Source organism: Novosphingobium pokkalii, assembly GCF_014652855.1.
Classification (GTDB): domain Bacteria; phylum Pseudomonadota; class Alphaproteobacteria; order Sphingomonadales; family Sphingomonadaceae; genus Novosphingobium; species Novosphingobium pokkalii.
On sequence record NZ_BMZP01000008.1, the window covers coordinates 56,263 to 222,935 of the forward strand.

Annotated in this window: 160 protein-coding genes, 5 tRNA genes and 1 pseudogene (1 of these 166 running past the window's edge); 67 read left to right on the top strand and 99 right to left on the bottom strand. The window is 66.6% G+C overall.

Annotation, left to right across the window (positions count from 1 at the left end):
- From IE191_RS10295 to accC, 5 genes are all read left to right on the top strand, one after another.
- Positions 1-572: the 3' portion of an SDR family NAD(P)-dependent oxidoreductase gene (locus tag IE191_RS10295; RefSeq protein WP_191324290.1), read on the top strand. 172 nt of this gene lie to the left of the window's left edge; the window shows 572 of its 744 coding nt (coding positions 173-744); its start codon lies beyond the left edge, outside the window; the stop codon is at positions 570-572.
- 70 nt (positions 573-642) lie between these two features.
- Positions 643-1,074: a hypothetical protein gene (locus tag IE191_RS10300; protein WP_191324291.1), complete on the top strand. Its 432-nt coding sequence runs from the start codon at positions 643-645 to the stop codon at positions 1,072-1,074.
- A gap of 93 nt (positions 1,075-1,167) precedes the next feature.
- On the top strand, positions 1,168-1,614 hold the full coding sequence (gene aroQ / locus IE191_RS10305) for a type II 3-dehydroquinate dehydratase (protein WP_191324292.1): 447 nt from the start codon (positions 1,168-1,170) through the stop codon (positions 1,612-1,614).
- Between the two features lie 118 nt (positions 1,615-1,732).
- Complete coding sequence (gene accB, locus IE191_RS10310; protein WP_229815238.1) at positions 1,733-2,221, top strand: acetyl-CoA carboxylase biotin carboxyl carrier protein; 489 nt, start codon at positions 1,733-1,735, stop codon at positions 2,219-2,221.
- Positions 2,222-2,233: 12 nt separating this feature from the next.
- The gene (accC, locus tag IE191_RS10315) at positions 2,234-3,586 is read left to right on the top strand and encodes an acetyl-CoA carboxylase biotin carboxylase subunit (RefSeq protein ID WP_191324293.1); all 1,353 of its coding nucleotides are present in this window, start codon (positions 2,234-2,236) and stop codon (positions 3,584-3,586) included.
- A gap of 96 nt (positions 3,587-3,682) precedes the next feature.
- Here the strand turns inward: accC and IE191_RS10320 are convergent, their stop codons facing one another.
- The 4 genes from IE191_RS10320 to rsmI form a co-directional block, all read right to left on the bottom strand.
- The gene (locus IE191_RS10320) at positions 3,683-4,315 is read right to left on the bottom strand and encodes a DedA family protein (protein ID WP_191324294.1); all 633 of its coding nucleotides are present in this window, start codon (positions 4,313-4,315) and stop codon (positions 3,683-3,685) included.
- A gap of 43 nt (positions 4,316-4,358) precedes the next feature.
- Complete coding sequence (gshB, locus tag IE191_RS10325) at positions 4,359-5,309, bottom strand: glutathione synthase (protein ID WP_191324295.1); 951 nt, start codon at positions 5,307-5,309, stop codon at positions 4,359-4,361.
- Positions 5,310-5,502: 193 nt separating this feature from the next.
- Positions 5,503-5,853 carry a YraN family protein gene (locus IE191_RS10330; RefSeq protein ID WP_191324296.1) on the bottom strand — a complete coding sequence of 117 codons (351 nt, stop codon included), beginning with the start codon at positions 5,851-5,853 and terminating at the stop codon, positions 5,503-5,505.
- A complete protein-coding gene (gene rsmI / locus IE191_RS10335) occupies positions 5,850-6,692 on the bottom strand; it encodes a 16S rRNA (cytidine(1402)-2'-O)-methyltransferase (protein WP_191324297.1) in 843 nt (280 codons plus the stop codon). Before rsmI ends, IE191_RS10330 begins: the two co-directional genes overlap by 4 nt.
- A gap of 9 nt (positions 6,693-6,701) precedes the next feature.
- On the opposite strand from rsmI, the gene IE191_RS10340 reads away from it, so the two are divergent.
- The 4 genes from IE191_RS10340 (at position 6,702) to IE191_RS10355 (ending at position 13,241) form a co-directional block, all read left to right on the top strand.
- Positions 6,702-7,937: a penicillin-binding protein activator gene (locus IE191_RS10340; RefSeq protein WP_229815239.1), complete on the top strand. Its 1,236-nt coding sequence runs from the start codon at positions 6,702-6,704 to the stop codon at positions 7,935-7,937.
- A 69-nt stretch (positions 7,938-8,006) separates the two neighbouring features.
- Positions 8,007-10,031, top strand: coding sequence for a DNA topoisomerase IV subunit B (gene parE / locus IE191_RS10345; RefSeq protein WP_191324298.1), 2,025 nt, complete (start codon positions 8,007-8,009; stop codon positions 10,029-10,031).
- A 125-nt stretch (positions 10,032-10,156) separates the two neighbouring features.
- Positions 10,157-12,061, top strand: a complete 1,905-nt coding sequence (locus IE191_RS10350) for a methyl-accepting chemotaxis protein (protein WP_191324299.1) — start codon at positions 10,157-10,159, stop codon at positions 12,059-12,061.
- A gap of 79 nt (positions 12,062-12,140) precedes the next feature.
- Positions 12,141-13,241, top strand: a complete 1,101-nt coding sequence (locus IE191_RS10355) for a hypothetical protein (RefSeq protein WP_191324300.1) — start codon at positions 12,141-12,143, stop codon at positions 13,239-13,241.
- Positions 13,242-13,248: 7 nt separating this feature from the next.
- Here IE191_RS10355 and IE191_RS10360 read toward each other — a convergent pair whose 3' ends face one another.
- Together IE191_RS10360 and IE191_RS10365 are read right to left on the bottom strand one after the other, a co-directional pair.
- Positions 13,249-14,058 carry a hypothetical protein gene (locus IE191_RS10360; RefSeq protein WP_191324301.1) on the bottom strand — a complete coding sequence of 270 codons (810 nt, stop codon included), beginning with the start codon at positions 14,056-14,058 and terminating at the stop codon, positions 13,249-13,251.
- Between the two features lie 144 nt (positions 14,059-14,202).
- Entirely contained in the window at positions 14,203-14,943 is a 741-nt protein-coding gene (locus tag IE191_RS10365) for a glutathione S-transferase family protein (protein ID WP_191324302.1), read from the bottom strand.
- Between the two features lie 95 nt (positions 14,944-15,038).
- Here IE191_RS10365 and IE191_RS10370 point away from each other — a divergent pair, with 95 nt between their 5' ends.
- Both IE191_RS10370 and IE191_RS10375 read left to right on the top strand, forming a co-directional pair.
- Positions 15,039-15,476, top strand: coding sequence for a GFA family protein (locus IE191_RS10370; RefSeq protein ID WP_191324303.1), 438 nt, complete (start codon positions 15,039-15,041; stop codon positions 15,474-15,476).
- A 203-nt stretch (positions 15,477-15,679) separates the two neighbouring features.
- Entirely contained in the window at positions 15,680-16,243 is a 564-nt protein-coding gene (locus IE191_RS10375) for an outer membrane beta-barrel protein (RefSeq protein ID WP_191324304.1), read from the top strand.
- 60 nt (positions 16,244-16,303) lie between these two features.
- On the opposite strand, the gene IE191_RS10380 is transcribed toward IE191_RS10375, so the two are convergent.
- Both IE191_RS10380 and IE191_RS10385 read right to left on the bottom strand, forming a co-directional pair.
- Positions 16,304-17,506 carry an exo-beta-N-acetylmuramidase NamZ family protein gene (locus tag IE191_RS10380; RefSeq protein ID WP_191324305.1) on the bottom strand — a complete coding sequence of 401 codons (1,203 nt, stop codon included), beginning with the start codon at positions 17,504-17,506 and terminating at the stop codon, positions 16,304-16,306.
- Positions 17,503-18,054 carry a DOMON-like domain-containing protein gene (locus IE191_RS10385; protein WP_191324306.1) on the bottom strand — a complete coding sequence of 184 codons (552 nt, stop codon included), beginning with the start codon at positions 18,052-18,054 and terminating at the stop codon, positions 17,503-17,505. Before IE191_RS10385 ends, IE191_RS10380 begins: the two co-directional genes overlap by 4 nt.
- Before the next feature lie 46 nt (positions 18,055-18,100).
- Here IE191_RS10385 and tyrS point away from each other — a divergent pair, with 46 nt between their 5' ends.
- The 5 genes from tyrS to IE191_RS10410 all read left to right on the top strand — a co-directional run bounded on the left by tyrS (position 18,101) and on the right by IE191_RS10410 (position 22,839).
- Positions 18,101-19,327, top strand: a complete 1,227-nt coding sequence (tyrS, locus tag IE191_RS10390; RefSeq protein WP_191324307.1) for a tyrosine--tRNA ligase — start codon at positions 18,101-18,103, stop codon at positions 19,325-19,327.
- 109 nt (positions 19,328-19,436) lie between these two features.
- Entirely contained in the window at positions 19,437-19,775 is a 339-nt protein-coding gene (locus tag IE191_RS10395) for a PilZ domain-containing protein (protein ID WP_191324308.1), read from the top strand.
- A gap of 113 nt (positions 19,776-19,888) precedes the next feature.
- A complete protein-coding gene (locus IE191_RS10400) occupies positions 19,889-21,184 on the top strand; it encodes an MFS transporter (RefSeq protein ID WP_191324309.1) in 1,296 nt (431 codons plus the stop codon).
- 29 nt (positions 21,185-21,213) lie between these two features.
- On the top strand, positions 21,214-22,131 hold the full coding sequence (gene cysK / locus IE191_RS10405) for a cysteine synthase A (RefSeq protein WP_191324310.1): 918 nt from the start codon (positions 21,214-21,216) through the stop codon (positions 22,129-22,131).
- Positions 22,132-22,137: 6 nt separating this feature from the next.
- Positions 22,138-22,839 (top strand): dienelactone hydrolase family protein, encoded by a 702-nt coding sequence (locus tag IE191_RS10410; protein WP_191324311.1) that lies wholly within the window; start codon positions 22,138-22,140, stop codon positions 22,837-22,839.
- 27 nt (positions 22,840-22,866) lie between these two features.
- On the opposite strand, the gene IE191_RS10415 is transcribed toward IE191_RS10410, so the two are convergent.
- The 3 genes from IE191_RS10415 to IE191_RS10425 form a co-directional block, all read right to left on the bottom strand.
- Entirely contained in the window at positions 22,867-23,316 is a 450-nt protein-coding gene (locus tag IE191_RS10415) for a MerR family transcriptional regulator (RefSeq protein ID WP_191324312.1), read from the bottom strand.
- A 33-nt stretch (positions 23,317-23,349) separates the two neighbouring features.
- On the bottom strand, positions 23,350-23,733 hold the full coding sequence (gene hisI / locus IE191_RS10420; protein ID WP_268249428.1) for a phosphoribosyl-AMP cyclohydrolase: 384 nt from the start codon (positions 23,731-23,733) through the stop codon (positions 23,350-23,352).
- Between the two features lie 396 nt (positions 23,734-24,129).
- Entirely contained in the window at positions 24,130-24,876 is a 747-nt protein-coding gene (locus IE191_RS10425; RefSeq protein WP_191324313.1) for a ComF family protein, read from the bottom strand.
- 66 nt (positions 24,877-24,942) lie between these two features.
- Between IE191_RS10425 and IE191_RS10430 the strand changes: the two genes are divergently transcribed.
- Positions 24,943-25,752 carry a methyltransferase domain-containing protein gene (locus IE191_RS10430; protein WP_191324314.1) on the top strand — a complete coding sequence of 270 codons (810 nt, stop codon included), beginning with the start codon at positions 24,943-24,945 and terminating at the stop codon, positions 25,750-25,752.
- A gap of 136 nt (positions 25,753-25,888) precedes the next feature.
- Here IE191_RS10430 and ppdK read toward each other — a convergent pair whose 3' ends face one another.
- From ppdK to IE191_RS10450, 4 genes are all read right to left on the bottom strand, one after another.
- Positions 25,889-28,555, bottom strand: a complete 2,667-nt coding sequence (gene ppdK, locus IE191_RS10435; protein WP_191324315.1) for a pyruvate, phosphate dikinase — start codon at positions 28,553-28,555, stop codon at positions 25,889-25,891.
- A gap of 65 nt (positions 28,556-28,620) precedes the next feature.
- Entirely contained in the window at positions 28,621-30,729 is a 2,109-nt protein-coding gene (glyS, locus tag IE191_RS10440) for a glycine--tRNA ligase subunit beta (RefSeq protein ID WP_191324316.1), read from the bottom strand.
- Positions 30,726-30,974, bottom strand: a complete 249-nt coding sequence (locus tag IE191_RS10445; RefSeq protein ID WP_191324317.1) for a hypothetical protein — start codon at positions 30,972-30,974, stop codon at positions 30,726-30,728. Before IE191_RS10445 ends, glyS begins: the two co-directional genes overlap by 4 nt.
- Positions 30,971-31,876, bottom strand: coding sequence for a glycine--tRNA ligase subunit alpha (locus tag IE191_RS10450; protein WP_191324318.1), 906 nt, complete (start codon positions 31,874-31,876; stop codon positions 30,971-30,973). The genes IE191_RS10445 and IE191_RS10450 overlap by 4 nt, the downstream gene beginning before the upstream one ends.
- 117 nt (positions 31,877-31,993) lie before the next feature.
- Between IE191_RS10450 and IE191_RS10455 the strand changes: the two genes are divergently transcribed.
- On the top strand, positions 31,994-32,926 hold the full coding sequence (locus IE191_RS10455) for a TraB/GumN family protein (protein WP_191324319.1): 933 nt from the start codon (positions 31,994-31,996) through the stop codon (positions 32,924-32,926).
- A gap of 3 nt (positions 32,927-32,929) precedes the next feature.
- Positions 32,930-33,811, top strand: coding sequence for a TraB/GumN family protein (locus tag IE191_RS10460; protein ID WP_191324320.1), 882 nt, complete (start codon positions 32,930-32,932; stop codon positions 33,809-33,811).
- Positions 33,812-34,073: 262 nt separating this feature from the next.
- On the opposite strand, the gene IE191_RS10465 is transcribed toward IE191_RS10460, so the two are convergent.
- The gene (locus IE191_RS10465; RefSeq protein WP_191324321.1) at positions 34,074-34,277 is read right to left on the bottom strand and encodes a hypothetical protein; all 204 of its coding nucleotides are present in this window, start codon (positions 34,275-34,277) and stop codon (positions 34,074-34,076) included.
- A 206-nt stretch (positions 34,278-34,483) separates the two neighbouring features.
- Between IE191_RS10465 and IE191_RS10470 the strand changes: the two genes are divergently transcribed.
- The 3 genes from IE191_RS10470 (at position 34,484) to IE191_RS10480 (ending at position 36,354) form a co-directional block, all read left to right on the top strand.
- Positions 34,484-35,092 (top strand): 50S ribosomal protein L25/general stress protein Ctc, encoded by a 609-nt coding sequence (locus IE191_RS10470; protein ID WP_191324322.1) that lies wholly within the window; start codon positions 34,484-34,486, stop codon positions 35,090-35,092.
- Between the two features lie 109 nt (positions 35,093-35,201).
- Entirely contained in the window at positions 35,202-35,771 is a 570-nt protein-coding gene (gene pth, locus IE191_RS10475) for an aminoacyl-tRNA hydrolase (protein WP_191324323.1), read from the top strand.
- 208 nt (positions 35,772-35,979) lie between these two features.
- Positions 35,980-36,354 (top strand): PEP-CTERM sorting domain-containing protein, encoded by a 375-nt coding sequence (locus tag IE191_RS10480; RefSeq protein ID WP_191324324.1) that lies wholly within the window; start codon positions 35,980-35,982, stop codon positions 36,352-36,354.
- A 151-nt stretch (positions 36,355-36,505) separates the two neighbouring features.
- Here IE191_RS10480 and IE191_RS10485 read toward each other — a convergent pair whose 3' ends face one another.
- The gene (locus tag IE191_RS10485; RefSeq protein ID WP_191324325.1) at positions 36,506-38,089 is read right to left on the bottom strand and encodes a tetratricopeptide repeat protein; all 1,584 of its coding nucleotides are present in this window, start codon (positions 38,087-38,089) and stop codon (positions 36,506-36,508) included.
- A gap of 171 nt (positions 38,090-38,260) precedes the next feature.
- Between IE191_RS10485 and ychF the strand changes: the two genes are divergently transcribed.
- Together ychF and IE191_RS10495 are read left to right on the top strand one after the other, a co-directional pair.
- Positions 38,261-39,361, top strand: coding sequence for a redox-regulated ATPase YchF (ychF, locus tag IE191_RS10490; protein ID WP_191324326.1), 1,101 nt, complete (start codon positions 38,261-38,263; stop codon positions 39,359-39,361).
- A 92-nt stretch (positions 39,362-39,453) separates the two neighbouring features.
- On the top strand, positions 39,454-39,912 hold the full coding sequence (locus IE191_RS10495; RefSeq protein ID WP_191324327.1) for a MaoC family dehydratase: 459 nt from the start codon (positions 39,454-39,456) through the stop codon (positions 39,910-39,912).
- 87 nt (positions 39,913-39,999) lie between these two features.
- On the opposite strand, the gene IE191_RS10500 is transcribed toward IE191_RS10495, so the two are convergent.
- The 3 genes from IE191_RS10500 to mutL all read right to left on the bottom strand — a co-directional run bounded on the left by IE191_RS10500 (position 40,000) and on the right by mutL (position 42,964).
- Positions 40,000-40,449 (bottom strand): hypothetical protein, encoded by a 450-nt coding sequence (locus IE191_RS10500; RefSeq protein WP_191324328.1) that lies wholly within the window; start codon positions 40,447-40,449, stop codon positions 40,000-40,002.
- 123 nt (positions 40,450-40,572) lie between these two features.
- Complete coding sequence (locus IE191_RS10505) at positions 40,573-41,067, bottom strand: hypothetical protein (RefSeq protein ID WP_191324329.1); 495 nt, start codon at positions 41,065-41,067, stop codon at positions 40,573-40,575.
- A gap of 70 nt (positions 41,068-41,137) precedes the next feature.
- Positions 41,138-42,964: a DNA mismatch repair endonuclease MutL gene (mutL, locus tag IE191_RS10510; RefSeq protein WP_191324330.1), complete on the bottom strand. Its 1,827-nt coding sequence runs from the start codon at positions 42,962-42,964 to the stop codon at positions 41,138-41,140.
- Positions 42,965-43,155: 191 nt separating this feature from the next.
- On the opposite strand from mutL, the gene IE191_RS10515 reads away from it, so the two are divergent.
- From IE191_RS10515 to IE191_RS10550, 8 genes are all read left to right on the top strand, one after another.
- Positions 43,156-44,202 carry a rod shape-determining protein gene (locus IE191_RS10515; RefSeq protein ID WP_110761529.1) on the top strand — a complete coding sequence of 349 codons (1,047 nt, stop codon included), beginning with the start codon at positions 43,156-43,158 and terminating at the stop codon, positions 44,200-44,202.
- Between the two features lie 109 nt (positions 44,203-44,311).
- The gene (mreC, locus tag IE191_RS10520) at positions 44,312-45,223 is read left to right on the top strand and encodes a rod shape-determining protein MreC (RefSeq protein ID WP_191324331.1); all 912 of its coding nucleotides are present in this window, start codon (positions 44,312-44,314) and stop codon (positions 45,221-45,223) included.
- 13 nt (positions 45,224-45,236) lie between these two features.
- On the top strand, positions 45,237-45,791 hold the full coding sequence (locus IE191_RS10525; protein WP_191324332.1) for a rod shape-determining protein MreD: 555 nt from the start codon (positions 45,237-45,239) through the stop codon (positions 45,789-45,791).
- A gap of 1 nt (position 45,792) precedes the next feature.
- Entirely contained in the window at positions 45,793-47,874 is a 2,082-nt protein-coding gene (mrdA, locus tag IE191_RS10530) for a penicillin-binding protein 2 (RefSeq protein WP_191324333.1), read from the top strand.
- Positions 47,875-47,879: 5 nt separating this feature from the next.
- Entirely contained in the window at positions 47,880-48,995 is a 1,116-nt protein-coding gene (gene rodA / locus IE191_RS10535; protein WP_191324427.1) for a rod shape-determining protein RodA, read from the top strand.
- 82 nt (positions 48,996-49,077) lie between these two features.
- Positions 49,078-49,153: transfer RNA gene (locus tag IE191_RS10540), tRNA-Lys, on the top strand.
- A 46-nt stretch (positions 49,154-49,199) separates the two neighbouring features.
- A tRNA-Lys gene (locus IE191_RS10545) sits at positions 49,200-49,275 on the top strand.
- Between the two features lie 46 nt (positions 49,276-49,321).
- Positions 49,322-49,397 (top strand) — tRNA-Lys (locus IE191_RS10550).
- 42 nt (positions 49,398-49,439) lie between these two features.
- On the opposite strand, the gene IE191_RS10555 is transcribed toward IE191_RS10550, so the two are convergent.
- Entirely contained in the window at positions 49,440-51,731 is a 2,292-nt protein-coding gene (locus IE191_RS10555; RefSeq protein WP_229815240.1) for a ComEC/Rec2 family competence protein, read from the bottom strand.
- A gap of 28 nt (positions 51,732-51,759) precedes the next feature.
- Between IE191_RS10555 and gltX the strand changes: the two genes are divergently transcribed.
- The 3 genes from gltX to IE191_RS10570 are packed head-to-tail and all read left to right on the top strand — an operon-like array spanning position 51,760 to position 54,791.
- Positions 51,760-53,232: a glutamate--tRNA ligase gene (gltX, locus tag IE191_RS10560; protein WP_191324334.1), complete on the top strand. Its 1,473-nt coding sequence runs from the start codon at positions 51,760-51,762 to the stop codon at positions 53,230-53,232.
- Between the two features lie 45 nt (positions 53,233-53,277).
- Entirely contained in the window at positions 53,278-54,564 is a 1,287-nt protein-coding gene (locus IE191_RS10565; RefSeq protein ID WP_191324335.1) for a citrate synthase, read from the top strand.
- Between the two features lie 17 nt (positions 54,565-54,581).
- A complete protein-coding gene (locus IE191_RS10570) occupies positions 54,582-54,791 on the top strand; it encodes a hypothetical protein (protein WP_229815241.1) in 210 nt (69 codons plus the stop codon).
- 24 nt (positions 54,792-54,815) lie between these two features.
- Here the strand turns inward: IE191_RS10570 and IE191_RS10575 are convergent, their stop codons facing one another.
- The 5 genes from IE191_RS10575 to IE191_RS10595 form a co-directional block, all read right to left on the bottom strand.
- The gene (locus IE191_RS10575; protein WP_191324336.1) at positions 54,816-55,241 is read right to left on the bottom strand and encodes a hypothetical protein; all 426 of its coding nucleotides are present in this window, start codon (positions 55,239-55,241) and stop codon (positions 54,816-54,818) included.
- Between the two features lie 121 nt (positions 55,242-55,362).
- Entirely contained in the window at positions 55,363-56,763 is a 1,401-nt protein-coding gene (locus tag IE191_RS10580) for a sensor histidine kinase (protein WP_191324337.1), read from the bottom strand.
- Positions 56,764-56,771: 8 nt separating this feature from the next.
- The gene (locus tag IE191_RS10585; protein ID WP_191324338.1) at positions 56,772-57,725 is read right to left on the bottom strand and encodes a hypothetical protein; all 954 of its coding nucleotides are present in this window, start codon (positions 57,723-57,725) and stop codon (positions 56,772-56,774) included.
- A 10-nt stretch (positions 57,726-57,735) separates the two neighbouring features.
- On the bottom strand, positions 57,736-58,956 hold the full coding sequence (locus IE191_RS10590; RefSeq protein ID WP_191324339.1) for a hypothetical protein: 1,221 nt from the start codon (positions 58,954-58,956) through the stop codon (positions 57,736-57,738).
- A gap of 112 nt (positions 58,957-59,068) precedes the next feature.
- Positions 59,069-59,419 carry an Hpt domain-containing protein gene (locus IE191_RS10595; protein ID WP_191324340.1) on the bottom strand — a complete coding sequence of 117 codons (351 nt, stop codon included), beginning with the start codon at positions 59,417-59,419 and terminating at the stop codon, positions 59,069-59,071.
- Between the two features lie 72 nt (positions 59,420-59,491).
- On the opposite strand from IE191_RS10595, the gene IE191_RS10600 reads away from it, so the two are divergent.
- Positions 59,492-62,212 (top strand): coiled-coil domain-containing protein, encoded by a 2,721-nt coding sequence (locus tag IE191_RS10600; protein ID WP_191324341.1) that lies wholly within the window; start codon positions 59,492-59,494, stop codon positions 62,210-62,212.
- Between the two features lie 2 nt (positions 62,213-62,214).
- On the opposite strand, the gene IE191_RS10605 is transcribed toward IE191_RS10600, so the two are convergent.
- The 3 genes from IE191_RS10605 to recG all read right to left on the bottom strand — a co-directional run bounded on the left by IE191_RS10605 (position 62,215) and on the right by recG (position 67,638).
- The gene (locus IE191_RS10605; protein ID WP_191324342.1) at positions 62,215-62,622 is read right to left on the bottom strand and encodes a DoxX family protein; all 408 of its coding nucleotides are present in this window, start codon (positions 62,620-62,622) and stop codon (positions 62,215-62,217) included.
- A gap of 135 nt (positions 62,623-62,757) precedes the next feature.
- Positions 62,758-65,388, bottom strand: coding sequence for a TonB-dependent receptor (locus IE191_RS10610; RefSeq protein WP_191324343.1), 2,631 nt, complete (start codon positions 65,386-65,388; stop codon positions 62,758-62,760).
- Positions 65,389-65,580: 192 nt separating this feature from the next.
- On the bottom strand, positions 65,581-67,638 hold the full coding sequence (gene recG, locus IE191_RS10615) for an ATP-dependent DNA helicase RecG (protein ID WP_191324344.1): 2,058 nt from the start codon (positions 67,636-67,638) through the stop codon (positions 65,581-65,583).
- 65 nt (positions 67,639-67,703) lie between these two features.
- Between recG and IE191_RS10620 the strand changes: the two genes are divergently transcribed.
- From IE191_RS10620 to IE191_RS10630, 3 genes are all read left to right on the top strand, one after another.
- Positions 67,704-68,003: an FAD assembly factor SdhE gene (locus tag IE191_RS10620; protein ID WP_191324345.1), complete on the top strand. Its 300-nt coding sequence runs from the start codon at positions 67,704-67,706 to the stop codon at positions 68,001-68,003.
- 238 nt (positions 68,004-68,241) lie between these two features.
- Positions 68,242-71,745, top strand: coding sequence for a transcription-repair coupling factor (gene mfd, locus IE191_RS10625; RefSeq protein ID WP_191324346.1), 3,504 nt, complete (start codon positions 68,242-68,244; stop codon positions 71,743-71,745).
- A gap of 250 nt (positions 71,746-71,995) precedes the next feature.
- On the top strand, positions 71,996-72,577 hold the full coding sequence (locus tag IE191_RS10630) for an outer membrane protein (protein WP_191324347.1): 582 nt from the start codon (positions 71,996-71,998) through the stop codon (positions 72,575-72,577).
- Between the two features lie 19 nt (positions 72,578-72,596).
- On the opposite strand, the gene IE191_RS10635 is transcribed toward IE191_RS10630, so the two are convergent.
- Positions 72,597-73,937 carry a bifunctional diguanylate cyclase/phosphodiesterase gene (locus tag IE191_RS10635; RefSeq protein WP_191324348.1) on the bottom strand — a complete coding sequence of 447 codons (1,341 nt, stop codon included), beginning with the start codon at positions 73,935-73,937 and terminating at the stop codon, positions 72,597-72,599.
- 142 nt (positions 73,938-74,079) lie between these two features.
- Between IE191_RS10635 and IE191_RS10640 the strand changes: the two genes are divergently transcribed.
- From IE191_RS10640 to IE191_RS10650, 3 genes are all read left to right on the top strand, one after another.
- A complete protein-coding gene (locus IE191_RS10640) occupies positions 74,080-74,883 on the top strand; it encodes an NAD kinase (RefSeq protein WP_191324349.1) in 804 nt (267 codons plus the stop codon).
- Between the two features lie 99 nt (positions 74,884-74,982).
- Positions 74,983-75,057, top strand: a tRNA-Asn gene (locus IE191_RS10645).
- A gap of 56 nt (positions 75,058-75,113) precedes the next feature.
- Positions 75,114-75,188: transfer RNA gene (locus IE191_RS10650), tRNA-Asn, on the top strand.
- Between the two features lie 16 nt (positions 75,189-75,204).
- On the opposite strand, the gene IE191_RS10655 is transcribed toward IE191_RS10650, so the two are convergent.
- From IE191_RS10655 to IE191_RS10700, 10 genes and pseudogenes are all read right to left on the bottom strand, one after another.
- A complete protein-coding gene (locus tag IE191_RS10655; protein WP_191324350.1) occupies positions 75,205-76,149 on the bottom strand; it encodes a hypothetical protein in 945 nt (314 codons plus the stop codon).
- Positions 76,149-78,137 carry an ATP-binding protein gene (locus IE191_RS10660; protein ID WP_191324351.1) on the bottom strand — a complete coding sequence of 663 codons (1,989 nt, stop codon included), beginning with the start codon at positions 78,135-78,137 and terminating at the stop codon, positions 76,149-76,151. The genes IE191_RS10655 and IE191_RS10660 overlap by 1 nt, the downstream gene beginning before the upstream one ends.
- A 40-nt stretch (positions 78,138-78,177) precedes the next feature.
- Positions 78,178-79,143 (bottom strand): P-type DNA transfer ATPase VirB11, encoded by a 966-nt coding sequence (gene virB11, locus IE191_RS10665; RefSeq protein WP_229815242.1) that lies wholly within the window; start codon positions 79,141-79,143, stop codon positions 78,178-78,180.
- Positions 79,140-80,216, bottom strand: a complete 1,077-nt coding sequence (locus IE191_RS10670; protein WP_191324352.1) for a TrbI/VirB10 family protein — start codon at positions 80,214-80,216, stop codon at positions 79,140-79,142. The genes virB11 and IE191_RS10670 overlap by 4 nt, the downstream gene beginning before the upstream one ends.
- Positions 80,213-81,109, bottom strand: coding sequence for a TrbG/VirB9 family P-type conjugative transfer protein (locus tag IE191_RS10675; RefSeq protein WP_191324353.1), 897 nt, complete (start codon positions 81,107-81,109; stop codon positions 80,213-80,215). Before IE191_RS10675 ends, IE191_RS10670 begins: the two co-directional genes overlap by 4 nt.
- Positions 81,106-82,263, bottom strand: a complete 1,158-nt coding sequence (locus IE191_RS10680; RefSeq protein ID WP_191324354.1) for a TrbL/VirB6 family protein — start codon at positions 82,261-82,263, stop codon at positions 81,106-81,108. The genes IE191_RS10675 and IE191_RS10680 overlap by 4 nt, the downstream gene beginning before the upstream one ends.
- Positions 82,260-84,671 (bottom strand): annotated as a pseudogene (locus tag IE191_RS10685) (VirB4 family type IV secretion/conjugal transfer ATPase). Before IE191_RS10685 ends, IE191_RS10680 begins: the two are co-directional and overlap by 4 nt.
- Positions 84,668-84,952 (bottom strand): VirB3 family type IV secretion system protein, encoded by a 285-nt coding sequence (locus tag IE191_RS10690; protein ID WP_191324355.1) that lies wholly within the window; start codon positions 84,950-84,952, stop codon positions 84,668-84,670. The pseudogene IE191_RS10685 and the gene IE191_RS10690 overlap by 4 nt, the downstream one beginning before the upstream one ends.
- Before the next feature lie 6 nt (positions 84,953-84,958).
- Entirely contained in the window at positions 84,959-85,273 is a 315-nt protein-coding gene (locus IE191_RS10695) for a TrbC/VirB2 family protein (RefSeq protein ID WP_191324356.1), read from the bottom strand.
- On the bottom strand, positions 85,270-85,938 hold the full coding sequence (locus IE191_RS10700) for a lytic transglycosylase domain-containing protein (RefSeq protein ID WP_229815243.1): 669 nt from the start codon (positions 85,936-85,938) through the stop codon (positions 85,270-85,272). Before IE191_RS10700 ends, IE191_RS10695 begins: the two co-directional genes overlap by 4 nt.
- Positions 85,939-86,095: 157 nt before the next feature.
- Here IE191_RS10700 and IE191_RS10705 point away from each other — a divergent pair, with 157 nt between their 5' ends.
- Complete coding sequence (locus IE191_RS10705; protein ID WP_191324358.1) at positions 86,096-86,860, top strand: response regulator; 765 nt, start codon at positions 86,096-86,098, stop codon at positions 86,858-86,860.
- 182 nt (positions 86,861-87,042) lie between these two features.
- Positions 87,043-87,921, top strand: coding sequence for an intradiol ring-cleavage dioxygenase (locus tag IE191_RS10710; RefSeq protein ID WP_229815244.1), 879 nt, complete (start codon positions 87,043-87,045; stop codon positions 87,919-87,921).
- 202 nt (positions 87,922-88,123) lie between these two features.
- On the opposite strand, the gene IE191_RS10715 is transcribed toward IE191_RS10710, so the two are convergent.
- A complete protein-coding gene (locus tag IE191_RS10715) occupies positions 88,124-89,497 on the bottom strand; it encodes a formimidoylglutamate deiminase (protein ID WP_191324360.1) in 1,374 nt (457 codons plus the stop codon).
- 62 nt (positions 89,498-89,559) lie between these two features.
- Between IE191_RS10715 and hutI the strand changes: the two genes are divergently transcribed.
- The 5 genes from hutI to IE191_RS10740 all read left to right on the top strand — a co-directional run bounded on the left by hutI (position 89,560) and on the right by IE191_RS10740 (position 95,850).
- Positions 89,560-90,759, top strand: a complete 1,200-nt coding sequence (hutI, locus tag IE191_RS10720; RefSeq protein ID WP_191324361.1) for an imidazolonepropionase — start codon at positions 89,560-89,562, stop codon at positions 90,757-90,759.
- Positions 90,756-92,285: a histidine ammonia-lyase gene (gene hutH / locus IE191_RS10725; protein ID WP_229815245.1), complete on the top strand. Its 1,530-nt coding sequence runs from the start codon at positions 90,756-90,758 to the stop codon at positions 92,283-92,285. The genes hutI and hutH overlap by 4 nt, the downstream gene beginning before the upstream one ends.
- Complete coding sequence (gene hutG, locus IE191_RS10730) at positions 92,285-93,079, top strand: N-formylglutamate deformylase (protein WP_191324362.1); 795 nt, start codon at positions 92,285-92,287, stop codon at positions 93,077-93,079. The genes hutH and hutG overlap by 1 nt, the downstream gene beginning before the upstream one ends.
- Positions 93,080-93,081: 2 nt before the next feature.
- Entirely contained in the window at positions 93,082-94,749 is a 1,668-nt protein-coding gene (hutU, locus tag IE191_RS10735; protein WP_191324363.1) for a urocanate hydratase, read from the top strand.
- Between the two features lie 150 nt (positions 94,750-94,899).
- Positions 94,900-95,850, top strand: a complete 951-nt coding sequence (locus IE191_RS10740; RefSeq protein WP_191324364.1) for a transferrin-binding protein-like solute binding protein — start codon at positions 94,900-94,902, stop codon at positions 95,848-95,850.
- An 83-nt stretch (positions 95,851-95,933) separates the two neighbouring features.
- On the opposite strand, the gene IE191_RS10745 is transcribed toward IE191_RS10740, so the two are convergent.
- Positions 95,934-96,563, bottom strand: coding sequence for a polysaccharide biosynthesis/export family protein (locus tag IE191_RS10745; protein WP_229815246.1), 630 nt, complete (start codon positions 96,561-96,563; stop codon positions 95,934-95,936).
- Between the two features lie 490 nt (positions 96,564-97,053).
- Between IE191_RS10745 and IE191_RS10750 the strand changes: the two genes are divergently transcribed.
- From IE191_RS10750 to IE191_RS10765, 4 genes are all read left to right on the top strand, one after another.
- The gene (locus IE191_RS10750; protein WP_191324365.1) at positions 97,054-99,258 is read left to right on the top strand and encodes a GumC family protein; all 2,205 of its coding nucleotides are present in this window, start codon (positions 97,054-97,056) and stop codon (positions 99,256-99,258) included.
- Between the two features lie 394 nt (positions 99,259-99,652).
- Positions 99,653-100,690: a glycosyltransferase gene (locus IE191_RS10755; RefSeq protein WP_191324433.1), complete on the top strand. Its 1,038-nt coding sequence runs from the start codon at positions 99,653-99,655 to the stop codon at positions 100,688-100,690.
- Positions 100,691-100,822: 132 nt separating this feature from the next.
- Entirely contained in the window at positions 100,823-101,533 is a 711-nt protein-coding gene (locus IE191_RS10760) for an acyltransferase (protein ID WP_229815247.1), read from the top strand.
- A gap of 62 nt (positions 101,534-101,595) precedes the next feature.
- Positions 101,596-103,104 (top strand): hypothetical protein, encoded by a 1,509-nt coding sequence (locus tag IE191_RS10765; protein WP_191324366.1) that lies wholly within the window; start codon positions 101,596-101,598, stop codon positions 103,102-103,104.
- A gap of 61 nt (positions 103,105-103,165) precedes the next feature.
- Here the strand turns inward: IE191_RS10765 and IE191_RS10770 are convergent, their stop codons facing one another.
- The 5 genes from IE191_RS10770 to IE191_RS10790 all read right to left on the bottom strand — a co-directional run bounded on the left by IE191_RS10770 (position 103,166) and on the right by IE191_RS10790 (position 111,336).
- Positions 103,166-105,460 carry an EAL domain-containing protein gene (locus IE191_RS10770; protein ID WP_191324367.1) on the bottom strand — a complete coding sequence of 765 codons (2,295 nt, stop codon included), beginning with the start codon at positions 105,458-105,460 and terminating at the stop codon, positions 103,166-103,168.
- Between the two features lie 71 nt (positions 105,461-105,531).
- The gene (mdoH, locus tag IE191_RS10775; RefSeq protein ID WP_191324368.1) at positions 105,532-107,427 is read right to left on the bottom strand and encodes a glucans biosynthesis glucosyltransferase MdoH; all 1,896 of its coding nucleotides are present in this window, start codon (positions 107,425-107,427) and stop codon (positions 105,532-105,534) included.
- Positions 107,424-108,974, bottom strand: coding sequence for an OpgD/OpgG family glucan biosynthesis protein (locus tag IE191_RS10780; protein ID WP_229815248.1), 1,551 nt, complete (start codon positions 108,972-108,974; stop codon positions 107,424-107,426). The genes mdoH and IE191_RS10780 overlap by 4 nt, the downstream gene beginning before the upstream one ends.
- Before the next feature lie 83 nt (positions 108,975-109,057).
- Positions 109,058-110,257, bottom strand: coding sequence for an efflux RND transporter periplasmic adaptor subunit (locus IE191_RS10785; RefSeq protein WP_191324369.1), 1,200 nt, complete (start codon positions 110,255-110,257; stop codon positions 109,058-109,060).
- The gene (locus IE191_RS10790; RefSeq protein ID WP_229815249.1) at positions 110,239-111,336 is read right to left on the bottom strand and encodes a TolC family protein; all 1,098 of its coding nucleotides are present in this window, start codon (positions 111,334-111,336) and stop codon (positions 110,239-110,241) included. Before IE191_RS10790 ends, IE191_RS10785 begins: the two co-directional genes overlap by 19 nt.
- A 237-nt stretch (positions 111,337-111,573) precedes the next feature.
- Between IE191_RS10790 and IE191_RS10795 the strand changes: the two genes are divergently transcribed.
- The 3 genes from IE191_RS10795 (at position 111,574) to IE191_RS10805 (ending at position 115,281) form a co-directional block, all read left to right on the top strand.
- Positions 111,574-112,353 carry an SDR family oxidoreductase gene (locus IE191_RS10795; RefSeq protein WP_191324371.1) on the top strand — a complete coding sequence of 260 codons (780 nt, stop codon included), beginning with the start codon at positions 111,574-111,576 and terminating at the stop codon, positions 112,351-112,353.
- A gap of 27 nt (positions 112,354-112,380) precedes the next feature.
- Positions 112,381-114,258: an ABC-F family ATP-binding cassette domain-containing protein gene (locus tag IE191_RS10800; protein ID WP_191324372.1), complete on the top strand. Its 1,878-nt coding sequence runs from the start codon at positions 112,381-112,383 to the stop codon at positions 114,256-114,258.
- A 177-nt stretch (positions 114,259-114,435) separates the two neighbouring features.
- Positions 114,436-115,281: a S1 family peptidase gene (locus IE191_RS10805; RefSeq protein ID WP_191324373.1), complete on the top strand. Its 846-nt coding sequence runs from the start codon at positions 114,436-114,438 to the stop codon at positions 115,279-115,281.
- 142 nt (positions 115,282-115,423) lie between these two features.
- On the opposite strand, the gene IE191_RS10810 is transcribed toward IE191_RS10805, so the two are convergent.
- Complete coding sequence (locus IE191_RS10810) at positions 115,424-116,203, bottom strand: SDR family oxidoreductase (RefSeq protein WP_191324374.1); 780 nt, start codon at positions 116,201-116,203, stop codon at positions 115,424-115,426.
- Positions 116,204-116,499: 296 nt separating this feature from the next.
- On the opposite strand from IE191_RS10810, the gene IE191_RS10815 reads away from it, so the two are divergent.
- A complete protein-coding gene (locus tag IE191_RS10815; protein WP_191324375.1) occupies positions 116,500-117,486 on the top strand; it encodes a sterol desaturase family protein in 987 nt (328 codons plus the stop codon).
- A complete protein-coding gene (locus tag IE191_RS10820; protein ID WP_229815250.1) occupies positions 117,483-118,157 on the top strand; it encodes a hypothetical protein in 675 nt (224 codons plus the stop codon). The genes IE191_RS10815 and IE191_RS10820 overlap by 4 nt, the downstream gene beginning before the upstream one ends.
- A 175-nt stretch (positions 118,158-118,332) precedes the next feature.
- Here IE191_RS10820 and IE191_RS10825 read toward each other — a convergent pair whose 3' ends face one another.
- From IE191_RS10825 to IE191_RS10840, 4 genes are all read right to left on the bottom strand, one after another.
- Positions 118,333-119,847, bottom strand: a complete 1,515-nt coding sequence (locus IE191_RS10825) for an oligosaccharide flippase family protein (RefSeq protein ID WP_191324376.1) — start codon at positions 119,845-119,847, stop codon at positions 118,333-118,335.
- Positions 119,844-120,947 (bottom strand): glycosyltransferase family 4 protein, encoded by a 1,104-nt coding sequence (locus tag IE191_RS10830; RefSeq protein WP_191324377.1) that lies wholly within the window; start codon positions 120,945-120,947, stop codon positions 119,844-119,846. The genes IE191_RS10825 and IE191_RS10830 overlap by 4 nt, the downstream gene beginning before the upstream one ends.
- A 4-nt stretch (positions 120,948-120,951) precedes the next feature.
- The gene (locus tag IE191_RS10835) at positions 120,952-121,821 is read right to left on the bottom strand and encodes a glycosyltransferase family 2 protein (protein WP_191324378.1); all 870 of its coding nucleotides are present in this window, start codon (positions 121,819-121,821) and stop codon (positions 120,952-120,954) included.
- A gap of 75 nt (positions 121,822-121,896) precedes the next feature.
- Positions 121,897-122,238 carry a hypothetical protein gene (locus tag IE191_RS10840; RefSeq protein WP_191324379.1) on the bottom strand — a complete coding sequence of 114 codons (342 nt, stop codon included), beginning with the start codon at positions 122,236-122,238 and terminating at the stop codon, positions 121,897-121,899.
- A 341-nt stretch (positions 122,239-122,579) separates the two neighbouring features.
- Between IE191_RS10840 and IE191_RS10845 the strand changes: the two genes are divergently transcribed.
- On the top strand, positions 122,580-122,726 hold the full coding sequence (locus IE191_RS10845; RefSeq protein ID WP_191324380.1) for a hypothetical protein: 147 nt from the start codon (positions 122,580-122,582) through the stop codon (positions 122,724-122,726).
- Positions 122,727-122,874: 148 nt separating this feature from the next.
- On the opposite strand, the gene IE191_RS10850 is transcribed toward IE191_RS10845, so the two are convergent.
- From IE191_RS10850 to rpsL, 41 genes are all read right to left on the bottom strand, one after another.
- Positions 122,875-123,462, bottom strand: a complete 588-nt coding sequence (locus tag IE191_RS10850; protein ID WP_191324381.1) for a sugar transferase — start codon at positions 123,460-123,462, stop codon at positions 122,875-122,877.
- Between the two features lie 334 nt (positions 123,463-123,796).
- A complete protein-coding gene (locus IE191_RS10855) occupies positions 123,797-124,060 on the bottom strand; it encodes a hypothetical protein (RefSeq protein WP_191324382.1) in 264 nt (87 codons plus the stop codon).
- Between the two features lie 163 nt (positions 124,061-124,223).
- A complete protein-coding gene (locus tag IE191_RS10860; protein ID WP_191324383.1) occupies positions 124,224-125,045 on the bottom strand; it encodes an NUDIX domain-containing protein in 822 nt (273 codons plus the stop codon).
- Between the two features lie 349 nt (positions 125,046-125,394).
- The gene (gene grxD, locus IE191_RS10865; RefSeq protein WP_191324384.1) at positions 125,395-125,718 is read right to left on the bottom strand and encodes a Grx4 family monothiol glutaredoxin; all 324 of its coding nucleotides are present in this window, start codon (positions 125,716-125,718) and stop codon (positions 125,395-125,397) included.
- Positions 125,719-125,743: 25 nt separating this feature from the next.
- Complete coding sequence (locus tag IE191_RS10870; RefSeq protein ID WP_191324385.1) at positions 125,744-125,977, bottom strand: BolA/IbaG family iron-sulfur metabolism protein; 234 nt, start codon at positions 125,975-125,977, stop codon at positions 125,744-125,746.
- The gene (locus IE191_RS10875; RefSeq protein WP_191324386.1) at positions 125,977-126,300 is read right to left on the bottom strand and encodes a DUF1476 domain-containing protein; all 324 of its coding nucleotides are present in this window, start codon (positions 126,298-126,300) and stop codon (positions 125,977-125,979) included. Before IE191_RS10875 ends, IE191_RS10870 begins: the two co-directional genes overlap by 1 nt.
- Positions 126,301-126,367: 67 nt before the next feature.
- The gene (locus IE191_RS10880; RefSeq protein WP_191324387.1) at positions 126,368-128,686 is read right to left on the bottom strand and encodes a prolyl oligopeptidase family serine peptidase; all 2,319 of its coding nucleotides are present in this window, start codon (positions 128,684-128,686) and stop codon (positions 126,368-126,370) included.
- Positions 128,687-128,738: 52 nt separating this feature from the next.
- Complete coding sequence (locus tag IE191_RS10885) at positions 128,739-130,901, bottom strand: prolyl oligopeptidase family serine peptidase (RefSeq protein ID WP_191324388.1); 2,163 nt, start codon at positions 130,899-130,901, stop codon at positions 128,739-128,741.
- Between the two features lie 90 nt (positions 130,902-130,991).
- The gene (locus IE191_RS10890) at positions 130,992-131,444 is read right to left on the bottom strand and encodes an RES family NAD+ phosphorylase (RefSeq protein WP_191324389.1); all 453 of its coding nucleotides are present in this window, start codon (positions 131,442-131,444) and stop codon (positions 130,992-130,994) included.
- A 110-nt stretch (positions 131,445-131,554) separates the two neighbouring features.
- A complete protein-coding gene (gene rplQ / locus IE191_RS10895; RefSeq protein ID WP_191324390.1) occupies positions 131,555-131,980 on the bottom strand; it encodes a 50S ribosomal protein L17 in 426 nt (141 codons plus the stop codon).
- 150 nt (positions 131,981-132,130) lie between these two features.
- Positions 132,131-133,192: a DNA-directed RNA polymerase subunit alpha gene (locus IE191_RS10900; RefSeq protein ID WP_191324391.1), complete on the bottom strand. Its 1,062-nt coding sequence runs from the start codon at positions 133,190-133,192 to the stop codon at positions 132,131-132,133.
- Between the two features lie 121 nt (positions 133,193-133,313).
- Positions 133,314-133,703, bottom strand: a complete 390-nt coding sequence (gene rpsK, locus IE191_RS10905) for a 30S ribosomal protein S11 (RefSeq protein WP_008065643.1) — start codon at positions 133,701-133,703, stop codon at positions 133,314-133,316.
- A gap of 54 nt (positions 133,704-133,757) precedes the next feature.
- Entirely contained in the window at positions 133,758-134,126 is a 369-nt protein-coding gene (rpsM, locus tag IE191_RS10910) for a 30S ribosomal protein S13 (RefSeq protein WP_191324392.1), read from the bottom strand.
- A gap of 367 nt (positions 134,127-134,493) precedes the next feature.
- A complete protein-coding gene (locus IE191_RS10915; protein ID WP_229815251.1) occupies positions 134,494-135,552 on the bottom strand; it encodes an SRPBCC family protein in 1,059 nt (352 codons plus the stop codon).
- Between the two features lie 77 nt (positions 135,553-135,629).
- A complete protein-coding gene (locus IE191_RS10920; protein WP_191324394.1) occupies positions 135,630-136,274 on the bottom strand; it encodes an adenylate kinase in 645 nt (214 codons plus the stop codon).
- Positions 136,275-136,305: 31 nt separating this feature from the next.
- Entirely contained in the window at positions 136,306-137,673 is a 1,368-nt protein-coding gene (secY, locus tag IE191_RS10925; RefSeq protein ID WP_191324395.1) for a preprotein translocase subunit SecY, read from the bottom strand.
- A gap of 189 nt (positions 137,674-137,862) precedes the next feature.
- Positions 137,863-138,342, bottom strand: coding sequence for a 50S ribosomal protein L15 (rplO, locus tag IE191_RS10930; protein WP_191324396.1), 480 nt, complete (start codon positions 138,340-138,342; stop codon positions 137,863-137,865).
- A 324-nt stretch (positions 138,343-138,666) separates the two neighbouring features.
- A complete protein-coding gene (rpmD, locus tag IE191_RS10935; protein ID WP_191324397.1) occupies positions 138,667-138,843 on the bottom strand; it encodes a 50S ribosomal protein L30 in 177 nt (58 codons plus the stop codon).
- 6 nt (positions 138,844-138,849) lie between these two features.
- Positions 138,850-139,572, bottom strand: a complete 723-nt coding sequence (rpsE, locus tag IE191_RS10940; RefSeq protein WP_191324398.1) for a 30S ribosomal protein S5 — start codon at positions 139,570-139,572, stop codon at positions 138,850-138,852.
- 2 nt (positions 139,573-139,574) lie between these two features.
- The gene (gene rplR, locus IE191_RS10945; protein ID WP_191324399.1) at positions 139,575-139,925 is read right to left on the bottom strand and encodes a 50S ribosomal protein L18; all 351 of its coding nucleotides are present in this window, start codon (positions 139,923-139,925) and stop codon (positions 139,575-139,577) included.
- Positions 139,925-140,458 (bottom strand): 50S ribosomal protein L6, encoded by a 534-nt coding sequence (gene rplF / locus IE191_RS10950; RefSeq protein ID WP_191324400.1) that lies wholly within the window; start codon positions 140,456-140,458, stop codon positions 139,925-139,927. The genes rplR and rplF overlap by 1 nt, the downstream gene beginning before the upstream one ends.
- Entirely contained in the window at positions 140,458-140,853 is a 396-nt protein-coding gene (rpsH, locus tag IE191_RS10955) for a 30S ribosomal protein S8 (RefSeq protein ID WP_168556930.1), read from the bottom strand. The genes rplF and rpsH overlap by 1 nt, the downstream gene beginning before the upstream one ends.
- 12 nt (positions 140,854-140,865) lie before the next feature.
- A complete protein-coding gene (gene rpsN / locus IE191_RS10960) occupies positions 140,866-141,171 on the bottom strand; it encodes a 30S ribosomal protein S14 (RefSeq protein ID WP_191324401.1) in 306 nt (101 codons plus the stop codon).
- Positions 141,172-141,199: 28 nt separating this feature from the next.
- A complete protein-coding gene (gene rplE / locus IE191_RS10965) occupies positions 141,200-141,781 on the bottom strand; it encodes a 50S ribosomal protein L5 (protein ID WP_191324402.1) in 582 nt (193 codons plus the stop codon).
- Entirely contained in the window at positions 141,774-142,091 is a 318-nt protein-coding gene (gene rplX, locus IE191_RS10970) for a 50S ribosomal protein L24 (protein WP_191324403.1), read from the bottom strand. Before rplX ends, rplE begins: the two co-directional genes overlap by 8 nt.
- Positions 142,091-142,459 carry a 50S ribosomal protein L14 gene (gene rplN, locus IE191_RS10975; RefSeq protein ID WP_022675053.1) on the bottom strand — a complete coding sequence of 123 codons (369 nt, stop codon included), beginning with the start codon at positions 142,457-142,459 and terminating at the stop codon, positions 142,091-142,093. The genes rplX and rplN overlap by 1 nt, the downstream gene beginning before the upstream one ends.
- Before the next feature lie 88 nt (positions 142,460-142,547).
- A complete protein-coding gene (gene rpsQ, locus IE191_RS10980; RefSeq protein ID WP_022675054.1) occupies positions 142,548-142,817 on the bottom strand; it encodes a 30S ribosomal protein S17 in 270 nt (89 codons plus the stop codon).
- Between the two features lie 11 nt (positions 142,818-142,828).
- Positions 142,829-143,035: a 50S ribosomal protein L29 gene (rpmC, locus tag IE191_RS10985; RefSeq protein ID WP_022675055.1), complete on the bottom strand. Its 207-nt coding sequence runs from the start codon at positions 143,033-143,035 to the stop codon at positions 142,829-142,831.
- A gap of 9 nt (positions 143,036-143,044) precedes the next feature.
- Complete coding sequence (rplP, locus tag IE191_RS10990) at positions 143,045-143,479, bottom strand: 50S ribosomal protein L16 (RefSeq protein WP_110762455.1); 435 nt, start codon at positions 143,477-143,479, stop codon at positions 143,045-143,047.
- Positions 143,480-143,501: 22 nt separating this feature from the next.
- Complete coding sequence (gene rpsC, locus IE191_RS10995) at positions 143,502-144,197, bottom strand: 30S ribosomal protein S3 (protein ID WP_191324404.1); 696 nt, start codon at positions 144,195-144,197, stop codon at positions 143,502-143,504.
- A gap of 3 nt (positions 144,198-144,200) precedes the next feature.
- Positions 144,201-144,578 carry a 50S ribosomal protein L22 gene (gene rplV, locus IE191_RS11000; RefSeq protein ID WP_191324405.1) on the bottom strand — a complete coding sequence of 126 codons (378 nt, stop codon included), beginning with the start codon at positions 144,576-144,578 and terminating at the stop codon, positions 144,201-144,203.
- Positions 144,578-144,856: a 30S ribosomal protein S19 gene (rpsS, locus tag IE191_RS11005; RefSeq protein ID WP_022675059.1), complete on the bottom strand. Its 279-nt coding sequence runs from the start codon at positions 144,854-144,856 to the stop codon at positions 144,578-144,580. The genes rplV and rpsS overlap by 1 nt, the downstream gene beginning before the upstream one ends.
- Before the next feature lie 6 nt (positions 144,857-144,862).
- Positions 144,863-145,699: a 50S ribosomal protein L2 gene (gene rplB / locus IE191_RS11010; RefSeq protein ID WP_022675060.1), complete on the bottom strand. Its 837-nt coding sequence runs from the start codon at positions 145,697-145,699 to the stop codon at positions 144,863-144,865.
- A gap of 16 nt (positions 145,700-145,715) precedes the next feature.
- Positions 145,716-146,021, bottom strand: coding sequence for a 50S ribosomal protein L23 (locus IE191_RS11015; RefSeq protein ID WP_022675061.1), 306 nt, complete (start codon positions 146,019-146,021; stop codon positions 145,716-145,718).
- Positions 146,014-146,637, bottom strand: a complete 624-nt coding sequence (gene rplD / locus IE191_RS11020; RefSeq protein WP_191324406.1) for a 50S ribosomal protein L4 — start codon at positions 146,635-146,637, stop codon at positions 146,014-146,016. The genes IE191_RS11015 and rplD overlap by 8 nt, the downstream gene beginning before the upstream one ends.
- 3 nt (positions 146,638-146,640) lie before the next feature.
- On the bottom strand, positions 146,641-147,366 hold the full coding sequence (gene rplC / locus IE191_RS11025; RefSeq protein ID WP_191324407.1) for a 50S ribosomal protein L3: 726 nt from the start codon (positions 147,364-147,366) through the stop codon (positions 146,641-146,643).
- A gap of 332 nt (positions 147,367-147,698) precedes the next feature.
- The gene (gene rpsJ, locus IE191_RS11030; RefSeq protein ID WP_011444906.1) at positions 147,699-148,010 is read right to left on the bottom strand and encodes a 30S ribosomal protein S10; all 312 of its coding nucleotides are present in this window, start codon (positions 148,008-148,010) and stop codon (positions 147,699-147,701) included.
- Between the two features lie 145 nt (positions 148,011-148,155).
- Positions 148,156-149,346 carry an elongation factor Tu gene (gene tuf, locus IE191_RS11035; RefSeq protein ID WP_168556921.1) on the bottom strand — a complete coding sequence of 397 codons (1,191 nt, stop codon included), beginning with the start codon at positions 149,344-149,346 and terminating at the stop codon, positions 148,156-148,158.
- An 89-nt stretch (positions 149,347-149,435) separates the two neighbouring features.
- Positions 149,436-151,508, bottom strand: a complete 2,073-nt coding sequence (fusA, locus tag IE191_RS11040; RefSeq protein ID WP_191324408.1) for an elongation factor G — start codon at positions 151,506-151,508, stop codon at positions 149,436-149,438.
- A 104-nt stretch (positions 151,509-151,612) separates the two neighbouring features.
- Positions 151,613-152,083: a 30S ribosomal protein S7 gene (gene rpsG / locus IE191_RS11045; protein WP_022675066.1), complete on the bottom strand. Its 471-nt coding sequence runs from the start codon at positions 152,081-152,083 to the stop codon at positions 151,613-151,615.
- A 103-nt stretch (positions 152,084-152,186) separates the two neighbouring features.
- Positions 152,187-152,558 carry a 30S ribosomal protein S12 gene (gene rpsL / locus IE191_RS11050; RefSeq protein ID WP_022675067.1) on the bottom strand — a complete coding sequence of 124 codons (372 nt, stop codon included), beginning with the start codon at positions 152,556-152,558 and terminating at the stop codon, positions 152,187-152,189.
- A 584-nt stretch (positions 152,559-153,142) separates the two neighbouring features.
- Between rpsL and IE191_RS11055 the strand changes: the two genes are divergently transcribed.
- Complete coding sequence (locus IE191_RS11055; RefSeq protein WP_191324409.1) at positions 153,143-153,829, top strand: energy transducer TonB; 687 nt, start codon at positions 153,143-153,145, stop codon at positions 153,827-153,829.
- Between the two features lie 103 nt (positions 153,830-153,932).
- Here the strand turns inward: IE191_RS11055 and IE191_RS11060 are convergent, their stop codons facing one another.
- The 4 genes from IE191_RS11060 to IE191_RS11075 all read right to left on the bottom strand — a co-directional run bounded on the left by IE191_RS11060 (position 153,933) and on the right by IE191_RS11075 (position 156,009).
- Positions 153,933-154,478, bottom strand: a complete 546-nt coding sequence (locus tag IE191_RS11060) for a MarR family winged helix-turn-helix transcriptional regulator (protein ID WP_191324410.1) — start codon at positions 154,476-154,478, stop codon at positions 153,933-153,935.
- A 37-nt stretch (positions 154,479-154,515) separates the two neighbouring features.
- Positions 154,516-154,962 (bottom strand): hypothetical protein, encoded by a 447-nt coding sequence (locus IE191_RS11065; protein WP_191324411.1) that lies wholly within the window; start codon positions 154,960-154,962, stop codon positions 154,516-154,518.
- A gap of 38 nt (positions 154,963-155,000) precedes the next feature.
- A complete protein-coding gene (locus IE191_RS11070) occupies positions 155,001-155,396 on the bottom strand; it encodes a hypothetical protein (RefSeq protein ID WP_229815252.1) in 396 nt (131 codons plus the stop codon).
- A gap of 64 nt (positions 155,397-155,460) precedes the next feature.
- Positions 155,461-156,009, bottom strand: coding sequence for a helix-turn-helix transcriptional regulator (locus IE191_RS11075; protein WP_191324412.1), 549 nt, complete (start codon positions 156,007-156,009; stop codon positions 155,461-155,463).
- Between the two features lie 316 nt (positions 156,010-156,325).
- On the opposite strand from IE191_RS11075, the gene IE191_RS11080 reads away from it, so the two are divergent.
- Both IE191_RS11080 and IE191_RS11085 read left to right on the top strand, forming a co-directional pair.
- Positions 156,326-157,909 (top strand): sensor histidine kinase, encoded by a 1,584-nt coding sequence (locus tag IE191_RS11080; RefSeq protein ID WP_191324413.1) that lies wholly within the window; start codon positions 156,326-156,328, stop codon positions 157,907-157,909.
- Positions 157,910-157,922: 13 nt separating this feature from the next.
- Positions 157,923-158,549 (top strand): response regulator, encoded by a 627-nt coding sequence (locus IE191_RS11085; protein WP_191324414.1) that lies wholly within the window; start codon positions 157,923-157,925, stop codon positions 158,547-158,549.
- A gap of 103 nt (positions 158,550-158,652) precedes the next feature.
- Here the strand turns inward: IE191_RS11085 and IE191_RS11090 are convergent, their stop codons facing one another.
- Both IE191_RS11090 and IE191_RS11095 read right to left on the bottom strand, forming a co-directional pair.
- A complete protein-coding gene (locus tag IE191_RS11090; RefSeq protein WP_191324415.1) occupies positions 158,653-159,498 on the bottom strand; it encodes a class III extradiol dioxygenase family protein in 846 nt (281 codons plus the stop codon).
- Positions 159,495-159,902 (bottom strand): protocatechuate 4,5-dioxygenase subunit alpha, encoded by a 408-nt coding sequence (locus tag IE191_RS11095; RefSeq protein WP_229815253.1) that lies wholly within the window; start codon positions 159,900-159,902, stop codon positions 159,495-159,497. Before IE191_RS11095 ends, IE191_RS11090 begins: the two co-directional genes overlap by 4 nt.
- Positions 159,903-160,098: 196 nt before the next feature.
- Between IE191_RS11095 and IE191_RS11100 the strand changes: the two genes are divergently transcribed.
- The 5 genes from IE191_RS11100 (at position 160,099) to IE191_RS11120 (ending at position 166,558) form a co-directional block, all read left to right on the top strand.
- The gene (locus IE191_RS11100; RefSeq protein ID WP_191324416.1) at positions 160,099-160,467 is read left to right on the top strand and encodes a hypothetical protein; all 369 of its coding nucleotides are present in this window, start codon (positions 160,099-160,101) and stop codon (positions 160,465-160,467) included.
- A 132-nt stretch (positions 160,468-160,599) separates the two neighbouring features.
- A complete protein-coding gene (locus IE191_RS11105) occupies positions 160,600-161,583 on the top strand; it encodes a sensor histidine kinase (RefSeq protein ID WP_191324417.1) in 984 nt (327 codons plus the stop codon).
- Positions 161,584-161,766: 183 nt separating this feature from the next.
- A complete protein-coding gene (locus IE191_RS11110) occupies positions 161,767-163,500 on the top strand; it encodes a type I secretion system permease/ATPase (RefSeq protein WP_229815254.1) in 1,734 nt (577 codons plus the stop codon).
- Positions 163,497-164,849 (top strand): HlyD family type I secretion periplasmic adaptor subunit, encoded by a 1,353-nt coding sequence (locus IE191_RS11115; protein WP_191324419.1) that lies wholly within the window; start codon positions 163,497-163,499, stop codon positions 164,847-164,849. The genes IE191_RS11110 and IE191_RS11115 overlap by 4 nt, the downstream gene beginning before the upstream one ends.
- 47 nt (positions 164,850-164,896) lie before the next feature.
- Positions 164,897-166,558, top strand: coding sequence for a TolC family protein (locus IE191_RS11120; RefSeq protein WP_229815255.1), 1,662 nt, complete (start codon positions 164,897-164,899; stop codon positions 166,556-166,558).
- Positions 166,559-166,673 lie beyond the last annotated feature (115 nt).

Sequence of the window (166,673 nt, forward strand, 5' to 3'; positions counted from 1 at the left end):
TGACCGACGAAGCCGCCGTCGCGGCGCTGTTCGCCCGCATCGGCGAGACACATGGGCGGATCGACATTCTGGTCAATGCCGCCGCCTTCGCGGTGTTCGGCTGGATCGAGGAACTGAGTTACGCGGATTGGAAGCGCACGCTGGCCTGCGAACTGGATATCGTGTTCCTGCCCACGCGCGCGGCCTGGCCCTGGCTCAAGGCCAGCGGCCGGGCCAGCGTGATCAACTTTGCCAGTGCCAATGCCCATCACGCCCTGCCGGGATCGCCGGCACTGGCCCATTGCGCCGGCAAGGGCGGCGTCCTGGCGATGACCCGGCAACTGGCGATGGAAGGGGCGGCGCATGGCGTGCGGGCCAATACCATTTCCCCCGGCTTCATCCACACCGCAGCGACGGACCGCCATCTCGCGGCCGATCCCGCATTCAAGGCACAAGTGCTGGCCAAGAACATGCTGCCGCTGCTGGGAGAGCCACAGGATATCGCCTTTGCCGCGATCTGGCTGGCCAGCGACGAGGCCCGTTACGTGACGGGTGCCGACATTTCGGTCGACGGCGGTGCCACCGCCTGGTGATCCCGCCCCCCGCCCTGCCAAGCACCTGGTTAGCTTGCGGTAACCTTTGGCTGCTAGGCCATGGGGCACGATGCTCACCCTGCTCCACCCCTCGCGCATGCCATTGCGGCGGCTTTCGGTCCTGGCGCTGGCCTTGGGCAGCCTGACGCTGGCGGGCTGCGAAAGCGAGCGGGACCGCAAGCTGGAAGAGCGCATTGCCGCCGCCGAAGCCAAGGCCGCTGCCGCCGAAAAGCGTGCCGCCGCCGCCGAATCGGCCGCCGGTTCGGTTTCGCCCGTCACGGTTGGCCAAGGAGACGACAGCACCGATCCCGACAACCAGAATGCCAATCCGGACGATCAACCCCCGGTCGAAGGCGATTTCGACCAGCAGCAGCAAAGCGAAAACGAGCCTTCGCTCGATCTGCAACCCGATCCCGAGCCGCAGCAACTGGTGAGCCAGCCGCCGCCGGCCGAAGGCCTGCCCGGCCCGGTCAACCCCGGCAGCCCGCCCGCAGTAAGCTGACATCGGCTGACGAAACGCGGCACGCGCCGCTTGCGTGCGGCACCGCGCGCGCTATCAACCGGCCACGCTTTCCGGCTGGAGATGTACCCGATCATGACCGATACTGCCGCCCCTGTCGTCTTCGTGCTCAACGGGCCCAATCTCAACCTGCTGGGCATGCGCGAACCCGAGATCTATGGGCACGACACGCTGGACGACATTGCCGGCCGCCTGGAAGACCGCGCGCAGGAGCTGGGGCTGAGCGTGGACGTGCGCCAGTCGAATCACGAAGGCCATCTGGTGGACTGGCTGCATGAAGCGCAGGCGGTGGGGGCCAAGGCGGTGCTGCTCAATGCCGGCGCCTATACCCACACCAGCGTGGCGCTGCACGATGCGATCAAGGGCATCAAGACCCCGGTGATCGAAGTGCATCTGTCCAACCCGCACAAGCGCGAGGAATTCCGCCACAAGAGCTATGTCGGCATGGCGGCCAAGGCCACAGTCGCGGGATTTGGCCCGGCCAGCTATATCGTGGCGCTGGACGCGGTTTTGCATCTCTAAGGCACCGCGAGCGCCGTTTTCCCCCAAGGACGGGCGTTTGCGCTCGCGTTTCCCCTTGCCAGCACGGCGCCATGCGGGCATGGCGCTGCGCCAGACTTTCCCACCTGTGAGGTTAACAATGGGCCACGACACCGGCGACAAGACCGCCGCAACCATGGCAATCGACAGCGCGCTGGTGCGCGAACTGGCCGAACTGCTGGCCGACACCGGGCTTTCCGAAATCGAAGTGGAAGACGGTTCGCGCAAGATCCGCGTCGCGCGCACGCTGACCGCCGCCCCCCTGGCGCAGATGGTCGCAGCGCCCGCACCCGTGGCAGCCCCGGTTGCCGCCGTAGCTGCTCCTGCGGCCGACGCTGCCCCCGCCGCCGATCTGGCCGGTGCGGTCAAGTCGCCGATGGTCGGCACCTGCTATCTCTCGCCCGAACCGGGTGCCGCCGCGTTCATCACGGTTGGCCAGGCGGTGAAGGCCGGTGACACGCTGCTGATCGTGGAAGCGATGAAGGTGATGAACCCGATCACTGCCACGGCTTCGGGCACCGTCAAGCAGATTCTGGTCGACAACGGGCAGCCGGTCGAATTCGACCAGCCGCTCGTGGTAATCGGCTAAGGACGCGCTGGGATGGCCATCAAGCGCCTGCTGATCGCCAATCGCGGCGAAATCGCGCTGCGCATCCATCGCGCCGCGCACGAAATGGGGATCGAGACCGTGGCGGTGCATTCCACCGCCGACGCCGATGCCATGCACGTGCGCCTGGCCGACCATGCGGTGTGCATCGGCCCGCCGGCCGCCAAGGACAGCTATCTCAACATCGCCGCGATCATCTCGGCGGCAGAGATCACCCAGGCCGACGCGATCCACCCGGGCTATGGCTTCCTTTCGGAAAACGCCCGCTTTGCCGAAATCGTCGAAGCCCATGGCATCACCTGGATCGGCCCCAAGCCCGAGCACATCCGCACGATGGGCGACAAGGTGGAAGCCAAGCGCACCGCCGGCGCGCTCGGCCTGCCGCTGGTCCCCGGTTCGGACGGTGCGATTTCCGATGTGGAAGAAGCCCGGAAGATTGCCGACGAAATTGGCTACCCGGTGATCATCAAGGCTGCCTCGGGCGGCGGCGGGCGCGGCATGAAAGTGTGCAACAGCCCGGATGACCTGGAAACGCTGATGCAGCAGGCCGGCTCGGAAGCCAAGGCCGCGTTCGGCGATGCCACCGTCTACCTGGAAAAGTACCTGGGCAACCCGCGCCACATCGAATTCCAGATCTTTGGCGACGGCAACGGCCAGGCAATCCACCTGGGCGAGCGTGACTGCTCGTTGCAGCGGCGCCACCAGAAAGTGCTGGAAGAAGCGCCCTCGCCGGTCATCTCGGCCGACGAACGCGCGCGCATGGGCGGAATCGTGGCCAAGGCCATGGCCGACATGGGCTATCGCGGCGCGGGCACGATCGAGTTCTTGTGGGAAAACGGCGAGTTCTATTTCATCGAAATGAACACCCGCCTTCAGGTGGAACACCCGGTGACCGAAGCGATCACCGGGGTGGACCTGGTGCGCGAACAGATCCGCATCGCCGATGGCAAGCCGCTGTCGGTGACGCAGGACGAGATCGAGTTCAAGGGCCACGCCATCGAGTGCCGCATCAACGCCGAAGATCCCTTCACGTTTGCGCCCTCGCCGGGCCTGGTGAAGAGCTATCACGCGGCGGGCGGCATGCACGTGCGCGTCGATAGCGGGCTCTATGCCGGCTACAAGATTCCGCCCTATTACGATTCGATGATCGCGAAGCTGATCGTCTATGGCCGCACCCGCGAGGGCTGCATCATGCGGCTCAAGCGCGCGCTGGCCGAAATGGTGATCGACGGGGTCAAGACCTCGATCCCGCTGCACCAGCGCCTGCTGGAAGACCCGACGGTGCTCGATGGCGGCTATTCCATCAAGTATCTTGAGGAATGGCTGGCCCAAGGCGGCGGGCAGTAAAAACGGAAAAGGTCGCATCGGAAGATGCGGCCTTTTTTGTGGGGTTGAAGAAGCTGGACCCCGGATCAAGTCCGGGGTGACGTTGCGTATTATTCGTCACCCCGGACTTGATCCGGGGTCCAGTTCGACCTTTTCCCGCGGTTTCCAGGTGATCACCCGCCACAGGTAAGCGCCGACCAGCACGGCCGTGAGCGCCAGCGAGGCGGGGCCTGTATAGGCGGCCACCTTTTCGTAATGCTGCCCCAGGTGCCAGCCAGCCCAGACCAGCAGCGCGTTCCAGATCGCTGCGCCGGCGAACGTGAAGGCCAGGAACCGCACATGGCCCATCGCCGCCAGCCCGGCCGGCAGCGAGATCATCGTGCGCATGGCCGGCGAAAAGCGCATGGCGAAGACCACCCACTGCCCGTGGCGGCGGAAGAACGCGACGAGGCGGCGCATGGCTGGCCAATCGAGCGTCAGCACGCGGCCATAGCGCGCAACGAACGGCTTCAAGCGCCGATAGCCCAGCGAGCGGCCCAGCAGGAACCAGGCATAATTGCCCAAGGTGGAGCCGACCGTGCCGAACACCATCAAGGGCACCACCTCCATGCGCCCCTGCGCCACGGCGATGCCGCCCATGCCCATGATCACTTCGGACGGGATCGGCGGGAAGATGTTTTCCAGCGCCATCAGGAACGCGATTCCCCAATAGCCGCCGTCGGCAATAAGCTGCAAAATCCAGTCGTTCATGGTCAGGACAACGCGCGGGGCGGAAAAGTGCCCCGCGTGCTGGTCAGATCCGCCGCGCGATCGCGTCCCAGATCATGCCGCCGGTGTCCGTGCCGTTGAACTTGTCGATGGCGACGATTCCGGTGGGTGACGTGACGTTGATCTCGGTCAGCCACTGCCCGCCGATCACGTCGATGCCCACGAAGATCAGGCCGCGCTTCTTCAGTTCCGGCCCCAGCGCTTCGCAGATTTCCTGCTCGCGCGCCGTCAGCGTGGCCGCTTCGGCATAGCCGCCGACGGCAAGGTTGGAGCGGAACTCGCCCTCGCCCGGCTTGCGGTTGATCGCGCCGGCCACTTCCCCGTCGACCAGCACGATGCGCTTGTCGCCCTCGGCCACTTCGGGAAGGAACGGCTGCACCATGAACGGTTCGGGCCAGACTTGGCCGAACAGTTCGGCCAGCGCGGAAAGGTTGCCGCCGTCCGCCTCGATCTTGAACACCGCCTTGCCGCCGTTGCCATGCAGCGGCTTGACCACCACGGCGCGGTTGCCGTGCTTGTGCTGGAACGCGCGCACGTCGTGCGCCGAGCGGGTGATCAGCGTGGGCGGCATGAACCGCGCATAGTCGAGCACATATACCTTTTCAGGGGCGTTGCGCACCGAACGCGGATCGTTGACCACCAGGGTCTCGCCCTCCAGTCGCTCGAGCAGGTGCGTGGCGGTGATATAGCCCAGGTCGAACGGGGGATCCTGGCGCATCAACACCACGTCGATATCGTGGCCCAGGTCGATCTTGCGCGTTTCGCCGAGTTTGTAGTGATCGCCCTGCACATGCTGCACGGTGACCGGCGCCGCCTCGGCCGTGACGCGGCCAGCTTCCCAGGCCAGGCTGGTGACGTGGTAATACCACAGCTCATGCCCGCGCGCCTGCGCCGAAAGCATCAGGGCAAAGGTCGAATCGCCACCGATCTTGATCGAATGGAGAGGGTCCATCTGGACCGCAACGCGCAGGGTCAAGGCAGTGCTCCGAATGATATCCGTGGTCTTGCGGGTGGCTCACTTAAAGGTGAATTGGCAGCAGCGCGACCAAAAACGAGGTGCAACCCCAGCAGGAAATATCATCGATGCTCGCCGCCCGGCTCGTTACCCCGTTTCTGTGCCTTGTCGCCTGCGCCGTGGTGCTGATGGACGTGCGCGGCTTGGTGCATGCCTAGGCCTGCCAGGCGTTGACGATGCGGCGGGGCCAGTGCGCCGGCGTAATCAGGATGACATCGATCCGCACATCATCGTCCGGCCCCGCATAGCGCGGCGCCAAGGCCTGCGCCGCGCGGGCGACGCGAGAGAGGCGGCGGGCATCGATCGCGGTATCGAGCGCGGCCGCGCTGGCCCGCCATTTCACCTCCACGAAAGCCACGGTGCGCCCGCGCCGCACGACCAGGTCCACCTCGCCCACGCCGATCTTCACCCGCCGGGCCAGCACGCGCCAGCCGGTCAGCCGCAGGTACAGCCCGGCAAGCCATTCGCCGCGCCGGCCCTGCGCTTCGGCCCGCGCCCGGTTCATGCCTGGGATTTCAGGGCCATGGCGCGGGCATAGAGCGCCTTGCGATCGAGCCCGTGCGCCTTGGCCACCTGCCCCGCCGCCTGCGAGGGCGAGGCATGGGCCAGCGCGGCGCGCAGCAGCGCGTCGATATCGTCGGCTTCCGGCGCGGCTGGTTCGGGCGGCGGGCCGGCCAGCAGCACGATCTCGCCCTTGGGCGGATGAGCCGTGTAATGCGCGATCAATTCCTCGGGCGTGCCGCGCCGGCATTCCTCGTGCAGCTTGGTCAGCTCGCGCGCCACGGCCAGTTCGCGGCCCGGCAGGTGCTGCGCCATCGCTTCGAGCGAGGCGACGAGACGCGGGCCGGTCTCGTAGAACACCAGCGTGGCGGGAATCGCGGCAAGCCCTGCCAGCGCATCGCCGCGCGCCTTATCCTTGGAGGGCAGGAATCCGGCGAACAGGAAGCGGTCGGTGGGCAGCCCGGCCAGGGTCAGCGCCACGATCATTGCGCTCGGCCCCGGCAGGCTGGTAACCGAAAGGCCCCGCTCGCGCGCCTCGCGCACCAGGCGATAGCCTGGATCGGAAATCAGCGGCGTCCCCGCGTCCGACACCAGCACGACCGACTTTTCGGCCATTTCACCGAGAATCCGCTCGCGCATTTCGGCCGAAGCGTGATCGTCATACCGGCGCATCGCCTTGCGGATTCCCAGATGATTGAGCAACTTGCCCGTGACGCGGGTATCTTCGCAGGCTATGACGTCACACCGGGCAAGGATGTCGGCAGCGCGGGCGGTGATATCGCCAAGATTGCCGATGGGCGTGGCCACGATATAGAGCCCGGGCGCAAGGGGTGGTGTTTCCATTCCTTTTCCATGGACCGGCCTTACGGGAGCGGCAAGCAGATGATGATGGGCAAGAGCGGCAACAACGGCAATTCGGGCGCAACGAACGCGCCGGCCGGATGGAGCCGTCGCCGTGTGGGCCAGTGGCTGACCCTTTCGCTGCCGGCGGTGCTGCTGGCCGGGTGCTCGGTCATTCCCAAGCCCGGCACGCAGGGCGCCCCGCCCCCGCCCCGCGAAACCGCGCCGCAGGAAAACGTGCTGCCCAGCGACGCCGGCCGCCATCGCGTGGCCCTGCTGGTGCCGCTGACCGGGCCCAATGCCGCCGTGGGCCAGGCGATCGCCAACGCCACGACGATGGCGCTGCTCGACACCAACGCGCAATCGCTGCGCATCACCACCTATGACACCGGCAGCGGCGCGGCGGCGGCGGCGAGCAAGGCCGTGCTCGACGGCAATCGCCTGATCCTTGGCCCGCTGACCGCAGACGACGTCAGCGTGGTGGCCGGTGTGGCGCGGCCAGCCAAAGTGCCGATGATCACCTATTCCAACGACAGCGCCGTGGCCGATCGCGATGTCTTCGTGCTGGGCCAGGTGCCCAGCCAATCGATCGCCCGCGTGATCGGCTATGCCCGCGCGCAGGGCGTGAAGACGATCGGCGCGATCGTGCCCACCGGCACCTATGGCCAGCGAGTGAGCGCAGCGCTGGCCGACGCCACGCGCGCCCAGGGCATCCACCTGACCGCGATCGAGACCTATGACCGCGGCAACACTTCGGCCGCCAGCGCGGTGCGCCGGGTCAAGGCGAAGGGGCCGATCGATGCCCTGCTGATCGGCGATGGCGCGCGCATCGCACTCCAGGCCGCGCCCTTTGCCAAGGGCACCCGCCTGCTCGGCACCGAGCTGTGGAAAGGCGACCCGGCGCTGGCGCGCAGCCCGGCGATGAAGGGCGCCTGGTTCGCCGCGATTTCCGACGATCGCCTGCCGCGCTTCGAGCAATCCTATCGCCAGCGCTTTGGCTCTGCCCCGGCGCGCATTGCCACGCTGGGCTATGACTCGGTGCTGCTGACGCTCAACATCGCGCGGGGGTGGAAGCCGGGCACGCTGTTCCCCACCACCCGCCTCTATGATCGCGACGGCTTCATCGGCACCGATGGCGTGTTCCGCTTCAACGCCAATGGCGTGGCCGAGCGCGCGCTGGAAGTGCGCGAGGTTTCGGGTGGCACGGTCATCACCGTGTCGCGGGCGCCCGAAAAGTTCGGGAATTGACGGAATCCGCCGGATAAGGGAGCGGCGACGGCTTGCGCGGCAATTCGCGCGTGTTCTATAGCCGTTCTCATGGCGACAGACGATTCCGGCTCCCTGTTCGACAAGCTGCCGCAGGGCAGCCCCCAAGAAAGCTATGATGGCTCGGCCATCGAAGTGCTGGAGGGGCTCGAACCGGTGCGCCGCCGCCCCGGCATGTATATCGGCGGGACGGACGAGCGCGCGCTGCACCACCTCGTCGCCGAAGTGCTCGACAACGCGATGGACGAGGCCGTGGCCGGCCACGCCAACCGCATCGAGGTCTTGCTGGAAGCCGCCGAGGGTGCGCCGGGCAAAGTGACGATCACCGACAACGGGCGCGGCATCCCGGTGGATGAGCACCCGAAGTATCCGGGGAAGTCCGCGCTCGAAGTGATCCTCACCACGCTCCATTCGGGCGGCAAGTTCTCGGGCAAGGCCTATGCCACCTCCGGCGGGTTGCACGGCGTGGGGATCTCGGTTGTCAATGCGCTGTCCACGCTCACGCGCGTGGAAGTGGCCCGCAACAAGGAGCTTTACGCGCAGGAGTTTTCCTGCGGCATCGCCACTGGCCCGCTCGCGCGCGTGGGCAATGCGCCCAACCGGCGCGGCACGGCCGTCACGTTCATTCCCGATGCCACGATCTTTGGCGCCGATGCCAAATTCAAGCCGGCGCGCCTGTTCCGCCTGGTGCGGTCCAAGGCCTATCTCTTTGCCGGGGTGGAAATCCGCTGGAAATGCGATCCCGCGCTGATTGCCGACGATACCCCGGCCGAGGCGGTGTTCCAGTTTCCCGGCGGCCTCGCCGATCACCTGGCCGAGCAGGTCAAGGGCCGCGAATGCGTCACGACCGCGCCCTTTGCCGGGCGGCAGGATTTTCCGCTTGGTCCGGGTGGCGAGGAAATGGGCCGCGTCGAATGGGCGATCGCCTGGCCGCTGTGGTCCGACGGCGCCTATTCCTGGTATTGCAACACCATTCCCACACCCGATGGCGGCACCCATGAACAGGGGCTGCGCGCGGCGCTCACGCGGGGCATCCGCGCCTTTGGCGATCTGGTCGGCCAGAAGAAGGCCAAGCACATCACCCCCGAGGACATGATCACCGGCAGCGAGATCATGCTCTCGGTGTTCATCCGTGATCCCCAGTTCCAGAGCCAGACCAAGGACCGCCTCACCTCGCCCGAAGCGGCACGCATGGTCGAAGCGGCAGTGCGCGACCATTTCGATCACTTCCTCACCGACAACATGGACCGGGGTCGCGCGCTGCTGGGCGCGGTGATGGAGCGGATGGACGAGCGCCTGCGCCGCAAGGCCGAGCGCGAAGTGAAGCGCAAGACCGCCACCAATGCCCGCAAGCTGCGCCTGCCGGGCAAGCTGACCGATTGTTCGGGCGAAGGCAGCGGCGAGACCGAACTGTTCATCGTGGAAGGCGATTCGGCCGGCGGCAGCGCCAAGCAGGCGCGCGACCGCAAGACCCAGGCGATCCTGCCCATTCGCGGCAAGATCCTCAACGTGGCCAGCGCCACGGCCGACAAGATCCGCGCCAACCAGGAAATCGCGGACCTGAATCTGGCGCTGGGCTGCGGCACGCGCAAGGACTGCAACCCCGATGCGCTGCGCTATGACCGCGTGATCATCATGACCGATGCCGACGTCGACGGTGCGCACATCGCCACCCTGCTGATGACCTATTTCTTCCAGGAAATGCCCGAAATCGTGAAGCGCGGGCATCTCTACCTGGCCCAGCCGCCGCTCTATCGCCTGACGGCAGGCACGGTTTCGGCCTATGCGCGCGACGATGCGCACCGCGCCGAACTGGAACGCACCAAGTTCAAGGGCAAGAAAGTGGAAGTGGGCCGCTTCAAGGGCCTGGGCGAAATGAACCCAGGCCAGCTCCGCGAAACAACCATGGCCCCGGCCAGCCGCAGCCTGCTGCGCATCACCCTGCCGCCCGAATACGAAGGTCGCGCGGCGGTAAAGGACCTGGTCGATCGCCTGATGGGCCGCAATCCGGAACACCGCTTCATGTTCATCCAGAACCGCGCCGGTGACCTGGACCGCGACCTGATCGACGCCTGATCCCGCCCAAAGGGGCATAGGCGATTTCGCTTAGGCAGCCATTGAACCGGGCCTAAGCGCCTTGTGGCAATCACGCTGGTTGAGAACCGGCGCCTGCGCGGCGTTGGCTGGCCAGGTGAGTGCGAATGGAATACTTCAGGAACGCGCCGATCCGCCGCAAGCTGTCGCGGCTGTTCACGATCATCGCCGTGATGATCATGGCTGCTCTGGCGATGATCAGTGCCGGGTTGTACCAGATCAGCGGGGAAGACGCGGAAATCACTGGCGACCATGTGCCGCAGGCGCTGCTCGCCAACGGTATGGACACGGCCGTTGCCCAGATCGACGCCGACCTGCGGGCGCTGACCATGCCGGGCACAACCACCGCCATGCAACGCCACAAGGGCCGCATCGCCGAGAACCGGGCAGAAATCGAAAAGGGCCTGGCCGGCCTCAAAGGCACGGATCTCGACGCCAATGAAGCCGGCTTTGTCGACGCCTTTGCCAAGGGCTGGAGCGGCTATGCTACAATGGCCGACCAGGTGGAAACGCTGTCTGGCCAAGGGCGCGAAGCCGAGGCGCAAGCCCTGATCCAGCAGAACGAGGAGCGAGCCCAGGCCATCGACACGGCGCTGGACAAGCTGATCGAATATCAACGCGGCCATATCACCGAAGCCACGGCTGCGGCCAATCAGGCCTATTGGTTTTCGCTGGCGACCGGGCTGGTCGCGCTGGCCGGATTGATCGTGGTGCTGGCCTGGAGCTATCGCCTGCTCGAACGCCTGGTGGCCCGCCCGGTGGCGCAAGTCACCGAGGCGTTGACCCGGCTTGGTGCCGGCGACCGTGGTGCGCGGGTGGATGCCACTGACAGCGCCGACGAACTGGGCGACCTGGCGCGCGCGTTCGACGCGCTGCGCGACCAGTTGGCCGCTGCCGACACGGCCAAGGCGGCGCAAGTGGACCTGATCGTGCGCACCCTGGGCGTGGCACTGGCCGATCTCAAGAGCGGCAACCTGGCCGCGCGGATCGAAGGCGGGCTGGAAGGGCCATTTGCCCAGTTGCGCGACGATTTCAACACGATGGCGGCCGAACTGGGCAAAGTGATCGGCGCGGTGACGGGCGCGGCCGACAACGTCCGCACGGGATCGACCGAAATCCGTGCCGCCTCCGACGACCTGGCCCACCGCACCGAGGCCCAGGCGGCACAACTGGAATCTGCCGCCAGCGCGATGCGCAACGTGACCGCGATGGTGACCGACAGCGCGAGCAAGGCCGACGCCGTGCGCCAGACCATCGAGGAAACCGCCCGCGCCGCCAGCGACGGGGGCCAGGTGGTGACCGAGGCGGTGGCCGCGATGGACGGGATCGCCAAGTCTTCGCAGACGATCAACCAGATCATCGACCTGATCGAAGGCATCGCGTTCCAGACCAACCTGCTCGCGCTGAACGCCGGGGTGGAAGCCGCGCGCGCAGGCGAGGCCGGCAAGGGCTTTGCCGTGGTCGCCACCGAAGTGCGCGCCCTCGCCCGGCGCTCTGCCGACGCGGCCAACGACATCAAGGCGCTGATCGGCCAGAGCACGGGCCAAGTCCAGGCCGGGGTGCAACTGGTGACGCGCACCGGCGAAGCGCTGGAGGCGATCATCACCCGCATCGGCAACGTCCGCAGCCTGGTCGCCAGCATTGCCGAAGCGACCGCCGATCAATCGGACAGCGTCAAGAAAGTCTACGAAACGGTCGGCTCGCTCGATCGCATGACCCAGCAGAACGCCGCCATGGTGGAACAGAGCACCGCCGCCGCGCGCACTCTGGCCAGCGAGGCGGATGCCCTGGGCAACCTGGTCGCCCGCTTCCGCGCGGGTGGCAGCAGCCCGGCGCCGCGCCCGGCAGTGGTGGCCGCGATGCCCGTTGCCGTTGCGGCGGCGCCGCAGCCCGCACCAGTGGCTGTGCCCGCCCCGACGCCGCGCGCCCTGCCCGCTCCGGTTGCCGTAGCCGCGCCGCGCAAGGTGGCTGGCGGCGGCGGTGGCAGCATGGAGGACTGGTCGGAATTCTGACGAAATCTTGCGTCCAACCGGCAAACCGGTCAGGCTCTGCGATGCACCGCGATCACGCGGTACAGGGGGCAGGACCAGGATGACCAAGGCTCGATCGGCCACACTCGCACTCACGGCGTTCGGGCTGGCCATGGGCGGGACTCCCGCCCACGCGCAGAACGCCCGAGGGGAGACGACCAAGCCCGCCAACGTTGCCGGGCCGATCGTGGTGGATACGGCCGCTGCCTGGACCCACCCGCCGACCGGCGTGGTGCTGCCGCCAGCGATCGGGACATTCACCCGCACGTCGGTCTCGCAAAGCGAGCATGGCCTGGCCGATGTCTCGATCGGATACAATGACAACGAGACCGGCACCACGCTGACCATCTATGTCTTCCGCGCGGGCTGGCCGCAGGCGCCGCTTTGGGCAGACCGCCTGAGCCAGGTGATGGGCATGACCGTGCAGCGCCTGGGCGGCACGCCGGCCGGAACGCCGCGCTTGACCGTGTTCACACCCACCGGCCATGCCAGCGCAAGCGCGATGCGCGTGGTGCAAGGCGCGCAAGGTGGCGCCCTGCTGGCGACCGGCGCCGTGGTCATTCCGGCCGGCGCGTGGCTGGTCACCATGCGGATGAGTTCGCGCAAGCTGGACCCTGCGGCGCTCGATGCGCAACTGGCTGCCGCTGCCGCCGCGCTGCGCGTGCCCGCGCCAGCAAAGGCTTTGCCGGCTGCTGTGCCGATTGCGCCTTGCTCCGACGCGCTATCACTGCCGCAAGCCGAGCGGGCAGCGCCATGGGATCGCCACGCCATTTTGACAGGCGCACTTCTCGCCGCAACGCGCAACCAGACAGAACCGCCAAAAGGCAAATTGCCCATAGGTCCAGACCCGCGCCTCAGCTTGTTATGTCGCGATCCGGCATCGAGAGTGGAGCGCGGGCTCTATCGACTTCCTGAAGACAAACAGCGCTATATCATCGCGTTGGGCGATGCCGGGGTGATAATAGAAGCAGGTCCCAGCGTCTTGGCGCAGATTTTCAAGCAACCTGCCATGTTCGATGTGACTTTGTCCGTGTTTGACAAGACGGCGATTTATCCGCCCTATGCTAGTCTTCCTACGCCAGATCAGGCCATGTCAGCGCTGGCAAACGTCAAGCCTGAAGCGGAAGTGAGCGACGACAAGAACGTCGTTATTCTCGACTAGGTAGCTCTCAACCGTTGTCGTTGGGTCCGGCGCCGCTGCCGCCGGCATCGTCATCGCGCTTGCCCCGGATGAAATCGAAGCGGATGCGCACCCAGGTGCCGAGCTGGGGTGTGCCATTGATGCGGGGCGGGCGCACCAGGAACTGCCACGCGGCCTGCCGCAGCACACGGGCCATGCCTGATCCGCGCGGGCTCTCGTCGAGTTCCTGGCAATCCTCCACGTGGTAATTGGCCACCGTGCGGCAGGCGATCGTGGCCCAGCGGCCCGAGCTTTGCCCGGGGCGCATGTAGCCATTGATTTCCGCATCGCGCGGTTCGCGATACCATTCGGCATTGTAGAGGCGCGAGCCATCGGGCGCGGTTCCACCGACGCCGCCACCGCCGCCCCCGGCCGAAGCCTGTTGCGCGCCGCTGCCGGTGCCGGACTGGCCCTTGATCTTGGAAATGTCGGCCGCGGCAAAATCGGACCGGCTCATCGGGATGAAGCCTTCGGGCCAGACCACCTTGTTGTCTGTCGGCACCACCACGCGCGGCGGCTTGGCGGCAGCGGGCGCCGTGGCCGTGGCGCGGGCTGCCTGCTGCGCGGCCTTCTGCTGCTTGGGCGCCGGATTATCGCTCTTTTCCCCGGCGGCGGCCGAGAGATTGACCGCCGTCAGCGTGCCGCCCTCGTGCTTGGCGGGCGGCTCATAGAGGCCAACGGACAGGAGCGCCGCCAGCAAAAGCAGCGACATGGCCAGAGCCAGCACGAACGACAGGGAACGGCGGCGGGGGTCAGCGCCATAGCGCCCACCCTCCTCCGCAAGCAGCACGTCTTGCATCAAGGCTCCGTCACCGCAGGAGACCAAGACGCTGCGCGCGCGCCCCGGATCACCCTGCCAGCGCCGCCCTATACCAAGGGCGGCAATGACAAAACCCTTCGATTGCGCCCTACCCTTCGCCGGAGCGCGAAAAAAGCCGGTCGATCAATCGCGGGGGCCGAGTTTTTCCAGCTCCACGCGATCGAACATGGTTTTCACCGCCGGGCGCTGGGCGATTTGTTCGATCCAGCGGACCAGATGCGGCGTGTCCTGCCGGTTGACCAGCTCGGCAAAGCCGAACTGCATGCCATTGGCGATGGCGAAGTTGCAGATATCGGCCAGGGTATATTGCCCCGGCACCAGCCATTCGTGATCGCGCAAGTGATCATCCAGCCGGCGCACGGAAAAGGCGATCTTGCGCATTTCCTCGTCCAGCATGTCCTGCGGAAAACCTTCGCGTGCGCGCCGCCATTTGACCTGCTGCTCCACCACGGGGATGGCCTTCACCTTCTCTTCGAATTCCGCATCCGAAAGGCCCTGCACCATCTTGCCGACATAGCGATGCCAGCCGATGGTGGAGACGCACCAGCAGAAGTATTCGTCCACCCACTTGGTCCACACCCGCATCTGCGCGCGGCCAAAACTGTCGGCCGGCCGCAGCGAGACGGCCGTGGGATATTCGTCTTCCAGGTATTCGCAGATCACCGTGCTTTCGGTGATGACCTTGTCGCCGTCCACCAGCGCCGGCACCTGCCCGCGCGGGTTGATCGCCTTGAACCAGTCGGCATGGTGCTCGAACCGGGCCGGATCGAGGCGGTTGGCCTCGAACGCCAGGCCTTTTTCAAACAGAGTCAGCAAGGGCTTCATGGAATTGGCGGCGGGACCGAAACTGTAGAGCTTGAGCATGGAGCCTGATATCCTCTCCCGGGTTGCTTCCCGGCTTTGCCCCGGCAGCCTAACAATTGTTTGCCAACCTAACAATACCCGATCGGAGAACACCCATGAGCTTTACCGGACGTTGCGCCTGCGGAGCGGTGACTGCCACCATTTCTGCCAGCGAGCCGGTGGCCGTGCGCCAGTGCTGGTGCCGCCAATGCCAGCAGGCCGCGGCCGGCGGACCGACCAACAACGCGGTGTTCCCGGTCGAGGCAGTGGACGTTGCCGGGGCGCTGGGCTCGTTTGCCTATGTCGCGCCTTCGGGCAACACGCTCACGCAGTTCTTCTGCCCGGCCTGCGGCACCGGGGTGATGGCACAATCCTCGGGCCGTATGCACTTGCGCACGGTCCGCCTGGGCTTCCTTGATTCCGGCCACGGGCTTGAGCCCGACACGGTGATCTGGACCGACGATGCCCCCGCCTGGGCGCAAGTGGACCAGCGCGCGCACCATTATGCCGGCCAACCGCCAGCGCCGGGGCAAACGGCATCGACGCCAGCATGAAGCAGATGCACCAGTGTTACGGAGGCGAGTACAACACAGCTAATATTGCTGGATAATCTTCGTCCGATTTGGAAGCATTCTGCAATAATGCCTCTTGTGCAGCGCGGCAACCTGGCGCAGTTGCCGCGCGTCGCGCCGTTCGTCACGGCGGCGCGCATGCCGCATGCCGCGAACCGACGGCATCCGGCCGAACAGGGGATAACATGAAGAAAATCGTTCTGCTGGCTGCTCTTGTTGCCGCCCAGCCTGCCTTTGCCAAGGATGCCACCTTTTCGGGCCTGCGCGCCGAACTGCGTGTCGGCTATGAAACCCCGACCGTCAGCGGCTTGGGCGATGGCGAAGTCTACAAGTTCGGCAATTCCGCGTCGATCGGCGCCGAACTGGGTTACGACATTCCCGTGAGCCGCAAGGTCACCGTCGGCCCGTTCATCAACTATGACTATGCCCGCGCCAAGGATTGCGTTGATTCCTATTGCATCGGTTCCGACGGCAACATCCTGGCCGGCGGTCGCGTCGGCGTCGCCCTTGGCGACAAGGTCGAAGGCTATTTCAAGCTGGGTTATGACCGCTTCCGCATCAAGGAAACGCAAGGCAGCCTGGAACGCAGCACCAACCTTGATGGCGTGGGCGGCGAACTGGGCCTGAACTATCAGTTCAGCCAGCGGGCCTATGCCGGGTTCTCGCTCAACTACGCCGATCTCGGCAAGCTTTACGGCGCCAACGTGCAGCGCCGCCACGTGTCGGTGCAGGTCGGCACGCGCTTCTGATTGCACGCCGCCATCCACGGAGACGAAAAGGGAGGGGTTCGCGCCCCTCCCTTTTCTGCGTCAATAGAGCAGGAAGGAGCGCCGCTCCTCGATCCAGCCTGCCTCGTCGGGCGCGGCCAGAGCCTCGAGATCGCCAGCCTGCGCCGCATGGTCATCCACCCATGCACGCAAGGCCGGGCCGCCGTTGATCACGTCGATGGCCAGCTTGTCGAGCACGTATTCGTAGGGAAAATCGCGCCACAGCGGATAGTCGGGATGCAGATTGCGGATCGCCTTGAACGCCAGAGCCTGGAGCCGCCAAGGCCGGAACGCCAGGTGATCGTAGAACGCCCCTTCGGGATGGAGCATAAGCCCGTGGCACAGGCGGCCGACGTGCTTGTGAAACGTCGGCTCGAACCAGCATTCGCGAATGGCCGTGCCGGCCAGCCAGTGCGGCGCCAGGCGCTCCATTTCGGCGCGCACCGCCAGTGCATCAAGGTCCGGCGCGCCGAACAGCACTTCGAGCGGGCGCGTGGTGCCGCGCCCTTCGGAAAGCGTCGTGCCTTCGAGCATGACCGTGCCGGCATAGGCGCGGGCCATGGCCAGGCTGGCGGCATTGGGGCTGGGGTTGATCCAGATGCGGTCCTGCGGCCAGCCGAACCCCGGCGCCGCCTCGGGCTGCCAGCCATCCATCGTGACGACGCGATAGTCCACGTCGAGATGGTAATGCGCGATGAACCAGCGGCCCATTTCGCCCAGTGTCATGCCGTGGCGCATCGGCATCGGCCCGGCGCCGACAAAGCTCTCCCATCCGGGCACCAGTCGCGTGCCTTCCACCGGCCGACCGGCGGGATTGGGCCGATCGAGCACCCACACCGCCTTGCCGGTGCCGTTGCAGGCCTCCAGCAGGTAGAGCAGCGTGGTGACGAACGTGTAGATCCGGCAACCCAGGTCCTGAAGATCGAACAGGAAGACATCGGCCGTATCGATCATCGCCGGGGTCGGCCGGCGCACTTCGCCATAGAGGCTGAACACCGGGATGCCGAGCGCGGGATCGCGATAGTCGGGCGATTCGACCATGTTGTCCTGCTTGTCCCCCTTGAGCCCGTGCTGCGGGCCGAACGCGGCAGTCAGGTTCACGTCGGCGCAGGCGGCCAGCGCATCAAGCGCATGGACCAGCGTGTCGGTCAGCGAAGCGGGATGGGCCACCAGGGCGACGCGGCGGCCGGCCAGGGGCGCGCGCAGGGCGGGTTCGGCAAGCAGGCGATCAAGTCCGGTCTTCATGGCTGCTGCGGTGCCTCAACCCGCGCGGCGAAGCAAGCCGCGTGGTGGAAATCGGGCTTGCCGCGCGGATGGGCCAGCGCCCAATAGGATTTCACGCCGTCCGCCTCTTCCAGCACGGCCGAAAGCCCCAGGCGCCAGGGCCGTGGCGGCAGGCCGGCCACGGGCAGCGCGGCATCGAAGATCAGCACGTCCTGCCCGCGCCGCGGAGTCAGCACCGGCTCGCGCGGGATCGGGCGCGGCGCCATGCCGGCGCGATAGCCATCGAAATCGTAAGCGGCCCAGCGCTCCGACGGGGCGAAGTTGAATTCGGCATAGGCGCCGCCTGCGGCCGGATCGTCTTCGGCCAGGAACAGCTCGAAACAGGTCGATTGCCACAGGCCGTCGGTGCGCGCCCGGCCCGAGAACGGCGGCACCACCAGCGCCGAGGTGCCCTCCACCCGCCAGCGCAGGCACAGCCAGTGGTCGTCCAGGGTGATGATCCGCGCCGAAACCTGGCGCACCGCAAGCGCGGCATGATCAGGATGGGCAACAAGCAGCGCCGGTTCCAACACACGTCCTTTCGTGTTAGGCGCCCCGCTCCACATCGAGGCAACCATGACCGAATACAAGTCCGACCTGCTGCGCCTGCTGTCCGAGCGGGGCCATATCCACCAGTTGACCGACGCCCAGGGCCTGGATGCCCTGGCGGCCAAGGAAATCGTGGTGGCCTATAATGGTTATGACGCCACGGCGCCATCGCTCCATGTCGGCAACCTCGCCTCGGTCATGCTGCTGCGCCGCCTGCAACAGGCCGGGCACAAGCCGATCGCCCTGATGGGCGGCGGCACGACCAAGATCGGCGATCCTTCCGGGAAGGATACCAGCCGCCAGATGCTGACCGAAGAGATCATCGCGGCCAACATCGCCGGCATCCGCAAGGTGTTCGACCGCCTGCTGACGTTCGACGACAGCGCGACCGGCGCGATCATGGTCAACAACGACGACTGGCTGTCCAAGCTGGGCTACATCGAATTGCTGCGCGACGTCGGCCCGCATTTCACGGTCAACCGCATGCTCACTTTCGATTCGGTGAAGCTGCGCCTGGACCGCGAGCAGCCGCTGACGTTCCTGGAATTCAACTACATGATTCTCCAGGCCTACGACTTCCGCGAACTGGCGCTGCGGCATGGCTGCCGCTTGCAGTTCGGCGGGTCTGACCAGTGGGGCAACATCGTCAACGGCATCGAGCTGACCCGCCGCATGAACGGCATCGAAGTCTATGGCGCGACCACTCCGCTGCTGACCACGGCCGACGGCGCGAAGATGGGCAAGTCCGTCAACGGCGCGGTCTGGCTGAATGAAGAGATGCTGCCGAACTACGATTTCTGGCAGTTCTGGCGCAATACCGACGATCGCGACGTGGGCCGCTTCCTGCGCATCTTCACCGATGTGCCGCTGGACGAGATCGCCCGCCTCGAAGCCCTGCAAGGCAGCGAGATCAACGCCGCCAAGGCCGTGCTGGCCAACGAAGTGACCGCGCTGATCCGCGGCCGCGAGGCGGCCGAGGCCGCGCAAGCCACCGCGCAGGCCACCTTTGCCGGCGGCGGCCTGGGCCAGGACCTGCCCACGCTGGAAGTGGGTGACGGCTCGATCGGCGTGATCGAGGCGCTGATCGGCCTGGGCTTTGCCGCCAGCCGGGGCGAGGCCAAGCGCCTTATTGCCGGTGGCGGCGCGCGCCTGGACGGCGAGCCGGTGCGTGATGATACGGCGGTCATCGAAGTGTTGGCGGAACGTCGCCTTTCGTCAGGCAAAAAGAAGCACGGCATTATCAAGCCGGCTTAACGCTTTACCGTTGCCGGGTGGCGGCAAGTCGCCGCCGCCCGTTAACCAAATCTAAGCCATTCTGGATATATCTTGCCGACTTGAATCGCTCTGTCCGGTAGGAGAAGCCATGTCTGGCGGCGCGCAGCTTTCCGTGACCGACCTGCGCCGGTCTACCCGCCACCCCGTTCACCTGCCTGTGATCGGGGAGCACCGTCGTTTGGGCGACGTGATGCTCAACATCGTCAACATTTCGACTACCGGCTTCATGGTGCGCGACACGCTTGAACTTGGCCGGGGTGAACGGGTCACCATCCGCCTGCCGCAGATCGGCCGGATCGAGGCGTTTCTGGTCTGGGCCGATGAGAGCCGGGCCGGCTTCCAGTTCGAGCGGATCATCCGCCAGGATGATTTCACCAAGATGATCAAGCAATTGCAGCCCAATACCCGGTTGCGCGGCAAAGGCTGACGCGGCGTGCCGGATGGCCTGCCCTGCCCTTTGGGCCAGCGCAGCAATTTCTGCGGTCGCCGCAAACAATTGTTGGCTTGGCAAAGCGATACGCCGCTGCCACAGACCGGGCTGTGACCGACACCCCTGCCCCGGCGCCGCTTTCCAGCCCCTCCTCCCCGTTCCAGATTGCCGATTTCCGGCGGTTCTGGGTGGCCCGCCTGTTTTCCGTGGTGGCCACCTCGGGCATGGTCGTGGTGCTGGGCTATCAGCTTTATGACGTGGCGCGCGGCCAATATGGCATGGGCATCAAGGAAGCGGCATTCCAGCTTGGCCTGATGGGGCTGGTGCAGTTCCTGCCGCAATTCGTGCTGACGCCCGTGGCCGGCGTGGTCGCCGACCGGTTCGATCGCCGTGTGATCGCCGGGCTGACCATGGTGCTCGACGCGCTGATCGCGCTGGTGCTGACCTTGGCCACCTACTACCACGTGCTGTCGCTGCCGCTGCTGTTCGCGATGGCCGCCGCGCATGGCACCAGCCGCGTGTTCATCGGCCCTGCGCTGTCCTCGATCGCGCCCAATATCGTGCCGGCAGAACTGATGCCGCGCGCAGTGGCGATCAACGCCATGGCCTGGCAGATCGGCTCGATGGGCGGGCCGGCCATTGCCGGCGTGCTGTTCGCGGTGGCTGCCGCCCTGCCTTATGGCGCGTCGGTGGCGCTGCTGGCGATTGCCGCAGTGGGCGCTTTCGGCATCCGCCGGTTGCCCCCGCCGGCCGAAAACCGCCAGGCCCATCCGTTCCGCCAGATTGCCGACGGCTTTCGCTTCGTGGCAAACGATCGCTTCCTGCTGGGCTGCATCACGCTTGATCTCTTTGCCGTGCTGCTGGGCGGCGCAACCGCGCTGCTGCCGGTCTATGCCCGTGACATCCTGACGTTTCATGGCCAGCCGGTCGGGTCCTATGGCCTGGGCGTGATGCGCGCCATGCCGGGCCTGGGCGCCGCGCTCGTCGCCGCATTCCTGGCGCGCCGGCCGGTAGAGCGCGAAGTCGGCGCGAAGATGCTGCTGGCCGTGGCCGCGTTCGGCGTGGCCACGATCGGCTTTGGCCTGTCGCGCGACTTGTGGCTGTCGCTGCTCATGCTGATCGGCATTGGCGCGGCGGACATGGTCTCGGTCTATATCCGCACCACCCTGGTGCAGTTGCACACGCCCGATGCGGTGCGCGGGCGCGTCTCGGCCATTTCCGGCCTGGCGATTTCCTGCTCCAACGAACTGGGCGACATGCAATCCGGCGTGGCCGCCGCCCTGCTCGGCGCAACTGGCGCGGTTGTGTTTGGCGGGGTGGGTGCGATAGTCGTTACCCTCGCCTGGGCGATCGGCTTTCCCGAATTGCGCCGCGCCCGGACGTTTGCTGCAAAATACCAATCCTGACCCGCTCAACACCAAGGAGCACACGCGACATGAAAGCGGATTCCATTCTCGCCACCATCGGCAACACGCCGCATGTTCGCCTGTCCCGCCTGTTTCCCGACCACGAGGTATGGGTGAAGAGCGAGCGCACCAATCCCGGTGGCTCGATCAAGGACAGGATCGCATTGGCCATGATCGAGGCCGCCGAAGCCGACGGCAGTCTCAAGACCGGCGGCACCATCGTCGAACCGACTTCGGGCAACACCGGCATTGGCCTCGCCATGGTCGCGGCCGTCAAGGGCTACAAGCTCGTGCTGGTCATGCCCGAATCGATGTCGATCGAGCGCCGCCGCTTGATGCTGGCCTATGGCGCCTCGTTCGACCTGACGCCGCGCGAAAAGGGCATGAAGGGCGCGATCGAACGCGCCCGCGAAATCGTGGCGGAAACGCCCGGTGCGTGGATGCCGCAGCAGTTCGACAATCCCGCCAACGTTGCCGTGCACGTGCGCACCACCGCGCAGGAAATCCTGGCCGACTTTGCCGGCAGCCCGATCGACGTGCTGATCACCGGCGTGGGCACGGGCGGCCACCTCACCGGCTGCGCCGAGGAACTCAAGAAGCATTGGCCGGCTTTCAAGGCCTATGCCGTGGAACCGACGCTTTCGCCGGTCATTTCCGGGGGGCAGCCGGCACCGCACCCGATCCAGGGCATCGGCGCCGGGTTCATTCCGGGCAACCTGCACACCCAGGCGATCGACGGCGCGATCCAGGTCGATCCGGCCGATGCCAAGGAATGGGCCCGCCGTTCGGCGCGCGAGGAAGGCCTGCTGGTGGGCATTTCCTCGGGCGCGACGCTGGCCGCCATCGCCGCCAAGCTGCGCGAACTGCCCGCCGGCAGCCGTGTGCTCGGCTTCAACTATGACACCGGCGAACGCTATCTGTCGGTGCCCGATTTCCTTCCGGAGTAACCAGCCTTGAGCCTTGAACGCATCGACTATGCGCATGGCGACGTGGCGCTGACGGGGTGGCTTGCCCGCCCCGAAGGCTCCCCGCGCGGCGCGATCCTCGTCCTGCCGACCATTGCCAACTTCAACGCCGCGATGGGCCAGCGTGCCCAGATGCTGGCCGACCAGGGCTTCGTTGCCATGGTTGCCGATTTCTATGGCGAGCCGGTGGCCAGCTTCGAAGCGTCGTTCCCGCTGGGCAATGCCTTGCGTGAAAATGTCGATCACTATCGCGGCCGCCTCAAGGCCGGGCTCGATGCCCTGGCGGCGGCCGCGCCGGGGCTGACGCTGTCGGCGATCGGCTATTGCATGGGCGGCCAGGCCGCGCTCGAACTCGCCCGCGAAGGCGCACCGATTGTGCTGGCGGCAAGCTTTCACGGCATTCTCGCCACCGGGCGCCCCGCTACGGCGGAAACGCCGGTCAAGGCCCGCATCCTGGTGTGCCATGGCGATGCCGATCCGCTCGTCCCGCGCGAACAGGTGCTCGATTTCTGGAAGGAAATGGATGCCGCCGGCGGCAACTGGCACTTCCATGCCTATGCCGGGGTCAAGCACGGGTTCACCGATCCCGAAAGCGAAGCGCGCGGCAAGGACTTCCTGGGCTACAACGCCAGCGCCGATCGCCAATCGTGGCTGGCGCTGACCGCGCTGCTCGACGAAGTCTACAACTGACCAGAGCGGGAGAGTGGCGGCTGCGGCTCAGGCCGAACCGCCACTCTCGGCACTCTCCAGCGCCTGAAGCTGCGCGACAAAGCCTTCCAGCTCCACAATCGTGCTGGCGATATCCGCCTGCTGGCGCACCAGCGCGGCGATCCGTTCCCGGCACTTGGCGATCGTCACCTTGCGCTGCTGTGCGCGGCCATCGCCCAGATCGTAGAGATCGATCATCTCGCGAATGTCCGCCAGGCTGAAGCCCACGTTCTTCGCGCGCATGATCCACGCCAGGCGCGCCCGATCACGCCGCGAATAGATGCGTGCCGTGCCCTGCCGGGTCGGCGCGATCAGCCCCTCATCCTCATAGAACCGCAGCGCCCGCGCGGTGACGCCGAATTCGGCCGAGAGGTCGGTAATGCTGAACTGGTCGCGTGCCAGGGCGTCGGGCCGGTCGAGATGGCCGGTGTGAGTCGTGGCGTCGGGCGCGGAATCCATGCCCGTCACCCTAACGCGCAGCTTACGTAAACGTCAAACCTCAATCCGCTCCAGCGATCCATCGGCGGCAATGCGGCGATAGAAGCAACTGGTGGCGAGCGTGTGGCAGGCCGGCCCGGCCGGCTCGACCCGCAGTTCCAGCGCGTCCTGGTCGCAATCCACGCGAATTTCGATCACCTTGAGCACGTGGCCCGAGGTCTCACCCTTCATCCACTGCTTCTTGCGCGAGCGGGACCAGAAGTGCGCCAGCCCGGTTTCGCGGGTGCGGGCAATCGCCTCGGCATCCATGTGCGCCAGCATCAGCAGTTGCCCGGTGCGGTGGTCGATCGCCACGGCCGTCACCAGACCCTGGGAATCGAAGCGCGGCATGAACGCGGTGCCCTGCTCGCGCTGTAGCGAATCGTCATCGACCGACACGGTGAGTCATTCCCTTCTGCAAAAGCCGCCCCAAGTGCATCCATTGTTGCACGATAACCACATGGCCGGGGCAAAATCGGCGGTATACGCGGCTTCCCCTTCCTTCCGGCGGCGCAATCGTCAAGAAAGAACATGCGGTTTGAGGGAACCGCGAACTGAACCGCCGAAAGGCGGCGCGGCAAGCGCCAAAGTTCAGGGACACGCGAGGGACCAGTTGGCTGGTTCGACCTTCTTGGCAAGGAAGGCACGGCCATCTGGAGAGATTGAGTGGCGGGGTTACGGTCAGGGCCGAGAGGGAAGCCCCGTCAATCACAAGGTTTCGTCACGAAACGCCCGGGCCGCAAGGTTCCGGGCGTTTTCCTTTTGCTGCGCTTTGTTGCACCCGCCTCGCGCGAATCACCCCTTCCCCTCCGCTTCGCGCAAGACGCGGGCAAAGCACGCGATCTTCACCCGCGTGGCGCCGGCGCGGCGCAAGGCCCGCACGCAGGCATCACTGGTCGCGCCGCTGGTCAAGACGTCGTCCACCAGCAGCACCTGCGCGCCGCGCAACCGGGCGGCGTGGCGCGGATGGGGCGCAATGGCGCCCGACAGCGCCTGGGCGCGCGCCTTGGCCCCAAGCCCGCCCAGCGAAGGCGTCCGCTTGCGCCGCACCAGCCCATCGACCAGCAGCGGCTGCCCCACCGCGCGGGCGATCTCCGCGGCCAGCAAGGCCGACTGGTTATAGCCACGTTGCCACAAGCGCCAGCGATGCAGCGGCACGGGCACCACCAGCCATTCCCCCTCCAAGGCCGGCAGGCGCGCGACCATCAGCCGCGCCATCAGGCCAGCCAACCCAACCTTGCGCCCATGCTTGAAGCGCAGCACCAGCGTGCGCGTGGCATCGCCATAGAGCGTGGCGGCAGCAATCCCGTCGTGGCGGGGCGGCTGCGCCATGCATGGGGCACAGAGCGCGGCCTCGTCACGCGCCAGCGTTATTTCCAGCGGGCGCTGGCACAGCGCGCAGGCCGGCTCCCCCGGAATCTCCAGATTGGCCCAACACGCCGCGCAAAGCCCGCCGTGCATGGCCAGAGTCGCGCCGCACAGCGGGCAACGCGGCGGAAACAGCAGGTCGACAACCGGGGCAAGAAACGCGGGGCGCAGCATGGCCTTCGGTTCATTCCCCAGCGCAAGAGGCTTGGCAAGCGCGTCGCATGCGGGCAGGCAGCGGCCATGGCTCATTCCGCCCCCCCTTCCCCGCCCCAGATCTTTGCCCCGTCCCGCCGCCTGGCCCAGCGCGCGCGCATGCGCCACCTGGCGCAACGCCCGGATGCCGCACGTTTCCTGGCCGATGACATGATCGAGGACATGCTCGACCGGCTCTCGTTCCTGCGCCACGCGCCGCAAACGGCGCTGGTGATCGGAGACGTGCACCACAGCCTCGGCGCCGCGCTCGCTGCGCAAGGGGTCGCGGTGACTCACGCAGACCCGGCGCCGCTGCCGGGCGAAACCGGGGTGGAGCAGGAAGCACCGCTGCCCTTTGCCGCAGGGTTCGATTTTCTCGCCGTGCTGGGCACGCTCGACACGGTGAACGACCTGCCCGGCGCCCTGGTCCACCTGCGCCGCGCGCTCGCCCCCGATGGGCTGGCGATGATGAGCTTTACCGCCGCCGGCAGCCTGCCTGCCCTGCGCAGCGTGATGCTGGCCGCCGATGCCGACCGGCCCGCCCCGCGCGTGCATCCGCAAGTAGACGTGCGCGCAGGCGGGCAATTGCTGCAACGCGCCGGGTTTGCCGATCCGGTGATCGACAGCCGCAGCCTGGCCGTGCGCTATCGCAGCCTGGACCGGCTGGTGCAGGACTTGCGCGAACAGGGCCTGTCCAACTGCCTCGCGCGCACCGGCGCGCCGCTGGGCAAGGCCGCCCTGGCCCGCGCGCAGGAAGCCTTTGCCGAAATGGCCGATGCGGATGGGCGGGTGACCGAGACGTTGGAGATCCTGACGCTGAGCGGCTGGGCCAAGCCGCTGCGTGCGCCGAAGTTTTGAGGTGTTTTCGGGTGTAGCGTCAGGCTTCACACCACCCCCAACCCCCTCCTCTAAAGAGGAGGGGGCTTTTTAATGCCTGCTCCCCCTCCTCTTCAGAGGAGGGGGTCGGGGGGTGGTGCGAAGCCCTAGCCCAAGCTCAAGCCTTCAACGCCGCCTGCGCCGCCGCCAATCGCGCGATCGGCACGCGATAGGGGCTGGCCGAAACGTAATCGAGGCCGACCTTTTCGCAGAAGGCGATCGAGGCCGGATCGCCACCATGCTCGCCGCAGATGCCCAGCTTGATGTCGGGGCGCGTCTTGCGGCCGCGTTCGGCGGCAAGTTCGACGAGTTGGCCGACGCCTTCGATATCGAGGCTGACGAACGGATCGCGCGGGTAGATGCCCTGGTCCACATAGGGGTTGAGGAAGCGCGCGGCGTCGTCGCGGCTCACGCCCAGGGTGGTCTGCGTCAGGTCATTGGTGCCGAACGAGAAGAACGTGCCTTCCTCGGCGATTTCCCCGGCCATCAATGCGGCGCGCGGCAGTTCGATCATCGTGCCGACCAGATAATCCAGCGTCTTGCCCTTGTCGGCAAAGACCTGGGCCGCCACGCGATCGACCAGCGCGCGCAGGATTTGCAGTTCCTTCTTCGTCGCCACCAGCGGGATCATCACTTCGGGCACGACCGCCTCGCCCGACTTGAGCGCGACTTCGACCGCTGCCTCGAAAATGGCCTGGGCCTGCATTTCATAGATTTCGGGGAACGTGATCCCCAGGCGGCAGCCGCGATGGCCGAGCATGGGGTTGAATTCGTGCAGTTCCCCGGCGCGACGCTTGAGGTGGTCGACGCCAAGGCCGGTCACTTCGGCGAGTTCCTCGAACTCGGCATCGCCATGCGGCAGGAATTCGTGCAGCGGCGGATCGAGCAGGCGGATGGTGACCGGCAGGCCCGCCATCACGTCAAAGATCGCGATGAAGTCGGCGCGCTGTTCGGGCAGCAGCTTGGCGAGCGCGGCGCGGCGGCCGGCTTCGTCTTCGGCCAGGATCATCTGGCGCACGGCGGAAATGCGCCCGGCCTCGAAAAACATGTGCTCAGTGCGGCACAGGCCGATGCCTTCGGCGCCGAACTGGCGGGCGACCTGGCAATCCAGCGGGGTTTCGGCGTTGGTGCGCACTTTCATGCGGCGGTGCTTGTCGGCCCAGACCATCAGCGTGGCGAAATCGCCGACCAGTTCGGGCTCCACCATCGGCACTTCGCCGGCCATGATCTCGCCGGTCGAACCGTCGAGCGTGATCAGGTCGCCTTCGGCCACTTCGCGATTGCCGATGCGCGCCTTGCGCGAGGCCATGTCGATCGACAGGCCCGAGGCACCCGAAACGCAGGGGCGGCCCATGCCGCGCGCCACCACGGCAGCGTGGCTGGTCATCCCGCCGCGCGCGGTGAGAATGCCCTTGGCCGCGTGCATGCCGTGGATGTCTTCGGGGCTGGTTTCCACGCGCACCAGGATCACGCTGTCGCCACGTTCGGCGCGCGCCTGCGCCGTATCGGCATCGAACACCACGGCGCCACTGGCCGCGCCGGGCGAAGCCGGCAAGCCCTTGGCCAGCACATCGCGCGGCGCCTGGGGATCGAGCGTGGGGTGCAGCAACTGGTCGAGCGCCATGGGATCAACGCGGGCGATGGCGGTGGCTTCATCGATCAGCCCCTCGCCCACCATGTCCACCGCCATCTTGAGCGCGGCCTTGGCAGTGCGCTTGCCCGAACGGGTTTGCAGCATCCACAGCTTGTTCTTTTCGACCGTGAATTCGATGTCCTGCATGTCGCGATAGTGCTTTTCCAGCAGCTCGAACACGGCGGCCAGTTCGGCATAGGCCTGCGGCATGGCCTCTTCCATCGACAGCGGCTTGGCCCCGGCCCGCTCGCGCGCAGCCTTGGTCAGGTATTGCGGGGTGCGGATGCCGGCCACCACGTCTTCACCCTGAGCATTGACCAGCCATTCGCCGTAATAGGCCTTTTCGCCGGTGGCTGGATCGCGCGTGAAGGCAACCCCGGTGGCCGAAGTATCGCCCATGTTGCCGAACACCATGGCCTGGACGTTGACCGCCGTGCCCCAGTCGGCCGGAATGTCGTTGAGCTTGCGATAGACCTTGGCGCGCTCGCTTTCCCAGCTATCGAACACCGCGCCGATCGCGCCCCAGAGCTGTTCGTGCACGTCCTGCGGGAATGGGCGGCCCAGTTCCTCGGCCACGATTGCCTTGTATTCGCCCACCAGCTTCTGCCAGTTTTCGGCGCTCATTTCGACATCGGCGTAATAGCCATTGTCTTCCTTGGCGATTTCCAGCGCATCTTCAAAGCGATGATGGTCCACGCCCAGAACCACGTCGGAATACATCTGGATGAAGCGGCGATAGCTGTCCCAGGCAAAGCGCGCATCGCCCGAATCGGCAGCGAGGCCTTCCACGGTCACGTCGTTGAGGCCAAGGTTGAGGACGGTGTCCATCATGCCGGGCATGGAAACCCGCGCGCCCGAGCGCACCGAGACCAGCAGGGGATTGGCGGCATCGCCAAACACGCGGCCGGTGGCGCTTTCGATATGCGCCAGGCCCGCCGCCACGCCGGCCTTGATATCGGCATCGAACTGCTTGCCGGCCGTGTTGTACTGCGCGCAGACTTCGGTGCTGATGGTGAAGCCCGGCGGCACCGGCAGGCCGATGCCCGCCATCTCGGCCAGGTTGGCGCCCTTGCCCCCGGTAATGGTCTTGTCCTTGGCCCGGGGATCGTCGTTTCGCGCACCACCGCCGAAATGGAATACGTATGCACTCATAATTACAGTCCGTTCCCTGAGCAAAGTTGAGCCATTGCAAGGTCTAGGAAATGGATCGAGGGCGGTTAGCCCTCGATCCGCGAAAAGTCCGCTACTTTGTGCACCGCAGCACGGAATTGGTCAAGCAGTGCCAAGCGATTGGCCCGCTTTTCCGCGTCTGCGTCATTAACCGTAACGTCGTCGAAGAAGGCATCGATCGGCGCACGCAGCGAGGCGAGCGAAGCCATCGCCGTGGTAAACGCCTCTTGCGCCACGGCCTGCTCCACCTGTGGCGCAGCCTGCGCCAGCGCGGTCATCAGCGCCGCTTCGGCCGGTTCGGGGGTGTAGGACAGCGTTGGCTCGGAATGGGCAAATTCGGCAGCCACATCCTTGAACAGCGGATCGTCCACCAGCGCCAGCGGGTCTTCCTCGCCGGTGGGCGGCACGACGCCTTCGCCCTGCGCCCCGGCGGTGCTCGCCGCTTCCTTCTTCAGGATGTTGGCGGCACGCTTGTATCCGGCAAGCAGGTTCACGCCATCTTCCGTGCCGACGAACGCCTGGAGCGCCGAAACGCGCGCCAGCAGGCGCACGAGATCGCTCTCGCCGCCGAGGGCGAACACCGCGTCGATCAGGTCGTGCCGCACGCCCGCTTCGCGCTGCTGCACCTTGAGCCGGTCGGCAAAGAAGGTCAGCAGATCGCCTTCGGCCACGGCAAAGCGCAGGCCGTTCTCGGTAATCAGGTGGATGATGCCGAGCGCGGCGCGACGCAGCGCGAACGGATCCTTGGACCCGGTTGGCTTTTCATCGATGGCAAAGAAGCTGCGCAGCGTATCCAGCTTGTCGGCCAGCGCCACGCAGACCGAAACCGGCGCGGTCGGCACGTCGTCGCCCTGCCCCACCGGCTTGTAGTGATCGCGGATGGCGTCGGCCACGGCGTCGGGCAGGCCTTCGGCGCGGGCGTAATAGCCGCCCATGAGGCCCTGCAATTCAGGGAATTCGCCAACCATGTCGGTGACGAGATCGGCCTTGCACAGTTCCGCCGCCTGACGCGCCAGCGCCGGATCGGCGCCGGGCACCACGCCTTCGCGGGCGAGCCATTCGGCCAGGTCCGCCACGCGGGCCACCTTGTCGGCCACGGTGCCGAGCTTTTCATGGAACGTGATGCGAGCCAGCTTTTTCGCCTGCTCGGCGAGCGGCACTTTCTGGTCCTGCTCCCAGAAGAAGCGCGCGTCGGACAGGCGCGCGGCCAGCACCTTGCGGTTGCCCGCCACAATCGCCGCGCCGCCATCGCTGGCGGCGATGTTGGCGGTGCAGACGAAGGCATTGGCGAGGTTGCCGGCGGCATCGCGGCAGATGAAGTACTTCTGGTTCACCCGCGCGGTGAGCTGGATCACTTCGGGCGGCACGGCCAGGAACGCTTCGTCGAAGCGGCCGAGCAGCGGCTGGGGCCATTCGGTGAGGCCGGCGTTTTCCACCACCAGGCCTTCATCGTCCACCAGCACCAGGCCGGCGGCCTGCGCGGCGGCGCGGGCGCCCTCGCGCACGGTCGCCTCGCGCTCCGCATGATCGACGATCACGAAAGCATCGCGCAAGCGGGCCGCATAGTCGGCCGCGCCGGTGATCACCACGTCGCCGCTATGGTGGAAGCGGTGGCCACGGGTGACCGTGCCGGACCGGATCCCGCCCACTTCCAGATCGATCGCCTCATCGCCCAGGATCGCGATGATGCCCGAGAGCGGACGCACCCAGCGCAAGCTTTCCGGGCTGAACGACGCCGCGCCCCAACGCTGCGACTTAGGCCAGGGAAAGGCGCGGACAATCGCGGGAATGGCCTCGGCCAGCACGTCCCGGGTGGCGCGGCCGGGCTTTTCGGTGATCGCGAAGAGCACGCCATCGCGCTCGGTCAGTTGCTCGCGGGTCAGGCCGGTCTTGCGCAGGAAACCTTCGAGTGCCTGCGGCGGGGCCGAGGCGCGCGGGCCTTTCACTTCCTCGCTCACGGCTTGCGTCGCCAGCGGCAGATCGCGCGCGATCAGCGCCAGGCGGCGCGGCGTGGACCACACCGTGATCGCCCCGGCCTTCAGCCCGGCAGCGGCCAGTTCCTTGACGAACAGCTTCTCCAGATCGGCGCGCGCGCCGGCCTGCATCCGCGCGGGGATTTCTTCGCTGCGCAATTCGAGCAGGAAATCGGCGGTCATGCGGCGTCTTTCTTCGGTGTGATCAGCGTGGTGCTCGCGCCCTTCGACAAGCTCAGGGCGAACGGAGTGCGGGAATCAAAGCTCAAACCCGTTCGGGCTGAGCTTGTCGAAGCCCGCTTGAAGGGCAGCGTGGTGCTTGCGCCCTTCGACAGGCTCAGGGCGAACGGGCGAGAGCTGATGAATTCGGAAGCGAATGCCGTTCGGGCTGAGCTTGTCGAAGCCCTGTGCGCAACGGAAAGGGTCACGCGGTCCATCCCGGAAACCGCTCCGCCCATTCGTCCTTGTACTTGTCCATATAGGCTTCGCACGAACCGCGCGCGAGGTCGCGGACCTTGCCCATGTAGCTGGCGCGTTCCTGCACCGAGATCACGCCGCGCGCCTGCAACAGGTTGAACACGTGGCTGGCTTCAATCGCCTGTTCATAGGCCGGGATCGGCAGCTTGGCGTCGAGGCAGTTCTGGCACTCCTCGGTCGCCTTGCGGAACAGGTCGAACAGCGCGTCGGTATTGGCGATCTCGAAGTTCCACTTCGACATCTGGCGCTCGTTTTCCAGGAACACCTGGCCATAGGTCACGCCATGGTTGTTGTAGGCCAGGTCATAGACGTTATCGACGCCCTGGATGTACATCGCCAGGCGTTCGAGGCCATAGGTCAGCTCGCCCGCCACCGGCTTGCAGTCAAAGCCGCCCATCTGCTGGAAATAGGTGAACTGGGTCACTTCCATCCCGTCGCACCACACTTCCCAGCCCAGGCCCCAGGCGCCGAGCGTGGGCGATTCCCAATCGTCTTCCACGAAGCGGATATCGTGCTGCAGGGGATCGACGCCGATGGCGCGCAGGCTGTCGAGATAGAGATCCTGCATGTCCGCCGGGCTCGGCTTCATGATCACCTGGTATTGGTAATAATGCTGGAGCCGGTTGGGATTTTCGCCATAGCGGCCGTCGGTCGGCCGGCGGCTGGGCTGGACATAGGCCGCGTTCCACGGCTCTGGCCCCAGCGAGCGCAGCGTCGTTGCCGGGTGGAACGTGCCCGCCCCCACGCGCATGTCGTAGGGTTGCAGAACGAGGCAGCCCTTCTCGCTCCAATAGGCATGGAGGCGCAGGATCATGTCCTGCAGGCTGAGCGGCTTGGTTGCAGTATCGGCCATGGTTTGCCGCCCATGGCCGATGGCGGGGCGCAAATCAACCGCCAGCAGGCGCGCGGCAACAGGACTCTGCCCGGATAAGACTTCCCATCCCGCACCCGCCCGTGCATGGAATGGGCCATGCCTTCGCTGTTCCGCTCGATCGTCGCCGGCCTGCTGCTGACGGCCCTTGCCACCCCGCTTGCCACCCCGCCTGCCGCCGCCGCGCCGGATGGCAGCGCCCTGGTCGCTCCCGTCGCGCCTCCTGCACCGGCACCGGCGCCATCGCGCCCGGCACTGTGGAAAGTGGCCGATGCCGATACCACGATCTGGCTGTTCGGCACGATCCACATCATGCCGCGCGGCGGCGAGCCCTGGCTGGCCGGACCGGTGGCGCAGGCGCTGAACGGCTCGGACACGCTGGTGACCGAAATCCTGCCAACCGACATGATCGCCGCCGGCGCGACCCGGCCGGGCCTGCTGCCGCAGGGGCAAAGCCTGTTCGCGATGATCGGCCCCGAACGGTCCGCCCGCCTGCGCGCGGTGCTGGCCAAGACGCGCATTCCCCCCGCGATGATCGATGGCACCAAGCCGTGGTTTGCCGCTGCGGCGCTGGCCGTGGTGCCGCTGTTCGAGCGGGGCTACTCCCCGTCCGAAGGGGTTGAACGCGCGCTCGCCGCCGCCCATCCCCAGGGGCAGCAGGCGCTGGAGACCGCCGAGTTCCAGTTCGACCTGATGGATGGCCTGCCGCGCGACGCGCAGATCGCCTGGCTCGACAGCGTGGTCGACCAGTACGATACCATCGGCCCGCAGATCGGCCAGATCATCGCCGCCTGGCGCAAGGGCGATGCCGAAGCGCTGGGCCGGCTGATGACGGCCGACATGAAGGACGATCCGCGCCTGGTCGAAACGCTGCTGACCCGGCGCAACGCCACCTGGGCAAAATGGATCGAGGCGCGTCTCAAGCAGCCCGGCACGGTGTTCGTGGCCGTCGGCGCGGGCCACCTTGCCGGCAAGGGCAGCGTGCAGGACGATCTTGCCAGGGACGGCATCACCGTCACGCGGGTGCAGTAAGCCATGGGCTGGAAGCATTGGGCTCTCGCCGCGCTCGCCTTGCTGACGGCTGCCTGCCACAAGGCGGCCCCGCCGCCCCTGCCTGCCAAAGTCGCGCTGTGGGAAATTGCCGATACCAGCGGCACGCGCGGCTGGATCTTCGGCACCGTCCACGCCCTGCCCGCCGGGGTGCAGTGGCGCCGCCCGGCGATCGACCACGCGCTGGCCAATGCCGATCGCCTGGTGCTGGAAATCGCCCAGCCGCTCGATGGCAACGTGGCCGGCGTTGCGCTGGCGCGCCTGGCCTATACCCCCGGCCTGCCGCCACCCTCGGCCCGCGTGGCGATGAAGTATCGCGCCGCGCTGGCCAAGGTCTACAAGGATCTCAACCTCACCGACGCGCAGTTCCAGAACGAGGAATCCTGGGCGGTCGCCTTGCAGATCGCCGCCATCGGCGGGGAAAAGCAGGGCATGGACCCGGCCAGCGGGGTGGAGCCGCAACTGCGCAAGCTGATCGGCGGCAAGCCGGTCGCGGGCCTGGAAACGCTGGACGGGCAGTTCGGCATTTTCGACACCCTGCCCGATCGCGCGCAACAGACGCTGCTGGAACAGATCACGGTGGAAGCTGCCGACGATCGCGACGACGAGGCAGACATGGTCCGCCTGTGGCTGCGCGGCGACGACCTCGGCATTGCCCGCGAAAGCCAGAAAGGCTTCCTGTCCGATCCCGTGCTGCACCAGGCCCTGCTGACCGGGCGCAACGCCGCCTGGGCCAGCCAGATCGACGCCATGCTCAAGGACGGCGCCGCGCCGTTCATCGCCGTGGGCGCGGCGCATGTGGCCGGCAGCGATGGCCTGCCCGCACTGCTTCAGGCCAAGGGCTGGCTGGTGCGGCGGGTGGAATAGCGCCCGAGCGACAGGCGCGCCGTTTTCTCCTAGGCGGCGTGAACAAGTTCGATTGACCGATGACGCCCAGTTGCAAACATTTGTAGGGACTGATGCCGAAGAAGCGGGGCCCCGGATCAAGTCCGGGGCGACGTTAAGGGATAGAAAATAAAAACTTTCTTCGTCACCCCGGACTTGATCCGGGGTCCCGCTCGGTGGCTTGCGCCATGGCAACTCGCCACCAATCACGGCCGTTCACGAGCCACTGAGTTGTCCAAGCGGCCTAGGACGCCAATTTTCTGGGCGGTTGGGCAAAGATTTGCTCGGGCGTCTCGGTAACCGTGATCTTGCCATCCTTTTGACCTGCCAGAAACCAGACGTCGGTGACTTCACCGTCCATGGCCTGCACGGAACTGACGTGTTCGAGATTGACGTGGATGGGATGCTCTCCGCGTGCCGTCTTCTCGGTAAGAGTTATCCAGTGCATCTATCCCTCCTGTGGAATCGGCGGAAAAGTAAGAAAGTCGCGTGAGTGACGATAGCCCCGCATGAGATGCAAGAATCCAGAATGCAGCAGCGCCGCGCTTGCATTTTCGGCCCGATCCGCTAAGGGCCGCCGCTTCCCCGTCATGGTCATCCCTGGAGGCGTGACGGCAGGAACATGCAACAGATTCTTTTTGGAAGGTATTTCACATGAGCGAGACGCTGACCCTGTCGGCTGAGCTGCGCGAACGGGCAGGCAAGGGAGCCTCCCGTGCCCTGCGTCGCGAAGGCCGCACCCCCGCCGTGGTTTATGGCGGCAACCAGGAACCGGTTGCCATCCACCTCGAGGAAAAGGAACTGGCCCGCGCCCTTGGCACCGGTCACTTCTTCAACTCGATCGTCGAACTGACCATCGGCGGCCAGACCGTCCGCACGCTCGCCAAGGACGTGGCCTTCCACGCCGTGACCGACCGTCCGCAGCACGCCGACTTCCTGCGCGTTTCGGCCAACGCCGAAGTGCACGTGAACGTGCCGGTCGTGTTCCAGAACGAAGAAAAGGCCCCCGGCATCAAGGCTGGCGGCGTGCTCAACATCGTGCGCCACGAACTCGAACTGGTCTGCGAAGCCAACAAGATCCCCGATGACATCATCGTCGATCTGTCGGGCCTGGAAATCGGCGACTCGGTGCACATCAGCGCCGTGAAGCTGCCGGCTGGCGCCCGTTCGGCGATCACCGACCGCGATTTCACCATCGCCACGATCGCGACTCCGACGGTGCTGACCGAAGAAGACGCCGGCGAAGCCACCACGGAAGGTTGATCCTTCCGGGTCTGCCATTCGCGCAGACCGGCACGCTATCGGGAAACCCCTTCTGCCGCGCAGGAGGGGTTTCTTTTTGGAAGTGGACCAGCGGCAAGGAGCCTTTGCCATGCAACTCTGGGTCGGCCTGGGAAATCCGGGTCCGCAATACGCGCTGCACCGTCACAACGTGGGCTTCATGGCGCTCGACACCCTGGCCGACGTGCACGGCTTCGGCCCGGTGCAGAAGAAGTTCCAGGGCTGGGTGCAGGAAGGTCGCCTGGGCGGGCAGAAGGTGATCCTGCTCAAGCCCGCCACCTTCATGAACGAAAGCGGCCGCGCCGTGGGCGAGGCGCTGCGGTTCTACAAGCTGTCCACCGCCGCGCTGACCGTGTTTCACGACGAGCTGGACCTCGCCCCGTTCAAGGTGAAAGTGAAGCAGGGCGGCGGGCATGCCGGGCACAACGGCCTGCGCTCCATCGACCAGCATTGCGGCGCCGATTTCCGCCGCGTGCGCCTGGGCATCGGCCACCCCGGCCACAAGGATCGCGTGACCGGCTATGTGCTTGGCCCCTTCGCCAAGGCAGAGCAGGATGGCCTGGTCACCATGCTCGGCGCGGTGGCCGCCGAGGCGGAGCGCCTGGCCCAGGGCGACGATACCCGTTTCATGAACGACGTGGCCCTGCGCCAGCAGGACTGAAACACCCTGAAAAGGTAAATCGCAATTTGCCGTAAAAGCGTCGGAAACGCTTACAGAGGGCATATCCCTGAAACAGCATTGACCACCAGAAATCCCTGAAATCCTGGATTGGCACCACATTTGCTTATTATCCTGTCAACCAAAGATGTCCGTCCTCGGATTTGACATTTTTGCTTTGGACATTCGGGAATTCGACAGGGGACCGATCATGAAGCGTTCGTTTGCCATCCTCGCCGCCGCGCTGACCACCACCGTCGCCGCCGCGCCGGCCCACGCCACGTTCTTCCACACGCACTATTGCAACTGCGGCCACTCGGCCGGCGCGGCCATGTGCGGCAGCACTTCGTCCAGCTCGACCTCGACCTCGTCGACCTCGGGCGGCAGCACCACGTCTTCCTCGACCACGTCGGGCGGTTCGACCACCTCCTCGACTTCGGGTGGCAGCACCACGACCTCGTCGACCTCGGGCGGCAGCACCACCTCGTCGTCGACCGGCGGCACCGACGTGCCGGAACCGGGCATGCTCGGCCTGATGGGTGCGGGCCTTGCCGGCCTCGCTTTCGTGCGTCGCCGTCGCCGCTAAGAGCCAAGCGCCGGGGCGGGAATTTCCGGCACAGGGACGGGCGCGCATCTTCGGGTGCGCCCCGGCCGGCCTCGCCCTCTTCGCGATGTTTCTCCTGGCGCCGTCCAAGCCTGGCTTGGGCGGCGCCTCGCGTTTTGCCGGGCTTGGACGATCAGCGTGCCTGCGCGCGGGCGAGATCGGCACGGAACAGGCGGTTGGCCGGGTCGGCATCGACCGCGCGCTGCAACAGGCGCTGCGCCGCCTCTGGCTCCTGCCCGGCGTTGAGCCGCGCCAGGCCGGCCATGTGCAGCATGTCGGGATCGCGCGGCGCCAGCAGCAGCGCGCGGTCGGCATAGGCGATCGCCTCATGGTGCTGCCCCGCGTTGCTGCATGCCAGCGCCAGGCGCTTGAGCACTTCGGCATCGCCGCCCTCGCCCAGCAAGGCGGAATAGGCGGCAATGGCCCCTGCCCAATCGCGCAGCCCCAGCGCTGCCTGCCCGTCGGCCGCCAGCTTCTGATCCTGTTGCCACTGCGCCGATTTCGTCCGCGCGGCCAGGGTATCGGCGGCAGGATCTCCCGCCGCCCGCGCCGCGCGCAGCGCCAGGTCCAGCTCGCGCGGCCCGGCAAGGCGCGAATCCGACAGGGGCCGCACCGTGCGCAAGGCCGTGGCCGGATCACCGGTGGCCAGTTGCGCCTCGGCCAGCATCATGCGCGAATAGGGGTTCTGCGGCGAGAGCAGCAGCGCGCGGGCAAACATCACCCGCGCCTGTTCGGGATGGCCCAGCCGCAGCAGGGCCTCGGCATAGGTCAGCCCGTTGGGCGTGCGCGGATCGAGATCGACCTCGTGCGGGGCCAGCAATTGCCGCACCTTGTCCCAATCGCCCTTTTCGCTGGCGAACTGCACCTGGAGATCGAGCACGCGCGAATCCCCCGGCGCCAGCCGCGCCGCCTTGCCGATCAGGCCGATCGCCTGGTCCAGCTTGCCCTGCATGTCGGCCAGGTTGGCCCGCTCGATCAGCGGCTCGATCCGCGCCGGATAGGCGGCAATCGCGCGGTCATAGGCGGTGGCCGCCGCATCGAGCTGCCCCTGCTTCACCCGCAAGGCGCCTTCGACCATGGCCGTATCCAGCCCCTTGGGATCGAGGCGTTGCATTACCGCCAGGACCTGCTCGGCCGCCGGATAATCCTCTGCCGTGATCAGGAAGCGGGCATAGTCGCGCGCCAGTTGCGCGTTGTCCCCGGCCGCCATGCCCTGGCGAAAGGCGGACAGCGCCTGGGCATTGTCACCCAGCGCCTGCTGCGCCGCGGCCCGCAGGCGCCATGCATCGGCATCGCCGTCCTGGCCCAGCAACGTCAGCGCCTGGCGCGGCAGGCCGCGCAGCAGCGCCGCCTCGGCTTTCATGCGATTGACCGCCGGGCCTTTCGCCCCGGCCTCTTCCAGGCGGGCCAGGGTGGACTGCGCCCCGTCGCCATCGCCCAGTTGCAATTGCGCGCGGGCGAGCAGGCGCAACAGATCGCGCGTATCGGGCATCGACAGCTTGCCCGCATCGAGCGCGGCCAGCGCCTCCACCCGTGCGCTGCCAAAGTCCTGCGCGGCAAAGGCGCTGCGCGCCTTGTCGGCGTGGCGCGCGGGGCTGTCGCCGCAACCGGCCACGGCGAACACCAGGGCCAGAGCCGATGCGAGCAGGGTTGCCCGCCCTGGGCGGCGGGGCCAGGAAGAACATGGCCGGGAAGAACACGGAACGGCGCGGATCATGCCGCCATGCCATGCCAGCAAGGCCTGAAACTTCCATGAAGATTGCCTCTCACCCCCGCAAAACCCCTGGTCCATGCCCCCTGCCCCCTTGACCTTGGGCCTGCAACCCACCATCGCCACCGGCAATACGCGGCCCCGCATCGGCTTGGGGCCATAGCCAAGGACACGAAAATGGGTTTTCGTTGCGGGATCGTCGGCCTTCCCAACGTCGGCAAGTCGACGCTGTTCAACGCGCTGACCGAAACGCAGGCCGCCCAGGCCGCCAACTATCCGTTCTGCACGATCGAGCCCAACGTGGGCAATGTCGGCGTGCCCGATACCCGGCTCGACGCGCTGGCCAAGATCGCCGGCAGCCAGAAGATCATCCCCACCCAGCTCGGCTTTGTCGACATTGCCGGGCTGGTGCGCGGCGCATCCAAGGGCGAGGGCCTCGGCAACCAGTTCCTCGGCAACATCCGCGAAGTGGATGCGATCATCCACGTCCTGCGCTGCTTTGAAAACGACGATATCCAGCACGTGGACAACCGCGTCGATCCGCTGTCGGACGCCGATACGGTGGAAACCGAGCTGATGCTGTCCGATCTGGAAAGCCTGGAAAAGCGCGTGCCCGCCGCCGCGAAGAAGGCAACCAGCGGCGACAAGGAAGCCAAGGCCATGGCCTCCGTGCTCGGCCAGGCGCTGGAACTGCTGCGCGAAGGCAAGCCTGCCCGCCTGACCCAGCCCAAGGACGACGAGGAAGCGCGCCTGTTCCAGCAGGCCCAGCTCCTCACCGCCAAGCCGGTGCTCTATGTCTGCAACGTGGAAGAAGAAAGCGCCGCCACCGGCAACGCCCATTCCGCCCGCGTGTTTGAAAAGGCCAAGGCCGAAGGCGCCGAAGCCGTGGTCGTTTCCGCCGCGATCGAAGCGGACCTGATCGGCATGGAAACCGAAGAGCGCCTGGCTTTCCTGGAGGAACTCGGCCTGCACGAAACCGGCCTCAACCGCGTGATCCGCGCAGGCTATGATCTGTTGCACCTGCTGACCTTCTTCACCGTCGGCCCCAAGGAAGCGCGCGCCTGGACCGTCCACCAGGGCGCCAAGGCTCCCGAGGCCGCCGGCGAAATCCACTCCGACATGCAGCGCGGCTTCATCCGCGCCGAAACCATCGCCTATGACGATTTCGTCTCGCTGGGCGGTGAAGCGGCCGCGCGCGATGCCGGCAAGCTGCGCCAGGAAGGCAAGGAATACGTCGTCAAGGATGGCGACGTGATGCACTTCAAGTTCAACGTATAAGCGGGTAGCCCGGAACCCTGCCATCGCTGCGGTTCCGGGCCATTTCCACTGCCCAGTTGACGTAAGCGTAAAGCAGGTCCACCCTGCCCCCCATGCGATACTATGAAGATCTGGAAGTGGGTGCCGTTTCCCGATTTGGGCAGCGCCACGTCACGCGCGAGGAAGTGGTGGAATTTGCGGGCAAGTATGATCCGCAGCCGTTCCACTTGTCCGACGAAGCGGCCGCCGCGACTCATTTCGGGCGGCTTTCGGCCAGCGGTTGGCACACTTGCGCCATGACCATGGCGATGATCGTGGAGGAACAGGACCGAGCCGGTCACCAGGGCCTGGGCTCCCCCGGCATCGACGAGTTGCGCTGGCGCCATCCGGTCTATCCCGGCGACACCCTGCGCGTGGAAACCACGATCCTGAGCAAGCGCCGCAGTCAATCTCGCCCGGAGATGGGCCTGTTCCGCGCCGAGACGCGGGTGTGCAACCAAGATGACGTGATCGTGCTCACCATGGTCAGCAACGCGATGGTGGCCACGCGCGATCCCGACGGCACCGACTGAACCAGCCTCTCCTTTCCAGGCCCACGCAAGAAAGGGCGCGCAGACCTTGGCCTTGCGCGCCCTTTCCCGTTTCACGGCAAGCCGTGCTTACATGTGCTGGGCCGAAGTCTGATCGGCCGTGACCGGACGATGCAGCGTTGCCTGGCGCTTAGCGTGATGGCGTGCGTGGTGCTTCTTCGCCTTCTTGGGGTGGGTCTTGGCCCACTTCCAACGCTCCAGCGAACGCAGGCGCGTTTCCAGCGAATCCGCGCGGCTGCCGGCCGATTGCGCCGCCATCGAGGCAGCCTGCGCGGCCGAACCCGCACTTTGTGCAGCAGTCATCGCGTTGTTGGCCGAGCCCTGCGCCTGTGCCGCAGCCTGCGCCGCAGTATCGGCCGAACCCTGTGCCCGCTGCGCGGCGGTGAGCCCTTCATCGGCCCGCGCCTGCGCCTGATCGGCGGCTGCCTGTGCCCGCTTAACCGATCCGGTGGTTGCGCACCCTGCCAGCGCCATTGGCAGCAGTGCGGAAAGCAACACGATGTGGCGACCCTTGTTCATAGGCGTTTCCCTTAGTCTTTTGGCGCCCCCGCGCGATGGAAGACGCATGAGACGGCAAAGAGTCACCCCCGATTGGGCGAGAAAGCGCCAGATTGGTGTTTTTGCGGGATATGGCGCCGAAACCTACATCGGTTTGCACTGAACGTTACCTTTGGCGGTATACACCGGGCGGCTGTCGGCATCGGTGATCACCACCTGCCCGGTAAAGCTGTCGATCACCCCCATGGTCTTGGCCTTGCCATCCTCGATCCGCGTCAGCGTCAGCGCCCATTCCCGGCCAGTGTAGTGCGACCAGCCATGCTGCGGCAGCCGGGCACTGCCCTTGTCGGCGGCCAGGACCACGATCTGGTCCTTGATCTTGATCAGGCCGCGATCTTCCTGAGCCAGCAGCACCGCCCCCATGCCGCCGCCTTCGGGCACGAAGTTGCAGCCCGAGCCGGTCAGCTTGCCCTTGGTGATGTCGAAGAAATCAATCACCTGCGGGCTGATCTCCTGCGCCGGCGCCCGCTCCTTCTGCGCCGCCTCCACCTGCGCAATCGCCGCCGCGTCGCTCTGCTGCGGCGCCTTGTGGCAGGCGGCAACGGCCAGCAGAGGCAAAGCCAGAACAATCAACCGCATGATCTCTCTCCCAAAACGATCCTCCCCCACCCGGGAGAGGTGGCGGACCACAGGTCCGACGGAGGGGGCATCACTTCCGCCCGAACAGCTTCTCGATATCGCCGTGCGCAAGCTTCACCCAGGTGGGCCGGCCATGGTTGCACTGGCCCGAACGCGGGGTCACTTCCATTTCGCGCAGCAGGGCGTTCATTTCGGGCACCGACAGCACGCGGCCGGCGCGGACCGAGCCGTGGCAGGCCATCGTGGCGAGCACAAGGTCGAGCCGCTCGCCCAGCAGCAGGGCGTCGCCGTGCTTGGCGAGATCATCGGCCACGTCGCGCACCAGGGCCTGGACATCGCCCTTGGCAAGCGCGGCGGGGACGCTGCGCACCAGCATGGCCGCCGGGCCGAAGCGTTCGAGCGCGAGGCCGAAGTCGGCAAGGCGCGGGGCAGCTTCCTCCAGGCGGTCGCAGGCCGGTTCGTCGAGGTCCACCACTTCGGGCAGCAGCAGCGCCTGGGCGGGAGCAGTGCCCTCCCCGGCCCCGGCGGCGCGCAGGCGTTCAAGCACGAGGCGTTCATGCGCGGCGTGCTGGTCGACGATCACCAGGCCATCGCTCGCTTCGGCGACGATATAGGTCTTGGCCACCTGCCCGCGCGCCACGCCGAGCGGATGCTCGATCGCTTCCGGCACCGGCGCGGCGGCCTCTTCGGCGCGGGCCACCGGCGGGGCCATGACGCTCGCTTCATAGCCGCGCCAGGCCTGTCCGGCTTCACTCACGCGCGGCGGCTGGTAAGACGGAGCGAAGATGCTGCCTTGGCGGGTCGGTTCGGGCGCAGGCAGCGGTGTGAACAGTGGCGCAACCGGCTCGGCCTGCCAGGCGCGCATGGCCCCGGCATCGGGCGCCTGGGCGGAGCGGCGATCGCCGGTGGAGAGCGCCTGGCGAAGGCCGGTGACGATCATCCCGCGCACCAGCGCCGAGTCGCGAAAGCGCACTTCGGTCTTGGCGGGATGCACGTTGACGTCGACCTCCTCGGCCGGAACCTGGAGGAACAGCGCCAGCACGGCGTGGCGGTCGCGGGCCAGCATGTCGGCATAGGCGCCGCGCACCGCGCCGAGCAGCAGCCGGTCCTTCACCGGGCGGCCATTGACGAACAGATACTGGTGATCGGCCACGCCGCGATTGTAGGTGGGCAGGCCCGCCACCCCCATCAGGTGATAATCGCCGCGCAGCAGGTCCACGGCAACGGCATTGTCGGCCAGCTCGCGCGCCACGAGTTGCGCCACGCGCGCGGCCAGGGTGTCCCCAGGCTGGACGTGCAGCGCCCGGCGCCCATCGTGCTCCAGGGTAAAGCCGATATCGGGCCGCGCCATGGCCAGGCGCCGCACGACATCGAGGCTGGAGGCCCATTCCGAGCGCGGGCTGCGCAGGAACTTGCGCCGCGCCGGGATCTTGCCGAACAGGTCTTCCACCCGCACCCGCGTGCCCGGCGGCAAGGCGGCCGGCCCTTCGGCGACCAGCGCGCCATGATCGACCACGCGCTTCCACGCCTCGCCATTCTCGCGGCTGCGGCTTTCGATGGTGACGCGGGCGACCGAGGCGATCGAGGGCAGCGCTTCGCCGCGAAAGCCCAGCGTGGCGACCAGTTCGATCGCCTCGTCGGGCAGCTTGGACGTGGCGTGGCGTTCCAGCGCCAGGGCAATCTCGTCCGCCCGCATGCCACAGCCATCATCGGTCACTTCGATCAGGCCCAGCCCGCCTTCGGACAGGCGCACAACCACCTGCCCCGCCCCGGCATCGATGGCGTTCTCGACCAGTTCCTTGAGCGCGCTGGCAGGGCGCTCCACCACCTCGCCAGCGGCGATGCGGTTGATCAGCGTATCGGGCAGGCGCCGAATGACGCGGGAGCTGGAATCCATGGTGAGACCAACCTAGCGACGAACGTGCCCTTTTTCGAGACGGGCGGCGTGACTTATCCCGCGTTGGCAGTGCACAAAATATTGGGTTTTACCCCCCGCTTGCGCTAATGAGCCGCCTTCCCCGGGCGCTCACTTTTGCGCATAGGCCACGCTTGGCGTGGTACCGCGCGCGAATCACTACGGATTTTCTGATGGCTTCGATGTTTTCCCGATTCTTCAAGTTCGGTTCCCAGAACATTGCGATCGACCTCGGCACGGCGAATACCCTCGTCTATGTCCAGGATCGCGGCATCGTTCTCAACGAACCCTCGGTCGTCGCCATCGAAACCCTGAACGGCATCAAGAAGGTCAAGGCCGTGGGCGACGATGCCAAGATGATGATGGGCAAGACGCCCGACAGCATCGAGGCGATCCGCCCGCTGCGTGACGGCGTGATTGCCGACATCGAAGTGGCGGAAGAAATGATCAAGCATTTCATCCGCAAGGTGAACGGCAGCAAGAGCCTGCTGCGCTATCCCGAAATCGTGATCTGCGTGCCCTCGGGCTCCACCTCGGTGGAACGACGCGCCATCCGCGACGCCGCCAGCAACGCCGGCGCCAGCCAGGTCTACCTGATCCTGGAACCGATGGCCGCCGCGATCGGCGCCGACATGCCCGTGACCGAACCGGTCGGTTCGATGGTCGTCGATATCGGCGGCGGCACCACCGAAGTTGCCGTGCTGTCGCTGCGCGGCCTGGCTTACACCACCTCGGTCCGCGTGGGTGGGGACAAGATGGACGAAGCCATCGTCAGCTATGTGCGCCGCCATCACAACCTGCTGATCGGAGAAGCCACGGCAGAGCGGATCAAGAAGGACTACGGCATCGCCACGATGCCCGCCGATGGCGTGGGTGAAACCATCCACATCAAGGGCCGCGACCTGGTCAACGGCGTGCCCAAGGAAATCACCATCACCCAGGCCAACGTCGCCGAGGCGCTGTCCGAACCGATCGGCGCGATCGTGGAAGGGGTGCGCATCGCCCTGGAAAACACTGCGCCCGAACTGGCGGCGGACATTGTCGACCAGGGCATCGTGCTGACCGGCGGCGGCGCACTGATCCGCGGGCTTGACGAGCACCTGCGCGAGGAAACCGGCCTGCCCGTCAGCGTGGCGGAAGATCCGCTGTCGTGCGTGGCGCTGGGCACCGGCCGCGCGATGGAAGATCCGATCTATCGCGGCGTGCTGATGACCGCCTGAGGAATGCGGAATTTCGGGCCAGGCAGGCGCGGCAGGGCATCGGCGGTTCAGCCGGCCTTCATCGCCTGTCTGGCTTGGCATGCAGTTGAGTATCAGGGGTATTGTTATCATGGCGCGGTCGCCTGACCGGCGCCCGGGCTTTTCGCGCAGGGCGCAATACGGGATTTTCACCGGCTACGTGATCGCCGTTCTGGGCGTCGTGGCGGGTCTGGTCGTGCTCGGCGTCTCGTTCTTCAACCCGGAAGCCTTCGCCTTTGCCCGCAACACCGCCAGCGAAGTGGCGCGTCCGCTGGGCAAGGCCGGCGCGGAAACGCGCAGCGCCAGCCAGGGCGTGTTCGCCGCGATCGGCGCCTATTTCAACGCCGGCCGGCAGAACGCCGCACTGACCCGCGAAGTGCAAGCCGCGCGCGCCGATGCCGTGACGATGCACGCCTTGCAGCAGGAAAACGCGCGATTGAAGGCGCTGATCGGGGTGATCGATCCAGCGGGCAAGCCCATCGTCGGCGCGCGCCTGATCGGCTCCACCGCCACGTCCACCCGCCGCTTTGCCGTCCTGTCGGTGGGCACCAACCAGGGCGTCCAGACCGGCCAGCCGGTGCGCGCGGCCGGCGGCCTGATCGGCCGTATCGTCGAAACCGGCCCGAACACCGCGCGCGTGCTGCTGGTGACCGATCCCGACAACGTCGTGCCGGTGCGCCGCGCGTCCGACGGGCTGACCGCGTTCGTCCAGGGCGGCGCCAATGGCCGCATCGAGATCCGCCTGATCAACACCGGCGTTGCCACGCTGCGCAAGGGCGATGTCTTCGTCACCTCCGGCTCGGGCGGGCTCTATCCGCCGGGCATTCCCGTGGCCGTCGCGACCGAACCGCACCGCGACGGCGCCACCGGCCACCTGGCCAGCGACCCGTCCGATGCCGATTTCGTGCTGGTGCTTCCCGCCTGGCAGGCCAGTGCCCAGGCCGCTCTGGAAGCCGCGCAGAAAGCCGCGCCGCCACCGCCCGCCGACGACGGCAACAACTGAGGCACGCCAGGCCATGCCTCTCCCCCTTCTCGGCGCGCGTCCCGAAGACCTCGTGCGGCGACGGCTCAATCGCGGGCCCTCGCCCGTGCTGGCGCAAGGGTTGCCGTGGATTTCGACGATGCTCGCCTCGATGGTGACGTTCTCGCCGATCGTGGCGTCGGCGCCGGTGCTGCCGCCGCTCGGCTTCATGACCCTGCTGGCCTGGCGCCTGCTGCGCCCCACGTTGCTGCCGGTCTGGGCCGGGCTGCCGCTTGGCCTGTTCGACGATCTCTACAGCGGCCAGCCGTTCGGCAGCGGGATCGTGCTGTGGTCGCTGACCATGCTGGCGATGGACGTGATCGACGAGAAATTCCTGTGGCGCGGCTTCATCCAGGATTGGCTGACCGCCGCCGCCCTGCTTGCCGCCTATGTCGTGCTCACGGCCGCGCTGGCGGGCCTGGCGGCCGGCTATCCCCTGCCCGTCACGGTCGGCCCGCAAGTGCTCCTCACCGTCCTGCTTCATCCTGTGGTCACGCGCGTCGTCGCATTGCTCGATCGCATCCGCCTGCTCCCGCTCAAAAGGCTGTGACGTGAAGCAAAAGTTGCCGCTCACATCGGCCATCCTCACCAATCGCTTCGAGCGGCGCACGTTTGTGCTCGGCATGGGCCAGGCTACGGTCGGCGTGCTGCTGGCCACGCGGCTTGCCTATCTCTCGATCTTCGAGAACCAGAAGTACAAGGCCGCCTCGGAAAGCAACCGCGTCAACCTGTCGCTGATCCCGCCCCGGCGCGGCTGGGTGCTGGATCGCAATGGCGCCGCGCTCGCCTCCAACCGCGCCGATTTCCGCGTCGACGTGATCCCCGACCGGCTGGTCGATGCCGACGATACCCTGTCCAAGCTGTCCGGCTTGCTCGGCCTGACCGCCGACAAGATCAGCGACATCAAGGACAAGCTGGACAAGGCGCGCGGGTTTCAGCCGGTGGAAGTGGCTGCCAAGCTGGATTGGGACAAGTTCGCCGCCGTCAGCGTGCGCTTGCCCGAAATGCCCGGGGTGATCCCACAGCGCGGCTATTCGCGCTATTATCCCACCGGGCCGTCGGTCGGCCACCTGGTCGGCTATGTCGGCCCCGCCTCGGCCGAGGATTACGAGCGCGAGCGCAACCCGCTGCTGATCACGCCCGGCTTCAAGATCGGCAAGGATGGCCTCGAAAAGCATTTCGAGACCCGCCTGCGCGGCGTGCCCGGCGCGCGCCGGGTGGAAGCGACGGCCTCGGGCCGCGTGGTGCGCGACCTGGGCACGCGCGAAGACGTACCCGGCCAGCCGATCCAGCTTACCATCCTGGGCGGATTGCAGGACTATGCCGCGCGGCGCATCGGCCTCGAATCCGGTTCGGTCGTGGTGATGGACTGCGCCACCGGCGACGTGCTCGCGATGGTGTCGATGCCGTGCTACGATCCCAACAGCTTTTCCGACGGCATCGGCCGCATCGAATGGAAAATGCTGTCGGAAGACGATCACGTGCCCTTGCGCAACAAGGTGCTGCGCGGCCTCTATCCGCCCGGATCGACGGTCAAGCCGCTGGTCGCGCTCTCGTTTCTCGAAGCCGGGCTCGATCCCAAGGCCTCGGTCAATTGCGCCGGCGGCTTGCGCGTGGGCAACCGCGTGTTCCACTGCTGGAACCACCACGGCCACGGCCAGACCGACATGCTCAAGGGCATCTACCAGTCGTGCGACGTCTATTTCTATCACTTTGCCCAACAGATCGGCATGGACAAGATCGCGGCCATGGCGCGGCGGCTGGGGCTGGGGCAGGAATTCCCCATGCCCTATCCGGGGCAATCCTATGGCACGGTGCCCGATCCGGCGTGGAAGCTGCGCAAGTACCACAAGGAATGGGCGATCTATGACACGGTGAACGCCACCATCGGCCAGGGCTACATGCTGGTGAATCCCCTCCAGCAAGCCACGATGGTCTCGCGCATCGCCTCGGGCCTGCAACTCACCCCGCGCCTGCTGCTTGACCGGCATGCGCCACAGCCGGCCTCGATGGGCTTCGCGCAAGAGCATCTCGACCTGATCCACGCGGCGATGAACGAAGTGGTCAACGGGCGCGGCACGGCCGGCAAGGCGCGCATTCCCATCGACAACGTGCTGATGGCCGGCAAGACCGGCACCGCGCAGGTCGTGGGCCTGCAACACGGCAACGGCAAGAACGTGGAATGGAAGCGGCGCGACCACGGCCATTTCATCTGCTTCGCCCCGTTCGACAAGCCGCGCTATGCCTGCGCCGTGGCGATCGAGCACGGCGGCGGCTCGCCCAGCGCCTATCCCATCGCGCGCGACGTGATGACCTATCTGTTCGATCCGGCCAAGGCCATGGCCGCGCTGGAGGAACTGGAAAAGGGCTGGGGCGGCAATGTGCAGCAACGCATGGCCGCCCGCTACAGCACCTTTGCCGCGCAATATGGCGCCAGCGCACCGCGCGCGCCTGACGAAGCGCAGGCGAGCAAGGTGGTGGAAGACGAAAACAAGCCGGTGGCCGAACCCTCCACCGCGCAGACCGATGCGGCCCCGCCCGCGCCCGAGCCCGACGCCCCCCAACCCCAGCCTGGCCAAGCCGTCCCCGGCAGCCCGGCGGCGCCCGCCGTGGCGCCCAACGGAGCGCAGTGATCGCGATGCGCCGCGCCTATATTCCCAAAGGCCTGACCCGCCAGCCCTGGGGCGTGCTGCTGCCGCTGCTGCTGCTGGTGTTCTTCGGCGGCGCCGTGCTCTATTCGGCCGCCGGGGGGCACTTCCAGCCTTGGGCGCTGATGCATGTCGCGCGTTTCTTCGTGTTCCTCGTCATGGCCATGGTGATCGCCCGCATACCGCAGGACTGGTTCCGGCGGGCGGCCCTGCCGCTCTATGGCATACTCTGCGTGCTGCTGGTGCTGGTCGAACTGATCGGCGGGATCGGCGGGGGCAGCCAGCGCTGGCTCAATCTGGGTTTCATGACGCTCCAGCCCTCGGAACTGATGAAACCGGGCATCGTGCTGGTGCTGTCGTGGTTCTACAGCGTGCTGCCCACGGGCGAAACCCGCACATGGCGCGCGATTGCGCCGGCGATCGGCCTGCTCGGCTTCCCGGCGGCCTTCGTGATGCTCCAGCCGGACCTCGGCACCGCGCTGGCCATCTGCTTTGGCGGCGTGGTGGTCATGTTCCTGGCCGGGCTGCCGCTGCGCTGGTTCCTGGGCGCGGGCGGCGCGGGCGCGGTGATCGCGCCGCTGGCCTTCTTCTTTGCCCTGCACGACTATCAGCGCAAGCGCGTGCTGGTGTTCATGGACCCGGAAAGCGATCCGCTGGGATCGGGCTATCACATCACCCAGTCCAAGATCGCGATCGGCTCGGGCGGTTTCCTCGGCAAGGGTTTCGGCAATGGCTCGCAAAGCCACCTCGATTACCTGCCCGAGGCGCATACCGACTTCGTCTTTGCCACCATGGCCGAGGAATGGGGCATGCTGGGCGGCCTGTTCGTGCTGCTGGTGTTTGGCCTGATCATGCGCTGGGGCCTGAAAGTGGCGATGAACGCGCCCGACCGGTTTTCCCGCCTGCTCGCCGCCGGCATGACCGCGACGATCTTTTTCTACGCCTGCATCAACATGATGATGGTCATGGGCCTGGCCCCGGTGGTGGGCATTCCGCTGCCGTTCCTGAGCCATGGTGGCTCGTCGATGATGACCAACATGATCTGCATCGGCACGATCATGGCGGTCGATCGCTGGAGCCGCCGGGGTTCCACAGGCCTTTCGTAAAAAAGTTGAAATGGGGGCTTGGCAGGGCCGGAGAAATCGCTATTGGGGCCGCTCCCGGAGGGCGACGGCCCTTCGGGAAACCGGACGCATAGCTCAGTTGGTAGAGCAGCTGACTCTTAATCAGCGGGTCCTAGGTTCGAGCCCTAGTGCGTCCACCATCCTTTCTCCGGTGCACCAACACCGGCCTGCCCGAACAGCAGGTGTGGACGCATAGCTCAGTTGGTAGAGCAGCTGACTCTTAATCAGCGGGTCCTAGGTTCGAGCCCTAGTGCGTCCACCATCCCTTCTCCGGTTCACCGCAACCGGACTGCCCGCACGGCACATGGGGACGCATAGCTCAGTTGGTAGAGCAGCTGACTCTTAATCAGCGGGTCCTAGGTTCGAGCCCTAGTGCGTCCACCACCTCATCCCATCACGGTATTGGAACTCCCGTTCGCCGGATCATCATGGGTTGCGTGATGGCGCCGACATGGGCGTGTTCGATGGCTCGGGCGCGGGAAACCAGCCATGCTGGCCTTCGCTTTGCGCCACGGTCACCACGCGCCGCTGCGCCAGGTAGATTGCCAGCCCGCCGGTGGCGCGCAGCAGGCGGCGATCGGCCTTGAGCCAGCGTGGACGGCAGACGCCCGGCAGGCCGCGATCGGCAATGACGATATCGGCCTGGGCGCAGGCCTTGGCCAGTTCATCGCGATCCACCCGGTCGCGGCCCCGGCTCATCAGGATGGCAAAGGCGCGCCCCTCGCGCACCAGCACGGCGCGGCAAAAATCGGCGTTGCACCGCGCCCCCCGCCAGGTTTCCAGCCTGCGCGCCTGTCCTTCCAGCCCGGCGTTTTCCAGCAGCGTGGACGGTGTATAGTCGCTGCGCGTGTCACGCAGCAGCAGCAGGTCCGGCCCCTCCCCTGTCAGCCCGACATGATGCCCGTCACCGGTCACCAGCACATCGGGCGTGGGTTGCAACGCGGTAACCACGGCGCCCAGGCCGATCGGGATGAAGCCCCACAGCCGCACCCGCCCGGTCCACAGCGCCAGCCACAGCAGGCCGGCGACCATCAGGCCGAATACCCAGCCCGGCATGCCGGGCAAGAGCGTGACCGCGCCCGGCTGGCTGGCGGTGACATGGGCGAGCCACAGCAGCGTATCGAGCGACTTGCCCACCGCCCACCAGGCCGGCGCACCCCAGTTCGCCAGATCGAGGAGCAAGGCCAGCGCGATCAGCGGCATTGTGAGAAACGTGGTGAGCGGAATGGCGATCACGTTGGCCGCCGCGCCATAGATGCCGGCGCGGTGGAAATGGAACAGTGCCATCGGCATCAGCGCCAGCTCGATCACCAGCCCGGTGGCCAGCACCAGGCCCAGATGCCGCACCAGGCGCATCGCCCAGCCCTCGTGCGCGCGATGGGCCAGGAAGCGCCGCGCCGGGGCCGAACCATCGAACGCGATGATCGCGATGACCGAGCCGAAGCTCATCTGGAAACTCGGCCCGACCACCGCTTCGGGCCAGAACAGCATGACCAGGAACGCGGCCACCGCCAGCATGCGCAACGACAGCGGATCACGCCCCAGCGCCAGGGCGAGCAGGACCAGCAGCGCCCCCAGGCACGAGCGGATCGTGGGCACTTCCGCCCCGGTCAGCAGGGTATAGCCGATGCCCGCAAGCGCGCCCATCGCCGCCGCGACCAGCGGCACCCGCAGGCGCAACGCCAGGAACGGCACGAGCGCGAGCAGCCGTGCGGCGAGGAAATAGACCCCGCCGACCACCGCGCTCACGTGCAGGCCGCTGATCGAGAGCAGGTGCGTCAGGCCAGCGTCGCGCATCGCGTCTTCATCGCCCTGCGCAATGCTGCCGCGATCGCCACTGGCAAAGGCGGCGGCGATGGCCCCGGGCGAGCCGCCCAGCCGCGCGCGGATATGATCGGCGAGCCGCTGGCGCACGGCATCGAGCCGGGTGCCGGGCGGCGCCGGCGCGATCACCGTGACCGGGCCGACCACGCTGCCCGTGGCCATCAGGCCGGAAAACCACGCGCTGCGGGCAAAATCGAACCCACCGGGCACCATCGGCGGCGCCGGCGGCATCAGCCTGGCGCGCAGGCGCACCCGTGCGCCATCGGCCAGGCGCTGGTCCAGCCGCGTGCCATCGCGCGCCGAATCACCGGGCGAAATCGGCACGTTGAGCCGCACTTGCCCTTCCCGCACGGCGCCGCCCGAAAGGGCAAGGCGCGTTGCCAGGGTCAGGCGGATGCGCCCTTGCGCCGCCTGCACTTCGCGGTTGACCACGGTGCCTTCCACCACGGTAAACAGCGGCCGGGGCAGTGGCGGCGTGCCCAGAAAGCTGGACTTGATCCAGATCGTGGCGCAGCCGGCCATGGCCATCAGCCCCACCGAAAGCACGGCCAGTCGCAAATAGGCGAGTCGGCCGTCTCGATCGCGAGGCAGCACAAGCAGCAAAATTCCACCGAGCGCGGCCAGGAAAGCCAGCCAGTGATAGACCCCCGGAAGCACCACCCAGGCGCAGATTCCCGCGGCAAACGCCACGCTGAGCCAAGGTCCGCGCTCCGTGCCACGCGCCTCGATCCACGCATTCGCATGCGCGAGCACGCTGGACAAACGCGCCGCTTTGGCCCAATGGCGCCCCAGCCCGTTCGGTCCCATATCGAGACCGGTTCTTTGCGGGTCGGCACCATCACCCTGGCCCTGGGCCGCATGGGAAACAGGTGGTGTCGCAACAAGGCCGGCCATGCGCCGAATTGGAAGGAATGCGCCCTCGATGGCAAGCCAGACTGACACCGTTCTTGCAGGATCGGGCGCGGCGGGCACCAGCCCCACCCCGGCGGCACGCGTTGTCACCCGCTTTGCTCCATCGCCCACGGGCTTCCTGCACATCGGCGGCGCCCGCACCGCGCTGTTCAACTGGCTGTTCGCCCGCCACCATGGCGGCACCTATCTGCTGCGGATCGAGGATACCGATCGCGCCCGCTCCACCGATGCGGCGATCGACGCGATTTTCGACGGCCTCAACTGGCTGGGCCTCGGCGGCGATGCCGAGCCGGTGTTCCAGTTCGCCCGGTCTGACCGCCACGCCGAAGTTGCGCACCAGTTGCTCGCCGCCGGCCATGCCTATCGCTGCTACCTGACCCAGGAAGAACTCGCCGCGCGCCGCGCCAAGGCGCAGGAAGAACGCCGCCCGTTCCGCCTGGAAAGCGAATGGCGCGATGCCGATCCGGCCACCTGGCCCGCCGACAAGCCCTACGTCATCCGCGTCAAGGCCCCGCGCGAGGGCGAAACCGTGATCGACGATGCCGTGCAGGGCACGATCACCGTCCAGAACATCGAGATCGACGACTACGTCATCCTGCGCGGCGATGGCACGCCGACCTACATGCTGGCCGTGGTGGTGGACGATCACGACATGGGCGTGACCCACGTGATCCGCGGCGACGACCACATCAACAACGCCTTCCGCCAGCTCGTGATCATCCGCGCGATGAACGCGATCGAGGGCGGCTGGCCCGATCCGGTCTATGGCCATATCCCGCTGATCCACGGTGCGGACGGGGCCAAGCTGTCCAAGCGCCACGGCGCCCTGGGCGTGGACGCCTATCGCGACGAGATGGGCCTGCTGCCCGAAGCGGTATTCAACTACCTGCTGCGTCTGGGCTGGGGCCATGGCGACGAGGAAATCATCAGCCGCGACCAGGCGGTGGAATGGTTCGACATCGCCAATGTCAACAAGGGCGCGTCACGCTTCGATCTCAAGAAGCTGCTCAACCTCAACGGGCATTACCTGCGCGAGGCAGACGATGCGCGCCTGGCCGATCTGGTCGCGCCGCGCCTGGCTGACCTCGCCCCCTCGCTCGATCACGCCAAGCTGGTCGAGGCGATGCCCGTGCTCAAGGTGCGGGCCGCCGATCTCAACGAGCTGGCCAAGGGCGCGGTGTTCCTGTTTGCCCAGCGCCCCCTGGCGCTCGACGAAAAGGCGCAGAGCCTGCTCACCCCCGATGCCCGCGCAATCCTTGCCAAAGTGATCACGCGGCTTGAGGGCGCAAACGACTGGACAGCGCCCGTGCTGGAGGCCAATCTCAAGGCAATGGCCGAGGAGCTGGGAGTGGGATTGGGCAAGATCGCCCAGCCTTTGCGCGCAAGCCTGACGGGACAAGCGACCTCACCGGGAATTTTCGATGTCCTGGTTCTCCTCGGCAAGGAGGAGAGCCTGGCCCGTCTGCGTGACCACGCCGCCTGAGATGGGCGGCACAAAACAGCGTTTCTTTGTACAGGAGAGCCTAGCGTGAGCGACAATCAGGCTACTTTGACCATCGATGGCAAGACCATCGACCTTCCGGTCAAGAGCGGCACCATCGGGCCGGACGTCCTCGACATCCGTAAGCTTTACGGCCAGTCGGGCAAGTTCACCTACGACCCTGGCTTTACCTCCACCGCGAGCTGCGACAGCGCCATCACCTATATCGACGGTGACGAAGGCGTGCTGCTGCACCGTGGCTATCCGATCGGCCAGTTGGCCGAACATTCCAGCTTCATGGAAGTGAGCTACCTGCTGCTCAACGGCGAACTGCCGAACCAGGACGAGCTGGCCAACTTCACCCGCACGATCACGCGCCACACCATGGTGCATGAACAGCTCACCAAGTTCTACAGTGGCTTCCGCCGTGACGCGCACCCGATGGCGGTGATGTGCGGCGTGGTCGGCGCACTGTCGGCGTTCTATCACGATTCGACCGACATTGCCGATCCGCAGAACCGCACGATCAGCTCGCACCGCCTGATCGCCAAGATCCCCACGATCGCGGCGATGGCCTACAAGTATTCGGTCGGTCAGCCGTTCCTCTATCCGCGCAACGATCTGTCCTACACCGGCAACTTCCTGCGCATGACCTTCGGCGTTCCGGCCGAGGAATACGAAGTGATCCCCGAAGTCGAACGCGCGATGGATCGCATCTTCATCCTGCATGCCGACCACGAGCAGAACGCTTCGACCTCGACCGTGCGCCTTGCCGGTTCGTCGGGCGCCAACCCGTTCGCCTGCATCGCGGCCGGCATCGCCTGCCTGTGGGGCCCGGCGCACGGCGGCGCCAACGAAGCGGCGCTCAACATGTTGCGTGAGATCGGCACGCCCGACAAGATCCCGCACTACATCGAGCGCGCCAAGGACAAGAACGATCCGTTCCGCCTGATGGGCTTTGGCCACCGCGTCTACAAGAACTATGACCCGCGCGCCACGGTGATGCAGAAGACCGTGCGCGAAGTGTTCGACGCGCTCAAGGTCAACGATCCGCTGTTTGAAACCGCGCTGCGCCTGGAAGAGATCGCGCTCAACGATCCCTACTTCATCGAGAAGAAGCTGTTCCCGAACGTGGACTTCTATTCGGGCATCATCCTTTCGGCGATCGGCTTCCCGACCACGATGTTCACCGTGCTGTTTGCCCTGGCCCGCACCGTGGGCTGGGTGGCGCAGTGGAACGAAATGATCAGCGATCCCGGCCAGAAGATCGGCCGCCCGCGTCAGCTCTACACCGGGCCGACGCAGCGCGACTACATCCCGCTCGACCAGCGCTGAGCGAGCGAGATACACCCATGAAAAAGAAGGCGGCCATGGCGACGATCCTGCGGATCACCGGCGTGGCCGCCTTTTTCATGGGGCTGTTGTGGATGCTCCAGGGCCTGGGCTTGGTGCACTGGCCCGAGTCCAGTTTCATGCTGGACCAGCGCCCCTGGGTGTGGCGCGGCCTCGGCCTCGCGCTGCTGGGCATTGTCGCGGTGTGGCGCGCCGGGCGCAAGCGCTGAATCGGCGCACCTGATTACCCCGATTTACTCGTAATTGCCCGGATTGGGCGTGGGAGCCAGGCAGGCCTGGCGATCGCCGCTGTTGCAGGCGTCCACTTGCGCATGCCAGGCGTCCATCGCGCGGTTGTAGGCAGCCTCGCGTCGCGCCTGCGTCGCATGGATCATCGCAATGGTCTGGCGCCGCGCCTGCACGGCCTGGTGATAATCGCGCCAAGCGGCATGCTGGCTGGCCCGTGCCGCAGCGGTATCCTGGGCCAAGGCCTGGCCTTCGTTGCGATTGACGGCCGCGACACCCGGATCATAGCCCGGAGCGACCACGCCCGGCGGGGTGGACATCGACGCGGCGGCCGATCCGTCGTTGAAAGGTTGGTTGGGATCCACGGGCTGCGCCAGCGCCGGCGTCGCCATCAACGCGCCAGCCATGCCGGCAATCGCAAACATCCTGATCATCGCGAAGCTCCTCGTGCTGTCTTTTCCGAATGTCGGTCCCGCCACAAAGGGCGTTACGAGGATCGGCCTGAACGGGCACGGAATGCGCTGAAAAGGTGCGGTTAAGCTGGCAAACGCCGGCTTACCGGGCGTTGACGATCCCGGCGCTGGGCAAGTCTGCCGGCAGGGTGAGCACGAAGCGGGCGCCGTGGCCAGGCGTGCTCGACACGGTAAGGTCTCCGGCCATCGCACGCGCCAGCCGGCGGGAAATGTAGAGCCCCAGCCCTGAACCACCATCGCCGCTGCGGCCAAGGCGCTCGAACTTCTCGAACACGCGCGCGGCCTGCTCGGCGGTCAGCCCCTCGCCATGGTCTTCCACCGCGATCCACGCGGTGGCGCCGTCCACGCCGCAGGCCAGCGTCACCGTGGCCTGGGCCGGGGTATAGCGGATCGCGTTGCTGAGCAGGTTGAGCAGAACCTGAAGCACGCGGCGGAACTCGCCGATCGCCGGGGCATGGCAAGCCTCGTCGGGCAGCGCCAGGACAATGCCGCGCTCGCGCGCGCGCATGGAGAGGATGCCGGCCGCCCGGCGCGCGCAATCGGCCAGGTCGATGTGATCGGGCGACGGGGCAAAGCCGGGCGCTTCCACCGCGTCGAGATCGGCCAGGTCTTCCACCAGGCCGAGCAGGTGCCGCCCCGCCTCGGCAATATCGGCGGCATAATTGCCATAGGCATCGGCCAGCGGCCCGGCCAGGCGGCTGCGGATCGTTTCGGCGTTGGCGATGATCCGGCTGATCGGCTGGCGCAGGGCGGGCGCCAGGTCACGGCCGAGCAAGCCGGTCCAAGGCGGCAGCGCCGTCTGCTCGGCGGCACCCGATGCCTCCGCCGCCGGGCGCAACAGCGGGTCTGCCGGCAGGGCATCGATCGTTTCGGGCAAGAGCAGCAGGTCGAACCCGCTCGCCACGCGCGGCAAGAGGCGCAGGCGCCAGCGGCGGGCCGATCCGGCCACATCGATCACCATGTCATCCAGTAGGCGCCAATGCAGTCGCGCGGTATCGAGCCGCCCCGGCCCGAGCGCCAGTGCCGGGCACAGCGCCCAATGCCGCCCGATCGCGCCAGCCAGATCGGCCGCCAGGTCCGCCAGGTCGGAAGCTGCCAGATCGGCCGCGATCACCCGCTGCTCCGCGTCCAGCAAGACATGCCCTTCGGCCAGATGATGCCACAGCGCCTGGGGATCGGCAGCGGGCAAGCCTTCATCTGGCGGCGGGGCACGGCGCCAGTGGCGCAGGGCCAGCACGACCTCGTCCCCCTCGGGCGCGGCGTGGGCGTGAAAGCTGATCGGGCAATCGCCGTCCATCGCCAGCACGGGGCGGGTCTGCGCCAAGCCCGATGCGCGCACCTGGCGCACCAGCGCGAGCAAGGCGGGCACGGCCAGAACACCGGGCAGCGTGCCGCCGGCCGCCACGTGCAGCCGCGCCAGCGCCTCGTCGGCGGCAACCAGCGTGTCCGCCGCATCGCAACGCGCGCGGATGGGATCGGCCATGGCCAAGGTCAGGCGCCCAGCCCGGCGCTGGCCAGGCGCTGCGCCGCTTCGTGCGGAGACAGCGCGCCGAGCGCGGCCGGCACCAGCGCTTCGGGATGGAACACGCCGACATGCTGGCGCACCATGTCGCCCTCCAGTCCAGCCGCGCGCAGCACCAGCGCCAGGCGCGCGACATGCGATGGCGCGGTCAACAGCGCCGCATCCTCGCGCGGGGCGCCCATGGCGCGGGCCAGCGCGGTGAGGAACAGCGCCGGTCCGGCCTGCAACGGATCGAGCGCGACGGCCGGATCGGGCAGCGCGTCGACCAGGCGGCGCAGCAGCGCCAGGCGCCCGCGCTCGGCATCGAAGCGCAGGCGCAACGAGCGCTCGGCGATGATCGCCCGGCTCTGCATCTCGGCATCGTCGTGGCGGGCGCGCGCATGCAGCGTGCCCAGGGCAATGCGCAACAGGTCTTGCGGCAACTCGCCCAATGGCCACTGCATGCGCCGCTGCGCCTGGCAAAAGCGCGCCTGCGCCACCAGCACGGCCATGGCCAGCGCCGGGGCGGCGCCATCCTGGCGGGCCATGGCCGCCTCGATCAACGGGGCCAGGACCATGTCCACGCCGTGCGCCTGCTCCAGCCGCTGCGCCAGATGCCATTCCAGCGCCTGCCCATGCACGGCAGCGAGGAATGCGGCATTGGCGCAAAGCAGATCGGCAAACCCGGCCACGTCTGCCAGATCGGGTTCGGCCCCCTCTGCCGCACCGCCTGCCTGCACCAGCGCCACGGCCAGTTGCCGGGCGACATCGTCGATCATGCCCCGCACCTGGGCAATCACCGCATCGCCGAACACGTCGCGCTCTTCCTGCAACACCAGGTGGCGCAGGATCGGCGCCGTACTGTCCAGCGCGGCCGACGCTTGCGCCAGGCCTGCCGCCAGCCAGGCGTCGTCATCAGGCGAAAGGGGCGCGGGGTCGGGCATCCCCGTGGTTCTAGGTTCCATTGGTTAGCAAGCGGTTAGGAAAAAGACCATGCGCCTGCGCCAGCGCTGTGGCCAGCAGTACCACCACGATCACCCTGAGCCCGGTTTCCAGCGGCATGAACAGGCCCACCACCAGCAGCGCCAGCGTCACCAGCAGGCGATCGCACAGCCATGCCGTCCAGCGGAAATCGCGCAGGACCACCGGAAACAGCCAAAGGATCAGGACCAGCACCAGCGGCGGGAACCAAGCCGTCTGCGCAGTGGCACTCCCACTCGCGCGCCAGGCGCAGGTTGCCACCAGCGCGCCATCGAGCAAAGGCCCGAACAGCGCGCCACCGCGCAGGCGCCCGGTGGCTTCGAGCAGCGAATCCTGCTCAACCTTGGCCAGCAGGCGGGCCGCCTGGAGCACCACCCAGCCCAGCCCGAGCAGCGCGAAGGCCAGGCCCGCGCGGCCCCACCAGCCCGCCCCCAGCGCCAGCAGCACCAGCACCAGCGCCGCCAGCATGACCAGCCAGGGCCGCGTGCGCGCATGCAGCAGCGCCGGCCCGATGCGCCGCACCGCCTGCACCGCCAGCCATTCGCCGGGCGAGCGGACGTGACCGGCAGCGGTGTGCTGCGCCAGCCAGTCGTTTTCGGCGGCGTGGGCATCGGCCTCGTTGCGCACCAGGCGCCAGCGTCCGCCGTCGAGCAGGCCCTGCGGCACCGCGCGCAGCGGCAGGCGCGCCTGGGTGGCGAGGCGCAACAGCGCCGCCACCGGGTTCCATTCGGGCGGCAGATCGCCCAGCCCCGCCACCACCCGGCCGGGCATGCGCAGCGCGCCGGCCCAGGCGTGGTTGATATCGATCCGCTCGAACCCGGCCGCCACACCCGCTTCCACCGGCAGGGCAAGCACGCCCGGCGCCTCGTCGAGCAGGCGGCGCGCCTCTTCGGGCATCGCCAGGAAACCTTCGGCAAAGGCGATCAATTCGTCTTCGGCAGAAACCAGTGGCACCAGCGCGCGCGCGGCGGTGATGATGTGAAAGCGCGCGCCGCGCTGCTCGGCCACATGCTGGATATCCACCGCCTCGGCCGAGAGCATCTCGGCGTGGACGACGATTCGCGTGGCGCCAAGCGCCAGCGCCAGGCCCAACTGGTGGCGCGCGATGCTATGGCCGGCGATGGGCAGGAAACCGGGGTTTCCTGCCGACTGGACAAGTCCATCGCCCGCCAGATCGACGGGCGCGTTTTCCATCAAGGATATGAGCGCGACGCGCAAGTGCATGCCTCCTGGTCGCGTGCATCGTAGGGCGCGAGTCCCGCCCTGCCAAGCGCCGCGCCGGGGTTTCCCCCGCGCGCCTGTTCGGTCATGCCAGCCCGGTTTCGGGATCGCCCGCCAACGGGACTTCCTCGTCCGGGCCGGCGTTGAAATCGTCGAGCCAGTGCGCGATCCGGCGCAGCACGGCCGGATCGCCCGGCGCCCCGGCCAGGGCCTGCTCGGCCAGCAGCATCAGGCCCTGCGCATGGAACGAGGCGGCCAGGCCCTTCAGCCGCATGCCGGCCATCGACCAGTTCCCGTCGCAGCGCGAGCGGCGCATGAGGTCAAGCTGCCGACGCGCGCTATCGAGGAACGCGCTGCGCAGTTCGACAAACAGGTCAGGGTCGCTGCCGGCCACGGCCGCCAGTTGGGCATCGATCGGATCGCCAAGGTAAGCCATGCTGTTGATAGTGCTCTATCAGGGCTTAAGGCGGGTTTAACCGGTGGCCTTTTCCGTGATAGAGCAGCGCGCATGAACGGGGGACCACGGATCATTCCGATCGAAGCCAACCAGCCGGAAACCGGCGGGCAAGGCTTGGCGCTGGATCGCGAACACGCAGAGGGGCCTTTGCCAGGAACAGCATCTTTACCGGATCTTGCGCCTGAAACCGAAGACGGTTTCGAGGACGCCTCTGCCGCTTCGGCTTGGCCCGTGGCCGTGGCGGGTGTGCTGATCGCGGCGTGGACCGGCTTCTTCCTGTGGGCAGCAGTCCCCGGCCTGATCGCGGTGCACAGCGCGGCGGCATGGGCAGCGGCCAGCGGGCAATGGGCCGCACCGGTGCTGGTCGTGCTTGTCACCCTGCTGCTGGTCCAGCGCGGCAGCGGGCGCGAGGCGCGCCGCTTTGCCAGCATCGCCAGCGGCCTTTCGCGCGAATCGGTGCAGCTTCACCAGCGGCTGGGCGCGATCAACACCGAACTGGCCCTCGCCCGCGATTTCATCGCCGCGCAGGCCCGCGATCTCGATGCGCTGGGGCGCATGGCCACTGATCGCCTCTCCACCCACGCGGAAAACCTGCGCGGGCTGATCCAGGACAATGGCGCCCAGGTCAGCGCAATTGCCGATGTCTCGGTCAGCGCGCTGGACAACATGGAAAAGCTGCGCAGCCAGTTGCCGGTGATCGCCAACAGCGCCAAGGACGTGACCAATTCCATCGCCAACGCCGGGCGCAATGCGCACGTGCAACTGGAAGACATGGTCGCCGGGTTCCAGCGCCTCAATGAATTCGGCCTCGCCAGCGAACGCCAGGTCGCCACGGTGCGCGATCAGGTGCAGAGCGCGCTGGGCGCTCTCACCGCCGTCGGTGCCGATCTGGCGCGGCAGACCGAAGCCCGCTTTGCCACACTGCAAGAGGAAGTGACCGCACACCGCGCTGCGCTCGACCAGGAAGAGCACGCCGCGCTCGCCGCGATCCGCGCCCGCGCCCAGGCTCTGACCGACAAGCTGGACGAGCAGCGCCGCACCCTGGCCAGCGCCGAGCGGGAAAGCCTCGCCGCGCTGGAGCAGCGCCTGGCGACACTCAAGGACACCAGCACCACGCTGGGCCAGGCCGTGGCCGAGCAGGAAAACGCCGCGCTGGCCAGTTGGCAGGCGCGCAGCGAGGCGCAAGTGCGCGCCCTGCGCAGCGCGCTCGACGATCTGGCGAGTGCGCAGGAACGCAACCAGGCGCAGGCCGAAGCGCGCCTTTCCCGCTTTGCCGAGGAAAGCCGTGCGCTGGTCTCCGCGCTGGAAACCGAAGGCGAAGCGATCGACGCCGCCGTGGCGCAGCGCCGCGCTGCCTTGGCGGCCGGCGCCGACGAGCAGCGCGAGACGCTGGCCCGGCGCATGGTGGAAATCGACCGCGCGATTGCCGAGCGGCGCACCGCGCTGGCCACGGCTGCGGCCGAGGCTACCGAAGCGCTCGCCCACAAGCTGGCCGATCTCGACCGCGCGCTCGATACCCAGCGCAGCCGCCAGCAGGACGAGGCACGCCGCCTCGCCGCGCAATGCGACACGGCAGCCAGCCGCGCCGCCGAGCTGGCCGAAACGCTCGCGGCATCGGCCACGATGGGCGATACCACGGCGCAGGCGGTGGACCGCGCCCTCACCCTGCTGCGCACCCGCCTGTCGGAAACCGGCATCGAATTGACCGCGCAGGACGATCACCTCGCCCGCAGCACCGACGCTGCCGTGCGCCTGCTCGAACTGATCCAGGCCACCGGGCAGCACAGCCGCAGCGAACTGCCCGAAGTCCTGCGCGCCAGCCAGGCCGGGCTGGACGAACTGGACCGCCGCGTGGCCGCGCTGCATGGCGAACTGGGCCAGGCCGGCAGCAAGGGCGCAGCCCTCGCCGATACCGTGCGCGGCACCAGCGCCGAAATCGCCGAGGCGCTGGCCCATGTCGCGCGCCTGCACCAGGCCTTTGCCGAGCAGGCCGCCGCCGAACGCGCGCAGCTCAACGAAGTGCGCGCCACGCTGGAAACCGCGCGGGGCGAGGCCGAAGCGCTATCAGGCGATATCACCGGCACCATGGCGACCGCGATCGACCGCCTCAACGCCGCCGCCCGCGCGGCGGGCGATACCATGGGCGAAACCCTGCGGGCCGAAATCGATGCGCTGGCCCATCGCCTGGGCGAGGAAGGCAACGCCGCGATCGCCCGCGTGCTGCAAGGGCGCGGCGCCGAACTGATCGCCCGCCTGGAGCAGGCGCTCGACACCGCCGCCGACGCCAGCCGCGACAGCGCCCTGCAGATGCGCGACCAGTTGGCCAAGGTGGACGAACTGGCCACCAACCTCGAAAACCGCGTGGCCCGCGCCCGCGAGCGCGCCGAAGAGCAGATCGACAACGATTTTGCCCGTCGCACTGCGCTGATCACCGAATCGCTCAATTCCGCCGCGATCGACATTGCCCAGGCGCTGTCGGCCGACGTTTCGGAAACCGCCTGGGCGTCTTACCTGCGCGGCGATCGCGGCATCTTCACGCGCCGCGCGGTCAGCCTGCTCGACAGCGCCGATGCCAAGGCGGTGCAACAGCACTATGCCAACGATGCCGAATTCCGCGGCCACGTGAACCGCTACATCCACGATTTCGAAGGCATGCTGCGCCAGTTGCTGTCAACCCGCGACGGCAACGCGCTGGGCGTGACGCTGCTGTCATCCGACATGGGCAAGCTCTATGTCGCGCTGGCGCAGGGGATCGAGCGCCTGCGCGCCTGACGTCAGGCCGGGCGGTCAGCGCCGCGACGTGACCAGCGCGCTTCGCTAGACCAAAGCGCGGCCCAGATCAGCAGCGGCTGCGCCAGCATGCGCGGAATGTGATAGGCCAGGCCCAGGCCAAGATCGGGCCGCGCCAGGTCCATCAGCATGTGATTGACGTTGGCCGGCCACACGCAGAGCGCATAGGCCGCCAAGCCCCACCCGGCAGCGCGGCGCAAGGCCGGGCTCCATCCCTGCACCAGCGCCACGCTGCCGGCGAGTTCGGCCAGCCCGGTCAGCGCGATCACCAGCGGCGCATCGGGCACCCAGCCGGGCGTGATCTTGAGGAACGGCGCAGGCAGCGCCAGGTGCAGCACACCGGCGGCACTATAGAGCAGGCCGAGCAGGAGGCGCAGGATGCGGCGGGTCATGCCCGCTTGTCGCACGCGGCCGGCACCGTGCCAAGAAAGTCCCGGCAGAAAAAGGGCGCCGCATCACTGCGGCGCCCCGGCAAGGTTTGGGCCGATCCGGGGAGAGGATCGGATCGGCCCGGATGGGCAATCGCATCAATACCGAACGGTGATATCCGCCAGATAGCTGCGGCCATACTTTTCATAGCGCGCGATCTGGTTGGCATCGTTGTTCCAATAGAACCGCGCGACCTGGTTGGTCAGGTTGTTGGCCTGCACCCGCACCGAGATGTTCTTGGTGATGTTGTAGCCGATGCTCGCGCCCAGCGTGGTTTCGCTTTCTAGGCGGGTAAGTTGCGAGGCATCCCAGCCATAGATCACCGTGAACGGGCTGTGGTGCTTGAGCGCCACGCGTGCATCGATGCCATGGTCGGAATACCACAGGTCGAATTCGCCGGTGAAATCGGCCAGGCCCACGGCCGGGAACGGATTGCTGCTAGGCGATAGTTCCTTGAGATCAGACTTCACGAAAGCGGCGTTGGCATAGATGCCGAACTTGTCCAGGCCGGGGACAAACCAGAACGGCATCTGCAATGTGGTTTCCAGGCCGGCGATGTAGCCGCCCTTGCCGTTGGCCGGGCTGGTGATGATGTAATTGTTGCCGTTGATGGTCTGCGCCACCTGCGTATAGCCGATGTTGCTGTCCACATCCTTGTAATAGCCCGCCACGGCCAGCAGCGCGTCCTTGTGGAAATACCATTCGGCCGAAAGATCGAACTGGTTGGCCATGAAGGGGCGCAGATAGGGATTGCCCGAAGACCCCGTGAAAGGCGCGCTGAGCGAGAGCAACTGGTTGGCGCGCAGTTCATCGAGCGGCGGACGCGAGATCACCCGCGCAGCGGCGGCGCGCAGCTTGAACGTGTCGGTCAGCTCGAAGTTCAGGTTGATGCTGGGCAGCGCGCGGAAATAGTGCTCCATGGCCGAGGTGGTGCCGCTGGCCGTGATGTTGCTGCTGCCGTAGCTGTGCGTGACGACATCGACAAAACGCACCCCGACATTGCCCGAAAAGCCGCGCCCGGCCAGATCGGCCATGACATAGCCTTCCATGTCGTCTTCGCGCACGCGCCAGCCCTTGGTGGGGTCATTGACCGGTGCGGCATAGTTCACCGCGCCAGCCACGTCGTCGAAGTTGGCCCAGATCATCGTCGGCACCGAGAAATCGCGCACGTTGAACGCGGTCAGCTTCGAGGCATCGAGCGTGACATTGCCGCCATCGGCCGTGGTTACGGCGCTGGTCGCGGCCGTGAACGACTTGACCCGATTCGAGTAACGCAAGCCGACTGCGAGGCCGCTCAACCATCCGGTGTTGAGTGCACGGCGAATGTCGATCTGCCCCGCGCCAAGATCATCGGACAGGCGCTGCGGCCCATCGCGCAGGCCGGCGTAATAGCTCGGCACGACCTGTGCGGTCGTGTCGCCAATGCTGCTCGCATTGCCGCCCGAAACGGACACCGAAGGCACTTGCCCAGCGCCGGTGGCAAAGGTCGTCGACTGGGGGTAGAATTCGGTGGCGACCGAGTGATAATCGTTGTTGCGGCGCGCCTGCGAATAGGAAACGTCCGTCTTAACCGACCAAGTGCCGTCGTCATACTTGGCGTTCAGGCCCGAGACGAACAAGGTCTTGTCTTCGACGTACTTGCCAAAGACGTTGGTGACCGAGGAATAGTTGTTGAGCGTCGCGCCGGTGACGGTGTTGCCCGCCAGCGTATAGCTGCCCGGCTGGTAGATGTCGCCGGCCTGGCCGAAGCTGCCGCCCCAGTCACCCCAGCCGTTCGACCGGCCATACCATTGCTGCGCCTGGTTCTCGTTGATCTTGACGTTGGAATAGAGTCCGTCGAGCGTGATGTCCCAATAGGAGCCCGGCTTCCACTGCAAGGCGGCCGTGGTGCTCCAGCGGGTTTCGGTCAGGCCCTTCACTTCGGCCTGCGCGCCCCACGGCGTGTTGATCTTGTTGCCGTTGGCATCGGTCGGCGGGCTGCCGGTGTCGACGGTGTTGTAGCCCCAGCCCTGGAAGCTGTCGAAGCCATTCTTCTGGCGCTGATAAGTGCCGCCGAGCACAAGGCCGAGGTCATCGGTCAGCTTGCCGACATATTGCGCGCTGCCACGCGCGCCCAGGCCGGAATAGCCCGGAATGTCGCGCCCGCCGTCGTTGTAGATCGCGCCGCCGCGCACGGTGAAGGCGGGGCCATGGTAATCGAGCGGCTTGATCGTCTGGATGTCGATCGTGGCCGCCACGCCCCCGGCGATGAAGTCCGCGCTCTGCCCCTTGTAGACGGCCACCGACGAAACGATTTCCGACGGGTAGATTTCCCAGCGGACATTGCGATCGGGTTCCGACGAAGCGACTTCGCGGCCGTTGATCAGGCCCAGGACCAGGCGCGGGCCAAGGCCGCGCACCGCCGCCTGGCTGGCATTGCCGCGATCGCGCGTGGCCGTCACGCCGGGAAGGCGCGCGAGCGAATCCGCGATGGTCACATCGGGCAGGACGCCGATGTCCTTGGAACTGATGGTTTCGGCCACCACGGTGGTGTTGCGCTTGGCATTGAGCGCGTCGCGCAGCGAAGCGCGCAGGCCGGTGACCACGATCGCCTGATCCGAAGGTGCGGCTTCGGCGCCAGCACTGGCTGCCCCACTCGCTGCGGCGTCTTGCGCCAGCGCGGATTGCGAGGCGATGGCCAGCGCGAAAATGCTGGTTGCAGACAGGACACGACGGAAATCGAGATGCATGAAAGCCCCTCCCGGAAAGCAGTGAAGTCTTATTTATACGATAAATAGGATTCGTATGCGCAGGGTGTCAAGCCGTTAGGACGACAAACCGCAATCGGGCGCAGGCAAGGGTCTGAAAGTGTGGCGCGCCTGCAACATAGGCAACGTGCGGCAGTCCCCATGAACGGCAGGCGCAGACTGGATCGGTGAAGCTTATCCGCCGCGCAGCAGTTGCACGCCCCAATCGCGCTCGAACAGATAGAGCAACACGCGGGCCGCCTCGCCCCGTGGCGAGGACAGGCCCCCATCGCGTTCCATCAGGAGGCGCGCGTCATCGTGGGCAATGGGCAGGAGATTGGCGATCTGCTCGAAATCGGCCACGCGGAATGGGGTGTCGCCCGATTGGCGCGTGCCGAGCAGTTCCCCGCCGCCGCGCAGGCGCAAGTCTTCCTCGGCCAGCAGGAACCCGTCCTGCGTCTCGCGCATCAAGGCCAGCCGTTCGCGCCCCACTTTGCTGACCATGTCGCCACGCAGCAGCAGGCAGGTCGATTTCTGGCTGCCCCGGCCCACGCGCCCGCGCAACTGGTGCAACTGCGCCAGGCCAAAGCGTTCGGCCTGCTCGATCACCATCAGCGTGGCGTTGGGCACGTCCACGCCCACTTCGATCACCGTGGTCGCGACCAGCAGGCTCGCCTCGCCACTGGCAAAGCGCTCCATCGCCGCGTCCTTGGCTTCGGGCCGCATCTGGCCATGGACCATGACCACGCGCTCGCCAAAGCGCTCGGCCAGCATGGCGTGGCGCGCTTCGGCGGCGGCCAGGTCTTCGTTCTCCGCCTCGCGCACCATCGGGCACACCCAATAGGCCTGGTGCCCGGCGGCGATGTGGCGGCCGATCCCGTCGATCACGTCGGCCAGCCGCTCCTGCGCCACCACGCGCGTATCGATCGCCTGGCGGCCGGGCGGCATCTCGTCGAGCCGGGAGACTTCCATCTCGCCATATTGCGCCAGAGTCAGCGTGCGCGGAATCGGCGTGGCAGTCATGGCCAGGCAGTGCGGCGTGCGGCGCGCCTTTTGCGTGAGCATCAGGCGCTGCCCCACGCCAAAGCGGTGCTGCTCGTCGATCACCACCAACGCGAGGTTGCGATAGGCCACGCTGTCCTGGAAGATGGCATGGGTGCCGACCAGAATGTCGATCCCGCCATCCAGCAGGTTCATCAGCAGCGCCTCGCGCGCGCGGCCCTTGTCGCGGCCGGTGAGCAGCGCGATGTTCACGCCGGTGCCACGCGCCATCCTGGCCAGCGTATCGGCATGCTGGCGCGCGAGGATTTCGGTGGGCGCGAGCAGCGCGGCCTGGCCGCCTGCCTCCACCGCCACCAGCATGGCGTGCAGCGCCACCGCCGTCTTGCCCGACCCGACATCGCCTTGCAGCAGGCGAAGCATCGGGCTGCCCTGGGCCATGTCGCTCTCGATCTCGGCAATGGAGCGGCTTTGCGCCCCGGTCAGCGCGAAGGGCAGGTTGAGCTTGGCCCGCAGATGCCCATCGCCGTGCAGCGGCTGGCCGGCGCGGGTGCGGTTGGCCGCGCGCACCAGCATCAGCGCCAAGGCATTGGCAAACAGTTCGTCATAGGCCAGCCGGTCGCGCGCGCGCTTGTCGGGCGCCTGATGCGTGCGCGCCAATGCCTCGTGCCAGGCGGGCCATTCCTCGCGCGCCAGCAAGCCCGGCTCGATCCATTCGGGCAGGCGCGGCGCCTGGCCCAGCGACTGGTGGATCAGGCTGGCGATGCGCCCCTGGGTCAGCCCTTCGGACAGGGGATAGACCGCCTCGGTCAGGTGCCCCTGCAAGCCGGCGCTGTCTTCGCTGACATGATCGGGGTGAACGATCTGCCAGGTCTGGCCAAACTGGTCGAGCCTGCCCGCCACCCAGCGAGTCTCGCCCACCGGCAGGCTCTTCTTGGCGGTGTAGGAGGCGCGGCCGAAATAGGTGATCGCCACGTGGTTGCCCACGCTGTCCTGCGCGATCACGCGAAACGGCCCGCGCCCGGCAGGCTGGCGATGCTCCAGCACGGTCAACGCCACGATGATCTGCTCGCCCAGCGCGGCTTCGTCCAGCGTCTGCACCGCGCGGCGCTGCACGAAACGATCGGGCAGATGATAGAGAAAGTCGCGCACCCGCGTCAGCCCCAGCTTGTCCAGCGGGCGAGCCAAGCCTGCACCCACGCCTTTCAGGCTGGTGGCCTCGGCAAACAGGGGATTGAGCAAATCGGGACGCATGAGCGCTCCCATAATCACCATGGGGCCGTTGCGCCATGGGGCAAGCTGGCTTACCCGCAGCCGTCATGACCGAAACGACTGCGACTCCCGAATCCGGCAAGCTGGACGATGCGCGCCTGCGCCGGATGAAATTCCGCGCCTGGCATCGCGGCACGCGCGAGGCCGACTACATGATCGGCTGCTATTTCGATCGCTTCCATGGGCAATGGGGCGAGGCCGAAGCCGTGTGGTTTGAAACGCTGATGGACGAGGAAGATGTCGACATCCTCGGCTGGGCGCTGGGCACGCTTTCCGTGCCCGAGGAATACGCCGGCCCGATGATGGACCGCATGCGGCAGCTCGATTACGTGGAGATTCCGCGCTGACGGGTTGGGCCAGGCGCCCTTCGACAAGCTCAGGGCGAACGGAGGTCGGGGCTGAATTTTCCGGTTCCCCCGTTCGGGCTGAGCTTGTCGAAGCCCCCTGGCCGGACAGCACAGCGTTGGTGCCCCTTCTACAGGCTCAGGGCGCACGGAACTGAGTGACGCTGTTTCTGGTTTGCCCCGTTCGGGCTGAGCCTGTCGAAGCCCCTTTCCACACGCCAAAGTATTGAAGAACCGATCCATGCCAGACCTGTCCCGCATCCTTTCCGCCCGCAGCCCGCTGACGCTTGCCAGCGTGGCGCGGGGCGCGCAGCCGCTGGTCATGGCCGATCTTGCCCGCGCGGCTGCGGCGGCCAAGGCACAAGGCCGCTGCGTGTTCATCACCAGCGACGATGCAGCCCTGCGCGCGGTGGTGGAAAGCGCGGCGTTCTTTGCGCCCGAACTGGACGTGATCGATTTCCCGGCGTGGGACTGCCTGCCGTTCGACCGCGCCTCCCCCGCCCTGTCGATCAGCGCGCGGCGGCTGGCGGCGCTGCAAAAGTTGCAGCACAAGCGCGACGGGCGGCCGCAACTGCTGGTCTCAACGATCAATGCCGTGCTGCAACGCACGCTCACCCCGTTCCGCATCCGCGAATCCACCCGCCTGTTGACGCCGGGCGTGGAAATCGGCCGCGAAAGTCTGATCGCCCTGCTTCAGCGCCAGGGCTATTCGCGTACCGATACGGTGGTGGACGCGGGCGAATATGCCGTGCGCGGCTCGGTCTTCGATATCTACCCCACCGGGCTGGATCATGGGCTGCGGCTCGATTTCTTCGGCGATGAGCTGGAAACGCTGCGCCTGTTCGATCCCACCACGCAGCGTTCGGTGCAGCCGGTGGAAACCCACCTGCTGCTGCCCGCCAGCGAAGCTCTCCTCGACGAAGCCTCGATCAAGCGCTTCCGCAGCCGCTATCGCGAGATCTTCGGCGCCAATGCCACCAGCGACGCGCTCTATCAGGCGGTGAGCGAAGGCCGCCGCCTGGCCGGCATGGAACACTGGCTGCCCTTGCTCGAAGAGCGGATGGTCACGCTGTTCGACCATCTGGGCGAAGGCGATCTGGTGGTGCTCGATGCCGCCGCCGCCAAGGCTGCGGAAAGCCGGCTGGACGATATCGCGGACTATTACGCCGCGCGCACCGAGGCGTCGGCCCGCCAATCGGGCACCTACCGCCCGTTGAAGCCCGATGCGCTCTATCTCTCGCGCGATGAACTCGATCGCGCTTTGGCGGGCTGGCCGGCGCACCGCACCACGATCTTTGCCGAGCCGGAAAGCGCCAGCGTGGTCGACTTCGGCTTTGCCAGCTCGCGCGATTTCACGCCCGATCGCGCGCAGGGCGTCAATATCTACGAAGCGGCGGCCAAGCACCTGGCTGCGCTGGGCACGCGCGGCCTGAAGCCGATCGTCGCGGCCTATACCACCGGCTCGCGCGCACGGCTGGCCTCGCTGCTGGCGGAAGCCGGCAAGCAGGCCCCTGCCCTTGCGGACACCTGGCAGGAAGCGCTGGGCCTGGCCGCATCGGGCCGTCCGGTCGCGGTGGTCCTGCCGCTCGAACAAGGCTTTGCCAACGACAGCCTCGAACTGCTGACCGAGCAGGACATCCTGGGCGACCGCCTGGTGCGCCGCAAGAAGAAGCGCAAGGACGCCGACGCTTTCCTGGCTGAACTCTCGGCACTGACACCGGGCGATCTGGTGGTCCACATGGATCACGGCATCGGCCGCTACGAAGGGCTCGAAGCGATCACCGTGGGCAAGAGCCCGCACGATTGCGTACAGCTCACTTATGCCGGGGGCGACAAGCTCTATATCCCGGTCGAAAACCTCGACGTGCTCTCGCGCTATGGCAACGAGAGCGAGAACGTCGCGCTCGACAAGCTGGGCGGCGAAGGCTGGCAGCGGCGCAAGGCCCGGATGCGCCAGCGCATCCTGGAAATGGCTGGCCAGTTGATGGCCACGGCCGCGTTGCGCGCGCTGCGCCAGGCAGACGTGCTGGCGGTCGATCCGGCCAGCTATGGCCCCTTCGTCGATCGCTTCCCCTGGGACGAGACCGAGGACCAGGAACGCGCCATCGCCGATGTCCTGGCCGACATGGCCGAAGGCAAGCCGATGGACCGGCTGGTCTGCGGCGACGTGGGCTTCGGCAAGACAGAAGTGGCCCTGCGCGCGGCCTTCGTGGCGGCCATGGCCGGGCATCAGGTGGCGGTGATCGCCCCCACCACGCTGCTGGCGCGCCAGCACTATGCCAATTTCGTGGAGCGGTTTGCCGGCTTTCCCATCCAGATCGGCCGCCTCTCGCGCCTGGTCGCGGCCAAGGAGGCAACGCAGACACGCGCCGGCCTGGCCGATGGCACGGTGGACATTGTAGTGGGCACCCATGCCCTGCTGTCGAAATCGGTGGAGTTCAAGCGGCTGGGCCTGGTCATTGTCGACGAGGAACAGCGCTTTGGCGTGACGCACAAGGAAAAGCTCAAGGAGCTGAAGACCGACGTCCACGTCCTCACGCTCACCGCTACGCCGATCCCGCGCACCTTGCAGATGGCCATGTCGGGCCTGCGCGAGCTGTCCACGATCCAGACCCCGCCGGTCGACCGCCTGGCGGTGCGCACCTATGTGATGCCGTGGGACGACGTGACGATGCGCGAGGCCCTGCTGCGCGAACACCAGCGCGGCGGGCAGAGCTTCATCGTCGTGCCGCGCATTGCCGACATGGCCGAAGTGGAAGACTGGCTGCGCTTGAACGTGCCGGAAATCCGCTTCGTGACGGCGCACGGCCAAATGAGCCCCACCGAAGTGGAAGACCGCATGAGCGCCTTCTACGAGAAGAAATATGAAGTGCTGCTCTCGACCACGATCATCGAAAGCGGCATCGACATTTCCAGCGCCAACACCATCGTACTGCACCGCGCCGATCGCTTTGGCCTGGCACAGCTTTACCAGCTTCGCGGCCGCGTCGGGCGCGGCAAGCTGCGGGCCTATGCCTATCTCACGTATCCCGAAGACCAGGCCCTGTCGGAAGTGGCGGAAAAGCGGCTCAAGGTGCTGGGCGATCTCGATTCGCTCGGCGCCGGGTTCCAGCTTGCCAGCCACGATCTCGACTTGCGCGGCGCAGGCAACCTGCTGGGCGACGAGCAATCGGGCCACATCAAGGAAGTGGGCTTCGAGCTGTACCAGTCGATGCTTGAGGATGCGATCCTGGCGGCCAAGGCCGGCGATATCGGCCTGGCGCGCGAACGCGAGGCGCTCAGCCCACAGATCACGCTCGATGCGCCGATCATGATCCCGGAAGACTATGTGCCCGATCTGGCCGTGCGCATGGCGCTCTATCGCCGCATGAACGATGCCGAAGGGGCAGAGGCGGTGGAAGCCCTTGCCGCCGAGATGATCGACCGCTTTGGCCCCCTGCCACAGCCGACGCAGAACCTGCTGCAACTGATCGAAGTGAAGCGCCAGGCGATCGAGGCGCGCATTGCCAAGATCGACGTGGGGCCAAAGGGCGTGCTGGTCTCGTTCCACAACGACGATTTCCCCGATCCCATGGGGCTGATCGCCTATGTCGAACGGCTGAAAGGCACGGCCAAGCTGCGGCCGGACAACAAGCTGGTGATCCAGCGCGCCTGGGGCGATGCGCAAGGCCGCCTCAACGGCCTGGTGCAACTGACCAAGGGCCTGTCCAGCATCGCGCGGCGAGCGGCGAAGAAGGCGGCCTGAGCCGCCTTCAACCGCTGTCCACCAAAAATGCGACGCATATGCTTGCACCGCAACGTTTTTTCGGAAATGCCCCGCACCAGTCGCGTGGCGCCTGCTGCAATGCGGCATTTTTGCAACACCGCACAGATCAGTTCGGCGCCAATTGTGACACTGCGTTGACCAACCTGCAAATCTGGACCTATCGGCGCGCCACGGTCACGTCATTGCGATGTTTCCGGCAATAAAAAATCCAGTTTGCAGGATATAGATCATGAAGAAGTTCTTTGCCCTTGGCGCCGCCATGGCCGCCGTTGCTTGCTCCGCGCCCGCGATGGCCCAGGATGCAGAAGTTCAGGGCGGCGTTTCGTTCGGCGTTGTTGGCGGTTACGATCACGTGACCCTGTCCGGCGGCGGCGAAAAGGAAAGCAAGGACGGTTTCGCCTATGGCGCCGTGCTGGGCTATGACAAGGTCATCGGCCAGGGCACGGTTGGCGTCGAAGCGGAAATCGACGGCACCACGGTCAAGGAACGCAACGACGTCTACAGCATCAAGGGCGGTGTTGATCTCTATGCCGGCGCGCGTGCGGCCTATGCCGTTGCACCGGGCCTGTCGGTCTATGCCAAGGCCGGTTACACCAACACCCGCGTGCGCGTGGATTACGGCAACCGCTATGGCGTGAACGTGGACGGCTTCCGCGTGGGCGGCGGCGTAGAAGCGGCTGTGACCAAGCAGATCGCGGCTCGCGTCGAATACCGCTACTCCGACTACGGTCACACCTACGTCGCGAACGTGGACACCGGCATTTCGGCCCGTCGTCAGCAGGTCATGGCCGCGCTCGTCACGCGCTTCTGATCGGGCAGGCCGGAGCGTTTCACCGCGCTCCGGCCGCCATTCGCGCCATCGCCGCGCTGTCCAGCGGCCCGGCGCGCAGGAAACCCTGGAACAGCGTCACGCCTTCCTGCGCCAGAACCTCCAGTTGTTCGGCGTTTTCCACCCCTTCGGCCACCACGGTCAAAGACAGCGCGCGCGCCATCGCCACCATGGCCGCCAGGATCGCCCGGTCGCGGTGATCGCGGGCCACGTCCCGCACCAGCGATTGATCGAGCTTGAGCGTGTCGAGCGGCAGCGCCTTGAGCGTGCGAAAGTTGGAAAAGCCGGTGCCGAAATCATCGAGCGCCACGGCCACGCCCTGCGCCGCAAGCGTGCGCAGCGCCGCCGCGCAGCCCTCGAAATCGGCAATCAGCGTCTGCTCGGTAATCTCGATGGTCAGCCGTTCCGGCGCAAAGCCGGCGGCATCGGCGCGCGCCAGCAGGCCCTGCGCGAAATCGGGCAAGGCAAAATCCTCTGCCGTCACGTTGAGCGACAGGCGCAGCGGTGCCGGCCATGCCGACGCCCCGGCCAGCGCCGTGGTGGCGATGGCCTGGGATAGTGGCGCCATCTGGTCCGCCCGCTCGGCCACGGCAAACAGGGTTTCTGCGCCGATCCGGCCCAGCCCCGGATGCTCCCACCGCGCCAGCGCTTCCGCCCCGGCCAGCGCGCCATCGGCCACGCGGAACTGCGGCTGATAGAGCACGGCGATTTCATCGCGGTGCAGCGCGCCGATCAGGTCTGCCTCCAGCCGCGCGGCGCTGCGCCGCCCGGCGCGATGGCTCCCATCCGCCCAGGCCAGCCGCCGCGCCCCGCTGCGCAGCAATTGCGCCAGGGCCTGGTCGAGCCGGTCGAGCAGGGCGCCGCCGTCCTCGTGCGCCTGCCCGCGCAGCAGGGCAATACGCGGCAACAGGCGCACGGCGTCTCCGCCCAGCGCCAGCGGCCGCGCGATGCTGCGCCCCAGCGCCTGCGCCAGCACCTGCCAGCGCTCCCGGCTGCGCGGGCTGCCGCAGGCGATCAGGAATTCCCCGCCCGAAACCCGCGCCACCAGCGGGGCCGGATCGCCCGCCTGCGCCGGCCCCAGCTCCTCGGCCGCGAAATGGGCAATGCGCCGCGCCACTTCGGCCAGCACGCGATCGCCACCGCCATGGCCAAACGCCAGATTGACCGCCTGGAACCGGTTGAGCCCGATCAACATGGCCTGGATTCCGGCACCGCCGCGCGCTGCATCCAGCCAGGCGCGCGCTGCCGCGGCGTCTGCCAGGCCGGTCAGGGCATCCTGGCCGGAAAGCGTGCCGTCTTCTTGCGCAGGCGCAGCGGGATCGAAAGGTGCAAACGATGTCATTGGCCATGCCGCGTAGCAGAGCGGTTCCCGTCCTGTCTGCCCCTGGCCACACCTGAGACATTTTCGGATTGCGCCATTATGGGTCGCCCCATATCACGCCCCCGGTTTGCGCCGCGCGTCCTGCGGCCGGGGATGGATGACAATGGCAGCGATCGGATCGGCAAGCGGTGCCACATACGAACGGCTTGCCCTGCTCGCCTCTCCCACGGAGCGGGCGCAGGAAGCCGCGCGGATCATGGCCAGCACGCACGATTGGGTGCCGTTTGACGAAGCCGAGGCCGTGGTCGTGCTGGGCGGCGATGGCTATATGCTCCAGGTGCTGCACCAGATGCTCGACACCGATCGGGTGGTTCCGGCCTATGGCCTGAACCTGGGCACCGTGGGCTTCCTGATGAACCGCCAGAAAAGCAGCCGCGCGCTGGAAGAGCGGATCGCCCGCGCGCGGCCGGTGGCAATCAGCCCGCTGCGCATGGATGCGGTGACCGCCAGCGGAGAAACGCAAAGCTGCTATGCCATCAACGAGGTTTCGCTGCTGCGCGAAACCCGCCAGACGGCCAAGCTGGAAGTGGTGGTCAACGGCAAGACCCGCATTCCCGAACTGTCGTGCGATGGCGTGCTGGTCGCCACGCCAGCGGGTTCGACCGCCTACAACCTGTCTGCCAACGGCCCGATCCTGCCGCTGGGCGCCAATATCCTGGCGCTCACCCCGATCAGCCCGTTCCGCCCCCGCCGCTGGCGTGGCGCGATCCTGCCCGACACGGCCGAGATCGTGTTCCGCGCCCTCGAATCGGTCAAGCGCCCGGTGCTGGTGGTGGCCGACCAAAAGGAAGTGCGCGACGTGAGCGAAGTGCGCGTGCGCGCCTGGCGCGATCACCAGCTTACCTTGCTGTTCGATCGCGGCCGCAGCCTGGACGAGCGGATTTTCGCCGAACAGTTCATGAGTTGATCGCAAAGCCCGCGCTGTGGAAAAATTTGCCCGGCGGCGACTTGCCATGGGCGAAATGAGTGCTATTAGCGCGCACCTGTCCTGGGCAACCGGGACTGCTCCCTGATAGCTCAGCGGTAGAGCTCTCGACTGTTAATCGAGCGGCCGTAGGTTCGAATCCTACTCAGGGAGCCATCTTCTTTCTGCCCAACGGCAGAAAGCCCATATCGCCCCGGCACCGCCGGGCCTGTTCCCTGATAGCTCAGCGGTAGAGCTCTCGACTGTTAATCGAGCGGCCGTAGGTTCGAATCCTACTCAGGGAGCCACCCTCAATCATCCAGATCAGAACGTGCGGCGCAGGCCGAGCCCGACTGCCGTGCTTTGTCCGGCCACCTGGCCCAGGCTGCGCGTAACGAAGGTATCCAGCCACATCCGGCGCGACAGGCCGATGTTGGCCACCACTCCCAGTTCGACCCAGCCATCGGGCACCCGACTGGCGACCAGCGCCGGCCCCGGGCCCGCGCCGCCTGCCCCGCCGCCGCCCGGCATCTCGCCGCCCGCGCCGCCGGTGCCGCCGTTCGGCTGAAGCGAAACGGCCGCATTGCTGGTCCAGCGCGCAGAAACGAAGGCTCCCACGCTCCGCTCGAACGGGCCGCCGATCCGGCGATCGAGCCGCAGATGCGCCGCACCCGACCAGGCCGGCATCGCCTGCGTCGCACCGCTCTGGTTCAGCGCCAGGCGTGACTGTACATAGCCGGCGGCCAGCGTCGGCGTCAGGAACCACCCACCATGCAGCGGCAGCGTGCGCCCCACCGACCCGGCAAAGCCGAACAGCGTGGTAGCCGGCGCGGCGCCGGCGGCATTGCGCCCCTGCGCAAAGGCCGGTGCGTGGCTGGCCGATCCCTGGCGCTGCCGCCCCAGGGTGGCCTGCCCCTCGACAATCCAGCCATCGAAGGTACCGCCGCCGGCAACACTCGCCACGTGGTATGTGCTGGGAGGATAGGGAGAATGGCTGGTCGTGGCACTGCGATAGGCGGTAATCGCCGCGCGTACATAGCCTCTGCCCAGCCGCCGGGTGAGGCGCGCCTCGCCAAACGGCGCAGCAGCGCCACCATCGGGCCGGGTCACCCCTGCCGAAAGACCTGCCATCCATTGATCGACCGTGCCGCCGGCTGAGGGATCAGCCTGGCGCGCCGCAGGGGCGGCATCATCCGCCGCCCGCGCCGGGCTGCCGCCACCCAGCGCCACGACGCAGCCCCATGCCGCAAGACCGAGGGTGGCGCGCATCATGCCGCCAGGCGCGCGCTTTCACCAAACAGGCGCGGCACTCGCACTTGCGTGACAAAGCCCTCCGCGCTCTGGGCAAAGCGGATTTCTCCGCCGTGGGCACGCGCGATCGAGCGGCATACGGCCAGGCCCAGCCCGCTGCCAGGCTTGCCAGAGCGGCGCGCGGCCTCGCTGCGATAGAATGGCTCGAACACCTGCTCGCGATCCTCCTCGGGAATGCCAGGCCCGGCATCGACGATCTCGGCCACGACCTCGTCTTCCTCCGCCCGCACTCTCACCTTGGCGCTCTGCCCGTATTTGACCACGTTTTCCAGCAAGTTGTCGAGCAGGCGGCGAATCTGCACCGGATCGACTTCCACCGCCATCGGCGCTGCGGGTTCAGCCGTCACCGCACCGCCGATAAGGCGCGCGTCTTCCACGCTCGCTGCCACCAGTTGCCCCAGATCGACCACGTGACGCGGCCCGGGGGTAGAAGCATCGCGGATGAAGGCAATCACCTGGCTGATCATCGCCTCCATCTCGATCACTTCCTTGAGCAGCCCCTCGCGCTGGTCATCCGGCACGTTTTCGAGCCGGAAGCGCAAACGGGTGAGCGGTGTGCGCAGGTCATGGCTGATCGCCCCGACCATCGCGGTCCGATCGTCCACGAACGCGCGCAGGCGATTGCGCATCTGGTTGAAGGCATGGGCCGCCCGGCCGATCTCGGCCGGACCGGACAGCGGCAGGATCGTTGCGGCCGGATCCCGCCCAAGCGTTTCGGCCGCGCGGGCAAAGCCTTCCAGCGGGCGCACGATGCGCCGCGCAAACAGCCACGCCAGCGGACTGACGATCGCCAGCGACAGCAGGAACCACAGCGCCACCTGGCGCTGCCAGCGGTTGGGGAATGCTTCGGCACGGGGCGCGACAACAGTCCAGCGACCATCGGCGCCGCGCACGGCGGCAATGAAATCACCCTCGATGAACGGCGGCGTGGCCATTGCCAGCCAGCCGCCCTGCGGACCGGTGCGGAAGGGAATGGGCTGTGGCGCGGCGACCGCAACCGCCGCCGGCGGACGCGCCGCAGCCGGTGCGGCCGGCAGTGCGGGACCGGAACCGTTGCCGCCGCTGCGCGGTGGCTGCAACGCCTGCGGCGCCGCGGATGTGGCTGCGGCAACCGGGACAGGATTGGCTGCCCCAGCGGCCTTGCGGACAGGCAGGCCACCCCCTACGCCAGACGGCACGGCCGGCACCGGCGCCGGGATCAGCAAAGCGCCGGGCATGCCGTTGGGCAAGGCGAGCGGCGCTGCCCCGACCGCAGTGGGTGGGGGCGTACCGCCTGCGGCGGTGGCCGATCCGCGTGATGCTCCTCCGCCCCCGGTGGGATTGGCCGGCGTACTGGGCGATGCGCCCGCAGGCGCGTGGCCCCCCGGCACGCCACCCCGGCCGCCTCCGGGCATACCGCCAGGCATGCCACCCCCGGGAAAGCCACCACCGCCCGGCATGCCGCCGGGTGCTCCCGCAGGAAAGCCGCCGCCCGGAAAGCCGCCATTGGGTGGCGCTCCCTGGGCGTGCGCGGTGCCCACCATCCAGTCCGCCGGCCAGGCTTGCAACGCGCGCCGATCGGCCTGGGCGGCCACGCCAGGACGGCCGGCCGGCACGGCAATGCCGCCCACCGGCAGTTGCGTGTAGAACGCCAGCATCACATCCTTGCTTTGACGGTGCAGACGCGCGGCGAGCGCATCGCGCGTGGCCGGTGCCACCAGCCAGCCGGCGCCACCGATATCGGGCGGCCCAGACAGTTGCGCACGCTCCAGCCGGGCGGAAAGGCCGTTGCCAGACAATCCCTGCACAACCTCGTCCAACGACCAGCGCGCCTGCGGACGCGGCGGAAACAGCACGGTCAGCCCCAGCGTCACCGCCTGCGCCGCCACCAGCGCACAGACCAGCAGGGCCATGAGTTGCAAGCCCAGCGGCAGCCCGGCGCGCGGGCGGATCAGGGGAAGCTTCATCGTGCGGTCCTTGCTGCCTGCGCCATTGTCGTATCCGTCATCATGCCATTTGCGCGACCAAGTCGCGGGCCAGAGCCATCCCGGTGATCGCCCGGCGTCCGTCCTGCCGGCCAAGGTGAACCACAACATCGATCACTTGCGCGGCATAATGCAAGGTCTCGCGCCGTGCGAGGCCCAGCCCGGCCTGCATCACCAGCAGGGCAAGCTGCTCCAGCGCCCCCGCGCAACTGTTGGCGTGGATCGTCGTGAACGATCCGGGATGCCCGGTGTTGATCGCGCGCAGGAACGTGATCGCCTCTGCCCCGCGCAATTCGCCCAGCACGATGCGATCGGGCCGCAGACGCAGCGCTGCGCGCAACAGCGCATCTGTATCGACCTGCGCTTCGCCCAGTTCGCCGCGCACCGCCACCAGCCCCAGCGCATTGGGCTGGATGATGCGGATTTCCGGCGTATCTTCCACCACCAGCACGCGATCGTCGCCCGGCACTTGCGCCAGCAGGGCGTTGAGAAACGTGGTCTTTCCGCTCGACGTGCCTCCCGCGATCAGCACGGTGCGCCGCGCCGCCACGGCCTCTGCCAGCCAGCCGAGCGGATCGCTGGCCATGCCGGCGGTGTCGGGCGGGTGGGCCTGCATCAGCGCCCCTTGCGGCGCCCAGGCCGACAGCGGCAGATCGACCACGCGGTGGCGGCGGATGGCCATGGCCCAGCCGCCGCGCGTTGCCGGTGGGCCCACGAACTGGATGCGCGCGCCATCGGGCAGCGTCGCGCCCAGCAGCGGCTGCGCGCGGTTCACGCCCTGGTGGCTGATCCGCGCCACCTGTTCGGCCAGCCGCCGCAAGGCGCGGTCGTCCAGCGCCGGCACGGCGTGGCACTCCATCGGCCCCGCCCCGGCCGCCTCTATCCAGACCTGGCCTGGCTGGTTGACCATGACTTCCGATACGTCCGCCCGCGCCAGGAACGGGTGCAGCGGGGCCAGGGCTGCCGCCAGGACCGGATCGTCGATCACCGGCTCACCGTGGAAAAATCCAGGTCTCGCGCGGTGAACACGCGGATCGGCTGGCCTTGCGCAACATGCACCGTGGGCGGGATCTGCGCATCGCGCTGCGCCGCCACCGAAGCCGCGCTCGATCCATTGGTGGACACCAGTACACTCGCGCTGCTTCCAGCCAGCGCGCCCAGCCCACTGATCACCGACAGCATGGTGGCCGCGCCAAACCGCTTGAAGAAATGATTGTCCACCTTGCCGGAAAAGCCGGACTGGCCATTGTATTCCACCCCTGGCGAAGCCAGCGCCACGCTCACCCCGTCGGGCCGGATCAGCCGCGTCCACATCACATAGGCGCGGGTCTGCCCGGCAGCGAGGCCGCTCTTGTATTGCCCGATCAGGCGCGAGGAACGCGGTATCAGCACGCGCCGCCCGTCAAAGCTTTTCACATCCTGGCTCACCACGGCGCGGACATAGCCGGGCAGATCGCTGTCGATCGCGGTTTCCAGGATCGCCGGGATCAAGGTGCCCTGGGTCACCGTGTTGGTCAGGTCGGCAATGCGCGTGGCGCTGGCGGTGTCGACGCCGGCATTGCCCACGCGCGCGCCAAACGCCTCGTTCTCGGTCAGGCTCTGGGCCGGACCGGCGGGCGTGTTCCCGGTTATCGCCGCCCCGCCGGCCGCGCGCGGCATCACTTCGGGGGCGGGCGTGTCATAGACCATGACCGGCGCCGCCCCGGGATCCGGCGCCAGGCTGGCAGGCATGCGATCGAGCGCGGCCTGCTGCGCCGCCGTGGGTGGCAGCGGCGGCGGTGCGGCGCTGGCCGAGGTCGGGGCGGGCGCAATCGGGGAAGACAAGGCAGGTAGCGGTGCCGTGGCCGTCGGCGCGGGCGCAACGGCGGCGGTCTCGCTGCGGCCGTGCAGCGTGAAGAACGTCAACCCACCCAGCGCCAGCGCCATGGCCACGCCCGCAAGCAGCCCGCCGCGATCCTTGCCGATGGCACTGCCGGCCACCACCGGAAAGGCATTGCGGCTGGCCTGTGCCAAGCTGTCGGCGTCCATCTCGGCGCGGGGATCGGAAAGGGTTTCGGTCATGGCGCGGACTCTTGCGGCGGAACGGGCGAAGCCTTGGGGGCTGGCGCTGCGGGGGCAGCACCGGCAGGCCCCGGTTCGGGTGCAGCCAGGGCTAGCGGCGGTGTCGGTGTCTCGGCCATCGGCGCGTCTCGCTCCAGCCAGGCCTCTTCCTTGCCCGATCGCAGCACCAGCACGGCATGGCCGCCATCGACCACCAGATAATCGCCCTGGCTGGTATAGTTGACCGGCCCTTCGGCCTGCTGGCGGGCCTTGGCGCCCTTGCCGGCGGGCACGCCGCCCGGCGCGGGGGCGAGCACGGCGGGCAGATCGCGGCCCTTGGGCCAGGCCAGATAGACTGCATGCCCATCGTCGAACACCCGATCGGGCAGCAGCGCCCGGGCACCGCGCTGCCGCCAACCGAAATGGAACGTCGCAGGATCGAGCACGGGATTGGCCGGCTGGGCCGGTTCGGCCGGGGTCAGCGCGGCGGCGGGCATCGCCGGCGGCTGTGGCGGCGGGTCGTCGGGATAGGAAAAGCGCAACAGGAACAGCGGCTCCCTGCCCAGCCCCACGTGGAGGGCAAACAGGTAGATGTGGCGATCGGTGATCACCGTCATGTTGGTGGGCGCGGCCCGCGCGCTGGTCGGCTTGACGAACACGCGGTCGGCCCGCCGGTTGGGCGTGATCTGCCAATGGGCGGAGCTGCCGACGGCGATGTTTTCCACCTGCTCGCCTTCGGCAAAGGCGATCGTGGCTTCATAGCCCGGCCGCGCCGCCACCGGGATGACCGCGTTTTCGTGAAAGGCGAGCAATTGCACGCGCGGATCGGCCTGCGCCGCATCGGGCGCGGCGGCGAGCGACATCAAGGCAAAGCCCAAAGCACGGCGGATGGCGGGAGTGGGCAGGCGGATCATCGCGAGGTCTCCACCGCATTCAGGCTGCGGCCCAGTGCCTGGGCGCGGTTGACGCCCGATGGCAGGGCGGGCTGGCCCGGCGGCGGCATGATGGCGGAACGGGAAGACGGCGGGGCGGCTGGCAGGGCAATGACGGCCGGTGGGGCCAGCGCGGCGAGGATGGCGTGAACACGCGGATCGCGCGGCGGTGTGTTCTGCGGGCCGGCAACGGAAGTGGGCCCACCCTGCCCCGGCACGAAGGTCGGCGGCGCGACGCCGGGCGGCATGGCGCGTGGTGCCGCCTCGCCTCTTTCCCCCAGCCAGGGCGCGACGAGGGCGCCCAGCCGCCAGCCGGAAACCAGCGTGGTCGCCACTTTCAGCACCATGATCATCAGCGCGCAATGCACCGCCGCCACCAGGAACACGGCGGTGGCGCTGCGCATGTCGACGTCGCCCGCGCCAAGATCGGCCACCACCGGATCGGCCATGGCCAGCGCGCCAGCCCCGATCAGCACCGTGAACAGCGGCACCAGCGCGAACAGCACGGCCCCTTTGACCCAGCCTTCGAACAGCCCGCGCGTGCCCGAAAACAGCGCCAGGATAAGGAATACCGGGCCCACTGCCAGCAGCGCCGCCAGCGCGATCCGGCTGGTGACGAGCACGCCCACCGTGCCCAGCAGCAGGAGCATCGCCGCATAGGACAGCATGTCTCCGGGCGTGGTGCCCTTGGCGTCGCCCTGGGCGGCATGGGCGCGCTCGGCCGCCTCGCTCACCGCATCGAACAACTGGTCGAGATGCTGGGCAAAAGCATGCGAAGCACTCCCCCGCGTGCCCAGCACCAGGCCCGCCACCTGGTCCGGCCCGCCCGAAAGCAGCGCCCAGACCACGTTCTGATAGGCCATCCACGATGTCGCAAAAGTCAGCGCCAGGCCCAGCGCCATCATCCGCGGACTCAGGCTCGACAACCCCAGCGAGACGCGGCCGGTCATCAACCCGATGGCCATGAGCGCAACATAGATCGTCAGCCCCATGGTCAGGGCCACGGTCAAGCCGCCATGGCTGCCGAACAGGCGGGCAAAGGCATCGGCCGTGGCATGGGCCGAAAGGCAATCGACCGCGTCGAGTGCCGATGCGATCGTGCCGCCATCCTGGGTTGAGATCGCCGGGCAGCTCATTCCGCAGCCTCCGCCACAACGGCTGGCACCATGTCCGGCCAGGCCGTGCCGGTCAGCGCCGGCAACCACAACGCGGGATCATCGCCCAGTTGCGCCCGCAGGGCATCGAGCCGGCGCACGCTGGCCTCTCGCCCCGACAGCACGGTGAGGATTTCCGGGCTGCCCGCCAGATCGAGCCGCGCCAGCACCGAGGCATTGGCATGGCGCACCAGGAAGCAGCGGCTCTGTGCCGGCAGCGCGCGGATCAGGTCCACCTCGTGCGCGGTCAGGCCGAAACCCAGACCGTAATCCTCGAAGCGGGCGCGCGAATTGGGCGTGAAGATCATCGTCGCGGTCTGCTCCACCAGCGCGGTGGCGATGCGGCTGTCGAGCGCGTCACGCGCGCTTTGCGTGGCAAAGCCGACGATGGCATTGCGCTTGCGCAGGGTCTTGAGCCAGTCGCGGATGCGCTCGGCAAAGACGGCATCGTCCAGCGCTTTCCACCCTTCGTCGATCAGCAGCATCGTGGGAGTACCGTCCAGCCGCTCTTCCACGCGGTGAAACAGATACATCATCGCCGGGGTGCGCAGGATAGGCAGATCGAGCAGCCGGGTCATGTCGAAGCCCAGCGTGCGCGCGGCGATATCCAGCCGGTCCTGCACGTTGTCGAACAGCCAGGCATGTGGCCCCTCGCCCACCCAGGGCGCCAGGCGGCTGGCCAGGTCGCCCGCCTCGGGCCGCGCCTGCCCGGCCAGGTGATCGGCCAGGAAACGCAGGCGGCGCAGATGCGGCGGCCCATCGTGCAGCGCCTCAAGCGCATCGGCAATGCGCGCGCGTTCGGTCGCGCTCTCGGCCTGGACCAGGCAGGCCACCAAGTCGCGCTGAAACGCGCGGTTGGCCGGCGTGTCGGCCAGGGCCAGCGGGTTGAACCCGGTCGCCTCGCCCGGAATCAGCCGGGTATAGTGCGCGCCCATCGCCCGCAGGAAGATCTCCGCGCCCCGGTCCTTGTCGAAGAACACCATGCGCGGCGCCACTTTCTGCGCCTGGGCCGCCAGGAAGTTGAGCACGACCGTCTTGCCCGAACCGGATGGCCCGATCACGGTAAAATTGCCCAGGTCGGCGCGGTGGAAATTGAAGAAGAACGGCGTCGCGCTGGTGGTTTCCAACACCGTGATCGCCTGGCCTCAGTGGTTGCCCTGTGCCTGCCCCATCGGAAAGCCGTGGAGCGAGAGGAACCCGGCGGCGTTGGCCGTGGAAATCAGCGCGCGGCGCACGGCATAGCTTTCATTGCCGGGAAACTGCGCCCAGAATGCCGGCTCCAGGTTCACATCCTCGCGCACCGCGATCGCGCCCAGATCGGCCAGCGCATTCATCGCCGCCGCGCTGGCGCCTTCCAGCGCGGGCAGGCTCTCGGCCCGCACCATCACGCTCAGGTGATGGTCGCCAAACCCGGTAGAACCCGCACCCAGGGCATCGCGCGCGGCGTGCATCTGCGCGCGCTCGGCCAAGGCTTCCTCGTCGGCCGATTTCAACCGACGCAGCGCCAGGTCGATCCGCTCGCGCGCAATCTGCCGGTCGGCGGGGGCAAAGGTTTCGGTCAGCACCAGTTCGTGAGGCAGGCGCAGCAGCGCATCGACCATACCTGCGCGGGTGGTGTCGGGATAATCCTTCAGGCTGATCATCGCGGCAAAGTCGCGGCCGCTTGATCGCCGCGTCTCGATCGCCTCCAGCCCGAACGACACGCGCGCGTAGGGCAGGTGATGGCCCAGGTCAGGTTGAACATCGCCCGGGCCATCGGGCAGCGCCACCCCGCGCCATTCGCCATTGTAGAGCGCAGACAGCAACGCCAGCGGCTCAGACCAGCGCGCCCCGCCCTGCACCACCGTGCCCAGCACCCGCGCACCATAGCCGCCCAGCGCGCCCAGCAGGGCCGCGCAGGCGCTGTCCAGTTCCCGCCGCGCGCGGGCTTCATCGGCCGCCGCGCCGCGCGCCTTGCGTCCCAGCCACTCCAGCCAGCCGGCCTTGCCGCGCGCCGGGCGGCGCACCAGCGTCAGCACCTGTTCGTTCACGAACAGCGGCGTGGCGGACAGCCGCGCGCGCCAGGCCGCATCCACCGCCGCGCAAAACGGATCGGGGAAATCCGCCTCGAGCGCGGCCGCCACGCGCCGCCGCACGACATGGTGATAGACCACGAAGCGCGCGTCGAGCACGCTGCGCAGCGTCGTCTCGCGCACGGCCAGCATGTGGTCGAGCTGTTCGGCGTCTTCGGTCTCGAACGGCAGACCTTCGACACGGATCATCTGCATCAGGCTGCCATCGCGCAAGGCCAGCGTCGCCGCGTCGAGATGCCGCGCATAGGGCAGCCGGTCTCCGGCTCGCGCCTCGCGCCGCGCCCAGGCGGCGGGGCCTTTCCAGCCAGCGCCGCTCATGGCGCGTAACTGTTGCAGCCCCAGCGGCGCCAGTTGCGCACACGGGGGCAGCGGCTGACCCGCACCAGCCACAGATCGAACACGCGCGGCTCGCGCAGCGCGGTGACATAGCCCAGCCCATGCACGACCAGCGCGATCGGCAGGGACAGGAAGCTGTGGGTGATCAGGAACGCCTCGGTCGTGACGGCCATGTTGATGACGAAGAAGGAAAACGTCACCCCGGCAAACATCTGCGGGCGGGTGAGCGCGCGGAACACCGGCGCCTGGGCCAGGCCGGCCATCGCCGCTCAGCCCGCCGCACCGGCGGCAGACTGGATGCCCGCCACGATGGCCGCCGAACCGAACAGGATGAAGCAGCCCATGATCACCGTGGCGCCAAAGCGCCAGTTGAGGCGGCCGGTCAGCATCATGAAGCCGACCATGGCCACCGCGATCACCGCCACAGTGGTGGCAACCTGCCCCAGCAGGGTGTCCCGCAACCAGCCCAGCGCCGAAACGATCGGACCGGAGCCTGCCGGGCCACCACCGGCGGCGCGGGCCGGCTCGGCCAGGGCCATCAGCGGCAGGGCAGAAAACAGCAAGCGACGGGAAAGAACGGTCATCGGGACACTCCGGCAAGATTGGCGTTGAGCCGGCCCATCACGGCACGGACATAAGCGCGGGTTTCGGCAATGGCCGGGATGCCACCGGCACGGGCGACCCGCTCCGGCCCGGCGTTGTAGGCGGCCAGGGCCCATTCGATATTGCCGTCGAACCGGTCGAGCAGGCTCTTGAGATAGCGCGCACTGGCCCGCAGGTTGGCCACGGGATCGCGCGGGTTCACGCCCAGCGTGCGCGCGGTGCCGGGCATCAGTTGCCCCAGCCCGACAGCCCCCGCCGAAGACACCGCCTGCGGGCGCCAGCGGCTTTCCTGCCAGACCAGCGCCTCCAGCAGCGCGGGGCTGATCGCCGCGCCTTCCGCCGCCGCGCGCAGATGCTCGCGCCACGCGGCCGGCGAAAGGCTGGCACCCGCTTGCGTCAGGGCCTCCACTTGCGATCCGAAGGGCAGAGCAGCGGGTTCGGGGCCGTCACCGGGCTGGGCGGCTGCGACATCGACTCCAGCCCAGTGAACGGCCCCTGCACCACTGCGTGCCCTCATCGTGCCGCCAGCGGTGATCTCGTAGACATCCGCCCGGGCCGCGTGCGGCAGTGCAAGCAGGGCCGGAAGGGAGAGACCGGCCAGCGCCCACGCCTGGCGGCGCGGCCCGGAGAAGATTCGATGTCGCATGGCCATGGTTTGGCGCCGGGCTGTTGCTCGCGAATTTCAGGTGGATTGCACCTGCATTGCAGCGCATTTCAGCCCGGCGGCCTGGCCGCGACATGCGTGAAATCCGCGCGCGACGAAGGCTTTCTATGCCGGGCCAATGCTACTACACCTCAAACCCATGGACTTTGCGACGCGCATCCTGATCGTCGATGATGACGAAGGCATCCGCACCCTGATCGGCGAGTTTCTGGAAAGGCACGGCTTTTCCATCGCCACGGCGGCCGACCCGGCCGACATGCGCGAACAGATGGCGCGCGAAACGTTCGATCTCATCGTCCTTGACGTGATGATGCCGCGCGAAGACGGGCTTTCCGCGCTGCGCCAGTTGGGCGCCGATGCTCCGCCGGTGATCATGCTCAGCGCCGTGGGCAGCGATGTGGACCGGATTGTCGGCCTGGAAATGGGCGCGGCCGATTATCTCGCCAAGCCGTGCAATCCGCGCGAATTGCTCGCCCGCATCCGTGCCGTGCTGCGCCGCCCCGGTGCGCCGTCGCCGGCCGATGGCGCCGCGCCTGCCACCACGGTAGGCGATGCGCCTGGCCCCTGTCTGTGCTTTGCCGGCTGGCAATTCGACCTGGGGCAGCGCCTGCTGCACGATCCGGCGGGGCGGCTGATCGCGCTGACCGATGGGGAGTTCCGCCTGTTGCGCGCCTTTGCCGAACATCCCCGCCGCGTGCTGAGCCGCGACCAGTTGCTCGACTGGTCGCGCGGGGCAGACAGCGAACAGTTCGATCGCGCGATCGACGTGCAATTGAGCCGCCTGCGCCGCAAGTTGGCCGAGGGACAGGGCGGCGCCGACATCATCCGCACCATGCGCAACGAGGGCTACCTGTTCGTACCCAGCGTCACCAGCCAGGCCGCAACGCTGCCGAAATCTGCCTGAAATCCCCCGGTTACAAACGCTTTCCACGATGATGAACCCTGCCGGGCCGCCCTGCACGTCCGGCGCTCCTTATCGGAAAAGCGCAAGCCATGGTGCAAGACTATCCTCCCCAAGAATATCCTCGCGTTGCCGAAGACCACGATTCCGATCATGGCCACAGCCTGCAAGACGATCTGGCCGTCATGGGCCGCCTTATCGGGCGTCGTCGCGCCCTCGTGCTGCTAGGCTCGGCGGCAACCACGTCCCTGCTTGCGGCCTGCGGCGACGGCTCGTCTGGCGACTCGTCTTCTACGTCGTCGTCATCGACATCATCGTCGTCGACAAGCTCTTCCTCTACCTCGTCGACCAGCTCCACCACGTCGAGCAGTTCGAGCGGCTCCAGCAGCAGCACCGACACCTGCATTGCCGATCCGACCGAAACCAACGGTCCCTATCCGGCCGATGGCACCAATACTTCCAGTGGATCGACGTCCAACGTGCTCACGCAGAGCGGCGTCGTGCGCAGCGACATCCGCTCCAGCTTCATTTCCTCCACCACCACGGCGCAGGGTGTGCTGCTGACGATCACGCTCAAGCTGGTTGACGTGAACAACGCCTGTGCGGGCATTTCGGGGGCGGCGATCTATATCTGGCACTGCAATGCCGCCGGGCTCTACTCGCTCTATTCCAGCGGCGTGACCACCGAAAGCTATCTGCGCGGGGTGCAGGTGACGGATTCGAATGGGGAAGTGACGTTCACCACGATCTATCCCGCCTGCTATTCCGGCCGCTGGCCGCACGTCCATTTCGAGGTATTCTTGGGCGGCCTGACCAGCAGCAGCACCGGCAAGACCGCCTCGCTGATCTCGCAGATGGCCATGCCCGCCGCCACCAACACCGCCGTATTCAACGGCAGCTCGCTCTACAGCGCCAGCATCGCCAACTATTCCGCGATTTCGCTGTCGAGCGACAATGTGTTTGGAGACAACACCTCGGCCCAACTGGCGCAGATGACACCCACGCTGACCGGCAGCGTGGCGGAAGGGTATACCGGCTCCATCGTCATCGGCATCGCGCAATAGGGGGCTCAGAGACTGTTTGGAAATCCGGCTTTGCCGGATTTGCGGCACCGGCCCTCTCCCCCACCCGACCTCCCAACGATAGTACCCTAGGGGGGTCGGCCCCCTCAGCGAAAACGTCCCCCGGACGTTTTCGGTGCCTTCGGGACGGGAGAGGGCCGGTGCCGCAACGAAAATGCGCATTGGCGCATTTTCAAAACGCCCGCTAACCGGCGCGCAGCGCGGCCAGTGTGGCGTGATAGCGGCGGGCGATCGCCTCGCGCGCGTGATGGCGGCCGCTGGCCACCACCTGCCGCCCGCGCCGCCATACCCCGTCGATCGCGGCGCTGCCGCCGGCAAAGATCCAGGCGTCGATTGCGCTGTCCGGCCGATGCCCGGCAAGAGCGGGATGGGCAGGATCGAGGCTCACCAGATCGGCCACCTGCCCCACCGCCAGCGCGGGCGCCTGCTGCCCCAAGGCCTGCGCGCCGCCAGCTAGGCTGGCAGCGAGCAGCGTTTCACCGGTCGATGCGCCCGGCCCTGCGGCCAGAACGGCGCGGCTCCGCTGTACCAGGCGTTGGCCATATTCCAGCAGGCGCAATTCCTCGGCCGCATCGATCCGCACGTTCGAATCGCTGCCCAGCCCGATCCTGCCCCCCGCCGCCAGGAACGCCCCGGCCGGAAACAGGCCATCGCCCAGATTGGCCTCAGTGATCGGGCACAGCCCGGCCACGGCGCCGCTGGCAGCCAGTGCCTCGGTTTCAGCCGCAGTCATATGCGTGGCGTGCACCAGGCACCACTGCCCATCCACCGCCAAGCGATCGAGCAGCAGTTCCACCGGTCGCCGCCCGCACCAGGCCACGCAGTCCTCCACTTCCTTGGTCTGCTCGGCAATGTGGATGTGGATCGGCGCCCCTTGCGCCAGCGCGGGCACATGGGCCAACTGCTCCAGCGTCACGGCGCGCAGGCTGTGCGGCGCCACGCCCACCACGGCATCGGGCAACGTGGCGGCATGGCCGCGCGCGGCATCGAGCAGGCGGGCAAAGCCATCGAGATCGTGCAGGAACCGCGCCTGCCCGGCGCTGGGCGCCTGCCCGCCAAACCCGGCATGGCTGTAGAGCACGGGCAAAAGCGTGAGGCCGATGCCGCTTTCCTGCGCAGCCGCCACCACCGCCGCGCTCATCTGCGCCGGATCGGCATAGGCCTGCCCGGTAGGGTCGTGGTGCAGATAGTGGAATTCGCCCACGCGGGTGAAGCCGGCCTCCAGCATCTCCACCTGCGCCTGCGCGGCAATCGCCAGCAGGTCTTCGGGCGTCATCTGCCCGACAAAGCGATACATCGCCTCGCGCCAAGTCCAGAAACTGTCTGAACCGGGTCCGCGCCGTTCGGCCAGCCCGGCCATGGCGCGCTGGAAGGCATGGCTGTGCAGGTTGGGCAGGCCGGGCAAGGCCCAGCCCTGCCGCGCTTCCCCGGCTCGCAAGGCCGCTTCCGTCTCGATCGCGGTGATGCGGCCTTGTGTCACGGTCAGGCGCACGTCGCGCGACCAGCCGCCGGGCAGCCACGCCGCATCGAAGAACAGGCTGTGAGAATCCGCTTGCATCGCCACGCTCCTTGCGTGATTATGTATATACATTATTGTAGCCCCGGCAAGGACCAAGCACCATGCAGTGCGACACGATCTGGACCAATGCACAGCTCGCCACGATGGCAGGGTCTGGACTTGGCGTGATCGAAAACGGCGTGCTGGCCGCGCGCGACGGGGTCATTCTCCACGTCGGCCCGGCGGATAATGCGCCTGCGTTCCAGGCTGCGCAGACCATCGATTGCGGCGGACGCTGGATCACGCCGGGCCTGATCGACGCGCACACCCACCTGGTCTTTGCCGGCAACCGCTCGGATGAATGGGAAGCGCGCCTCGCCGGCGCCAGCTATCAGGACATTGCCCGCGCCGGGGGCGGCATCATGGCCACGGTGCGCGCCACGCGCGGCGCCAGCGTGGACGATCTCGTCGCGGCCGCCCTGCCCCGGCTCGATGCCCTGCTGGCGCAAGGCGTGACGACAGTCGAAATCAAGTCGGGCTATGGCCTGACGCTCGACGCCGAACGCACGATGCTGCGCGCAGCGCGCATGCTTGGCACGGTGCGCCCGGTCCATGTCGTCACCACGTTCCTGGGCGCCCATGCCCTGCCACCCGAATGGGTGGGCAATGCCGATGGCTATATCACGGAACTGGCCGAGCATTGGTTGCCCACGCTTGCGGGCGAAGGCCTGGTCGATGCCGTCGACGCCTTCTGCGAAGGGATCGCCTTTTCCCCCGCGCAGGTCGATCGGCTGTTCCACGCAGCGCGTGCGCTGGGCCTGCCCGTGCGGCTCCATGCCGAACAGCTTTCCAATCTGGGCGGGGCGGCGCTGGCGGCCGAGCATGGCGCGCTCTGCGCCGATCATCTGGAACACCTCGACGCAGCGGGCGTGGCGGCCATGGCGGCGAGTGGCACGGTCGCCATGCTGCTGCCCGGCGCGTTCTATTTCATGCGCGAAACAGTCAAGCCGCCGATCGCCGCCTTGCGCGCGGCTGGCGTTCCGATGGCCATCGCCACCGACTGCAACCCCGGCACATCCCCGCTCACGTCCCTGCTACTGGCCATGAACATGGGCGCCACGCTGTTCGGGCTAACGGTGGAAGAATGCCTGCTGGGCGCCACGGTCCATGCCGCGCGCGCGCTGGGCCTGGCCGGTACGCTCGGCCAGCTCGTGCCCGGCCAGCGCGCCGATCTGGCGATTTGGAACATCGCGCGCCCGGCCGATCTTGTTCACGGGATGGGCGCCGCGCCGCTCCATGCCCGCATCTGGAGTGGAAAATGAGCCCTGTTGTTCTCACCCCCGGCGCCGCCACGCTGGCCGATTGGCGCGCGATCCATGCCGGCGCCGATGTGGCGCTGCATGACGCAGCCTGGGGCGCCATCGCCACCAGTGCCGCCGCCGTGGCGCGCATCCTGGCCAAGGGTGCGGCGGTCTATGGCATCAACACCGGCTTCGGCAAGCTGGCCAGCGTGCGCATTGCCGATGAAGACCTCGCCGCCTTGCAACGCAATATCGTGCTCAGCCACGCCGCCGGCACCGGCGCACCCTCGCCGATCCCCGTGGTGCGGCTGATGATGGCGCTCAAGCTGGCCAGCCTGGCCCAGGGCGCCTCGGGCGTGCGGCCCGAAACCGTGCGCCTGCTCGAAGCCATGCTGCGCGCCGGGCTGGTGCCGGTGGTGCCCTGCCAGGGTTCGGTGGGCGCCAGCGGCGATCTTGCCCCGCTGTCGCACATGACCGCCACGATGCTCGGCGTAGGCGAAATTTTCGTGAACGGCGTAGCCCAGCCCGCCGCGCAGGCGCTGGCCGCTGCCGGGCTCGAACCCATCGCGCTTGGCCCCAAGGAAGGTCTGGCGCTGCTCAACGGCACGCAATTCTCCACGGCCAACGCCCTGGCCGGGCTGTTTGCCGCCGAACGCCTGCTCGCCACCGGCCTCGTCACCGGCGCGCTCTCCACCGAGGCGGCGCGCGGCACCGATACCCCGTTCGACCATCGCATCCACGCCCTGCGCGGTCATGGCGGCCAGATCGAGACCGCCGCCGCCCTGCGCGCGCTGATGGCCGGCAGTGCGATCCGCGCCAGCCACGCGGTGGACGATCCGCGCGTGCAGGATCCCTATTGCCTGCGTTGCCAGCCGCAAGTCATGGGCGCCGCGCTCGATGTGCTGCGCCAGGCCGCGCGCACGCTGGAAATCGAAGCCAACGGCGTGACCGACAACCCGCTGATTTTCCCCGAGGCCGACGAGGCCCTGTCCGGCGGCAATTTCCATGCCGAGCCGGTGGCCTTTGCCGCCGACATGATCGCGCTGGCGCTCGCCGAAATCGGCTCCCTGTCGGAACGGCGCCTCGCCATGCTGGTCGATCCCGCATTGTCCGGCCTGCCTGCTTTCCTCACCCCGCTGCCCGGCCTCCATTCGGGCTTCATGATCCCGCAAGTGACCGCCGCCGCGCTGGTTTCGGAAAACAAGCAGCGCGCCGCGCCGTGCAGCGTCGATTCCATTCCCACCTCGGCCAATCAGGAAGACCACGTTTCCATGGCCGCCCATGGCGCGCGCCGGTTGCTCGACATGGCCGGCAATCTCGACGCGATCCTCGGCCTCGAACTGCTGGCCGCCGTGCAGGGCATCGAATTCCACGCCCCCTTGCGGTCCAGCGAAGCACTTGAAGCGGTGCGCGCCATGCTGCGCGCCGCGGTGCCGCCACTGGTGGAAGACCGCCACTTCGCCCCCGACATTGCCGTGGCCCGCGCCATGGTCGAACGCGGCGCAGTGCTGGCCGCCTGCCCGCTGTCGTTGCCGGTGCTGGGCTGATGGACTGGCTTACTGTCCATCGCGGCACCGCGCCGCTGATCGTCGCCTTTCCGCACGGCGGCACCGACCTTGCCGGTTGCCCGTTCGGGTCCGACTGGCTGGCGCGGCGCGACACCGATTGGTGGATCGACGAGGTCTATGGCTTTGCCCGCGATCTGGGCGCCACACTGGTCGCCACCGCCATTTCGCGCAGCGTGATCGATGCCAACCGCGATCCCTCGGGCGCCTCGCTCTATCCGGGCATGGCCACCACCGGCCTCTGCCCGGAAACCACGTTCGACGGCGAAGCGCTGATCCCCGCCCCGCTCGACGCGGCGGAAATCGCCCGCCGCCGCGAAACCTGGCACGCGCCCTACCACGCAGGCCTGCGCGCAGAAATGGAACGGCTTCGTTCCATTCATGAGCAAGTCGTGCTCTACGATGCCCATTCCATCCGCAGCCGGGTGCCGCGTCTGTTCGATGGCGAACTGCCGCTGTTCAATATCGGCACCAACGACGGGCGCTCCTGCGCGCCGGAACTGGAACGCGCCGTTGCTGCGGTGTGCGCAGAAAGCGGGGAAAGCCATGTGGTCAATGGCCGTTTCAAGGGCGGCTGGACCACGCGCCACCACGGCGCCCCTGAAGCGGGCATCCATGCCATCCAGATGGAACTGGCAATGCGCGGCTACCTGGCCGAACCGCTTGAACCCACGCCGGAAAACTGGCCGCCCCGGCCCGATCCGGCGCGCCTGGCCCATCTGCAACCGATCCTTACGCGCGTGCTGCGCGCCTGCCTTGCCTTCGCCGGAGAATGACGATGACCCGTTTGGACAACAGCCGCGTGATCCGCCCCGCCACGGGCACCGAACTGACCGCCAAATCCTGGCTGACCGAAGCGCCCTTGCGCATGTTGATGAACAACTTGCACCCCGATGTTGCCGAACGGCCTGAAGAACTGGTGGTCTATGGCGGCATCGGCCGCGCCGCGCGCGACTGGGAAAGCTATGACCGGATCGTGGAAACCCTGCGCCGCCTGGAAAGCGACCAGACCCTGCTGGTGCAATCGGGCAAGCCGGTGGGCGTGTTCCGCACCCACGCCGATGCCCCGCGCGTGCTGATCGCCAATTCCAATCTGGTGCCGCAGTGGGCCAATTGGGAGCATTTCAACGAACTGGATCGCAAGGGGCTGGCCATGTACGGCCAGATGACCGCCGGCTCGTGGATCTACATCGGCACGCAGGGCATCGTGCAGGGCACCTATGAAACCTTCGTGGAAATGGGCCGCCAGCACCATGGTGGCGATCTTTCCGGCAAGTGGCTGCTGACGGCGGGCCTGGGCGGCATGGGCGGCGCGCAGCCGCTCGCAGCGGTGATGGCCGGCGCCTCGTGCCTGGCCATCGAATGCCAGCGCAGCCGGATCGAAATGCGCCTGCGCACCGGATACCTCGATCATGCCGCCGAAACGCTGGACGAAGCCATGGCAATCATCCGCCAGTCCTGCGCGGACAAAAAGCCCGTATCGGTAGGCCTGCTGGGCAATGCCGCCGAAATCCTGCCGCAGATGCTGGAAGCCGGCATCCTGCCCGATCTGCTGACCGACCAGACCAGTGCCCACGATCCGATCAACGGCTACCTGCCCGCGGGCTGGACCGTGGCCGAATGGATCGAGCGGCGCGAGCGCGAGCCCGAAGCCGTGGCCAAGGCCGCCCGCGCCAGCATGGCCACCCATGTCCGCGCTTTGCTGGAATTCCAGGCGCGCGGCGTGCCGACCACCGACTATGGCAACAACATCCGCCAGGTCGCCTTTGACGAAGGCGTTGCGAATGCCTTTGATTTTCCCGGCTTCGTGCCAGCCTACATCCGCCCGCTGTTCTGCCGGGGGATCGGCCCGTTCCGCTGGGCGGCGCTGTCGGGCGATCCGGAAGACATCTACAAGACCGACCAGAAGGTGAAGGAACTGCTGCCCGACAACGCCCATCTGCACAACTGGCTAGACATGGCGCGCGAGCGCATCCACTTCCAGGGCCTGCCCGCCCGCATCTGCTGGGTGGGCCTGGGCGACCGCCACCGGTTGGGCCTGGCCTTCAACGAGATGGTCGCCAACGGCGAATTGAAAGCGCCGGTAGTGATCGGGCGCGACCACCTCGACAGCGGCTCGGTCGCCAGCCCCAACCGCGAGACCGAAGCGATGCAGGACGGGTCCGACGCCGTGTCCGACTGGCCGCTGCTGAACGCCCTGCTCAACTGCGCCAGCGGCGCCACCTGGGTTTCGCTGCACCACGGCGGCGGCGTGGGCATGGGCTATTCCCAGCATTCGGGGATGGTCATCGTGGCCGACGGCACACCCGAAGCCGCGCGCCGCCTGGAGCGCGTGCTGTGGAACGACCCGGCCACCGGCGTGATGCGCCACGCCGACGCAGGCTATGCCATCGCGCAGGATTGCGCCCGCGAAAGAGGGCTGGACCTGCCCGGTATCCTGGGCTGATCCGCGCAGTCAGTGGGCAGATCCTGCCAGGATACCGGCAATCCCCGCCACGGATCTGCCCACCAAATCGGCGCAACAAATATCTGTTTTTCATAACGATGTCGTGTACGACAAAGCCTTACGCACCATTGCAGAAGGCCGCTCCCGTCCATGGCAACCACATCGCGCATCGCCAGCATGGCGGCTTTTCTGGCCCCCATGCTGCTGGCCGGCTGCGGAGGCGGCGATGGTGGCAACATGGCATCGACGCCCACGCCACCGTTTCCCCTGGCCAAGACCACCCAGTTTCCCGCGACGACGGCGACCACGGGCTATACCGGCACTCTGGCATCCGGGCTTAACGGTAGCAACGCCACGGTCAACCCGGCCACCACATCGGGGCAAAGCGCGGCGACAACGATTGCTTATGACGCCGCCACCGCCACCTATACCGTGCAGGCCAATGGCATCAGCGCCAGCTTCGCCGCCGCCGACAAGACGACCAGCAGCGGCTATGCCACCGACTTCGCCAAAAGCGCCGATACCCTGACGCTTTATGGCAATGCGCAAGGCACCAGCACCGCCAGCGCGCCTGTCGCGCTCAGCTATACCAGCTTTGCCAAGTGGTCGCACACCGATACGGCCAGCCAGCACACCGATATCACCTATTTCCTGTTCGGCACGCCCACGGCCGGCACCAGCATGCCCACCAGCGGCACGGCATCCTACAACGCCACCGTCGCCGCCACGAAGCTGAGCTACAACTACGCCCCCACAAGCGGAGCCGCGTTGACCGGAACAGCCACTTTGACCGCCGATTTCGCCAAAGCCACGGTCGATACCACCCTTCTGCTACAGCCTGCGGGAACGGGCGGTTCCGCCTCAACCACAAGCTACACCGGCACCGGCACGATATCCGCCAGCAACTTTGCCGGGGCATTTTCCACCGGCCCCACCGACTTTGTTAGCGGCACGTTCACCGGCGGCTTTTACGGGCCTGCCGCAGCGGAAATGGGCTATGCCTTTGCGCTCAAGCTGCACACGCCCGATCCCTTTTCCGGCGCAACGGTGGAACCGGGCGACGCGACCATCGCCGGCGTGGCGGTAGGCAGCAAGAAATAGCCCCCAACCGCGTTGCACGGCAGGCAATGGAACCAAGGCTGACAGACCAGCCCGTGCCGGGCCATCAGACACGCAAGCCGGGATCAGAAATAGCGTTCACCCACGCGGATCGTGTCACCGGGCAAAACCGCCACCGGCCGGCCGCCGCGCAGCGAGACGCTGTGTTCGCCGCTTGAGGTCTGGCGCCGCAGGAACGCGGTCTTCTCGTTGGCGCGATAGGTAAAGCCACCGGCCTTGGCGATCGCCTGGTCCACCGTCATCCCCGAGGCATAGGGATATTCGCCGGGCTTGTTCACTTCGCCCAGGATGTAGAACGGGCGATAGTTGAGCACTTCGACGCTGACGCGCGGATCGTTGACATAGGCGCCCGCGAGCCGCCCCGTGATCTCGCGCGTGACATCGTCGATCGTGTGATCGCCCGCCTGGACCACGCCGATCAGCGGGAAAGCCACCGCGCCCGAGGACGTGACATTGTATTCACCCGTCAGCGTCGGTTCGTTGAACACCGTGATGCGCAGCTTGTCCCCCGCGCCGACGCGATAGCCGGCAAGGCCGGCCTGGACATCCGCCGCAGAGAGCGGCGCCGGCGGCGTGCCGGCGCAAGCGGGCAGGAGCAGCGCCAACCCCAGCGCGGCGGCGAGCAAAGGCGCCCGCCGACGCTGCCGCGCCGGACCGGAATGGCGCAAAAGGCCATGATCGATTTGGGGAATCACGTTACACCCTCCGTGTGCGTTCGTTTCCCGGTTGTTCTATGCCGGGGCCGCGCGAAGACAATGGAGCGGCCCGGGATGAAGGCTCCGACTTGGAGGCAATCCGGAGCCAACCGAATCGCGTTTGGCGGCCCTTGCCAGGGCTTTCCCGCCCGGGGACTGCGCCCGCACCCAGACCGCACAACGAGCCCGCCAATGCGGGCAAATCCTACGCATTTTTCCGGTGCCATACGGTAATTTACCGATAGGGCCTGGGTCAGGCACCACGCGCCTCCCCCCGGCTTGCGCGGCGCTGCGGCGGCCGTCACGCGCCCGGCCGCAAAGGCACGTGCAGGCCCCATGGCTATTGCTCCGCTGCGGATATGCTTGGCCTTCCTTGCGCGGGCGAACGGCCACAGGCTGAGGTCATACCGGGAACGGGCGAGTGCCGATGGGGCCGCAGGGCCGCCGCCGCGCCTGGCCGGGTGGAGACCTTGACTGGCCGAAGGGGGCAATGGTGAACACCGCAATCGACTTTTATCGCGCGCCAGCCGGCATCGTGCCGGCCACGCCGGCCGAGCCGCGTGCCAACAGCGCCGCAGCAACCGACCGCATCGATCTTCGCCGCCTGCTGGCCATGTTCCGCCGCCGCGTGGGCGTGTTCCTGGGCGTGTTGCTGGGTGTGCTGGCGGTGGGCATGGTGATCACCGCCCTGCAACCCCGCACCTATCAGGCGCGCGCGGAAGTCACGCTCAACAGCAAGCTGCAACCCGTTGCGCCCACCAGCACCAACGATCGCAGTGACCAGCCCGCCATTCCCAGCGAAAGCTTTGTCGACACGCAGGTTTCGGTGATCACGTCGGAAGCGAACACCGCAGCCGTCGTCGATGCGCTGGGGCTGGCGCGCGATCCGCGCTTTGCGCCGCCTGCCGGTGACGCAAAATCCGCCGGGGCCAAGCCGGGCAGCGGCCAGGCCAGCGCGCGCGATGCCGCGATCGCCTATCTCGGCAAGAACGTGTCGGCGCAGCGCATCGGCACGACCTATGGCATCGCCATCACCTTTGAGAGCCGCGACCCGCAGGAAGCCGCGCGCATCGCCAATGCCTTTGCCGAGCAGTACACGCTGGGCGCGCTGGAAAACAAGCGCACCGGCGCGCGCGACACCACCTCGGTGATTGCCACCCGGCTGGAGCAGTTGCGCCAGCAGGCCCTGGCCGACAGCGCCGCCGTGCAACGCTACCGCATCGCGCACAACCTGCTCAGCACCACGCAAGGCACGCTGACGGAACAGGAAATCTCGTCCTACAACCAGGAAGTGACGGCCGCGCGGGCGCAAGCCAGCGAGGACGCAGCCCGGTTGGAGGCCGCACAGCGCCAGTTGCAGGCTGGCGGCAGCGGCGGCGTGGGCGAAGCGTCGCTGTCGCCGGTGATCGGCCAGATGCGTGCGCAGCAAGCCGGCCTCGCCGCCGAATTTGCCGCGCTGTCCTCGCGCTATGGTCCGCAGCACCCCGAAGTGCTGCGCTCCAAGGCGCAACTCGATGCGATCAACCGCCAGATTGCCGCCGAGACCCAGCGCGTGCTCGCCAGCCTGGAAGCCAAGGCGCGCGTGTCGCAACAGCGGCTGTCTTCGCTCGCCGGCTCGCTGGATGCATCGCGCGGGGCGCTGGCACAGAACAATGCCGCGCAAGTGGGGCTGGACGACCTGCAAAAGCGGGCGGAAACGTCCAACGCGCTCTATGAAAGCTATCTCAACCGCTACAAGGAACTGACTGCCCGCGAAGGCACCGAGCAGGCCGATGCCGACATGCTGCACCGTGCAGATGTGCCCCGCAACCCCAGCAGCCCGCATATCCTGATCAACGCCGTGCTGGCGCTGGCGCTGGGCACCGGCCTGGGCATTGCCGCCGCGTTCCTGACGGAAATGACGTTTACCGGCCTGACCACCGGCGAGGATATCGAGGAACGCCTGGGCGTGCGCTATCTCTGCGCCATTCCCACGCTGCAATCGGTGGCCAAGCGCGGAGAGCGGGTGCCCGCCAGCGCTCTGCTGGAAGACCCGCGCTCGGTCTTTGCCGAAAGCTTCCGCTCGCTGCGCGCCTCGATCGCGATGAACACCACCGAGGCGCGGATCATCGCGATCACCTCGGCCCTGCCGGAAGAAGGCAAGACCACCACCTCGATCTGCCTGGCACGATCGATGGCAGCGGCGGGAGACCGCATCCTGCTGATCGACGGCGACTTGCGCCGGCAGGGGGTGAGCCGGTTCCTGCGCGGGGGTGAAGGACGCCCCGGCTTGATGGAAGTACTCCACGGCACGGCCAGCCTGGACGATGCACTGGTCGTCGATCCGGCGACGGGGCTTTCGATCCTGCCGCTTTCGGCCGACAACACCGACCGGTCGGAACTGGTGACCGGCGAGGAAATGGATCGTCTGCTGGCCACGGCGCGCGAACGCTTCGACGCGGTGATCATCGATACCGCGCCGGTCCTGCCGATTGCCGACGCGCGTCTTTTGCTGGGCAAGGCCGATGCGTCCGTCTTCGTGGTGCGCTGGCGCAAGACGCCCGAACAGGCCCTGCGCGCGGCCCTGCGGCTGCTGCCGATCGATCGCGTGCAGCTCGCCGGGGTGGCTCTGACCCGGGTGGACATGCGCAAGCAGCCGCGTTTCGACTATGGCGAGACCGCGTTCTACCGCAGCTATGAGAGCTATTATGCCTGAGCGGCGGCGCCCTGCGGCTGCCCGCGCCCGGGCGATTGCGGGCCAGGCCGGGCAGATGCCCGGGATAGCGCCCGATACCGCCATCGCCGAAGCGGACATGGCGCTTCGTTCGGAGGGCGCCAGCCCGGAGCGGACAACAGCGGAAACGGCAACAATCGACTCCGCCACGATCGAGCCGGCAATGATGATGCCGGGCCGTGCGGGCGACGCCCGCACGGCCACCCCCGCCCTGCCCCTGTTCACGCCGGCCACGGCACGGCTGGGCGAGAAGCCGGTCGACGATCTGGTGAGGCCCGTCCGCGCGAAGCGAGGCGCCGTGCCCGCGATCGGCGCGGCGACAGACCCGCGTCAGCGCTTTTCCCGCGTGGCGATCGTGCATTACTGGCTGGTGACGATGCGCGGCGGGGAGCGCGTGCTGGAGCGGATGCTGCGCCTGTTCCCTCAGGCAGACGTGTTCACGCACGTCTACGATCCCGCCGCCATGTCGGACACGATCCGCGCGCACAAGGTGACGACCAGCTTCATCCAGCGCCTGCCGGGCGCGCGCCGCCACTATCACAGCTATCTGCCGCTGATGCCGATGGCGCTCGAACAACTCGACCTGCGCGGCTATGATCTGGTGATCAGCAGCGAGAGCGGCCCGGCCAAGGGCGTGATTGCCGCGCCCGACGCGCTGCACCTCAGCTACGTCCATTCGCCGATGCGCTATCTGTGGGATCACTACCACGATTATCGCGCGGCAGCCGGGCTGGTCAGCCGCACGGTGATGCCGCTGCTGTGCCATCGCCTGCGCGCCTGGGATGTGGGATCGGCGGCACGGGTGGACCGCATCCTGGCCAATTCGCACTTCATCCAGCGCCGCATCGCCAAGGCCTGGCGACGCGAGGCCAGCGTGGTTCATCCGCCGGTGGACGTGGACCTGTTCAGCCGCGCCGAAGCCGTTGGGCCGGCCTATCTGTGGGTGGGGCAGATGGTGCCCTACAAGCGGCCCGACCTGGCCATCGACGCTTTCAACGCGCTGGGCCTGCCGTTGGTGATGATCGGGGATGGCCCGATGGCCGCCGCGATGCGGCAGCGCGCCGGGCCGACCATCACCATCTTGCCCCGGCTGGATTTCAACGCCTTGCGCCGTGCCTATGCCCAGTGTCGCGCCCTGGTGTTTCCCGCCGAGGAGGATTTCGGGATCGTGCCGGTGGAAGTGATCGCCTCGGGCCGGCCGGTGCTGGCCTATGCCGGGGGCGGCGCGCTCGACAGCGTGACGCAGGACGTTTCGGGCCAGTTCTTTGCCAGCCAGAGCGTCGACTCCCTGATCGCGGGGATCGAAGCGATGGAAGCCTGGCTGCCGCATTTCGATCCTGCTGCCGCCATGGCCGACGCGCGCCACTTTGCCCCGGAGCATTTCGACCGTGGCTTGCTGGCAGCGCTCGCATGATCGGCCTGCCGGCGCATGGCCCGCGTCGCGGGGCGGCGATCGCGGCGCCAGTCGCGGAACCGGCCAAATGCCGGCCCTCATGCAAATTCGTTTCGTCGTCCGTCTGTTGCCACAAGCCCAAAGGGGGAGCCCATGGCCACGACCGTTGTGCCCGCACCGTCCGATGCGGCCGATTGCGCCGTCCCGCTCGTCGCGCCCGATAGCCGGGCAGATATGGCGGCCGCTTCGGCCCCGGTTGCCTCTCGCCCGGCCCATGCCGCCGACGGCGGCCGGGTGGCGCGCTGGCTGGGCATGCTCCAACCGCGCAACCGGCTGGCGACACTGACCACGCGCCTGGCCTTGCGGCGGCGTGGGGTGGTTCCGGGGGCACGCTTTTTCGTTCATGGCCAGCGCCCCCGCATCGTCGGGGCAGGGCGCCTGCGCATTGGCACGCGGGTCAACCTGCGCGGAGACGTTGCGCCGGTGCGGATCGAGGTGGCGCGCGGCGCGGAAGTGATCCTGGCGGACCGCGCGTTTCTCAACACCGGCGTGCAGGTGATCTGCCACAGCGCGATCGAGATCGGCCCCCATTGCCGGATCGGGCCGGATTGCGTGCTGTGCGACACCAACCATCACCCGGTGCACGAGGGCGACGCCGTGCGCGTTGCCCCGATCCGGCTGGGGCGCAACGTATGGCTGGGGCGCGGGGTCATCGTGCTGCCGGGCATGACGATCGGCGATCATGCCGTGGTTGCCGCCGGATCGGTGGTGGCGGCAGACATTCCCGCGGGGGAAGTGTGGCGCGGCAATCCGGCCTGCTTTGCCAAGGCCGTGCGCTGCTCACCCGATTTCGTCAGGCCCTGACCACACCCGGCCTCGTCTTCTTTCCTGCTGCCGCCGATTGCGCGGATCTTGTGGAGCCAACGATGTTATTGACCTTCATCGGCGCGATCCAGGTGCTGTTCGGCCTTGGCTTGTTCCTTGCCGGCTCGATCGAGGCGATGTTCGCGTTCCTGCTGGTGTCGGCGCTGTTCGGCGGATCGGCCGCCATCGTGCTGCCGGCGCTGGGCGGTTCATCGATCCCGCCGGTGCAGTTCGCACTGGTGTTCATGGCGCTGCGCCTGCTGGTGCCGGGCGCGGGGCATGGCGCGGCGGTGGGACAGGCCGCGCGGGCCAATATCTGGCTGGCCACGTTCATTCTCTATGGCGCGGCGCTGGCCTTCATCGGGCCGCGCCTGTTTGCCGGGCAGATCGACGTGACGCCGATGCGCGGCAAGGTGGAAGCGCGCTATATCTCGATGCGCGCCTATATCTATTCGACCCGGCCGCTGAGCTTTTCCACGCAGAACATCACCACCACGGTCTACCTGGTGGGCACCTTGCTGACGGCGATGGCCGCCCATGTGGTGTGCAGCAAGGAGCGCGGGCGGCGGGTATTCGTGCGCACGATGGCGATTGCCGGGCTGGTCCACGGGCTGATCGGCTTCCTGAGCGTTGCAGGCAAGGGCACCCCGGTGGACACGGTGCTGGCGCTGTTCCGCAATGGCTCCTACGCGCAGCTTGACCACAGCTATCGTGGCTTTGTGCGCATGGCCGGGCTATGGCCGGAAGCCTCGGGCTTTGCCTGGTTCGGGATCAACTGGTTCGCGTTCCTGTTTGAATGCTGGCTGCGCCGGGTCGACCCGCGCTATACCGGCCCGGCGGCATTCGTGCTGGCCGCGGCGCTGCTGTGCAGCACGGCGACCACGGCCTATGTCGGGCTCGGCCTTTATGCCGCGATGGTGCTGGGCCGCAGCCTGCTGCTGCCAGGCGCAATGCCCGCCGATCGGGCGCTGATCGTGGCCGGCGCCGGCCTGGCCATGACCGTGCTGGTCACCGCGCTGATGATCGCCCATCCCGTGCTGGTGACCGACGCGACCGACCTGCTGCGCCACATGACGGTGGACAAGGGGCAGTCGCTTTCAGGGGAGCAACGCGGATTCTGGGCCTGGCAAGGCTGGCATGCCTTTGTCGAGACGCATGGCATCGGCATCGGGCCGGGCAGTTTCCGCTCGTCCAGTCTGGCGACGGCGGTTCTCGGGTGCACCGGGCTGATCGGGGCCACGGCGATGATCGTCCACGTGATCAGCGCCTTCAAGCCGACGCGGCTTTCCACCTATGTTCCCTCGCCTGACTTGGCGCTGTCTACGGGCGCGGCCTGCGCCTGGGCGGCGGTGGTCGATGCCGTGGTTGCTTCGCTGTCGTCGCCGACCTGCGATCCGGGGACCGACTTTGCGATCCTCACCGGCGCAGCGCTTGCCTTGCGCCCCATCGTACCGCGCCTGACACCGTGGCGCGGGCCGGTGCGCCAGTTGCCGCCACTGCAACTTTCGCCGTCGATGGCGCTGGCTTCGGCGATGCCGAGCCCGGTCTTTTCGCCCCAGCCGGCCGAGTGAACTGGCCCAGTGAACTGGCCCAGTGAGCTGGCCCAGTGAGCTGGCCGAGTGACAGGGCGCATCACGCGCGGCGCTGGCTTGGCGGGGCTTCGGCCGGATTCACTGCGCGGCCGAACAGATAGCCCTGGGCTTCGGTGCAGCCTTCTTCCATCACGAGCTGGCGCTGGCTTTCGGTTTCCACCCCTTCGGCCAGGACCGGCAGACCGAGGCTGCGCCCCAGCCCGACCACGGCGCGGATGATCGAACGGGCCTTGGCATCGGTCAAGGCGCGCGCGACGAAGCTCTGGTCGATCTTGAGCTTGCTGAACGGAAAGCTTTGCAAGCTGCTGAGCGAGGAATAGCCGGTGCCGAAATCGTCCATGCTGATGTGGACACCCAGGGCGCGGATCTTCTCGAGAATGGCCAAGGCCCCTTCGCGATTGGAAATCAGCGCGGTCTCGGTGATTTCCAGCTCCAGCCGCTGCGGTGCCAGCCCGGTATCATGCAGCGTTTGCGCGACGATTTCGGGCAAGTTGGCCAGTTGCAACTGGACCGCCGAGATATTGACCGCCACAAACACCTCGCCCGGCCATGTGCTGGCCGCTGCGCAAGCCTGGTGCAGCACCCATTCGCCGATCGCCACGATCGCGCCGCTGCTTTCGGCCAGGGGAATGAATTCCCCCGGCGGGATCGCACCAAGATCGGGATGGCACCAGCGCAGCAAGGCTTCGTATCCCTGCACGGCGTGACTGGCCGGATCGACGATCGGCTGGAAATCCAGGTGAAATTGGCGACGCACCAGCGCGTGGCCGAGATCGGACTGTAACCGCAACGCAGCCCGTGCGGCCGCATCCATGCTCGCGTCGAAGAAGCGGGTCTGGCCGCGACCAGCCTTGCGCGCGCGATCCAGCGCCAGAGCGGCCGCCGATTGAAGCGCGGCGGCCGTGTCCCCATCGCTGGGATAGGTGGCAATGCCCGTGCCCAGTGCCACGGCGCGTGGATCACGAGAGGGGTTCCAGCGCGCTGCCACGGCATCGGCAATCGTGGCGGCCAAGCGGCGCGTGTCGTCCGGGCCATCGGCCGCACGCTGGACGATGGCGAATTCATGGCTGCCCATGCGCGCAATCACATCATGCGGATGGGCAGCCTGGCGCAGGATCTCTGCCACGTCGCGCAAGAGGTCATCGCCTGCCGCATGACCGAACACTTCATTGATCGCCGAAAACCGTTCCAGTTCGAACAGCAGGATGGCGAAGTAGGGCGGCTCGTCGGCCACGAGTTCGTCCACCGTCCGCCGCGCCAGCCCGGCGTTGCCAAGCCCGGTCAAGGCATCGTGCGTGGCGAGATATTCCACGGCGTCCTGCGCCTGAAGCCAGCGCCCCACGGTCGTCTCAAAATCGCGGGCAATGCGTTCGTATTCGGCCGGCAACTGTGGGCGGGCCTTGCCCAGATCGCCGCTGGCCATGGCCGAAAGGGCGCACGAGATGCGGTCGATCACCACTTCGCGCTTGCGTTCCTCTTCGCGCGCCTGTTCGGCGAGGCGCCTTTGCACGGCAAGTTCCTGATTGGCCTTTTCCCGCGCCTTGTGCGCCACCAGGCGCTTGATGGCATAGAGAGCCTGGCTGATCGCGCCGATCTCGTCATGCCGCTGCCCGCCGGGAATGGCATGGTCAAGCGCGCCATCGCCCATTGCGCGCATGGCTTCGGCCAGGCGCAGCAGCGGGGTCGTCACCCGCCGCAACAAGCAGGCGATGATCAGCGCCGCCACCGCCACCATGACCACGCCCAGGCCGACCGCCAGGCGCACGGCATCGTGGATATTGCGTGCCTCGTTGCGCGCCAGGATCATCGAGCGCTGCTGCTGATGGGCGATGACCGCGTCGATCGTGCCGCCAAGGTCGTTGCCCAGATAGGGCGCATCGACCTGGTAGAGCGCCGCAGCGGCAGCGTAATCCTGCAAAGCCACGCGCAAAACCTCTTCACGCGCCGTTTTCCAGGTGCGCCACACGGTGGTGGCGTGCTCGAACAAACGGCGTTCTTCCGGGTCGACGATCGTGCTGCGATAACGGGCGATCAGGCGTTCGGCTTCCATCATGGATGCGTGCGTCGCCATGGCCTCGGCCGCATGGCGCTCGGCCGTGCCATCGATCAGTGCCTTGGCCATATGCTGGCGCGCATTGGTCACTTCGCTCTTGATGCGGTCCAACTGCACCAGCCGGGGGATGACGTCGTTCTCGATCTGGTTGATATGGCGATCGGCATCGATGGCTGACCGCACCGGAATGAGCACGGCCGCCAAGGCAACCAGCAGCAGGACCGCAAAGCTGCCCAGCACGAAGGCGCGAATCGTGATTCGATTGACGATGCCCAACGGCACGGATCGCCCTCCCGGCAGCAAACATGGCTGCCTCGCCTACACAGCCGGAAAGCAAGAACCTGCCTAGCTGGCTATCCGTGTTTTTGCGCAATGTGGGCTTGAGAATCGCTCAGGCCTTGCCCCGGCACAGCCTCGCCCACCACTTCGCCGGGCAATGGCACGGCGGCGGGATCGGGCACTTCGGCCCGGCCGACGCGCATCGTCCTTGCCGGCACACGGAACAGCCCGCGCCGCCCGGCGGCCTCGCCCAGATCCTCGCGCGAAGTCTGGCTGACCAGCCAGGGCGCGGTCAGCAGGCCCAGCGTTATCGGCGAAAGCCACAAGGCCGTGACCGGATCGAGCCAGACCGTGGCGGCAAAGGCCAGGCCCAGCAGGATATGTTCGCGCATGGCCGGCAGGATTTCGCGCAAGCCGATCGCCTGGGCATCGCGATTCTGCGCGTTCCATTGCGAGGGAATGCCGAGCAGCAGCCCGAGCAGAGCCTTGATCTGCAAGACCATGGAAACCGGCGCGAACAGCGTGGACAGCACAAGTTCGGCCAGGACCGAGCGCAGCGCCCGCCACGGCCCGCCAAACGCCGCGCAGCGCTGGCCATCAGCAAGGATCCAGATCAGACCCATCAGCTTGGGACCAAACAGCAGCAGCACGGTGAGCGCCAGGACTCCACCGGGAACGGTGGTCAACGCATTGCCTTCCACCCCGCCGCCAACGCGGGCCATGGCCACCTGGGCGATGGTAGCCAGCAGCAGCAGCAGCCACCCTGGTGACGTGAGATAGGCCGAAGCACCGATCAGCAGATGGAGCCGGCTGGTGGCGGCAAGGCCCGAGGCCCCCAGCAGCCGCAAGTGTTGCAGGTTGCCCTGCATCCAGCGCCGATCGCGCAGAGCGTGATCGACGATCGTGGGCGGATATTCCTCGTAGCTGCCGCCGATCATCACCATGTGCACGGCCCAGCCGCGCCGCCGCAGCAGCGCGGATTCGACCATGTCGTGGCTGAGGATATGGCCGCCGAACGGGGGCTTGCCGGGCAGATCGGGCAAGCCGCAGCTTTCGGCAAAGGCGCGCGTGCGCACGATGGCGTTGTGGCCCCAGAAATTGGCCTCCGCCCCGCTCCACCACAGCAGCCCGGCCGACGCGATCGGGCCATAGGCCTCGCTGGCAAACTGCATCCAGCGCTGGAACAGGGTGCGCGCATTGGTGATCATCGGTACGGTTTGCAGCAGGCCGATCGAGGGCCGCGCTTCCATGATCGAAGCCAGGCCGACGATGGCCGCCCCGGTCATCACGCTGTCGGCATCGAGCACCAGCATGTTTTCGTAAGCCGCGCCAAAGCGGCGGACCCATTCGGCGATATTGCCCGGCTTGCGCGCGATGTTCTGTTCGCGGCGGCGATAGTAGATGGCGATCGGCGCGCGCGCAGCCAGTTCGGCCCAGGCCGCTTCTTCGCGCTTGCCATGCAGCGCGCTCGAATCGCTGAGCACGAAGAAATCGATCCAGCGCGCCCCGCCCGCGCGATCGATGGCATAGGCCATGGCCTCTACCCGCGCGAACACCGCGTCGACATCCTCGTTGTAGACCGGCATCAACACGGCGGTGCGATGGGCCAGGCTGGCAGCGGGCGACGGCACCGGCACGAAGCCGGGATGGGCACCGCTGATCAGTTGCACGAAGCCGATGGTGGAGCTGACGAAACCAAAGGCCACCCAACTGAACAGCGGCACGAAGAACAGCAGCAGCACCACTTCGACCACGTCCAGCCCATCGCGCGAGAACGCCACGCGCACTTCGCTGGAGGCGGCCAGACCCAGCACGGCGGTGAGTGCGATCAGCAGCCAGCGTTTGACCAGCAGGCCGGGCGGGCGGGTTTCCACCTCGCGCCGCGCCGGGGCGTTGCCAAACAGGCGCTGCACCGGCATGTCGAGCGGCGCCTCGGCAGGCAGCATCGCCGGGGCGGCCAGCAGCGTCATGGCTGGATCGCCTTGATCACGGTTTCGCTCAACGCGCCGTCTCCACGCTTGAGGAACAGGCGAAACTCGCGCGCGGCCAGGCCCTGGGTCTTGATATCGAGCGTCACGCGCCAGAGACGATCGCGCCCGGCGACGGGGCCGACCGCCTTGTGCAGCACGGCGGCGGCCGGCAGATCCAGCTCGGCGGTGACCCCGCTGCCCCGGTTCAGCCCGGCGAGCGCGTCGCCCTCGAAATCGATCACGTAGCGGGTGGCGCCGGGGATCGGATCACCGCCCGGCACACCGCCCGGCCCGGCAAAGACCTTGACGCAGCGGGCGTTGGCATTGGCGGCAAGATCGCGGCTGGTCCAGGTGAGGCGATAGGCGAAGTCCTGGCGTTGGCCGGCCTTGGCGGGACGATCGCTGAGCCAGAACGCGGCGATATTGTCGACGTTTTCCGAAATCGTGCCAAAGGCATAGAGCACAACGGCGCCTGCCCCCCAATCGCCCTGCGGCTCCACCCACAGCGACGGCCGACGATCGTAGAACGCAAGGTCGTCCTGGTAGTGATCGAACGCCTGGTCGCGCTGGACCAGGCCAAAGGCGCGCACGGAATCGGCGCGAAAGGTGTTGGTGCGTGGCTCGGGCGGGTTTTCCAGCGGACGCCAGATGCGTTCGCCATTGGCCATCCAGATCGCCAGGCCATCGGAATCATGCACTTCCGGCCGCCAGTCGCGGTGGTCGATGCGGGTCGCCTCGTCAAAGCAGAACATGCTGGTCATCGGCGCTAGGCCCAGCCGCGCCACATCCTTGCGCAGGAACAGCGTGGTCTTGATCTCCTGCACCACGCCCGCCTCGGTCTGGCGCGTATCGATGGCATAGGCGCCGGTCAGCGATGGACCTTCGAGCAGGGCGTGGATGACCAGGCGCTGGCGCCCTTCCGGCCCCCCGAGATCCTCGATCCAGAACTCGGTGAATTCGGGAAATTCCTCGGCGCCGGGCATCGTGCCGGTGTCCACCGCCACGCCGCGCGCGGAAAGGCCGAACTGGTCCTTTTCCCCCGCCGCGCGGAAATAGGACGCGCCCAGGAAGGCCAGCCAATCGCCGTGCCCGTCTGCGTGCATGACCCGGAAACCAGCCGGATCGACATTCTGTGCCGCGCCGAACAGGCCCTGCGTGTTGATCAGCGGCCGCGCCTGGCCGGCGCTGACTACATTGATGCCAACGGCAAAAGGCGCGGTTTCCAGCCGGGTGGGAAACAGCCGGACATGGCCGGGCAGGCTTTGCGCCGCGCCATAAGTGAGGCGCGCGGCATCGTCGAACGTGGGCGCGGCATGGCGGGAAGCCTGTCGCGCCACGAACGGATGGCGGGCGGATGCCTGCGCGCGCGCGACCAGCATGTCCCACGAAAAGGGCCGCGCCGGGCCGAAATTGGCCGAGGAACCCTGCGCCAGCAGGCGGCCGGGCAGCGCGGCCAGGCTGGCAAAGCCGAGCGCCATGGTGCCAAAACGACGGCGCGAGAGATCACCCGGTTGTGCGGCCGCGAAAGGATCGATGGGATCGTTCATGTCTGCCTAACGCAGCCCCCCTGTTTCGGTTTCGCGCGCATGGCCGCCTGTTCCACGGCCTGCCGTGCTCAAGACCCACCCGATCACGGTTTCGCTGGAGCGGAGCGGCGGCCGATGATCACCTGCACACCCGGTTCCAGGCCGCTCGCGAGGATTTCGGTGCGCTTGCCATCGCTTGCCCCGGCGGCCACCACCACCTGGCGTGGCTCGTTGTCACCAGACAGCACGTAGATCGCGCTGCGGCGCGGCGGCACGCCTTCGGGCGTGAAGCCCAGCGCCGCGTTGGGAACCAGCAATACGCCTTCGCGCGCTGGCAAGTCGATTTCCACCGTCGCGGCCATGCCTGGGCGCAATTGCACCACGGCGGCGTCGCCCGCCGCCGGGGGATCGAGCGCGAAGACCGCCAGCCGATCGAGGCCGCGCACGTCGTCGGTCGGATCGATCCGCACCAGCCGCGCGGTGCGCACCTTGTCCGCCATGCCGGAGAGCAGCACGTGGGCGCGCGCGTTGCTGGCCAGGCGCTGGGCATCGGCGGCCGGCAGCGGCACGGTGACGACAAGACGGTCCAGGCCGGTGGCAAGCGCCAGCAGCGGTGTGCCCGGCGCCACCACCTGGCCGGGCGCGACGGCGCGTGAGACCACCACGCCATCGAACGGGGCGCGGATCGTGGCATCAGCCAGTTGGCGCCGCGCCAGCGCTTCGTCGTTGCGGGCCTTGGCGAGAGCTGCGGTGGCGCTGGCCAAGGCTGCCGCGGTGCGCGAAAGTTCGGCGCGGGCCCCGTCCATTTCATTGAGCGAAGGCACCCGCCCGCCGGAGCGACGCCAGACCCCGTCATAGCGGTCCATCCGCGCGCGCGCGCCATCTAGATCGGCTTGGGCGGCTGCGAGCGTCCCTTCCGCTGCGGCGCGCGTGGCTTCGGCGCTGGCCAGCGCGGCTTCGAGCGGCGCGGTGTCGAGCATGGCAATCGGCTGGCCGGCGCGAACCACGCCGTCGCCCGGCCCCAGCAGGCTATGCACGACGCCGCCCTCGGGCGCGCGCAGGCTCACTTCGTCTTCGGCGTGGAGCGTGCCGGAGGCGCTCATCACCGGGGTCAGGCTGCCGCGCTCCAGCGGGACGCTGTAATAGGGCAGGTCTGGCCCATCGACGAAGCGCAGCAGCAGCCAGAACGCGGCCAGGCCGGCCAGCAGCAGGGCCACGACCATGCCCCAGCGCGCCAGCCGCCGCCGGGGCTGCGCGCCGAGGAAGGCGTCGAGATCGCCCTCGGTCATGGCTGCGCCGGGCATCGCGACGGAGCCTGCGCGGGGGCTGCGGGCGCGAGGTCGGCCAGCGTCCACCCCAGCCCTTGCGCCGTCCACAGGCGGATCTGCGCGCGGGCCAGGCCCGTGCGGGCGGTTGCATCCGCTTCGCTGGCCGCCAGCGCCGAGGCTTCGGCCACATAGAGCGTGGCAAAGGGTTCGGCCCCGGCGCGATAGCCAGCGCGGGCATCGCGCACCGTGCGATCGGCCTGGGTCAGCGTGCGGGCGCTGGCCTCGACCAGTTCATGCGCGGCAGCAAGCGCCTTGGTGGCGCTGTCGATATCGATGTTGCTGGCGGCCGTAGCACTGGCCAGCGCGGCACGGGCCTGGTCCAGCGTGGCCTTGCCCGCGAGCACCGCCTGTCCCTGCTCCTGGCGCACGACCATCAGCCCGGCCCGGCGCGGCTCGGGCGCGACGATGTCGGTCAGAGCCGGCACGGGGCCGCCCTCGCCCAGCAAGGTGACCAGGGCATCGGCATCAAGGCCGGTCTGCTCGGCGAGGCGCGTGAACGCCAGCGCGACATCGGCCTGCGCCTGGGTGACAGCATCGGCATCGAGATCGACCATCACCCCGCCCAGCGCGCTGTCGATGGCGGAGACCAAGCCGGCCTCGCGGCGGAAGCGGGCGATGTCGGTGTTGTCCTTCCACGGGGCCACCGCCGCGTTGCGGGCCACCAGCCGCGCCTGCGCCAGGCGCACGGCCAGATAGGCCTCGCCGATCGCGGCGGCGCGGCGATTGACGAGCGCCGCATAGGCATAGGCCGTTGCCGGCGCGCCTTGCAGCACCGGTACCTTGCCGAACAGGCCGGCCATGCGTCCACCCAACTGGCGGCGCCGGGCCGTGGCCCGCTCGGCATCGGCATGCAGCGTCCAGGCCTGGCAAGCCAGCGCGGGATCATGGGCCAGGCCCTGGGCGATCACTTGTGCAAGAACGGGATCGCCGGCCTCTTCCCACCACGGTGCGGCATCGGCGCGCGCGCCTTCGATCGGCGCCAGATCGGGCTCGGCCACGCGCGCGGTGGGCGCGGCGCAGGCGGCGCAGGACAGCACCAGGGCAAGGACGGTCACCTTGCCCGCAAGGGAGGTTGGGTTCACGCGGAGCACCGGCTGGCGATTAGCAAAATATCACCGTGTGGCAATGAAGAGACGGGCCGCCGAAGTCCGTTACCGACATTTCGGCGCATGAACGGGGCGTTTCGGCACGACAGGGCGTTGGACACAGGGGCGAACGCATCATGGCCGCCGCTTGTTCCCCACGGCATTTGCGATAGAGCGGCAATCCTTGGCAAGGCAAAGGAATTTTGAATGGATCTTGGCATAACCGGACGCAAGGCCGTGGTCTGCGCGTCGTCCAAGGGGCTGGGCCTGGCCTGCGCCACGGCGCTGGCGCGCGAGGGCGCGCAGGTGTGGATCAACGGGCGCGACGCCGGGCGGCTGGACGAGGCCGCCGCGCGCATCCTGACGGAAACCGGCGCGCGGGTGAACCCGGTGGTGGGCGATCTCAATACCGCAGAGGGGCGCGCGGCCGTGCTCGCCGCCTGCCCCGATCCCGATATCCTGGTCAACAACAACCACGGTCCGCGCCCCGGCAAGCTGGAAGTGCTGGACGAGGCCGATTTCCTCGCCGCGCTGCACGCCAACATGCTGAGCCCCTTGGCGCTGATCAAGGCGGTGGTGGGCGGCATGCGCGCGCGCAAGTTCGGCCGCATCGTCAACATCACGTCGGCCCAGGTGCTGATGCCGCAGGCGGACATGGGCCTTTCGGTTTCGGCGCGCGCCGGACTGATGGCGATGGCCAAAGTGCTGCAATTCGATTGCGTGGCCGACAACGTAACGGTCAACAACCTGCTGCCCGGCCCGTTCGACACCGATCGCCTGGCCGCCCTGGCGCAGCGCTATGTCGAAGAGGACGGCATCACCCTGGACCAGGCCTATGCCCGCATCGGCGCGCGCGGCCCGGCCGGGCGCATCGGCCAACCGCACGAATTCGGCGATGCCTGCGCCTTCCTGTGCGCGGCGCAGGCCGGCTATATCTCGGGCCAGTGCCTGACCATGGACGGCGGCGCCTATCGCGGATTGTTTTGAGCACGCAGGACCGCTAGGCGCACGGGCATGCTTACCATTTCCGGCATCACCGTGCGCCTGGGCGGCCGCACCATCATCGATCGCGCCTCGGCCACCGTGCCCACCGGCGCGCGCGTCGGCCTGATCGGGCGCAACGGCGCGGGCAAATCCACGCTGATGAAAGTGCTGATCGGGCAGATCGAACCCGACGAAGGCAGCGTGGACATGCCGCGCCGCGCCCGCCTGGGCTATATCGCGCAGGAAGCGCCCAACGGCACGGCCACGCCGTTCGAGACCGTGCTGGCCGCCGACACCGAACGCGCCGCCCTGCTCGACGAAGCCGAAACCTGCCTTGATGCCGATCGCCTGGCCGATGTGCACGAGCGGTTGATCGCGATCGATGCCTATACCGCCCCGGCCCGCGCCGCGCGCATCCTGATCGGCCTGGGCTTTGACGAAGCGATGCAGGCCCAGCCGCTCGACAGCTTTTCGGGCGGGTGGAAAATGCGCGTCGCGCTCGCCTCGCTGCTGTTTTCCCAGCCCGACGTGCTGCTGCTCGACGAACCGTCGAACCACCTAGACCTGGAAGCGACGCTGTGGCTGGAGAATTTCCTGCGCAGCTACCCCGGCACGCTGATCGTGATCAGCCACGAGCGCGACCTGCTCAACAACGTGGTGGACAATATCCTCCACCTGCAAGGCGGCAAGGTCACGCTCTATCCCGGCGGCTATGACAGCTTCGAGCGGCAGCGCGCCGAGCGCGCCGCGCAGGCCGCCGCCGCCCAGGCCGCGCAATCGGCCCAGCGCGCCAAACTGGAAGACTATGTCCGCCGCAACAGCGCCCGCGCCTCCACCGCCAAGCAGGCACAATCGCGCGCCAAGATGCTGGCCAAGATGCAGCCGGTGGTCGCCATGCTGGAAGACCCCAGCCTGACGTTCGATTTCCCCTCGCCCAGCGAACTGCGCCCGCCGCTGATCACGCTGGACATGGCCGCCGTGGGCTACGCGCCCGGCCAGCCGATCCTCAAGCGGCTGAACCTGCGCATCGATCCCGACGATCGCATCGCGCTGCTCGGGCGCAACGGCAACGGCAAGACCACGCTGGCGCGGCTGCTGGCCGGGCAATTGCCGGCGATGGAAGGGGGCATGACCACCTCGGGCAAGCTCGCCATCGGCTATTTCACGCAATACCAGGTGGAGGAACTGGCCGGCAGCGACACGCCGCTGCTGCACATGACCCGCGCCATGGCCGGCAAGACCCCGGCGGCGGTGCGCGCGCAGCTTGGCCGCTTCGGCTTTTCCGGCGACAAGGCGACGACCGAAGTATCGCGGCTGTCGGGCGGCGAACGCGCGCGGCTGGCGCTGGCCCTGGTGACGCGCGACGCGCCGCACCTGCTGATCCTCGACGAGCCGACCAACCACCTCGACGTCGACGCGCGCGAGGCGCTGGTCCAGGCGCTCAATGCCTATCAGGGCGCGGTGATCCTGATCAGCCACGATCGCCACATGGTAGAACTGACCGCCGATCGCCTGGTGCTGGTCGATGACGGCGCGGCCACGCCCTATGACGGCAGCATGGAGGACTATATCGACTTCGTGCTGGGCCGGAACCAGCCCAAGGCCGATACCCCGGCCAAGGGAGCGGCCACCAGCGCCAAGCCCGCCGCCGACAAGGCCGCCACCCAGGCCGCCTGGCAGGCCCGCCGCGAGCTGGGCAAGCAGATCAGCAAGGCGGAAAAGGACATGGCCAAGCTCCAGGCCCGCATCGCCGAGATCGATGCCGCGCTGGCCGATCCGGCCAAGGCGACCGGGCCGCTCAAGGGCATGAACCTGGGCGCCATGGGCAAGCTGCGCGACGACCTGGAAGCCCAACTCGCCGCCACGGAAGCGCAGTGGCTGGAATGGAGCGAGCAGGTCGAGGGGTGAGGCCTCCAATTCCCACTCAGCGACGGAGGTGCCTGGCCGGAGACACCGCGGAGGCAGGCTTGGCCACCAATAAATGCGTATGCAAATGGGCGCCACGCCGTGAGGTGGCATCAGAACTTACCTTGTCGTTCATTCAGAGGTTTTTACACCTATCACCGTAACTGCACAGTATAAAGATTGGCAAATGAGGACAAGGTCAGTCAATGGTATAACCGCTACCATTCCATGGATTTAAAAAGTTGGATGAGAGCAAAGATGAATCGTGAGATCGTTCTTCAGGATGTTGTAGTCCCAATTTGCTCATACGAGCAACGCGAAGGCCGCGCTCATTTGACACGCTTCTACGGCACGGCATTTTTCATAAATGAGCAGGGGTATTTTCTGACCGCTCGGCATGTCATTGATGCGTGCCGCGCTGAATCAAGTCGCCTGTTCGGCCTTGTGGTCAAGAATCCACACGATGCCAGTCAGAGTCAGATTGTCCCGCTGGGTTCCACAGAAGACGCACCGGCCCCTTGGGATATTGCGATTGGTTGCACTCACATGGCTTCGCGCTGTTGGTTCCGATGGAACGATGGGGCGGAGGCTACCGAATGGCAGAACGTTGCAACCCTTGGATACCCACAATCGGCACTTCGGACGACCGTTGAGCGGTTCGACATCCATCTCCGAACCATGAAAGGCTACGTCCTACGCCGTTTGAGCGGCGATGAGTACGGCCCATCTGGCGGCCAAGCCCCAGCTCTTGAACTCAATTTTGCCATACCTGCGGGACTGAGTGGTTCGCCCCTGTTCCTACCCGGCAACTCTGAGAAGTTTGCGTTGGTTGGGGTGTGCGTCTCATCGCATGAATCAGAAACGCAAGAGTTTCTCCACGAAGAGATTGAGGAGGGTGGAAGCATTTTTCGTGAACGGCGTCTTCGAGTAGAGCAGTTCGGCATCGCACATCAGCTAACGCCGCTCGCCGATTGGAAGCCGGCCATGCTTCAAGGCCAATCCATTAAGGCCGCTATGAGCAATTAGAACTACCAAAATTACAGTGACCGGTGCGAAAATCCCTAATTATCCCACGGTTCTGGTTTGCGCTCGGCTGGCCGCAAGCGCCAGAAAGGTGCTGACCCGCTGAACACCGCGAGCCGTCGCCCGATCTGGTCCCGCATTGCAATCACCCCGGCGTCGCGGCGGAACCGGCCAGCAGGCCGCCGTCGATGTTGAATTCGGCGCCGGTGATGTAGGTGGCTTCGTCGCTGGCCAGCATCACGGCAATGGCCGCCACTTCATCGGGCATGCCGAAGCGCTTGAGCGGGGTGTCGGCCACCAGCGCGGCCATGCGCGCGGCGCGGTCTTCGCCCTCGCCCAGCATCGGTTCCCACAAGGGCGTGAGGATGGCACCGGGGTGGATCGAGTTGCAGCGGATCGCCCAGCCCGCTTGGGCGCAATAGAGCGCGACGGACTTGGTGTGGTTGCGCACCGCCGCCTTTGATGCGGCATAGGCAGCGGCGAAGGGAATGCCGACGAGGCCGGAGCGCGACGAGATATTGATGATCGCGCCGGTGCCCTTGCCCTTCATCGCGCCGATGGCATAGCGGCAGCCCAGGAACGTGCCGTCGAGATTGACCGCATGGACCGCGCGCCAATCGGCCAGGCTGGCATGTTCGGGATCGTGCGCCACGGCGCCATGCTCGAAGCCGGTCACCCCGGCGTTGTTGACCAGCACGTCGATGGCGGGGACCTCTCCGGCGAGTGCATGCCAATCCGCTTCCTCGCGCACGTCGAGCCCATGGAAGCGGCAGCCCAGCGCCTCAGCAGCGGCGTGGCCAGCCTCCGCGTTGCAATCGGTGAGCAAGACTTGCGCCCCTTCGGCGCAAAACCGGCTGGCGATGGCCAGGCCGATGCCGCTGGCCGCGCCCGTCACCACGCAAACCTTGCCCTGCAAACGCGGCATCCCATTCTCCCAAGTGCCATTCGATTGATCGGCTCTGGTCGGAAGCACTGCCCAAGGCAAGAACATTTCCTGCCGCGAATCGGCTTGGGCCAAGCACCGGATCAGCGCCTGCCAAGGCAGCAACAAGCTGCATCGCACCATTGCTTTCGCTGAAAACTGCGCAAAATGCCCATTTTTCAGGGCGCCACCGTCAAGAAGCAGGTGCAATATGGTATAGACGAAGCATTCGATCCGTATTACCATGTCTTCAATTAGTATTACTGGACCAGGTACCCAAGTATTACGAGGTCAGGCACATGGAAGGCGTTGTTGTCGGCAAGCGACGGATCGGCACCCAGGCCCCGGTGACGGTGGGCTGGGAAAACATCCCCCGCGTGGAGGGTGGGCCGTTCAAACGCCTGTTTTTCACGTGGTTCCAACCCGCCGTGCTCTTCGCCCTGATCCTGTTCTGGTACTATGCGCCCAATTCGATCGCCAAGGCTTCGACCGCGATCGGCATCGGCATCGGCTTCCGCGTTTTCCTGATGGGCCTGGAGTTCTTCTTCCCGCGCCATGAAAGTTGGAAGCTGACGTGGAAGGAAGTGACCACCGACTTGTTCTATGTCGGCCTGGGCTACACAATCCTTCGCCTGGTTGATGGCTTCATCGGGTCCGACGTGATGGTCGGCGCCATTCAGGGCGCCTTGCATCTGGACAATTTCAAGTGGTTCATCGGCCTGCCGATACTGTTGCAAGCCTTCATCATTTCGTTCATTTTCGATTTCGGCCAGTATTGGATGCATCGCGGCATGCACAACTGGTATCCGCTCTGGCTGCCCCATTCGGTGCACCACTACATCACCCAGCTCAACATCAACAAGGGCGCGGTGGGCAATCCGGTGGAGCTTTTCCTGATCGGGCTCGGCATCGGCGGGTTCTTCGATTTCGTGCCGCGCGCGTTCCTGCTGGCCGGCGCGATCGGCCTGGCCGTGGGCAGCTATCAGCATATTAACGTGCGGTTCAATTCGCCGCACTGGTGGCGTTTCCTGTTCCACACCACCGAACATCACAGCCTGCACCACTCGCAGGACTTTGAAGCCAGCCGCAGCAACTATACCAATACATATATCTTCATCGACCGTATCTTTGGCACTTGCGTGGATGGCGAAGCCGAACTGCTGGGCATGGAGGGCGGCCGCCGCATGGGAATTGCCGAGCAGATGACCTATCCGTTCACCGATGCCTGGCGCACGATCAAGGCCAAGCTGGCCCGTCCCGCCGCGCAGGCGGTGCCCGCCGAATGACCGGGACACTCGCCCCCACCCTGCCTCATAGCAACACCCGCCATGGATCGCCTGTGCCCCTGCGCCTGCTCGACTGGATCTGGCATATTCGTGGCACGGTCGATCTGCCGGCAGGCCAGACCAGCGACGAGACCTTCGCCCGCCTCCAGCCGCTACTGCGCCAGCCCGGCACGAGCCAGCAACGTGGCGGCGATGACCTGCGTTTCCACAAGAAGGATCCGGCATCGCAAGATGCCATGGCCGTGTTCGAGAACGGCCTGTTGCAGGTGGAGCAAGGCCCGGCTGGCCCGGTGCTGCGCTATCACCTGATCAGCCGCGCCCTGCTGCTGTGCTTCCTCGCGCCCCTGCTGTTCCTCGGCTTTGCGCAACTGACGATTGCCGTTGGCGAATGGCAAAAGCCGGCGGCCGAGGCAGCCGCCAAGGCGAAGGCGGACAAGAAGAAGGACGCCAAGAAGGACCAGGTGATGCCGATGAACCCCATCGACAAGGCCCTGGGCGCCCCGGCGCCGGACAAGGACGGCAAGAAGCCCGATCGCAAGGGCGACAAGTATTCCCCGACCTCGGCCTATGTCTTCGCCAGCCTGTTCGCGCTGCTCTATGCCATCGGCCGCATCCTGGAAGCGCGGCTGGTGAAGATGCGGCTGCGCAAGCGGCTGTGGGACGAGGTGTAGCTGGCAAGGCACGACACTGCTATGGCCCTGATGCGCGCGATCCGTGCGCGGGAGGGGCAGGCGATGCAGCGGCGCGACGTGTTGGCGGGGCTGGCCGCCCCCCTCTGCCGCAGGCAAGTTCCGGCCATGGCAGCGGCCGCCACTTAGCCAACGTGGGCTTAGCTAGCCTCGCTCTTCACCGGCGGCCGATTACCCACCACGATGGCTCAACGCCGGCACGCAGGGGGCGGCGCACGGCGTGGAGCGACAGGCTCCATGCGGCTAGCCCGATCGGCACGACCAGCGCCAGCGTTTGCCCTGGCGCGAGATGCCAGTGCAGCGCGAGCAGGCGCGCGCCCCAGGCCAGGCCCAGCGTGGCCAGCGTCGGCCACAGCGCCAGCAACGCGAGGTCACCCAGCGCGGCTCCATCCACGCGCCTGGCCTGCCAGGCCGCCGCTGCCAGCGCCGCTGCCCAACCAAGCGCGACCAGCGTGGTCGCCAGGGCCGCCGCCATCGGCCCATGGCTGGCCAGCGCCAGGGTGAGCGCCGCCGTGGCGAGCGCGGCTGCGGATTGGATCCACAGGACGCTATGATGCCTGTCCTCGATCACCAGAACGGCCGAGGCCACCGCAATCGGCAGTGCGGCCATCCGCGCGAGGCAGAACACGGCGATGATCGGCCCAGCGCCGGCCCAGGCCGGCCCGAGCACGACCGGGGCAATCTCGTCCGCCACCACGGCAAGCCCCGCCAGCGCAGGCCAGCACAGCGCCCCGAACAGGCCGGAGAGGCGCAACCAGGCGCCATCGCCGCCGTCTCCCCGCGATCGCTCGGCGGCAAGCCCGGTGGTGACCAAGAGGCCCGCCGGCTGTACGAACATGTCTGCGAGCGCGGAGACGACTCGGTTACCGGCGCGATAGAGGCCCGAAGCCGCTGGTGAAAACACAGCGCCGAGGAGAAGATCGCCACTGTAATTGGCGAGGAAACCGACCAGGACCGAACCATAGCGGCTCCACGACCAGCCCAGGACACGGCGCGTCTCGCGCAGTGAAGTGCGCGGCAACGGCGGCAGGTGCAGCACCGCGCGATAGGCCACGATGAAGATCGCCAGCCGCGCATAGACCTGCGCCACCAGCGCCCACAGGCCCCAGCCCATCACCAAGAGGATCGCGGCGCCCAGCCCAGCCGCGATTTCGGTAATCACCGTGATCGCGTAATAACGCCGCACCTGTTGCCCGCGCAGGACCATCGCCTCTTCCCAGCCGGCCAGCGCGGCCAGGAGGTTGGACGGTGCCAGGCAGAACAGCAGCAGCGCCACCCCCGCGCCGCGAAACACGAACGGCGCGGCCAGGCCGGCGGCGCAGAGGAGGATTACCCAGCCCAGCGCCACCACCAAATTGGCGGCAAGGCCGGCGCTGGCCACTTTGGCGCCGTCTGCCTCGGGCGCCTTGAGCACATATTCGAACGGCCCGGTGTAGAGCATCGTGCGCGAGAGCGTGAGAAAGGCCGCCGCAATGGCGAAGACGCCGAAATCGGCAGGCGCGAGAGTCCGCGTGGCGACCAGCGTGACGCCGAGCAGGGCGAGCTGGCTGCTCGCCCGCGCGGCCATGGCGATGACGGCGGTGAAGCTGCCGCCACGCCACATCCCGGTGATCCGGCCGCGCCAGGCCCGCATCGGCTCGATCGGCAAGGGAGGCTGCATCGCCCGGCTCATGCCGCACAGGCCATCAGCAGGTCGAGCAAGGTGCGCCCCGCCCCGGCCCAGGTGTAGCGACGCGCGCGGGCAAGGCCGGCATTGACCATGGTTTCGCGCGTGGCGGGATTTTCCAGCGCGGCAATGTGTTCGAGCCAGGCGGTCGGATCATCGGGATCGGCCATCAGCGCCGCGGCGCCGCACACTTCGGGCACGGCACCACAGGGCGCAGCAATCACCGGGCAGCGGCAGAGCATGGCTTCAACCGGCGGTAGGCCGAACCCTTCCGTGCGGGATGGAAAGAGCAGGGCCAGCGCCCCCTGGTAGAGCGCGCGCAAGGCGGCATCGTCGCAACCGCCGGCAAAGGCCGCATCGGCCGGCGGGTGCAGCCCCGCCGCTTCGAGTTCGGCGCGGCCGGGGCCGATGATCACCAGGCGGCGCGGCGGCCAGCCCTGCCCAGCGCGATGGGCCGCAGCAGCCAGATCGAGCGCATCGAACACCACCTGGTTGTTCTTGTAGGCTTTGACGCTGCCGAACATCAGCAGGTATTCCCCCGGCACCAGGCCCAGGCGTGGCAGCGTCGTATCATCGGCGACCACTTCGAGAATGTGGTCCGCGCCATTGTGGACGATTTCCACGCGGCCCCCGCCGATCACGCCATAGCCGGCGAGATCGCGGCGCGAATAATCGGACACGGTCAACACGAGATGGCTGGACCGGGCCATCAGCGGCGAAAGCAGGCGATAGCCCATGCGCTGGCGCCAGGGATAGGAACAGTCCGGCCGGCAGAACTGCGCATCGTGAAGCATGGTCACCTTGGGCCAGTGGAACACCGGCGCCAGGTTGGCGAGATTGACCAGCAGGCTGCCCCGCGCCAGCGCCGGCAGGCGGCGCTGCTCCCAACTCTGGCTGGGGCCGTGGTCGTCTTCCTCCACCCGGATCACGGCATAGGGATCGGGCGCCGGGCAGCCCGCCGGCACGATCATCCGAACATCGGGCCGCTCCTCGTGCGGCATCGCGGCGAGCAAGCCGTCCACTTCGCGGATCAGGCGGTCGGACACGCGCCATACGCCGTTGCGCTTGCCGGCGCGGAACTTGCCATTGAACGCAATCGCCCGCACGGGATCACATGCTTTCGATCTTGCGCGGATCGAGCCGCCCGCGCCACAGATCCAGGAACGCCAAGGCATTGCCCCGCAGCCGGCCGAGCCGATCGACGTGGGGTTCCGGAAACGGCGCGCGCATCAGGTTGGCCGCCACATTGCGCCACAGCAGCTTGCGCCCGAGCGGCGCAGGCATGGTGCCCTTGCGCCGCAGATAAATGATATTGGCCACTTGCGAATAGCCCAGCCGGCGGCCCGAAGTGCGCCCCCCCTTCACGCCCAGGTGAACACCCGAGACCAACCCCGTGGAGATCAACCGTCCGCGACGCGACAGGCGCATGGTGAAATCGATGTCTTCCTGCCAGCCATAGAGCGGGAGCGCCTCGTCAAAGCGCAGCGTGCCCACATGGGCCATGCGCAGCGCCATGTTGCAGCCATAGAGCGCCTCTCGCGGGACGATTGCGGGATCGAGCAACAAGGTTTGCGCGGCAATCATCGCCTGGGCCTGGGCTATGCCATAGCCACCATGGCGAACGCCGTCCCCCACGAGATTGCCGGTGATCCCAGCCACGTCCGGATGGGCCAGGAACAGGCGCTCCACGGCGGCGAGGTAATCGGGCGATGGCACGAAATCATCGTCGAAGAACACGACCACGTCGGCTTTACCCTCGAGCAGATCGAGCGCGCGATTGCGCTGGCGGCACAGGCCGCGCTCCGCCAAGGCCAGCTCCGGTTGCATCGGGCTGTCGGCCAGGCCGGCAAGATCGGCGTCTGTAGCGCCCACCGCGATGACGCCGTCTGGCTGGCGAGACTGCCCGGCGAGCAGGTCGATGGTCTGGCGCGCAAGGCTGGCGCGGCCGACGGTGGCAATGGCAACATGGATTCGCAGCATGCCTTGCGTGGTCCCCTGATGGATTTCCCCTATTGGTAAGCCGCCAAGCCCACCGGTCCACGCGCGTTGGCTCCGTTACCGAGAGACTAGCTGCCCCTCCCGCGCCAGCCACTGACGCAATTTGGCCACAGCGGCCGCCTGCAACAAAAAAATCGCATTTTTGCAGCGCAATAAAATGGTTTGGGCGTTACGCGCCTGCTCATTGGGGCTCGTGCCATTTTGGCGCCTTCGCAAAAGCAACATACGCCCAGCGCGCGTTACGGCGCGAACCGGCGCGATCGATCGCCAGAAAAGGGCAACCCGGCGCAGCGCGATATGCCTCCAGGGCATCCAAAAAGTAGCCCCATCATCCTGTGATTGTTTCAGTTTCACGACATTCAGGACCGTTTGCCGGGACGGAAACAATTGGTTAACCATGGCTGCGCTGTCAAAACACGATCATGGTTGCAGCGCAGCGTGAACGCCGTGCAGCGCAGCAAGAACCAACCCCATCGAAAGCGGGCCACCCCCGTGCAACGCAACAGGACATCTGTTGCGCCGCAATCGTGTGCAAAAACGGTGGTATTCACGGGTTTACAACCCTTCGCCGCTATGAAAAGCGTATCGAAGTCGGTCAGGCGGAACGGTCGGAACACCGTTGTTGAGGACCGAAACGGCAGGAGCAAAGCGGGAACAAGCTGGCCCTGTAGCGCGTTTGGAAATGGTATCAGCGGCCTAGTGCCGCCAAGGCCAATAACACTGGTTACAAGGGTTGCAGGATGTCCACTCAGTCTTTCCGCGATGATGGTTTCGTCTCGTTCCATGAAGCACCCGCCGGTGAAGGCACTGCCGCCGCCAAGGGTCTTCTGATCGGCCTGGCCCTGAGCCAGGTATTCTGGATCGGACTGGCGCTGATCATCTTCTGATCAAAACAGAACAAGCGTTTACCGGGCGTTGTTGACCGAAGCGATTTGCTTGCGCGAGATGGGAGAAGCGCGATCTTGCGCCTCTCCCATTTGCGTTTGAGCGAGAGACATCCGGCAAGAGATCGGATCAACGGATTGGGGGTTTCGATCAATACGCGCCGCGCGCCATGATCACGCTGGGCACGGTCAAAACCAGAATGCGGAAATAGAGCCGGATCGAGCGCGCCCGACGATAAAGCAGGTCGCAGGCTACCCGGCGGCGATAGGTGGTGTCGTGGCGACGGGCAACCTGCCAAAGGCCCGTCACGCCCGGCCGAACGGCGCAATAGGCCGCAAAGTGGCGACCATAGCGCACGACTTCGGCATCGACGATCGGGCGGGGTCCAACCAGGCTCATGTCGCCTCGCAGCACGTTGATAAGCTGGGGCAGTTCGTCCAGGCTGCTCTTGCGCAGCAGGCGCCCGACCATCGTGATGCGTGGATCATTCTGCAATTTGTGCGTGGCATCCCATTCGGCGCGGGCGGCAGGGTCAGTTTCCAGAACATGGCGCAGGCGCGCATCGGCATCCACGCACATCGAGCGGAACTTGAGACAGGCGAAATGCCGCCCGCCCGCACCGACACGACGATGCCGGAACAGCACCGGGCCGCCGTCGGAGAATCGCACCAATCCGGCAATCAGCAGCATCAGCGGCAGGAACAGAGCCAGGGCGCAGAACGCCATCACCACGTCCATGACCCGGATCCAGCGCTCCGCCCGTGCGGCGTGTGAATCCAATTGCGGATGCCGCCATCGCCCACCGACCCGGCGCGATGCCACGGAAATATCGGTGGACGCAGCCAGAACCGGGCCATTCCATGGCACACCGGGCGCTCCGATCGGCCCGTTCCGGACCGCGTCGGTCCGCGCAGCGACGTTATGCTGATGATTCACCTGATCTGGCCCCCACATCGGGTGGCACCGTCTGTCCGGCGCCAATGTGAGGGAATGATAGGAACAGGCCCGTAATGCCGTCAGCGAGCGATACAGCCGAGATGGTTCGTTAGCTGACGCTCGCGCAGCGAATCGCTTAGCCCAGGCGCAAGACACCCCAGATGATCACGCCCCATGCCAAGGCCGACGATCCCCCGATGATTGCCACGCGCAGCCATAGCGGATAGAGGGCATCGACGGGTTTTGGCGAAGCGTCGGCCAGTGGCAACAGTTCTTGCTGCAACGCATGAACCGGTGAAAAAACAGGCTCTTCGTCACCCGAAGCGAGGCGCGGCACCGGCGTTTCGAGCGCGGGCGGGACATCTGGCGAGAAGCTGTGGCGTGGCTGGGCAACGGGCATGGGGCAGCACCTCCGCCTGTTGTTTATCGGGCTGCGCTTACCGTCGGCTGCGGCTGGGCATCGGGAACCCTACGTATTGCACTCAGGATCTTTGCTTATCCGATATGGCTATCTGCACCGGTCGGATATTCTCGGATGTGGATGCAAGTGCCCCGCCGGCCGGTCAGGCGCGCCTTGCCTGGGCCAGCGGTTCACCCAGCACGGGATAGCCATGCCCGTCGGGGATGGATAGCCAGGGCTGCCCTTCTCGCACCACGGTTTGCGGCACGATCGGTCGCACCGGAAAAGCGGCGGCATGGGCGGCCGCGTCGGCAAAATCGGCGAAGAGCGCGAGACGTTCAAGGTTGCGCCGCGTGGGAAAGATGATGTGCAGTTCCTCGCGCGCAGCGGCAGCCAGGGCATCGCGCGCACTGGCCCAGAACAGATGGCAATTCTCGGTATGATCCACGGCCAGGTCCACCTGTCCGCTGCCAAGATTGGCGAGATAGAATCGCGTGTCGAACACCCGCCCCGGCTTGCCTTGCGGCCACCACCGTGCCCAGGGGACCAGTGCCGCCGGATCGACCTGCCAGCCAAAGTGATCCAGCACCGGCGCCAGATCCCCGATATCCGCCAGCATGCGGCGCGCTTCGGCCGCGCGCCGTGCATCGCGCGGTGCGGCATCTGCCCGCACCGGCGCCAGGCCCACGAGCAGGCCGGTTTCCTCAAGAGTCTCGCGCAGCGCCGCCACCCGCGCGGCGGCATCGTCCGGGTCGAGCCCCGGTGCCCAGTGCGGTCGTGCGTCCACGAGCGCCCGGTCTGCCGGGTCTACCTTGCCACCCGGAAAGACTGTGGCCCCGCCCGCAAAGCGTAGTTGCGCGGATCGCTCGACCAGCAGGACTTGCGCCGCGCCCCCATCCGGCGCGCGGCGGAACACGATCAGCGTCGCCGCCGGCTCACCGGTGATCGCGTCGGTCGGCTGGGATGGAGACAGGCTTTCATTCATCCCCACACCATGCGGTGGCGCGCGGCCCTTGCCAAGTGTCCACCGGCACAGGCTGGCCATGGTGCAAAAGCGTCGAGGAATTTTACAATTACCGCGCCAGGACGCTTGCAGGCTTGCCGTCACAAGCCGGAATCACGGCACTTTGGAAAGTTGGCACGGAGCATGCATTGGGGCCGATACCCCGAAGACTTCTTCTTCGTGAGGCGGAGCCGGCAACCCCCAAGTCTCCCCGGCTCCGCCTCCCCCGGGGTTCTTCACACTGGAAAATCACAAAAAAAACGCGGCCTCCCAGCCTGGGAAACCGCGTTGATCGACGGACTCACCCGGCAACGGCGTGCCGGGGCGGCAATCAGGCCGGCTTGACCTCTGCCTCTTCCATGAGCTGGGCCAGTTCGCCCGCTTCGTACATTTCCATCATGATGTCCGAACCGCCGACAAATTCGCCCTTCACGTAAAGCTGGGGGATGGTCGGCCAATCCGAATAGCTCTTGATGCCCTGGCGGATTTCCATGTCCTGCAAGACATCAACGCTGGCGTATTCGACGCCGAGACGTTCGAGGATCGCCACGGCGCGGCTGGAGAACCCGCACTGCGGGAACAGCGGCGTGCCCTTCATGAACAGGACAACGTCGTTGCCCTTGACGATTTCGTCGATGCGCTGCTCGGTAGACATGGTGGGATCGGTTCCTTTCGCGCCCTTATTTGGGGGCAGCCGTGGTCAGTTGCAAGGCATGAAGCACGCCGCCCATGCGCCCGCCGAGCGCGGCATAGACCGCCTTGTGTTGGGCCACGCGGTTCATGCCGGCAAAAGCGGGGGAAACCACGTGGGCGGCATAGTGATCGCCGTCACCCGCCAGGTCGGTGATCGTCACCTCGGCATCGGGCAGTGCGGCGCGGATCATCGCCTCGATTTCGGCAGCGGCCATGGCCATCAGACTTCACCCATCAACTGGCGGCGCGCCTCGATCGCCTTGGCATCAAGCGCGGTGCGGATTTCATCCTCGTTCACGTCCACGCCCGCCGCGATCAGATCGCCCAGCAGCTTGCGCACCACGTCTTCGTCACCGGCTTCCTCGAAATCGGTATGGACCACCGACTTGGCATAGGCTTCCGCCTCGGCCTGGGTCAGCTTCATGCGTTCGGCCGCCCACTGCCCCAGCAGCCGGTTGCGGCGGGCGTGCACGCGGAACAGCATTTCCTCGTCGTGGGCGAACTTGGCTTCGAACGCGCGCTCGCGATCATCGAACATGGTCATTGTGGTCGATCCCGTTGGTGGTCCCGCGTTTGCGGATAGTCAGCCGCTGCCCCCGCTGCAAGGGGAACTATGGCGCTGGCGCCAGTGGGACAAGGCCGGTGTAGGCCGCGAGGAAGGCCAGCACATCGGCCCCGCCGGCAATCACCTTGTCCACGCTCTTGCCGCCGCCATGGCCCGCGCCCTGCTCCACCCGCAGCAGATGCGGCAGCGGGCCGATGTCGGCAGCCTGGAGCGCGGCGACATATTTGAAGCTGTGCGCGGGTACCACGCGGTCGTCGGTATCGGCGGTGGTGACCAGGATGGCGGGATAGCGCACGCCATCGCGGATGTTGTGATAAGGCGAATAGGCGCGCAGCACCTGCCAATCGGCCGCGCGGGCGGGATCGCCGTAATCGTCCATCCAGAACCGGCCGGCGGTGAACCGATCGAAACGCAGCATGTCCATCACGCCCACGTCGGGGTTCGCCGCAGCGAACAGGTCTGGCCGCTGATTGACCACGGCGCCCACCAGCAGCCCGCCGTTGGAACTGCCCTGGATGGCCAGGCCGCCCTTGGGCGTGATCCCCTGCGCGATGAGATATTCGCCCGCCGCGATGAAATCGTCGAAGCTGTTCTGCTTGGCGGCCAGGCGCCCGCCGTCGTGCCAGGCCTGCCCGAATTCGCCACCACCGCGAATGTTGGCGAGGGCAAAGGCGCCACCCGCCGCGATCCACGCCATGCGCACTGGCGACCACCCCGGGGTGAGCGCCACGTCAAATCCGCCATAGCCATAAAGCAGCGTGGGCAGCGGCTGGCTCGCCAGCGCCGCGCGGCGGCTGCGCACCAGGTAGAGCGGCACCATCGTACCGTCCTTGGACCGATAGCGCCGCTGCTCCACCACATAGTCATCCGGATCGAACGACAGGCGCGGCTGGGCAAACGGCGTGGCCGCGCCTGTCTTGAGGTCGAGGCGGAAGATCGTGGGCGGCAGGTTGAAGCTGGAAAACTGATAGAACGTCTCGCTGTCACCCGGGCGCCCGGCAAAGCCGGAAGCCACGCCGATGCCATTGAGCGTGATCGCCCGCGCCGGCTTGCCGCGCAAGTCGGTCACCACCGCTGTCGTCGCGCCATCGTGTTGATACGACAGGATCAGGCGATCACCGACGATGTTCCCCGCCGCCAGGGTCTGGCTGCGTTCGGGCACCACCACGCGCCAGCGCGGCGTGCCTGCTGCCAGATCGAGCTGGACGACCATGCCATTGGGCGCACCGGCATTGGTGATGAACCACAGGCGGTCACCCAGCCCCTCGATCGCTTTCCACTCATGGTCGAAATCGGTGACGAGCGGCAGCACCCGCCACGCGCCGCGCCGCCAGTCCTCGCCGCGCAAATCCACCAGGTGGACCATGCGGCGGGCATCGGTGCTGGTCTCGGTGGTGATCGCCGCCCAGCGGCCATCGGACGTGACGAAAGCCTTGTGCCCCCATTGCGGGTGATCGGGCGTGGCATAGACCAGTTCGTCAGCCGCTTGCGGCGTGCCGACGCGATGAAACCACACTGCCTTGCCGCTGAGCACGGCGCGATAGGCTTCGCCTTGCGCCGGCGCGGGATAGCGCGAATAGAGAAAGCCTTCGTCGCCCAGCCAGCCAATCAGCGTGTCATTGGCCCAGGACAGCGAGTCCTCCAGCACCCGGCCGCTGCGCGCATCGACCACGCCCAGCGTGCGCCAATCGCTACCGTCGCGCTGGCGACCAAAGGCGAGATAGCGCCCGCTGCGCGAAGGCACCCACAGGTCGAGCGCCTGGCTGCCATCGGCCGACCAGGTGTTGGGATCGATCAGCGGGCGCGGCGTTGCGCTTGCCCCATCCTGCACATAGAGCACGGACTGGTTCTGCAAGCCGGTGTTGCGCAAATAGAAATAGCTGTGCCCGGCCTTGCGCGGCAGCGACACGCGCGGGTAATCGAACAGGCTGCGGATGCGCGCGGCAAAGCCGTCGCGGCCTGGCAGGGCCTTGAGAAACCCGGCCGTCAGCCGGCTTTCCCGGCCAACCCAGTCGGCCACGTCCGGGCTGGTGCGCAAGTCGGCCTCGAGCCAGCGCCAGGGATCGGCCACCGCCTGGCCAAACGGCTTGTCCACCACGCCATCGCGGCGGGCCAGCGGATAGAGCGCGCGGGGCAGGATCAGGCTGTTGCGCGGCGCCGGGGCCGGTGCGATCGCCGAGATGAGATCAGCAGGGACAGCCGAGCCCGCGTGCTCGCCCCGCACGACGTCGACCGCGCCTTCACTCGCCGCATCCGGCGATGCCGCCGGCACGGCCGTGGCCAGCGCCGGCTCACCCAGAGCCAGCGCCGCCAGCAGCGTCGTGGCCTGCAAAGCCTTGCGCCATCCTGTCCCGAACCGTTCCATTATCCGCCATTGTCTAGCACCGGCGCCGGGCCGGCGCCAGAGAGACGGCGGTTCACGGGCGCGGTTTCAGCCCGGTAAAATGGGCAAGGAATGCCTGCACGTCGGCGGTTTCCTCGATCTGCTTGTCGATCGGTTTGCCCGAGCCATGACCGGCGCGCGTCTCGATGCGGATCAGGTGGGGCTTGGGGCCGATCTGGGCGGTCTGAAGCGCCGCCGTATACTTGAAGCTGTGGCCGGGAACGACACGATCGTCGGTATCGGCCGTGGTCACCAGGATGGCCGGATAGTCCACGCCGGAGCGGATATTGTGATAGGGCGAATAGGTGCGCAGCACGCGCCAATCCGCTTCCTTTTCCGGATAGCCATAGTCATCCACCCAATAGCGGCCGGCGGTGAACTGATCGAACCGCAGCATGTCCATCACGCCGACGGCCGGGCTGGCCGCGGCAAACAGATCCGGCCGCTGGTTGGTGACCGCGCCGACCAGCAGGCCGCCATTCGATCCCCCCTCGATGGCCAGGCCATGGCGCGGCGTCACGCCATGGGCGATCAGCCATTCGCCCGCGGCAATGAAATCGTCGAACACGTTCTGTTTCTTGTCGCGCCGGCCGGCATCGTGCCAGGCATCGCCATATTCGCCGCCACCGCGCAAGTTGGCCAGGGCAAAGGCGCCGCCGCTGTCGATCCAGGTCATGAACCCGGCCGAAAACCACGGGGTCAGCGCAATATTGAACCCGCCATAGCCATAGAGCAGCGTGGGCAGCGGCCCTTTGGCATCCTTGCGCCGCACGATGAACATCGGCACCCGGGTGCCATCTTTGCTGGCATAGAACACCTGCTCGACGCGGAAATCGTCAGGGTTGAACGTCAGGTGCACCGGCTCCCACGGCGTGGTCTGCGCCGTGGTGGGATCGATCTTGAGCACGGTAGACGGCTGGGTGAAGCTGCTGAACGCCAAGTAGGCATTCGGATCGCCGGGACGGCCGCTCAGGCCCGATGCGCTGCCAATGCCCGGCAGGGCCACGGTCCCGGCGGGGGTGCCATCCAGCGCGAAGGCCAGCACCTGGCTCTTGGCATCGTGGATGTAGCTGGCAAACAGGCGGTTGCCGGCAATGCCGACCGATTCCAGGTTGTCCTTGCTTTCAGGCACCACGGTATCGAACCTGGGCGCCGCGCCAGACAGATCCACCCGCACGATCTTCTTGAGCGGCGCGCCTTCGCCTGAAACGAACCAGAGCTGATCGCCCACCCCATCGACGAAGTCCCACTGCGCCTTGAGGTCGGGCACCAGCGCGACCACCGGGCCGATCTTGCCATCGCTGACGCGGGCGACGTGCACCGTGTTGACCGGATCGGTGCCCTCGCTGCTGCTGATCACCACCCAGCGCCCGTCGCTGGAGACGCTGGCGCCGTGGCCGCGCTTGGGCAGGTCCGGCGTGGCGAAGACCATCTGGTCCGCGCTTTGCGGCGTGCCCAGATGATGCAACCACACCGTCTGGTTGTAGTTCAACGCCTGGAATGCCTGGCCCGGCTTGGGCTCGGCGAAGCGCGAATAGAGCACGGCGTCGTTGCCCAGCCATGCGAGGCCGGAAAACTTCACCCACTTGAGCTCATCGGCCAGTGGCTTGCCATCAGCCACGGTGGCGAATTTCACCGTGCGCCAATCGGAACCGCCATCCTGCACCGAATAGGCCAGCAGGCGCCCGTCGTCCGACGGTGCCCAGGCATCGAGCGCGGTGGCGCCGTCCTTGGCCCAGGTGTTGGGATCGAGCAGCACGCGCCCCTTGGTGCCCACGGCCGCGTCCGCCGGGCGCACCAACAGTTGCGACTGGTTCATCAGCCCGCTGTTCCAGGTGTAGAACAGATTGGCCCCGCGCCGCACCGGCAGGCCGAAGCGTTCGTAGTCGATCAGCGCCTTCATCCGCTTTTCCAGCGCAGGCCGTTCCGGCAACTGCTTGAGATAGGCAGCGGTATAGGCGCTCTGCGCCTGGACCCAGGCGGCAACCCTGGCGTCTGTGCGCACATCCGCCTCAAGCCAGCGCCACGGATCGGACACCTTCTGGCCGAAATGATCTTCCACCAGCGGCACTTGCGGGCTGGCGGGATAGGGCGGCAGGGCGGGCATGGCCGTTTCCTTGGCTGAAGCGGATGGGGCAAAGGCAGAGGTGGCAACAACCAGCGCAAGCGGGGCGGCCAGCCAAAGGCGGTTCTTCATCGCAGCAATCCTGACAGGGCGGGGAAACGAAGCAGTGGTTGCCGGGGAAACTAACGCCGCTGGGCAGGAGCGCAACAGCGTTTGAAAAGATCAGGAATACTGGTCCAGCATCGGCGGACGATGGAGGCAGGCATCGAACCGGAACGGACGCACCACCAGCGGCGGAACCGCAGCGGCGGCGGGATGCGCGGCGTTCATCAGGATCACGTCTGCCTCGGGCAACACGGCCGAGCGGATCGCCAGGAGGAGGGATTGCCGCTGCTGCGCCCAGGCATCGACGAACGCGATCGTGGACTCACGGTCCAACCCATCGGGCAGGCGGTGGACGGCTTCGTCAGCGGACGTCCAGCCCAAGTCGAATGGCTCTGTGCAGCCGGACACTGGCTCGGGCAGGTAGCGCATCTGCACCAGCACGGCGAGACCGGCCTCGCTGGCGAAATGGACGATACGATGGCCCGGCGAACAATAGCGGCCGCCAAAGCGAAACGCCCCTGCCCCATCCAACGCATGCTCACCGGCCCGAACCAGACGCCACAGGATCATGCGCCATATCTAGGCAGCAAGCACCAGTACCACAACGAAAAACGGGCGAAGCCTGGTGGCTCCGCCCGTCATCCGGTTCGCTTGAGATTGGGGCATCACGCCCCGACCGATCAGGCGTTTTCGAGTTCGTCTTCGTCGGCCGTCAGGACCGGACCCGAGTCCTGGCCCTTGGCAGCCACGTCGCGGTCCACCAGTTCGATCACGGCGATCGGAGCGGCGTCCGAAGCGCGGTAACCGGCCTTGATGATGCGAGTGTAGCCACCTTCACGGTCGGCGTAGCGCGCGGCCAGAACTTCGAACAGCTTCTTTTCCTGCGCTTCATCGAGCAGACGGGCGTGGGCGAGGCGGCGGTTCGACAGGCCACCGTGCTTGGCCAGCGTGATCAGCTTTTCGACGTAGGGACGCAGTTCCTTCGCCTTGGGCAGCGTGGTGGTGATCTGCTCGTGCTTGATCAGCGCGGCCGCCAGATTGCGCAGCAACGCAATACGGTGCGACGAGGTACGACCCAGCTTACGCTGGCCCAGCTTGTGACGCATAACTCATTCTCCGTTTGTAGGGGGGCCGTATGAGGTACCCCGATCCAGGCCGACTTGAGGGGCAGCCCGTTCCCTTGTGCACGAGGTTGCAGCGCTGTGCTGCGGCCAGGCCGACACGGAAAGCGTTCCGTCTCGGCCCTGCCCACCCAATCAGCCGAGCAGTTCCTGCTCGAGCTTCTTGGCCATTTCCTCGATGTTTTCCGGCGGCCAGCCAGGGATGTCCATGCCGAGGCGCAGGCCCATCGACGAGAGCACTTCCTTGATCTCGTTGAGCGACTTGCGCCCGAAGTTCGGCGTGCGGAGCATCTCGGCCTCGGTCTTCTGGACCAGGTCGCCAATGTAGATGATGTTGTCGTTCTTCAGGCAGTTCGCCGAACGCACCGACAGTTCCAGCTCGTCCACCTTCTTGAGAAGGTAGCGGTTGAGCTGGTTGGCATCGCTTTCTTCCGGCGCATGCGCGGCAACGCCGGCGAGCGACGGCACGTGGCCGGTCGGCACCTGGTCGTCGAAGTGGACGAACAGGGCAAGCTGGTCCTGAAGGATGCGCGCGGCATAGGCCACGGCGTCTTCGGGGGTGACGGTGCCATCGGTTTCGACCGAGAGGCTCAGCTTGTCGTAGTCAAGCTCCTGGCCGATACGCGCGTTGTCGACCTTGTACGACACCTGGCGCACGGGCGAATAGAGCGAGTCGACGGGGATCAGGCCGATCGGCGCATCCACCGGACGGTTCGACACGGCCGGGACATAGCCCTTGCCGGTGTCGCAGGTGAGTTCCATGTTGAAGGTCGCGCCTTCATCCAGGTGGCAGATCACCAGGTCCTTGTTCATCACCTCGATGTCACCGGTCACGGCGATGTCGCCGGCCTTGACTTCGCCCGGCCCGATCGCGGAAAGCTGAAGACGCTTGGGGCCTTCGCCCTGCATCTTGAGCGCGATCTGCTTGACGTTGAGGACGATGTCCGTGACGTCTTCACGCACGCCCGCAAGCGACGAGAATTCGTGCAGCACGTTCTCGATCTTGATCGACGTGACCGCAGCCCCCTGAAGCGAAGAGAGCAGCACCCGGCGCAGCGCATTGCCGAGGGTAAGACCAAAGCCACGCTCAAGCGGTTCGGCAACGAAAGTCGCGCGACGCTTCGGATCGTGGCCGGGCTTGATTTCGAGAGTGTTGGGCTTCTTCAGTTCCTGCCAGTTCTTGATGTTGACAGTCATGGAATTCCCCTAGGGTTTTTCGAGAGCGCCGGAAGTCGGCCAGAAGGTCGCCGCAACCGGTCAAGATATTGGGCGGGTGTGGCGCGCGTGGTACCTCGCGCGCCACTCGCCAAAAGGCAGGTCAGACGCGACGGCGCTTGGAGGGACGCACGCCGTTGTGCGGGATCGGGGTCACATCGCGGATGGCGGTGATGGTGAAGCCGACCGCCTGAAGGGCGCGCAGAGCGCTTTCACGACCCGAACCCGGGCCCTTCACTTCCACTTCCAGGGTGCGCACGCCGTGTTCGGCGGCCTTCTTGCCGGCGTCGTCCGCAGCCACCTGAGCGGCGTAGGGGGTCGACTTGCGGCTGCCCTTGAAGCCCATCATGCCGGCAGACGACCACGAGATGGCGTTGCCCTGGGCATCGGTGATGGTGATCATGGTGTTGTTGAAGCTGGCGTTCACGTGCGCAACACCGCTGGTGATGTTCTTGCGCTCGCGGCGCTTAATGCGCTGGGGTTCGCGTGCCATGTGTTGAATTCCTGTCGAGAAACCGTTGGAAAGATCTAGCCTGAAAGGCTGATCTTACTTCTTCTTGCCGGCGATCGGCTTGGCCTTGCCCTTGCGGGTGCGCGCATTGGTGTGCGTGCGCTGACCGCGAACCGGCAGACCCTTGCGGTGACGCAGGCCGCGATAGCAGGCCAGGTCCATCAGGCGCTTGATGTTCATCGCGGTTTCGCGACGCAGATCGCCTTCCACGGTGTGTTCCGCGTCGATCGTTTCACGGATCTGGAGCACTTCGGCGTCCGACAGATCCTGCACGCGGCGAGCGTGATCGATACCGAGCTTGTCGGCAATCTGGCGGGCCTTGAACGAGCCAATGCCATGAATGTAGGTCAGCGCCACGATCACGCGCTTGTTGGTGGGGATATTGACCCCGGCAATACGAGCCACTTGTTTCTCCGTTTGCTCCACAGGGCACCGAATCGAATTTGGCACCCTATCTCATCGCGACAACACCCACCGAAAAACGCCAGATTGCAGCCCGCGCAAGCACTTGCTCCGGACTTCAAAAGACCCTTCTCGTTCGAGTGAAAGGCGCGCTTAGGCTTTTTGCAGGGAAAGGTCAACCACAAAGGGCACGCACACCGCGCTGACGGGTGAGCGTGCGGCCATCCCGATCGCGGGGGCCACCATGGCGACAACCCCTTATACGCCACTCGCCCCGCGTCGCAAAGCACGATTCGCCCTGCGCTTTGGACCATAACCCCCACCGGGAACCAAAACCCGAAGCCGGATCGTCAGGTTGCAGATGACGGATTTAGGGATGACTGTCCTGGCCGAGCGCTGCGTCGAACGCGGCCTGCGCATCCTTCTGCGCGGTGGCCTCGTCGCCCGGCGCGGGGGGCAATGGCTTGGCCTTGCCCGGCGCCGGCTTTGGTGGCGCGGGCTTTACGGCCGGCTTGGCCGGTTCACGCTTGTTAGGCGCCGGCTTGCCAGTTGCCGGCTTGACGGCTGACTTGGGCGCAGCCGGCCTCGCGACCGGCGCGGCCGGTGGCGTGGTGTTGTTCGACACGTCCAGGCCATCGTCATCCGCCACCACCGGCGGCGCGGTGCGGGCGCGCGGCATGGCCGGCAGCCCCCGCAGCGTGCCCATGGGCCGGCCGGTGATCGGCGCGCCATCGGGCGCGAGCGAAGGGCCTTGCGGCGCATTGCGCAAGGCAGGCGCGGGCTTGACGGAGTCGCCATCGTCCGGGCCGGTCGGCGCGGCAGTCGCCCCGCCCTCTCCTGCGCCTGGCACTCCGGTCCCTTCCGCAGGCAATGCTCCACCAAGCTTGTCAGCCAGACGCGCGATCTGCTGCCCGAGCATGCGATCGACCGCAGGCGCGATCTGCTCCACGCGATAGCGCATATAGCCGCCCACGACATATTCGATGAGGATGCGGGTGCCGCGCTCGTTGGTCTTGAGCGTGATGGTCATGGCGCCGAGCAGCGCCTCGCTTTGCAGAGGCCCGAGCGCCCCGGTGAGGCGCAAGGCCCGTCCAGGCTCGACGTAGACCACGCGCATATGTTGCACGCCGCCAGACACAGCGGCGGCGCCACCCTGTTTGGCCGGCGGCAGCTTCTCACAAAAACAGCCGCCGGGAACAGGATCGAGCGTCAGGTTCGCCGCTTCGCCAGAAAAGGTGTGTTCGCTGGACCACCAGGCGGCCGGCTTGACCAGCGTGCGCCACACTTCGGGCGCAGGAGCACCGACTTCCACCACCTCCCGCACCACGAAGCCGCGGTCGTCGCGCGCCAGGATTTCCGCCTGCGCCGGCACCGCACGAATGGAAACACCAGCAGCGGCTGCGAAAAGAAGTGCCGCGACTCTGCCCATCAGCCGTGATCGCATCGCCGCACCCCTTTTCGCTGTCACAATGGCCCGCATCCCGGTCATCGGGAAGCACAGGCGTGTCAGGCCAGAATTGCCTCGATCGATGCCGTCACGGCGTCCATCTGGGCCATGCCGTCAACCCGCGCAACAATGCCGCGCGCTTCGTAGATCGGCAGGATCGGCGCGGTCTTGGCGCGATACTCGGCCATGCGCGTGCGCACGGTTTCCTCGTTGTCGTCCGGACGGCGCTTGAATTCATGGCCACCACACTTGTCGCAGGTGCCTTCGACCTTCGGCTTCTCGAACGTGTCGTGATAGCCCTTGCCGCAGGTGGCGCAGGTGTAGCGGCCAGTGATCCGCTCGACCAGCGCGTCCTCGTTCACGTCCAGCTCGATCACATGGTCGAGCTGGCGGCCGCGGCTGGCGAGAATGGCGTCGAGCGACTCGGCCTGGGCGGCCGTGCGGGGATAGCCGTCGAAAATCGCGCCGGTGCCCGCACCCATGGCGTCGAGCTCGTCACCGATCAGCGCCGAGACGATCTCGTCGGACACAAGCTGCCCCGCTTCCATCACGGCCTTGGCCTTGAGGCCCACGGGCGTACCCGCCTTGACGGCGGCGCGCAGCATGTCGCCAGTGGACAGTTGCTTGAGGCCATGGCGTTCGACCAGGCGCTGCGCCTGCGTCCCCTTGCCAGCGCCCGGCGGGCCGAGAAGAATGATATTCACTTAGGCAGTCCCCCTCTTTGTCATCCGCGCCTTAGCGCAGGCGGCCCTTCAGCTTGGCCTTCTTGATCAGGTCGCCATACTGGTGCGCCAGCAGGTGCGACTGGATCTGGGTGATCGTATCGACCGTCACGTTGACCACAATCAGCAAGCTGGTGCCACCGAAGAACAGCGTGCCCATCCCTGTCTCGGACATGATCCATTCGGGCACGACGCAGACGAAGGTGATGTAGGCCGCGCCCAGCACGGTGATGCGGGTGAGAACGTAATCGAGGTACTTTTCGGTGTTCTTGCCCGGACGGATGCCAGGAATGAAGCCGCCGTTGCGCTTGAGGTTCTCGGCGGTTTCTTCCGGATTGAACACCACAGCGGTGTAGAAGAAGCTGAAGAACACGATGCCGAGGGCATAGAGGATCATGTACAGCGGCTTGCCGTGGCCCAGATACTGGTTGAGGCCGATGATGACCTGCCCCCAGGTGGTGTCGGGCGAGATGGACTTGCCGGCAAACTGGGTGATCGTCAGCGGCAGCAGCAGCAGCGAACTGGCGAAGATCGGCGGAATGACGCCGGCGGTGTTGAGCTTGAGCGGCAAGTGGCTGCGATCGGCCGCCATCATCCCACGCTGCGTGGCGCGCTTGGGATACTGGATCAGCAGGCGACGCGTGGCGCGCTCGAAGAAGCAGATCAGCACGACGACACCCAGAATCAGGGCGACGACGCCGGCAATGACAAAGCCGTTGAGCTGGCCGGTGCGGCCCTGCTCGAACAGGTTGCCGACGAACTTCGGCATCTGCGCCACGATGCCGGCCATGATGATCAGCGAAGTGCCGTTGCCAATGCCGCGCGCAGTGATCTGTTCACCCAGCCACAGCAGGAACATGGTGCCGCCGATCAGGCTGATCACGGCAGTGATGCGGAACAGGAAGCCGGGCAGCACGACCGCCTGGATTCCGCTCGACGCACCATAGGCCTCAAGACCCGTGGCAATGGCATAGCCCTGCACGGCGGTGAGGAACACGGCGCCATAGCGGGTATACTGGTTGAGCTTCTTGCGGCCGCTTTCGCCTTCCTTCTTGAGGGCGGCGAGTGCGGGATGCAGCGAGGCTGCCAACTGCACCACGATCGAGGCGGTGATGTAGGGCATCACGCCAAGCGCGATCAGGCTCATGCGCTGGAGCGAACCGCCGGAAAAGGCGTTGAAAATATCCAGGATCCCGCCGCGCGTCTGGTTATAGAGCGTTTCCAGGATCAGCGGGTTCACGCCGGGCAGCGGAACGAAGCTCAAGAAGCGGAACACGATCAGCGCACCGACCGTGAACCAGATGCGGTTCTTCAGTTCGGTCGCCTTCGAGAAGTTCGACAGGTTGAGATTGCTGGCGATGTTATCGGCGCGGGATGCCATGGTCGGATATCAAGCCTTGCTGTGGCCCGGTCCGGCCGACGCCCGCGTTCCGAAGAGACTTGCGGATGTGTCAGGCCCCGCCCGGCGGGCTGCGCGTCAATATGGTGCGTTCAATACGCCAAGGGCCATATAGGACGGGCGCAGGGATGCAATAACCCCTGCGCCCGTTTTACGCGATAATTAAAGGTCTCAGGCTTCGGCGGCAGCCTTGACGACGGTCACTTCGACCGCGCCACCCAGCTTTTCCACCGCAGCCACGGCACCCTTCGAGGCACCGGCAACCTTGAAGCTGACCTTGGCGGTCAGTTCGCCCTTGGCCAGCAGGCGCACGCCGTGCTTGCCACCACGCGCCAAGCCAGCAGCCTTGAGCGCGGCATGATCGACCACGCCCGACACGTCGAGCTTGCCGGCATCGATCATCTTCTGGATCAGGCCGAGGTTCACTTCGGCATAGTCCTTGGCGAAGATGTTGTTGAAGCCGCGCTTCGGGATGCGCATGTGCAGCGGCATCTGGCCGCCTTCAAACCCGTTGATCGAAACGCCCGAACGCGCCTTGGCACCCTTCTGGCCACGGCCAGCGGTCTTGCCCTTGCCCGAGCCGATGCCACGGCCCACGCGCATGCGGCCCTTGCGGGCGCCGCCATTGTCGGAAATCTGGTTAAGCTTCATGAGATGCACTCGCTTTCGCTTTGAGTCGCGCTGATAGGAAGAGGCGCCCTTAGTGGGTTGCAACGGACTTGTCACCCCTTGCGGGTGATTGACTCGGAATCCTTTGGCATGAACGGCCCAGCCAGACGTTGCGCCCACGCCCTTCGACAAGCTCAGGGCGAACGGAGGGTGCAGCAACCCGTTGAATTCCGTTCGGGCTGAGCTTGTCGAAGCCCCTGCCCCGTGCGTCCAAGCGCCGCCCCCTGCCCCATCCCCAAACGAAAAGCCCCGCGCATCCAAAAGACGCGCGGGGCTTTTCTGAAAGCTTGGCTCAGCTGGCTGTGATCAGTCGATCACGGCCACCATGTGCGGCAGCTTGGCAATGGCGCCACGGGTTTCGGCAGTGTCTTCCACTTCCACCACGCGGTGCATCTTGCCCAGGCCCAGGCCGACCAGAATCTTCTTCTGGTGTTCCGGGCGACGGATCGGCGAGCCGATCTGCTTGATCTTGATCTTCGCCATGACCGATTACTCCGCGATGGCTTCGGCGGCGGCTTCGGCTTCGACTTGCGAAGCACCGCCACGACCGAGCAGATCAGCGACCTTCTTGCCGCGACGCTGGGCAACAGACTTCGGCGAAGTCTGGTCCTGCAACGCATCGAAGGTGGCGCGGATCATGTTGTAGGGGTTCGAGGTGCCGACCGACTTGGTCACCACGTCGTGCACGCCCAGGCTTTCGAAGACGGCGCGCATCGGGCCGCCCGCGATGATGCCCGTACCGGCCGGAGCCGAGCGGACATTGACCTTGCCGGCACCGAAACGGCCCTTGCCGTCGTGGTGAAGGGTGCGGCCTTCCTTGAGCGGAACGCGAACCATCTTCTTCTTGGCAGAAGCAGTGGCCTTGGTGATGGCTTCCGGCACTTCGCGCGCCTTGCCATGACCGAAGCCAACGCGGCCCTTGCCATCGCCGACCACGACCAGAGCCGCAAAGCCGAAGCGCTTGCCGCCCTTCACGGTCTTGGAGACGCGGTTGATGTGAACGAGCTTTTCGATCAGCTCCTCACCCTGTTCCTCGTCATTGTTGTTGCGGCCACGACGGTCGTCGCGACGGCCACGACCGCCACGTTCACCGCGTTCGCCACGCTCGCCGCCACGGCCACGACCGCGACCGCGACCTTCGCGCTGCTCGCCACCGGTCGTCTGTTCGACGGGGGCAGCGGCATCGCCTTGCAGGTTGGTTTCGTCAGCCATGATCAGAACTCCAGGCCGCCTTCGCGGGCAGCATCAGCCAGCGCCTTGACGCGGCCATGGAACAGGTAACCGCCACGGTCGAAGACGACGGTGGTGACACCGGCTTCCTTGGCCCGTTCGGCGATCTGCTTGCCCACCAGGGCAGCGGCGTCGATGTTGGCGCCGATCGACTTCTCGCCCTTCACCAGCGACGAAGCGGCGGCCAGGGTACGGCCGGCAGCATCGTCGATGATCTGCGCGTAGATGTGACGGCCCGTGCGGTGCACGGAGAGACGCGGGCGGCCGCCGGCACGTGCCTTGAGAGCAGTGCGGACGCGGCGGCGGCGGCGATCGAAGAGAGACAGCTTGGCCATTACTTCTTCTTCCCTTCCTTGCGGAAGATGAACTCGCCACGGTACTTGATACCCTTGCCCTTGTAGGGTTCGGGCTTGCGCCAGCGGCGAATTTCGGCCGCAACCTGGCCGACCTTCTGCTTGTCGATACCCGAGATTTCGACCGTGGTGTTATCCGGGGTCTTGATCTCGATGCCTTCCGGCACGGCGAAATCGACGTCGTGGCTGTAGCCGAGCTGGAGCTTCAGGTTCTTGCCCTGAGCATTGGCGCGGTAGCCGACGCCGGTGATCAGAAGGACCTTGGTATAGCCTTCCGTCACGCCGGTGACGAGGTTGGAGACGAGCGTGCGCTGCATGCCCCAGAACGCGCGAGCGCGCTTGGTGTCGTTGGCAGGCTGCACCGAGATCGCACCGTCTTCGACGGCGTAGTTGATCTCGTCGGCGAGGGTGAGCGTGAGAGTGCCCTTGGGGCCCTTCACGGTCAGCACGCCGTTCGCGATGTCAGCGGTGACGCCACTCGGGATCGCCACCGGCTTCTTGCCGATGCGGCTCATCAGAACACCTCCGCCAGCACTTCGCCACCGACGTTGGCAGCGCGCGCTTCGGCATCCGAAAGCACGCCCTTGGGCGTCGAGACGATGGTGATGCCAAGGCCGTTGCGCACCACCGGGAGTTCCTTGGAACCCGAGTAGACGCGGCGGCCAGGCTTGGAGACGCGGGCCACATGCTTGATCGCGGGCTGGCCTTCGAAGTACTTCAGTTCGATGCGAAGCTGCGGATGAGCGCCGGTGGCGTCTTCGCTGAAGCCACGGATGTAGCCTTCGCGCTGGAGAACTTCGAGGACGTGCGCACGCAGCTTGGAAGCGGGCGAGAGGACCGAGTCCTTCTTCGCCTGCTGGCCGTTGCGGATGCGGGTGAGCATATCACCCAGGGGGTCGGTCAATGCCATCGTTGAGGCTCCTTACCAGCTCGACTTCGTCACGCCGGGGATGAGCCCCTTGTTGGCGAGATCGCGCAGTTCGACGCGGCAGAGGCCGAACTTGCGGTAGTAGCCACGCGGGCGGCCGGTGGTGTTGCAACGGTTGCGGACACGCGTGGGATTCGCGTTACGCGGCAGCTCGGCCATCTTCAGACGGGCGATGAGGCGCTCGGTTTCGTCGAGCGATTCGTCGTCGGCCTGGGCCTTGAGCGCGGCGTACTTGGCCGCAAACTTTTCAACGAGCTTCTTGCGACGCTCGTTCTTGTTGATCGAACTCAGTTTCGCCATGGACTTAAGCTCTTTCCTATGACTGGCTTCAGGCGGCCTGCGCCTGTTCGGCGGCTTCCTGCGGGAACGGGAAACCGAACAGGCGAAGCAGTTCACGTGCCTCGTCGTCGGTCTTGGCGGTGGTGGTCACGATGATGTCGAGGCCGCGCACCTTGTCGATCTGGTCGTAGCTGATCTCAGGAAAAATGATCTGTTCCTTGAGACCCATCGCATAGTTGCCACGGCCGTCGAACGACTTCGGGTTCAGGCCCCGGAAGTCGCGGATGCGGGGCATCGCGATGGTGATCAGGCGGTCCAGGAATTCGTACATGCGTTCACGGCGCAGGGTGACCTTGCAACCGATCGGCATGCCTTCGCGCAGCTTGAACTGCGCGATCGACTTCTTGGCCTTGGTGATCACGGGCTTCTGGCCAGCGATCAGCTCCATTTCGGCAGCGGCGGTCTGGACCTTCTTCTTGTCCTGGCTCGCTTCGCCAACGCCCATGTTCAGCGTGATCTTTTCGATCCGCGGAATTTCCAGGTCGTTCTTGTAGCCGAACTTCGCCTTCATCGCGGCAGCGATCTCGGCGTCGTACTTGCCCTTGAGGCGCGGAGTGTACTTGTCAGCCATCGATGGCCTCCCCGGACTTGACGGCCACGCGGACCTTCTTGCCATCGCGGGTTTCGAAGCGGACGCGGGTGGCCTTGCCATCCTTGTCAGCCACGGCAACCTTCGAGATGTGCAGCGGCGCCTCGAAGCGATCGATGCCACCCTGCGGGTTCTGCTGGCTGGGCTTGCGGTGACGGGCGGCGATGTTCACGCCGGCCACGACGACCTTGTCTTCCTTGGGAAGAACCTGGAGGACGGTGCCGGTGCGGCCCTTGTCCTTGCCCGAACGAACGACGACGTTATCGCCCTTCTTGATCTTGGCGGCAGCCATTACAGCACCTCCGGGGCAAGCGAGATGATCTTCATGAAGCCCTTGCCGCGCAGTTCGCGCACCACGGGGCCGAAGATACGGGTGCCGATGGGCTCTTCGTTCTTGCCGACGAGCACGGCAGCGTTGCCGTCAAAGCGGATGACGCTGCCATCGGGACGACGCACGTCCTTCTTGGTGCGCACGATCACCGCGCGATGGACGTCGCCCTTCTTGACACGGGCGCGGGGCTGCGCCTCCTTCACCGACACCACGATGATGTCGCCGACGCTTGCGGTACGACGCTTCGACCCGCCCAGCACCTTGATGCACTGGACGCGCTTGGCGCCGCTGTTGTCCGCGACGTCGAGATTGGATTGCATCTGGATCATTGATCCGGTTCCTTCTCACTGGCTTGCCGGAACCAGTCCGGCAGTTCCAAAAACGTGACGCTCCCTAAGACCGAGAACGGACGTTTTGTCAAACGTCCGCTTCGATCGCGGCGGTCTTCCCAGCCAGAACCCGGTCGATAACCTTCCAGGTCTTGAGCTTGGAGTAGGGCGAGGTCTCTTCGATCCGCACCGTTTCGCCGGTCTTGAAGGCATTCGCCTCGTCGTGGGCGTGATACTTCTTCGAGCGGCGGATGATCTTCCCGTAGAGCGGGTGCTTCACCTTGCGCTCGACCTTCACGACCACGGTCTTGTCGGTCTTGTCGGAAACCACGGTCCCGATAAGGATACGCTTGGGCATCGTGTGTCTCCTTAAGCCTTCGCAGTGCGAGCGCGCTCGCCCTGCAGAGTCTTGATCCGCGCGATGTCGCGGCGCACTTCCTTGATGCGCGCCGGACGCTCCAGCTGGCTCGTGGCCGCCTGGAAACGCAGGTTGAACTGTTCGCGCTTCAGCTCGGCGAGGTCAGCAGTAAGCTGGTCGTCGCTCTTGACGCGGAGGTCTTCGAACTTAGCCATCATTCCTACTCCTTATTCGCCACCAAGGTGCGAAGTGTCGCCGAGGCGAGCAACGACCTTGGTCTTGATCGGCAGCTTCATCGCCGCGCGGCTGAAGGCTTCGGCGGCCAGGGGGCCGGCGACGCCGTCAAGCTCGAACAGGATCTTGCCGGGCTTCACGCGGGCGGCCCAGTATTCCACCGAACCCTTGCCCTTGCCCTGGCGGACTTCGGCCGGCTTCTTGGTCACCGGAAGGTCGGGGAAAATGCGGATCCAGAGACGGCCCTGGCGCTTGATGTGGCGGGTGATCGCACGGCGAGCCGCTTCGATCTGACGAGCGGTGACCCGCTCCGGTTCCAGGGCCTTGAGGCCGTAGGAGCCGAAGTTGAGGTCGGTACCGCCCTTGGCGTTGCCGTGGAGACGGCCCTTGAACGCCTTGCGGAACTTGGTCTTCTTGGGTTGCAGCATGGTGCTAGCCTATCCTCAAGCCTCAGCGCGCCGGACGGACACCGGAGGTCTGTGCCTCCAGCATCAGGCGATCCTGCGCCAGCGGGTCATGACCCAGGATCTCGCCCTTGAAGATCCAGGTCTTGATGCCGATCACGCCGTAGGCGGTGTGGGCTTCGGCTTCGGCGTAGTCGATGTTCGCACGCAGGGTGTGCAGCGGAACGCGACCTTCACGGTACCATTCGACGCGGGCGATTTCCGCCCCGCCGAGACGGCCGCCGCAGGTGATCTTGATGCCTTCGGCACCAAGACGCAGGGCCGACTGCACGGCGCGCTTCATCGCACGGCGGAACGCCACGCGACGGACGAGCTGGTCGGCAATGCCCTGGGCAACGAGCTTGGCATCGATTTCCGGCTTGCGGATTTCAACGATGTTCAGCTTCACGTCGCTGTTGGTCAGCTTGGCAAGCTTGGCGCGGAGCTTTTCGATGTCCGCGCCCTTCTTGCCGATGATCACACCGGGACGGGCCGCGTAGATCGAGATGCGGCACAGCTTGGCCGGACGCTCGATGACCACCTTCGAGATCGCTGCCTGCGGCAGGCTCTCGACGATGAACTTGCGGATCTGAAGGTCTTCCTTCAGCAGTTGCTGGTAGTTACGGCCTTCGGCGTACCAGCGGCTGTCCCAGGTGCGGTTGATCTGCAGACGCAGACCGATGGGGTTCGACTTGTGACCCATGGATCAGGCCTCCTCGACTTCACGGACGACGATCCGAAGCCGCGAGAACGGCTTCAGGATGCGGGTCGACTTGCCACGACCACGGGTGTGGAAGCGCTTCATCGTGATCGACTTGCCGACCGAGGCTTCCGCCACGACCAGCGCGTCGACGTCCAGGTTGTGGTTGTTTTCCGCGTTGGCAATCGCCGAAGCGAGCACCTTGCGGGCATCAACCGCCATCGCCTTCTTGGAGAAGGCCAGGACGTTGAGGGCGTCTTCGGCCTTCATGCCACGGATCAGAGCGGCGACCAGGTTGAGCTTCTGGGCCGAACCACGAATGTTCGTGTTGACGGCCAGAGCTTCCTTTTCACCGACGCGGCGGGGGGCTGCTTGCTTGCTCATCAGCGCTTGCCCTTCTTGTCAGCGGCGTGGCCGGGGAAGTTGCGCGTGGGCGCAAATTCGCCAAGCTTGTGGCCGACCATCTCTTCGCTCACGGAGACGGGGATAAACTTCTGCCCGTTGTAGACGTTGAACGTCAGACCAACGAACTGCGGAATGATGGTCGAACGACGCGACCAGGTCTTGATCGGGCCAGCGCGGCTGCCAGCATCCTGGGCCACTTCGGCCTTCTTCAGGAGGTGCAGGTCGACGAAGGGGCCCTTCCAGACGGAACGTGCCATGGGGTCTTACCTCTTCTTCTTCGCGTGGCGCGAACGAATGATGAACTTGTCCGTCTTCTTGTTGTGACGGGTGCGGGCGCCCTTGGTCGGCTTGCCCCACGGAGTGACCGGATGACGGCCGCCCGAGGTGCGGCCTTCACCACCACCGTGCGGGTGGTCGACCGGGTTCTTTGCCACACCGCGCGTCAACGGACGACGGCCAAGCCAGCGGTTACGACCGGCCTTGGCAAGATTCTGGTTCGAGTTGTCGGGGTTCGACACGGCGCCGACGGTGCCCATGCAGTCGCCACGCAGATAGCGCTGCTCGCCCGAGTTCAGGCGAACGATCACCATGCCGCGGTCGCGACCGACGAGCTGGACGTAGGTACCGGCCGAACGGGCGATCTGACCGCCCTTGCCCGGCTTCATTTCCACGTTGTGGATGATGGTACCAACCGGCATCTGCGACAGGAGCATCGCATTGCCCGGCTTCACGTCGGTCTTTTCACCGGCAACCACCACGTCGCCCACGGCCAGGCGCTGCGGCGCCAGGATGTAGGCCTGCTCACCGTCTTCGTACGTGACGAGGGCGATGAACGCGGTGCGGTTGGGATCGTATTCCAGACGTTCCACAGTGGCCGGCATGTCCCACTTGCGACGCTTGAAGTCGATGAAGCGGTACTTCTGCTTGTGGCCGCCCGCGATACCGCGGCTGGTCACGTGGCCCTTGTTGTTACGGCCGCCGGTCTTGCTCTTGCCTTCGGTCAAAGCCTTGACGGGCTTGCCCTTCCAGAGCGCCGACTTGTCGACGAGGACCAGGCCGCGACGGGCGGGGCTGGTCGGGTTATAGCTCTTGAGTGCCATGGTCTGTGCCTTCGCCTCAGATACCGCTGGTCACGTCGATCGACTGGCCAGCGGCCAGGGTCACGACGGCCTTCTTGACGTCGGTGCGCTTGTAGGGCTTGCCCTTCCAGCGCTTGGTCTTGCCCTTCTGGGTCAGCGTGTTCACCTTGGTGACCGTGACGTTGAAGAGGGCTTCCACCGCCGCCTTGATCTCCGGCTTGGTCGCCTTTTCGGCAACCTTGAAGACCACGGCATTGTTTTCGCTCAGAAGCGTCGCCTTTTCGGTGATGTGGGGAGCCACGATCACGTCATAGTGACGCGTGTCGATTGCGTCCTTAGCCATTGAAACGCGCCTCCAGCTTCTCGACCGCGGCGCGCGTCAGCACCAGCGTATCATGCTTCAGGATGTCGTAGACGTTGGCGCCGATCGCGGGGAGGACGTTCACGCCAACGATGTTGCGGGCCGCGCGGGCGAAGCCCTCGTTGACCTGCTCACCGTCCACGACGAGCACCTTCTTGCCGAAGCCGGCCTTGGCCAGCGTGCCGGCCAGAGCCTTGGTCTTGGCATCGGTCAGTTCCAGGCTGTCGACCACGACCAGGCCGTTCTGGGCCTTGGACGAGAGCGCCATCTTGAGACCGAGCGCACGCACCTTCTTGTTCAGCGAAACGCTGAAATCACGAACGCGCGGGCCATGGGCCTTGCCACCGCCGATGAAGATCGGGGCCTTGCGGTCGCCGTGACGAGCGGTACCACCACCCTTCTGGCGGCCGAACTTCTTGCCGGTGCGGGCAACGTCCGAACGCTCGCGAGCGCCACGGGCCGTGCCGCGACGGTTTTCGAGCTGCCAGGTCACAACGCGGTGCAGGATGTCGGCGCGCGGTTCGAGACCGAACACGTCATCTGCGAGTTCCACGTCGCCGGCGGCCGAACCGTCGAGATTGAGGACTTGAACCTTCACGACTTAGCCCTCCTGGCCAGCGGCGGCTTCGGGAGCGGCCTGTTCGTTGGTGTTGGCGGCCTTGAGGCCGGCGGGATAGGGCGCTTCAGCGTGGCGAGCGACCTTGACCGCGTCACGAACCAGCAGCCAGCCGTTCTTCGCGCCCGGGACCGAGCCCTTGACGAAGATCAGGCCGCGCGCATCGTCGGTGCGAACGATTTCCAGGTTCTGCTGGGTGCGCTGACGGTCACCCATGTGACCAGCCATCTTCTTGTTCTTGAAGACGCGACCCGGATCCTGACGGTTACCGGTCGAACCGTGGGCACGGTGCGAGATCGACACACCGTGGGTGGCGCGCATACCGCCGAAGCCCCAGCGCTTCATGGCGCCGGCAAAGCCCTTACCCTGGGTGTGACCGGTGATGTCAACATACTGGCCAGCGACGAAGTGCGAAGCGGCGATGCTGGCACCGACATCGAGCAGCGCGTCATCGGCGACGCGGAACTCGGCGACCTGCATCTTCAGCGGAACTTCGGCCTTGGCGAAGTGTTCGCGCTGCGGCTTGGCAACGTTCTTCTGCTTGGCTTCGCCAGCACCGAGCTGAAGCGCGACGTAACCGTCACGTTCGGCAGTGCGGACCGAAACCACCTGGCAATCTTCAAGCGAAAGGACGGTGACCGGCACGTGCCGACCATCTTCCTGGAACAGGCGGGTCATACCCACCTTCTTCGCGATCACGCCGGTGCGCATGATCTCATACTCCTCACAGAGGCCTTCGAGGGCCCATCCCCCAAAGGCGTGTTCAGCCCGTATAAGAAGCATGCCCCGTCCGGGCTGAGTGCCCCTGCCTGAACAGGAGCGAACGGGGGACGCTTTCCCGACCCTGACGCCATGCCAAAAGGCAAGTGGCAAGAGGCCGGAGGTATCCCTTTTGTCGCGGCAGAACGGATTTTCCGCCAAGCCGGCCTCAGGGCCGGAAGAGATGGTGATGGATCACAAGTGACCCAAAACTGGAAACCGATGAGGCTCGGTCGGGCCGCCCTGCCCGCCACACACGTGGGAGCGGGGCCAGGGCGCTGGCATCAGGCCAGCTTGATCTCGACGTTCACGCCAGCAGCGAGGTCCAGCTTCATCAGCGCGTCGACGGTGGCAGCGTTGGGCTGCACGATGTCAAGCAGGCGCTTGTAGGTGCGGACTTCAAACTGTTCGCGCGACTTCTTGTCGATGTGCGGACCGCGGTTGACGCAGAACTTCTCGATGCGGGTCGGCAGCGGAATGGGACCACGAATCAGAGCGCCGGTGCGGCGGGCGGTGTCCGCGATTTCACCAGTGGCCTGGTCCAGTACGCGATGATCGAAGGCCTTGAGGCGAATGCGGATGTTCTGGGCTTCCATGTCCGTTTACCGATGCGAAAGAGCGAAAACAAAAACCAGCCGCCCTACCCTCTGATCCCCTCCCGATGGATGGGGAGAAAGCGGGACGACTGATCAAAATACCGTCCGGCGGGAGAGCGAATCTCCCGCCGGTGCGGCGCCTATATTACTTCGTGATCTTGCTGACAACCCCAGAACCGACGGTCCGGCCGCCTTCGCGAATTGCAAAGCGGAGACCTTCGTCCATGGCGATCGGCGCGATCAGCTTGACCGACAGGGTGAGGTTGTCGCCCGGCATCACCATTTCGGTGCCTTCGGGGAGAACCACTTCACCGGTCACGTCGGTGGTGCGGAAGTAGAACTGCGGGCGGTAGTTGGCGAAGAACGGCGTGTGACGGCCACCTTCGTCCTTCGACAGCACGTAGACTTCGGCCGAGAATTCGGTGTGCGGGGTCACCGAACCGGGCTTGGCGAGAACCTGGCCACGCTCGACTTCTTCACGCTTGATGCCACGGATCAGGGCGCCGATGTTGTCGCCAGCTTCGCCCTGGTCGAGCAGCTTGCGGAACATTTCCACGCCGGTGACGGTGGTCTTCTGGGTGTCCTTGAGGCCGATGATTTCGACTTCTTCACCCACCTTGACGATGCCGGTTTCGACGCGGCCGGTCACAACCGTACCACGACCCGAGATCGAGAACACGTCTTCGACGGGCATCAGGAAGGGCTTGTCGGTCGGGCGCGGCGGCTGCGGGATGTAGCTGTCGACAGCTTCCATCAGCGCGTTGATCGAGTTCTTGCCGATGGCGTCGTCGCGACCTTCGAGAGCGGCCAGAGCCGAACCCTTGACGATCGGAATATCGTCGCCCGGGAAGTCGTACGACGAGAGCAGTTCGCGAACTTCGAGTTCGACGAGCTCGAGGATTTCCTCGTCGTCGACCTGGTCGACCTTGTTCATGTACACGACCAGAGCCGGCACGCCGACCTGGCGGGCGAGCAGGATGTGTTCGCGGGTCTGCGGCATCGGGCCGTCAGCAGCGTTCACCACGAGGATGGCGCCGTCCATCTGGGCCGCACCGGTGATCATGTTCTTCACATAGTCAGCGTGACCCGGGCAGTCGACGTGCGCGTAGTGACGGTTGGCGGTTTCGTACTCGACGTGGGCAGTCGAGATGGTGATGCCGCGCTCGCGCTCTTCGGGAGCCTTGTCGATGTTGGCATAATCGGTGAACTGGGCGCCGCCGGTTTCCGACAGGACCTTGGTGATCGCTGCGGTCAGCGTGGTCTTGCCATGGTCAACGTGACCGATGGTGCCGATGTTGCAGTGCGGCTTGTTCCGCTCAAACTTAGCCTTGGCCATTGTTCAAACCTTCTATTCGCTTGTCTGTGAATTCTGCGGGGTACGGCACCCGACGGAATCAGGCGCCGCCCCTAGCCTGATCAGAGTGATCAGGCAAGCTTCTCCTTGACCTCAGCCGCGACATTCGCCGGAACTTCGTCATAGTGAGAGAACTGCATGGTGTACTGCGCGCGACCCTGCGTGAAAGAACGCAGCTGGTTCACGTAGCCGAACATGTTCGCGAGCGGCACCATGGCTTCGACGACCTGGGCATTGCCCCGGCTGTCGGTACCCTGGATCTGGCCACGACGCGAGTTCAAGTCGCCGATCACGTCACCCATGAATTCCTCAGGGGTGACCACTTCGACGCTCATGATCGGCTCGAGCAGCTTGATGCCCGACTTCTGGGCCGCTTCACGCATGGCACCGCGACCGGCGATTTCGAAGGCCAGGGCCGACGAGTCGACGTCGTGGTACGCACCGTCGTAGAGCAGGATTTCGAAGTCGATGATCGGGAAGCCGACCAGCGAGCCAGTGGCCGCCGTTTCGCGCATGCCCTTTTCGATCGCGGGGATATATTCCTTGGGAATGTTACCGCCCTTGATCTCATCCTTGAAGATGATGCCCGAACCGCGTTCGCCCGGCGTGATCTTGACCTTCACGCGACCGAACTGACCGGTACCACCCGACTGCTTCTTGTGCGTGTAGTCGAGGTCCACCGGCTTGGCGAGGTATTCGCGGTAGGCCACCTGGGGCGCGCCCACGTTGGCTTCCACCTTGAATTCGCGACGCATGCGATCGACGATGATGTCGAGGTGCAGTTCGCCCATGCCCTTGATGATCGTCTGGCCCGATTCGTGATCGGTCGAGACGCGGAACGAGGGGTCTTCGGCAGACAGGCGATTGAGCGCGATGCCCATCTTTTCCTGGTCGGCCTTGGTCTTGGGCTCCACCGACAGTTCGATCACCGGCTCGGGGAATTCCATGCGTTCAAGCACGATCGGCGCGCGTTCGGCGCAGAGCGTGTCGCCCGTGGTGGTTTCCTTCATGCCGGCCAGCGCGATGATGTCGCCAGCGAAAGCTTCTTCGACGTCCTTGCGGTCGTTGGCATGCATTTCGAGCATGCGGCCGACCTTTTCCTTCTTCTGCTTCACCGAGTTCAGGTAGCTGCCCTTGGTCAGCGTGCCCGAGTAGATGCGGATGAAGGTGAGCGAGCCCACGAACGGGTCGTTCATGACCTTGAACGCCAGAGCCGAGAACGGCGCATCGTCCTTGGGCGGACGGCTGTCCTTCTCGTCGCTGTCGACCTTGACGCCCTGGACGTCTTCGATGTCGAGCGGCGAAGGCAGGTAGTCCACGACGGCGTCGAGCAGGGGCTGCACGCCCTTGTTCTTGAACGCCGAGCCGCAGCACACCGGCACGAACGAGTGGTTCAGCGTACCCTTGCGGATCAGCTTCTTGAGCGTCGCGGCGTCCGGTTCGTTGCCTTCGAGATAGGCTTCCATCGCCTCGTCGTCCTGTTCGACGGCGAGTTCGATCAGTTCCGAACGGTAGATCGCGGCTTCGTCAGCCAGGTCGGCCGGGATTTCTTCATAGAAGAATTCGGCGCCGAGCGATTCGTCCTTCCAGATGATCGCACGGTTGTTGACCAGGTCGACCAGGCCCTTCAGCTCGGATTCGAGACCGATGGGGATGTAGAGCACGGCGGGCTTGGCACCGAGGCGGTCGATGATCGACTGCACGCAGTACTTGAAGTTGGCGCCGGTGCGGTCGAGCTTGTTGATGAAGCACATGCGCGGAACGCCGTACTTGTCAGCCTGGCGCCACACGGTTTCCGACTGCGGCTCCACGCCGGCAACGCCGTCGAAGCACGCAACCGCACCGTCGAGCACGCGCAGCGAACGTTCGACTTCGATGGTGAAGTCGACGTGGCCGGGGGTGTCGATGATGTTGATGCGGTGGTCGTTCCAGAAGCAGGTCGTCGCGGCCGACGTGATCGTGATGCCGCGTTCCTGTTCCTGTTCCATCCAGTCCATGGTCGCGGCGCCGTCGTGCACTTCGCCGATCTTGTAGGACTTGCCGGTGTAGTAAAGGATGCGCTCGGTCGTCGTCGTCTTGCCGGCGTCGATGTGCGCCATGATACCGATGTTGCGGTAACGCTCGAGCGGATGGCTGCGGGCCATGGTGTGTTCCTTGGGTTCGGGAAGGGCCGGATTGCTCCAGCCCACCCCATATGGTTACTGCTGTGACCGTTTGAAGACGGCCACGTGACCAGTTTTTCGGAAGCTTACCAGCGGTAGTGGCTGAACGCGCGGTTGGCGTCGGCCATGCGATGGGTGTCTTCGCGCTTCTTCACGGCGTTGCCACGGTTGTTGGCGGCATCCAGCAGTTCGGCCGACAGGCGGGCCGACATGGTGGTTTCCGAACGGTTGCGGGCAGCAGTGATCAGCCAGCGGATCGCCAGGGCCTGGGCGCGCTCGGGGCGCACTTCCACGGGAACCTGGTAGGTCGCACCACCAACGCGGCGCGAACGCACTTCGATGTGCGGCTTCACGTTGTTGAGCGCATCGTGGAAAAGCTGCACGGGGTCAGCCTTGGCACGGGTCTGCATGGTGTCGAGAGCGCCATAGACGATGCTTTCGGCAACCGACTTCTTACCATCGAGCATGAGGTTGTTCATGAACTTCGACAGAACCTGATCACCGAACTTCGGATCGGGCAGGATCACCCGCTTTTCCGGACGACGACGACGAGACATCTTGAATTCCTTCTGATCGGGCCAGCTTGCACCGGCCGCTCAATCCAGCATGGCGCGCCTGGCGGGATGGCCTGCATCCCTGCCCGCGGCCACATGGCCACGATTACTTGGGACGCTTGGCGCCGTACTTCGAACGGCTCTGCTTGCGGTCCTTCACGCCCTGCGTGTCGAGCACGCCGCGCAGCACGTGGTAGCGCACGCCGGGAAGGTCGCGCACACGGCCGCCGCGGATAAGCACCACCGAGTGCTCTTGCAGGTTGTGGCCTTCGCCGGGAATGTACGAGATGACTTCGCGGCTGTTGGTCAGACGGATCTTGGCGACCTTGCGGAGAGCCGAGTTCGGCTTCTTCGGGGTGGTCGTGTAGACGCGGGTGCAAACACCGCGCTTCTGCGGGTTCTGCTCCATCGCAGGGACCTTGCTCTTGGCCTTCTGCGGAACGCGACCCTTGCGGATCAGCTGGTTGATCGTAGGCATGAAGTACTCTTCACCTTGGTTGTGGCAACGCCGGAACAGGTGAAGGCAGGTGCGTCTCATGCAATGGGCCGGCGCGGACAGCCCGTGGGCCGTGGCGCGAAACGCATCGTATGAGCCGAAAACGCTCCACCCAGGCCAACGGCACCGGGTTACTTTGACGGCTGGCATCCCCGGTGGCCCGCTCGCCGATTCGGCGGGATCGAGCCCAAAGGGAAAAGGGCCACCCATGGCGGATATCCGCCACTTGCAGCCCCATGCGCACCGGCAATGTTCAGCTCTCAAACTGGCCAGAGGCACGCAAATGCCCCTGGAACGAGCCGGCCCCTACGCCACGCCCGGCAAAACGTCAAGGTCTGGGCAGGCATCGCCCCTGGCCCGCCCGACTGACCCATGACGAGACAGCGCCCGTGCGTATTCTACCCATATGGTTGAGATTTCACTTTGCGACAAAACGGCATGTGATACCATCACGCCTGCACAGACCGCTCCCCGCATTGTCGGGCTAAGAGTGGCGATGCCCGGACCGAGCCCCTCGCCCCATGCCTGGCAGGATCGGTGCGGACCATGGCTGAGAGGAGAAACGCATGGCTTATGTCGATCAGACTGCCCGTCGTCCTTCGCTGCGCATCGGCCTTGCCGTTGGCATCCTGCATCTGGGAGTGGGCGCCGCGCTGCTCACCACCTTCGCCGGCGGCGCGATCACCACGGTCATTCACCACGCACTGGATGCCAACGACTGGACCTACGTGCCGCCACCGCCGCCCCGGCCTGTGCCCGAACCCAAAGTGCCGCCGCGCAGCGCGCCAGCGCATATCGACACCACGCCGCCGCTCACTCCAAAACTTGGCCCCGCCACGCCGCTGGAGCCGGTCGCGCCGTTCACCCTGCCGCCGATCGGTGATGGTCCGCTGGTCAGTCCTTCCGGCGGCCCGGCTACCCTGCCCACGCCCGAGCCACTGCCCAGCGCCAAGGCCGCCCCGCAGCGCGCCATCCCGCGCGGCAATCCCGGAGACTGGGTGACGCGCAACGATTACCCCGGCCAAGCGGTGCGCGAAGGCTGGGAAGGCGTGACCCGCTTCCGCCTCACGATCGGGCGCGACGGGCGCGTGGCGGATTGCGCGGTCACCGGCAGCAGCGGGCATGACCTGCTCGATGCCACGGCCTGCGCCCGCATCCGCAGCCGCGCCCGCTTCTCCATCGCCACGGACGAGACTGGTGCGGCCACCACCGGCGTCTACCTCGGTTCGATCCGCTGGCAACTGGACGAATAGCCCGCACCGCGTTCACCCTGCCTGCCGGTTGCTTTCGCGACGCAATCCCGCCGCGAAAGCAACCGGTCTCTTTGCCAGCGCGCCAGGCTTTTCGGTCAGCTTCTCAGTCCACGACGAGGTCGAACGGCATGGCCGGCTTCCCGCGTGATGGCTCGGCGGCATCTGCTGCCTGCGTGGCCTGCACCGCCGATCCCTTGCCGGTCTGCCAATTGAGCATCAGGTCGATCATCGCCGCCTGACCGCGCGCCGTCAGGCACACGAAGGTGCGGCGGCCATCGCGCCCATCATCCTCCCGCTCCACCAGGCCCCGCGCTTCGAGGATGCGCAGCCAGCGCAGCGCCGTCGTTGGTGGCACATTGGCCCCGATGCATGCACTGGTCGTGGGCACACGGCGCGTTTCGGCGGCGGCGATGAACAGGTCGAGCAGGATGTCCCAGGTCGGCTCGCCGAATAGGTCGGCTGCCAGGAACCGCTCCCGCCGCCGGCGACCGGCATAGATTTCCCGTGCCATGGCCAGAGCCGGTGCCGGAATGGCCGGACGCGCTGCGGCCATGGGCGTGGTACCACCCATGAATGGCTCGTTGCCAAAGGCCATGCTCCGCATGCCACTGCCGCGCTGCGCCGCGGCCCGCATCGAACGGACTGTCATGCCGCCCTCCCCACGCCGCCGGCCGGGTGCGGCGCGATCAGGTCAACCGCCAGCCGTGATAGTCGCCCAGACGGCGCGAGCGCTGCATGTGCGCGGCCGTGCCGAAGATGAGCACCAGAAGCTGGAGTGAAAAGGGAACCTGCGTCATGACCCAATAGGCCTTGCGCACCATCGCCAGTTCCCAAAGCTTGGCGACATGGCCCAAGACCACCAGCGCCTGCGCGGCGCTGACCGCCAGGGGCCAGGCGCGGTTGGCCCGGACGGCCACCCACAACAAGACGATAAACGCCCAAAGATCGATCACCAGGTGACCGGGGTTCACCGCAAACCATGCGGGATCTCCAAAGATTGCGTGGTTGGCCACGTCCAGCGCGAACGTTGCGAGCAGGATCGCGGCCACCGATTGTTCCGGTTCGCCGCCCTTGCGGGCCGCGAACACCACGGCGAAGGCCAGGAGAATGCGGGGTAGCCATAGCGAAAGCATGGGCTGTCACATCCTCCATACCCAGGCAGTCGACAAGCTCAGGCCGCGTCGGCCACGGCCGAATCGGCTGCGGCGTCCGGATCGACCAACGTGGCCGTCTTCGGACACGCATCGTTCCCACCCATCGTTTCGACAGCGATCGTGCTCAGCCGTCCATGCACGCGCGCCAGTTCTCCCCCGGCATCAACCATGGCCTGCTGGCTCTTGAGCAGGCGCATCAGCGCATCCTGCCCCAGGAACGGAGGCAAGCCGGCCTCACGCCGGGCGGTGACCATCGAGGACAGCAGGTTGGCCTGGCGGATCAGCGCTTCATCGAGCGCGGCCTCGGCATCGTGCAGGTCGCGGGTCACCCGCATTTGCGCCACGGCCGGCGACATCGTTGCCGGAGTACGAGCGCCAAAGGTCTGGGTCTGGTTTTGCTTGGTATTGGTCATCGTCATTTGCCTCCACACGGCACCAGCGGTGCCGTCCCCTGTGATGCGGAGGACGATCGACGGACTAGCGATCGACGATCCTGGACAACTGCGAAAACATCGTCAGTCCACCCAGAACGGTCAGGATCAGGACCATCGCGATCAGAGCGGTTGCCCCCAATCGCATCATGGTCCCATAGGGCCCGTCAAACATCTCCGGAAGGACGCGATGATACCCTTCCGCCGCCGTGGCAGCCGTAGGCATGGCGGCATGATCCCCATCATCGCCGCCATCGTCAGCCAAGGCATTGGGGTCATCGCGACCTTCCTGATCCTTGTGCGTCGGATTGTTGCCGTTGGCGACCGCTGGCGAACCATATACGGGTTTTACGGATAGCTCCAAAGAGGCCGGAGATTCCAACAAAAGTCTATATGCCTGAGCCACTTCGTTGCGTGACGCGACACCCAGCTTGCCCCGCGCCAGCAGGATCCGCTGATCGACCGTATAGGGCGAGATCCCGAGGATCCGGGATATTTCCTTGGACGTCTTGTGCTGAATCAAAAGGTCCAGCACCTCGCGCTGCTTGGCGGTCAGGGCGTCCAGCGGAGATTCGGATGGAGACGAAATAGTCATGGTTCCCGAACCATCCTACCGACAGCGCCGTCAGCTTGCCACCCCAGAACCGCGCATTCACACGTCGCTGGCACAAGGCACGGATGAACAGGGATATTCATGAACTGGCAAACTTCGTCAGTGGCATGGTTTGATCTGTAACAATGGTTAACGCAAAAGCACACCCACCGGGCGCGCAATCCGATTGCATATCCACGACCGGGGCCACATAACTTTTGCCATAAGGAGGACGACAGGGTTGGAGGTTCTTCACATGTATGCCCGGCGCAGTGGCAAGGTATTGGCGTTGTGCCGCCTTACGATGGCGGTCCTGTTCATGGCCGGGATTCTGTTTTCGACCGACATTCCCTTGCGTAATCCGGCGCTGACCCAGGTTCTGGTCGGTGGCTATGTGCTGTGGGCGATCGGCCTGACTACCGCCGCCTGGTTCGACTGGTGGTACGATTGCCGGCTTGCACCCACAGCGCAATTTATTGATTTCACAGCCTTTTCTTCGGCAATTTATTTCATGGAGCGTCCACAAGGCGTGCTTACCGGGCCGTTCCTGGTGTTCGGCACGTTCCTGCTGCTGGTGGCGCTGGTGCGTTGGGGGCAGAGAGGCGTTGCTGCCACAACCGCCGGCTTGATCCTGGCGGCGATCGTACCCGCGGCGATCCTGACATTCGATGGTGCCGGCCCCAACCCCCTGCGCTTCATGCGCGGCGTGATCTGCATGATCGTCGTCTCGATGCTCATGCTGTGGCTGGCCAGCCGCCAGCGCGGCGTGCGCGTGGTGACGCTGCCCGATCCGTCGGGGGCACCGGGGGCACGGCGCAGCCGCGTGCTGTCTAGCGCGTTGCGCCATGCCTGCATCACGATGGGCGCGCGCGGTGCGGCACTGGCCGTGGCCTGGGGCGACGAACCGTGGATCGACCTGCTGGTCGAGCAGGATGGCGCCTTGACCAGCGAGCGCACAGGACCGGGCGTGCTGTCCGACGCCGTGAGCGCCGCTGCGCACCCGACGCTGTTCGACCTGCGTCGCGGCCGCCGCATCGGCATGGCAGGCGATCACCAGCTTGCGGTCGCACGCGGCCCCTTTGCCTCGCCGCTTGCGGAGCGATGCGGCGTCAACGAAGGCATTCTCGCCACGTTCAATTCGGTTTCCAGCCAGGGCCAGTTGCTGGTCTGGGGCATTCCGTCGATGGCCGTCGACGACCTGCCCTGGATGAGCGCGCTGGTGCGCGAGATCGGCCTGGCACTCGATCGCGAGGAAATGGCCACGCTCGCCAAAAGCTCTGCCGTGGCCGAAGTGCGCAACGCCCTGGCGCGCGACCTGCACGATAGCGTGGTCCAGTTCCTGGCCGGCACCATGTTCCGCCTGGAGGCACTGCGCCGCCGTCTGCGTGACGGCAAGGACCCGGAAGGCGAGATCGAAGCGATGAAAGACGCGCTGCGCCGCGAGCAGGCGCAGTTGCGGGTGATGATCGACCGCCTGCGCCGGGGAGAAGATGGTGACCGCTCCAGCGATATCACCGAGGAACTGTGCAGCCTGGTGGAGGAAATGGCGGCGCACTGGCGCATCCGCGTGACCTTTTCCGCCCATTCCGGACCGCTCCAGATTCCCATCCGCCTTGCCTACGAATTGCGACAAATGGTGCGGGAAGCGGTTGCCAACGCGGCCCGACATGGCCAGTGCAGCGAAGTGACCATCTCTCTCGACCACGACGGCACCATGCTGACCGTCACGATCGCCGACAACGGCATCGGCTTCCCCGGCGCGGGACCATCGCGCCAGCCGCGCTCGATCACCGAGCGCGTCGCGGCCCTGGGCGGACGGGTGCATATTGCCGAACACTCCGACAACCAACTGCGCCCGGGCGCTCGCCTCGACATCGAGGTTCCCACGCGCATCCATGCATGACAGGCCTGAAGGCATGACCACCATTCTTGTGGCGGACGATCACGGCTTCATCCGCGCCGGTGTTTCCGCCGTGCTGCACGACAGCCGCTTCCACGTGGTTGCCGCCACGGCCAGCGGGGAAGAAACGCTGGCCGCGATCGCCACGCATGATCCCGATATCGTGCTGCTGGACATCAACATGCCCGGCATGAACGGTGTGCAGGTACTCGAAACCCTGCGCGCGCGCGGCGATCGGCGCCGTATCGTGCTGTTGACGGCAGAACTGACGGACCGCAACCTGTTGGCGGTGATGCGCGCTGGCGTCGAAGGCATCGTGTCCAAGGAAGGCGCGGGCGATGAACTGATCGAAGTCCTCGACAAGGTGCAGGAGGGCGAACGCGCCATCCCGGCCGACCTGCTGCAACGCGCACTCGATCTTTCGCTGCATCCGGATGGCGCCGGCCCGCTCGACCGGCTCAACCCGCGCGAGCGCCGCATCGCCCGGCTGGTGGCACGCGGCATGCGCAACCGCGATATCGGCGCCGAACTCAACATCGGCGAAGGCACGGTGAAGGTCTATCTCCACGCCATGTACCAGAAACTGGGCATCGAGAACCGCACCGAACTGGCGCTGATGGCAGTCAACGACCTGACAGACTGACCGGTCCCCACCCCGAAAACGCAACCGGCGCGCCCTCCCCCCCAGGAAGACGCGCCGGCCGATCGGTCCGCGCGCAATACGCCCGGACCGGACCAGGATAGGCTCATGCCGGCGCGAGCACCAGTGTAGCTGCCGCCGTGTTGCTGATCGGGATGTGGTAGTTGCGGGTCACTTCGGCCTGCGGCCCCTGGCCCAGCGCGCCGCGTGCCGCGATCCAGTTGACGATCTCCACCCCTTGGGTACCGGCGATCGCTGCAACCTCCTCGGTCGAATGACGCAGCAGTGCCTCCGGCTCGTTGGCCAGGTGATCGAGGCAGAAGCGGTCGTAATCGGCGTTGATGAACCCGGCTCGCGACCCGTCGAGCTGATGCGACAGGCCGCCCGAGCCGATAACCACCACGCGGGTATCGTCCTGCCACGATTGCAGCGCGCGATGCACGGCACGCCCCAGGTCGTAGCAGCGCTGCGGCGAAGGTAGCGGATATTGCACCGTGTTGATCGCGATCGGCACGATCTTGACCGGCCAGGCTGCCACGTCGGGATAGGCCAGTTCGAAGGGGATCGACAGCGCGTGGTCCACCTTCATCTTTTGGCACATCGTCACGTCAAAGCCGCTGCCCACCAGTTCCTCGATGATATGCCAGGAAAGCGCCGGATCTCCTTGAAAGGTCTTGTAGACGGGCAAGCCCCAGCCCTCGTCCTCGTTGGGATAGTCCGCCGCCGCGCCCACCGCGAAGGTGGGCATGGCATCGAGGAAGAAGTTGAGCCCGTGATCGTTGTAGAACACGATGGCCACATCCGGACGGGCCTGGGCCAGCCATTGCCGCACCGGCGGATAGCCATCGAAAAACGGTTTCCAATAGGGCTGGCTCTGGTCTCCGCGCGCGATGGCGCCGCCGATGCCGGGCACATGGCTGCTGAAATAGCCACCGATGATCTGCGCGCTCATGCCGCCAGTCCTTCGCTGTGTCGCTCGGGAGCGCAGCCGGCCGCCGTGCCCTGGTCGAGCAGGTATTGCTTGAATTCCGCAACGCTCATGCCTGTCTGCAACGCCCCCAGGTCCTGGACATTGAGCCCGAAGATGCCGGCCAGCTTGGCGAGGTAATAGACATTGCCGCCCGCCTCGATCATGCCCAGCACATCGCGCCGCGCCACTGCGTCGCGCTGCTCGGCCGTCAGGTTGTAGCGCCGGCAATAGCCTTCCTCGTCGGCCAGGAACGCGGCGCGATTGGCCTGGTCGTTGAACGAAAAGCACATGGCATTGAGTTCGAAGCCGCGACTGGCGAGTTCGCCGTCGAACAGCAGCGTGCCGGCGATCCCCCGCCGCAGCGCCATACTTTCAGGATTGGTCATCGCTGCATCCTCCTTGCCTGCCCGGATGCTGGTCATCGCGGATCAGGCCACGACAACACCCTAGGCGGCGCGCGGAGCCGCCACCTTGACTCACGTCAAAGGCTCGCCCGCCACCTCCGCCGGATCGCATAGGGATGGTTACGCAAGGGGCTGACCGGGCTTTTCAACCAGGGGGCAACGCCGCCAAGGCACGGACATGGCCCTGACCAACGCCGAACGGCAACGCCGTTATCGCCAGAAGCTCAAGGCTCGCGCATCGGGAGAAGCAGCGGGCGATCTCGTGCGCGCCATGGTGGAGCGCGCGATTGCGGTGCTCTGGCGGATGCGGGCCGAAACATCGCCGGAAGATGCCCTGATCGATCCCGGCCAGGCTCCAGCGTCCACGGCGCAAACCACGCTTGACGCTTTCCGTGCCGGCCTTGCCCGCCATCCAGCCAGCCTGCTGGCGCTGTGCCGATCAACCTTGCACGGCGGCGCGGCGCTCCGGCCCGAAGACCGCGCCTTGCTGTCCAGCCTGCTGGAAATCGAAGCCGCGCTGCGGCTTTCCCCACAGCGCTCGCGTTAGGGCGATCTTAAACAAAAACCTTAACGAAAAATGAAAATTGCACTGCATTTTGTGGGCTTTGCAGGTTAACACTGTTTTACAAACGGTCCAGCGCGGGGATTCGCCCGTGCGAAAGAGATTCAAGGGGCGCACATGAGAGTTCTGACCGGGATTTCCGGCGCCATGTGCGCTGCGCTGGTCAAGCGGCGTGGACGGGGGCAGCAGGCCATGCTCTGCGCCGCTCTCGTGGTCTTGCCTTCGCTGCTGCGCCTGCTCATCGAGCCGGAACCCGGCACGATGCCATTCCTGTCATTCTGGCCTACCGTTCTGCTGGGAACCCTGTTGCTCGATACCGGTTTTGCCGTGCTGGCGCTGTTCGGTTCGCTGGCGGTGGCTTTTGCGCTTTTTGCCCGGCCGGTCATCGGCATCGTCTGGGACGGACGCTCGGTCGTGTCGCTGGTCCTGGGCATAGCCTGCGTGGGCCTGGTGATGACCACCGCGATGGTTGCCCGCGCCACCGTGCGAGAGCTCGATGCGCGGACACGCCAGCAGGAATCGTTCAACCGTGAGTTGCGCCACCGTTCGCGCAACCTGCTGGCCGTCATCCAGGCGCTCTCGGCGCGCGGGCCCCGCGCCGAAAACCCGATCGATTTCTTCCGAGAATTCTCCGATCGCCTGGAAAGCCTGGCCAAGGCCAGCGACCTCTTGCGCATCGGCACCGAGGCCGAAGGCCACCTGCCCGAACTGATCGAACGGACCATCGCACCCTTTGCGCAAGGGTCGCGCATCCGGTTGAGCGGCCCTGCCTGCCTCGTGCCCGATCAAAGCTGCATTCCCCTGATCATGGCTGTCCACGAATTGGGCACCAACGCGGTCAAGCATGGCGCGCTGTCCGATCCGGCCGGCTGGGTGGACTTGCGCTGGTTCCTCGCCCCCGACGGCGACCGGCTCTATCTGCTGTGGAAGGAATTGGGTGGCCCGCTGGTCACGCCCCCGGTGCACCAGGGCACCGGTTCGCACCTGCTGCGCGCCCAGCCCGGTCTGGAAGCGGTAGACCTCATGTTCGATCCCAAGGGTGTCTGGTGCGAAATGCTGATCGTTGGCGCCCGCGCCGGCACCCCGGCCGAAATGGCGTAATCGCGCAGCCCTCTGCCAGCGCCACAATCCCATAACGTAACGCCAGCCCGGCTTTCCCGGGGCCGTAAACGCGCGCGCTAAAGTTCCGCGACGGAGGTTTCTGCGGATTACCCGTCGGCGCGCCGGTGCCATGCCCATTGGCTATCGGCGATCGTATGGGGAATTTTCGACGTGGATCGGCAAATGCTGCGCCTGTTCCTGCGCAGGTATCGCGGAAATCTGGGATTGGTCGCTGGGGCCAGCCTGCTGCTCAACGTCCTGGTCTTTGCCGGATCGGGCTACATGATGCTGGTCTACGATTCGGTGCTGCCCAGCAGAAGCATCCCCACGCTGGTGGGGCTCTTCGTGATGCTGGTCATGATCTACGTGTTTCAAGCGATTTTCGAGGCAATTCGTGCCGAAGCGCTGCTGGGCGTGGCCAACGGCGTGCACGACGACCTGTTCGGCGCGGTGCACTATGCCACCGTTTCGCGCCCGCTGCGTGCGGGGGCGGACAAGGGGGACGGCCTCCAGTTCGCGCGCGATCTCGATTCGATTCACACGTTCCTGGCCGGCGCTGGACCGGTCGCGCTGATCGACCTGCCCTGGGTCGCGATGTTCCTGATCGTGCTGGCCGCGCTGCACTGGTGGCTGGGCATCACCGCGCTGGCCGGGGTGCTGGTCATGGCCGTCCTTGCGCTGTTGTCCAACCGCCGCACGCAAAGCGCCTCGCGCGAACTGGCGATGATCACCGGGCAGCGCAGCGCGGCAACGCTTTCGGAAATCCGCTTTGCCGAATCCGCCTTTGCCATGGGCATGCAGGATCGCCTGGTGGCGCGCACCTCAGGATGGGAGGGACAGTTCATCGCCGCGCAGTCGGCGCTCGCGCGCACAGTCTCGCGCCTCGGCGGGGCCAGCCGCACGTTCCGCATGCTGCTGCAATCGATCATCCTCACCGTCGGCGCCTTGCTGGTGATCGACGACAAGGCCAGTGGCGGGGTGATCTTGGCCTCCTCCGTCCTGTCTGGCCGCGCACTGGCACCGGTCGATTCAGCCATTGCCAACTGGAAGGGTCTGGTTGCCGCGCGCAGCGGCTGGGGTCGCATTGTCCAGGCCATCGCCACGTTCCGCCGCCCGCCCCAACGGCATGTGACCCTCGATCGGCCGCGCGGCGAACTGGCGCTGCGCGATCTGTGGGTGGCGCCACCGGGCACGCAGCGCTTCACCGTGCAGGGCGTGTCGCTGGCGCTCCAACCTGGGCAGGCGCTGGCCGTGATCGGCCCGAGCGCCGCCGGCAAGACGTCGCTGGTGCGCGGCATTCTCGGCATCTGGCAGCCGCAGCGCGGCGAAGTGCGCCTCGATGGCGCCACGCTCGACCAGTGGGATCCCGAAGCATTGGGCAGCGCCTTCGGCTATGTGCCGCAGACGGTGGACCTGATCGACGGCACCGTGGGCCAGAACATTGCCCGGTTCGATCCGGCGGCCACGTCTGACGCGGTGATTGCCGCCGCCCGCGCCGCCAGCCTGCATGATGCCATCCTCGCCCTGCCCGATGGTTATGACACCATGGTCTCGGCCGGCGGCAGCGAGTTGTCCGCAGGCCAGCGCCAGCGTGTCGGCCTGGCCCGCGCGCTTTATGGCAATCCGCATCTGCTGGTGCTGGACGAAGCCAATTCCAATCTCGACGCGGTGGGAGACGCCGCGCTCAACCGCGCAGTCACCGAAATGCGCCAGCGCGGCGGGATCGTCATCATGATCACCCATCGCCCCGCCACGCTTGCCCCGATCACGCACGTCGCGGTGATGCAGAACGGGCGGCTGGTCGATTTCGGGGAGCGCGACATCGTCATGCAACGCACGCTCCAGCCTGGCGAGACGGTCACGACAAGCGGCAGCGCCCCGGCGGCAGGCCGACTGGCGCAGGAGGCGGCACGATGAGCGCGCCCCTTGCCCCCGGTGCCGCGCAACAATTGCTGCCGGCCCTCTGGACCGACGCGCCGGAGGAAGCCAGGCCCCATGCCCCGCGTCTGCTGGTGCGGCTGGTGGCGGCATTGGCCGGGCTGATGATCCTGCTGTTTGCCCTGGCGGCGCTGGTGCCGATCGGCGGCGCCGTGATCGGCGGCGGCCAGGTGGGCGTGGAAACCCGCGTGAAGCGCATCGCCCATCCCACCGGCGGGGTGATTGCCGCCATTGCCGTGATCAACGGGCAGCACGTGCGCCAGGGCGAACTGCTGATGCGCCTGGACGACCGCGTGACCGGCGCGGACGCGACCTATTCCAACCTCACCGTGGAACAGTTGCTGGCCCAGAAGGCCCGGCTTGAGGCGGAGCGGCTGGGCCTTGGCCAAGTGGTCTTTCCGCCGGAACTTGTCGGCTCGGCCAACCCCAGCGCGCGCAAGGCCATGGCCGACGAACAGCACCTGTTCGCAATGCGCCAGACCGAGGAAGGCCAGTTGCGCGCACAGCTTTCCGCGCGCGTCGCGCAATACAACCAGCAGATCACCGGCCTTCAGGCGCAGATCGACGCCTTGCGCCAGCAGCGCCACCTGATCGAGCCCGAACGCCAGGGCGTGCGTGACTTGTGGGACAAGCAGCTCGTCACGATCAACCGCCTCAACCAGTTGGAGCGCACCGCCGTGGATATCGATGGCCAGGTGGCACAATTGCAGGCGCAGATCGCTCAGACCCGCGCCCGTATCACCGAAGCGCAGGAGCAATCGATCCAGACGGTGCAGACCCGCCGCGTTCAGGCCGGCACCGATCTTGCCCAGGTCAACACCGCGCTCAACCAGCAGCAGTTGCGCAAGGTCAGCGCCTCGGACCAGAAAGACCGCAGCGAGATCCGCGCGCCCTATTCCGGCACGATCGAGAAGATCGCTTTTGCCGCGATCGGCGATGTGGTGCGTCCGGCTGAACCGATCATGGAAATCGTGCCCGATCATGACGTGATGATCGTGGAAGCCTCGATCAGCCCGACCGACATCGACCAGGTGCGCGTGGGCCAGGCCGCGCGCGTGCGCTTCTCGGCCTTCAACCGCGCCGCCACCCCGGAAATCCCCGGCCGCGTGATCTATGTCGCCACCGACCGCACCGACAACCAGGAAACCCGCCAGGCCTATTACACGGTGCGCATCGCCGTGGATCAGGCCGCCGTGCAGCGTGAAGGCCTTGCCCTGCGCAGCGGCATGCCGGCCGAGACCTACATCGAAACCGGCAACCGCTCGCTGCTGTCCTACGTCACCAAGCCGCTGCGCGACCAGTTCATGCGCGCCTTCCGCGACAACTGAGAGGGGTTTTCGCCATGTCTCCTTCGCTCTCACGCGCTGCGCGTTCAATGTCCCTGCGTCATCGGCGTGTCGCGCTGGCCTGCTCCTTGACCTTGCTCGCCCTGTTTGGTTCGCCCGGCGCACGGGGGCAGGAAACTGCAACGGGCGATGCGGCCGATGCCGAGATGGCCGATGCCACGCCGCTGGACCGAGCCGCCGCCCTGCCCGCCGAAACGCCGGCCGATATCGTCGAAGGCACACTGGCCGGTCGGCCAATCACCACGCTGACCGACGCCTTGCGCTATGCCTACTGGACATCGCCTGTCCTGCTGGCCCAGCGCAGCTCGACGCAAAGCAGCGCGTGGGGCGTGGCCCAGGCCCGCGCCGCCTATGGTCCCAAGCTCGACTACGCCCTCACCTATGGCTGGACCAAGGACCGCTTCGAGATCGCCAAGGGCGTGTTCCTGCGCCGCAGCGGCTGGACTTCGACAGCCACCGCCGTGCTGACCCAGCCGCTGTTCACCTTCGGCCGCGCCTTCGCCAACGAACGCGGCACGCGCGCCCAGGCGGCCTACCAGTTGGCCGTGCTGCGCTCCACCGAACAGCAGGCGCTGCTCGATGCAGTCGACGCCTTTGTCGGCCTGCGCCGCACGCGCGCCGCAGTGGCCATCGCGGCAGACAACCTGGCCGCGCTGACCCGCGAATTGACCGACAATCGCGCCCGTCTTGCCGCGCACGAGGTGACCGCCACCGATATCCAGCAGGTGGAAACCCGCGTCGAGCTTGGCCGCGTGCAATTGCTCGCCGCGCAGCGCGACGCCGGGACGGCCGAAGCGGCCTTCGTTCGCATGATCGGCACCCGGCCGGGAGACCTCGCCCCGCCCCCCGCGCTGCAACTGCCGGTCGCCGATCTGGAAGAGGCCTATGCCTATGCCGAGGCGCACAACCCGCTGATCCGCGCCGCGCAGGAACGCGAGCGCGCCTCGCGCGCCAGCGTCGAAGGCGCCAAGGCCGATCGCCGCCCGCGCCTGGACTTTCAGGGCACGGCCGCCCTGCTCCCCTATTCCGCGGGCTTTTCCAACTACTCGGACACCTTGCGCCAGACGGAAATCAAGGGCGTCGTCACCTTGTCCGGCCCGCTGTTCGACAGCGGCGAGCGCGCCGCGCGCATCCACGCGGCCGAGGCGGCCAACGACGCCGACTGGCGGCTGATGGATGCCACCTTGCGCGAAAACCGCGCCACGCTCGCGGGTGCCTGGAACGACTGGCAGGCACAGACCACCGCGATCGACAACCTCGCCCGCGCCGTGGACTCCGCCCAGAAAGCCTATGACGGCGCCGTCTTGCAGGAGCGCGCAGGGATGTTCACCACGCTCGACGTGCTGCAACTGGCGCGCGAACTGCTCCAGGCGCGCAGTGCCTACAACGAAGGCATCGCCGGCGCCTATCTCGCCAAGGCACAAGTGCTCGCCGCGCTCGGCGCGCTGGATGCCGCGTGGCTGCTGCCCGACGCCCCCCGGCACGACGCGGCGCAGGACGCCTGGCGCGTGTCCGGCAAGGCCGACGTCCCGCTGATCAGCGCCAGCTTCCGGGCGCTGGATGGCCTGGTGGAAGGCTCCGGCCGCCCTCGCCCCTCACGCGATCCTGCTGCACAGACCCACGCAGGCCCGGCACAAATGGATGCAACGCCGAATGGCGTTATCAGCCCTGAACCGCTGCCAAATCCCTAGGCCGCGTGGTGCGTTGCAGGCGCACTGGTAACGGGAAATGGTGGTTGGTAGACCCTAGCACTACTTTGGCAGATTATGCATTGGCGGGTCGCTGGGGCGGCATCCGCAGTGCGGG

Coding starts and splice junctions, on each gene's coding strand:
- IE191_RS10300 (WP_191324291.1), top strand. CDS start 643: ATGCTCACCCTGCTCCACCCCTCGCGCATGCCATTGCGGCGGCTTTCG.
- aroQ (WP_191324292.1), top strand. CDS start 1,168: ATGACCGATACTGCCGCCCCTGTCGTCTTCGTGCTCAACGGGCCCAAT.
- accB (WP_229815238.1), top strand. CDS start 1,733: ATGGGCCACGACACCGGCGACAAGACCGCCGCAACCATGGCAATCGAC.
- accC (WP_191324293.1), top strand. CDS start 2,234: ATGGCCATCAAGCGCCTGCTGATCGCCAATCGCGGCGAAATCGCGCTG.
- IE191_RS10320 (WP_191324294.1), bottom strand. CDS start 4,315: ATGAACGACTGGATTTTGCAGCTTATTGCCGACGGCGGCTATTGGGGA.
- IE191_RS10330 (WP_191324296.1), bottom strand. CDS start 5,853: ATGAACCGGGCGCGGGCCGAAGCGCAGGGCCGGCGCGGCGAATGGCTT.
- rsmI (WP_191324297.1), bottom strand. CDS start 6,692: ATGGAAACACCACCCCTTGCGCCCGGGCTCTATATCGTGGCCACGCCC.
- IE191_RS10340 (WP_229815239.1), top strand. CDS start 6,702: ATGGACCGGCCTTACGGGAGCGGCAAGCAGATGATGATGGGCAAGAGC.
- parE (WP_191324298.1), top strand. CDS start 8,007: ATGGCGACAGACGATTCCGGCTCCCTGTTCGACAAGCTGCCGCAGGGC.
- IE191_RS10350 (WP_191324299.1), top strand. CDS start 10,157: ATGGAATACTTCAGGAACGCGCCGATCCGCCGCAAGCTGTCGCGGCTG.
- IE191_RS10355 (WP_191324300.1), top strand. CDS start 12,141: ATGACCAAGGCTCGATCGGCCACACTCGCACTCACGGCGTTCGGGCTG.
- IE191_RS10360 (WP_191324301.1), bottom strand. CDS start 14,058: ATGCAAGACGTGCTGCTTGCGGAGGAGGGTGGGCGCTATGGCGCTGAC.
- IE191_RS10365 (WP_191324302.1), bottom strand. CDS start 14,943: ATGCTCAAGCTCTACAGTTTCGGTCCCGCCGCCAATTCCATGAAGCCC.
- IE191_RS10370 (WP_191324303.1), top strand. CDS start 15,039: ATGAGCTTTACCGGACGTTGCGCCTGCGGAGCGGTGACTGCCACCATT.
- IE191_RS10375 (WP_191324304.1), top strand. CDS start 15,680: ATGAAGAAAATCGTTCTGCTGGCTGCTCTTGTTGCCGCCCAGCCTGCC.
- IE191_RS10380 (WP_191324305.1), bottom strand. CDS start 17,506: ATGAAGACCGGACTTGATCGCCTGCTTGCCGAACCCGCCCTGCGCGCG.
- tyrS (WP_191324307.1), top strand. CDS start 18,101: ATGACCGAATACAAGTCCGACCTGCTGCGCCTGCTGTCCGAGCGGGGC.
- IE191_RS10395 (WP_191324308.1), top strand. CDS start 19,437: ATGTCTGGCGGCGCGCAGCTTTCCGTGACCGACCTGCGCCGGTCTACC.
- cysK (WP_191324310.1), top strand. CDS start 21,214: ATGAAAGCGGATTCCATTCTCGCCACCATCGGCAACACGCCGCATGTT.
- IE191_RS10415 (WP_191324312.1), bottom strand. CDS start 23,316: ATGGATTCCGCGCCCGACGCCACGACTCACACCGGCCATCTCGACCGG.
- IE191_RS10425 (WP_191324313.1), bottom strand. CDS start 24,876: ATGCTGCGCCCCGCGTTTCTTGCCCCGGTTGTCGACCTGCTGTTTCCG.
- IE191_RS10430 (WP_191324314.1), top strand. CDS start 24,943: ATGGCTCATTCCGCCCCCCCTTCCCCGCCCCAGATCTTTGCCCCGTCC.
- ppdK (WP_191324315.1), bottom strand. CDS start 28,555: ATGAGTGCATACGTATTCCATTTCGGCGGTGGTGCGCGAAACGACGAT.
- glyS (WP_191324316.1), bottom strand. CDS start 30,729: ATGACCGCCGATTTCCTGCTCGAATTGCGCAGCGAAGAAATCCCCGCG.
- IE191_RS10450 (WP_191324318.1), bottom strand. CDS start 31,876: ATGGCCGATACTGCAACCAAGCCGCTCAGCCTGCAGGACATGATCCTG.
- IE191_RS10455 (WP_191324319.1), top strand. CDS start 31,994: ATGCCTTCGCTGTTCCGCTCGATCGTCGCCGGCCTGCTGCTGACGGCC.
- IE191_RS10460 (WP_191324320.1), top strand. CDS start 32,930: ATGGGCTGGAAGCATTGGGCTCTCGCCGCGCTCGCCTTGCTGACGGCT.
- IE191_RS10465 (WP_191324321.1), bottom strand. CDS start 34,277: ATGCACTGGATAACTCTTACCGAGAAGACGGCACGCGGAGAGCATCCC.
- IE191_RS10470 (WP_191324322.1), top strand. CDS start 34,484: ATGAGCGAGACGCTGACCCTGTCGGCTGAGCTGCGCGAACGGGCAGGC.
- pth (WP_191324323.1), top strand. CDS start 35,202: ATGCAACTCTGGGTCGGCCTGGGAAATCCGGGTCCGCAATACGCGCTG.
- IE191_RS10480 (WP_191324324.1), top strand. CDS start 35,980: ATGAAGCGTTCGTTTGCCATCCTCGCCGCCGCGCTGACCACCACCGTC.
- IE191_RS10485 (WP_191324325.1), bottom strand. CDS start 38,089: ATGATCCGCGCCGTTCCGTGTTCTTCCCGGCCATGTTCTTCCTGGCCC.
- ychF (WP_191324326.1), top strand. CDS start 38,261: ATGGGTTTTCGTTGCGGGATCGTCGGCCTTCCCAACGTCGGCAAGTCG.
- IE191_RS10495 (WP_191324327.1), top strand. CDS start 39,454: ATGCGATACTATGAAGATCTGGAAGTGGGTGCCGTTTCCCGATTTGGG.
- IE191_RS10500 (WP_191324328.1), bottom strand. CDS start 40,449: ATGAACAAGGGTCGCCACATCGTGTTGCTTTCCGCACTGCTGCCAATG.
- IE191_RS10505 (WP_191324329.1), bottom strand. CDS start 41,067: ATGCGGTTGATTGTTCTGGCTTTGCCTCTGCTGGCCGTTGCCGCCTGC.
- mutL (WP_191324330.1), bottom strand. CDS start 42,964: ATGGATTCCAGCTCCCGCGTCATTCGGCGCCTGCCCGATACGCTGATC.
- IE191_RS10515 (WP_110761529.1), top strand. CDS start 43,156: ATGGCTTCGATGTTTTCCCGATTCTTCAAGTTCGGTTCCCAGAACATT.
- mreC (WP_191324331.1), top strand. CDS start 44,312: ATGGCGCGGTCGCCTGACCGGCGCCCGGGCTTTTCGCGCAGGGCGCAA.
- IE191_RS10525 (WP_191324332.1), top strand. CDS start 45,237: ATGCCTCTCCCCCTTCTCGGCGCGCGTCCCGAAGACCTCGTGCGGCGA.
- rodA (WP_191324427.1), top strand. CDS start 47,880: ATGCGCCGCGCCTATATTCCCAAAGGCCTGACCCGCCAGCCCTGGGGC.
- IE191_RS10555 (WP_229815240.1), bottom strand. CDS start 51,731: ATGGCCGGCCTTGTTGCGACACCACCTGTTTCCCATGCGGCCCAGGGC.
- gltX (WP_191324334.1), top strand. CDS start 51,760: ATGGCAAGCCAGACTGACACCGTTCTTGCAGGATCGGGCGCGGCGGGC.
- IE191_RS10570 (WP_229815241.1), top strand. CDS start 54,582: ATGAAAAAGAAGGCGGCCATGGCGACGATCCTGCGGATCACCGGCGTG.
- IE191_RS10575 (WP_191324336.1), bottom strand. CDS start 55,241: ATGATCAGGATGTTTGCGATTGCCGGCATGGCTGGCGCGTTGATGGCG.
- IE191_RS10580 (WP_191324337.1), bottom strand. CDS start 56,763: ATGGCCGATCCCATCCGCGCGCGTTGCGATGCGGCGGACACGCTGGTT.
- IE191_RS10585 (WP_191324338.1), bottom strand. CDS start 57,725: ATGCCCGACCCCGCGCCCCTTTCGCCTGATGACGACGCCTGGCTGGCG.
- IE191_RS10590 (WP_191324339.1), bottom strand. CDS start 58,956: ATGGAAAACGCGCCCGTCGATCTGGCGGGCGATGGACTTGTCCAGTCG.
- IE191_RS10595 (WP_191324340.1), bottom strand. CDS start 59,419: ATGGCTTACCTTGGCGATCCGATCGATGCCCAACTGGCGGCCGTGGCC.
- IE191_RS10600 (WP_191324341.1), top strand. CDS start 59,492: ATGAACGGGGGACCACGGATCATTCCGATCGAAGCCAACCAGCCGGAA.
- IE191_RS10605 (WP_191324342.1), bottom strand. CDS start 62,622: ATGACCCGCCGCATCCTGCGCCTCCTGCTCGGCCTGCTCTATAGTGCC.
- IE191_RS10610 (WP_191324343.1), bottom strand. CDS start 65,388: ATGCATCTCGATTTCCGTCGTGTCCTGTCTGCAACCAGCATTTTCGCG.
- recG (WP_191324344.1), bottom strand. CDS start 67,638: ATGCGTCCCGATTTGCTCAATCCCCTGTTTGCCGAGGCCACCAGCCTG.
- IE191_RS10620 (WP_191324345.1), top strand. CDS start 67,704: ATGACCGAAACGACTGCGACTCCCGAATCCGGCAAGCTGGACGATGCG.
- mfd (WP_191324346.1), top strand. CDS start 68,242: ATGCCAGACCTGTCCCGCATCCTTTCCGCCCGCAGCCCGCTGACGCTT.
- IE191_RS10630 (WP_191324347.1), top strand. CDS start 71,996: ATGAAGAAGTTCTTTGCCCTTGGCGCCGCCATGGCCGCCGTTGCTTGC.
- IE191_RS10635 (WP_191324348.1), bottom strand. CDS start 73,937: ATGACATCGTTTGCACCTTTCGATCCCGCTGCGCCTGCGCAAGAAGAC.
- IE191_RS10640 (WP_191324349.1), top strand. CDS start 74,080: ATGGCAGCGATCGGATCGGCAAGCGGTGCCACATACGAACGGCTTGCC.
- IE191_RS10655 (WP_191324350.1), bottom strand. CDS start 76,149: ATGCGCGCCACCCTCGGTCTTGCGGCATGGGGCTGCGTCGTGGCGCTG.
- IE191_RS10660 (WP_191324351.1), bottom strand. CDS start 78,137: ATGAAGCTTCCCCTGATCCGCCCGCGCGCCGGGCTGCCGCTGGGCTTG.
- IE191_RS10670 (WP_191324352.1), bottom strand. CDS start 80,216: ATGACCGAAACCCTTTCCGATCCCCGCGCCGAGATGGACGCCGACAGC.
- IE191_RS10675 (WP_191324353.1), bottom strand. CDS start 81,109: ATGATCCGCCTGCCCACTCCCGCCATCCGCCGTGCTTTGGGCTTTGCC.
- IE191_RS10680 (WP_191324354.1), bottom strand. CDS start 82,263: ATGAGCTGCCCGGCGATCTCAACCCAGGATGGCGGCACGATCGCATCG.
- IE191_RS10690 (WP_191324355.1), bottom strand. CDS start 84,952: ATGGCCGGCCTGGCCCAGGCGCCGGTGTTCCGCGCGCTCACCCGCCCG.
- IE191_RS10695 (WP_191324356.1), bottom strand. CDS start 85,273: ATGACCGTTCTTTCCCGTCGCTTGCTGTTTTCTGCCCTGCCGCTGATG.
- IE191_RS10700 (WP_229815243.1), bottom strand. CDS start 85,938: ATGCGACATCGAATCTTCTCCGGGCCGCGCCGCCAGGCGTGGGCGCTG.
- IE191_RS10705 (WP_191324358.1), top strand. CDS start 86,096: ATGGACTTTGCGACGCGCATCCTGATCGTCGATGATGACGAAGGCATC.
- IE191_RS10710 (WP_229815244.1), top strand. CDS start 87,043: ATGGGCCGCCTTATCGGGCGTCGTCGCGCCCTCGTGCTGCTAGGCTCG.
- IE191_RS10715 (WP_191324360.1), bottom strand. CDS start 89,497: ATGCAAGCGGATTCTCACAGCCTGTTCTTCGATGCGGCGTGGCTGCCC.
- hutI (WP_191324361.1), top strand. CDS start 89,560: ATGCAGTGCGACACGATCTGGACCAATGCACAGCTCGCCACGATGGCA.
- hutH (WP_229815245.1), top strand. CDS start 90,756: ATGAGCCCTGTTGTTCTCACCCCCGGCGCCGCCACGCTGGCCGATTGG.
- hutG (WP_191324362.1), top strand. CDS start 92,285: ATGGACTGGCTTACTGTCCATCGCGGCACCGCGCCGCTGATCGTCGCC.
- hutU (WP_191324363.1), top strand. CDS start 93,082: ATGACCCGTTTGGACAACAGCCGCGTGATCCGCCCCGCCACGGGCACC.
- IE191_RS10740 (WP_191324364.1), top strand. CDS start 94,900: ATGGCAACCACATCGCGCATCGCCAGCATGGCGGCTTTTCTGGCCCCC.
- IE191_RS10750 (WP_191324365.1), top strand. CDS start 97,054: ATGGTGAACACCGCAATCGACTTTTATCGCGCGCCAGCCGGCATCGTG.
- IE191_RS10755 (WP_191324433.1), top strand. CDS start 99,653: ATGCGCGGCGGGGAGCGCGTGCTGGAGCGGATGCTGCGCCTGTTCCCT.
- IE191_RS10760 (WP_229815247.1), top strand. CDS start 100,823: ATGGCCACGACCGTTGTGCCCGCACCGTCCGATGCGGCCGATTGCGCC.
- IE191_RS10765 (WP_191324366.1), top strand. CDS start 101,596: ATGTTATTGACCTTCATCGGCGCGATCCAGGTGCTGTTCGGCCTTGGC.
- mdoH (WP_191324368.1), bottom strand. CDS start 107,427: ATGACGCTGCTGGCCGCCCCGGCGATGCTGCCTGCCGAGGCGCCGCTC.
- IE191_RS10780 (WP_229815248.1), bottom strand. CDS start 108,974: ATGAACGATCCCATCGATCCTTTCGCGGCCGCACAACCGGGTGATCTC.
- IE191_RS10785 (WP_191324369.1), bottom strand. CDS start 110,257: ATGCCCGGCGCAGCCATGACCGAGGGCGATCTCGACGCCTTCCTCGGC.
- IE191_RS10795 (WP_191324371.1), top strand. CDS start 111,574: ATGGATCTTGGCATAACCGGACGCAAGGCCGTGGTCTGCGCGTCGTCC.
- IE191_RS10800 (WP_191324372.1), top strand. CDS start 112,381: ATGCTTACCATTTCCGGCATCACCGTGCGCCTGGGCGGCCGCACCATC.
- IE191_RS10810 (WP_191324374.1), bottom strand. CDS start 116,203: ATGCCGCGTTTGCAGGGCAAGGTTTGCGTGGTGACGGGCGCGGCCAGC.
- IE191_RS10815 (WP_191324375.1), top strand. CDS start 116,500: ATGGAAGGCGTTGTTGTCGGCAAGCGACGGATCGGCACCCAGGCCCCG.
- IE191_RS10820 (WP_229815250.1), top strand. CDS start 117,483: ATGACCGGGACACTCGCCCCCACCCTGCCTCATAGCAACACCCGCCAT.
- IE191_RS10825 (WP_191324376.1), bottom strand. CDS start 119,847: ATGAGCCGGGCGATGCAGCCTCCCTTGCCGATCGAGCCGATGCGGGCC.
- IE191_RS10835 (WP_191324378.1), bottom strand. CDS start 121,821: ATGCTGCGAATCCATGTTGCCATTGCCACCGTCGGCCGCGCCAGCCTT.
- IE191_RS10840 (WP_191324379.1), bottom strand. CDS start 122,238: ATGGTTAACCAATTGTTTCCGTCCCGGCAAACGGTCCTGAATGTCGTG.
- IE191_RS10845 (WP_191324380.1), top strand. CDS start 122,580: ATGTCCACTCAGTCTTTCCGCGATGATGGTTTCGTCTCGTTCCATGAA.
- IE191_RS10850 (WP_191324381.1), bottom strand. CDS start 123,462: ATGGACGTGGTGATGGCGTTCTGCGCCCTGGCTCTGTTCCTGCCGCTG.
- IE191_RS10855 (WP_191324382.1), bottom strand. CDS start 124,060: ATGCCCGTTGCCCAGCCACGCCACAGCTTCTCGCCAGATGTCCCGCCC.
- IE191_RS10860 (WP_191324383.1), bottom strand. CDS start 125,045: ATGAATGAAAGCCTGTCTCCATCCCAGCCGACCGACGCGATCACCGGT.
- grxD (WP_191324384.1), bottom strand. CDS start 125,718: ATGTCTACCGAGCAGCGCATCGACGAAATCGTCAAGGGCAACGACGTT.
- IE191_RS10870 (WP_191324385.1), bottom strand. CDS start 125,977: ATGGCCATGGCCGCTGCCGAAATCGAGGCGATGATCCGCGCCGCACTG.
- IE191_RS10875 (WP_191324386.1), bottom strand. CDS start 126,300: ATGACCATGTTCGATGATCGCGAGCGCGCGTTCGAAGCCAAGTTCGCC.
- IE191_RS10880 (WP_191324387.1), bottom strand. CDS start 128,686: ATGGAACGGTTCGGGACAGGATGGCGCAAGGCTTTGCAGGCCACGACG.
- IE191_RS10885 (WP_191324388.1), bottom strand. CDS start 130,901: ATGAAGAACCGCCTTTGGCTGGCCGCCCCGCTTGCGCTGGTTGTTGCC.
- IE191_RS10890 (WP_191324389.1), bottom strand. CDS start 131,444: ATGATCCTGTGGCGTCTGGTTCGGGCCGGTGAGCATGCGTTGGATGGG.
- rplQ (WP_191324390.1), bottom strand. CDS start 131,980: ATGCGTCACAAGCTGGGCCAGCGTAAGCTGGGTCGTACCTCGTCGCAC.
- IE191_RS10900 (WP_191324391.1), bottom strand. CDS start 133,192: ATGACTGTCAACATCAAGAACTGGCAGGAACTGAAGAAGCCCAACACT.
- rpsK (WP_008065643.1), bottom strand. CDS start 133,703: ATGGCACGCGAACCCCAGCGCATTAAGCGCCGCGAGCGCAAGAACATC.
- IE191_RS10915 (WP_229815251.1), bottom strand. CDS start 135,552: ATGGGCAGAGTCGCGGCACTTCTTTTCGCAGCCGCTGCTGGTGTTTCC.
- secY (WP_191324395.1), bottom strand. CDS start 137,673: ATGGCATCCCGCGCCGATAACATCGCCAGCAATCTCAACCTGTCGAAC.
- rplO (WP_191324396.1), bottom strand. CDS start 138,342: ATGAAGCTTAACCAGATTTCCGACAATGGCGGCGCCCGCAAGGGCCGC.
- rpmD (WP_191324397.1), bottom strand. CDS start 138,843: ATGGCGAAGATCAAGATCAAGCAGATCGGCTCGCCGATCCGTCGCCCG.
- rpsE (WP_191324398.1), bottom strand. CDS start 139,572: ATGGCTGACGAAACCAACCTGCAAGGCGATGCCGCTGCCCCCGTCGAA.
- rplR (WP_191324399.1), bottom strand. CDS start 139,925: ATGGCCAAGCTGTCTCTCTTCGATCGCCGCCGCCGCCGCGTCCGCACT.
- rplF (WP_191324400.1), bottom strand. CDS start 140,458: ATGAGCCGCATCGGCAAGAAGCCGGTGGCGATCCCGAGTGGCGTCACC.
- rpsH (WP_168556930.1), bottom strand. CDS start 140,853: ATGGCATTGACCGACCCCCTGGGTGATATGCTCACCCGCATCCGCAAC.
- rpsN (WP_191324401.1), bottom strand. CDS start 141,171: ATGGCGAAACTGAGTTCGATCAACAAGAACGAGCGTCGCAAGAAGCTC.
- rplE (WP_191324402.1), bottom strand. CDS start 141,781: ATGGCTGACAAGTACACTCCGCGCCTCAAGGGCAAGTACGACGCCGAG.
- rplX (WP_191324403.1), bottom strand. CDS start 142,091: ATGGCTGCCGCCAAGATCAAGAAGGGCGATAACGTCGTCGTTCGTTCG.
- rplN (WP_022675053.1), bottom strand. CDS start 142,459: ATGATCCAGATGCAATCCAATCTCGACGTCGCGGACAACAGCGGCGCC.
- rpsQ (WP_022675054.1), bottom strand. CDS start 142,817: ATGCCCAAGCGTATCCTTATCGGGACCGTGGTTTCCGACAAGACCGAC.
- rpmC (WP_022675055.1), bottom strand. CDS start 143,035: ATGATGGCTAAGTTCGAAGACCTCCGCGTCAAGAGCGACGACCAGCTT.
- rplP (WP_110762455.1), bottom strand. CDS start 143,479: ATGCTGCAACCCAAGAAGACCAAGTTCCGCAAGGCGTTCAAGGGCCGT.
- rpsC (WP_191324404.1), bottom strand. CDS start 144,197: ATGGGTCACAAGTCGAACCCCATCGGTCTGCGTCTGCAGATCAACCGC.
- rplV (WP_191324405.1), bottom strand. CDS start 144,578: ATGAGCAAGCAAGCAGCCCCCCGCCGCGTCGGTGAAAAGGAAGCTCTG.
- rpsS (WP_022675059.1), bottom strand. CDS start 144,856: ATGGCACGTTCCGTCTGGAAGGGCCCCTTCGTCGACCTGCACCTCCTG.
- rplB (WP_022675060.1), bottom strand. CDS start 145,699: ATGGCACTCAAGAGCTATAACCCGACCAGCCCCGCCCGTCGCGGCCTG.
- IE191_RS11015 (WP_022675061.1), bottom strand. CDS start 146,021: ATGGCTAAGGACGCAATCGACACGCGTCACTATGACGTGATCGTGGCT.
- rplC (WP_191324407.1), bottom strand. CDS start 147,366: ATGCGCACCGGCGTGATCGCGAAGAAGGTGGGTATGACCCGCCTGTTC.
- rpsJ (WP_011444906.1), bottom strand. CDS start 148,010: ATGGAAGCCCAGAACATCCGCATTCGCCTCAAGGCCTTCGATCATCGC.
- tuf (WP_168556921.1), bottom strand. CDS start 149,346: ATGGCCAAGGCTAAGTTTGAGCGGAACAAGCCGCACTGCAACATCGGC.
- fusA (WP_191324408.1), bottom strand. CDS start 151,508: ATGGCCCGCAGCCATCCGCTCGAGCGTTACCGCAACATCGGTATCATG.
- rpsG (WP_022675066.1), bottom strand. CDS start 152,083: ATGTCTCGTCGTCGTCGTCCGGAAAAGCGGGTGATCCTGCCCGATCCG.
- rpsL (WP_022675067.1), bottom strand. CDS start 152,558: ATGCCTACGATCAACCAGCTGATCCGCAAGGGTCGCGTTCCGCAGAAG.
- IE191_RS11055 (WP_191324409.1), top strand. CDS start 153,143: ATGGCTTATGTCGATCAGACTGCCCGTCGTCCTTCGCTGCGCATCGGC.
- IE191_RS11060 (WP_191324410.1), bottom strand. CDS start 154,478: ATGACAGTCCGTTCGATGCGGGCCGCGGCGCAGCGCGGCAGTGGCATG.
- IE191_RS11065 (WP_191324411.1), bottom strand. CDS start 154,962: ATGCTTTCGCTATGGCTACCCCGCATTCTCCTGGCCTTCGCCGTGGTG.
- IE191_RS11070 (WP_229815252.1), bottom strand. CDS start 155,396: ATGACCAATACCAAGCAAAACCAGACCCAGACCTTTGGCGCTCGTACT.
- IE191_RS11075 (WP_191324412.1), bottom strand. CDS start 156,009: ATGACTATTTCGTCTCCATCCGAATCTCCGCTGGACGCCCTGACCGCC.
- IE191_RS11080 (WP_191324413.1), top strand. CDS start 156,326: ATGGCCGGGATTCTGTTTTCGACCGACATTCCCTTGCGTAATCCGGCG.
- IE191_RS11085 (WP_191324414.1), top strand. CDS start 157,923: ATGACCACCATTCTTGTGGCGGACGATCACGGCTTCATCCGCGCCGGT.
- IE191_RS11090 (WP_191324415.1), bottom strand. CDS start 159,498: ATGAGCGCGCAGATCATCGGTGGCTATTTCAGCAGCCATGTGCCCGGC.
- IE191_RS11095 (WP_229815253.1), bottom strand. CDS start 159,902: ATGACCAATCCTGAAAGTATGGCGCTGCGGCGGGGGATCGCCGGCACG.
- IE191_RS11100 (WP_191324416.1), top strand. CDS start 160,099: ATGGCCCTGACCAACGCCGAACGGCAACGCCGTTATCGCCAGAAGCTC.
- IE191_RS11105 (WP_191324417.1), top strand. CDS start 160,600: ATGAGAGTTCTGACCGGGATTTCCGGCGCCATGTGCGCTGCGCTGGTC.
- IE191_RS11110 (WP_229815254.1), top strand. CDS start 161,767: ATGCTGCGCCTGTTCCTGCGCAGGTATCGCGGAAATCTGGGATTGGTC.
- IE191_RS11115 (WP_191324419.1), top strand. CDS start 163,497: ATGAGCGCGCCCCTTGCCCCCGGTGCCGCGCAACAATTGCTGCCGGCC.
- IE191_RS11120 (WP_229815255.1), top strand. CDS start 164,897: ATGTCCCTGCGTCATCGGCGTGTCGCGCTGGCCTGCTCCTTGACCTTG.